This window comes from Paracoccus sp. N5, from assembly GCF_000371965.1.
Taxonomy (GTDB): Bacteria; Pseudomonadota; Alphaproteobacteria; order Rhodobacterales; family Rhodobacteraceae; genus Paracoccus.
The window spans coordinates 1,129,083-1,305,000 of record NZ_AQUO01000001.1 but is presented as its reverse complement, the minus strand read 5'-3'; the positions used below and the strand labels follow the sequence as shown (position 1 = coordinate 1,305,000).

Here is a 175,918-nt window from a genome sequence, read left to right as displayed (position 1 = left end):
GGGGAAACCCACCTGAATGTTTGTTGTTGTTGCCCTCGGGCAGTCAACAACGGGCATAACCAGGTATCTTTTACCTGAATACATAGGGTTTAAGAAGCGAACCCGGGGAACTGAAACATCTAAGTACCCGGAGGAAAGGAAATCAACAGATACTCCCCCAGTAGCGGCGAGCGAACGGGGACCAGCCGAGCCGTGAGAATGACCAGAATGTGCTGGAAAGCACAGCCATAGCGGGTGACAGCCCCGTATGGGAAGTTTGATCGGACGTATTAAGTAGGGCGGGACACGTGAAATCCTGTCTGAAGATCGGGGGACCACCCTCGAAGGCTAAGTACTCCTTACTGACCGATAGCGAACCAGTACCGTGAGGGAAAGGTGAAAAGCACCCCGACGAGGGGAGTGAAACAGTTTCTGAAACCGGACGCCTACAAGCAGTCGGAGCCTCCTTGCGAGGTGACGGCGTACCTTTTGTATAATGGGTCAACGACTTGGTCTGTCTAGCAAGCTTAAGCCGTTAGGTGTAGGCGCAGCGAAAGCGAGTCTTAAATGGGCGACTTAGTTAGACGGATCAGACCCGAAACCAGATGATCTAGGCATGAGCAGGATGAAGGTTGGGTAACACCAACTGGAGGTCCGAACCCACACCTGTTGAAAAAGGTCGGGATGACTTGTGCCTAGGGGTGAAAGGCCAATCAAATCTGGAGATAGCTGGTTCTCCGCGAAAGCTATTTAGGTAGCGCCTCGGACGTATCCTCCTGGGGGTAGAGCACTGCATGGATGATGGGGGCCCACAGCCTTACTGAGTCTAAGCAAACTCCGAATACCAGGAAGGACTATCCGGGAGACACACGGCGGGTGCTAACGTCCGTCGTGGAGAGGGAAACAACCCTGACCAACAGCTAAGGCCCCCAATTCGTGGCTAAGTGGGAAAGCATGTGAGACTTCCAAAACAACCAGGAGGTTGGCTTAGAAGCAGCCATCCTTTAAAGATAGCGTAACAGCTCACTGGTCTAATCAAGAGGTCTTGCGGCGAAGATGTAACGGGGCTCAAGCCACGAGCCGAAGCTTTGGATGTGCAGCAATGCACGTGGTAGCGGAGCGTTCTGTGATATAGAACGCTGCCTCTTCTATCCTTCGGGATAGCGGAGGCAATGTTCTGACTGTGAAGCCGGGCTGTAAGGCATCCGGTGGAGTGATCAGAAGCGAGAATGTTGACATGAGTAGCGACAAACAGGGTGAGAGACCCTGTCGCCGAAAGTCCAAGGGTTCCTGCTTAAAGCTAATCTGAGCAGGGTAAGCCGGCCCCTAAGGCGAGGCCGAAAGGCGTAGTCGATGGGAACCAGGTTAATATTCCTGGGCCAGGAGATGGTGACGGATCGCAGGTGTAGTTCCTCCTTATCGGATTGGAGGGGCTGCTGAGCGGTTCCTGGAAATAGCCCTCCATGAGACCGTACCCTAAACCGACACAGGTGGACTGGTAGAGAATACCAAGGCGCTTGAGAGAACCACATTTAAGGAACTCGGCAAAATACCTCCGTAAGTTCGCGAGAAGGAGGCCCCGTTGGCAGGCAACTGTCGGCGGGGGGCACAAACCAGGGGGTGGCGACTGTTTACTAAAAACACAGGGCTCTGCGAAGCCGTAAGGCGACGTATAGGGTCTGACGCCTGCCCGGTGCCGGAAGGTTAAAAGGAGAGGTGCAAGCCTTGAATTGAAGCCCCGGTAAACGGCGGCCGTAACTATAACGGTCCTAAGGTAGCGAAATTCCTTGTCGGGTAAGTTCCGACCTGCACGAATGGCGTAACGACTTCCCCGCTGTCTCAAATGTGGACTCAGCGAAATTGAATTGTCTGTGAAGATGCAGACTTCCCGCGGTTAGACGGAAAGACCCCATGCACCTTTACTATAGCTTCGCACTGGCATCAGGATTGTGATGTGCAGGATAGGTGGTAGGCATTGAAACCGGGACGCCAGTTCCGGTGGAGCCATCCTTGAGATACCACCCTTCGCACTCTTGATGTCTAACCGCGGCCCGTTATCCGGGTCCGGGACCCTGCGTGGTGGGTAGTTTGACTGGGGCGGTCGCCTCCCAAAGAGTAACGGAGGCGCGCGAAGGTTGGCTCAGAGCGGTCGGAAATCGCTCGTTGAGTGCAATGGCAGAAGCCAGCCTGACTGCAAGACTGACAAGTCGAGCAGAGACGAAAGTCGGCCATAGTGATCCGGTGGTCCCGAGTGGAAGGGCCATCGCTCAACGGATAAAAGGTACGCTGGGGATAACAGGCTGATGATGCCCAAGAGTCCATATCGACGGCATCGTTTGGCACCTCGATGTCGGCTCATCTCATCCTGGGGCTGGAGCAGGTCCCAAGGGTATGGCTGTTCGCCATTTAAAGAGGTACGTGAGCTGGGTTTAGAACGTCGTGAGACAGTTCGGTCCCTATCTGCCGTGGGTGTAGGATACTTGAGAGGAGTTGCCCCTAGTACGAGAGGACCGGGGTGAACGTTCCACTGGTGGACCAGTTGTCGTGCCAACGGCAGTGCTGGGTAGCTATGAACGGACAGGATAAACGCTGAAGGCATCTAAGCGTGAAGCCCCCCTCAAAACAAGGTATCCCTTGAGAGCCGTGGAAGACCACCACGTCGATAGGCCGGAGATGTAAGCGCAGCAATGCGTTCAGTTGACCGGTACTAATGGCTCGATTGGCTTGATTTGATCCGGAAGAAGACAGACCTTCTTCCAAAAGCATCCTTGGACAACCCATCCCGCAAGGGATGACGCCGATCTCGCTCCTTTTCCGGTCTGGTGGCCAAAGCACGAGCAAAACACCCGATCCCATCCCGAACTCGGCCGTTAAGTGCCGTCGCGCCAATGGTACTGCGTCAATAGACGTGGGAGAGTAGGTCACCGCCAGACCTGAAAAGAAGCGAGAGATCTCTCAAAACGATAACGCGCTCGCAAAAAGCGCAAATGGCGCGGGGTAGAGCAGCCCGGTAGCTCGTCAGGCTCATAACCTGAAGGCCGCAGGTTCAAATCCTGCCCCCGCAACCATCGTTTCCGACCCGACTGATTTAGCAGCCCTCGCCAAGTGCGGGGGCTTTGTCGTATCCGTCTCCGAAAGCGCCAGAATCCCGGCCAGTTCGCCCAGAAGTTCGATCTCGTGTCCGCCGGGCGCAGAGGTCTCCGGCACCATCCTGATTTCCGCGATCAGGCTGCGCAGGATTTCTGTCGCCTCCAGCTTCATCCCCGGGTCCTGGAGCGCTTTCGAGAGGTTGGCGATCTTCTCCCGATAGAGATCCGACAGGCGCGGGTGCAGCCGCAGGGCAGGGGGCTCCGGGGTATCTTCGAGGAACGCCTTCAGCGTCGCTTTCCGGCTTTCCAGATCCGCCATCTTCGTCTTCATCGACGGATGATACATGCCATCCTCGATGGCCGCGAGGATGCCGGCGATTTTCTTCTCGATCTGCTTCAACTCGCGCCTGGCATTATCCCGCCCGGTGCTGCGGTCGCCTGCAGCCGCGTTGAACGCCTTGCGGTATTCCTCGACGAAGGCGGCGATCAGCTCCCGATGCAGGAGCTTCTCGCGCAACCCGTCGAGCACCCGGGCCTCGACCTCTTCGCGCAGGATTGTCGCACGGTTGCTGCAGATGCTGTGGCCCTTGTTGCGCGCCGCCGCGCAGCCGTAACGGGTCTTGTTGATCAGCGTATAGCTCGCCCCGCAGCAGCCGCATTTGACGAGGCCAGAGAACAGGTAGTCCGGGCGGCGGGCGCGTTCGGGCCGGGGCCGGGCAGACTGGACGCCCGCCGGGTTCATATCGGCGCGGATCGCGCCTTGCCGTTCCTTGGTCGCATGCCAGAGGTCATCGGGGATGATCCGCAGGTCCGGCACCTCTTCGATAATCCAGTCCTCGGGTGGGTTCGGCCGGGCCTGACGCTTCTGCGTCGCCGGGTCCTTCACGAAACGCTGTCGGTTCCAGACGAGGCGGCCGATATAAAGCTCATTGTTCAGGATCCCCGTGCCGCGCTTCCAGTTGCCGGAAATCGTGGATGGTCCCCAGGTGCCCGCGCCCTTGCCGCTGTCGGGCGACGCGATGCCTTCGTCGTTCAGCGCCGCCGCGATGGCGCGGGCGGAACGTCCCGAGGCATATTCGGTGAAGATGCGGGTGACGATCGCAGCCTGATCGGGGTCGATCATCCGTTCGCCGGTGGTGAGCGTTCCATCGGCACACAACTCGCGCCGGGCGCGATAGCCATAGCTGATGCCGCCGGCACTCTTGCCGTCGCGCACCCGGCCCTCCAAGCCACGATGGGTCTTCTGGGCCAGGTCCTTGAGGTAGAGCGCCGACATCGTGCCCTTCAGCCCGATATGCAGTTCGGAAATCTCGCCCTCGGCCACGGTGATCAGGGGGATGCCGAGAAAACTGACCTGTTTGTAGAAGGCGGCGATATGTTCCTGATCGCGGCTGATCCGGTCGATGCTTTCGGCGACGATGACGTCGATCCGGCGGCGCCGGGCGTCGTCCTGCAACTTCTGGTAACCAGGGCGCAGAGCCGATGCGCCGGAGATGGCGGCATCGGTATAGACTTCGGCAATGGTCCAGTCCTTCTGCGCGATCAGGCGTCGGCAGATGCGGATCTGGTCTTCAAGTGAGGCCTCGCGCTGATTGTCCGAAGAATAGCGTGCATAGATCGCGGCGCGCAGTGCGGGGGATTGGATCATGCGTTACTCCTTCGGGCGATGCGCTGCCTTCTGCGCGGCAATGTCGGCCAGGGCGACGTGGCGCGCCAGCAGCCGGACGAGGCGAATGAGGTCAGGGTGCGGCGGTTCGCGATTTCCGACAAGGGCTTTGTCGGTCGGAGAGGCCGGAGCGGAGGCCGCCGTTCGCGCGGCGCCGTCCCTGTCGGCAATATCTCTCCGGTCTCGTGCCATGGGCCGAGCTGCTCCCTGCGCCACGGGACATGGCCCGTTGGCGTTCGCTGATGATGATCCTGTGCGGGGATGAGCCCGCTGCTGTTCAGGTGATCATAGAGCATGGGAACGTCTCTCTAAGCTGCAAACTCGGGTCTCGAGGTTCATGAATGTGGATAACCAACTGCGAAATATGGAAATCTCACTCTCAAGAGGGGCAGTCGAGGATGGGGCCGGCCCACGGGCAAGCGCGTCGACCACGTCCTACGTGCCGGGCGGGGCTCCAGCCGGGCGCAGCGGACCATCCGCGCGAATTATCCGGATTTTATTTGGGGCTGGGTGGCGCGTCCGGTCCGGGCTTCCAGATCGTCTTGACGGCTCACCCCGCAAACTCCGGTCTGTCCGTATAAAGCTGCGCGACGACGGCCCTGCGCATGCGGATGGCGAGGCTATCGTGCCAGATCTCCATCGCCCGTTTCCGCTCGAGCGGGAGAGCCAGCCGTCCGGCCACCGCCAGTTCGAAAAGAACAGCCAGTCGAGATCATGGATGCGCAGGCAGATCAGGCCCTGCCGCACCGAGTCGCGGGTGAGCGGCAGGCCGATCACCCGGCTGACGCCGTGCTCCGCGCGCAGGCCCTGCTGATGGGCCTCGCGTCGGATCAGCCCCTTGGTGACATCGGCCTCTGTGATGGTGACCAGCCCGTCCAGCCTGCGGCGGATGTCTGCGGGCATCTCGTTGACGGCCCGATCCAGCGCCAGCTGGAAGCGCGAATCGGCGGCGATGTCGAGATCCCATTCCTGTGGCTCCTTGCGCCAGAGCACAGGCTTCGCGGTTACAGTCCATTGGCCGGATTCGGTCAGGCCAAGCGCGCGCAGCACCGGTAGCACCTCCGGGGCGGCCCAGGCCGGGCTAAGCCCATGCGCGGCCATGATGTTCGGCTGCGGCATGACCTCGCCCTCGTGCCGGCCCCACCAGGCGGCGGCCTCTGGGGATTCACGCCCGTCGGGCAGTCTGTAAGAGAGAAGCCCGCATTGACTGGCTAGGCTGAGCACGGCGACGCAGATATCGTCCCATCTGGGCAGGATCTCCGGCAGCCGGGGGTGAGCCAGCGGCCGGGCTCCGCGTTCGGTCTCCTCGGCCTGGCCGAGGGCGATCAGCGCCTCGCAGCCGAATTGATAAGCGGAAGTGAACATATGGTCCCATTCTTCGCCGCTGGGGTCGAGCACGGGGAGGTTGTCCTCAATGAGGTGGATCACCGGAGGGATCCAGATCGCAGGATTTGGATGGCGGATCATGGCTGGTTTCCTCGTCTATTGCGGGATAGGTTGCGTATGACGAACCGGGATTCTCGAATTCCGGGGGGATGCCGACGATTTGGTTCTGGTCTGCCGTATCTTTTTGTTCTTTTGTGTATAATCTTTCTCTTTTTGAGCTGGTTGCGCTGTGAGCCGAATTACCGGAGGCTTTCCTGGGTCTTTTTTCTTTTGGTTCTTTGCTCTCTTTCTTTCTTCTTCCGGGCGAATGGTGTCGGGCGGCGGGCGGTGCCCGCCGCAGGGAGCACCGGGTTTGGTTTTTGGCTTTTTTTGATCGGTGGCTCCGCCGCTCTCTTTGTTTTTTGTTTTGGTCTCTTTCTTCGGGGGGGGGGTGCGATTCGACAGGGTGACGCGCGATCGCGTGAGGCGGGCGCCACCCCGCTGAATTCTATTACGGTTGCTGCGCAGGGTGCGCGTCATGAACGTCATCCGGTGCCGCATGGCGCACCCGGGCAAGCCAGTCCTGCGCCTCGGTGCGGTCCATGTCGCGCGATGCCATCAGCGCCTCGGCCATCTCCTCGAGCAGGTTGCGGTGGGCGCTGAGGATCTGCGCGGCGCGCTTCTCGGCCGCTTCGAGTTCGCGGCGGACACGAAACAGCACGTCAGGGTCCAGCGCGAGCAAGGTCTCGGGATCGGCGGTCCAGACCGGGCCCTGGGCGCCAAGCCCGTAGCGCGTCTGGATCGACGTGGCGATCACCGTTGCCTGTGCCAGGTCTGAGTCCGCACTGCCGCCTGCACCGGCCGAGATTTCCCCGAGGATCAGGCGTTCTGCCGCGCGTCCAGCGAGAATCTGGGTCAGCCGGTCTTGCAGGTCGCTGAGCAGTCCGGGCTTCTCTCTGGCGGCAAACACGGTGCCGCCGCTGCCATCGCGGCCCAGAAAAACGCGGCGGACCGGGCCGAGGTTCAGGGCGGCGCAAGTAATGGCGTGGCCGCATTCGTGCAGCGCCACCCGACGGTCGATGTCAGGGTCGTGGTCGATGATGAAGACCTGGCGCAGATCGTCGAGGGTCATGTCGCGCTTCTGCGCCCGTGCCATCGCCCGCGTCTGCCGGATGGCGGCGTCGATCTCTGCTGCGGAACTGCCGACGGCCCGCGCGGCGAGATCGCGCAGATCGGCCTCGCGCCAGCCCGGCAGGCAGTGGCGGAAGATACCGAAGAGGCCCTTGGCATCCGGCAGCGGCAAGGCGACCTTCATGTCAAAACGTCCGGCCCTGAGAACCGCCGGATCGATCAGCTCCGGGTGGTTGCAGGTGCCGACGACGATGACGCCCTCTTCCCGCGAAATGCCGTCCATCTCGGCCAGAAAGGCATTGATGACCTGGGTGCGGTAGGACCGGTTGTGCTGTTCGCGATCTTCGCGGGAACCGACAGCGTCGATCTCGTCGATGATCAGCACGGTCGGGGCCTTCGCGCGCGCCTCGCGGAAAGTCCTGCGCATCTCGCGCAGCATGTCGCCAAGATGCCCCGCCGCCTGCCATTCGCCGAAGGTCCCCGTCACCACCGAAAAGCCTGTCGAGTTGCCCATGGCCCGGGCGATCCAGCTCTTGCCGGTTCCCGGTGGGCCGTAGAGCAGCAACGTGCGAGTCAGATCCTGCCAGCCGACCTCACCGGTCTTCCATGCGCGCAGGTCGCGCACGATCTGGCGTGCGGCCCGGAGCGCAGGGCTGTCGCCGTGGATGTCCTCGAGCCGGGGGCTGTCATTGGCGGCAGGCCGGGGTTTCCCTGCCAGCGCCGCGATCTGTTCCGCTACGGCCTTTGCGGTTGGTGCACGCATGGCCAGACCAAGGGTCAGAGAGTCAAGGTCCGAGAGCAAGATATCGTCCGGCAGGGCGGCGCGGACCGCCGCCTCGTCGATGCGGCCAGTGGCGCTATGGGTGGCGCGCAACGCGGTGATCAGGATCTCCGCTGACAACGGGACGAGTTTGTGGCGTTTTACCGGGGGATGATGCAGCACCGTCGGCGCCTTTGCCATCTCGGGCAGCAGAACCAGGATCGGGACCCGCATGTCGACCGCCCAAGCGAGGTCCTCGGCAAAAGCACGCTCGGCACGTTCTGAGACCTTGCCGTTCATAAGCTCCGGGCCGAGCACCATCAGATAAGGCTTCTCACGCGGCAGCCGGCCCATGGATGTCGCGAGTGACCAGCTGTCCGGCAGGACGTGCGGCAGCAGCTTCCTGATCGTATCGACCAGATCGTTCGGAATATCCTCGATCACAGTGATGGCGCCGGGCACCAGCATGGCATCGCGATCCGGGATGCCGCCGATGCTTGCGGCGAGGCGCAGCAAAGGCAGCAGCTTGCCCGCCGGCAGGCGGATGCGCGGCTGCGATGTGCCATCGCTTGCAGTCGCGGCAGGATCGCCGCCAGCCTCCGCAATGGCGTCGTGTTCTTCCGGGGAGACGTTCTGCGCGGCCGGGCTGGAGTTCAGGGTATCGATCGCGGTGGACCCCTGAGGCGACATGGCGGCCTCCAGGAGTTCGGGCAGGTCCATGTCTTCCGGATCGAGCGCCGGATCCCACGCGGGGGTAAGCTTTTGTGCGAGATCAGCCTGCAGGCGACGGATGGCGTGACGGGCCAGGGAAGCCCAGGATGGGTGATTATGAGTTCCGGATTCGGGATTGGGATTGCTGGGGCTGGTTGCGATTGTCTGGGTCATGGCAGGGTTCCAGGTATGAAGAGGGTGGGCCGTCCGGCATTCCGGATGGCGACAGGGTCGGTTGCAGAGGGGCGCGGTCCCGCAGGGGGCGAGATGCGGTGGTGGTGTCGGGCCGAGGGCGCGCGGAGATCCGGAAGCCTTCCGGCTTCAGGATAGCCTGACCTGTTTGGATCCGGACTCCGGGATGCGGGCAGCAGAAAGCCTTAGCATTGCTTCGGTGCGGCATGGCTTCCTGAGAGCAAGGAGGCGGGCAGCAGCCCCCTTGCCGCTGGAGGCATCCGGATCAGAGAAATGGTCTCCTGGTGTGATCCGGAACGCCTCGCCCGGAACGCGTTATCCGGTCAGGCCCCAATGGCGAAGCAGGATCGGATGGCGATCACGTGGGGCTGCCGTGGGATGGGGTTTGCGGTGCGGTTGGGATGCCGGAGTCCGGATGGCCGATGCGGCGGGGGCTGGCGATTCCGGGTCATCATGCGCGCTGTCCGGATTGTGGCGGGCCGTGGTGTGGCGCGGCGTGGAGATGGCATCAGGGTTCCGGGTGCGGTCTGCATCTGCGATCTCCACCTCGATCCGATCAAGGGTCTCGTGGAGGATGGCAAGCGACTCAGGCCTGTAGATCTCGGAAACCACGTTCATGAGATCACTGAATTCCGGGTGAAGGACGAGGGCTTCCGGATGGAGACGACGAAGTTCCGCATGCGCGGCCTTCTCGCGGGCACAGGCCGCATGGCCGGTCGGCATGGCTACGACCCGGAGAACCTCGACGTGAGCATTTTTGGGCAGCCCAAGTTGATGTTTGTGACGCTTTACCGGATGCGACGAGTATCCAAGTTTGAGATAGTGTCTCTCAGTCCGTGGATGACGGATGTCGAGCAGGTAGATGAACGAGGGTTTGGCGGTCCAGCTTTGGCCGCAACCGGCGCAGTCGCACTGGCCCCAGCGCATGTTCGCCACTGCTACGCGTTGTTCGTGCCCGCAATGGTGGCGATAGAGCCGGTAGGACGCGTTGCCTTTGGGATCGCGCCCGAGGCGCGTCCAGCCGAACCGCAGTGCCTCCTCTTCCTCGCGATGGATCAGGCAAGTCTCGCAGCGTGCCGAAACCACACCGGACGCGACACGCTCAACGAAGGTGAACTGCCGTCGTGATTCATGACCACACGGCAGGCCGTAGCGGCCGTAATGGCGATGCGTGCTATCCCGACCGAGCCAGGTCAGGCCAGCGACGAGGGCCGTCTCGCGCCAACGGGTCTCCATGCAGTGCGGGCACAGCGGCTGCGCATTCATCACCACATAGTGCCGGTTCACATGGATGCCGCCGCAGCTCTGGCAGCGCAGGGCGACATGCAGGCGGTCGCGGACGCGGGCGATCAGATCGAAGCCCTTGGCGCGGGCGGCCTCAGCCCAATGGGCATGGATTGGGCCGGGATGGATGGTGAGCGGAAGGTCGGAGACCGAAAGCAGGTCTTGAGTGTCGTGCGAAGACAGGATGGTCGTGGACATAGGAAGTCCTCCCGAAAAAAGCAGGATGATAGGAAGCCAAAGGGCAGAGCTGGCGCACGCGGGGTGTGCGACCGGATACCGCTGGCAAAAGGAATGGTGTGGGTGCGGCTGGCTTGCCCGATGGTCACCAGGCTGATGCCGTCAGATATGCGGGGCGCTTACGCTGTGGGGGCCAGCATGGTCGCGGGCGTGTCCGGCTCGACCACAAAACAGTCTGCTTCGACCATATCCGCGACATTCTCAAGGGTCGCGAGGGCATGCAGATGCTGCTGGAAACCCGCGACCATCATGTTGACGCGCCGTGCAACAGGGCTGTCACTGGCGCAGCGGAAGGCATCGGGAAAGCGGTCGGGCAGGGCGAGAATGTCCCGGACCTGTTCCGGGCTGTCGCTCTCGATCAACATCTGTGCCATTTGACCGAGGTGCTTCAATGGCTGATCCTCGCAGCGACAGACCGGTGTTCCGCGCAGGGCGGTGATCGCGTCCAGCACATGCGCCCGGGCCCGTTCGGCGTCGCGGATCCACGCGTCGCAGGCCGGGTCCCAGCTGTCGCAATGCTCGAGATCGCGCTCAGCCTCGATGTAGGCCGAAAGATCGCGCATCACAGCGCCAAACTGGATGGTGACAGGCGTCGGGCGGAACGACGGCACCGCTTCCGAATGGCGCGGCGAAATGATAGACGTGTGAATAGCCATGAGTGATCTCCTGAGGATCAGTTGTGGTTAGGGCCGGGCAAGGGGGTAGGAGCCCTTGCCTGTGCCTGCATTATATGACACCATTAAACCGTAAATCAAGCATAGATTCGGGAAAATGGAAAAAAAACGCGGACGCCCTCCTGTGGATTCGGAGGCGGTCAATCTTCGGCTTCCTCGCGAACTGATAGAAGCGATAGACAATCGACGTCGTGATGAGAGGGATCTGCCAACGCGGCCCGAGATGATCCGACGCGCACTGGCCCAGTGGCTGGAGATGACAGGCCCGGGAGATTGAAGGGTGCGGACGTCGCGGTTGGATTGTTGAAGCCTGAGATCAGCGGGCAACCCACAATAGGTTCGTCAATCCGGGCAGGCGATCAGATGGCGCCAGTGCGTCCCGGGTCAAACGGGTTCCCTGACGGGTGTCTTCAGAGTGTCCCAGATCATCGGAATGGGTTCAGGTTATCCTTCATTCGGGCGGTGTCACCTGAACTGGGAAAAGGATGAGACATCCGTTCTGCGATGCCGAGATTGCCAAGATCAGGAATTGTGGCCCAAACTCGTCAAGAGGGAATGCGTTGAACCCCCGGTGCGACCTGACAGCGGATCGTAGGATCAGCTTGCGGCGGCCTGACCAAATCGGCGCGGATCACGCACAATGCCTTGGCGAGTTCCTGGCAATGATGGTGGCCTGAATGGCAACAGGGCTTCCATAATCTTGCGTAGGGCAGGCAAGGCGGTGCTGCGGGGGACTCCCGCCTGACACCGGTTCAAGGCCTCTCTTTGTTTTGGTCCGCCGGACCGGTTGGACTGTTGGACAGCCGCCGCACCGCGGGCTTCAACCTGCGCAGCCTTGTAGTGCTCGGTCCGGTCCAATGGTCCAACAAATCCAACGGACCGGCAGATGGGCATGGGCGATTTATCCGGATTTTCCGCATGTGTGGGGTCTGCCGCTTCCTTCTCCATCGGATCATTGTCCGTTCCCATCCGGGTTATCCCCAAAATTCGGGCATCTGGTGCCATTGTCCACAATATCGCGCATCCCTGCCGCTGACTTGCATGCCGACCCGGCACATCATGATGGGGATGGCGCAACCCCGCGCCTTGCATGGAAAAAACGATGCCGGACAATAACCCTATCGACGCACAGCAGCACAGCGCGCTTCCCGAAACCCCGCCCGCCCCCACCGATGCCGGACAGACCATTCTGCCGGATGATGCCGCTGAGGAGACGTCCGAGGCCCGGTTGCGCGCTCTTCATCACGATCCGGAAATCGCCGCCTTCCTGGTCGCCATGCGTCAGGAATTGCCCCCGTTCTGGACCCATCTTCCGCGTGAACAGATGCTGGGCTATGGCGGTATCGACGATGAATGGGTGCCGATGTGCGGACCTCTGCGCGTCGAAGCCTTGACCCGCGATGACAGCGGCAGGAACTGGAGCCGCCGGGTTTGCTTTCTCGATCGCGATGGAAATTTGCGTCGGGAAACCATCCCCGAGGCCGATATCCTCGGCAAGCCGCGCATCGTCTGTGCGCAGCTGATCTCGGCGGGCCTGGCGATCGAGGGCAACCGCAATGACATCATCGACCTGATCCGCCGCTGGCCGGTGGAGGCCCGGATCCTGTCGGTCACGCGTCCCGGCTGGATGGCGGGGACGGATGCGGAACCCGCCTATCTGCTGCCGGACGGCAAGCTGCTCTCGGCGGAACCGCTGCGTGGTGAGACCGTCGAGTTGATCCATGCCCGCAGCGCCGTACCGTCCTCGGGTTCGCTGGACGGCTGGAAAGACACCGTCGGTCGTCTGGCCGTCGGCAATCCGGCGTTGATCTGCGCCATTTCTGCAGTGCTGGCGGGTCCGCTGTTGAAACATGCGGGGATCGAGACGCTTGGACTGAATTTCCACGCCTCGACCAGTTCGGGAAAGACCACCGCCCTGATCACTGCGCAGAGCTGCATCGGTCCGCCCAAACTTGACCGCTGGAACGCCACTAATACGGCGCTGGAACTCGCATGCCGCCTGGCCCATGACGGCGTCCTGATGCTGGATGAATTCCCGGCCCGACCTTCGCCCGCGATCATCGAGGCCATCTACATGATCGGCAATGGTACGGGCCGGGGGCGCGGCAACCACAAACTGATCATGGAAGCGACGGCGCGCTGGGAAACCGTCCTGCTCTCGACCTCGGAGAAACCGATTGAGCGGATCCTGGCTGCTGCCGGGATCCAGATGCCCGAAGGGATCGGCGTCCGGCTGATTGATGTTCCTGCACCGTCGTGGCCGTTCGGCCTCTTCAAGACGTTGCATGGACATGGCTCGGGCCACGCCTTCGCCGAGACGCTCCAGAATGCTGCCAGGGAACATTATGGGCATGTCCTGCCGGCATTCGTGGACAGGATCATCGCACAACATGACCTGATGAAGGAGACCCTGCGCCCGATGATCTCGCGCCTGCGCAGCAAGATGCTGGTGGCGATCGGGCTGCCTGGGAATGCCAAAGAGGGGCCGGTGCTGCGGGTTCTGAACCGTCTGGCCCTGATCGCTGCGGCTGGCGAAATCGGCAGCCGGCTCGGCGTCCTGCCCTGGCGGAAGGGCATGGCGACCGACGCCCTCGTCGAGATCGCGGTGATCTGGCACAGGGCCCATGCGGCGCGTCCGCCGTCGACTGCCGAGGCCATGGCGGAACGTCTGGCCGGATACTTGCGCCGCAACCGCCACCGCTTGTGCCCGCCGGGAGCCGAGCCGGATCCGGATGCCATCGGCTGGTGTGATGAGCGCTGGATCTATCTCGGCATCGATGCGTTCCGGATGGACATCGCCTCCGGCATGCCGGCAGGCCTGGCGGTGAAGCTGCTGGGCGATGCGGGTCTGCTGGTTCCGGGTGGTGAGCAGAGGTCGTATCAGTATCGCCTGCCCCGGCATGTCGATCCGGACAGGGCACGGGTCTATCGCCTCGACCGGCAGAGGATTGAGGGTGGATAGCCTGGCAGGAGCGGCGCTCTGGCTGGGGGGCAGCCGTTTATCGTAGCGGTTTCCGAGCCGCCACAGACAGGCTGCCCGGCATCATTCGGTGTCGGAATAAAAGTAGTTTGTTTGCTCTCAGCCTCTCAGGCGGCAGGATCTCCGGTCATGCCCTGTCAGTCTTTTCCCCCGCTTGGCGGGCCTCACGGGGCGAACAGAGGCGTTTTACAAAGATCGATAATATGGGGCGAAGGGCGTTTCGCCATGTTATCGGGAATACGAGCAGTTCGTGCCCCGATCGGATCGCCAGGACGTAGCGTTGGACGCCTAGGGGGTAACAATCTACGCCCTCTGTAGCAATCACAGAAGACCTGATGCTCATAATCGCGCGAGCAGCCACTCAGGGTCTGGCCGATGTGCCGGTCTGCTGTGTGAATAACTCGCATCAGGTCTCCCCCAGACTTGACAAGGGGATGCATGAAGGAATAGAAAGTATGCGGGTATTGTAGGGGTGTCCATATATTTTATATCCTCGTGAGAGCGGCGGGACGAACAATGTTGAAATGGGGTGTCGAGAGGCGACTGGAGTTCATCGAATTTCGTCTGTTCTGGGAGGGGGGCGTTAATCGCTCTGACCTGATCGATACGTTTGGCGTTTCGGTTCCGCAGGCGTCAAAGGATTTGACCCATTATCAGGAGCGGGCGCCGCTGAACGCGGTCTACGACAAAAGCGCTCGTCGCTACGTGGCAGGGCCGAATTTTCGGCCAGTGTTCCTTGATCCAGATCCGGATGCCTATCTTATGCGGCTGCGCTCGATGGCAGAAGGTTTCGTAGAGTCAGGCTCAAACTGGCTTTCCATCCCGCCTGACATGGATATCGCGCTTACTTTGCGCCGTAAGATCGATACCGAAGTTCTGCGTTCAGTTCTGACGGCAGTGCGTGAAGAGCGATCGCTCGTCCTTCACTATCAATCCATGAGCCGTGATCGCCCTGATCCTGCTTGGCGGCGCATTACCCCCCACGCTTTTGGCTTTGATGGCCTGCGTTGGCACGTTCGCGCTTGGTGTCATGAAGCGGAAAGGTTCAAGGATTTCCTGCTGTCACGCGTCCTTGGTCACGGTGAATTTGGTGAGCCGGGCGCTCGGGCTGCCCAGGACAGGCTGTGGCAAGAAACCTTCGACATCATCATTGTGCCACATCCCGAGTTGTCGGCCGGCCAGCAGGCAGTGGTCGCGACGGACTACAACATGACTGACGGGCGGGCTGTGCTAACTGTTCGCTACGCGATGCTGTTTTATGTGCTGAAGCGACTGGGACTTCTTGAAGGAGCGCGGACCCGTGATTCCCGGACCCAGCACATCGTTGCAGCTAACGAACACGAAATTGCAGCGGCCCTTGGCCGTGCGCAGCATGAGTTCGATGAGGCTGACCTAGCCAGCGCGACGGCATCCCGATGATGGCTACCGTATCGAAATACCGCATGTCCTTCAGTGTGGGCGGTCTGATGCTCAATGAAAGCCTTGCGATTTCCCAAGAATATCGAACTGGCGAAACTTGGGCTTGTGCCCGTGAGCGTCTGCTTGCCCAGGGCGCGTCTTCTTTGCCTAAACTCGCCTCACAAACTCGCGCCCTTCGTGAAGTGTATGACCGGATAGGTCACCTTTCCGATGCAGAGCGCCATTACCTGTTGGAGGAAGCTGACCGCGCCGAGCAGCAAGCGATAATCTGGCTAGCCATCTGTCGGACCTATCGGTTCGTGCACGAATTTGCTGTCGAGGTAATCAGTGAAAGATACCAATCATGGCGCCTTGATCTGGGCCATGAGGTCTTTGACCGTTTTCTCGCGGAGAAAGCCGAAACTGATCCTACCCTTGCGGAGCTTTCGCCATCAACTTGCGCGAAATTGCGTCAGGTCTTGTTTCGGATTTTGCGTGAGGCGGGACTGCTCAGCATTGAGGGTAGAATTCAGCCGGTTTGGTTGTCGGGGCGCATGAAGCGGCTGATTGTGGAACGTAATCCGGCGGATCTGCAGGTCTTTCCCGGAAATGGGGGGTGATTGTGAGAACCAAAGCTGATCGGCGCTTCCGCGCCGAGCGCCTGTTCAAAGTGATTTCCAGTAAACGGTTCCTGCAAAAGCAAGGGTTGGGAAACGAGGTTCCCTTTTTCATCTGCGCCTTTGATGCCGAAGACGGACTGAGCCTGGGCGAGGATCGCGAGGATCTGATCGCCCGGCTGGGCCACGCTGGTGTGCGCGTCCTCGATATCGATCTCTATGACCTTTCGCTCAGGATCCTCGAAGACCGGGGAATCTTCGAGCAGATCCTTGAGGTTGAAGCCGAAACGGAAAAGGCGGAGCTCAAGGAGCTGTTACAGGGCGTTCTGGACCCGCAGGCGCACCTCATTCCAGAGATTGGGCGGCGCATTGAAGAAGTCCCGCACGACGTGATCTTCCTGTCAGGCGTAGGCGAAGTTTACCCCTACCTGCGGTCGCACAACGTACTCAACAACCTGCAAAGCACCGCGAAAGACCGCCCGACGGTCATGTTCTTTCCGGGGAAATACACGCACGCGTTGGCGACAGGAGCATCGCTGGAACTGTTCGGCTTGCTGCATGACGACAAATACTACCGCGCGTTCAATATCATGAATTACGAGGTCTGACCGATGGCTACTCTTCTACGTGATATCTTTGCCAAGCCGGTCGACCGTTCGATCGATGGGGTGATCAAGGCTGACGACAAGGCCAGCCTCCTGACCGAGCTCGATGAATATGTCATCACCAATGAGATCGGCGCTCGGCTGGAGCAATTCCTCGACGCCTACAACAATTATGATACCGCGAACGGCGTGTGGATTTCTGGCTTCTTCGGGTCAGGTAAGTCTCACCTGCTGAAGATGCTCGCCCTTCTGCTGGAGAATGACGAGGTCGAAGGGCAGCGTCCCGTCGAAATCTTCGAACGCAAGCTCGCAGGGGACCCGATGTTGGCGGGAGCCTTGCGCAAGGCAGTCTCGATTCCGTCTAGGTCGGTCTTGTTCAATATCGACCAGAAGGCGGATGTGATCTCGAAGGCGGATGTCGATGCGCTCCTCGCGGTCTTCCAGAAGGTCTTTGACGAGATGTGCGGCTACTATGGCAAGCTCCCGCATATCGCGCAGTTCGAGCGTGATCTGGACAGTCGAGGCAAGCTCGATGCCTTCAAGGCGGCCTTTGCGCAGTCTTCCGGAAAGCCTTGGGAGCGCGGGCGCGAACAGGCTCTGATGGAAGGCAAGCACATTGCCGCCGCCTTTGCCGACGTCACGGGCGATGAGGTCAAGGATATTCTTGGCCAGTATCGTAAGGATACGAAGGTTTCGATCGAGGATTTCGCCAATATGGTGAAGTCGTGGATCGATGCGCAGGGGCCGAAGTTCCGGCTGAACTTCTTCGTCGATGAGGTGGGGCAGTATATCGCCGACAACGTCAAACTGATGACGAACCTGCAGACCATTGCCGAAAGCCTGAACACGAAATGCAAGGGGCAGGCCTGGATTGTTGTCACCGCCCAGCAGGACATGGGTTCGGTAATCGGGGATCTGACGGCGCAGCAGGAGAACGACTTCTCAAAGATCCAGGCACGCTTCGCCAACCGGATGCCGCTAAATTCTCAGGATGTGGCCGAAGTTATTCAGCGCCGCCTTCTGGCCAAGACCGAGGCGGGCAAAATTACCCTTGGCAATCTTTACGATGCGGAGGAAAACAACCTGCGCACTTTGTTCGATTTTGGCGATAACTCTTTCAAGTTCAAGAACTTCTCAGGAAAAGACCAGTTCGTCGCGAGCTATCCGTTCCCGAACTACCAGTATGACCTGTTCCAGCGCGCGATCATGGGCCTCTCGCAGCATAACGCCTTTGAGGGCAAGCACAGTTCGGTCGGCGAACGCTCTATGCTGGGGGTGTTTCAGGAGGTGGCCAAAAAGCTGGCCGACACGCCGGTTGGGGGGCTGGCGACCTTTGACCTGATGTTTGAGGGGATTCGCACCGCCCTGAAATCATCGGTTCAGCAGTCAATCCAACTGGCTGAAAAGAACCTTGGCGATGATTTTGCCGTGCGGGTGCTGAAGGTGTTGTTCCTTGTCAAATACGTCAAGGAATTCAAACCGACTGCCCGCAACATATCGATCCTCCTGCAGTCCCGGTTCGAGGCGGACCAGACGGAGCAGCGTCGCAATATCGAAGAGGCTTTGTCTCTTCTGGAGCGCCAGACGCTGATCCAGCGCAACGGCGAGGTCTATGAATTCCTCACCAATGAGGAAAAGGACGTCGAGGCCGAGATCAAGGCAATCGCCGTCGATCCCGCCGAGATAGAACGGCAGCTAGATGAACTGGCGTTCGGCGCGATCCTCCGTCACGGCAAGATCAAGCATGCCGGCACGGGCGTCGATTACGCTTTCACCCGCAAGCTTGACGGCCACAGCCTGAACCGGGAACATGAACTTTCCGTCAATATCATCTCGCCGTTCAGCGACGATTCCGACGCACCGGATGTGGTTCGTTCGAACAGCATGGCAAGCGATGAGATGGTTGTCCTGCTCGGGCGCGATGTGCGTTTTACACGCGATCTCGTACTGTGGCTCCAGACCGTAAAGTTTGCGCGTCAGGTCACCAGCGGCGACGCCCAGCCCGGACGTGATCGTATCATCGCGGAGAAGCGTGATCAGAATACACGCCGTGAAAAAGAGCTGGTGCAGCGTCTGCGCACTCTGATCGCGGATGCACGTCTTTTCGTGCGGGGGGCCGAGTTGGAAATCGGTGGCGAAGATCCGCAGGAACGGCTGGTCAAAGGTTTCCAGGTCTTGGTGGACAAGGTCTATACCAGCCTGCCTGTCCTGCGCGGCGCTACTTACACCGAAGCCGATCTTGGACGCGCCGGCCGTGTCGATGGTGGGCTTTTCGGCGGTGAAGGCAGCGGTCTGACCGAAGCCGAGCAGGACGTGCTGAATCACGCTCAGGCCCAGATGCGTCTTGGAACCCGGGTCTCAGTCAAGGCTCTGGTCGAGAAGTTCGGCGCAAAACCCTATGGCTGGCCTTCCATCGCGGTGCTGTGCCTGACCGCAAGCCTTGTTGCCCGCGGCAAACTTGAGGCGCGGGCTGACAGCACTCTGCTGGAAGGGGATGCGCTGGTGCAGCAGCTGCGCAACAGCCATGCCCTTGGCAATATCCTGCTCTCGCCGCAGATCGAGTTCACCGCTCCCCAGATCCGCAAATCTCGCGAACTGTTTCAGGCGCTGTTTGATCTGCCCGCCTCGGGCAATGACGCCCGTAGCTTGGGGGCGGAGTGGCAGGTGCAGTTGCGCAAGCTGATCAGCGAACTGGAAACTCTTGGCCGGCAGGCGACGGGCTATCCCTTCATCGCTGCCCTCGATCCGCTGCGGACCCTGCTCGACAGCATGCGCGACCAATCGGCGACATGGTTCATTACTGGCCCCGTCGGGCAGGAAGATCAGCTGCTGGATGCCAAGGAGGAGATCCTCGACAAAATTCGCAGTTTCATGTCCGGACCGCAGAAGGGCATCTATGATGAGGTGCGCGCTTTTCTGATGGCGCAGGATCAGAACGTCACATTTGTTGATAATTCTGCCGCTGATGCGTTGCGACAGGCGCTGGCCGATCCGCAGTGCTTCAAGGGGACGGCAATTCAGGAACTGAAGGCAGATTTCTACGCTCTGAAGGAGCGTATTGAACAGACGGTTCTGACAGAGCGTAACGCCGTTATCGCGGCGATCGAAGAGGTGGCCGTAAAAGCGGCCCAGACCTCGGAATTCCGTGCGCTCCCGCCAGAGCAGCAGACGCGTATCCGCGATGAGCTTGCCGCGCAGAAATCCAACGTCGCCTCGCAAACCCTGATCCCAGCCTTGCGCCATCGGGCGACAGAGGTGCGATCTAACCTTTTGGCTGACACGTTGACGCGGATCGCCGAACTAACGCCTGCACCGGCGCCCGCGCCGCAGCCCCAACCCGCAGGTGGCGTGGCCGCAGCTCAGGCCAAGCCATATGTTCCGCCAGCACCGACAAAGCCGCAATATATCAGGGCCCACTCGATTACCGTCTCCTTCGCGAAAACCTATCTCGAAGATGAGGACGATGTGACCCGCTACATTGATGAGATGAAAAAGACCCTGCTGGCCGAGATCGGCGCGGGCAAGAAAGTGATTGTCTGATGGATACCAACGCCCTGAAAAAATTTGCGCAAAGCGCGCGCAATCTGCTGATCGATCAGGTCACCGCTCGGCTGGACATGGTCCTGGCCGAGGGCGCAGCGGCCCGCCGCGAGCATCCCAAGGCGATTGCGAAGCTGGAGGCTGCGACCAACAGCAACCGCGCCCAAGTGATCGAACAGGCCGCCTATACATGGTTCAACCGCTTCACCGCGTTGCGCTTCATGGATGTGACGGGTCTGACCAACCCGCGTGTCGTATCACCCGCTGACGGTGCCACCCGGCCTGAGATTCTGGCGGAGGCGATGGCTGGCAACCTGCCGGATCGCGCTCGGCCCGAGATTGCGGAATACCTGAACGGCACTCGCCCTGCCCATGACGCGCAGGCAGAGGCCTATCGGTTGCTGCTGATCCATGCCTGCAACGAATGGCACGGCGTAATGCCTTATATGTTCGAGCGCGCCGACATGCTCGATCGGGCCGAAGATTATACCGAACTGCTGATGCCCGACGATCTTCTGTCGCCAGACAGCATCCTTGCCCGCCTGCGCAAGGTGATGACGGAAGATGCCTGCCAGGATGTCGAGATCATCGGCTGGCTTTACCAGTTCTATATCAGCGAGAAGAAGGATCAGGTCTTTGCGGGCCTGAAGAAGAACCAGAAGATCACGGCAGAAAATATCCCCGCCGCGACACAGCTGTTCACCCCGCACTGGATCGTCCGCTATCTGGTGGAAAACTCGCTGGGGCGGCTGTGGCTGCTCAATCGGCCCCAGTCGAAGCTGGCGGCGAAGATGGATTATTACATCGCGCCGGAAGAGCCGGAGACGAACTTCCTGAAGATTGCTCGGCCGGAAGAGATCAAAATCTGCGATCCGGCCTGTGGTTCGGGCCATATGCTGACCTATGCCTTTGACCTGCTCTATGAAATCTACGCCGAGGAAGGCCATGACGCGACCAATATCCCCAGCCTGATCCTGCAGCATAACTTGACGGGCATTGAGATCGACGACCGCGCCGGAGCGTTGGCAGCCTTCGCGCTGTCGATGAAAGCAGCGGCGAAATTGGGGCGGCGACGGTTCCTGCGTATGGAGGCCAAGCCTAATATCGTCGTGCTGCAAGATGTCCGTTTCACGCCTGCCGAGATGCAAGATGTGGTCGCGGTGTTGGGCAAGGACCTATTCACCGATGAACTGCGCGAGACGCTGGGGCAGTTTGAGCAGGCCAAGAACTTCGGCTCGTTGATCGTGCCGAAGCTGCGAGATCCGGCCGAGACGCGGCGGGTAGTGGAGGCGCGCGATTTGGGTGCTGATCTTCTGCTGAAGGAGGTGCAGGCGCGTATTGTCGCCGTGCTGCGCCTGGCCGAAGCACTGTCGCCGAAATATCATGTGGTGGTGGCCAACCCGCCCTATATGGACATCAGCAGCGCGAATCCCGTCTTGAAGGGCTGGGCTCTCGAGAAATACCCGGACAGTTCAGCCAACCTTTTCGCACTCTTCATGGAGCGAGGACTGAGAGCGACGCGTCAGAATGGTCTGCTGGCCATGATAAACATGCAAGCGTGGATGTTCCTGTCCTCTTTCTCCAAGCTGCGTAGAAAATTGCTTGCACGAAAGACGCTGCTTTCGATGGCTCATCTCGGAGAGAATGCATTTGATACCATTGGCGGAGACGTCGTCTCCACAACTGCTTTCGTCTTCGCGAATGGGAAGGACGATAATAAGAAATCCGAGTTTCTAAGGCTGGTTGAGGGGGCCACAGAGACAGAAAAGGCAAAGATATTCGCGATAGGAAAAGCAAAACGCTGCCCTCCTTATTTCTACGTGGCGGATATTGATGACTTCTCAAAGCTTCCCGGAGCGCCGCTATCTTATTGGGCAAGCCACGAGCTTCGAGAAACGTTCGCTAATTCGAAACCGCTTAAGGACTTCGCGAGCCCCCGAAAAGGTATGGTAACTGCCGACAACCCTCGCTTCATAAGGCAGTGGTATGAGGTAGAAGTTGCAAGGTTTGCGAGCGGGCTAGAAAGTCGTGACGCCGCTAAGGCGTCGGGAGCGAAGTGGTTCCCATACTTGAAGGGAGGGTCCTTCAGAAGGTGGTATGGCAACGTCGAGTGCGTGGTAAACTGGGGGAATGACGGCGCTGAACTCCTAAACATGAAGGGCAATGGTTACAAAGTTGGGTCAACGAACCACAACCTTGAGTATATCTTTAAACCAGCTCTTTCATGGACGAAGATCACTACTGGATTGGTCAGCTTTAGATCCACAGGGCATGGATTTCTTTTTGACGATGCATCCGGCCTTTGCCCAATAAACGATGTCTCCATGCAGGCACAGTTCGCTGCATTACTCAACTCGCCAGTTGTTTACTCAACTTTAGGAGCGCTGAACCCAACGCTGAATGTGAACCCCGGTAACCTCGCGGATATTCCAGTATCGTTGCCTACAGGGACAGGCACCGTCGCCCAGAAGTGTATAGACACCGCTCAAGCCGACTGGAACTCCTACGAAACTTCTTGGGATTTCACTACCCTTCCGCTGCTTTCGCCTGACCACCACGCCGAGACGCTGGCAGCCACCTACGTCAACCTCCGTGCCTATTGGCAGGGCATGACGGATGAAATGCAGCGGCTGGAGGAAGAGAACAACCGCATCTTCATCGAGGCCTATGGCTTGCAGGACGAGCTCACCCCCGAGGTGCCGATTGAGGAAATCACCCTCACTTGCAACCCGGCCTATCGCTATGGCGTGAAAGGCACGGAGGAGGACCGCGAGGCACGGCTGCGCGAGGATACGGTGGCCGAATTCCTTCACTATGCCGTGGGCTGTATGTTCGGGCGCTACAGTCTCGACGCGCCTGGTCTGATCCTCGCCAATCAGGGCGAGGGGATCGAGGAGTATCTGGCCCGCGTGCCGGAACCGACGTTCGCGCCGGACCGCGACAATGTCATACCGGTGCTGGATGCCGACTGGTTCGCCGATGACATCGTCACGCGAGCCCGCGATTTCCTGCGCGTTACCTTTGGCGAGGCGAAGTTTCGCGAAAACCTCGCCTTCGTTGAGGCGGCACTCGGCAAGGATTTGCGCCGCTGGTTCACAAAGGATTTCTTCGACTATCATGTGCGCCGCTATAAAAAGCGCCCAATCTATTGGATGTTCTCCAGCCCCAAGGGCAGCTTCAATGCGCTGATCTATATGCACCGCTACCGGCCCGACACGGTCTCGGTCGTGCTGAACCAGTATCTGCGCGAGTTCATCCACAAGCTGGAAGTCGAACGTGCCCGACTGGAAAAGCTAGCTGATGATCCGAACGCCACGCAAAGCGCCCGCACCAAGGCGCAGAAGGACATTGGCACGGTCATCAAGCAGATCGCCGAGCTGACCGAATGGGAACGTGATGTCGTCTACCCCATGGCACAGAAAAAGATCGCCATCGATCTCGATGACGGGGTCAAGCGTAACTATCCGCTGTTCGCTGGCGCGCTGAAGCCGATCAAGGGACTGGAGGTTGCCGATGACTGATCGCATCACCGCCGGCCTGATGCGGCTCTATGAGGATCAGGGGCACCGCATTGTATTCTGGTATGATGCCGCCCGCGATCTGCGCGCGGCGTTCGATGCGGTAGACCTGCCCGGCGTGACCAAGGTGGAGATCGCCAACAACGAATTCGGCCTGAAATATCGCATGCTGCGGCAGGAGCCGAAGGAGCGGTTCTTGCTCTACAAGGATGGCCCCGAGCCCCCGATGACCGAAAACTGGCTGTTGGATGTGCAATTGGCCAGTGCCGTTTTTCGTGCTGATCAGGCTGCGATCTGGGTGGCGGATTTGGGTATCCCGGCGAAATACGAAGCCGCCGTGCGCGAACACGCCGAATTCTACCGTTCCGGTAAGCGGTTGGAAGCGCTGCGGGAGATCGAGCATGAACGCCCGTCACAAAGCGCCAACGAAGTCCGGCGTAAGATGCTGGCCGTTTGCGCGGGAACGGATGGCGATCTGGATACTGTGATCGAGGCGTTGCTAGCCGAACTTGCTGAAGACCATGATGATGCACTCCGGCTTATTGACCGGGTCGGGCTGTCAGACTTCTTCTGGAAAGAGGTTTCCGCACGCTACGGCTATACGCCGGATATCCCGGATTTTCAGGATTTCGCCATCACGCTGTTTTCCAGCGCCTGGGCACGGGCCATGGGGGAGGCTGCGCCGCTGAATACCGACGCGGCCCTGATGTTCCGTCGCTGGAGCACCTCCCGCCGGTGGGGTGAGGCGTTTGAGAAGCTATCTGGCGACTACCAGGATGTGCTGAAGATCAAAGATGATCTGGCCTCCCGCGATTTCCGCGTCCTGATCCCGCATGACCACTTCGAGGAAGTCGATCGCCGTATCATCGTGGCCATTGTTGAGGGGCTGGCGCAGCAGAGCCTGCCGGCGACGGATGTGTTGAAATGGGTGCGTGATCGCCGACAGAGCCATTGGTATAGCCGTTACGCCGATGTCTATCAGGCCATTGGCTATGCGACCGAGTTTCAGCAGGCGCTGGCCGAGGCTGATCTGACGATGACCAGCCTGTCCGATGGTGTGAAGCGCTATTCCGCAAGCTGGTTTCGACTGGACCAGCTCTATCGCAAGTTCATCTATCACATGCAGAAAAGCGGTCAGTCCGGTCTGCTGTCGGCGCTCTATGAGGCGGTTGAGAACCGCTACACCACGAATTTCGTGCTCAAGTTGAACGATGCCTGGCAGGATCAGGTGGCTCGCCTCACGGACTGGGCGGTCCCGGGCTTTCCACGTCAGGTGGATTTTTACCGGGGGCAGGCTGCTGAATACCGGCGCAAGGATCAGAAGGTCGTTGTCATTATCTCGGATGCGCTGCGCTATGAGGTGGCCGAAGAGGCACTGCGCGAGATACGCAAGCTCAATCGGTTCGATGCTGAACTGAAGCCGATGATCGGGGTTTTGCCGAGCTACACGCAGCTTGGTATGGCGGCGCTGTTGCCGCACCGACAACTGGCGATCCGCGACGACAATGATCTGGTGCTGCTGGACGGTGAAAGCACCATGGGCGCTGCCGCTCGTGAAAAGGCGCTGGCTGCTGGCCGTGCTGGAGACCGGGTAAAGGTTCTGGCGGCCAAGGATTTCATGAATCTTGGATCGTCAGAGGGCAAAGACCTCTTCCGAGATCACGACATCCTGTATCTCTACCACAATCAGATTGACGCAATTGGCGACAAGCTCGCCACCGAAGAGAATGTTCCCGCAGCGGCAGAGACCGCCATTGAGGATCTGGTGAAGCTGGTGCGCAAGCTGACCTCCGCCAATTTCTCGAACATCCTGATCACGGCGGATCATGGGTTCCTGTGGCAACACAAGGCTTTGGAAGAGAGCGGTTTTGCGCTGAGCGAGCCGGAAGGCGACATCGTTACAAGCAACCGGCGCTATGTGATCGGACGTGGCCTCAGCAGCAGCGGTGGCATGAAGAAGTTTACGGCTGCCCAGCTTGGCCTGGAGGGTGATCAGGACATCCTGATCCCGAACTCGATCAACCGCCTGCGCGTAAAGGGATCAGGCAGCCGCTTTGTCCACGGCGGCGCAAGCCTGCAGGAGATCGTCCTGCCAGTCCTGCGTGTGGGCAAGCAGCGCAAGGAGGATGTCGGGCAGGTGTCGGTGCAGATCATTCCGCCAGCCCGCGCCCAGATCACCACGGGTCAGATCCAGGTCACCTTCTATCAGGCGGAGCCAGTTACCGAGAAGCAGCAGCCCCGACAGGTGCATGCTGCGATCTTTGCTGACGATGGATCGCTCATCTCTGACGAAGCCGAGCTGGAATTCGATTTCGTGTCGGAGAATCCCCGTGAGCGCGAGCTGTCGCGGAGCTTCCTGCTGTCCAAGGCGGCAGACGCCTATAACAATCAGACAGTCTTCCTGAAGCTGCGAACGCGCATCGGCAAGACCAGCCATTTCGAAGATCACGCTTCGCAGCCGCTGCTGCTGAAACGCGGGATCAGTACAGATTTCGATTTCTGAGGTGCCGATGTCGACCCTTGATGACAAGATCAACGAGCATTTTGCCGGTTTCGTGGTCCGTAAGGACCTGGTGAAGGCCGTGAAGGGGAACGCCATTGTTCCCACCTATGTGCTCGAATACCTGCTCGGCCAATATTGTGCGACCGACGACGAAGCCTCGATTGCGACAGGCATCGAGACGGTCAAGGACATCCTGCGCAAGCACTATGTCCATCGTTCCGAAGCGGGGCTGGTCCAGTCGACGATCAAGGAACGCGGTCGCTACAAGGTCATCGATCAGGTCAGCGTGGCGCTGAACGAAAAGACCGATGCCTATGAGGCGGTCTTCGAAAACCTCGGAATAAAGCGGGTCGCCATCGACAGCGCCACGGTCAAGGCGCACCCGAAACTGCTGGTAACGGGTATCTGGTGCATCGCCGATGTGCAGTACGAGTTCTCGGAAGACAGCCGGATTTCCCCCTGGATCATCGACACGCTGAAACCGATCCAGATCGCCCGTGTGGACTATGACGGCTATCGCGAGACGCGGGACAAGTTCACCACCGAAGAATGGATCGATCTTCTGATGCAGAGCATCGGCTTTGATCCGTCCCTGTTCGGGCGCAGGTCAAAACTTTTGCAGTTGCTGCGCCTGGTCCCCTTCGTCGAGCGGAACTACAACCTCATCGAGCTAGGTCCAAAGGGCACAGGCAAATCGCATGTCTATTCCGAGTTTTCGCCCCATGGTCAGCTGATTTCCGGCGGCGAGATCACGGTTCCTAAGCTCTTCGTGAACAACTCCAATGGGCGGATCGGATTGGTTGGCTATTGGGATGTCGTGGCCTTTGATGAGTTTGCCGGCCGTGAGAAGACGGCCAACAAGGCACTTGTCGACATCATGAAAAACTACATGGCGAACAAGCAGTTCTCGCGCGGGGTAAATCCGATGGGCGCCGAGGCGAGTTTCGCCTTCGTCGGGAACACCGACCACAATGTGCCTTTCATGCTAAAAAACAGCGACCTCTTTGAGGCACTGCCACCCCAGTTCCATGACTCGGCCTTCATCGACCGCCTGCATGCCTACTTGCCCGGCTGGGAAATCGACGTGATCCGCGGCGAGATGTTCACCAAGGGGTACGGCTTCATTGTCGACTATCTGGCCGAAATCTTGCGTCACCTGCGGCAGGAGGATTTTTCACATCGGCCAGACCTGCATTTCAAGATCAGCGAGAAAATTTCGACGCGAGATCGGGATGCAATCTACAAGACCATGTCCGGGCTTCTAAAGCTGATCTTCCCAAATGGCGGCGAGACAGCGGAAGATGTCGAAGAACTACTTCGGCTTGCCATGGAAAGCCGCAAGCGCGTGAAAGACCAGCTAGCTCGCATCGACAGCACCTATCCCGAGGTCGATTTTTACTACCTCGGATCCGACGGCACCAAGCGGCGTGTAACAACGGTCGAGGAAGAAGAATACCCGCAGTTCTACTATCTCAAGCCAGCGCTGGATCCCAAGGAACAGGAACAGACCGAGACGTCGACTGATGGTGGCGATGCCGCTTCGGACGCTGGTGGAGCGGGATCAGCTTCCGGCACCGCGGCAGAGCCCATTCTTGCGGCCAAGACAGACGTAAAACCTGCTCTGGAAGAAGGGCATCACGTCTTCACTGAGGATCGCAAGGGGATCAGCTACGATCGCCTCTTTGGCCCATACATTGCGGGCGCATCCAAGATTATCGTGACGGACCCCTATGTGCGGTTCTTCTACCAGATCCGAAACATGATGGAATTCGTCGAAATGGTCATTCGGCGCAAGTCGCCCGAGGACCAGATCAGCGTTCATCTCGTAACCGGTCCTGATGATGGCAACGTCGCGAAACAACGTGAATTGCTGGATTCAATCGCGGACGCCTGCGTCGGCTCTGGCGTTGCGTTCACATGGGCCTTTGATGGCACAGGGACCGCGCATGCGCGCGATATCGTTACCGACACCGGCTGGAAAATCGTTCTGGATCGCGGTCTCGATATTTTCCAGGCACCCATCAGAAAGGACGGGTTTTCACTTGGGGACCGTTTGCAGGAGCACCGGGTCATCAAGGGCTTCTATGTGACCTATGTGCGAAATGGTGAGGGGTAAGGCCTATGTTTCGTGTTGATAAAGATGACAACTCGATCAAGCCCCTCAAGGCACTTTGCTTTTCCGAATTGGGCTTCAAGGAACGCCAGCATCTGCAGGAATGGATCGCGAACTATCCGTCTTGCTTGGACGAAGACTGTCCGTCGTCAGAACATTTGGCTCAGATCGGGGCTTAGATTAGCGGAGAGCGGGCCTCGTCTTGGGGTTGATGTTATGCGGCGAGCTTGCGGTGCTGCAAGCGCCGATGTTCGATGGTCTTTCGTTTGATCGTAACGGCCCGATTGTTACCGCCTGCCTGAGTTTGGGCTGATGGATTAAGGCACGTGCATAGTGACGTCGTTAATGACGTGTCTTATGCGGGTGTGGGGATGCGGGGCGATATTCTTGGACTGGAGCGGCGGCGGCGGTGGAGCGACGAGGAGAAGCTCGAGATCGTTTTGTCGGTCGGCGTGGACGGGGCGACGGTGACGCAGGTTGCACAGCGGCACGATGTGACGCGGCAGCAAATCTATGCCTGGCGGCACCAACTGAAGAAGAAGGGCGTGGTTTCGGCGTCTCCGGAGACGCTGTTTCTGCCGGTTGGATTGGACCGGCCCACGGAATTGGTGATGCAGACAGCGGCCATCTGCACAGGAGCGCCTCGGCCTGCCCAGATCGAGTTGCAGTTGGCGAATGGTCGCTGCCTGCGCTTCGATCCGGCTCTGGATACCGTGACGCTGACACATGTGATCCGTGCGGTGGAAGGGGCATGATCGGGCCGGGAACCGGCGTTCGTGTCTATCTGGCCTGCGGCGTGACAGATATGAGGAAGGGGCTCGCCGGGCTGGCAGCACTTGCCCAGGATGTTCTGCGCCAGAAGCCGACCGGCGGTGCGGTCTTTGCATTCCGTGGGCGTCGCGGCGACAGGTTGAAATTGCTTCATTGGGATGGGCAGGGCTTCTGCCTGTATTACAAGGTGCTGGAGAAGGGGCGCTTTCCCTGGCCGATGCGCGGGGATGGTGCGGTTCGCCTGACCTCGGCGCAGCTGGCCATGCTGTGGGAAGGCATTGACTGGCGCAGGCCGGATTGGGGCGCGCCACCGGCCCGGGTGGGCTGATTTACCCTGCTAAAACGCCTTGTTTTTATGGCAATTTTGCCTGCCTTGTGGTAGGTGGGCGCATGTCGAATGCGGCCCAGACCCTTCCTGATGATCCGGCGCTTCTGAAGTCGCTGATCGCGGCGTTGCAGGCGGAAAACGCGAAGATCTCGGCCACGTTGCGCGCCCATGACCAGTTGATCCAGTCCCTGCGGCTGCGCATTGCCAGGCTGAAGAAGCAGGTCTTCGGCCAGTCCTCGGAAAAGATCGAGCGCGAGATCGAACAGCTGGAGCTGGCGCTCGAGGATCTCATGATCGCAGCGGCCGAAGGCCAGCCTGACGTCGTGAACGACGGCCAAAACGATGATGGGCTGGAATCGGCACCTGCCGATGAAGCTGCCGAGCGCCCATCCCGCCGACGTCCCCGGGTCTCGGACAGCACGCCGCGCGAGCGGCGGGAGCTCGACCCCGGCAGTTGCTGCCCCGATTGCGGCGGCGATTTGCGCCTGGTGGGCGAAGATGTCAGCGAGATGCTGGATCTGATCGCGGCACAATTGAAGGTTGTCCAGATCGCCCGCCTGAAAAAGTCCTGCCGCCGCTGTGAACGCATGGTGCAGATGCCGGCCCCCAGCCGGCCGATCCCCGGCAGCATGGCCGGTGCGAACCTGCTCGCCCACATCCTCGTCTCCAAGTTTGACGACCACCTTCCGCTTTATCGCCAGCACGAGATCTTCACCCGGATGGGCGCCGACATCCCGGACAGTACCTTGGTCGACTGGTGCGGTCGCGCCATGAAGGTGCTGGCACCGCTGATCGAGCGGATCGAGGTGGATGTGATGGCCAGCGACCTCCTTCATGCCGATGACACACCGATCCGGGTGCTGGATCGCGCGGGCCGCGACAAGGGGGTGGGCAAGGGTGTGAAGAAGGGCCGGATCTGGGCCTATGTCCGCGATCAGCGCCCTTGGGCAGGCGCCTCACCGCCCGGCGCGGTCTATGCCTTCGCGCCCGACTGGAAGGAAGAGCACGTCCACGGCCATCTCGCCAACACCCGCGGCATTCTCCAGGCCGATGGCTACAAGGGTTATGCCAAGCTCTATGAACCGGAACCCGACGGGAAGCCCCGCCTTCGGGAGGCCGCGTGTTGGGCTCACCTGAGGCGTGACTTCCATGATGAATGGACCAAGACCAAATCAACGATCGCCCGCGAGGCACTCGACCGTATCGGCGCGCTCTATGACATCGAGCGGGAGATCACCGGCCATCCCGCCGATATCCGCCTTGCCGCGCGCCGGAAACACAGCGTTCCGAAGGTCGAGGTCTTCTTCGCCTGGTCAGAGCAGCAGCTCTCGCGGATCCCCGGCAAGGGCGATCTGGCCAAGGCCTTTCGTTACGGGCTGAGCCGCCGGGACGCTTTCAGCCTGTTCCTTGAGGACGGCCGGGTGGCGATCGACAACAATCCTGCCGAGCGCGCGCTGCGCCCGATCGGTGTCGGGCGCCGCAACTGGCTCTTCGCCGGTGCGGATACCGGAGCCGAAACGCTGGCCCGCGCCATGACCATCGTTGAAACCGCCAAGATGAACGGCCTGGACCCCCAAGCCTATCTGGCCGACATCCTGGCCCGCATCCATGATCACAAGATCAATCGGCTCGACGATCTGTTGCCCTGGAACTGGTCGCCGCTGCCCTCCGCCCTGCACGAGGCCGCCTGATGGCAACCGTCACCCACGTCTGCACCCTCGACTACATCGCAAAGATGCTGGGCGAAGACCCCGAGCTTCTCAAAGCCATCGTCTACAACGACGACAACCTGACCTATGGCTCGATCATCAGCGTCTATACCGGCCCGGATGACACCGTCACCGCCCTGACCGATGACGGTATCGATGAACTGAAAGACATGCTCAGGGACGCGCGCATCACCACCGAAACCTGGCACGCGTTCCTCGACGACTTTGTCGATGACGCGGAACTCGTCGCCCGCATCAAGGCTCAGTCGCCGCGGTAACAATCGGCCGGTTACGTTTGATCCTTTCGCGCTGTTTGATGATGTCCGGCGCCCTGCCGAAGTAGGCGTCAGCCGGCGTGACCTGCCCCCCACGAAGTCCCGCACCATGATGTAGAGTCTGCTCAACCCTGAAGGAGCAGACGAATGCGAAAGAGCCGTTTCACCGAGGCGCAGATTATCGGGATGATCAAAGAACAGGAGACCGGGATGCCGACGGCTGAGGTTTGCCGCAGGCATGGCCTTAGCCCGGCGACGTTCTACAAGCTGAAGTCCAAGTATGGCGGCATGGAGGTATCCGAGGCAGCCAGGCTGAAGGCGCTTGAGGACGAGAACGCCAAGCTGAAGCGCCTGCTGGCCGACACGATGCTCGACAACGTCGTCCTGAAAGACCTGCTGGGAAAGAACTGACGACGCTGACCAAGCGGCGAGAGGCAGCGCTGCGGGCGATGCGGGATCACGATATCTCGCAGCGCCGGGCCTGCCGGCTTGTCGGTGTCGATCCCAAGACGGTCCGGCGCACACGCCCGCCGGACTGCCCCGAGATCCGCGAGGAGATGAAGGACATCGCCGGGAAGCGGCGCCGGTTCGGCTATCGCCGGATCGGCGTGCTGCTCGAACGCAAGGGCATGATCATGAACCACAAGAAGCTCTATCGGCTCTACCGGGAGGAAGGGCTGTCGGTGAAGCGACGACGCGGGCGCAAGCGGGCCCGCGGCACACGCACGCCGATGCCGCAGGCGGCGCGTCCCAATGCCCGCTGGTCGCTCGACTTCCTGGCGGACAGCTTCGGCGCCTCGCGCAAGTTCCGCATCCTGGCGGTGATCGACGATTGCTGTCGCGAGAACCTGTGCCTGATCGCCGATACCAGCATCTCGGGCGCTCGTGTCGCCCGAGAGCTGGATGCGCTGGTCAGGATCTACGGGAAACCCGCCTGCATCGTCAGCGACAACGGGACCGAGTTCACCAGTCGAGCCATCCTGAGGTGGGCCGATCAGAACGCCGTCCCTTGGCACTACATCGATCCAGGCAAGCCACAGCAGAACGCCTTCATCGAGTCGTTCAACGGCAGCCTGCGCGACGAGCTTCTGAACGAGGAGATCTTCGATACCCTGGACGACGCCCGCCGGAAGCTGGCGCTCTGGCGCTACGATTACAACACCGTCAGGCCGCATTCATCGCTCGGCAACCAAGCGCCGCTCGAGGCGCGCCGGACGCTTGAGCAATTTGAGAGCTCCGCTCCCGGCGCGCTTGCCCAAACCGACCAACCCAACTACCAATCCCAAACCCGCAGACTCTCGTTATGAACGAGGGACCACCGGGGGGCAGGTCAGGCGTCACGTTGTTCAGGCTCTCATGGTAGCGCTGGTGGTTGTAGTGCTCGACGAAGGCCTCGATCTGGGCCTCGAGATCACCGGGCAGGAAGTAATTTTCTAGCAGGATTCGGTTCTTCAGGGTCTGGTGCCAGCGCTCGATCTTGCCCTGGGTCTGGGGATGGCACGGGGCGCCGCGGATATGGCTCATCTTTTTGGCCTCGATGTATTCGGCCAGTTCGCCCGCTATGTAGCTCGGGCCGTTGTCCGATAGCAGTCGCGGCTTGTGCAGCACGGTGGCGCAGTCGCGGCCCGAGGCGGCGAGTGCGAGGTCCAGCGTGTCGGTCACATCCTCGGCCCGCATGTTGGAGCATAGCTTCCAGGCGATGATGTAGCGCGAGAAGTCGTCAAGCACCGTCGACAGATACATCCAGCCCCAGCCGATGATCTTGAAGTAGGTGAAGTCGGTCTGCCACATCTCGTTCGGCCGTGTGGTCTTGGTGTGGAACTGATCGGCCGCCTTGATCACGACATAGGCCGGGCTGGTGATCAGGTCATGGGCCTTGAGCAGACGGTAGACCGTGGCTTCGGACACAAAGTATTGGCGTTCATCGGTAAATCGCACGGCCAGTTCGCGCGGGCTGAGATCGGTCGCCTCCAACGCCATCTCGACGATCTGGTCCCGGATATCCTCGCCGATGCGGTTCCACACCCGGCTCGGCGCCGAAGGGCGATCCTCCAGCGCTTCCGGCTCGCCTTCCCGGTAACGATCATACCAGCGGTAGAAGGTCCGGCGGGCAATGCCGAGGTGATCCAGCGTCTGCCTGGCGGGCAGGTGCGACTGTTCGACGATCCGGATGATCTCGAGCTTCTCGGATGCGGGATACCTCATTCGTCGTCGCCCCCATCCGCGATCATGCTTTTTTTAAGCAAACGGTTTTCGAGCGTCAGGTCCGCCACACATTCCTTCAGGGCACGGGCTTCGCGGCGCAGATCCTGAACCTCACCGGTGGTCGCGGCACGGGCGGTATCGCCGGCGAGCCGGCGCTTGCCCGCTTCCATGAACTCCTTTGACCAAGTGTAATACAGGCTCTGGGCGATGCCCTCTTTGCGGCACAACTCGGCGATGCTGTCGTCACCGCGAAGTCCTTCCAGCACGATCCGGATCTTGTCTTCAGCTGAGAAGTGCCGACGGGTCTGACGCCGAATGTCCTTGACCACCCGCTCAGCAGGGGACTTGGCCGGCAATTTTGTATTGGAGGATTTGGGCTTCATCTTCGTTCCTTCGTCACTACGACGAAGCCCAAATCCTCCTTAAATCACAACCTCAAATCTGTGCCATGGGCGCTGACGGGGGACACTTTGCCCGTCGGCTCAAGACGCTGAGCGGCCTGACGCCTTACGAATACATCTGCAAGGTCTGGACTTCAGAGCCAGACAGATTCATCGTCGATCCGATCCACCAGATGCCGGGACTGAACACCTAGCGAGAAAGTCCTACGGCGCGCCGATCTCGTCGCTGCGGCGGCTGTCGAGTTCCTGGGCATAGCGCTTGAGACAATAGGCCTCGGTCAGCGAGCCGACGACGCGCGTGGTCGCGGGTCCGTCCAGTACCGGCAGGATCTCCAGTTGCGTGCGCGAGAACAGGTCCAGAACCAGCTGGATGTTATCTTGCCGGAGCACGCGGGCCTCGGCGCCGATCACGCAATCTGCCGCCAGAAGCACCTCGGCCAGATCCGAGATCTCGGGGTCGTGCACCGTTGCCATATCGATGATGCCGGCATAGCGGTCGTGCTCGTCCACGGCGAAGGCGTATTTGCGGCTGCCCAGCGGCAGTTCCTCGCGCAACAGCGCCAGCGGCTGGTGCAGCGGCACGCGGCGGATGTCGCTGCACATCATCCGCCCCGCCGTCAGCTCGCGCACCCAGCCCACGTCATGCGCCCCCAGCAGCGGGATGCCGCGCAGATGGAAGCGCCAGGTCGAGAAGGAATAGCCGAAGGTCAGCCGCACTACGGTCGAGGCGATGAAGGCCGCGGTCAGCACCCCGACGGTAAAGGCGAAATTGCCGGTGATCTCCAGCACCAGGAAAACCATGGTCAGCGGCGCGCCGGTGATGGCGGCGCCGACCGCGGCCATGCCGGCCAGCATGGCGGGGATGCGCAGTTCGGGCAGGCCGGGCAGCGCCAGCACCAGCAGCTGCGCGACCAGCGCCCCCAGCAGGCAGCCGATGAACAGCGACGAGCTGAAGAGCCCGCCGCGGAAACCCACGCCCAGCGACAGGGCCGAGGCGAGGACCTTGCCAAGCAGCAGCAGCGCCACCGCCGCCAGGCCCCAGTTCTGGCTGATATGCACCTGGATCGAGTCGTGCCCGCTGCCCAGGACCTGCGGGCTGGCCAGCGCCATGGCGCCCAGCACCAGCCCGCCGGCCGCCGGCCGTGCCCAAGCCGCCAGCCGGCTTTTCTGGCACAGGCGCTCGAAGACCGAGACCAGCCGCATGGTCGCGGTGCCGACCAGCGCCGCCAGCAATCCGATGACGATGAACAGCGGCAGCAGCGTGTCGGGCAGCGCCATCACCTCGGGCAGGTGGAACAGCGAGCCGTGCGGCTCGACCGCGCGGCGCGCCAGCGTGCCCGAAATCACCGCCGCGCCGATGATGGCGATGTTGCGCGGCGCGTAGGAGCCGTGCACCAGCTCGAAGCCGTAGAACGCGCCTGCCAGCGGCGCGTTGAAGGCCGCGGCGATGGCCGCCGCCGCCCCGGCCGAGGTCAGGCAGCGCTTGTCCTCGCGCCGCAGTCGGAAGGGTTGGGCCACTGCGGAAAACAGGCTGGCGCCGAGCTGGCTGTAGCCCGCCTCCATCCCGACCGAGGCGCCCGACAGGTTCGAGAGCAGCGTGAGCCAGGCCAGCCGCAGCGAATCCCAGACCGACATCTTGCCGCCGTAAAGCGCATTGGCCTCGATCGGGTCGACGATCTCGGCCGGGCGGATGCGCTGCGCGACCAGCGCCCAGACCCCCAGCGCCAGCCCGCCTGCTGCCGGGACCAGCATGTAAGGCCAGACGGGAACTTCATCCAGGCCGCTGAGCGCACCGTCGCTCGGCAGGCCGAACAGCAGCCCCTGCGCCGCCAGAAGCAGCCTGTGCAGGCCCGAGACCGCGAACCCGACGGCGGCGCCCAGCCCGGCCGCCATGACGACCAGTATCGCCTCCTGGTCGCGCAACTGGCGGCGAACTTCGTTGATCCTGCGCAACCAGGGCAAAACGAGGTGGCGTGGAGCGAATTTGCGGACAGGAGGCATGGCTACGGTCTCTGGGGCGGGAAAGTGCTGCAGCTGAGGGCGACGGGCCGGAGAAGGTCAGCCTGCCGCCAGGATTCCCAACAAAAACTGGATGTGGATGAGCGTGAGAGGCTCCAGGGCTGTCCTTCACTACGATCACCCCATCCGCTCGCTGGCGTAGCTGCCGGGGGATGGCGGGAAGACCACGGTCTTGTTGCCGTTCAGGAACACCCGGCGGTGGATATGGGCGTGGATCGCCCGCGCCAGCACCTGGCTTTCCACGTCGCGGCCCAGCGAGACATAATCCTCGGGCGATTGCGCATGGGTCACGCGGATGATGTCCTGCTCGATGATCGGACCCTCGTCGAGGTCGGCGGTCACGTAATGGCTGGTGGCGCCGATCAGCTTCACCCCGCGCTCGAAGGCCTGCTTGTAGGGGTTGGCGCCCTTGAAGCTCGGCAGGAACGAGTGGTGGATGTTGATGATCCGCCCCGACATTTCCTTGCACATCTCGTCCGACAGCACCTGCATGTAGCGCGCCAGCACGATCAGCTCGGCCCCGGTCTCGCGCACGATGCGCATCTGCTCGGCCTCGGCCTGCGGCTTGTTCTCCTTGGTGACCTTGATGCAGTGGAAGGGCAGGTCGTGGTTCACCACCACCTTCTGATAGTCCATGTGGTTCGAGATCACCGCCACGATCTCGATCGGCAAGGCGCCGATGCGCCAGCGATACAGAAGGTCGTTCAGGCAATGGCCGAAGCGGCTGACCATGATCACGACCTTCATCTTCTCGGCCTCGTCATGGAAGGCCGAGACCATGCCGAAGGCCTTGGCGGTCTCGGCGAAATCGGCGCGCAGCTCCTCGAGGCCGACGCCCTCCTCGGACAGGAAGCTGACGCGCATGAAGAACTTGTCGTTCTCCATGTCGTCGAACTGGCTCGAGTCGGTGATGTTGCAGCCCTTCTCGGCAAGATAGCCCGAGATGGCGGCAACGATGCCCCGCGTCGTCGGGCAGGCTACGGTCAGGCAGTATTTGGTCATCGTGCTCTCCACTGTGCCCGGGCGGGGCCCGGCTTCTTTCTTGTGCAAATATCCCGGGGGAACGCGCCCGTGGCCCCACCTTGGGGCCGTTGGCGCGTGGGGGCAGAGCCCCCGCCCCCCGGCAATCTCAGCCGACCAGTTCGGGGTCGGGCAGCCCGTTCGCCCGGCAGCAGGCGGTCAGCGTATTGGCCAAGAGGCAGGCGATGGTCATCGGACCGACGCCGCCCGGCACCGGGGTGATGGCGCCGGCGACCCGGGCCGCGCTGTCGAAATCCACGTCGCCGACCAGCCGGGTGCGGCCGTCCTCCTCGATGCGGTTGATGCCGACGTCGATCACCGTGGCGCCGGGCTTGATCCAGTCGCCCCGGATCATCCCCGGCCGGCCCACCGCCGCGACCAGGATGTCGGCGCTGCGGCAGACCTCGGCCAGGTTCCGGGTGCGGCTATGCGCGATGGTGACGGTGCAGCTGTCGCCCAGCAAGAGCTGCGCCATCGGCTTGCCGACGATGTTCGAGCGCCCGACCACGACCGCGTTCAGTCCCGAGAGATCGCCCAGCCGGTCGCGCAGCATCAGCAGGCAGCCGAGCGGCGTGCAGGGCACCATGCTCTTCTGCCCGGTGCCCAGAAGGCCCACGTTCAGGATGTGGAAGCCGTCGACGTCCTTGGAGGGCTCGATGGCGTTGATGACCGCCTCGGCATCCATATGCGCGGGCAGCGGCAGCTGCACCAGGATGCCATGCACCGCCGGGTCGGCGTTCAGCCGCTGGACCAGCGCCAGCAGCTCCGCCTGCGCGGTCTCGGCCGGCAGCTTGTGCTCCCAGGAGGCCATGCCGGCCTCGCGGGTCTGGATGCCCTTGTTCCGGACATAGACCTCGGAGGCCGGATCCTCGCCCACCAGCACCACGGCCAGCCCCGGCACGATCCCCCGCGCCGCCAGCCCCGCAACCCCGGCGGCAACCTGGCCGCGCAGGCTGGACGCAAAAGCCTTGCCGTCGATGAAAACACCCCGAGTGACTGAAGTGTCCTCAAGCATCACAGCTTCCCTGTGAGTTCCGGGACGGTTGTGAACAGGTCTCCGACGAGGCCGTAGTCGGCGATCTGGAAGATCGGCGCCTCCTCGTCCTTGTTGATCGCCACGATCACCTTCGAATCCTTCATCCCGGCCAGGTGCTGGATCGCGCCCGAGATGCCGACGGCGACATAGAGTTCAGGCGCCACCACCTTGCCGGTCTGGCCGACCTGCCAGTCGTTCGGCGCATAGCCGCTGTCCACCGCCGCGCGCGACGCGCCCACCGCGGCGCCCAGCTTGTCGGCCAGCGCCTCGATCACCGCGAAGCTTTCCTTCGAGCCGACGCCGCGGCCGCCCGAGACCACGCGCCTGGCCGAGGTCAGCTCGGGGCGGTCCGATTGCGCCACCTCGTCCGAGATCCAGCTCGACAGCCCGGGATCGGACGCCGGCGCCGCGTCGGAAACCGCAGCCGCGCCGCCGTCGCCGGCCGCGTCGAAGCTGGCCGTGCGCAGGGTGAAGACCTTTTTCGCGTCCTTCGAGCGCACCACCTGGATGGCGTTGCCGGCATAGATCGGGCGCTCGAAGGTGTCGGCGTCGATCACCGCCGAGACATCCGACAGCACCATCACGTCCAAGAGCGCCGCGACGCGCGGCAGGATGTTCTTGGCATCGGTCGTCGCCGGCGCGGCGATGTGGCTGTAGTCCCCGGCGAGGCCCACGATCAGTGCCGCGGTCGGCTCGGCCAGGCGGTGGCCGTAGAGCGGGGCCTCGGCCACCAGCACCTTCGACACGCCGGCGATCGTCGCGGCCTCGGCCGCGGCGGCTTGCGCCTGCGCGCCCGCCACCAGCACGGTCACATCGCCCAGGCCCTTGACCGCATTCACCGCCTTGGCGGTCGCGTCGCGGTTCAGCGCGCCATCGGTGACTTCACCCAACAGAAGAACGGCCATCAGATCACCCCCGCTTCTTTCAGTTTCGACACCAGCTCGTCGACCGAGCCGACCCGGATGCCGGCCTTGCGGCCCTCGGGCTCGCGCACCGAAACGACTTCCAGGTGCGGCGCGACGTCGACGCCGTAATCGCCCGGGGTCTTTTCATCGAGCGGCTTCTTCTTGGCCTTCATGATGTTCGGAAGGCTCGCATAGCGCGGCTCGTTCAGGCGCAGGTCGGCCGTCACGATCGCCGGCAGCCTGACCTCGATGGTCTGCAAGCCCCCGTCGACCTCGCGGGTGACCTTGGCCTTGCCGCCGTCGAGTTCCAGCTTCGAGGCAAAGGCCGCCTGGCCCCAGCCCAGGATCGCCGAGAGCATCTGGCCGGTGGCGTTCATATCGTTGTCGATGGCCTGCTTGCCGGCGATCACCAGCTCGGTGCCCTCGGCCTTGGCCACCGCGGCGAGGATCTTCGCCACCGCCAGCGGCTCGATGTCCTGCTGCACGTCATCGGCGGCGACGACCAGGATCGCCCGGTCGGCGCCCATGGCCAGCGCGGTGCGCAGCGTCTCCTGGGCCTGCTTGACGCCAATGGAAACGGCGATCACCTCCTCGGCCTGGCCCTTCTCCTTCAGCCGGATCGCCTCCTCGACCGCGATCTCGTCGAACGGGTTCATCGACATCTTCACATTCGCAAGATCGACACCCGTGCCGTCAGCCTTCACTCGGGCCTTCACGTTGTAGTCGATCACGCGCTTCACTGGCACGAGAACCTTCATCGTTTGCTTACCTTTCTTCAGGATACTGTCTCTGGTGGATTTGCCTTGGCGGATGCGGCGCGTAGCCGGCCATTGCCCGGATCGAAGGGCACGGTGTCCAGCATCCGGGCCGGATAGTCTTGGCCCAGTATTTCGATCGTCATCTCCCGGTCCGGTAGCGGACTGCGGAAATAGCACAGAGCCAGCATCAGTCCGGTGCGGCAACCATACGCCCCCGAAGTGACCAGACCCACGACCCGATCCCCGAACTTGACGGGGTGGCCAAAGAAGGGTGGCTGCTCCACTCCTTCGACACTTACAAGCGCCATGGACCAGTGATCGGGCGAAGTTCGGCGGGCGAGCAGGGCGTCGCGACCGGTAAAGACACGCCGTTCAACGGACACGAGGGCATCCAGCCCGGCCTCGCAGGGTGTGCGCTCGCTGATAAGATCGCTGCCCCAAGCCCGATAGCCCTTTTCCAGTCGCATGGAGTCCGCCGCGAATGCGCCGTAATAGCCCAATCCCAGATCGCGACCAGCCTCTTCGAGCGCCCTGAAGACGGTGACCGTGTGGTCACGGGGAATGTGCAATTCCCAGCCCAACTCGCCGACATAGGACATGCGTAGCGCGATGACCGCGATCTGTGCCACCTGGATCCTCTGCACGGAAAGCCACGGGAATGCCGTGTCCGACAGGTCCGAGTCGCCTAGACGCGACAGCAATTCGCGTGATTTCGGTCCCATGACCGCGATGGCACCGTAATCCTCGGTTACGTTGCGCAGGGTCACGTCGAAGCGTTGCGCAAGATGGCGCAACAGGTCTTCGTCGCGTTCTTCCGCAGCAGCGGCGCTTGTCAATAGGGCCCGGCCGTTGTCGAGAAGGCTGACAGTGAATTCCGAATGAACGCCGCCTTGCGGCGTCAGTGCATGGGTCAGGCCGATGCGGCCGATCCGAGGCGGTCGGTTCGCGCCAAGCTCTGCAAGGAAGTCCAGCAGGTCGATGCCCTCGACCATGAATTTCGAGAGCACGGAAATATCCTGAAGTGCGACGGTGGTCGTGGTCGCATCAACCTCCCGCTGCACATGGGGTTGCCAGTCGGGAGTTCCGAAACCGGGCTGCGAGATGGCGCCGGGTTTGTCTGAAAACCAGTTTGGTCGTTCCCAGCCATGCACGGCGCCCATGACGGCCCCACGCTCCAGCATCAGCTCGTGCAGTGGGGTCGTGCGACGATTGCGCGCGGCAGGACGCTCCTCGTGCGGGTAGTGGATGCCGAACTGCAGGCCGTAGGCCTCAATGGCTTTTTCCACGCGATAGTCGCGGCCCGCCCATATGCCGAACCGGCGGCTGTCAACGGCATGCGCCTCCATCGGCGGCGCGCCATGCGTCATCCAATGCGCGAGGAACCAGCCCGCGCCGCCCCCTTCCATCACCCCCATGGACGAGCCCGTCAGCAGCCATGCGCCTTCGAGGCCGTGGGCGGGTCCTATCAACGGATTTGCGTCGGGCGTGTATGTGATCGGGCCGTTGACGACGGACTTGATTCCGCCGTCGCCAAGTGCCGGGATGCGCGCCATCGCCGCCTCGATGATGGATTCGATGCGGTCGAGTTCCGGCGGCAGCAGTTCGGCGCCGAATTCGGGTGGCACGCCGTCGATGGACCATGCCGGCGCATGGCGTTCGTAGGGGCCAAGGATCAGCCCGTCGCGTTCCTGGCGGACATACCAGCTTTCCTCGGGGTCGCGGATGATCGGCAGTTCGGGCAGTCCGGCCGCAAGCCGCTCGGCTACGACCGGCACGGTATCCGTCACCAGATATTGGTGCAGCATCGGCACAGAGGGGATGTTCAGGCCCATCATCCGGCCGATCTCCCACCCCCAGGTGCCGGCCGCATTAACGACGTGGCGGGTGCGGATCGTGCCCTTGGCTGTTTCGACCAGCCAGTGATCGTCGTCTCGGGTAATGCCGAGAACCGGGCTTTGGCGCATGATCCGGCCCCCGCCCTCACGCGCGACCTTGGCCATCGCGTTGGTGGCCAGCGTTGGATCCACATGGCCGTCATCGGGTTCGTAAATGCCGCCCAGTAGCCCGTCGAGCTGCGCCAGCGGATGCAGTTCCGCGATCTGGGCGGGGGTGACGACGCGAAGGTCGAAGCCGGTGAACTTCGACAGGCCTGCCACATGGGCGAACTCGGTCATGCGATCGGCCGAGCGGGTCACGCGCATGGCGCCGGAGCTGTGAAAGCCGCAGTCCTCGCCCGTGCGCGCGGGCAGGATGTCGCGGTAAAGCCGCACCGAGGTCGCGCGTAGCATCTGGATCGTCGGACTATGCGAGAAATGCGTGCAAAGTCCCGCCGCGTGCCAGGTCGAGCCGTGGGTCAGATCGTTCTTTTCGACCAGGATCACATCGCTCCAGCCCAGTTCGACCAGATGGTAAAGCAGCGAAACGCCCATAGCGCCGCCGCCGACAATGACTACCTGAGCCTGCTCCATGTCGTATCGCCCTTTCTTGCCGACGTAAGGTCAGGGCTATTGAAACGCGGTGCAGAGAGGCATGGAAAGGGACAGTTGGAAGGAATATAAGGGACAGATCCTGCTTGCCTGCAAAGGACCAGATATGGGGCTATCGAAATCACCTCTTTTTCGCCTACCGCGTGGTTCCCGGCTGCAGTTGCGCGATCAGATTTGCGAAGTCGTCAGTGCGGCGATTGCGAGAGGGGCGCTGGCGCCCGATTTGGCGCTACCCTCCTGCAGGGAGCTTGCCCAGCAATTACGGGTGTCGCGCAACACGGTCTTTGCCGCATATAGCCGACTAGTTGACGAGGGGCTCCTCGAAGCGCGCGACCGCTCGGGCTATTATGTCGCAAGTGCGGAATCGCGACTGATCCGACCCGAATCAGAATCGGATGAAGATGATCCGGTTGCGCCATCTCCCATGCCCGGCTTGGCAATGCCGCCATCGCGGATGGTTCATGTGCGCCACCCCGAGGATTGGTCCCATTATCCCTATCCCTTCATTTACAATCAGACGGACCCTCGTTTCTTTCCCATTGATGCTTGGCGGGAGTGTTCACGGCAGGCGCTCAGCCGGCGCACCGTTGCCGATTGGACGCGAGATTCCATCAAGGGCGACAGCCCACATCTTTTGCAGCAGATTCGCCAGCGCCTGCTGGTCTATCGTGGCATCGCGGCGACGAACGAAGAGGTGATGATTACGTTGGGCGCACAGAACGCCCTGTCGATCATCGGACTGTTGATGCGCAATGCGGAAGGATCGGTCGCGGTCGAGGATCCGGGTTTCCCCGATGCCCGCAACGCCTTTCTTGTCGCGGGCAACCGCCTTTCCCCGGTCCCGGTCGATACCGGAGGACTCGTGGTCGAGGCGTTGCCTCGGAATTGCAAGCTGGTCTATGTCACGCCCAGCCACCAGTTTCCGACTTCGGTCACAATGGCGCACAACCGGCGCGAGGCGCTGCTGGCCGCCGCCTCCAGACATCGCTTCCTGATCCTCGAGGATGATTACGAGGCCGAACTCGACACCGTCAAGAAGCCCGAGCCTTCGTTGCGAGCCATAGATACGACTGGCCGAGTGATCTATGTCGGCAGTATGTCCAAGACGCTGTCTCCGGGATTGCGGCTGGGCTTCATCGTCGCGCATCGCGACGTGATCAGTGAGGCTCGTGCTGTCCGCCACGCCATGTTGCGTCACGCTCCGACGTTGATGCAGGAGACGATGGCCTATTTTCTGCGGCTCGGCTACTACGATATCCATCTGCGCCGGTCCGTGCGGCGCAGAAGAGAGCGGTGGCAGCGCATGGACGCGGCCGTGCGCGATTATCTGCCGCAATTTGCGGTCCAGAGCAGCGGGGGAACGTCGTTCTGGCTGACCGGCCCGGAAGGCTTCGATTCCAGTGATTTCTGTCGGCGATTGCTGGCGCGCGGCGTGATCGTTGACGATGGCGCGGTGTTTTACATGCACGGTGACATACGGCGTTCGTTCCGCATGAGCTTTGCGCTGGCTGATGCCGTCCAGATCGATGCCGGAATACGGTTGATCGCGGAGGAGGCGGAATCTCTTCCGCCTCCATGAGGTTCAGCGGGACTATCCTGAATTTTGTGCGCTGACGTGGTAACTGCTTTGAGAGGAGACCCACGTATGAGCATCGACAAAGACCTGCTTGACCGGCTGATGGAAGGCCGCTCGGCTGGCGATCTGTTTGGCAAGGCCGGCATCCTGGCGGAACTGACCAAGGCGCTGGCGGAACGTGCGCTGAGCACGGAGATGGACGTCCATCTCGGTGAAGAGCGGGCAGAGGAAGCGCCTGAGGGCCAGAACCACCCTCTCAACCGCCGCAACGGGCGCAGCCAGAAGACGGTGACCACCGACAGTGGCAAGGTTGTCCTGGACATTCCGCGCGACCGCAACGGCAGCTTCGATCCGCTGCTGATCGCCAAATATCAGCGCCGCTTTCCCGAGTTCGACCGCAAGATCGTCAGCATGTATGCCCGGGGGATGACGACCCGCGAGATCCAGGGTCATATCGAGGAAATCTACGGCGTCGAGGCATCGCCGAGCTTGATTTCTGTGATCACTGACGCGGTCATGGAGGAGGTCACCGCATGGCAGAACCGCCCCTTGGAGCCCTGCTATCCGATCGTCTTCATGGACGCGATCCGGGTCAATATCCGTAGCGACGGGGCGGTCTCGAACAAGGCGGTCTTCGTGGCCCTGGCGGTTTTGCCGGACGGCACGCGGGACGTTCTGGGCCTGTGGTTCCAGGCCAATGAGGGCGCCAAGTTCTGGGCCAAGGTGCTCAGCGATCTGCGCAACCGGGGCGTCCAGGACATCCTGATCGCCGTCGTGGACGGGCTGAAGGGCTTCCCACAGGCCATCGAGGCGGCGTTCCCAGGCACCCGGATCCAAACCTGCATTGTCCATCTGCTGCGCCATTCCATGAACTTCGCCAGCTATAAGGACCGCAAGGCCGTCGCCGTAGCCCTCAAGGCGATCTACACGGCGGTGGATGCCGACGCGGCCGAACTGGCCCTGGCAGAGTTCGAGGACAGCGATCTGGCCAGACGGTCTCCGGCGATTGCGCCGAGTTGGCGCCGGGCCTGGAACGAGGTCATCCCGTTTCTCGACTACCCACCTGAGGTGCGCAGGCTGATCTACACCACGAATTCCATTGAGGCCTTGAACTCGAAAATCCGCCGCGCCGTCAGAACCCGGGGCCACTTCCCAAGCGACGACGCAGCGGCGAAATTGATCTATCTGGCGCTCAATGCTACTTCCACCGAGTGGAAGCGCTCGGTGCGCGAATGGCACGCTGTCAGAAGCCAGCTCGCCATCATTTTCGAAGAACGCTTCCCAATGACGTAAGAAAACGTGTCAGGCACAAAATTCGGCACAGTCTCGGTTCAGCCGCGACCTTTCCATGGCACCAGCCAGCATTCGGCTTGCCGCATCAGCATGTCGATGCCGTAACCGATAATGCCGATCATGATGATACCCATGACCACGACATCGGTCATCTGGAATTTTGAGGCGCTGATGATCATCATTCCCGCCCCGGCCTGCGCGGCAACCAGTTCTGCCGCGACCACGGTGCCCCAGCACACCCCCATCGCCATGCGCGCACCGGTAAAGATGTCAGGCAGCGAGTTTGGGATGATGACATGATGCAGGATCTGCCGGCGCGATGCCCCCAGTGAAAAGGCCGCATGGATCTTTGACAGCCGTATTCCTGACACGCCCGAGCGCGCCGCAATCGTCATGATCCACAGCGAAGCCAGAAACAGAAGCACGATCTTGCCGGTCTCGCCGATCCCGAACCAGATGATGACCAGAGGGATCAGTGCCAAAGGAGGCACCGGACGCATAAACTCGACGATCGGGTCGAACCAGCCCCGGAACCAGCCTGAAAGACCCATTGCATATCCCAGTGGAATGCCGATAGCCGCTCCGGCCAGAAATCCGCCGATGACGCGCATCAGCGACAGGCCCAGATGCTGCCACAACGGCGTATTCTGATAGCCGTCGTTTGCAATCTGGAAGAAGCGCGCTACGACGGCCTCGGGTGAAGGCAACCATGTCGGTTCGATCAGCCATCCGCTGTCCGGGCGAACGCTGAGGGCACCGCGCCCGGTCAGCATAACCTTGCCGCCGGGAACGGAAACGGTCTGGCCCGGCGTGATTTGCTGCCCTTGAACCGAGCTGACGCGATAACCGGGGTTTGCGGCTGCCGGGTCGTTCTCGGTCGGCCTGACAAGCACTGTCCGGCCCGGTTCGGTGGTGGCCAGATCGTCGCGGGTCATCTGGTCGGGGTCGGCATCGTCTGTTGGCGCACCGGGCTGACCGTTCGTCTTGTCGCCTACCTTTATCGTGATATGGGCCGTGCCCTGCTGGCCAGCATCGTCGGTTACGCCATAGCTGAAGCGCATCTCACCAGTGAAGGGGCCGGGCATATGGACCGGCACCAGCTTCGAGCCGGTGAATGCGCCCCAGATCAGGAAGATGACCAGTATGGAAATCACCGAGGCAACCCTGTCCGGGGTGATCGCGCTCTCGTCGCCGAAAGTGACGGTTTTACGGGCGGCAAAGCCTTTGCGCTTGCTGCGCATAGCCCGCACCAGCAAGGCCGAGATGGAGAAAAGCCCGATATATACTGCCAAAACGATCACGATGCGTCCTCCGCCTGGCCCATGATTTCCTCTTCCATGCCCCAGATCATCGACAGGATTTCTTCGCGGGTCTCGGTAAAGCTCTTGGATTTCTTGACGTCGCGGAGGCTGCTATCGATGCCCTGTTCTGCAAAAGGTGGCGTGTATTCGCGGTGGATCCGGCCCGGTCGCGGGGCCATGACCAGCAGCCGCTGGCCGAGCAGCAATGCTTCCTCGACCGAATGGGTGATAAGGATGACGGTTTTGCCGGTTTCCTTCCAGAGCTTCAGGATCAGGCCCTGCATTTTTTCCCGAGTCAGCGCGTCGAGGGCGCCTAGGGGCTCGTCCATCAGGATCACATCCGGTTCATTTGCCAGACATCGAGCCAGCGCGACGCGTTGCTGCATGCCGCCTGAAAGTTCATAGACGGCCTTGTCGCGAAACCCGGCCAGACCGACCGCTGCCAGCAGGTGGTCGGTTTGGGCTTCGCGTTCGCGTCGGGGCACGCCCTTCATGCGTGGGCCGAACTCGATATTCTGGCCGACATTCATCCATTCGAAAAGCGCCCCCTGCTGAAAGACCATGCCCAGTTCGGGATCCGGGCCGGTGACGGGCCTGCCGTTCAAGGTGATCCGTCCCTCGCTGGGCGACAAGAACCCGGCGATGATGTTCAGAAGCGTGGTCTTGCCGCAGCCAGAGGGGCCGAGCACCGACAGCAGGGTTCCTTTCTCGACCGTCAGCGAGACATCGCGCAACGCCTCGACCACCCGCCCTCGCGGCAGGTCGAAACGCATCGACAGATTTTCGATCTCAAGCCCGGACATGGCGAGCCTATTCTGCAGAGGCCGCTTTCAGCGGCCCGGCGTTGACGAAGTCGTCATAGCTGTCCAACGATGCGTGGATATTGCCAGTTTGTGCGAAGAGATCCGCAACCTCTTTCATATAGGCCTGCACCCCGCCGCCCAGCCATTTTTCCGACAGCCGTTCCTGTATGGTCGGAAAGGTAAAAAGCGCCAGCGTCGTCGAGGCGGCGGCATCGTCCACGCCGGCACCGGCGGCGATGACCGGCAGCATCTCGTCGCGTGTTGCCCCCTGGGTCCAGGCGACATTGGCCTGATCGGTGACTTTCAGGAAGGCCTCGACCAAATCGGGATTCTCGTCGATGAAGGTCCGTGGGGCGGTGACGAAATCGACCACTAGAATGCCGACACTTTCTTTCTCGCTGCCGGACATCAGCATGTCGCCGCTTTCCTTCATGCGCAGCAGCGCGCCGCCCCAGCCGCAAGCCACATCGACCGCGCCTTGCGACAGGGCAGCAGCGCCGTCGGCGGGAGCCATGTCCACGACCTGCACGTCCTCGGGCTTCAGGCCGAAATGCTCGATCTGCTTGAGGAAGCTGAAATGGGTGACGGTGCCCAGCGGCAAAGCCACCTTCTTGCCGGCCAGGTCGCTGATGTTCTCGGCCGAGATGTCCAGATCCGAGCGGATGACGCAGTTTTCGTTATCGGAATAGGAAACCGCCAGATCCACGATCTGTATGTCCTGTCCCGCAGAGGCGCTGGTCACGACCGGCGGCACCGCCATGCCGACCGCCATCTGCACGTCGCCCGAGGCCATGGCGGCGATCATCGCGGTTCCCGTGTCGAAACTGCGCCAATTGACCTTGACCCCCAACGCCTCGTCATAAAGTCCCTTTGCGCGGGCGTATTCCAGAGGTAGCGGCCATTCGGGAAACACCGCAACGGTAATTTGATCCAGTGCAAGCGCGGGGCAGGCACTGATCATCCCCAGTGTGATGCCACCCAGGAGCATTTGGCGAATCATCATTTGCGTTCTTCTCCATGTTGGTTGCTGCCCGGCCTATCCGGGCAGTCTGGTCATTGCCGCGTCTCGCGCGCGGTTGTCGTCAAAGCCTTGTGCGTTCCGGATCGTAAAAGGGGGCCAGTTGCACCCGTGCGGCATGGTGGGTTCCCGCGATTTCAACCAGCCATCGGCCGCTTTCCAGCCAGTCCTTGCTGACGCCTGCCGGGTTGTTCACATAGCCCATGCCGAGTGAAAGGTTCACCCGATGCCCCCATGCCCCCGAGGTGATCGAGCCGACGATCTGCCCGTCGCGCAGGATTGGCTCCTCGTGATACATCAGCGGGGCATCCGGCCCGTCGTCCATCAGGGCGATATTGACCATGCGTTTACGCGGCAGGCCCGCTGCCTTTTGCGCCAAGATGGCCTCGCGGCCGATGAAATCGGGTTTGTCCAGCGCCACGGCAAAGCCCAAGCCGGCCTCGATCGGCGTATCCTCTTCCGTGATGTCATGGCCCCAGTGCCGGTAGCCCTTTTCCATCCGGCAATTGTTCAGCGTGTGGAAACCCGCCGGGACCAGACCAAAGCGCGCACCGGCCTGCCAGATGCGGTCAAAAACATGCGGTGCGAATTCGGCGGGAACGTAGAGCTCCCATCCCAGTTCGCCGACGTAGGTGATCCGGCTGGCGCGCAGGCGGGCATAGCCGATCTCGATCTCGCGCGAGGTCGCGAAGGGGAAGGCGGCATCCGACATGTCCTCGCCGCTGACCGCTTCCAGCAATGCGCGCGAATTCGGCCCCATGATTGCCAGCATGGGCAGGCCCGAGGTCATGTCGGTCGCCACGCAGAGCGCGTCTGCCGGGATATGGTGTTGCAGCCATGCCATGTCCCGGGTCTGCGCGCCGGCGGCGGTGACGATCAGGTAGCGGTCATGGGCCAGCCGGGTCACGGTCACGTCGGCCTCGATGCCGCCGCGTTCGTTCAGCCATTGCGTATAGACGATTCGACCCGGTTCGACATCGACCTGGTTGGCGCAGATACGGTTCAGGACCCTGCCGCTGTCGGCGCCCTGCACCAGGAATTTTGCATAGGAGGACTGATCGAAGATTGCGCAGCCTTCGGCCATCGCTTTTGCTTCATGTTCGGCGCAGGGCCACCAGTTCTGGCGGGCAAAGGAGTAGACGTATTCCGGCGCTACGCCATCACGAGCGAACCAGTTCGGACGTTCCCAGCCCATGAATTCCCCGAATACCGCACCCAGCCCCGCCATGCGGTCGTGAAGCGGTGATCTACGGGCGTCGCGAGCTGTGACATGCTGGCGATAGGGCCAGTGCATCGCGTAGACGAGGCCCACGGTTTCTCGGCTGCGATCTTCGAGATAGCGGCGTGAGGACTGGAACGGTTGCATGCGGCGGATGTCCATGCCGTTCACGTCCATCGGCGGGTGGCCGTCCCGTATCCATTGCGACAGGATGAGGCCGGCCCCCCCCGAGGACATGATCCCGATCGAGTTGAACCCGGCTGCAACGAACAGGTCGCGCAGTTCTGGCACCTCGCCCAGATGATAGTTGCCGTCGGGGGTAAAGCTTTCCGGTCCGTTGAAGAACAGCGAAATCCCGGCATTCTCCAGCATCGGCATGCGGCGCACCGCTGTTTCGAGGATCGGCGCGAAGTGGTCGATATCCTCGGGCAGGGTGACAAAACGGTGGTCGTCGCCGATGCGCGGCGCGGCCCACGGCTTCGCCTCGGGTTCGAAGGCCCCGAGCAGCAGCTTGCCGGCATCCTCTTTGTAATAGGCATATTCGTCGAACACACGGACGAACGGCATGTCGCGCGGCAGCTCCGGCATGGCTTCGGTCACAGCATAGAAATGCTCGACCGCGTGCAAGGGAATGTTGACGCCGATGCTGCGGCCCAGCTCCTGCGACCACATGCCGGCAGCGATCACCAGCTTGTCGCACATGATCGTGCCCTGATTGGTCTCGACGCCTGAAACGCGGCCTTTCTCTGTCAGGATCCGCAACACGCAGACGTCTTCGCTGATGCGGGCACCGGCGCGGCGTGCGCCTATGGCGTAGGCCTGCGTCAGGTCGATGGGGTTGATGGTGCCGTCCCTGGGTAGGAAAATGCCGCCCCGTATGCCATCTAGATCGAAATGCGGCAGCATTCGGCCAATGTCCGAAACGGTTAGTTGTTCGACTTCCAGCCCGAAATTGCGGCCCATGGAGGCGCCGCGTTGCAGTTCCTCCATCCGTGCATCGGTCATTGCGACCGAGATGGCACCGTTCTGACGAAAACCGGTCGCCTGTCCGGTTTCGCGTTCCAGCTCGGCGAACATCTCGGCCGAGTATTTTGCCAGTTCGGTCAGGTTGCGGCTCTGGCGCAACTGGCCGACCAGCCCGGCGGCGTGCCATGTCGTGCCGCTGGTGAGCCGGTGGCGTTCCAGCACGATGGTGTCGGTGATGCCCAGCTTTGCCAGATGCCAGGCGATCGACGTGCCGATGACGCCACCGCCGATGATCGCGACATTGACGTGGGCGGGCAGGCTTTGCGCTTGAGTCATCACCGCCTCCGTCAGCCTGCCAGCGTTTCGCGGAAGGATTTCTCGAAAGCGTCGATGATCGGCTTGACATCATCCTGCGACAGGCACAGCGGCGGCACCATGCGCAAAACGTTGCGGTAATTGCCGGATTTCGACATGACGAGACCGTTCTGCCGGGTCCGCTCGAATATCTCGGCGGTGATCTCTGGCGCGGGCTCCTTGGATTTGCGGTCTTTGACCAGTTCGACAGCCATCATGAAGCCGCAACCACGCACTTCGCCGATCACCTCGTAGCGCTGCATCAGATCTTGCAGGCGCGCCTTGATTTCGGCCCCGACAACCCGAGCGTTCTCGATCAGGTTGTCTTCTCGGATCACCTGCAACACAACGCGGCCCGCAGCGCAGGCGACAGGGTTTGCACCATAGGTGTGGAACAGGAACTTTTGGCTCATCGCCTCGGCGACTTCGCGCTTGACGACGACCGCGCCTAGCGGAATGCCGTTGCCGATGCCCTTGGCCATGACGACGATGTCGGGAACAACGCCATGGGCCTCAAACCCCCACATGCCCGCCCCGGTCTTGCCGAAGCCCGACTGCACCTCGTCGATGATCAGCAAGCCCCCGGCCGCGCGAACCCGCTCGGCTGCGCCCTTGATATAGCCGTCGGGCATGACCACGATCCCGCCATATCCCTGCACGGGCTCAATGAACATACCGGCCAGCCGACCGGAGGTGGTGCAGGAAATCACCCGGTCTAGTTCGTCCAGATAGGGCTGGGCGCCAGCACCGAAGGCGCCGCGATAGTCGTTCGGCTCGGCCGCGAAGGTGACATTGGGCAGCAGAGCGGCATTGTGGCGGAAGTTCTGCACGCCGCTGAGCGTCTGGGCGCCATAGGTCGCGCCGTGATAGGAGTTGCGCAACGCCACCACATCCTGATTGCCAGTGTGGATGCGCGACAGCATCAGCGCAAGGTCGATGGCCTCGGTGCCGGAATTGGTGAAATGAACGACCCAGTCGTGACCCGCCGGCATGGTTGCCACCAGTTCCTCCGCGAAATGCGCGGGCACGGGATGGTGGAACATGGTCGTGCAATGCGCCAGGTTTTCCATCTGCTCGCGGACGGCCGCGACGACCCCCGGATGGGCGTGGCCGATGCTGATGCAAAGGTTCATCCCCAAAAGGTCGATCAGCTTGTTGCCCTGTTCGTCCCAGACATATTGCCCCTGCCCACGGCGGATGATCAGGGGATTGCGATAGGGTACGAAGGACCGCTGTGTTGCCGCATAATAGGTATCGCGACGGTTGATGATAGCGTCGCGCGACCAGTCCACAGGCAGGCAGCCGATCGTCTCTTTCGTTGGCATTGCGTGATCCTCCATTTGTATTCCTCTTCTGTGCGCCAGTCCGGAGCCCGGCGATGTTGTATGCCTTGCCTCGATAAAGACCTCGGTATGCGAGGACATAAAGTGACAGATCAGGGGTTTCGTGGGGACAGATGCCAATGGCGGGCGAGTGTCTGCGTGATGTACATCTCTGGAATGTTTCGAAGGGCCGTAGCCTTGAGCCTGGAGCAGGTTGTGATCCTGACTGGTACGGCGCCCGACCTCGCTGGCCTCGACCGCGGTGATTGCGGGCATGGCGTGGACACCACCAAAGGTTGAGTGGCGGCATCCAGGTAGGCACCACCTTGGCGAGAAAACGATCCAGGCTGGAAGTGCTGCTCAGTTAGTCGCAGTTGCGGCTGTCGTTCCGGGACCGTCTGGCTGATCGGCCCCCACGGACGGGTCCACCTTGAAGTATGGTTTTGACCATGAAGGAGGACCACAATGGCAAACAAGCGACACAAGCCCGACGAGATCGTCACGAAGCTTCGGCAGGTTGAGGTTTTGCGCGGCCAAGGCATGGCGATGGCGGATGCCGTTCGCCAGATCGGCGTTTCCGAACTGACGTTCTACCGGTGGCGCAAGCAATATGGCGGCATGAGCCGTGACCAGCTTCGGCAGTTGAAGGATCTCCAGAAGGAGAACGAACGGCTTCGCAAGGCGGTGGCGGATCTGACGCTGGACAAGCTGATCCTGACGGAGGCTGCGCGGGGAAACTTCTGAGCCCCTCGCGTCGCCGTGCCTGCATCGACCATGTTCGCTCGGTTCTGCCGAAGCGCGTGTCGGAGCGCCGGGTATGCCTCGTGCTTGGGCAGCATCGCTCCACGCAGCGGCGTATTCCTCGCGGCCGGGACGACGAGCAGCAACTGACCGAGGACATCGTTGCACTGGCCCGCCGCTATGGCCGCTACGGCTATCGCAAGATCGCCGAGCTTCTGCGCAGCCAGATGGGCTGGGTGGTCAACGACAAGCGGGTCGAGCGCATCTGGCGGCAAGAGGGGCTGAAGGTTCCAGCCAAACAACCGAAGAAAGGCCGGCTCTGGCTCGCCGACGGATCATGCATCCGCCTGCGCGCCGAGCGGCCCAACCATGTCTGGTCCTACGACTTCGTCGGGCATTGCCAAGTTGGGTGATTGTGGGCGCAAAGGGGGGCGAAGCGTGAGCGCTTATGCGTTCATCTCGAGCGCATAGTCGTTCCACAGGCTGAAGGCGTCAGCCCGTGCGTGGCGGTATGAAGATGCGGTGAGACGATAGCGGCGGGGACGGAAGAGGGTGTTGATCTGGTCATGGGCGGCGAGGAATCTCTGCGCCTGTCGTTGGGACTTGAAGCGTCCCATGATCTTCTCTCGCCGTCGCGTTGGTCTGTGTGAGCCCTCGACCAGGTTGTTCAGCCCCTTGTGTGCCCTGTGGTCGGCGTCGGGAGCCAGGTTCCGGATTGGCTTGAAGTAGCTGCGCAGCTTGTCGGTGATCATCACACGCGGCTGGCCGAATTGCGCGATGAGCCTTGCCAGAAAGCGCCTCGCGGCTCTGGCGTTCCGGCGGGTTTGCACGAGGATGTCGAGCGTGTGGCCATTGGCGTCAACCGCCCGCCAGAGCCAGTGTTTCCTGCCGCGTATCGGGATGACGACCTCGTCCAGATGCCACTTGTCCGACGGCCCCGGCCTATCGCGCCGGATGCAGGTGGCAAACTGCGCGCCAAAGCGGTTAACCCAAAGCCTGATGCTCTCGCGGCTGACGATCACGCCGCGCTCTGCCAGAAGGTCCTCGACGTCAGCCCCGCTCAGGGCGAAGCGGTGATATGCCCAGACGGCGTAGGCAATGATCTCACGGGGAAAGCGAAACCCCTTCAGGCGCGGCATGGATGATGGCGTTTTCATCCGAGATCCTGTAGCAGGCGCTTCACGACACAACAAATTGGCAATGCCCCGGTGCGCCCTGGCGGGACCTGCCAGAGGAGTTTGGCAAGTGGTCATCTGTCTACCGGCAGTTCCGGCGCTGGACGCTCGCCGGGCTGTGGGAGGACATCCTGGATGCCTTGAACCACGCGAAGCTCGCGCCCGACAAGCTCCAGATGATCGACAGCACTGTGATCAGGGCCCACCACCATGCGGCCGGCGCAAAAGGGGGACTCCGAAAGAGGCTCTTGGCCGTTCAAGAGGTGGGTTCTCGACCAAGATCCATCTCCGCGTCAACGGCGCTGGCCTCCCGATAAGGACCGAGATCACGCCCGGGCAGGATTCAGACTACACGGGCTATGATCTGGTGATGGCCGACAACCTTCCGCAGCCCGCCGTGTTGGTCGCCGACAGGGGCTATGACTCTGATAAAATTAGAGAAGACATCGAGAGCCGTAACGCGCTGCCCATGATCCCCATGCGAAAGAACCGCAAGGTGCGCAAGGTCGTCGACATGACCATCTACACCTTGCGCAACATGGTCGAGCGTTGTTTCAACAAGCTCAAGAACAGTCGCCGCCTGGCAACACGCTACGACAAAACCGCAGACAGTTTCCTCGGCTTCATCGACATCGCCTGCATCAGGCTCTGGCTTCGCCATTTGTCAACATGACCTAGATATTCCGTCGTACATTTCTCGTCAATGGTTGAACCTTTGAAAAACTCTTTGTTTTGCGACATGTTCTCCGTCGTGTCTTGTGCAGAAGTTGAGGCGCGTTATAATTTAATGGTTGATCCATTGACAAATACTTCTTGCCGACGCATGATGGCTTCGATGGCATGGGTTATCCTGGGCCGGATCGGGCTGACGGCCCATCCGGAAGGCCATCAACCCGTCTGAGATTGAAGGGAGGACTGGATGGCTGAAGTGCAGATGGTTGATGCCGATGAACGGCAGGCCCTGATTGCCGAACTTGAAAAGTATAATTTCCGGGTCAGCTCGCCTGACCGGCCGCTGTTCACCAAGGAGCCGAATTCCTCCATGGTGCCGGTCTTGTGGAAGGCGAAGGATATTGCCGAGCAGCTGGAACAGATCGGCGCGCGGTTGAAGCTTCAGGCGGGCGGTGTGCGCCGGACCCTGCAACTCAGCAATCCGGGTCTGTCCTATGGGACGACGCCGACCTTCTGGGTGTCGATCCAGTATATCCTGCCCGGTGAAATTGCCACGGCGCATCGCCACATGGCCTCGGCGCTACGCTTCATCATGCAGGGCGAGGGGGCCGATACCACCGTCGACGGCGAGATGTACCAGATCAACGAGGGCGACCTTGTGCTGACCCCGAACTGGACTTGGCACGATCATGAGCACAAGGGCAGCGAGCCCATGGTCTGGATCGATGTCCTGGACATCTCGCTGGTGCGGTCCTGCCATGCTGTGTTCTTCGAGGATTTCGAATCCGCGCGGCAGACGCCGAATGTGATCCCTGACGAATCCTACCGCCGCTATGGCAGCGGTCTGATGCGCCCGCTTCGCCGGCCCGAGCCGAAGAAATACAGCCCGCTGCTCGCCTATACCCGCGCCATGTCGGAAGAGGCGCTGCGGCAGGCCGCGGGCCTCGACCCGGATCCCTTTGACGACGTGATCCTGGAATACCAGAACCCGCTGACCGGCGAGCCGGCCCTGCCGACCATCGGCACGCGGCTGCAGATGCTGCGCCCGGGTACCCATACGCGCGCGCATCGCCACACTGGCAGCGCCGTCTATTACGTCGTCCGCGGCGATGGGGCGACGATCATCGACGGCCAGCGCTTCGACTGGGCCAAAGGCGATTTCCTGGCTTTGCCGCCCTGGGCCGTGCACGAGCATCTCAATACCGGAGAAAGTGAAGCAGTGCTGTTCCAGGTGAACGATATCCCCGCCCTCGAAAAGCTCGGCTTCTATCGCGAGCAGCCGGCCTGACGCGGAACCTCGTCGCGGGCCTTGCCCGCAGTCACCAGGCGCGCGCTGCGCCTGCCACCATTCAGGGAAGATAAGTATGGATACTCCTGTTTTGATCGTCGGCGCTGGCCCGATCGGCTTGGCGCTGGCCGGAGACCTGGGCTTTCGCGGCACCGCCTGCACGCTGGTCGAGCGGAGCGACGGCCAGATCCTGCAGCCGAAAATGGACATGATCGGCATCCGCACCATGGAGTTCTGCCGCCGCTGGGGCATCGTGCCCTGGGTCGAAAGCGCCGGCTACAACCGCGCTTATCCGCAGGACTGCGCCTGGGTGACGTCGCTGACCGGATATGAATTCGGACGCGAGGTCTTCCCGGCCCCGCAAGACGAGGCGTGCCCGCCGCAAAGCCCGCAGAAGCGCGAACGTTGCCCGCAGAATTTCTTCGACCCGGTGCTGCGCCGTTTTGCAAGCCAGTATCCGCATGTCTCGCTGCGCTACCGGACCGAACTGGTCAGCTTCGTTGAGGATGAGGACGGCGTTCTCAGCACGCTGCGCGACCTGGAAAGCGGCGAGACCTTCGAGATCCGCTCGCAATATCTGGTCGGCACCGATGGCGGCGCCAGCAGCGTCCGTCAGGCGCTGGGCATCGCCATGGCGGGCGAGCCGACGCTGACCTATACCACCAACGTGGTGTTCCGCGCCGAGAACCTCGAAGGGCTTCACGATCTGCGCCCGGCCTATCGCTATATCTTCATCGGGCCGGAAGGGACCTGGGCCACGCTTGTTGCCATCAACGGCCGCGACCAGTGGCGCTTCTCGCTGGTGGGCGACGACAGGATGCAGACCCATTCCGAGGAGGTCATGCGGGCTGCCATCATCCGCGCGGTCGGCAAGGAATTCGATTTCGAGATCCTTTCCTTGCTGCCTTGGGTCCGCCGCCAGCTGGTCGCGGACAGCTATGGCACCAAGCGGGTTTTCCTGGCCGGGGACGCGGCGCATCTGACCTCGCCCACCGGCGGCTTCGGGATGAACACCGGCATCCAGGACGCGGTGAACCTGTCGTGGAAGCTTGCCGCCACGATCGAGGGCTGGGGCGGGCCGAACCTGCTGGGCTCATACGAGACCGAGATGCGGCCGGTGGCGATCCGCAACGTCTCCGAGGCGACCGGCAACCTGAAGCGCATGCTGTCGCCGCGGGTGGTTTCCCCGGGGCCCGAGATGTTCGCCGATACGCCCGAAGCGGAGCAGAAGCGCCGCGAGTTCGGCGAGGCCTATACCGAACTGATGAAGCGGGAATGGTTCTCTATCGGCATCCATCTTGGTTATGTGTTCGAGGGCTCGCCCATCGTCATTCCCGACGGCACGCCCCGTCCCGAGGATACCGTGCAGACCTATACTCCGACCGCGCGGCCCGGCTCGCGGGCGCCACATGTCTGGCTTGAGCCCGGCAAGTCGATTCTCGACCTGTTCGGCAAGGAGTTCGTCCTGTTGCGCTTTGGCGGGGATGCGCCCTCGGGCGACGGGCTTGCCGCCGAAGCGGCCTCGCGCGGGGTGCCGTTCCGGGTCGTCACCATCGACAATGCCGAAGCCGCGGCGCTTTACGAGCGCCGGCTCGTCCTGGTGCGGCCGGATGGCCAGGTGGTCTGGCGCGACGACGCCGCCCCGGCGCGGCCGGGCGAGATCATCGACGCCGTGCGCGGCATTGCCGACGGCCAGGCGCTGGGCATCTGCAGCGCGGCCTGAGCGCGGTATCGGACCGGCCTCTTTCGGGCGCGGCAGGGAAACCCGCCGCGCCTGTTTCTATCTGTCCGACCCGGCCGGCGGCTTCCTGTCCAGGTGACGGTCGAAAAAGGCCAGGCTGCGCTGCCATGCCAGCGTGGCGGCCGGCTCGACATGGCTGGCCCGCTCGGTGCAGCCGAAGCCATGCCCGGCGTCATAGATGAAGACCTCGACATCCGGCCGGGCGTCCCGCACCTTCAGGGCGTCCTCCAGCGGGATGGCGTGATCCTTGTCGCCATAGTGCAACTGCACGGGGCAGTTCAGCCGGGCGTCCAGGTCGGCGGCGATCCCGGTGCCGTACCAGCCGACCGCGGCATCGAAAGCCGTGCTGCGCGAGGCGGCCTGCCAGCACAGCGTGCCGCCCATGCAGAAGCCGATGATTCCCTTGCGTCCAGGCAGCAGCGCCGCCGCCGCCAGAATGTCGTCGAGCGCCAGGGCCTCGTCGAGCTGGCGCCGGATCGCCATGCCCTCCTGCGCCTCCTCGCGGCTGTAGCCGCGCTCATAGCCGCGGCTGACCCGGTCGAAAAGGGCAGGGGCCACGACGCGATAGCCCAGATCGGCCAGCTTGTGGCACACCGAGCGGATGTAGTGATTCACGCCGAAAATTTCCTGCACCACAACCAGCGAGCGGGTGGCTGCGGGCGGACCGGCGCACCAGGCCGAAAGGACATGGCCATCGCTTGCGGCGACGTCGATAAAGCCGGGGGTTTTGTTCATAGGGCACCTTTCCGAAAGTCCTGTCTATTTCTGCTTGACTTCTATCCAGCAGTTAAGGATAAAAGTCAAAGGTTGAGCCAATGTGCCATTCGGTCGATACCGGAGGCGGGAAAGAAGGAGGCGTCATGACCGGTGCTTTGGATGGAATCCGCGTGCTGGACTTCACGCAGATGATGAACGGTCCGATGGGGACCATGCTTCTTGCGGATTTCGGGGCGGACGTGATCAAGGTCGAGCCGCCGCAGGGCGACACGTTCCGCAAGACCGGCGAGACGTTCCTGGGCGACGATGCTGCCTATTTCCTGACGATGAACCGCAACAAGCGCAGCGTCGTCCTTGATCTGAATACCGACGAAGGCAAGCGCGCGGCCCGCGAGCTGGCGAAGCATGTCGACATCGTCGCGGTGAACTTCCGTCCGGGCATCGCCGAGAAGCTGGGGATCACCTATGAGGAACTCAGCGCCGAGAACCCCGGGCTGATCTATTGCCAGACCACCGCCTTCGGCAGCGAAGGCGACGACAGCACCCGTCCGGGCATGGATCCGGTGATCCAGGCGTTGTCTGGCCTGATGCAATTGACCGGCGACGAAAAGACCGGCCCGCTGAAGACCGGCATGCCCTATTGCGACCTGATCACGCCGCTGCTTTCGACCATCGGCGTCATGGCCGCCCTGAACGCCCGGCAGAAGACCGGCAAGGGCCAGCGCATTGACCTGTCGATGATGGACGCCACCATCTACAGCATGATCCCGCGCGATTCCTATTACTTCGCGACGGGCGATACGCCGGCCCGCATGGGCAATGCGCATTGGCAGATCGTGCCCTATAATACCTATGAGACCTCTGATAAACGTCACGTCATGATCATCGCCCATACCGACAAGTTCTGGCGGGCGTTGGCGGGGGCGGTGGGGGCTGACGATCTGCTGGCGGATGAGCGCCTTGCGACCAAGGAGGGGCGTCTGGCCCATCGCGAGATCGTTGATGCCGGGCTGGCGCGAGCCTTTGCCAAAAAGCCGATGGCGCATTGGAACAAGGTGCTTCTGGAAGCCGGAACCATGTTTGCGCCGGTGGCGACCTTCGACGAGGTTTTCGCGGATCCGCGCATTCAGCGCGACCTTGTGGTCGAACTGGACCATCCGCGGGCAGGCCGCTTCAAGCTGCTGGCCAATCCGCTGAAACTTTCGGAAACGCCGCTGAAAAAGGTCTCGCGCCCGCCGGTCCTGGGGGAGCATACCGAAGAGGTTCTGGCCGAATTCGGCATCGTGCTGAACAGGGAAGACGAGGCAGGCAGGATTGAGGAGGCCTGACCGGGACCGGTAAGGACGTGGTGGCCCGGCTACGGAGCCGGCTTCGCGAGGTGATACGACAAGCTGCATCGATCGATGCAGCGACCCGCATAAGGGGCCTGGGTGGACAGGATCCAAGGAGGAGAAAGCAATGTACCCGTCGTCCATTGACACGTCAGAGCGCTCCGTCGGTGAAGACGGGCTGCCGAACTTTCCGATGCAGCGTTGTCCCTTCGCGCCGCCAGCGGAATATGCCGAGATCCGCAAGAAGCCGGGGCTGAGCAAGGTCCGCATGCCGGACGGCGCCTGGGCCTGGATCGTCACCCGGCATGACGAGGTCAAGCAGGTGCTTGGCGACAACCGCTTCTCCACGGTGCCCTCGACGCCCAACTATCCGATGATCGCGCCGGCGCGCGCGTCGCTGCTGCGCAACGAGCATCCCGCGACGCTGATCCGCATGGATCCGCCCGAACATACAAAGCATCGCCGGATGTTCTCGCGCGAGTTCATGGTGAAGACCATCGAGGCGATGAAGCCTTATCTGAACGATCTCGTCGACCGGCTTTTCGACGAGATGGAAGCCAAGGGCGGCAGCTGCGATTTTGCCGAGGTTTTCGCCCTGGCGCTGCCGACTACGGTGATCTCGAACATGCTGGGCGTGCCCTACGAGGATCAGGAATATTTCCACGAACGGGCCTTGCAGAAGCTCGACCTGAAGGCCGATCCGGAAGTCCCGCTCCGGGCGGGGCGCGAAATGCGCGAGTATCTCGACGGGCTTATCACCCGCAAGCTCGAGGCGACCGAGCCGCAGGACGATCTTATCACCCGGATGCTGCACAACTACATGCTGCCCGGCCACATCACCCGCGAGGAGGCGCTGGCGACCGCCGAGCTTTTGCTGATGGGCGGGCACGAGACCACGGCAAACATGATCGCGCTAGGCTGCCTTTCGCTGCTGCTGCACCCCGATCAAAAGGACGCGCTGGTGGCCGACCCGTCGCTGGTGGTGGGCGCGGTAGAGGAGATGCTGCGCTTCCACACCATCGTGCATTACAACGGTCCGCGGGTGGCGCTGGAGGATGTCGAGGTCGGCGGAACCCTGATCCGCAAGGGTGACGGGGTTTTGGCGCTGATCAGCGCCGCGAACCGCGACCCGGCCGCCTTCGATGATCCCGACCGTTTCGACATTCGCCGGAAGGCGATGCATCATGTGGCCTTCAGCTTCGGCTCGCATCAATGCCTGGGCCAGGCCCTGGCCCGGGCCGAGCTGCAGATCGTGTTCAGCAAGCTGTTCCAGCGCTTCCCGAACCTGAAGCTCGCGGTCCCGGTCGAGGAGTTGGAATTCCGCTATGACGCTTTCGTTTACGGTATCGAAAAGCTGCCGGTCACTTGGTGACGAAGGGAAACGCCCATGGCGCTTCGGCGCCCGCGGCTGCCAATGAGGAGGATGGCGATGAAAATTACAGTCGATATGGACAAGTGCATCGGCGCGGGGCTTTGCGTGGTCGCGGCTCCCAAGGTCTTTGCGCAGAACGACGATGACGGGCTGGTGATCGTGCTGGACGAGAACCCGCCCGCGGATCAGCACGAGGCGGTGCGCGAGGCGGCCCGCTTGTGCCCGGCTCTGGTCATCCATCTGCAGGACGACGATGACTGACGCCGAGATCGTGATCGTTGGTGCAGGGCAGGCTGGCTATCAGCTTGCCGTCGCCCTGCGGGATGCCGGCCACCAGGGCAAGCTGGTCCTGATCGGCGACGAGGCCGAATTGCCCTACCAGCGCCCGCCGCTCTCCAAGGCGTTTCTCAGCGGCACCATCGGCGCCGAAGCGCTTACCTTCCAGCAGCACGCGCATTTCGAGAGCAAGGGCATCGACCTGCGGATCGGCACCCGGGCCGAGCGGCTGGACCGGGCGGGCCGTAGGCTGATCCTCGCCGATGGAAGCGACATCGGCTATGACAGGCTGGTGCTGGCGACCGGCGCGGCGAACCGCGCCCTGCCGGGCACCGAAGGAATCGGTGGTGTGCACAGTATCCGCACCATCGCCGATGCCCGCGCCATCCGCGAGCGGCTTGAGCGCAGCAGGAATGCCGTCGTCATCGGCGGCGGCTTTCTTGGCCTGGAATTCGCTGCCGTGGCGCGCGAATGGGGCCTGGCTGTCAGCATCGTCGAGGCCGGTCCGCGCCTGATGGGACGGGCCATATCGCAGCCGATGGCCGAGGCCTTCCGGGCGCATCACGTCGCGCTGGGAAGCCAGCTTTTCCTGCAGGCCAAGGTCCGTCGGCTGGTTGCCGAAGCCGGCGAGATCAGCGCCGTCGAGCTCGAGGACGGCATCCTTCTGCCTGCCGATCTGGTCGTGGTCGGCATCGGGGTCGAGCCGCATGTCGCGCTGGCGCGGGATGCCGGGATCGATTGCGACAATGGCATTGTCGTTGATGATCGCCTTGCCACCAGCGATCCTGCCATCTTCGCGCTGGGCGATTGCGCGGTGTTCCCTTCGCGTTTCGCCCTGCAGCCGTCGCGGCTGGAGTCGATCCAGAACGCCATGGACCAGGCCCGGCATCTCGCGGCCGTGCTGACCGGCAAGCCCGCCGCCTATGACGCGGTGCCATGGTTCTGGAGCGACCAGGGCGGCGCCAAGCTGCAGATCGCCGGCCTTGCGCAGGGAACCGACCGCGAGGTGCTGCGGGGCGATGTCTCGGGAATGAAATTCTCGGTCTTCTGCTATCGCGGCGACCGGCTGGTCGCGGTGGAATCCGCCAACCGGCCTGCCGATCACATGGCCGCGCGTCGCCTGTTGACGGCCGGGCTGTCGCCCACCCCCGAGCAGGCGGCCGATCCCGGCTTTGACCTGAAATCCCTGTTCGCCGCGGCGCAGCCCGCCGCGTGAACCGCAACCAGGACGTGGACAGATGACATTGCACCCCGGGCTTTCCGCCGACGCCGCCAGCTTCATTTCCGGCAGGCATCTGCTGCTGATCGACGGGCAATGGGTCACCCCGAGCGAGGGGCGGCGCTTCGAAGTGTTCGATCCGGCGACGGGGGCCGTGGTCGCTGCCGCATCCGAGGCTGGGGCCGAGGATGTCGATCTGGCGGTGGCGGCGGCGCGCCGGGCGCTGGACGGGCCCTGGTCGCGCTTTTCGGGGCCCGAGCGGGCGCGGCTGCTGATGCGCCTTGCCGACCTGATCGAGGCCAACGGCGAATTGCTGGCCCAGGTCGAGGTGGTCGACAACGGCAAGCCCCTGGCCCTGGCCCTGGCCGGCATTGCTGGCGTTGCCGAAATGGTGCGCTATTTCGCCGGCTGGACGACCAAGCTGAACGGCGAGACCGTCAAGGTTTCGCTGCCAGGCGAATGGCACGCCTTCACCAGCCATGTGCCGATCGGCGTGGTCGCGCAGATCATCCCGTGGAACTTTCCGCTGTCGATGGCGATCTGGAAACTGGCGCCGGCCCTGGCGGTCGGTTGCACGGTGGTGCTGAAACCGGCCGAGCAGACGCCGCTCAGCGCGATCAAGCTGGGCGAGCTGATCCTGGAGGCGGGGTTTCCGCCCGGCGTGGTGAACATCCTGACCGGCTTTGGTTCGGGGGCCGGCGCCGCGCTGGCGCGGCATCCCGGCGTGGACAAGGTCGCCTTTACCGGCTCGACCGGCACCGGCAAGAAGATTGTCGAGGCCGCCCTGGGCAACCTCAAGAAGGTCACGCTGGAACTTGGCGGGAAATCCCCGGTCTTCATTTTCCCCGATGCCGATATCGACGCGGCGATCCAGGGCGCGGCAAATGCCATCTTTCTGAACAGCGGGCAGGTCTGCTCGGCCGGATCGCGGCTTTACGTCCATGAGCGGGTTTTCGACCAGGTCGTCGAAGGCGTGGCGGCAATCGGTGACAGCATGACGCTGGGGCACGGGCTGGACGCCGGAACGCAGCTGGGGCCGCTGATATCTGCGGTGCAGCGCGACCGGGTGTCCGACTACATCGACAGCGGGCTGGCCGAGGGCGCCCGGATCGCGGGCGCGGGTGCTAGGCCGCAAAGCGAGGGCTATTTCGTCGCGCCGACGGTGCTGGTCGATACCCGTCCCGACATGCGCGTCGTGCGGGAAGAGATCTTCGGCCCGGTGCTGGTGGCGCAGAAATTCGGCGGTGACGAGGATCTTGCCGCCTTGGCCCACACCGCGAACGATACAGAATACGGGTTGTTCGCTGGCATCTGGACCTCGGACATCGGCAGGGCACTGCGCTTTGCGCGGCGGATCCGGGCCGGGTCCGTCTCGGTGAACGCGCATATGGTCAATGAGCCGGCGCTGCCCTTCGGCGGCTTCCGGCAATCCGGATGGGGCCGTGAGCGCGGGCGCGAGGTGCTGGAGCTTTATACCGAATTGCAGAGCGTGGCCGTCAGGCTGGCCTGAAAGGGATGGCCAAAGGGCCGGGAGCAAGATGTCGGACTATGAATTCATCATCGTGGGCGGCGGCTCGGCGGGCTGCGTCCTGGCCAACCGCCTGTCGGCGCGGGCCGCGAACCGGGTGCTGCTGTGCGAGGCCGGGCCGGATACGCCCGTGGGTGAGGAGCCGCCGGCGATCCTCGACAGCTATCCGGGCACGGCCTATCTGAACCCGGGGTTTCTCTGGCCCGATCTGATGGTCACGACCGAAGGCGTCGCCTCGTCGAACAGCGCTGCGCCGCCGCGGGCGCGCAAATACGAACAGGCGCGGATCATGGGCGGCGGCTCCTCGGTCAACGGCCAGTTCTTCAATCGCGGCGGTCCCTCGGATTACGACGAATGGGCGGCGCGCGGGGCGACCGGCTGGGACTGGGACTCGGTTCTGCCCTGGTTTCGCAAGGTCGAGACCGATCTCGATTTCGACGGACCGCTGCATGGAAAGGACGGGCCGGTCCCGGTCCGGCGGATCTTCCCCGATGCCTGGCCCGGCCATGCCAAGGCGCTGGCCGAAGCGATTGCCGAGCAGGGCTATCGCTACCTGCCCGATCAGAACGGGCCGTTCGAGGACGGCTATTTCCCTATCGCCATCTCGAACCGGGACGAGCGGCGGGTATCCTCGGCCATGGCCTATCTGGACGATGCGACCCGACGGCGCGCCAATCTTCACATCCGTCCGGAGGTGACGGTGAGCCGGCTGGTGTTCGATGCCGGGCGCTGCACCGGCATCTGCCTGGTCGGGCCGGACGGGCAGGAGGAGCAGCATCGCGCCGGAACCGTGATCCTCAGCGCCGGGGCCCTGCAATCGCCGGCGATCCTGATGCGGTCGGGGATTGGACCCGCCGCGCATCTGGCCGAGAACGGGATCGAGCTGCGGCAGAATCTGCCCGGCGTGGGGCAGAACCTGATGGAACATCCGTCCATCGCGCTGGCCGCTTTCTTGCGCCGCGCCTCGCGGCTGAACGGCGGGCCGAGCCGGCGGCATATCTATGTCGGCTGGCGCTATTCCTCGCAGATCGGCGGTGCGCCGGCCGGCGACATGTTCGTGGCCGGGGTGACCAAGACTTCTTGGCACGCGGTGGGCGACCGCATCGGCACCATGCTGATGTATGTCAACAAGCCCTATTCCGACCGGGGCGCGGTGCGGCTGCGCGGCGCGGACTGGCGGATGAACCCGGCCGTCGATTTCAACCTGTTGTCGGACAGCCGCGATCTGGACCGGCTGACCGATGGGTTTCGTCGCATGGCTGCCGTCCAGCTGAGTGCAGCGATGCAGGCCGCCACCGCCAACCCCTTCCCGGCCAGCTATTCCGAGAAGGTCCGCCAGATCGGCATGCTGAGCCGCAGGAACAAGCTGCTGACCGATGCGCTTGCGACCCTGCTGGACGGGCCCGCACCGCTGCGCGACGTTCTGATGCGCCGGGTGGTCGCGGGCGGTCCTGGCCTGCACGAGCTGCTGGCCGATCCGCAGGCGCTGGAGACCTTCGTGCGCGGCGCCTGCGTCGGGGTCTGGCACCCATCCTGCACCTGCCGGATGGGGGCGGCGGACGATCCGCTGGCGGTGCTGGACCCGCAGGGCCGGGTGCGCGGCATCGACGGGCTGCGCGTCTGCGACGCCTCGATCTTTCCGGTGATCCCCTCGGGCAACATCAACTTTCCGACCATGATGGCGGCCGAGAAGATCGCCGATTCCATCCTGTCGGGCGCATAGGCCCGACCGCCCCGGCATTCAAAGGCAAGGCCCCTCGCTCTGCGGGGCCTGCTGTCGTTTCAGGGCAGCACCGTGGCGATGATCGAGGCGTCCAGGGCCTCGAACTCGTGATAGCCGATGGTGTCGTAAAGCTCGGCCCGGGTCTGCATCTGCTCCAGCATCGCCTTGGTGGCGCCGGTGTCGCGAATCGTCGCGTAAAGCTGTTCCTGCGCACGGGCGGCGACGCGCAGCGAGCTGACCGGCCAGATCACCATGCTGTAGCCCAGTTCCTGGAACTCCTGCGCCGTCAGAAAGGGCGTACGGCCGAACTCGGTCATGTTGGCCAGAAGCGGCGCGTCCACATGCCGGGCGAATTCGCGGAACATCTCGGGCGTGGTCAGCGCCTCGGGGAAGATCGCATCCGCGCCCGCCTCGAGATAGAGCTTCGCGCGCGCCACAGCGCCCTCCATGCCCTCGCTGGCGGCAGCATCGGTGCGGGCGACGATGTAGAGATGCCGGCGCGCCTTGGCCGCCGCGGCGATCTTGGTCGCCATGTCCTGTGGCGCGGCCAGCTTCTTGTCGTTCAGATGCCCGCATTTCTTGGGCAGCAACTGGTCTTCCAGATGCACGGCCGCTGCGCCCGCATCCTCGAAGGCGCGGACCATGTGCATGACGTTCAGCGCCTCGCCATAGCCGGTGTCGCCGTCGACCAGAACCGGCAGCCCCGATGCGCGCGCGGTCTGCCTGATGAAGAAGCAGACATCCTCGACCGAGATGATGCCAAGATCCGGCAGGCCCATGGACGCGCTCATCGCCGCCCCGGACAGATAGGCGGCCTGGAAGCCCGCGCGCTTGACCTGGATCGCGGCCAGGCCGTTATGCGCGCCCGGCAATTGCAGGATGTCCTGCGATTCGACGAGCGCGCGAAAGCGTTCGCCGGCAGGTGTCGTCTCGAGGCTTCCGGCAAGCAGATATGTCATGGTGTTCCCCTTTCTGGCCAGGAACGGCCGAAGCTAATCATGCGAATGAGACTTTACAGCATGAATGGGATAAAGTATCAATGGTTCATCCAATGAAGTAAATCGGAATCGAAGATGACGATCGAAAGCCCTACCGTCGCCGACCGCCCCCTGAGCGGGATCACAGTGATCGAAACATCGAGTTTTCTGACCGGCCCGTTCGCGTCGATGATGCTGTCGGACCTGGGGGCGGACGTCATCAAGGTCGAGCCGCCCGGGGGCGACGGCTTTCGCCGGTTCGGCCATAATCGCGACGGGTTTGGCGCCTCGTGGACCAATGCCAACCGCGGCAAGCGCAGCATCGTCATCGACCTGAAGACCGCCGAGGGCGTGGCGCGGCTGAAGCATCTGCTGACGACCGCCGATGTGCTGATCGAGAACTGGCGCCCGCGCGTTTCCGAATCGCTGGGCCTGGGCGAGGATGTGGTGCGGGAGCTTAATCCGCGGCTGATCCGGCTGTCGATCAACGGCTTCGGCAAAAGCGGCGCGCTTGCCAATGCCCCGGCCTTCGACTCGCTGATCCAGGGCCGCACCGGCATCGTCGCCTCCGAGGGGCGCAACGGCACGCCGGCCGTGACTCCCTTCAACATGGTCGACAAGGTGACCGGCACCTTCGGGGCCCAGGCGGTTCTGGCCGCGCTTTACGAGCGCGAGCGCACCGGCAAGGGCGCGGTGATCCAGCTGCCGATGCTGGACGTGATGGGCTATTTCAACTTTCCCGACATGTTCCAGCACCGCACCTTCCAGAACGACCGCAGTGACTGGAAGCCGCCGGCGTCGCAGGTTCTTGCAACCTCGGATGGCTATGTCGTGATCTCGCCCGCGAACGGGCAGCAGATGTCCAAGACCCTCAACGCCATCGAGCGCCCGGAGTGGAAGGAGGACTTCAAGCGCATGCCCGATCCCGTCGCGATGGCGAACGAATTCTTCCGCCGCGTGGGCGAGGTGGTCGTGCAGAAGGACACGAAGCACTGGCTGCGCGTCTTCGCCGAGCAGGACGTGCCGGCCGCGCCGGTCTTCAGCTTGGACGAGTTCCTTCAGGATGGGCAGGTGGCCCATAACCGGATCTTCAGCGAAGTCGACTCGCATGTCGGCCCGATCCGCACGGCGCGGCATCCCGCGATCTTCGACGACCGACTGATGACGGCGCGCTTTGGCCCCCCGGCCATCGGTGAGCACGATGCCGAGATCGCCCCGGCCGGAGGTGAAGCATGAAGCTCGTCAGCTTTGACGGCGGCCGCATCGGAGTTGTGCTGGAAGACGGAATCGTCGATATCACCGCGCTATCCGGCGTCACAGCCGGAAGCTGGCCGCCGGTGGGCATGGTCCGGCTGATCGCGGATTTCGACGGCTTGCGCGATGCCATTGCCCAGGCTGTGTCCGACGGGCGGCGGCTCGATCCAGCCCAGCTGCGGCTCGAGGCGCCGGTGCAATGGCCCAACAAGCTGATCGCCTATCCGGCGAATTACCAGGCCCATATCGAGGAGCAGATCACCTCGAAGGTCGGGCTGATCTCGACCTTCAAGGCCAGCGGCCAGGGCTTCTTCCTGAAGGCCAATTCCAGCCTCAGCGGGCCGTCCGATCCCATCGTCCTGCCCGCTTTGCCGGATCGCGACATCCATCACGAATGCGAACTGGCCGTCGTCATCGGCAAGGGCGGGAGGGGTATTCCCCGCGAGCGGGCGATGGAGCATGTCTTCGGCTATTCCTGCCTGCTCGACATGGTGGTGCGCGGCCGCGAAGAGCGGGTGATGCGCAAGTCCTTCGACAGCTTCTGCCCGCTGGGACCGCATATCGTCACCGCCGATGAGATCGCCGATCCCGCCGCAATCAGCCTTGAGCTGCGCGTGAACGGCGAACTGCGCCAGCAGGCCAGCACCCGCGATCTGATCGTCGACATCCCGGAGATGATCGCCATGGCCTCTTCGGTCATGACGCTGTGCCCGGGCGACATCATCGCCAGCGGCACGCCCGCGGGCGTGGGGCCGGTGGTCGGCGGCGACGTGGTGACCATCTCGATCAGCGGGGTAGGAGAGATGAGCCTGCCCGTGGTTCAGGGCGCCGCCGGCGCCCATTCGGTCTGGGACAAGCAGGAGGCCTTGTCGGCCTAGCGAAACCGTCGGAGCCCGGCGGCATGAACACGGGCCCGGCACAACGGAACATGTCATCGAGGGAGGAGCGAATGACAAGAACAGGAAAAGGGCTGCTGAGGACCGGCGGCCTAGCGTTGGCAATGACCGCGCTCATGGCGGGCACGGCGCTGTCCAAGGATGCGATCCGCATCTGCTCGATCGATGATCGCAGCGGCGCGGCTGCCGATACCGGCAATGAAAGCTATCGCGGCCTGAAGATGGCGGTGGAGGCCGCGAATGCCGCGGGCGGCATCAACGGCCACATGATCGAGATGATCGAATATGATGGCAAGACCGACCCCCAGCTTTCCGCAAGCTTCGCTGCGCGCTGCGCCGAGGACGACAATGCGCTGCTGATCATCGGCGGCAATCCCGCCGGTCCCGCGGCGGCGGTCATGCCCATTGCCGATGAATACGACATTCCGTTCTTCATGTTGTCGGCGGGCACCGACAACCTGACTGACAATCCGGCGCCCTGGCTTTTCCGCTTCGGCCCGCGCAACGCCCAGGACGCGATCGCCTATGCGCAGCTGCTGGATCGGCAGGGCTTCAAGAAGGTCGCGCTGATCTACAACACGCTGCCCTTCGGTCTGGACAGTGCCTCCGTCGCGCGCAAGTATCTGGCCGAGCACGGCATCTCGGTCGTGGCCGAGGAAGGCTATGACATCGCGGCTACCGATCTTTCGCCGCAGGTGCTGAACCTGAAGGCTTCGGATGCCGAGGCGGTGCTGGTCTTTCCCTATCCCGCCGACGGGGCGCGGGTGCTGAAGACGCTGGATCAGCTGCAGGTGGGCAAGCCCGTGGTCGTCAGCCGCAGCGCGCTGCTGAAGACCCTGCGCGAGATTGCCGGCCCGGCCAGCGACGGCATCCTGATCCCCAACACCGTGGACACCGGGCGGGCGGATGTGCAGGCGTTCTTCCAGGCCTATGAACAGGCCTATGGCGAGGAGACCCAGCCGACCCTCTATCCGGTGATCGGCTACGACGCCGGCATGATCGCCCTTCAGGTCATGGCGCGGCCCGAGGTCATGGCCGCCATCGAGGGCGGGGACATCCAGGCGGCACGCACCGCTTTGCGCGACGGCGTGCTGGCCCAAGGCACGTTCAAGGGGCTGCAAGGCAAGGAAACCGCCAGCTACAGCTTCGCCGACGACAAGCGGCACGGCTCGCCCGACCAGGATTGGTTTACCTTCACCACGGTTGCCAATGGCGGGGCGGACCTGGTTCCCCCGGATCTGAGTCAGTTCGTTCCCGCGCACTGAACAGGCTTACCGGCCTCCGCGACCTCGGTCGCGGAGGCCGCCCGAAACCAACCAAGAAGGGAGGCCGTTACATGGACAAGTTCAGTGTCCTGCTTTTCTCGGGTCTTACGAATGGCAGCGTCTACGGCCTCGTCGGACTTTCGCTTTCGCTGATCTATGGCGCCAACCGCGTGATCAATTTCGCTCAGGGCGAATTCGTCATGATCGGCACCATGTCCGCGATCCTGTTCATGGCAACCTACAATTTGCCGCTTCCGGTGGCGCTGGTCCTGACGCTGGGGGTTGTGCTGGCCATGGCGCTTGCGCTTGAATTCGCGGTCTATCTGCCGCTGCGCAGGCGCGGTGCCCCACCCCTGACCATCATGATCGGCACTATGGCCTTTGCCATCACCACCATGGGATTGGCGCTTCTGATCTGGGGCCCCAACCAGCTTTCCGTGCCCAACATCCTGCCGATGGAGCCCATGACCGTGGGTCCGCTGATCACCAACTGGCAGCAGCTTGCGATCATCGGCGCCTTCGTGGCCTTTCTGGGGCTGACCTGGTTCATCCTCTATCGCACCTCGTTCGGCCTGGCGATCCGCGCTACCGGCGTCGATCCCAAGGTGGCGCTGCTGATGGGCATTCGTTCGGACCGGATCGTGCGTTTCGCCTTCCTGTTCAGCGCCACCGTCAGCGGCCTTGCCGGCGTGCTGATCGGGCCGCTGCTGGGCGGGCAGATTTCCATCGGTGTGGCCCTGACGGTCAAGGGCTTCATGGCGGCTATCCTGGGGGGTCTTGGCAGTCCCTTCGCTGCCGCCGCCGGCGGCCTGGCCATCGGTGTCGCCGAAGCGATGATCGCCGGCTATGGCAACAGCCTCTATGCCGAGCCGATCATCTTCCTCATCATTCTCATGGTCCTGTTCGTGCGGCCCTATGGCCTGCTCGGGGATTTCGAAGCCGCCCGGAGGTAAGCGAGATGCGGAGTATGTTCCGGAACGGAAACCTTGCCATCGTGCTGATCGTCGTCGCCGCGCTGATCCTGCCGGCGCTGCTGTCCAGCGGCTATCAGCTTCGCATGGTCTCGATCATCTGGGTCTTTGCGCTGCTGGCCATGGGGTTCAATCTTCTCTATGGCATCACCGGTCAGATCTCGATGGCACAACAGGCTTTTTTTGCCATCGGCGCCTATGGCTTCGCCATGCTTCAGGCCAGACTGGGCTGGTCGCCCTTCGCCGCCCTCCCGGTGGCGGTGCTGATCGTGGCCGGCGTGGCGGCGGTGATCGGCCTGCCGCTGCTGCGGCTGCGCACCCATTACCTCGCCATGGCGACGCTGGCCTTTTCGCTGATGATGGTGGGGCTGACGAACAGGTGGGTCGAGTTCACCGGCGGATCGGCCGGCATCCAGATCCCGACCATCAGGATGGGCGACTGGAGCATGAGCCGCGCCGGGCTTTACTATACGCTGGTCATCGTCGCGGCCGTCGGCCTTGTCATCCACAACTTCATCATCTCGGGCCATCTGGGCCGGGCGATGCAGGCGGTGCGCGACGACGAGACGGGGGCCGAGTCGCTGGGCGTGAACGTCACCGCGGTCAAGCTGCGGGTCTTCGTCCTGGCTGCGGTCTATGCTGCGGTCGGGGGCATCGGCTTCGGCCTTGTCAGCCGCCAGGTCAACCCCAGCTTCGGCGAGTTCCCGATCATCGTCTCGCTGCTGACCATCGCGGTCGTCGGCGGCCTCGGCACCCGGTTCGGGCCGGTCATGGGCGCCATCGTCGTGGTGCTTGCGCCCCAGGCGCTCGCCCGGTTCGGCGAGCTCGAGACGCTGATCTATGGCCTGTGCCTGGGCGTGTTCCTGATCTTCCTGCCGAACGGGCTTTCCGGCGTCATGGAGCGCTGGGGCACAAGGCTGTTCCGGTCGCGTCCGCCGGCCCGCCGGCCCGTCGCAAAGAACGTTGTCGAGGGAGGTGCAAGATGAACGCGATGACCCCGAACATCGGCCAGGATGCGCCGCTGCTCGAACTGCGCAACGGCACCAAGCGCTTCGGCGGGCTGGTCGCGGTGAACGATGTCTCGTTCTCGGTGCGCAGCGGCGAGGTGGTCGGCCTGATCGGGCCGAACGGCGCCGGCAAGTCGACGCTGTTCAACCTGGTCACCGGCGTGGCGCAACTGTCGGCGGGCGAGATCCTGTTCGAGGGGCGGTCGATCACCGCCCTGCCGCTGCACAAGCGGCCCTCGATCGGCATGTCGCGCACCTTCCAGATCGTCCGCCTGTTCCCGGGCATGACCGTTCTGCAGAACGTGCTGATGGGCTTTCACCCGCAGCTTCCCGATGGGTTGCTGCGCACGCTTCTGGGCCTGCGGCACAGCTTGCGAGAGGAGCGCCGTGTCACCGAGAAAGCCATGGAACTGCTGCAATTCGTCGGGCTCGAGGATCTGGCCGACGAGAAGATCGGCGAATTGCCCTATGGCAAGCAGCGCCTGGTCGAGATCGCCCGCGCCATGGCCATCGAGCCGCGCATCCTGCTGCTGGACGAACCGGCGGCCGGTCTGAACGGCACCGAGACGGCCAATCTTGGCGCCATGCTGCGCGCCCTGAACGAAAGGGGCGTCACTGTCCTGATCGTCGAGCACGACATCGACTTCATGATGGGGCTTTGCGACCGGATCGTGGTGCTGGACCACGGCGTCAAGATCGCCGAGGGCGTGCCCTCGGAAGTGCAATCCGATGAAAAGGTCATCGAGGCCTATCTGGGGCGGAGGGGTAGCCGTGCTGAAGCTTGACAACATCCGGGCCGGATACAAGGGCACCGAGGCGCTGCACGGCGTTTCCATGTGGGTGGATGCGGGCACCATCGTCTCGGTCGTCGGCTCGAACGGCGCCGGCAAATCGACGACGGTGAACACGATCTCGCGGCTGGTGACCACCTATGGCGGCCGCATCACCTTCGAGGGGCGCGACATCACCGGGCTGGGCCCGGCCGAGGTCGTGGACATGGGCATCATCCAGGTGCCCGAGGGCCGCCAGCTTTTCGGCCCCCTGACCGTGGCCGAGAACCTGCGGCTGGGCTTTCACCGCCAGCGGCGGGTCAAGAACCGCGAAGCCGCGTTCCGCGACAAGCTGGATTACATCTACGATCTGTTCCCGCGCCTGAAGGAACGCGCCGGACAGCGCGCGATCACCCTCAGCGGCGGCGAGCAGCAGATGGTCGCCATCGGCCGGGCCCTGATGGCCGAGCCGCGGCTGCTGCTGCTCGACGAGCCGTCGCTGGGTCTTGCGCCGCTGATCGTCGAAAAGATCTTCGACGTGCTGTCCGGGTTGCGCGCGCAGGGGCTGACCATGCTGCTGGTCGAACAGCATGCCGACGAGGCGCTTGCGCTGGCCGATTACGGCTTCGTGCTTTCGGTCGGCAAGGTGACAGTTCATGGTCCCGGCGTCGAGCTGCGCAGCAATGCGGCCGTCACCAGTTCCTATCTTGGCCATGCAGGCGCGGCGTGAAGGGCAGATACAGATGGAAATGAATGCGGATGTGGTCGTCATGGGCGCCGGCCTGGCCGGGCTGGTCGCTGCCCGGCGCGCGGCCGAGCTGGGTGCCAGGGTGGTGCTGCTCGAGGCGGGCGAGGGGCGCTACCCTGCCAACTCGCGTTATACCGGCGGCGTGTTCCATGTCGCGTTCGAGGACGTGACTGCGGGGCCGGCCGTGCTGCGCGACGCGATAAGCCGGGCTGGCGGGGATTGCCCCGATCCGGGCCTTGCCGATGCCTATGCCGCGAATGCCGGCAGGGCGGTCGCATGGCTGGCCGCGAATGGTGCCGATTTCGGGCAGGGCGGCGATTTTCCCTGGATGAGCCGGATGCTGGTGCCCTTCAGCCTGCGCGAGCCGGGCTTTCCCAATCACTGGCCCGACAAGGGGGCCGAGCGCCTGCTGGAACGGCTGGGACGGGATTTCACCGCGGCCGGGGGGGCGTTCCTGCGCGGCTGGCGCGGGCGCAGCCTTCTGACCATGGACGGGCGCTGCTCGGGGCTCGAGGCCGTGCGAGCCGATGGGGACATGTTGCGGATTGTCGCCAAATCCGTGGTGATCGCCGACGGTGGCTTTCAGGGCGATCCCGAACTGGTGCGCGAGCATATCTCGCCGCGCCCGGAAAGCCTGTGCCGGCGCGGGGCCGGAACCGGGCGCGGGGACGGGCTGAAGATGGCGGCGGCGGTCGGCGCGAAGCTCGTGGGTCTCGACCGCTTCTATGGCCATGTCCAGGCGGCCGAGGCGATCCGCGACGACCGGCTCTGGCCCTATCCGATCCTGGACATCCTAGGGTCCTCGGCCATCGTGGTCGGCCCCGACGGGCGGCGCTTCACCGACGAGGGCAAGGGCGGCGTGCCGCTGGCCAATGCCATCGCGGCCTTGCCCGATCCGCTGTCGTCCTTTGTCGTCTTCGACCGCGCCATCTGGGAAGGGCCGGGTCGGGCTTTCCTGCTGCCTCCCAATCCCACCTTCGAAGAGCGCGGCGTCGCCATATTGCGCGCCGATACGCTGGAGCAGCTGGCCGATGCCGCCGGCCTGCCCGCCGAAAATCTGGCGCGGACGGTGGCGGACTACAATGCGGCGGTCGCCACCGGCAGCACCGCGCAGCTTCATCCGCCAAGAAGCTCGCGCACCGATACGCTTGCCGGTGCGGCTTGGCCGATCAAGGGGCCGGAATTCATGGCGATCCGCCTGTGCGCCGGGATCACCTATACGATGGGCGGCATCGCCATCGATCCCTCGGCGCGGGTCGTCTCGCGCGACGGCGGTGTCATTCCGGGGCTGTTCGCGGCGGGCTCGGCCACGGGCGGCCTCGATGGCGGGCCGGATTCGGTCTATCTGGGCGGGCTGGCGCGCGCGGCGACCTTCGGCCTGCTGGCCGGCGAGGCCGCGGCTTCCTGAATATCGTTGGAGAGATTTCCATGGCAATGAAAGTGCGCGCCGCGGTGGCGCATCGGCAAAAGGCGCCGCTGACGATCGAGACGCTGGATCTGGACGGGCCGCGCGCGGGCGAGGTTCTGGTGGAACTCAAGGCCTCGGGACTGTGCCATTCCGATCTCAGCCTATTCGATGGGTCGCGCGACTGGACCGACTATCCGCTGCTGCCGGGCCATGAAGGGGCAGGCGTGGTTCTGGAATGCGGGGCCGGCGTCACCTCGGTTAAACCGGGCGATCACGTGATCCCGGTGGCAATTCCGGAATGCGGCGCATGTCCGGCCTGCCGCAGCACGGTCACCAATCTGTGCGACCATTATTTCCAGCCCTGGCCGCGCCGGCCCTTCAGCCTGGACGGCCGGCCGGTGCGCGCCTTTTGCGAGCTTGGCACGTTTGCCAGCCACATCGTGGTGCGTGAGACCCAGGTTTGTCGCATCCGCAAGGACGTGCCGCTGGAAACGGTGTGCTGCCTGGCCTGCGCCGGCGCCACCGGCATCGGCGCCGCTGCCTATACGGCCCGCGTCGCGCCCGGCGCGACCGTGGTGGTGTTCGGCCTGGGCGGGATCGGCACCAATGTCGTCGACGGGGCACGGATCTGCGGCGCCGCGCGGATCATCGGCGTCGATACCAACCCGGCGCGCGAGGCCTCGTCGCGGCTGGCGGGCGTCACCGATTTCATCAATCCGCGACAGGTGGACGACGTGGTCGGCCATATCCGCGAGATCACCGGCGGCGGCGCGGATTACAGCTTCGAATGCGTGGGCTCGGCCGAACTGTGGCGTCAGGCGGTGGAATGCACGCGGATCGGCTGGGGCACGGCCGTGATGGTCGGCGTGCCGCCCAGCGTCGAGACGGTCGCCTTCCGGCCGCGGTCGATCCTCGAGGGCCGGCGGATCATGGGATCCTATCTGGGCAACGTGAAGACCCGCACCGAACTGCCGCAGCTTGTGGAGTGGTTCGCCGAGGGCAAGCTGTCGCTGGACCAACTGGTCACGCATCGCATCAGCCTCGACCAGATCAATTCCGGCTTCGATCTGCTGAAACAGGGCAGCGCCCTGCGCAGCGTCATCGTCTACTGAACCACCGCAGCGGGATGGGGCAGAACGCAGCGGCCGCGACGGCGCTGGCCGCCAGCAGCACCAGCGCCATTGCCAGTTCAAGCGGCACGGGCAGCATTCCGGTGGCCGCGATGATCGCGGCTCCGGTGCCCATCTGGGTGCAGCCGTAAAGGCCCGAGGCAGCGCCGATCGCCGCAGTCTCGGCGCTGATCGCACCGCTCATGGCGAAGGGGCTGCAAAGCCCGATGGCAAAGGAGATGGCCATGATCGGCAGGTGCAGGCTCAGAAGGCTCAACCGGTCCGCCAGGATGAGTCCAAGCAGGAACAGGCTTGCTGCCAGCATCGTCAGGCTGGCCGCCCTGACCACGGCTGGCACCGGCAAGCGACCGGCAAGCCGGCTGGCCAGCAGGCTGCCTAGGGTAAGGCTGCCGACCACGACCAGGAAGGCCATTCCCACCTGATCTGGTGTCAGGCCGAAACGGGTCTTCAGAATGAAGGGCGCTGCGCCGACGAAGGCATAGAAGCTTGTCGTGGCAAAGGCTCCGCCAATGCAGAAGCGCATGAAGACCGAATTCCGGCGCAGCGCCAGGATGCGCTGGAAATAGGCCCGGATATTGATGTTGCCGCGGCCTGCATGGGTCTCGGGCAAGGTGGCTAGGGTGACGGCCAGCAGCAGCGCATTCATACCCGCAAGCGGGACGAAGACGGCGCGCCAGCCGAAATGCAGGGCGATTTGCCCGCCGATGATCGGGGCGAAGGCCGGGCCGATGCTGATGGCGGCGCCGAGAATCGCCAGCTGGGCGGTCGCGCGTTCCGGTCCTGCCGTGTCGCGGGTGATGGCGCGGCCGAGGACCAGGCCCGCACAGCCGCCGATCGCCTGGAATACCCGCGCGATCAATACCGACCCCAGGTCGGGTGCAACGACCAGCGCCGCGCTGGAAAGAACGTAAAGCAGAAGCCCCGCCAGCAGCACGGGGCGACGGCCGAAACGATCCGAGAGAAGCCCCAGCATCAATTGTCCCAGCGACAGCCCGACCAGATAGGCGGTGATCGACAGCTGCATTGCGCCCGCCGAGACGCCCAGATCCTGCGCTGCATCCGGCAGCGCCGGAACGAAGATATGGATCGGGAAGGTTCCCGCGATGGTGATCCCGACCAAGAACGCAAGGGATGGCGCGCGCGAGAGATGCTGAGGCGGGGAACGCAAGAAATCCATGGCTGATCCATAAGCAAGGTTGTTTTGCAGCCCGCTTCTTTTTCAACATTCATCGCAGCGGATGATGTGAGGCTTGACACATCCTTGCATTTGGGTCAACGGTTGAACCAATGAAAAATTGGAGGACCCCTATGTCAGAGGATCTGAGCGATCGCGTGCTTTATGAAGCCCGCGACGGCCGCGCCTACATCACCCTGAACCGGCCGGAAAAGCGCAACGCCGTCACCTATGAGATGTTCGACCGTTTCATGGAGCATATCCGCACCGCCGAGGACGACGACGACGTGCGCGTCATCGTCATCCGCGGCGAAGGGCCGGATTTCTGCACCGGCCACGACCTGGCGCAGGTCGGCTCGGAATACGGCTTTTCGGCCGACAAGGATGCGCGGCGTCCCAGCCAGCGCCGGCGCATCCACTTCGACAAGCGCCATGTCGAGCAGTTCCGCGAGCTGTTCTATTGCGTCAAGCCGACGATCTCGCTGGTCCAGGGCAATTGCGTGGGTGCGGGCACCTATATCGTCGAGGCCTCTGACCTGGTCATCGCCGCGACCAATGCCAAGATCGGCCACCCCGAGCAGAAGATGATGCTGGCCGGCGCGGCCTACATGACCACCTTCAACATCCTTGCCATGGGTCCGCGCAAGGCGCGCGAGATGCTGCTGCTGGGCACCACCGTGAACGGCACCGAGGCCGTCGAGCAGGGGCTGGCCAACAGGGCGGTGCCGCCCGAGGAACTGGCCGCCGCCGGCGAGGAATGGGCCGAGCGGATCGTGCGCCTGCCGCGCGATGCCATCGCCATCGGCAAGGCCGCGACCCATATGGCGATGGATTCGCTGGGGATGACCTCGCAATTCATCTATGGCTATGTCGGCCACGCCCTGGGCACCAACATCCGTTACGAGCCGGATGAGCAGAACTTCATGAAGCTGCGCCGCGACAAGGGCGTCACCAGGGCCTCGAAGGAACGCGAGGGCCGCTTTGAAAGCAGCGGTTCCGACGCCGGTTCCAAGCCTTGAGCGGGGGGCAGCATCATGCAAACTGACCTGGAAGGCCGCAGCGCCGTCGTGCTGGGCGGCACCAAGGGAATCGGCCGCGCCGCGGTCATCAAGCTGGCGCAATCTGGCGCCAGCGTGGTGATCCAGGGCCGTGATGCCCGCGCGGCGCAGGAACTCATTGCCGAGTTGAAGGACTATCGCGGCATGCGGCTGTTCGTGGAAAGCGATCTGCTGAGCTACGAGGGCATCGACACGGCCGTGCGCACCGCGAAAGAGGCTTTCGAGCGCGTCGATATCATCGTCGCCAGCGGCGGCCCGAAAGAGCCGCGTCCGAAGCTGTTCGTCGACACCAGCCCCGAGGAGGGCATCGCCACCATCGAAAGCCGGCTGATGCCGCGGCTGCACGCGCTGCATGCGGCGGTTCGCTACATGGGCGACCAGGGCTATGGCAAGGTCATCCTGCTGACCACCGACGCCGCGCGCATCCCGACGCCGGCCGAATCGATGATCGGCGCGGCGGGGGCGGTGGTCATGTCGCTGACCCGGTCCCTGGCGCAGGAACTGGCCGGCCTCGGCATCCGCGTCAACGCCATCGCCACCACGCTGACGACCGGGACGCCGGGGCATGACACCTTCCTCAAGGCGCAGGCCTCGGGTTCGCAGGAGGTCATCGTGCGCGCCTTCAACAAAGTCGCAGAGCGGGTGAAGTTCCGCATGAACTCGGCCGAGGATCTGGCGGAATACATCCTGTTCCTCGCTTCGCCCGAAAGCGATCAGATTTCCGGCTCCACCATCAGCATCAACGGCGGCCTGTCGTTCCCCAGCTATTAGGCCGCAAGGATCCGTCATGCTTTACAACGAAGAACACGAGGCCTTCCGCGACGCCATCCGCAAGATGGTGCAGAAGCACGTCGCGCCCATCGTCGCCGATCTCGAGGCGACCGACCGCTTTCCCGCCGAGCTTGTCCCGGTCTTCGGCGACATGGGCCTGCTGCAGCTTTGGCTGCCCGAGGAATATGGCGGCCCCGGCGGCAACCTGACGCTGGTCTGCATCGCCAAGGAAGAGATCGCCAAGGTCTCGCTGGCGGCCTCGACGCTTTGCGCGAACAATTCGATCTCCTTCATCCTGCCGATCCTGAACCACGGCACCGAGGAGCAGAAACGGAAATACCTGCCGCTGGCGGCGGAGGGTCGGCTGATCTCGGCCATCGCGATCACCGAGCCTCAGACCGGATCGGACGTGTCGTCGCTGCGCACCCGCGCGGTCCGGGACGGCGACGCCTGGGTCATCAACGGCCAGAAAAGCTGGATCACCTGGGGGGCGGATGCGCATTACGCCATGGTCTTTGCCCGGACCTCTGACGAGCCGGGCTCGAAGGGGATCAGCGCCTTCATCGTCGATACCACCACGCCGGGCTTCCGGGTCGGAAGCAAGGAGCACAAGATGGGCCGGCACGGCTCGCCCAGCCACGAGCTTCTGTTCGAGGACATGCGCGTGCCCGCCGACTGCCTGCTGGGCGAGGAGGGGCAGGGCTTCATCGCCTGCATGAAGACGCTGGACCTGAACCGCCCGACCATCGCGGCCGGCTCGCTTGGGCTGGCGCAGGGCGCGCTGGACGCGGCCGTGGCCTACAGCAAGGAGCGCCAGCAGTTCGGCAAGCCCGTGGCGCATTTCCAGGGCCTGCAATTCAAGCTGGCCGATATGGCGATCAAGGTCGAGGTGGCGCGCAACATGCTCTACAACTGCGCGGCCGAGATCGACTCGGGCGATCATTCGCGGCTCAACATGCTGTCCTCGATCACCAAATGCTTCGTCACCGACATGGCGATGGAGGTCACGACCGAGGCGGTCCAGGTCCTGGGCGCCTATGGCTATTCGACCGAGTTCCCGGTCGAACGCATGATGCGGGATGCGAAGGTCAACCAGATCATCGAGGGCACCAACGAGATCCATCGCATGATCATCGCCCGCCGTCTGCTGGCGGCCTGAGCCATGGCGCTGCGATCCCTTCCCGCGACCTATATGCGCGGTGGAACCAGCCGGGCGCTGTTCTTCGACCGCGCCGACCTGCCCTTGCTGCAGGGTGCCGATACCGCGCCCTGGGACCGGATCTTTTGCGCGGCGATGGGCAGCCCTGATCCTTGGCAGCGCCAGTTGGACGGGATGGGCGGCGGCATCACCTCGCTGTCCAAGGTGGCGGTGATCGGTCCGCCGACCCATCCTGAAGCCGATGTCGACTATACCTTCGCGCAGGTCGATGTGACAGCGCCGGTCGTGGGCTATCGCGGCAATTGCGGCAACATCTCCGCCGCCGTGGGGCCTTATGCGCTGCATCGCGGCTTGGTCCGGGCCGAGGGCGACCGGGCCTGTGTCACGATTCACAACACCAACACGCGCAAGCTGATCCGGGCAAGTTTTCCGGTCGAGGCCGGCCAGCTTGCAACGAAAGGCGATCTGGCCCTGGATGGGGTCGCGGGCAACGCGGCGCCGATCGAGCTGGCCTTTCCCGATCCCGGCGGCGCCGCGACGGGTCGGGTCTTTCCGACCGGCCAGCGCCAGCAGGAACTGGAGATCCCTGGCCATGGCGCGGTTCGGGCGACCATGATCGACGTCTGCAATCCGTTGCTGATCCTTGAAGCGCCGGATTTCGGATTGGTCGGGGATGAAAGCGCGGCTGGGCTTGCTTCGGATGCCGGCTTGCTTGCCAGGCTTTCCGAGGCGCGATGCCTTGCCGCAGCGACGATGGGGTTGGTCGAATCTGCCGAGGTTGCGCGCAAGGATCTGCGGAACCTGCCGCTGGTCGCCGTGATCTCGCGGACCGAGGAGGCAAATCTCCGCGTCCGCATGTTTTCGTCGGATCAGCCGCATAAAGCGTCGCCGCTGACAGGGGCGATGGGCCTCGCCGCAGCGGCGGCTATACCGGGAACCTTGGCGCATGAGATGGCCCAAGCCGCCATAGGAGCAGGAAGCTTTCGCATAGCGCATGTCTCGGGCGTGCTCGAAGTTGCGGCCAAGGGCGAGTTTGACGTCCCCGAGCCGCTTGTCACGGAAACCACCGTACTGCGAACCGCGCGGGTGCTGATGCAGGGCAGGGTCTTCTATTGAGCCTGCCCGCCCTTGCGCCACCTGCATTAATGGTTCATCTTTTGAAAAACCTGCTTATATGCAGGATGAGTTAAGACAGGGATTGCTGCATGTCTGACGCGAGCGACAAACCGTTAGCCACCTATGCGCCGGTTCATACGAAACGTGCCTTCGAGGAGGTCACCGATCAGATCCGGGGCCTGATTGCGCGGGGCGCCTTGCGCCCGGGGGATCGCCTGCCTTCCGAGCGAGAGCTTGCCGAGCAGTTCAGCCTGTCCCGCAATACGGTGCGCGAGGGCTTGCGGGCGCTGGAGATCGCCGGGATGCTGGAATTGCGCAAGGGGGCGACCGGTGGCGCTTTCGTGCGCGAGGGGCAGGGCGATGCCGTCATTTCCAGCTTCGCCGATCTGTTCATCTTGGGGAAAATCCAGCCTGCACATCTGACCGAAGCACGTCAGATCGTGGCCGTCGCGGTTACGCGGCTGGCTTGCCAGCGTGCAAGTGAAGAGGACCTGGACGAGTTGGAGGCGAATGTCGAAGCGAGCCGCCAAGCCGTCAGCAGGGGCGATTTTTCCGAGCGAACCCGCATCAACCTCGAGTTTCATCGTCTGCTTGCGAAATGCACCCAGAATCCGGTGCTCATCGTCATTTATGATGCGATGATCGAGATTCAGCGTCAGATGCTGGAAGTGCTGCCCGCCGCGCCGAACAGCGCGGTCATGCCTTCGCGTGAGCGGCTGCTGGGTTATCTGCGCGCCCGGGATGAAGATCGGGCGGCCCATGAAATGGAAAGCAATCTGCGGCTGCTGCAGCAGCACTATCTGACTGAACAGGCCAAAGGTTCCGCCTGAAGATGTGACAAGCGGGGCTTTGACTTCCCGGTAATAGTGCTGCAATGGTTGAACCTTAGAAGATTCTGAGGTGACCATGGCTTTTCTTGTCGAGCCCAACCCCCCGCGTCAAATCCCGTTGCCGGTCATCCCGGGGGTTTGCCGTATCGTGGCGCCGAATCCCGGTCCGATGACCTATCACGGTACCAATACCTACCTGATAGACATGCCGGATGGGGCGGTAGTGCTGGATCCCGGTCCAGCAGATGCGTCGCATCTGCGCGCCGTGGCAAAGGCCGCCAATGGGCGCGCCATGGCCATTCTGCTGTCGCATGGACATGCCGATCATTGCGCCGGGGCGTCGATGCTTGCCGACATGCTCGGCGCTCCCATTCTGGGGCATGAAAGCTTCACCTCCCGCGTTGCCTCGATCACCGGACGGTTGCGGCATGGCGACCGGATCGGAGAGTTGATCTGTCTGCACACACCGGGTCATGCAATGGACCATCTGTGTTTCGCCCTTCCCGGCGGCATCGTGTTCACCGGCGATCATGTGATGTCATGGTCAAGCAGCGTGGTGCCTTTCCCTTCCGGGGATATGCGCGCCTATCTTGCCAATCTGGCAATGCTGCGGGATCGGCGGGACCGTTTGCTTCTGCCCGGGCACGGGCCCGCGGTGCGGTCCCCTTCGGCTTTCATCGATCAACTGATCGACCGCAGGTTGAAGCGTGAAGGGGCGATCATGACGGCGCTGGGATCGACGAGCAGCACGCCGGAAGAGCTTGTCCACCGTCTTTACGAGGGGCGCGCTTCCCCGGTCTGGCGGGCGGCGGTGCATAATGTCCGCTCGCATCTTGAAAAGCTGCAAGCGGATGGGCGCGTGGTCAGCGTGGAGGACGGCCGTTGGCAGGCGGTGACAAACTCCGACCGGCACGAAATTTATTGCCTATAGGTTCAACCATTGATACATTGATTGCCGAGTGATTGAAGCGGGGGACAGGATGGATACTTACCTGATGCAGAAACCTGGCCGCGGCCGCTGGGGTGACAAGTTCCTGCGCGCCGAGCGGAAATGGCAAGGTTGGCAGATGCAGGACCATGTCGGGCCGGATCGGCCGTTCCCGCTTGTCCTGGAGGGCAAGGCGCGGCGGCAGGCCCATCGGACGGCGCTGCGCTTCGGCGATACGGTGCTCAGCTATGAGCAACTTCACCAGGGCATCAACCGCTTCGCCAATGGCTTCCTTTCCCTGGGCCTGCGTCCGGGAGAGCGGGTCGCGCTGATGCTGCCCAACTGTCCCGAGGCGCTGTTCTCGTGGTGGGGGGTGAACCGGATCGGCGGGGTGGACGTGCCGATCAACATATCGCTGCGCGGCGAGGGCCTTGCCTATCAGATCGCGCAGGCGCATTGCGTTGCCGTGGTGGTCGAGGAAATGCTGCTCGAACGGCTGCTGCCGCTTCTGGAGGACCTTCCGTCGCTGCGGCATGTCATCGTGATGGGGCCGGGGCGGCTTCCATCACTGCCTGTCGGATCTGCGATCTCGCTGCACGATCTCGTCTCGCTGTCCGAGGCGACTCCATCCCTCCGGCCGGATTATCGCGACCTTGCCAGCATCATCTATACCTCGGGCACCACCGGGCGGTCCAAGGGCGTGATGATCGGCCATAATTACTGGTACGAGATCTCTTCCGAGGCGGTGCGCTATGCCCGCTATACCGAGGACGACGTTCTCTATGGCGGCCTGCCGCTGTTCCATGTCAGCGCCCGGGGCACCACCGTGGGGCCGGCGTTGCTGGCCGATGCCAGCGCGGTGATCGCCGAACGCTTCTCGGCCAGCCGGATGTTGGACGACTGCCGCCGCTGGGAATGCAGTGTCGCGAAATATATCGGTGGCATCATGCCCATCCTGATGAAGCAGCCCTGTCGCGACGACGACTGGGACAATCCGCTGCGCCTTGTCGTCGGCGCCGCGGCGCCGGTCGATCTGTTCGACGCTTTCGAAACCCGGTTCAACACCCGAATCCTGGAAGGCTATGGCCAGACCGAGGCGACGCTTTGCCTGGTGAACCCGATCGACGCGCGGCGGCCCGGGTCCTGCGGCAAGCCGATCACCGGCTGGGACGTGATGATCGCGGATGACGGCGACAACGAATGCCCGCCGGGCGTGGTGGGCGAGATCGTCGCGCGCCCGCAGCGTCCATTCCTTGGCACGATGGGCTATGACGGCATGCCGGAGGCCACGCTTGCCATGATGCGGAACTATTGGCTGCATACCGGTGACCTGGGATACAAGGATGCCGACGGCTATTTCTTCTTCGTGGACCGGAAATCCCAGGCGCTGCGGCGGCGGGGCGAGAACATCTCGTCCTTCGAGGTCGAGGCGGTTCTGGACCAGCATCCGGCGGTGCTTGAATCCTGCGTGGTCGGCGTGCCCTCCGAACTGGGCGAGGAAGAGGTGAAAGCGGTGGTGATCCTGCGCAAGGGGCATGCGCTCGACCCGGCGGAGCTGATCGACTGGTGCCGCACGCGTCTCGCCTATTTCGCGATCCCGCGTTATGTCGCCCTGCGCCACGCCTTGCCCAAGACCCCCAGCATGCGAGTCGAAAAGCACCGGCTGAAAGCCGAAGGGGTCACCGCCGATTGCTGGGACCGCGAAAAGGCCGGCATTGTCCTGGAACGATGATCGGTGCCCCGGCCGTATTGGCACCGGCGAGCGCTGACGCCGGCCGCTCTTTTGTGCAGAAGAAGCCGAGTTTCCTTTCTTCCTTGGGCACAAGAAACTTGACTTGGCAGGCATAGGTTATATGGTTGAACCAATGATATGCCTGATAGGGAGGAGACAGGCATGAGAACGGGAATCCGTATTCTGGCTTCGATGGCGATCACGGTATTGCTGTCGGCCGCAACAACCTTGCAAGCGCAGGAGATGCCCGACCCCGCCGACGAGGCGGCGCTTTACGAGATGGCAAAGTCCGAAGGCAGTCTGGTGTGGTATTCGGGCGGGGCGCTCGACACCACCAAGGCCATGGCAACGGCCTTTCAGAAGAAATACCCCGGCATCCAAGTCGAGGTCATGCGCCTGCCCGGCGCCTCGCAATACCAGCGCTTCATGGAGGAGGTTGTCGCAGGTCACGACATCGCGGACATCCTCTGGCTCAGCGACCATCCCAGCATGGTGGCGCTGGTGGATGATGGGATGGTCGCCGAATGGAAGATCCCGACCCACGACCGCTTCGATCCCCGCTATCTGATGGGCGAGTCGGCCTATGCGTTCAATCGCGTGGACTCGGTCATCATCTACAACGAAAACCTGGTGACCGAGGAAGAGGCGGAGTTGCTGCGGGCGGACTGGCGCAATGTCCTCGATCCGCGCTTCACCTCGCGCTTTGCGGTGACTTCGGCCAAATGCGGGGCCTGCTACGCGCCGATCAGCCTGTTTCTCGATCCGGCCCAGGCCAAGACCTATCCCGAGGATTTCCTGGAACAGGTCGGTGCGCAGAAACCGGCGGTCTATGGCGATTTCATCGCCATGGTCGACCGCGTCGTCGCGGGCGAGAAGGATTTCGCCTATTGGAGCTTCGAGTCCATCGCCGCCACCCGGCGCGCGCAGGGGGCACCGGTGCGCTGGGTCTATCCGCAGCCGACGCCGGCTTTCCCCAGCACCTGGATGGCGATTTCGGCCACGGCGCCGCATCCGGCCGCGGCCCGGCTTTTCCTGAACTGGATGGGCAGCGAGGACGGCGCCCTGTCCCTTCAGCGCGACTATTACAGCAAACCCACCCTGCAAGGCGTCGAGGATAGCCGCAGCTTCGTCAGCGAGGACTGGTATCAGCCGCCGGCCGAGCTTTACGAGGTCGATTTCGAGCATTGGCCCGAGCGCTACGAGACCGACATGGCCCGCTGGGTCAAGGCGATCCAGCAATAGGCCACGCGATCCATCCCGACACCGCGCCTCGCGCCGCCGGGATGGGCCGTTCCTCTTTCAACCTGACCAATCAAACGGGATGCGCTCATGTCTGGCATCAGCTTGCAGTCGGTTCACAAGTATTATGGCGCCTTTCACGCGGTGAAGGGCATCGACCTCGAGATCGAGGACGGCGAATTCGTCGTGCTGCTGGGCCCGAGCGGCTGCGGCAAGACCACCACCCTGCGCTGTGTCGCCGGACTTGAGGGCGTTTCGCAGGGCCGAATCGACCTGGGAATGAAGACCGTCTCGACCGCCGAACTGTCGATCCCGCCCGAGAAGCGCGACATCGGCATGGTGTTTCAGTCCTATGCGATCTGGCCGCACATGACCGTGGCCGAGAACGTGGCCTTCGGCCTGCGCCTGAAGAAGCTTCCCGCGCAGGACATCGCCCGGCGCGTGACCACCGCGCTGCGCCGCGTGGGACTGGAGCATCTGGCCGGGCGTGGGGCGAGCCAGCTTTCTGGTGGGCAGCAGCAGCGCGTTGCGCTGGCGCGCGCCATCGTGCTCGAACCGAAGGTGCTGCTGTTCGACGAACCGCTCAGCAATCTGGACGCCAAGCTGCGCGAGCGGATGCGGTTCGAGCTGCGCCAATTGCTGCAGGGGCTGGGCATCACCTCGCTTTACGTCACCCACGACCAGCAAGAGGCGATGGTGGTCGCCGACCGCATCGTGCTGATGAACGAAGGCCGGATCGAGCAGATCGGCTCGCCCCACGACATTTATTACCGGCCCTCGACGCTTTTCGGTGCCGAGTTCGTCGGCCTTGCCAACCGGCTGCGCGGGCGACTGGTTGCCAGCGGCAGCCACAGCCGCGCCCGCCTGGCGAACGGAGAGGAGATTGCCGCCGGTCCGACAACCCTTCCGGTTGGGGCTGAGGTCGAGTTGATCGTCCGCCCGGAACTGGTCGAGCTTTCGACGAACAATCCGGGCGGCGAGCATGTGTTCCGCGGCAAGGTCGAGACCAGCTATTTCCTCGGCAATATCGCCGATCTCTATTTCAACGTGCTGGGCCAGCAGATGCGCGGACAGCTCAGCCCGCCGAACCGCTGGGAAAGCGGACAGGAGATCTGGGTCCGCATCGACCCGGCCCATGTCCTCGTCTTCCCGGTCCCCGCGGCGGCCTCGGCCGTCCGGGCCGCCTGATCCGAAGGAGCAGCAAACATGGCAATCTCCGCGATCCAGGGCAGGGAAAGCGCGGCGGGCGACCTGCGCCTGTCGCAACAGAAGGAACATCGCCGCGCCGCCAGGATGCAGCGCTGGTTCGGGCCCGAACGCATCCTGTGGATCATCCTGATGATCGTCGTCCTGGCCATCTCGATCGCGCCGCTGGTCTTCGCGGTGGATGCCTCGTTCTACGAGGAAACCAAGGTCGGCCTGAGCGACAAGCGCAGCCTGGACGCGGTTATCAACGTCTATTTCTCGCGCGAATACCTCGGGTATCTGGCGAACGCGCTGGCGCTCTCGGCTGTGGTGACGGGGCTTTCGCTTGTGGTCGGCGTATTCATGGCGCTGCTGGTGGCGCGGACGGACCTGCCGCGCAAGGGGCTGATGGAGCTTCTCGTCATCATGCCGCTGTTCGTGTCGCCGTTCACAGGCCTGATCGCCTGGATCGCGCTCGGCTCGGAGCGGACCGGCTTCATCAATGTCGCCTGGGTCCGGTTCTGGCAGGTCTTCGGCGTCGATGCCGGGCCGCTGGTGAACATCTGGAGCTTTGGCGGCGTTGTCTGGGTGATGTTCCTGTTCTTCTGCCCCTTCGTCTATCTGTTCACCATCGGGGCCATGCGCAACATGGACGCCTCGCTGGAGGAAGCCGCCCGCGCCAGCGGCGCCGGTCCGGTCTATACGCTGACGCGGATCACCATACCCATGTCCACGCCGGCGATCTTCTCGGCGGGGCTGCTGGTCTTCATCCTTGCGGCCGAGCTTTACACCATCCCCGGCATCATCGGTACCAACGCCGGCTTCACGACCCTGCCCTGGAAGATCTACGAGGATTCCACGGCCTTTCCGGTTCACCGTGCCCATGCCGCTGCCGCCGGCACCATGATCCTGTGGATCGCGCTGATCGGCCTTTTGCTGCAACGGCGCATCACCCGGCGCAGCGAACGCTATGTCACCATGGGCGGCAAGGGGTTCAAGGGCCAGCTTCTGCCGCTGGGCGGGTTGAAATGGCCGGCATTCGCGATCTTGGCGTTCTATGTGCTGTCGGCCGACATCCTGCCGCTCGTCTCGATCGTGCTGTCCTCGTTCATGCGCTTCAGCTCGGCGACGATCAGCCTGGATCTGCTGACCCTGGATCACTACCGGACGATCTGGAACCTGCCCGATGTGCGCTCGGCCACCCTCAATACCTTCGTCCTTGCGGTACTCAGCGGAGCGGCCTGCGTGGTGATCGGCTTTCTCATCAGCTTTCTCGAGGTCCGCCACGCTGGCCGGGGCGCAAGGCTTCTGGCGACGCTGGCGGTGCTGCCGGCGGCGGTGCCGGGGATGGTCTACGGGATCGGCCTGCTCTGGCTCTATCTGCGCACGCCGCTCTATGGCTCGATCTGGATCCTGCTTCTGGCGATGATCGCGAAGTTCCTGCCCTATGGCGTGCTGGTCAGCCGCTCGGGGATCATGCAGGTTCACCCCGAGCTTGAGCAGAGCGCCCGCATGTCCGGTGCCTCGCCCCTGCGCGCGGTCCGCGCCATCCTGATGCCGATGGTCAAGCCGACGATGATCGCCCTGCTGTTCTTCGTCATGCTGCAATCCATCAAGGAGCTGTCGGCCTCGGCGCTGCTCTATGGACGCAACAGCCAGACGCTGTCGGTGCTGACCTGGCACTACATGGACGGCGGCGAATATCAGTTCGCCTCGGCGGTCGGGGTGGTGCAGACGGTCCTGATGATCGGCCTCGTCCTGCTGACGCGCGCGGCCTTCAAGGTTCGCCTCGAGCGGGTGATGGCCTCGGACTAAGGCCAGTTGGATGCCCGCCGGTCGCCGGCATCCCGCACAAAACTCAACGACATGACGAACCCGGGGTGCGGGCATCCCGGTGGTCCTGCGCGGCTCCGGGCCAGGGGAGTCGCATGCGCAAACGCACTGGCATCACACCAAGAGGGAGGATCAAGATGACGACCAAATGGACGAAAGGACGAAAGACCGGCCTGCTGGCCGCGGCGCTACTGGGCTGCGGCGCGACCGGTGCCGTGGCACAGGATCTGGCCGCGCTCGAGGCGCGGATCGCCACGCTCGAGGCCGAAAAGGCCGCTGCACCGGTGACGGCGGGGCCGGGGGTGAAGCTGTCCTTCTATGGCTTTACCAAGCTCGACCTGGTCGGGGACAACAACTATGACCTTGGTTATACGACCGGCGGCATGGCCAGCGTCGGGGAAAGCTCGGTCCAGGACGGCGGCAGCGGGGCGACGGCGTTCGAAAGCCGGCTGGGCGTCAAGGGCAGCATCGACACCGAGATCGGCGAGCTGAAGTTCAACATCGAGGGCGATTTCTACGGCGCGGCCAGCGGCAGCGGCAATTTCCGCCTGCGCCATGCCTATGGCGAGGTCGGGCCGTTGCTGGCCGGCCAGACTTGGACGAACTGGATGCCCTTCGAGGGCACGCCCGGCGCGATCCAGGACTTCAACGGTGCGGCGGGCGGCACCAACTACCGGGCGCCGCAGCTGCGCTATACCTTCCGGCCGAATGAGCAATGGCGCCTGTCGCTGGCCATCGAAGAGGATTATGCCCCCGGCGCGCAGTCGAACCTGGCGCTGACGGCTTTCGGCGGCTATGCCTCGCCGCGGGTAAAGGCGGGCCTGGGCGTGATCGCGCGCAATCTCGAAACCAATGCCGGTGAGACCGTGCGAGGTCTCGGCTATGCGCTGGGCGCGGATGTCGAGGCCTGGCAGGGCGGCAAGCTGCAGCTGCAATATGTCGGCGGCAAGGGGATTGCGACGGCGATGAACAATGCCGGCGCGGCGACGATCGACATCGCCACCGGCGGGAAATACGCCTATGACATCGACGCCGATGGCGATGCGATCAAGGTTCACGGGCTCAAGGCCGGCATCACCCAGAAGCTGGGCGAGAAGAGCGACATCTCCGTGGCCTACGGGATGCAGCGCTTCGACGACTATGCCGGTGCGGCGGACAGCGGGACGAAACAGATCAGTTCCGCCTACCTGACCTACCGCTACTTCGCGACTAAGCAGCTGATGCTGGCGGCCGAGGTGAGCTATCTCGAGCGCGAGCAGTTCGACGGCACGAGCTTCGACAATACCCGCCTGCAGGGAGTGGTGAAGTTTACCTTCTGAAGCGAAGCGGGGCCGTCCGAAAGGACGGCCCCTGTGAGAATTTGGCTTTGGTGATGTTCTACGAGCAACCTGTTCTTGCTGACGGAGAAAGATTGAGCACGGTCGACATTGCGAAACAGTGTCCAATGCGCGCCCTGCAGCAAGAAATATCTGTATTCTACAGACGCCCAATCTTCATCCGGGAGGCTTTCTGCATTTGCGCTTCAACCGCCCCAGAATCATATCGGAAGCAACTTGTGCGGAAACCAGGACGTGAAATCGGCGAGGTCATATTGCCGTGAGGCCACTAGGTGTTTGATCCCACGGTTTGATGGTGCGATCCTTTCTTTGGAATGGAAGGATGCCCTATGGGACAAGTTCGTCACGGAAGCGCCACGACCACGCACGCTGTCCGAGCAGCAATACAGCGATCGCAGGCTTCGCTCGCGCAGCTGAGCCGGGAGTTGGGCATCAACCCCAAGACCGTTGCGAAGTGGCGCAAGCGCGCGACGGTCGAAGACTTGAAGACCGGGCCGACAGAGCCTCGTTCGACGGTTCTGTCAGAGGCCGAAGAGGCGGCGATCGTGGCGTTCAGACGGCATACACTTCTGCCCTTGGACGATTGCCTTTACGCCCTGCAGCCTTCGATACCCCACCTGACGCGATCTGCGCTGCATCGGTGCCTGCAACGGCATGGCATCTCGCGCTTGCCTGATATGGAAGGTGACAAGCCGAAGCGGTCGAAGTTCAAACGCTACCCGATCGGCTTCTTTCACATCGACATCGCCGAGGTGCAAACAGCTGAAGGCAAACTATATTTGTTCGTCGGCATCGACCGGACGAGCAAGTTCGCCGTGACCCAACTCGTCGACAAGGCCGACAGGAAGACAGCCTGGGAGTTCCTTCAGCATATGCTCGAAGCCGTGCCCTACTCGGTCCATACCATTCTCACGGACAACGGGATCCAGTTCGCAGAGCAGCCGCGAAACAGGAACACGATCACCTCCCGGCCGATGCGCTTCGACATGATCTGCGAGGCCAATGGTATCGAGCACCGTCTGACAAAGCCCAACCACCCTTGGACCAACGGCCAGGTCGAACGGATGAACAGGACAATCAAGGATGCCACCGTCAAACGCTTCCATTACGAAACCCACGACCAGCTGCGAACGCACCTCGCAGACTTCATGGCAGCCTACAACTTCGCTCGAAGGCTCAAGACCCTCGGCGGTCTCACGCCCTACGGTAATCCTCCCTGTGGTTAAGGGGATGCGAAGGTAGAATTTTCTCGGCAAGATGGACGAGGAGATTCCGATGAAGAAGAGCCGTTTCACCGAAGCCCAGATTATGGGCGTGCTGCGTCAGGCCGAGGGCGGGCTGGCCGTTCCCGAGCTGTGCCGCGAGCATGGGATCAGCAGCGCGACGTTTTACAAGTGGCGGGCCAAGTATGGCGGCATGGATGCGTCCATGATGAGCCAGATGAAGGCACTTGAGGACGAGAACCGGCGGCTGAAGCGCATGTTCGCCGATCTCAGCATGCAGGCTGATCTGCTTCGAGAGGCTCTTGGAAAAAAGTGACGCGGCCAGCTCAGCGCCGGGAGTTGGCCGAGAAGGCGGTGGCGATGAAGGGGGTCAGCATTGCGCTGGCTTGTCGTGCGTTCGGCGTCAGCGAGACCTGTTTCCGCTACAGCCCGAAGCGCGACGACGAGAACGAGATGATCGCCGACCTGCTGGTGGGGCTGACCAACGTCCACAAGACGTGGGGCTTCGGCCTGTGTTTCCTGCACCTGCGGAACGTGAAGGGGCATGTCTGGAACCACAAGCGGGTCCACCGGATCTACTGCGAGCTGGAACTGAACCTGCGCATCAAGCCGCGGCGACGTCTCAAGCGCGAGAAGCCCGAGGAACTGGCGGTACCGGATGCCCCGAACCTGGTCTGGTCGATGGATTTCATGGCCGACCGCCTGGCCGACGGGCGGCAATTCCGGCTTCTGAACGTGCTGGACGACTTCAACCGCGAAGGCCTTGGCATCGAGGTCGACTTCTCGCTGCCTGCCGAGCGGGTCGTCCGGTCCCTGAACCAGATCATCGAATGGCGCGGCAAGCCTCTGGCGATCAGGGTGGACAACGGCCCCGAATATGTCAGTTCCACGCTGACGATCTGGGCTGAGAAGCAGGGCATCGCCCTGAGCTACATCCAGCCCGGAAAGCCGCAACAGAACGCCTACGTCGAGCGCTACAACCGAACGGTCCGGCACGAATGGCTGGACCTCTACATCTTTGAAACCATCGAGGAGGTGCAGCAGATCGCTACCGAATGGCTATGGACCTACAACAACGAACGCCCCAACATGGGCATTGGCGGCGTCACACCCGCCATGAAGCTAAAAATGGCCGCGTGAGTTCTACGATCGAGCCCCGTTAAAACGGGGAGGATTACCCTACGAATACATCTGCAAGATCTGGACATCAGAGCCAGACAGATTCATCCTGAACCCGATCCACCAAATGCCGGGACTGAACACCTAGCATACCCAAAAGCACCGCTTTTTCTCGTGGATAATTGGGATTTTTTTTGCACTGGCAATGGACGTTCAACTAACTACGTCAAGAGCATGTTGGCCACTGGCTTCTGTTGGCACGGGGTGAGCGATTGAAAGCACCTTAAAGCGTTTTGACGCTATGAAGCTTGGTCAACGTCGACGTTCACGTAGCCAATCTCGCAGCGAACTCGAGATGACCGGTTTCAGGAGCCGCCCGCTCCACCCCGCAGACCCCCAGTGCCGGTCAGCATCAAACGGCACATCGAAGTTCCGGTAGGCTACGGCGGTTGCGTGCCCCCGCAACCAGAAATCCTGCACTTTCCATAACCTCCTGTTCGCAGGAGGTTTTTTGCTGTCCGGACAGCCGATCCGCATTCAGGCTCAGCGCCAAGATCCCCGCTAGATCGCCGTGCAGCACCAGTTCGAGGCGCATCCGCCTGCCCTTGGTCGGCACCGGCGTCGCCACGATCTTCTCGATCAGGCCCCGGATCGCCTCGCGAGCCTCGCCCTCGGCCTCCGGTTCCGTCAGCCCGGCGATCAGCGCCCGGATCCGCTCCTGCCAGTTCTCCGCCATCCTGGGGTGGATCCGGGTCAGTGCCGCCGGGGCCGGGGCGGTGGCCAGGTCCCGTTCCAGGTGCTTCTGGCGGGTCTCCAGCTGTTCCAGCTTGGCCTTGATGCGTTCGGGCGGCAGGCCGGAGAGGAGCGCGTTCACCAGCACGTCCTGGTCCCTGATGATCTTGGCCAGCTCCTTCTCCTTGACCGCCCGGTCATCGACATGTCTGGCGGCCAGGCGATTGCGCTCGGCGATGTATTCGGCGGCGAAGACCTTCACCAGTTCCGGGTCCATCAGCCGCTCGGAGAGGATGGTGAGGATCCGGTCCTCCAGATCCTGACGGGTGATGCCGGTGCGGTTCGTGCAGACCGATTTGCCCTTGTTGCGCGAGTTCGAGCGGCCGAAACGGTCCTTGCCCACGGTCGAGAAACCGCCGCCGCAGCAGCCGCATTTGACCAGGCCGGTGAGCAGGAAGCGCGGCTTGCGGCGTTCCCAGGCTTCCTTGTCGGTCTGTTCGATCTTGCGACCCTCCTGGCGGGTCTTCACCCGGTCCCAGAGGGACTGGTCGATGATCCGCAGTTCCGGGACCTCGGTGACGATCCATTCGGATTCCGGGTTCGGACGGGCCTGGCGCTTGCCGGTGGCGGGGTCCTTCACGAAGCTCTGCCGGTTCCAGACCAGGCGGCCGACATAGATCTCGTTGTTGAGCACGCCGGTGCCGCGCTTGGGATTGCCGTGGATGGTGGATTTGTCCCAGGCCCGGCCGCGCGGGCCGGGGATGCCTTCGCGGTTCAATTGATCGGCGATGCGGTTCGGCGACATCCCTTCGGCATAGGCGGTGAAGATCCGCCGCACGATGGCGGCTTCGTCCTCATTGATCTGTCGGTCGCCGCGCCTGATCTCGCCGTCCTCGCCCATATGGCGCAGGACGGTGTAGCCATAGGCGTTACCGCCGCCGGATTTGCCGGCCTCCACGCGGCCGCGCAGGCCCCGGCGGGTCTTGGCCGCGAGGTCCTTCAGGAACAGCGCGTTCATCGTGCCTTTCAGCCCGATATGCATCTCGTCGATGCGGCCCTCGGCCAGGGTCTCGATGGCCACGCCGGCGAAGGTCAGGTTCTGGTAGAGGCTGGCGATATCGGCCTGGTTGCGCGACAGCCGGTCGAGGGCTTCGGAGATCACGACGTCGAAGCGCCGCTCGCGGGCATCCTGCTGCAGGCGCTGGATGCCGGGACGCATCAGCGAGGCGCCGGAGGTGGCGGCGTCCTCGTAGCTGCCGACGATCTGCCAACCTTCGCGGGCGGCGCGTTCGCGGCAGAGCCGGATCTGGTCCTCGATAGAGGCGGCGTTTTGCAGGTCGGAGGAATAGCGGGCGTAGATGACGGCGCGCAGGGTCATGGGCGGATCTCCGTGCGGAGTGGAAGGTCAATCGTCAGGGGGCGCCGCGCTCAGTGGCGTGATCGGCGCGGGCAGCATCGCGGGCCAGCGCCCGGACGAGGGCAAGCAGCTGGTCGTGATGCTGCGCGGCTTGCCGATTCCCGGCAAGGGCTTTGTCGGCCGGAGGCGCCGACGGGACAGTCGTCGCCTTTGCGGCATCCTCCCTGTCGGCAATATCTCTCCGGTCTCGTGCCATGGGCCGAGTTGCTCCCTGCGCCGTGGGACATGGCCCGCCGGCGTTCGCTGATGATGATCCTGTGCGGGAACGGCCCCGCTGCTGCTCAGATGATCATAGGGCATGGAGAGGTTCTCTAAGTTGAAACCACGGTTCTCGGGTTGCATGAATGTGGATAACCGGCTGAAAATACGGAAATCTCACGCGCCAGAGGGGTGGGCGAGAGACGACTGCGGCTCATGGGGGCACGCGATGCCTGCATCCTGATTGCCGGGGGGCGATCGGCGGGCGCAACGAAACCTCGGGCGCGAATTATCCGGATTTTAGGGCGCGTTGGCGGGATAGCGATGCCCGGCAGCGCACCCTGCCAAAGGACAGCACTTCAGGCGCCGCTGTCGTTCTCGCTCCTGCTGCGGCCTTGCCGAAACGACGGATGTGTTACTCGGGTCTTTTGATTTTTGGTTCCTGGTCTTTACGTTCCTTCTTTTTTATCCCGTGGGAATGGAATGGGCGGGCGGTGCCCGCCGCAGGGAGCGCCGTTTTTGGTTTTGGATTTTTGATTGGCGGCTCTGCCGCTCTCTTTTGTTTTTTGTTTTGGTCTCTTTCTTCGCGGGGGTGCGATTCGACAGGGTGACGCGCGATCGCGTGAGGCGGGCGCCACCCGTCTGTCTCTATTGCGGTTGCTGCGCAGGGCGCGCGTCATGGTCTTCATCCGCTGCCGCATTGCGCACCCGGGCGAGCCAGTCCTGGGCCTCGGTGCGGTCCATGTCGCGCGAGGCCATCAGCGTCTCGGCCATCTCCTCGAGCAGGGAACGATGGGTGCTGAGGATCTGCGCGGCGCGCTTCTCGGCAGCCTCCAGCTCGCGGCGGACACGAAACAGCACGTCGGGGTCCAGCGCGATCAAGGTATCGGGATCTGCGGTCCAGACCGGGCCCTGGGCGCCAAGCCCGTAGCGTGTCTGGATCGACGTGGCGATCATCGTCGCCCGGGCTAGATCGGAGTCGGCGCTGCCGCCCGCGCCGGCCGAGACATCGCCCAGGATCAGACGCTCGGCCGCGCGTCCGGCCAGCATCTGCACCAGGCGGTCCTGCAGATCACTGAGCAAGCCATGTTTGGCATCCGCATCGAACACCGTGCCGCCGTCGCCATCGCGGCCCAGGAAAATGCGGCGCACCGGGCCGAGGCGGAGGGCCGCGCAGGCGATGGCGTGGCCGCATTCATGCAGGGCGACGCGGCGGTCGATGGCGGGGTCGTGGTCGAGGACGAAGACCTGGCGCAGGTCGTCGAGGGTCATCGCCCGTTTTTGCCCCCGTGCCGTCGCCCGCGTCTGCCGGATGGCCGCGTCGACATCTGCCGCCGAGCAGCCGACGGCGCGCGCCGCGAGATCGCGCAGATCGGCCTCGCGCCAGTCGGGCAGGCAGTGCCGGAAGACGCCGAAGAGGCCCTCGACATCGGGCAGGGGCAGGGCGACCTTCATATCAAACCGGCCCGCGCGCAGCACCGCCGGATCGATCATTTCCGGATGGTTGCAGGTGCCGATCACGATGACGCCTTCTTCCTTGGCGATGCTGTCCATCTCGGCCAGGAACGCGTTGATCACCTGCGTGCGGTAGGAGCGGTTGTGCTGATCGCGATCGTCGCGCGAGCCGGCGGCATCGATCTCGTCGATGATCAGCACGGTCGGGGCTTTGGACCGCGCCTCGGCGAAGGTCCGGCGCATCTCGCGCAGCATGTCGCCGAGATGGCCTGCGGCCTGCCACTGGCCGAAGGTTCCGGTGACGACCGAGAAGCCTGCGGAATTGCCCATGGCGCGGGCGATCCAGCTCTTGCCGGTGCCGGGTGGCCCGTAAAGCAGTAGCGTGCGGGTCAGATCCTGCCAGCCGACCTCGCCGGTCTTCCATGCGCGCAGGTCGCGCACGATCTGCCGCGCCGCGCGCAGTGCCGGACTGTCGCCGTGGATGTCCTCGAGCCAGGGGCCGTCAGCCGCAGCGCGTGGCGCCTTGACCGTGAGGGCGGCAATCCGCTCGGCGACCGCCTTCGCGGTCGGCACCCGCATCGCGAGACCAAGGGCCAGCGGCTCCAGTTCGGACAGCGCGGCATCGTCCGGCAGGGCGGCGCGCACCGCGGCCTCGTCGATTCGGCCGGTGGCGCTGTGCGTGGCGCGGAGCGCGGTGATCAGGATCTCAGCCGACAGAGGCGCAAATGCCCGTCGCTCGACAGGCGGGTGGCGCAGCACCGGCGGTGCTGTCGCCACATCCGGCAGCAGGATCAGGATCGGAACCCGCATGTCGATCGCCGTGGCGAGTTCCGCCGCAAACCCGCGTCCGGCGTGCTCGGAGATCTTGCCGTTCATGAGCTCCGGACCCAGCACCAGCAGATACGGCTTGTCGCGAGGCAGCCGGCCCATGGACATGGCCAGTGACCAGCCGGTCGGCAATGCATGCGGCAGCAGCTTCTTGAGCGCATCGACCAGGTTGCCCGGGATGCCTTCGATCACGGTGATGGCGCCCGGCACCAGCATCGCATCACGGCCCTCGAGGCTGCCAATACTGGCGGCAAGGCGCAGCAGCGGGATCAGCTTGCTGGCCGGCAGAAGGATGCGGGGCTGCGACGCGCCATTGGCGACGGTGGCGGCAGGATCGCCTCCGGCTTCCGCGATTGCCTCGTATTCCTCCGGGGAGACGTTCTGCGCGGCGGGGCTGGTGTTCAGGGCATCAAGCGCGGCGGATCCCGGAGGCGACATGGCGGCCTCCAGCAAGTCGGGCAGATCCATGTCTTCCGGGTCGAGCGCGGGATCCCAGGACGGGGTCAGCCTCTCGGCCAGATCGTCCCGCAGGCGGCGGATGGCATGACGGGCCAGGGAAACCCAGGAAGCGGGATTACGGCTTCCGGAATTGGGGTCAGGATTGCGGGGATTGGTTGCGTTTGTCTGGGTCATGGCGGGATTCCGGGTATGAGAGAGGCGGGCCATCCGGCATTCCGGATGGCGGCGGGGCAGCTGGCAGAGCGGGCTGCGATCCCGAGGCGCGGGATGTGGTGGCGGTGTGGGTCCGGGGTGTGCGGGGATCCGGAAGCTTTCGAGGTTCGGGGGTGTCGAAGCCGTTCGGATCCGGAATCCGGGATGCGAGCGGCAGGCAACCCTGGTATTCCTTCGGCGCGGCATGGCTTCCGGATCGCGGTGAGACGCGCAGGCGCTCGCCCGGCCGCAGGGGTCGTCCGGATCGGCGAAATGGTCTCGTTATGTGATCCAGAACGCCCCGTCCCGGCCTCCGTCACCCGGTCAGGCCCCAATGACGGTCCAGGATCGGGAGGCGATCCCGCCACGCGGCGAAACGATCCTGCAGCATGGCTTCCGGATTCCGGGTCACAGCCTCGATGGGCGTGCGGACCACCGGATGAGAGTGCGGTGTTTCCGGATTGTTGCCCCCTGCGATCTGACCCTGCTCGGACAGGTCATTCGGAGTCCGGATGCACGCGCCAGTTGCAACTTCCCTCTCGATCCGGTCGAGGGTGTCGTGGAGAATGGCGAGGGCTTGCGGACGATAGATCTCGGACACGACATTCATCAGATCCGCGTATTCTGGCTGCGGAGCCACGGCTTCCGGATGATCGCGCCTGAGGCGCGCATGGGCGGCCTTTTCCCTCGCGCAGGCATCATGGCCGGTCGGCATGGTCACGACCCGGAGCACCTCGACATCGACGTCTTTGGGAAGCCCCAACTGGTGTTTGTGACGCTTTACGGGATGCGACGAATACCCCAGCTTCAGATAGTGCCTCCTGGTTCCCGGGTGACGGATGTCGAGCAGGTAGATGTAGGACGGTTTGGCCGTCCAGCTTTGCCCGCAGCCGGCGCAGTCGCACTGGCCCCATTGCAGATTGGCGCGGGCGATGCGTTGCGCATGGCCGCAATGGTGGCGATAGAGTCGGTAGTTCGGATTGCCCTGCGGATCGCGCCCGAGACGCGTCCAGCCGAAACGGGTGGCCTCGGCCGCTTCGCGATGGATGAGACACGTCTCGCATCGTGCGGCGACTTCGCCGGATGCGACACGTTCAACGAAGCTGAACTGGCGCCGGGCCACGTGGCCGCAAGGCAGGCGATAATGGCCGTAATGCCGATGCGCGCTATCCCGTCCGAGCCAGGTCAGGCCGGCGGCAAGGGCGGTCGCCCGCCAGCGGGTCTCGATGCAATGCGGGCACAGGGGCTGCGCGGTCATGACCACGGAGTGGCGCGAAACATGGATGCCGGCGCAGGTATGGCAGCGCAGGGCAACGCGGAAACGGTCACGAACGCGGGCGATCAGGTCGAAGCCCTTGGCGCGGGCTGACTCGGTCCAATGGGCATGCAGTTCGCCAGGATGGATGACGAGGGGCAGGTCAGTGGCGAAGAGCGGGGCGCGGGTGTCGTGCGAGGAACAGGTGGTCTTGGACATAGGAAGTCCTCCCGAAAACAGGATGGAGAAGATGAAGCCAGACCTCGGGCGCACGCAGGACGTGCGACCAGGAGCCGGTGGCGGAAGAAATGGGACAGGTGCGCGGCTATGGCTGCCCATCTGTGATGGGCGCCCAAGTCGTCAGATATGTGGGGCGATCAGGCTGCGGGCGCCAGCTTGAGATTGGACGCGTCCGGTTCGATAGCGAGATAGTCCGCTTCGATCATCCCCGTGAAATCGGACAGGGTCGTGAGGGTGCGCAAATGCTGCTGGAAGGCCGCAACCATCAGGTCGACGCGCCGTGCAACGGGGCCATCACCGGCACAGCGGAAGACATGGGGAAAACGGCCGGGCAGGGCGAGAATATCGCGGACTTGCTGCGGGCTGTCGCTCTCGATCAGCATCTGTGCCAGGTCGGCATGGCGCCGGAGCGGCAGATCCTCGCGGCGGCAGGTCGGCGCAACGCGCAGCGCGCTGATCCCGTCCAGCACCCGCACCCGGGCCCGCTCGGCATCGCGGATCCATGCATCGCAGGCCGGATCCCAGCTGTCGCAATGCTCAAGGTCACGCTCAGCCTCGATATAATCCGCGAGGTCGCGCATCACCGCCGCAAACTGATGCGTGACGGGCGTATGCGTGAACGCGCTGCTGGCTTCCGGAAAGGCAGGTGCCGTGATAGGCGTGTGAATAGCCATGAGTGATCTCCCTAAAGATCGTTGTGGTCAGAGCTTTGGTGAGGGGCCCTAATCCCTTGCCAAGGCTCGCTCAATATGACTATATGACGCTGAATAGTCAAGTAGTGAAATTGAGAAAGATTCGAAATGGCGAAAATGGGTCGGCCACCTGCGGATACCGAACCGGTGACCATACGTATGGACCGGGAAATGCTGCGCGCGATCGATGATTATCGAAGAGAACAAGCCGATTTGCCATCGCGTCCTGAAGTGGTGCGGCGCGTGATGGCGGATTGGCTGGCGCGGCGTGCTGCTGAAGGGCCGGAAACGTAAGAATCGAGCTTCGGAAGCGGCACACCCTCAACCTCAGAGCAGGTGGGGCAACCGTATCTTCGATATCGGATTACCAAGGCTCGAAGCGGGTCCTCAATTTCATCGCCAGGGCATGCTTTGTAGCCCTGTCCGAGCTGACAGCAGAACTTGGATCAGGCCTCTTCCGGCGGCCTGACCAGTTCGACATGGCTCACACCCAAGGCCTGTGCGAGTTCGTAAAGCGTGATCACGGTCGGGTTGCGATGCCCACGTTCGAGGCCGCTGATGTATTGCTGGCTGAAGCCGGAACGCTCTTCGACCTGCTCCTGCGTCAAGCCCTGCTCCTGGCGCAGGCGTGCAAAGTTCCGACCGACGAGGCGACGCATATCCATGCGGCTGGCATTGCAGTTCAGGGCTTTCTTTTTTACGCACTATAATATGTAATACGCAGGAATCTGATGGGCCTGCAGTGATCGAGGCTCGGGAGGGACGAATGCCACCATGCTCAGAATCGCTGTGCATGTTCGATCCTCCCGCTTCGCTGCGCCAACCGTCGAAGAGTTTCCGATTGAAATACGCATCGCTGGAGAACACATGGCTGCCAAACTGAAGACCGCCCGTCTGGATCAGGGCTTCGAGATCGAACCGCAGGACGATGGGTCAACCAAACTGACGGTGCGGGGCTCGGGCCTCGGCGTCGCTCTGCTCTTGGCGGTGTTCGTCTGGTTGCTTCTGATGTCGATGGGAATCTGGTCATTGATCATGCCGATGATCAACCCGCAGACGGAAGCCTGGCTCCTGCCGGTCATTCTCCTGCCCGTCGCGATTACGGCGGGCTGGCAGATGTTCCGGCGGCGGCCCTTCGTGCTGACGATCAGTGATGAGGGTATCCGGAAGGGATCGACGCTCTATCCGATCAGCCAGATCAGCGAGGTCTTCGTCGACAATGCGCGCGAGGGCGACACCGTCGCTTCGGGCGTGGTCGTCGGCGGTGCAGTTGCGATGGCCACGCAATCCGCAACGATGAGTGCAAACCGTTGGTGGCGGCGGCGTCTCGCGGCTGTGTCCTATCGGGTCAACCTCCGCCATGGACGCAAGGTGGTTCGCCTTGCTTCGGCGCTTGATGAGGACAAGGCGACGGCCTTGTTCAACTATCTGACGCACCCGCGGTAACGAAACAACATGATTGCCGGGCGTGACATCAGCGCCCGGCCCAGCCTACGCCCGAACTTTCTGACGCGCTTCGGCAATTGTCGTGATAGCAGATTCATAAAAAAGGCTGCCCCACCACTGATGTGGGGCAGCTTTCTTCTTCACTTCATGTCGATCAGTGCCGACCTCACGCCGTCCGGCGGATTGCCCAGCAGGGTCGGTCGCTGTTTCTTGCCATGCAGATACAGATAGACGGTGCTGTTGTCTGCCGACACCGCCATGGTGATCGCCTGATCCGAACAGGCATATTGACGGCAGGTCGTGTAGAGGCGCCACGGTTGGCCGGCAATCGTCCGGACGCGTCCGGGGCCTTCAACGCCGCCCTTCGTGATGACGAAGTCGACCCATTTGTCCTGGCCCGCGATCAGCAGGTCGATCCGGGGCCGGATGGCAGCAGAGTTTGCTACCGCGTGGAACCGCCCAATCTCCTGCGCGGCGTTCTGGCGATCTCGGCAATAATACGGGTTCTCCTCCGCAGGAAAGCACACGCCCGCTGCAGCGAGCTGCCTTGCCAAACCCTCGGCCTCGTCACATGCCGGGCCTTTGAGGCCGGTATTGACGCATTCATGGCGCAGGGCGGCAAAGCGGCTCATCAGCGCCTTATGCTCGGGCCGCAATTCCGCGAAGGAGGGGGATGCGGTCAGAGCCAGCGCAATGACAAGATGACGAAGCTGCATGTCAAAGATCCGCTGCCTGACCGGCCGTCAATTCTGCCGTATATTCCGGGTGAAGGCCGGTGGTGAAGCCGGCGCTGGCGCTGTTGGCGCCAATCGTGCCGATGATGGCGGCAGTGTCGTTGCCGGCGATCAGGCGCCCGTCGACAACGGCTTCCTCGTTGCGAATGAAGTATCCCTCGCCGTCACGATATTGGGCAGTCAGATCATCGGCGCTCAGCCTGCCGCCGGAGGCCTTTGCAGCCCCCATGAATTGCACATTGCTGTTCGTGCCGCCGATGATGGAATCGATCCAGGCCTCGCCCGAGGCGGCATCCAGAGTGATTGCCATCCGGCCGGTGCCGCTTTGCGTGCCGATCCCGGCGTTCGGGGTCCAGACGGCGTCGACCTCGCCTGTATAGACGCCGGTCGGTGCGGTGCCGGTCGGTGCGGCGTTGTCCACCAGGGCAAAGACCGTCTCGCCCGAACCGTCGGTATAGGTCACCCGTGCGTCGCCATAGCCGGGCACGGCATCGACATAGGCAGAGTGGCGCACCCCATCGACGGTCAGCGTGCGGCGGGTGCGCATCACGCCGTTCTCGAATTCCGCGGTCCTGCCACCATCCCTCGTCCAGGCCACCAGCGTCGCGGCATCGGTCGCGACCGGCGCGCCTGCGACCGGACTGGGGGCGGGAGTGGACGCGCCACCGCCTTGAGATCCACCGCCGCCACAGGCGGTCAGCAGGACGAGCGGTGCAAGAGTCAGAAGTTTAGGGGAAAAAATCATGGGGTGCCTTTGGGTCGGTCGAGATAATCGCAGTCTGTGTCCCCGATTCACGCGCAGGCATCAAGCAAAAATACATAGTAAAGTATGTTAATCTGACTTGGCGTGAGGTAGGGCAACACCCGCCATGATCACCAAGGACCCCATGCCCCGCATCGCTCCCCTGCTGCTTGCCGCCCTGATCCAGATCGCTTCCGCGCAGGTTGTGGTTGCCGAAATCCATTTTGCGGACATGGTGCGGGCCATTCAGTTGGGCGGGACCGAGCGCATGATGGTTGAGCACCTCCCCGAAAATCGGACAGTGACGTAAGCTCTAATATGGTGCAACCGTTCTGGGCCTTGCCCATTCTGGGAATCGCCGGGCTGAAGGCCCGCGACATCATGGGGTTCTGCACTTTGCACCTGGTGCTTTCGGGCATCGTCATCTCGATCGGCCTGACCTTCGTCTAGGGCCTCGCCGCCCTGTTTTTCCATGAGCTGAAAGGAAAGCCTGCATGAATGCCGTGATTGATTTCCTGAACCTGATCTTCTGGAACTATGTGCTGATCTACGGGCTTCTGGCGGTGGGGGTCTACTTCACCCTGCGGCTTGGCTTTCTGCAATTCCGCCACTTTCCCGAGCTGTTCCGATGCGTCATCGGTTCGGGCGAGACCGACAAGAGCGGCATCACGCCCTTGCAGGCGCTGACTGTCAGCCTGGCCTCGCGCGTGGGGACGGGCAATATCGCCGGGGTGGCGGTCGCGATCTATCTGGGTGGACCCGGCGCGGTGTTCTGGATGTGGATGGTGGCGCTGGTGGGCATGGCCACCGCCTATTCGGAAAGCGCGCTGGCACAGCTCTACAAGGTGCATGGCGAGGGCGGCATGTATCGCGGCGGCCCGGCCTATTATATCTCGCGCGGGCTGGGTTTGCCCTGGCTGGGCGCCATCTTTGCCGTCGCGCTGATCATCGCCTTCGGCCTGGTCTTCAACTCGGTGCAATCCAACTCCATCGCCGAGGCGGTGAATGGCGCCTTCGGTGTGCCGAAATGGGCGGTCGGCCTGGCGACGGCGGGGCTGACGGCGGCGATCATTTTCGGCGGCATCCCGCAGATCGCCCGCGTGGCCGAGATCGTGGTGCCCTTCATGGCAGGTATCTACCTGCTGGCTGCGATCATCGTCATCGTGATGAACCTTGCCGCAGTGCCCGGCGCACTGTGGCAGATCGTCGGCGGGGCCTTCGGCCTGACCGAGGCGACGGGCGGCCTGGTGGGCTCGATCGCGGCGGCCGCGATGAACGGCATCAAGCGCGGCCTGTTCTCGAACGAGGCGGGCATGGGTTCGGCCCCGAACATCGCGGCGGTGGCGACCCCTGATCCACATCACCCCTCGAGCCAGGGTTTCGTGCAGGCGCTTGGCGTCTTCATCGACACCATCCTGGTCTGCTCGGCCACGGCGGTGATGATCATCCTGTCGGGCGTCATGGAGCCGGGTAGCGGCGTCACCGGCACCGTGCTGACCCAGAATGCACTGGTCCATCACTTCGGCGCCGCCGGAGGCGTGTTCGTGGCGGTGGCCATCTTCTTCTTTGCCTTCACGTCGATCATCGGCAATTACGCCTATGCCGAGAACGCCTTTTCCTATCTGGGGTTCGGCAGCAAGACGGGGCTGACTGTGCTGCGTGTCGCGGCTGTCCTGATGGTGGTCTGGGGCGCAATTCAGAGCGTGGCGACCGTCTTCAACCTGGCAGATGCTTCGATGGGGCTGATGGCCACCATCAACCTGATCGCCATCGTGGCGCTGTCGGGAACGGTTGCCAAGCTGACGCGGGACTATCTGGCGCAAAGAAAGGCCGGAAAGATGCCGACTTTCCACCTGTCGCAGCATGCCGACATCGGCCGGGGTGTCGACCCCGAGATATGGCGCTGACTACCGCAAGCGCGACGGTCAGATTCCGGCTGCGCCGTCGGTGAACAGGGACGACCAGAGCGCTTGTCCCTCGCGCTCCGATGCCTGCAGAGACCGGCCAGAGAAGCGCGCGTGATCAAGGCCGTCGGAGGGGCGGTGATGCGGCCGGCGCTGTGCAGCGTGGCGATGGCGCACAGGCAGATCGGGAAGCCCATCGCCTGCAACTGATCGATGCTCAAGGCGGTGGCTGGTGCTGTAGACAAGGCTGGCCACCCTTGGGGCATGGCGCGGGCCGCGCTTCGCGGCGCGCCGTCCTGCGGATGGTAATCATAAAGAAATTGTGAAATTCTCGGTTCCCCAGGCGCATTTCGCGTCGAGTCGAAGCTTTCGGCGCCCGATCGAACCCAAATGAGAAAGGGACGCATGTCACAGATAAGCCCATCCGACCCCCTAGCCTCCGACGCCGGCATCGAGGCCCTGCCGCCGCCCGAGGGCCCGACCCAGATCATCGTGACCGATTACGAGATCGGCCAGGACAATATCGAGGGCGTCAAGCCGGTCGCCTTCGACATCCATAACCCGGTTTTCATGATCTCCGGCGCCGCGGTGGTGGTTTTCACCGCGGCCACGCTGCTGTTCCCCTCGGTCCTGGGGCCGTTCTTCGGCGGATTGCGCGACGTGGTCACCAGCAATTTCGATTGGTTCTTCCTGATCGCCGGCAATATCTTCGTGCTGCTGTGCCTTGGCCTGATCCTGTCGCCCCTGGGTTCGGTCCGGCTGGGCGGCCCCGAGGCCACGCCGGATTTCTCCCTGACCGGCTGGTTCTCCATGCTCTTTGCCGCCGGCATGGGCATCGGGCTGATGTTCTATGGCGTCAGCGAGCCGCTGGGCCATTTCACCGCCGCCCTGGGCGGGCCGGTGGTCGAGAATGGCGTCCGCACCGATTGGGCGCCGCTGGACGGGGCGCCGGGGGACGAGCTGGGCGCGCGGCGGCTGGCGATGGCCGCGACGATCTTTCACTGGGGCCTGCACCCCTGGGCGATCTATGCGGTGGTGGCGCTGGCCTTGGCGCTGTTTGCCTATAACAAGGGGCTGCCGCTGACGCTGCGCTCGGTCTTCTATCCGATCCTGGGGGAACGGGTCTGGGGCTGGCCGGGCCATGTCGTGGATGTGCTGGCGGTGATGGCGACGCTGTTCGGGCTGGCCACCTCGCTGGGGATCGGCGCCGAGCAGGCATCGGCGGGTTTCCATTTCCTGTTCGGCTGGAGCACCGCGCTGACCGCCAAGATCGTGCTGATCGTCATCATCACCGGGGTGGCCACGGCCTCGGTGGTGCTGGGCGTCGAAAAGGGCGTCAAGCGCCTGTCCGAGATCAACATGGTGCTGGCGGTCCTGCTGCTGCTCTTCGTGATCCTCACCGGGCCGACCTGGCAGATCCTGACCGGCTTCTTCGGCAATCTGGCCGCTTACGGCACCAAGATCCTGCCGCTGTCGAACCCCTTCGGCCGCACCGACGACAATTTCCGTCACGGCTGGACCGCCTTCTACTGGGCCTGGTGGATCAGCTGGTCGCCCTTTGTCGGCATGTTCATCGCCCGGGTGTCGCGCGGCCGCACCGTGCGGCAGTTCCTGACCGCGGTGCTGATCGTGCCCTCGCTGATCTCGGTCTTGTGGATGACAGCCTTTGGCGGCACCGCGATTTCCGAGACGCTGGCCGGCTTTTCGGGCGTGGCCGATGCGGCGCTGGAACTGCAACTGTTCCAGATGCTGTCGCAACTGCCGCTGACCGCGATTTCCAGCTTCATCGGCATCGTGCTGGTGATCGTGTTCTTCGTCACCTCCTCGGATTCCGGCTCGCTGGTGATCGACACCATCGCGGCGGGCGGCAAGATCCACGCCCCGGTGCCGCAGCGCATCTTCTGGTGCAGCTTCGAGGGTCTGGTCGCCATCGCCCTGCTTCTAGGCGGCGGGCTCACGGCCCTGCAGGCGATGGCGGTCTCGACCGGGCTGCCCTTCACGCTGGTGCTGCTGGGGGCCTGCTGGGCCATCGTCAAGGGCTTGCTGGCCGAGAGACGGGAGCTGGCCTGAGGCTGGCCGGGCCGGGCGGTCATGCCCGGCCCGGTTTGCATTTGTCTTCCTGGCCGGGCCATGAAATGCAGGGAAGATCCCCTTCTGGCCCTCTGCTCCCTGCCTGCGTGGAAGCCTATCGACACAGGATCCGACATGCCCATGCCTCGCCCCCGGTTCCGCATCCTCCGCCGCTCGCGCGCCCTGATCACGAGTCGGGAACAATGGCGCGGGCGGATGGTCTTCTGGTGCGGCGCGCTGCTGGTCGGGCTGGTCAGCACCGCCTTCGCCAGGTTTGCGGATCTGGCGACCGAGGCGTTTCGCCATCTTTCGGTCGGGGGAACCTCGCCTTGGCTGCTGCTGGTTCTTCCTGCGGGCTTCATCTCTTCGGCATGGCTCACGCAACGATATTTTGCCGGTGCGCAAGGCAGCGGCATCCCGCAGGCCATCGCCGCCCGCGCGCTGGAGGGCGAGGAGCGAAGGCTTTACCTGACGCTGAGGATCGCCGCCGGAAAGTTCCTGCTGACGCAGTGGGGCCTGCTCTGCGGCGCCTCGATCGGGCGTGAGGGTCCGACAGTCCAGATCGGCGCGGCCATCATGCTGGCCAGCGCGCGTGTCGGGCATCTGGCCCAGGCCAAGGGGCTGATCCTTGCAGGCTCGGCCGCCGGCATCGCGGCCGCGTTCAACACCCCGCTGGCCGGCATCGTCTTCGCCATCGAGGAAATGGCCCGCACCTATCAAAGCCGCACCAATGGGCTGGTGCTTTCGACGGTGGTGATCGCCGGGATCGCGGCGCTGGCGATCTCGGGCAGCTACACCTATTTCGGCGAGGCCGTGGCTTATGGCAATTTCCCGCGCGACTGGTTGCTGGTCGGGGTGGTGGGGATTGCGGGCGGGGCGCTGGGCGCCGGGTTCAGCCGGTCGGTGCTGTCCCTGACCCGGCGGATCCGGCGCTGGAAGCTGGCGCCCAGCCGCAAGCTTTTCGTCGTCGCCGGGACGGCGGGCTTGGTGGTCGCGGTGGCGGGGCTTGTCAGCGGGGGCATGGCATTCGGCACCAGCTACGCCGAGGCGCGGCTGGCGGTGCAGGGCGAGCAGTTGCCCGCCAGCTTTTTCCTGACCAAGCTGCTGGCGACACTGGCCTCGACCGTATCGGGCATTCCGGGCGGCATGTTCGCGCCGTCGCTTTCCGTGGGCGCGGGGCTGGGCAATCTGATCGGCGGGTTGTTCTCGGCCTCGCTGAGCTTTGCGGCGGTGCTGGGGATGGCGGCCTATTTCGCCGGGGCCGTGCAATCGCCGATGACTGCTTTCGTTATCGTCATGGAGATGACCGCGACGCAGGAACATGCCCTGCCCATCATGGCCGCCGCGATGCTTGGCTTCGGCGTGTCGCGCCTGCTGTCGCCGGAACCGCTGTATCACGGTCTGGCCCGGCTATGGCTGGCGGACGCCATCAAGCTGCGACGACGCGAGGGTGCTGCCTGAGCAGGAAATGTCACGCCCTTGGTTCTTGCGGCAGAACGTCAGGGGGACGGCTTTGGATCAGCCCATCGCTTGCATTCGCATGCTTAAAGCAAGCCAATCATCCCGCGCGGCACGATCGGCGCTTTCGGCAAGGCTCGTCGTCGCTTCTTGTCGGGGATGGCGGGTCCATGGCGCGAGACCGTCTGCCAGGCTGCGTGGCTGGTCGCGAAAGCAAAATGCCGGACCCGCAGGCCCGGCAGTTTGGAAACTCGCTAACACAACACCAGTTGATTGACTCGACAATTAACACATCGCCGGGACAGCCGCGAGTTGCCTTTTCGGGCAGGCTGCTCAGCGTGGGTGTTGGACCAGCTGCAGTGCGCCGGGGCGGCACGACCGCATCCGCGCCCCGGTTCGCGATGGCGTCGCGGCAGCCCCGGGCGCGGTGACCGACGCGATCGGCTCGGCTTCAGGGATCTGGGCGAGCAGATCAGGCAATACGGGCGCATCGCCCACACCGCTACCGGCGATCTCGACTGCACTGCCAGAGTCGCCTCGGCCATGGCCAGGTGGACCTTGCGCCAAACCCGCCTGCGCGCGCCAGCATGCTTGCGGGCATGCCATTCGCCCTCGCCGCGGACCTTGATGCCCGTGCTGTCCACGAGCAGGTGCCGGGGGCGCCACGGTCAAGGTCTTCCGCCGTCGGCAGAGCGTCGAGAAGTCCGGCACCAGCCAGTCGAGGCAGGCCAGCTTCGGAAGGATCGTGACGAAGCCTCCGCGCCATGGTCACTCGGACCAGTGGCGCTCCCTGGCTCGATCTGGCGAAGCGGCAGGCGGAAAGGATCTTGATCGTCAGGCAAGCCTAGACCCGCGGCGTCGCTGGAGGCCGGCTGGCCGCCACGTTGCCCGATGGCGCCGCGTGCCAAGGCATCGAAGGGTCGAACCAGACGGTCAGCGACCCACGCTCATGCAGCGAGGCATTGCAGGCGGACCAGTTCAGGGTGCGATAGCGGGTCGTCGGGGCAGGCTGGACATGCCGCCCAGCTATGCTGCTGGACCCGCAATGTGAATCCCGCGCAGGCTTCGTGCGACAAAGCCCCCGCTGCTGGTCGTGTTGTCGCGTGAGACAAAAGCAGGTGACGATCTAGCATCAGCATTTCGCCCTGTTTCGGATGTCTCGCAGAGCGCCGCATAAAGATCATTCGACGCGAGGGCGACGCCAGCCAGCAGAGAGAGCCCGCTTGTCGATCAGTGCCGCCCTTCTGGATGGCGCTGTGCAGAAGGAGTAGAGGCGCAGCAGAGACGATTGCCGCCTTGAAAGTGGTGGTGGGCGGAACCAACGGTGCCACCCGGCGTAGCCAAGGCAGGATCGACAAGCAGCGTGGCGGCGACGTCGACCAGTTCCATGTGACGGATCACCTGCCCGAAACTGTGGCAGCGAGGGCGGTCTCACCAAGCCAGCCCGCCAAGCAGCGCGAAACGGGCGGACATCCATCGTCCAGCCTGATCGCCACATGCCATGCGTTGCTGCAGACAGATCAGTGGCCGATGGCGATCCCCTCGCGTCGCGGATCGGCGCCGCCGGTCAGCCCGTCCGGACCAATGGCGATGGCTTGCAGGCCCGAGGTCAGTTCCGTTTCCTTCACCTCGAATCCGATCCGGGCCAAACTGCCGGTCAGCGCGGCAGGCAGGCCGGGTTCCACATCCATCGGGCCAAAGCGGTTGACGATATTGGGCAGCGCCACCGCCTGCTGCACGTCCATGCCCCAGTCCAGACGCGCGATAATGGCCTTGGCGACATAGCCGATGATCCGGCTGCCCCCGGGCGAGCCGACGATCAGCACCGGCTTGTCGTCCTTCAGCACGATGGTCGGCGCCATCGAGGACCGCGGCCGCTTGCCCGGCGCCACGGCATTGGCGATGGGCCAGCCATCGGCGTCATGGGTCTCGAAGCTGAAGTCGGTCAGTTCGTTGTTCAGCAGAAAACCATGTGCCATCACCCGCGATCCGAAGCCGTTCTCGATGGTGGTGGTCATCGACAGCGCGTTGCCGTCGCCATCCACGATGGAGATATGCGTGGTCGAGGGCAGTTCCAGCGAGGTATCGGCGCCCCACAGCCCCGCGTGATCCCAGCCCGGCCGGCCGGCGCTGACCACGGGCAGGGCGTCGTCTCCGGCCAGAAGCTTGCCTCGTTCGGCCAGGTAGGCGGGGTCGATCAATCCTTGCGTCGGCATCGGCACGTGCTCGGGATCGGCCATGTAGCGATCCCGGTCGGCGAAGGCCAGGCGCGACGCATCGCCGATCAGCCGCCAGCTTTCGGGGCTTTCGGCCCCCAGCGAGGCCAGGTCGTATCCTCCCAGCATGCCAAGGATCTGCCCCACGGTCAGCCCGCCCGAGGAAGGCGGTCCCATGCCGCACACGTCGTGGTCGCGATATTCGACGCAGACCGCCGGACGCTCGACCACCCGATAAGCGGCCAGATCGGCCATGGACAGCAGGCCGGGATTGCCCGCCGCCCCGCGCACGGCGGCGACGATGCCCTCGGCGATCTCGCCCTTGTAGAAGCTGTCGGCCCCTTCAGCCGCCAGCATGCGCAGGGTCTCGGCATAGGCCGGGTTTTTCAGCATCGCGCCTGCTGCCACGGGCTGGCCACCGGGAAAGAAATAGCCGCTTGTCACCGGATCCGCCTGCAGCGCCTTGCCTTCGGTCGCGACCAGCTCTGCCAGTCGGGGCGAGACGACGAAGCCCCCGTCCGCCAGCCGGATCGCGGTGTCGAACAGCCCGGCCCAGTTGGCGCGACCCCATCGGCGATGCGCTTCCTCCAGCAGTGCGGGCGTTCCCGGAGTGCCGACCGAGCGGCCGCCGACCACCGCCGCCATGAACTCCAGCGGCTGGCCCCGATCGTCCTGGAACAGCGTCGGCGTGGCCGCCGTGGGCGCGGTCTCGCGCGCGTCGAGCGTGGTCAGTTTCCCTGTCGCCGCGTCATACCAGACCAGAAACGCCCCGCCGCCAAGGCCGGAACTTTGCGGCTCGACCAGCCCCAGCACGGTCTGCACAGCGATCATTGCATCCGCCGCGCTGCCGCCGGCTTCCAGCACCCGCGCGCCGGCCTCGACCGCCAGGGGATGCGCTGCGGTTACCGTCCAGTCCTGCGCTGCGACCGGGCGGCCCTCGGCCTTGGCCGCCAACGCGGCCCGTGCCGCCGCGCCCAGCGGGCCGAAGCTTTCAGCAGCGACGCCCGCTGCGGCATCCGCCTCGGGTGCGACCGCGTCGGTCGCCTGTTGGGCCATCCCCGCGACGGCGCTGCCCAGAAGCAGCACCACTGCGAGACCTGTGCGTGTCATTCCCACCCTCCTTGCTGCCGAGGTCAGTGTGATCCGCTCAGGCCATCGGGGCAACCCAGGGTATCATCGTCCTAGCGGCGCCGTGCCGTTGGCGCCGACGCCGGGCGGGGACCCGATCTTCACCATCGAGCATCCGGCGGCAAGGCCGTGGCGGCCATGCCGAAGCAGGGCGCGATCGCGCGGGCATGCCGCAGGGCGACCTCATCGGCTTGGCGCCGCCCTTGTGCGGCGCCACCGACGCTGCCACCAACGCCGCCGAGCCCGTGGCCGAGGTGTTGGGCTGATCCCCGCGGGCAGGGGACGCCGCGCGGCCCCCGCCTGTCCCTTGGGACGAGGCGGCCTGAACTGCATAAAAACCCGGCAAGTTGCGGCTCTGCGCTGCAATCGGACGATACAATCTGGCCAAGACGCAGAGATGGCCCAAACTCCCCTCATGCCGCGCTGCGGCACAAGAACACCAAGAGGGGATGACAGGGATGTTGAAGATCACCGGCGCCTTGGGCGCCACGCTGCTGGCCGCCGGCATCGCCGGCCCGGCCTGGGCGCAAGAGGACACCATCAAGATCGGCGTGCTGCATTCGCTGTCGGGCACGATGGCGATTTCCGAGACCACGCTGAAGGACACCGTTCTGATGATGGTCGAGCAGCAGAATGCCAAGGGCGGCGTGCTGGGCAAGAAGATCGAGGCGGTCGTGGTGGACCCGGCCTCGGACTGGCCGCTGTTTGCCGAAAAGGCCCGCGAGCTGATCTCGGTGAACGGGGTCGACGCGATTTTCGGCTGCTGGACCTCGGTCAGCCGCAAATCGGTGCTGCCGGTCATCGAGGAACTGAATGCGCTGCTGTTCTATCCGGTGCAATATGAAGGCGAGGAAAGCTCGAAAAACGTGATCTACACCGGCGCCGCGCCGAACCAGCAGGCGATCCCGGCTGTGGATTACATGATGGACGAGCTGGGCGTCGAGAAATGGGCGCTGCTGGGCACGGACTATGTCTATCCGCGCACCACGAACAACATCCTTGACGCCTATCTCAAGGGCAAGGGCGTCGCGGCCGACGACATCTTCGTGAACTACACCCCCTTCGGCCATTCCGACTGGTCCAAGATCGTCGCCGACGTGGCGGCGCTTGGCGCGGATGGCAAGAAGGTCGGCGTGGTCTCGACCATCAACGGCGATGCGAATATCGGCTTTTACAAGGAACTGGCAGCGGCCGGCGTCTCGGCCGACGACATTCCGGTCATGGCCTTTTCGGTCGGTGAAGAGGAGCTGGCCGGTCTGGATACCACGAACCTCGTCGGGCATCTGGCGGCCTGGAACTACTTCGAATCCGCCGACACGCCGGCGAACAAGGCCTTCATCGACGAATGGCACAGGTTTACCAAGAACGACAAGCGCGTGACCAATGACCCGATGGAGGCGACGATGATCGGCTTCAACGCCTGGGTCGCGGCGGTGGAAAAGGCGGGCTCGACCGACACCGACAAGGTGCTGGACGCCATCGTCGGCGTCGAGGTGCCAAACCTGACCGGCGGCACCGCCAAGGTCCTGCCGAACCATCACATCGCCAAGCCGGTGCTGATCGGTGAAGTGCGCGCGGATGGCCAGTTCGACATCGTCAGCCAGACCGCCGAGGTCGCCGGCGATGCCTGGACCGACTTCCTGCCCGAAAGCGCCAAGCTGGACAGCGACTGGCCGGGCAGGAAATGCGGCATGTGGAACACCGAAACGCAAAGCTGCGTGCAGGTCAAATCCAACTACTGATACGGCGGGGCGGCGTTCCGGCGCCGCCCGCCCTTCGCCGGCCGAGGACATCCATGCGTTTCATCCTGACCTTTCTGGCGCTGCTGGCGCTGGCCCTGCCGATCACGGCCCGCGCCCAGTCGCCCGATCTGGCCACCGATCTGGCCGGCGTCATCAGCGCCAACCGCGCCCAGATCGAAAAGCCTTCGCGCCAGACCATCGCGCCGGTCGTCGCGGCCATCGCCGCCACCGGTCCCCAGGGCAGGGCCCTGCTGCAAGCCTGGGGCGACCGTGCCCTGGGGCTGCGCAAATCCGACCGCCTGCTGGTCATTACCGCGCCCCAGGGCGATGCGATGAAGCTGCTGGATGCCGCGACCGGCGCCGATCTGGGAACCGTGCCCAAAGACGAGGTAACGCTGCTGCGGCCGAATTCCGGCGTGCGCGGCGTGATCTCGGCCGCCATGGCCGGCACCGCGCTGTCCGATCCCGACCCGAAGCGCCGCGCCGGGGCGCTGGACGCGCTGGCGCGCAAGGGCGATGCCGCGCAACTGACGCTGCTACGGCAGGCGCTGGACGATCCCGACCCGGTTCTGGCCGGTCGCAAGGCGCGGCTGGAGCGGCTCTTGACCATCCAATACGACCCCGACCCGGCCGCCCGCGTCGCGGCCATCGGCAGCTTCGGCGGCGACACCGCGCTGGATTTCCGCGCCAGCCTGAACCCGATCCTGACCACCCGTCGCGTCGCGCTGGAAACCGTCCCGGCCGATGCCAATATCGCCGATGAGCTGGTCCCGGGCCGCGACATCAGCCGCGAGGCCGCCTATGCCATGCTGGTCGATGCCGGTCTTGCCCCCGCCCGCCTGACCCCGCAGGCCGAGCGCCAGACACTGGCGCAGCATATCGTGGATGGCATGGTCGGCGGCGTGCCGGTTGCGCAACTGGGCGATGAGGCCGCCCGCGACCGCGCCTATACCGCGCTGGAACAGCAGGGGCTGGTGCAGCCCGCCGCCAGCGAGGCCGAGGTGACGGCGGCGCTGGAGCGTTTCCATTTCCTCGATGTCTATGCCGAAGCCGACAGCGACGTGACCGATGCCGCCCGCGCCGCGCTGCGCGGCACCGAGACCCGCATCGCCATGATGCAGGCCGCCGACCTGTCGCTGGACGCGCTGTCGCTGGCCTCGATCTATTTCCTCGCCGCCATCGGCCTTGCCATCACCTTTGGCGTGATGGGCGTCATCAATATGGCGCATGGCGAATTCATCATGATGGGCGCCTATACCGGCTATGTCGTGCAGCAGTTCATCGCCGACCGCACGGCTTCGCTGCTGGTCGCCCTGCCCCTGGCCTTTGTCGTCACCTTCGCCGCCGGCGTGGCACTGGAGCGGCTGGTGATCCGCCATCTTTACAAACGCCCGCTGGAAACGCTGCTGGCCACCTTTGGCGTTTCCATCGCGCTGCAACAGCTGGCCAAGAACATCTTCGGCACGCAGGCGCGGCCGCTGACCGCGCCGGCTTGGCTGGACAGGGCGCTGACCTTCAACGACGTGGTGTCGATCAGCTATATCCGCATCGCGATCTTTGTCCTCGCGCTGGTGTTCCTGGCGCTTTACCTCGTCATCATGAACCGCACCCGGCTGGGGCTCGAGGTCCGTGCCGTGACCCAGAACCCCGCCATGGCGGCCAGCATGGGTATCAGCCCCGACCGCATCAACATGCTGACCTTCGGCCTTGGCTCGGGCATCGCCGGCATCGCGGGCGTGGCGATCGGCCTGTTCGCGAAAGTCACCTCGGAACTGGGCAGCGATTACATCGTGCAAAGCTTCATGACGGTCGTGGTGGGCGGCGTCGGCAATATCTGGGGCACGCTGGCGGGTGCGGCGCTGATCGGCTTCCTGCAAAAGGGCATCGAGTGGTTCAACCCCGCGAATACGCTGGCCGCCCAGACCTACATGATCCTGTTCATCATCATCTTCATCCAGTTCCGGCCGCGCGGCATCATCGCCGCCAAGGGCCGCGCCGCCGTGGGGGCCTGAGATGCGCAAACCCTTGGTGCTTCGCCACCCCTCGATCCTGGTGCTTCTGGCCGTGCTGGCGGTGTTCACCGTCGGCGTCACCATCCTGTCGGCGGGCTATGGCACCGGCGTCATCTCGACCAGCATGGTCAAGACGCTGGGCAAGACGCTGTGCCTTGCGCTGGCGGCCGTCGCCATGGATCTGGTCTGGGGCTATGCCGGTATCCTGTCGCTGGGCCAGATGGCGTTCTTTGCGCTGGGCGGCTACATGATCGGCATGTGGCTGATGGTCGCCCGGACCGAAGGTATCGTGGCCGGCTCGCTCGCCAACCTGCCGATCCCGCCCACGGATGCCGAGATTTCGCAGGCCGTCGCCACGCAGATCTTTGGCGTGGTCGGCTCCGACCAGTTCCCGGCGATCTGGGCGCTTTCCGGCTCGCTCTGGGGGCAACTGGCGCTGGTCGTGCTGGTGCCGGGGCTGCTGGCGCTGGTCTTTGGCTGGCTGGCGTTCCGGTCGCGGGTGAACGGGGTCTATCTGTCGATCCTGACGCAGGCGATGACGCTGGCGCTGGCGCTTTATCTGTTCCAGAACGATTCCGGCCTGCGCGGCAACAACGGGCTGTCGGGCCTGCAGAACATCCCGGGCCTTGATGCGGTGCCGCAGGAGACGCTGTCGATCTGGTTCTTCTGGGCCTCGGCCATGGCGCTGGGGCTTGGCTATCTGCTGATCGCCTGGGTCGCCTCGGGCAAGTTCGGCAGCGTCACGCGCGCCATCCGCGACGACGAGGCCCGCGTCCGGTTCCTTGGCTATTCGGTCGAAAGCTACAAGCTCGTGGTGTTCACGCTGGCTGCGATCGTCAGCGCCATCGCCGGCGCGCTGTATTACCCGCAGGCGGGCATCATCAACCCGGCGGAACTGGCGCCCATCGCCTCGATCTATCTGGCGGTCTGGGTGGCGATCGGCGGGCGCGGCCGGCTTTACGGTGCGGTGATCGGCGCGGTCTTCGTCTCGCTGCTGTCCAGCTGGTTTACCGGCGGCCGGGCGCCCGACCTGAACCTGGGCTTTCACACGGTGAAATGGGTCGACTGGTGGCAGGTGCTGCTGGGGCTCAGCTTTGTCTTGGTCACCCTGTTCGCCCCCAAGGGCATCGCCGGCATCCTTGACGTGCTGAACCATCTGCGCCCGCCGAAACGCGGCGGCACGCCGCTTGGCCCCGACATGGGCGCCCTGCGCGAACAGGAGGCCACGGAATGAGCGCGCTTCTGGAGGTCATCGGCATATCCGTCAGCTTCGACGGATTCCGCGCCATCAACAACCTCAGCTTTGCCATCGCCGAACGCGAACTGCGCGCCATCATCGGGCCGAACGGTGCCGGCAAGACCACCTTCATGGACATCGTCACCGGCAAGACCCGCCCCGACGAAGGCCAGGTGCTGTGGGGCGAGAACTCGACCAGCCTGCTGCGGCTGAATGAGGCGCAGATCGCCCGCGAAGGCGTTGGCCGCAAGTTCCAGCGCCCCACCGTTTTCGAGGACCAGACCGTGGCCGAGAACCTGACCATGGCGCTGAAGGCCGCGCGCGGCCCGTTTTCGGTGATGTGGTGGAAGCCCTCGGGCGACAGCGTGGCGCGGGTGGCGGAACTGGCTGTCGAGGTCGGGCTGGCAGAACAGCTTCAGCGCAAGTCGGGCGAACTGAGCCACGGCCAGAAGCAATGGCTCGAGATCGGGATGCTCTTGGCGCAGGAGCCGCGCCTGCTGCTGGTCGATGAGCCGGCCGCCGGCATGACGCTGGCCGAACGCAAACAGACCACGGCCCTGCTGCGCCGGCTCGCGCAGCGCCATGCCGTCGTGGTGGTCGAACATGACATGGATTTCGTCCGCCGCCTGGATTGCAAGGTGACGGTGCTGCACGAAGGCTCGGTTCTGGCCGAGGGCTCGCTGGATCACGTCACGGCCAATCCGCAGGTGGTCGAAGTCTATCTGGGAAGGGGATGAAATGCTGCAAGCAACGGGAATCACACTGCATTATGGCGGCAGCCAGATTCTTTACGGCATCGACCTGCTGGCCGAGCCGGGGCAGGTCACCTGCGTCATGGGCAACAACGGCACCGGCAAGACCAGCCTGCTGAAGGTGCTGTCGGGCAGCCATCCGCGATCCGGCGGCACGCTGCGCCTGAATGGCGAGGATCTGGGGCGCATCAACGCCCAGACGATGGCCGCGCGCGGCATCGGCTATGTGCCGCAGGGCCGGATGATCTTTCCGCTGCTGACGGTGCGCGAGAATCTGGAAACCGGCTTTGGCCTGTTGCCGCGGGGCGAGCGCCAGATCCCCGACGCGATCTTCGAGCATTTTCCGGTGCTGGCCGAGATGAGCCATCGGCGCGGCGGCGACCTGTCGGGCGGCCAGCAACAGCAGCTTGCCATCGCCCGGGCGTTGGTCACCCGCCCCAGGGTGCTGCTGCTTGATGAGCCGACCGAGGGTATCCAGCCGAATATCATCCAGCAGATCGGCCGCGTAATCAGAGGTTTGCGTGATCGGGGCGACATGGCCATCGTGTTGGTCGAGCAGTTTTTCGACTTTGCCCATGACCTTGGCGACCGCTTCCTTATGCTGGAACGCGGCCGGGCGGTGATCTCGGGCAGTCGCGCCGAGATCCCGCGCGAGACGTTGAAAGCCCGGCTGGCGGGCCTGGGCGCGGCCGCCTGAGGCCGGATGCGTGGTCGCGCCGGGCGGGATGCTGCCCGGCAGGGCAGTCCTGGCCCCGCCGGGGCAAACAGCGCGAACAAGCTGCTGCGGCCGGTCTGCGCCATGCCGGATCAGATCCAGACATCGTTCCTGGCGATCCGCTCGCCTGTTGCCGGTGTTCAGCAGGAGGCGCTTTACATTGATTTCGGCTGTCCCTGCACGCCGAGGGGAGCGGCCTGATGGTCTGGAGCGCGCTGGCCGGTTGCTTCCTGTCGGGCAACTACGGCGACGGCAACACCACGAACGACGGTGGGCGCGCGGCGTTCCTTGACGAATCCGGCATCACCACGTCCGCATTTCGCTCCCAGCAAACGGCTTGATTCACGCTGTTTCGGTGATCCAGCGCGCCGCTTTTTCGGCGATCATCAGCGTTGGTGCGTTGGTGTTGCCGCTGGTGATCTCGGGCATGATGCTGGCATCGACGACGCGCAGCCCCTTGACCCCGCGCAGGCGCAGCCGGCTGTCGGTGACGGCCATGGGATCGTCCTCGCGGCCCATCTTCGCCGTGCCGACCGGATGGAAGATGGTGTTGGCGATGTCGCCCGCCAGCTTGGCCAGTTCCTCGTCCGTCTGGAACTGGATGCCCGGCTTCCATTCCTGGGGCTTGTATTTGGCCAGCGACGGCTGCGCGAGGATGCGGCGCACCTGTCGCAGGCTTTCCGCCGCGACCAGCCGGTCCTCGTCGGTGGACAGGTAGTTCGGCGCGATCATCGGCGCGTCGGCGAAGTGGTTCGAGCGGATGCGCACGCTGCCCCGGCTGGTGGGGTTGAGGTTGCAGACGCTGGCGGTGACGGCCGGGAAGGGGTGCAGATCCTCGCCGAACGCATCGAGGCTGAGCGGCTGGACGTGATATTCGAGATTGGCATGCGGCCGCCCCGGGTCCGAGCGGGTGAAGGCGCCGAGCTGGCTGGGCGACATGCTCATCGGGCCCGAGCGTTTCAGCAGGTATTCAAGGCCGATCCTGGCCTTGCCGAACAGGCTGCCGGCCAGGGTGTTGAGGGTTCTCGCCCCCTGCACCTTGTAGATCGCCCGGATTTGCAGGTGATCCTGCATGCCCTGGCCCACGCCGGGCGCATCGAGGACCACCTCAATGCCAAGCGACTTCAGGTATTCCGCCGGGCCGATACCCGACAGTTGCAGGATCTGCGGCGAGCCGATGGCGCCCGCCGAAAGCACGACCTCGCGCGTCGCGCGGATGGTGACCGCATCGCCCCCGCGCCGCACGATGACGCCCACGCAATGCGGCAAGCCGTCCGGCGCGGTCTCGAACACCAGCCGCTCGACCTGCGATTCCGTCCAGACCGTCAGGTTGGGGCGGGCCTTGGCGGGGCGCAGGAAACCCTTGGCGGAACTCCAGCGCCAGCCGGATTTCTGATTGACCTCGAAATAACCCACCCCGGCATTGTCGCCCGAGTTGAAGTCCTCGGTGCGCTCGAAACCCGCTTCGGTCATCGCGGTCGCGAAATCGTCGAGGATATCCCAGCGCAGCCGCTGCTTCTCGACCCGCCATTCGCCGCCATGGCCATGCAGGTCCGAGAACCGGCTGTTGTCCCCGGTCGCGGGATCGGCGCCATTGTCCAGCTTGTAATGATCCTCATGCGCCTTGAAATCGGGCAGCGAGTTTTCCCAGGTCCAGGAATCGTCGCCGACAGCCTCGGCCCAGCCGGCATAGTCGCGGGCCTGCCCGCGCATGTAGATCATGCCGTTGATCGACGAACAGCCCCCCAGCGTCTTGCCGCGCGGATAGCGCAGCGAGCGCCCGTTCAGCCCGGCATCGGGCTCGGTCTGGTAAAGCCAGTCGGTGCGCGGATTGCCGATGCAATAGAGGTAGCCGACCGGAATGTGGATCCAGGGATAGTTGTCGGGTTTCCCGGCTTCCAGCAGCAGGACCCGTTTCGACGGATCCTTGCTGAGACGGTTGGCAAGCAGGCAGCCGGCCGAACCGGCGCCGATGACGATATAGTCGAAGGGATCACGTGGCATGTTCCGACCTCTGTTCAGCGGGCGCAGGGCATGGCGAACAGCGCATCCACCGCCACCTTGTGGCTGTGCGCGATGCCGGACGGGTTCCCGGCAAAGCCGGCAACTTTCATAATTTCTGCATATATGAGAAGGGACGCATGATCGCTCGGCGATACACAATGCCCGATTCCGCAGATAGCCATCCATGCCTCCCAAACATCTGATGAGACAGTCATGGGGAAAGCGGCGCCAGTTTTCCAATGACTAATGAATCATGGAATTATAAACTGAATTAATATGATGGACCCGACAGACCTTCGGACCCTGCGGTCCTTCGTCACCGTGGCGCGCGAGGGCAACATCTCTCGCGCGGCAGAGGTGCTGCACCTGACGCAACCGGCGATCAGCCTGCAACTGAAACGGCTGTCCAGGGATACAGGTCTTGTCCTGTTTCGCCGCACGTCGAAGGGGGTCGAACTGACCCGCGACGGCGCGGCGCTGCTGGTCAAGGCCGAGCAGGTGCTGGCAGCCATGGCGGATTTCGGGCAGACCGCCCGGCGCATGACCGGCGCGGTGCGCGGCACTCTTCGGGTCGGCACCATCGTCGATCCGGATTTCATCCGGCTGGGGCAGTTTCTTGGCGATCTCGTGAAGGCGGCGCCAGAGTTGCGCACCCAGCTGATCCACGGCATGAGCGGCGATGTCCCCGTCCGCCTGTTGCGGGGCGAGATCGACGCCGGCTATTTCCTGGGCGACCTTGACGGCGAGGGCACAGGCGGCGCGGAAGCGGCGCATTTCCACTATCGCCGGTTGACCCGTTTCAAGTATCGCGTGATCGCCCCCGCCGGGTGGGAGCGCAGGACCGAGGGCCTTGGCTGGAAGGAACTGGCCGCGCTGCCATGGATCGGCACGCCACCGGCCTCGGTGCATCGCCGGCTGCTGGATCGCATCTTTTCCGGGTTGGGCGTGGCGCAGAATCAGGTCGCCGTCGTGGATCAGGAACCGTCGATGCTGGCCATGGTGCGTTCGGGCGTGGGGCTGAGCCTTTGCCGCGAATCGATTGCCTGGCACGAGAAGCAGGTGCATGGCGTGGTCGTGGTCGATCAGGCCGAGGTCGAGGCGACGCTGGGATTCCTGGCCCTGGCAAGCCGGCAGGGTGAGCCCGGCATCGACCTGGCCTTCGAAATCCTTGGGAAAATCTGGATGCCGCGCGAGCCGGAGCGGCAGGAGAATTGATCTCCGCCGTCCGTCGGGGCGGGTTGCGCCAGCAGGCCCTGGGATGAAATACCCCGTCCGATCCGGCGCAACCCATGAACCAGGAATGCCGCGGGGGCAGTCCTTGTCAGTAGGTCGACCTGCCCCCCGAAAGATCGAACACGGCCCCGGTCGTGAAGCTGCAATCCTCGCTGCACATCCATGCCACCATGGCGGCGACCTCCTCGATCCGGCCGAAGCGTCCCATGGGGATCTTGGATTTCATGTAGGCGACGAATTCAGGCGTGGACTGGCCCAGCAGCGGGGTGTCGATGGCCGCGGGCGTGATGCAGTTGACCAGAACGCCCGTGGTGGCGAGTTCCTTGCCGAGCGCCTTGGTAAAGGCGATGATCCCGCCCTTGCTGGCGGCATAGGCCGCCGCGTTGGGATTGCCCTCCTTGCCCGCGACCGAGGCGATATTGGCGACGCGCCCCCAGCCGTTGGCCGTCAGGAAAGGGGTCACCGCCTTGCAGGCATGGAAGGTGCCGGTCAGGTTGATGTCGATCACCCTGGACCATTCCTCGACCGGATAGTCCCAGGTCGGGGCGTTCAGCCCGGCGACGCCGGCGCTGTTGACCAGGATATCGATCCCTCCCAGCCGCTCCGCCGCCTTCGCCGCCGCCTCCTGCACCGAGTCCCATTGGATGACATCCACCGCCGCCGCGCTGGTTCGGGCGCCCCCCAGATCATCGAGCGCTGCCGCCGCATGGTCTATCGCCGCCGGATCGTAATCCCACAGGCACACCGTCGCGCCCGAACGGACCAGCCGTTCCGCCACGCCATAGCCGATGCCCGAGGCGCCGCCGGTGACGATGGCTTTGCGGCCGGAAAAATCGTTGTTGCTCATTTCAGCATCTCCGTGAAATCCGGCAGCAAGGCAGGGTCGTATTCATGCACCGTCTGGTTCTGGACGCCCAGATGCTGGACGCTGACCGTCATGCGGTCGCCGCCGCGCAGATAGACCGGCTCGGGCTTGATGCCCATGCCGACGCCGGGCGGTGTGCCGGTGATGATCACGTCGCCCGGCAGCAGGGTGAACAACCTGCTGACATAGCTGATGATTTCCGCGCAGGTGAAGATCATCGTGCGCGTATTGCCGGACTGATAGGAGGTGCCATTCACCTCAAGCGACAGGTCCAGGGCCTGGGGATCGGGGATCTGGTCGGCGGTGACCAGCCAGGGGCCAAGCGGCAGATAGGTGTCGAACCCCTTGCCCTTGTCCCAGGTGCCGCCGTGATCCCATTGCCATTCCCGTTCCGAAACATCGTTCGCGGTCATGTAGCCGGCAACATGGTCCAGCGCGTTCGACACGTCGACATTGCGCGCCACGGTGCCGATGACAATGGCCAGTTCGACCTCCCAATCGCTTTTCTGCGATCCCTGGGGCATCACGACCGGATCGTTGGGTCCGACGATGGAGGTCACGGCCTTCATGAACACGACCGGCTCCTCGGGGATCGCCAGGCCGGATTCCGCGGCATGGTCCGCATAGTTCAGCCCGATGGCGATCACCTTGCCGATATTGCCGACCGGGGCGCCGATGCGGACCGCGTTGTCCACGACGGGCAGGGCGGCGAAGGCATCCGGGGACAAGGCCCGCAAGTTCCCGACCAGCCCGCTGGCCAGTGTTTTCGGCTCGATATCCGTGACGAGGGATGAAATGTCGCGAATATTCCCCTCATCATCCAGTATGGCGGGCTTTTCGCGGCCGAACTCGCCAAATCGCAGGAAGCGCATGTTTAACTCCTCGTTCCTTGGTGGTTGCGTTGGATTGACCGCCGAAACCAGCCTGCATTGATCGTTGCTGTTGCCGGGGCCGCCGTATGGCCGAACCTGCGGGCGGTCCCGGCATCGGTCCGGTTCAGGTAATGACGCCCGACTGCCACGGCACGAATTCGTCCTGCCCATAGCCGAACATCTCGCTTTTGGAGCGGGTGCCCGAGGCGCAATCGAGCATCATCCGGAAGATCTCTTCGCCCAGTTCGTCGATCGTGGCGGTTCCGTCGATGATCCGGCCGCAGTTGATGTCCATGTCCTCCTGCTGCCGGTTCCAGGTCGCCGTATTGGTGGCAAGCTTGATCGACGGCGAAGGCACGCAGCCGAAGGCCGAGCCCCGGCCCGTGGTGAAGCAGATCAGGTTGGCCCCGGACGCGACCTGGCCGGTGGCCGAGATCGGGTCGAAACCCGGCGAGTCCATGAAGACGAAGCCTTTCGCCGTGACCGGCTCGGCATATTCATAGACGTCGTTCAGGGTGGTGGTCCCGCCCTTGGTGACGCCGCCCAGCGATTTTTCCAGCACCGTGGTCAGCCCGCCCAGCTTGTTGCCGGCCGAGGGGTTATTGTTCATTTCCGCGCCGTTGCGGGCGCAATAATCCTTCCACCATTGCATGCGCCGGATCAGCTTTTCGCCGACCTCCTGGCTGACCGCGCGCCGGGTCAGCAGGTGTTCGGCGCCATAGACCTCGGGCGTCTCGGACAGGATCGCCGTGCCGCCGTTGCGCACCAGCAGGTCCACCGCCGCGCCAAGCGCGGGGTTGGCGCTGATGCCGGAATAGCCGTCCGATCCGCCGCATTGCAGGCCCACGACAAGATGCGAGGCGGGCAGCGGTTCGCGGCGCACGTCGTTGACCATGGGCAGCATGGCCTTGACCTGCTCGATCCCGTGTTCGATGGTCTTTGCCGTGCCGCCCTGCTCTTGAATGGTGAATGTGGACAGCGTCTTTCCCGTGCTGAGATGGCCCTCGGCCAGAACGTCCGGGATCTGGGTGGCCTCGCAGCCCAGCCCGACCATCAGCACGCCGCCGAAGTTCGGGTGATTGGCATAACCCGCCAGCGTGCGCCGCATCGTGGCCATGGCATTGCTGCGCACGTCCACGCCGCAGCCGTTCCCGTGCGTCAGCGCCACGACGCCGTCCACGTTGGGAAAGTCGGCCAGGGCCTCGGGCCGCAGGTCGCGGCGGAAGTGGTCGGCGATGGCCCGCGCGACGCGGGCCGAGCAATTGACGCTGATCAGGATGCCGATGTAGTTGCGCGTCGCCACCCGCCCGTCCGGGCGCCGGATCCCCATGAAGGTCGCGGGTTCGGGCACCATGACGGTGGGCCGCGCATCGGCGCCGATGGCATAGTCCATGGCCACATCCGTCATTGCGAGGTTGTGGGTATGGATATGCGCACCTGCGGCGATGCCCTTGTCGGCGATGCCGATGATCTGGCCGTATTTCCGCACCGGAGTCCCGGCCGCGATGTCGCGCACGGCGATCTTGTGGCCGGGGGGGATCTTGTCGATGGTCGTGATGCCAAGCGCGGGCAGGGGCGTTCCGGCCTCGATCGGCAGCGTCGAGATCACGACGTCGTCTTCAGGACGCAGCCGGATGTATTGAAGATTTGACATATGATGGAGTGTCCTTTGAGAAGGCTGCTGATGCCTCGGGAACCGGATCGCCGGAGCGCCGTCGTCACTGGGCAGGCAGTTCGTCGGGCAGATCGACCTCGTGATAGGTCTTGTAGATGTCGCGCAGCTTGCCGTTCGCCAGGTTCTCGGTGACCCAGTTGTCCAGCCAGGCCTTCATCTCGGGCTCGTTCTTGCGCAGGCCGATGCCCAGCGGGAAGGTTTCCAGGACAAGCTGGGGTTCGATCCTGTGATCGGGGTTGGCGGCATTGACGGGCGCCAGCAGGGACGGGGCCACGATGAAATAATCCTGCTGGCCGCTGACGACGGCATTGGTCGCCGATGCGGTGTCGTCGTAGCGCACGATCCGCATCCCCGTCAGGCCCTGCTCTTCGGCCACCTTGGTGATGATCTGGTCGTTGGTGGAACCCCGGCTGACGGCGACCTCCTGACCGTCGAGATCCTTCAGGTCGGTCACCTTCCGCCCGCCGGTGGTGGCGACCGCGGCCTGGATGACGGCATAGGGCGTGGAGAAGTCCACCATCTGCTTGCGCTCCTCGGTGATCGAGAAGCTGGCGACCACGATGTCGATCCTGTTCGTCATCAGGAACTGGATGCGGTTGGCCGGGGCGATCGAGACGATCTTCAGGTCGACGCCCAGATCCTTGGCCAGCAGCCGGGCGGTCTCGACGTCCGATCCGACCTCCTTCATCTGGCCATCGACCATGCCGAAGGGGGCCTGGCCCAGGTCGATGCCGACGGTGATGGCGCCGTTCTTCTGGATCTGTTCCAGTTGATTGGCATGGGCCGCGACGGCGGTGGTGCCGATGACCGCGGCGGTGAGCAACGAGAACAGATGGCGGGTAACGCTCATGAGTGGATTCCCTGGTGAAGACTGGGTTGCGGTGGTGCTTGCCGACGGCCCCGGTTACAGGCCGTTTGCGATGAATTGCCGAAGTTCGGGGGTCTGGGGCGCATCCAGGATGCTGCCCGGTCCCATCTCATGGACCTTGCCGTGATGCATGAAGATGACCGTGTTCGCGACGCGGCGGGCGAAGCCCATTTCATGTGTGACCAGGACCATGGTCATGCCCTCGCGGGCCAGCTGCTCCATGACCCTGAGAACCTCGCCCGTCAGTTCCGGGTCCAGCGCCGAGGTCACTTCGTCGAACAGCATGACCTTGGGCTCCATCGCCAGCGAGCGGGCGATGGCGACACGCTGCTGCTGCCCGCCCGACAGCTGGCTGGGATAGGCGTCGAACTTGTCGGCCAGCCCGACCCGGTCGAGCATGCGGTGCGCAAGCTCCTGCGCGTCGGATCGGGCCATCTTCTTGACCCAGCGGGGGGCCAGCGTGATGTTGTGGCCGACGGTCAGATGGGGAAAAAGGTTGTAGCTTTGAAAGACCATCCCCACGTCCAGATGCAGGCTGCGCATGGCCTTGTGGCCAAGATCGCCCCCCGTCAGGCGGTGCGAGCAGATGGTGATCTCTCCGCCCTGGATCTTTTCCAGCCCGTTCATGCAACGCAGGGCGGTGCTTTTGCCCGAGCCGCTGCGGCCGATCAGGGCGACCACATGGCCGGGCTGCACGTCGAACGAAATCCTGTCCAGGACCTTCAGGGCACCAAAGGACTTGGAGACGTTGTCGAGCTTAGCGATTGGCGGCATTGAGGCGGTTCTCCAGCTTGCGGCTCCACCAGGCGAGGGGGAAGCACATGGCGAAATAAAGGGCAGCGACCAGGATGAAGACCTGGAACGGCTGGAAGGTGGAGTTGTTGATCAGCTTGCTGGTATAGGTCAGGTCGGCGACGCCGATCACCGAGGCAAGCGAGGTGTTCTTCACAATCTGCACCATGAAGCCGACCGTGGGCGGCGTGGACAGGCGCAATGCCTGCGGCACGACGACCAGCCAGAAGCGCATCGCGGGGCTGAGGGCCAGGCATTCGGCGGCCTCCCATTGCGTCTTGGGAACGGTCAGGATGCCGCCGCGCCAGATCTCGCCGAAATACGCGCTGGCATAGACGGTGATGGCGATGCTGGCGGCCACGAAGGACGGCAGGTCAAGGCCGAACAGCGCCAGACCGAAATAGGCCAGCATCATCTGGATCAGCAGCGGGGTGCCCTGGACAAGCTGCACATAGAGCAGGGACAGCCAGCGGACCGAGCGATGATGCGAGACGCGCGCGACCGCGACGGTCAGGCCCAAGGCGCCCCCGAAGATGAAGGCGATGAGGGCAAGGCCCATCGTCCACAGCGCACCGACGAGCAGGGCTTCGATTTGGAAAGGGGTCAGCATGATGGGGCCTTCTCAGAGCGGCGTGCTGACATGGCGCAGCCGCGGGAAGATGTAGGGCGCCAGAAGCATCAGGACCGCGCGCAGCAGGGTGGCCAGCAGGATGTAGAGCGCGGCGACGACCAGGTAGACCTCGAACGACCGGAAGGTGAGCGAGTCGATCCCCGCCGCGATCGACGTCAGTTCCTCGGCCGAAATCTGCGACACGACGCTGGTGGTCAGCATGATCAGGATGAACTGGCTGATCAGCGCCGGATAGACCCGCTCGGTCGCCGGCGGCAGCACGATCATCAGCAGCGCCTGAAGGCGTGACATGCCAAGGCATTGCGCGGCCTCGTGCTGCTCTTTCTTCACCGACTCGATGCCGGCGCGCATGATTTCGCAGGTATAGGCGCTGATGTTCACGACGATGGACAGCACGGCGCAGAAATTCGCGCTGAGCTTCAGCCCCAGCGATGCCAGCCCGAAATAGATCAGGAACATCTGCACCAGCAGCGGCGTGTTGCGGATGATCTCGACGCAGACACCGCAGGTCTTGCGCAGCCAGACGCGCGGGGAAACCCGGCCGATGGCCAGCAGCGTCCCGACGATGAAGCCCAGCACGATGGTCATGATCGAAAGCTTCAGGGTCAGCCAGACGCCGCGAAGGAACTCTGGCCAGTATTGGGCCAGGAAGCTGAAATCAAACGTATAGGCCATAGCGGGATGCGCCAGCGGCGCCCTTGCCGGGCTGCATACAAGGGTAGCTCATATTCTAGGTTCTCCTCCCATATCGTGATCGCTTCGGAATCGAAGAATCGCGCTCTCCTTGGGCGCAAGTAGCAATTCCGCCAAAAGCAGGCAAGAAAAATGTTCATTTTATGGTTATGATGCCCAATATATGGGATTGCATGGCGCCCGCGCGGCCTATATGCTCGTTCAGCCGAACGGAGCATGAGAAAAGGCGTATCGGGATGAGCGAGACGAGTAAGACGGACGACCATGTGATGCTTGGAACGCAGTCGCTCGCGCGCGCTTTGGGTGTGCTGGATGCGGTGGGTCGGGGCTGCGCGGATCAGGCGGCCATCGGCCTGGCGATCGGAACCACGCGCAGCACGACCGGCCGCCTGGTTTCCTATCTGCAAAAGACGGGTTTCGTGCGGCGGGTGGAAGGGCGCGGCTATGTGCTTGGGGCGCGGCTGATCGAACTGGGCGCGATCGCCTTGTCGCAGATGCCGCTGACCGCCCTGGCCCGTCCCGTGCTGGAGCGGCTGTCGCAGCAGACGGGCGAAACGATCCACCTCAGCGTGCGGGAAGGCGACGAGATCATGTATGTGGAAAAGATCTCGGGCACCAAGGGGCTGGAGATGCGCTCGCGCGTGGGGCTGCGCAAGCCCATGGCCAATACGGGCACGGGCAAGGCGCAGATGCTGGACCTGTCGGAAGCCGAATGGGCCCGCCTCTATTCGCTGGCCCACGCGGAGGTCATATCGCAGGCCGTTCCGCCGCCGGGCTTTCTGCCCTGGGACGATTATCTGGCGGCGATGCGCGACTACAAGGCAAAGGGCCATGCGCTGGAGATCGAAGAGAACGAGCCGTCGATCTGCTGCGTCGCGGCTCCGATCCGAAGCGCCGACGGACATATCGTCGCCGGTCTCAGCGTGGCGGGCGTCACCTCCTTCATGTCCCATCAGCGCATGGCCAGCCTGACGCCCTTGGTGATGCAGGGGGCGATGGAGATTTCCCGCGAACTCGGGTTTCGCAGGGAATAGTGCCGGCAGTTCCCCGTGGAATGACGGCCGGGGGTCGGGGGGCGGGGCACCAGCATGCGGCCCGTCGGAGCTAGGGGATGCCGGGTCGGGAACTCTCGATCTATGGCTTTGCTATTCGCGGTTCGACTCACCCATCGGCAGGGCGCGAGGGCTGCGGGCTGCGGCCGTCCACCGCGTCCCGCACCAGCGCGCCGGGATGCAGGATGACCTTGCGGCTCAGTTCATGGGCGCGGCGGATGGCGGCCGGGATGTCCGCCCCGTTCAGCCGCGCCGCCAGATAGCCCGCATTGAAACTGTCGCCCGCCGAGGTCGTGTCCACCGGCACCTCGCGCCGCAGGCCATCGACCACCCCGGCGCCCTCGTCGCCGCCGTAATGCACCGGGTTGCCGCCCGCCTTGACCACCACCTGCCTTGCGCCGCGCGCCAGGTAGCGCGCCACCGTGGCTTGCGGATCGGCATCTCCGAAAAATGCGTGCTCATCGCCGAAGCTGGGCAGGACCAGGTCGGCGACGGCCGCCGCCGCCTCGATCTTGCGGCACATGGCGGCGGTATCGGGCCACAGCCGGGGCCGCAGGTTCGGGTCGAAGACCACCTGCGTGCCCGTCGCGCGCGCCCGCGCCAGCGCCCGGATCAGCGCCTCGCGCCCCGCCTCGGGCAGGATGCCCAGGGTGATGCCCGAGAAATAGGCGATGCCGACCCCGGCCAGCGCCGAGGCCAGCGTCGCCGGATCGTCGGCCAGCCGCTTGGCCGCCGAATTGTCGCGCCAATAGCTGAAGCTGCGCTCGCCATCCTTCAGCGAGATGGCGTAAAGCGCGATTTCGCGCTGGGGGTCGCGGCTGACATGGCGGGCGTCGATGCCTTCGGCCTCAAGGAAGTCGATCATGCGCTGCGAGAACTCGCCCTGTCCGACCCGGCTGCAATAGCCGACCTCCCAGTCCGGGGGCAGCAGGTGGCGCAGATACCAGGCGGTGTTCAGCGTATCGCCGGCGATGCCCAGCCGCCAGAGGTCGGGCTGGCCCGCGCCCGAAAGCTCGACCATCGCCTCGCCGATAGAGAGGATGCGCCCGCTCATGGCGCAAGCTCCGCCTGCATGGCGGCGCGCAGGCCGGCGCTGCGGATGCGGGACAGCGCCTGCCGGACCGCTTCGGTGAAGCCCGCATTGCCCGCCAGCGATGCGGGCGCGAGGCCCGGCAGATCCAGGATCGAACGGACCAGCGCCGCGTCGTCCTCGCCCGCGGCGCGGGCCAGGTCCAGCAGCGCCGGGCCGCGCGGGTCGTCCGGGGTTTCGCTGCGGGTGGCAAGCCCGGCCAGCCAGGCCAGCCAGACCGCCGTGGCGAAGGCATAGGGCCGCGCGTCGCCGCCCCGCGCCGGCAGTTCGGAGGCCGGGGCGAACCAGCGCTGCGGCAGCTTCTCGGTGCCGTCCATGGCGATCTGGCGGGTCTGGTGGGCGATGGCGGGATTGGCGAAGCGCCGCATAAGCGCATCGGCATAGGCCGCGACGTCCAGCCCGGCACCCGTGGGCAGCGTCGCCCCCGCCGCGCGCATGTGGCGGCGCACCAGCGCGGCCAGCGCCGGGTCGGCGACCGCCTCGCGGATATGGGGCAGGTCCAGCATCTGCCCGGCATAGGCCATCAGCGAATGGCTGCCGTTCAGCATCCTGAGCTTCATCGCCTCATGCGCGCGCACGTCGCGGACGAATTCGGCGCCGCCGGCCTCCCATGCGGGGCGGCCCTGCGGGAAATGGTCCTCGATCACCCATTGGCTGAAGGGCTCGGTCTCGACGCAGGCCAGATCGCGGTGGCCGGTCAGGGCCTCGACATCGGCCAGCGTCCTGTCGGTCGTGGCCGGGGTGATGCGGTCCACCATGGTCGCGGGGAAGGCCACGTCCTCCGCGATCCACGCCGCCAGCGCCGGATCGCTGCGCCGGGCAAAGCCCAGCACGCCCGCGCGCAGCAGGGCGCCGTTATCGGGCAGGTTGTCGCAGCACAGCACGGTGAAGGGCGCGGCCCCCGCGGCGCGGCGGGCAGCCAGCGCGGCGGTGATGAGGCCCAGCACGCCCTGCGGGGCCTGCGGATTGGCCAGGTCGGCGGCGACGGCGGGATGGGCTGCATCGGCATCCATCGCGGCGCGGTCGATGCCATAGGCCTTTTCCGAGACGGTCAGCGAGACGATGCGGATGGCAGGATCGCAGGCCGCGCGCAGGATCGCCGCCGCATCGCCGCCAATGGCCGGGCCATGCGCGCCGATCACGCGGGCGCGCTCCTGTTCGGACCGTTCCAGCACGGTATAGAGCCCGTTCTGCGCGTTCATCGCATCCGGCACCTCGCGGCTGCGCAGGTTGGCGCCGAGGATGCGCCAGTCGCCGCCCTCGGCACCCAGCGCGTCCTCGGTATGGACCGCCTGATGGGCGCGGTGGAAGGCGCCCAGCCCCAGGTGCAGGATGCCGAAGCCATGCGCCGCACGGTCATAGCGCGGGCGCTCGACAGCGGCGGGCAAGTCGTCAAGACTGGTCAGCCGCCGGGTCATGCCTGCGCCCTGTGGTTCAGTGCCATTTCGACCCCGCGCAGCTCGGCCAGGCCCTTGAGCCGGCCGATGGCGGGATAGCCGGGTTGGCCGTCGCGGCCGATGTCGTCCAGGATGTCCTGGCCGTGATCAGGGCGCATCGGGATCGTCCAATCGGCACGGCCGGCCGCGCGGCGCCTGGCCTCTTCGCGCAGCACGGCGGCAACCAGCGCCACCATGTCGGTCTGGCCGCCCAGATGTTCGTCCTCGAAGAAGGAACCGCGGATCGCGTCGCTGTCGCGGCGCACGTTGCGCAGGTGCAGGAAATGCACCCGCTCGCCCAGCCGCTCCATCATGCCCGGCAGGTCGTTGTCCGGCCGCGCCCCGAGCGAGCCCGAACAGAGCGTGATGCCGTTCGCCGGCAGGTCCACGGCGGCCATGCGCTCGGCATAATCCGCCTCGGTGGACATCACGCGCGGCAGGCCCAGAAGCGGGAAGGGCGGATCGTCGGGATGGCAGCAGAGCCGCATGCCGATCTCCTGCGCGACCGGGGCGACCTGTTCCAGGAAGGCGTGGAAATTGCCGCGCAGCACCGCGTCCGTCACCGGGGCATAGGTGTCCAGCAACTCGCGCACGTCTTGCAGGCTGAAATTCTCGGCCGCGCCCGGCAGGCCGAAGACCACGTTGCCGGCAAGCTGTTCGCGCCGGGCCTCGTCCATGGCGGCGAAGCGGCAGGCGGCCTCGTCGCGGATCTGCTCGGGGAAGTCCTCGGCCGCGCCCTTGCGCCGCAGGATATGGATGTCGAAGGCGGCGAAGTCGGTGAAGTCGAAGCGCATGCAGCGGGCGCCGTTCGGGCGCCGCCAGGCCAGGTCGGTGCGGGTCCAGTCCAGCACCGGCATGAAGTTGTAGCAAAGAACCTCGATCCCCGCCTCGCGCAGGTTCCGCATCGAGGTGATCCAGTTCTCGACATGGGCGCGCCAGTCGCCGGTCTGGGTCTTGATCGCCTCGCTGACCGGCAGGCTTTCCACCACCTCCCATTTCAGGCCCGAAGGTGCGCCGTCGGTCATCACCGCCAGATCGGCCTGCCGGCGGGCGATCTCCTCGGGGGACCAGATCGCGCCGGTGGGGATGTGGTGCAGCGCGGTGACCACGCCCTGCACGCCCGCCTGCATCATGTCGTCGATCGAAACGCGGTCCTTGGGACCGAACCAGCGCCAGGTATGTCGCATCTCGTTTTCCTTATGCTGAGGGTTTGCCGGGGTCGTCGGACCATAGGCAGCCGGGACCGAAGTCCTTGATGTCATTGACGCCGCACAGCGCCATGGTGATGTCCATGTCGCGGCGGATGATGGCAAGCGCGGCTTCGACGCCCTTTTGCCCCATCGCGCCAAGGCCATAGGTGAAGGCGCGGCCGACGAAGACGCCGTTCGCGCCGCAGGCGATGGCCTTCAGCGCCTCTTGTCCCGACTGGATGCCGCTGTCGAGATAGAGCGGATAGTCCGGCCCGACCGCGCGGCGAATCGCCGGCAGGGCGCGGATGGTCGAGGGCGCGCCGTCCAGTTGCCGCCCGCCATGGTTCGAGACCAGGATCGCATCGGCGCCGGTGTCGATGGCGCGGCGGGCGTCCTCGGGGTCGTTGATGCCCTTCAGGATCACCGGGCCGCCCCATTTGCGGATGATCTGTTCCACCCGGCCCCAGTCCAGCCTCTGGTCGAACTGGCGCGAGGTCCAGTCCATCAGGTCGCCCAGGCTGTCCACGCCGCGCGCATGGCCGACGATATTGCCGAAGCTGCGCCGCTTCGTCCCCAGCATCCCCAGCGCCCAACGCGGATGCATCGCGATATTGATCAGGTTCGCGACCGTCAGCTTGGGCGGCGCGGTCATGCGGTTCTTCAGGTCCTTGTGGCGCTGGCCCTGGATGGTCAGGTCCAGCGTCAGCACCAGCGCCGTCACCCCGGCGCGGCGGGCGCGCTCCAGGATATTGTCCAGGAACTCCTCGTCCCGCAGGGTGTAGAGCTGGAACCAGAACGGCGCCCCGGTCGCCTGGGCGATGTCCTCGAGCGAACACATCGACATGGTGGACAGCGTGAAGGGCACGCCGGCAGCTTGCGCGGCGCGGGCGGCGTGGATCTCGCCGTCCGGGTGCTGCATGCCCAGCAATCCGACCGGGGCAAGTGCCACCGGCATCGAGACCGGCTGGCCCAGCATGGTGGAGGCCAGGCTGCGGGCCTCGATATTGCGGGCAACGCGCTGACGGAACAGGATCCTTTCGAAATCGTCGCGGTTGGCGCGATAGGTGCCGCCCGTCCAGGCGCCGACATCGACGTAATCGTAGAACATGCGCGGGACGCGCCGCTGGTGAAGGCGGCGCAAATCCTCGATTTCGGTGATCACCGGCATCGGTCTCAGGCCCCGAAATCCAGCTGCACCTTGACGGCCTGCGACCGGTCCCCCGCCAGGTCGAAAGCGCGCTGCGCCTCGGCCGCCGGGATGACCTGCGTGACCATCGGCGACAGGTCGATCTCGCCCGCGCCGATCATCCGCACGGCTTCGGGAAATTCGCGGTCGAAGCGGTGGGTGCCGACAAGGCGCAGTTCCTTGCTGACGATCAGGTTCAGGGGCAGCGGCACGGTGCCGCCGACGCCGATCTGGACCACGGTGCCCTCGGGCCGCGTGACGCCGATGGCCTGCGCGATGGCGTGGGGGTTGGCCGAGCATTCCAGGACCACGTCGATCTGGCCCTTGCCCTGCGCGTAATCGGCCAGCCCCTCGGGGTCGTTGGCGACGTTCACCACCCGGTCGGCGCCCATGCGGCGGGCGACGTCCAGCGTGAAGTCCTGCACATCCGTCACCACGATTTCCGCCGCGCCGCGCAGCCGAGCCAAGGCGGTGCAGATCGCGCCGATCGGCCCCGCCCCGGTGACCAGAACGCGCTGCCCCCGCAGGTCCGGCCCCATGCTCAGCGCATGCAGGCAGACCGACAGCGGCTCGGCTCCTGCCGCGGCCTCGGCAGTCGCGCCATCGGGCAGCGGCAGGCACTGGTTGACCGGATGATAAAGCCGGTTACGGAAAAAGCCGTTCTCATGCGGGAAACGATAGGCCGAGCCGTTGAAGCGCATGCTCAGGCAATGGCGCTCTTTTCCCGCCGCGCAGTATTCGCATGCACCGCAGGGGCGCGAGGGCGAAAGCGAGACCAGCTGCCCCACCCGCAGGCCAGAGCCCTGCGGCGCGGCCTCGACCACGCCGGCGGCCTCGTGGCCGAGGATGATCGGCTGCTGCACCCGGATGGGGCCGAAGCCGCCATCGTGGTAATAATGCAGGTCCGATCCGCAGATCCCGCCGCGGGCGACGCGGATCAGGGCGGCGCCGTCCTGCGGCTCGGGCTCGGGCAGGGGGTCGACCCGCAGGTCATGGGCCGCGTAAAGGCGGCAGGCGATTTCCTGTGTCATCTTACTTGTCCATCAGGGAGGGAAGCCAGGTGCTGATCGCCGGGATATAGGACACCAGCAGCAGCACGATGATGTTGGTGACCAGATAGGGCACCAGCGCGCGGATCACCGGACCCAGCGGCAGCCGGGCGATGTTGGCGCAGATGAACATGCAGATCCCGACCGGGGGCGTGGTCAGCCCGATCATCAGGTTCAGCACCATGAAGACCGCGAAATGCAGTGGCTCGATTCCCACGCCTTGCGCCAGCGTCAACAGCGGCACGAACAGGATGATCAGCGCGGCGATGGTCTCCATGAACATGCCGACCAGCAGCAGGACGATATTGATCAGCAGGATCACCAGGAACTTGTTGGTGGTGATCGACAGCACCGAATCCGCGATCATCTGCGGGATCTGTTCGCTGACCAGGATCCAGCCAAAGACATTCGCCGTGCCGACAAGGCACAGGATGCCGGCGGAACCGACCGCGCTGTCCACGACGATCTTCGGCACCAGCTTCAGCGGCAGTTCGCGATAGATGAAGGCGCCGACGACGATGGCGTAGATCGAGGCGACCACGGCGGTTTCCGTCGGCGTGACGAAGCCCGACAGCATGCCGCCGACGATCAGTCCGGTCATGGCCAGCGCCCAGAACGCGCCCAGGAAGGACGAACCCAGCTCGCCCCAGCCCTGCCACGCCTGGCGCGGAAAATCGCGCCGCACGGCGATGATATAGGTGGTGACCATCATGGCGAGGCCCATCAGCACGCCCGGGATGGCGCCGGCGATGAACATCTTGCCGACCGAGATCCCCGAGAGCGAGCCCACGATGATCATCGGCACCGAGGGCGGGATGATCGGCCCCACGGTCGAGGATGCCGCCGTGACTGCCGCCGAGAAATCGGCCGGATAGCCCGCCTTCTTCATGCCGGGGATCATCATGCCGCCGATCGATGCCGCATCCGCGACTGCCGTGCCCGAGATGCCGCCGAACAGCATGGACGAGGCGACGTTGGTCTGCGCCAGCCCGCCCCGGATCCAGCCGACCATGGCCTGCGCGAAACGGATGATGCGCCCGGTGATGCCGCCGCCATTCATCAGGTTCCCGGCCAGGATGAAGCCGGGGATGCACAGCAGCACGAAGCTGTCCATGCCCGCGAACATCTTCTGCGGGACCACGACCAGCGGGATGCCCTGCATCAGCAGATAGGCCAGCGAGGACAGGCCCAAAGTGACCGCCACCGGCATGCCGATGATCAGGCCAAGGACGAAGACAATGCCCAGGATTGCAAGGCTCATTCGCTTTCTCCCACCAGATGTTCGGGTTTGCCGTCGGTGGCGCCGGCCAGCATTCCGACGATGCGCAGCACCGCGGCGACGGCCAGCATGACCAGCAGCAGCAGGGCGCTGCCATGGACGTAGTTCATCGGCAGGCCCATCGCCGGCGAGGTCTGGATCGCGCCGATCTTCGTGAAGCGCCATGCCGGGCCGATCAGCGGCAGGCAGAAGGCCAGCACCGCCACGGCCGAGGCCAGCCGCAGCACCCAGGGCCAGCGCCCCGGCATCGCCTCGCTGACCAGGTCGACGTTCACCAGATCGCCGGTGAACAGCGCCAGCCCGGTGCCGAAGCCCGCCAGATACAGCAGCGCGAAGCGGGTCAGTTCCTCGGTCCAGACCGGAGAGCTGCCGATGAAGCTGCGCCCGACCACCTGCACCGTCACGGCGCCGATCAGCACCAGGAACGACAGCCCGGTGCCGATGCGCAGCACGATGCGCAAAGTTTGCATGATCGCGGTCATGTCCTCCTCCTTGGCGTATAGCCTCGCTGCCGGTGCCGCCGCGAGCCGGCCCGGGGGAATGGATGCGGCCGGGTCTGCCCCCGGCCGCCCGTCATGGAAAGGATCAGTCCTGTTCGGCGAAAAGCTGCTCGACCACCGGCTTGATCTCGGCGCCGACATTGGCCAGCACCGCCTCGCGCGAGGCGGCGGCGAAGGCGGCCTTGTCGCTGTCCACGAAGGTCATGCCCTTGTCCTGAAGCACCTTGGCCAAGCGCTCTTCGTCGGCCAGGAACAGCTCGCGCTCATGCGCCTGCGCGGTCTTCGCCGCCTCCAGCACGGCCTGCTGGTCGGCTTCCGACAGCTTGGCCCAGGTCAGTTCGGAAATCGTCAGGTAGATCCAGGACCGCACATGCTCGGTCTTGTTCAGGAATTTCTGCACTTCGTTGAAATTCGCCGATTCGATCAGCGCCAGCGGGTTTTCCTGCGCGTCGATGGTGCCGTTCTGCAACGAGGTGAAGACCTCGCCGAAGGCCATCGGCGTGGGCGCGGCGCCCAGCGCCTCCCAGGTCTTGACGAAAAGCGGCACGTTCGGCACGCGCAGCTTCAATCCCTTGAGGTCTGCGGGCGTCCTGATCTCGCGGTTCGAGGTCACGTTGCGCGGGCCGCGGGCGAAATAGCCGATCGGCCGGATCTGCGCCTTGGCGATGATGTCGGCCTCGATCTGCTTGCCGATCTCGCCCGCGGCGACCTCGTCCATCTTTTCCAGCGTGGGATAAGCATAGGGCACCGCCAGCAGCGCCGCCATGGGCGACCAGTTCTGAAGGCTTTCGCCGGTGATGGTCATGTCGGCGGTGCCAAGCTGCATGCCGTTGATCAGGTCGATTTCCTTGCCCAGCGATTCATTGGCAAAGACCTGGACCTGGACGCGACCCTCGGTCAGCCGCGCCAGTTCCTCGCCGAATTTCAGCGCGGCCTTGTGCCAGCTGTTCTGTTCGTTGGCCAGGTGGCCCAGCTTCAGCGTGACCTCGGCCTCGGCGGCCGAGGCGCGCAGGGCGGGGGCCGCGATCAGGCCGGCAGCGGCCAGTGCCGTGAATTGACGGCGGTTCAGTTTGGTCATGGTCTCCTCCGGGGTTGTGTCAGGGAATGAATAGTTCGGGATGATTGCGCGCGAGCTCGGGCAGGTCGTTCAGCAGCTCGCGCAGGTGGCGGCGCATGGCCTGTTCGGCCAGGGTCGGGTCGCGTCGGCGCAGGCCCTCGACGATGTCGGCATGCTGGCCGATCAGCTTCTGGATGTCGAAGGTGCGGGCGGTGATATAGCGCAGGCGGTTCATCTGCGACTTCAGCCCCTCCAGCACGGTCCAGACGGCCTCTTGCTGGGCCAGCACGGCAAGCAGGTGGTGAAAGACATCGTCCAGTCGCACGAAACTGTCGGAATCACCCGCCTCGACGGCCTTGCGCTGCGCGGCTATCTCATGGTCCAGCCGCGCGATTGCGTCGGCGTCGATGTCGGGGGCGATCATGCGGACCAGATCGCTTTCGACTGCCTCGCGGATCAGCCGCGCCGACAGCACGGCCGAAAGCGAGATCCGGCTGATATAGGTCCCGCGCTGCGGGCGGACCTCGGCCAGCCCTTCGGTGGTCAGGCGGATGAAGGCCTCGCGCACGGGCTGGCGGCTGACGCCGATACGCTTGCCGATCTCGACCTCGCTCAGCCGTGCGCCGGGCGGCAGATCCCCGCGCAGGATCTCGTCCCGCAACCAGTCATAGACCTGTGGTGCGGTCGAGGTGGTGAAATCGAGATTGGGTTGCGCTGTCATGATTCTCTCCCTTGGCCGGCTTTATAGCATACTTGCATACTAGTAAATAGTTCCGCCTTGCTGCGACATGAAGCTATGAGTCATCCGTGCTGAAATACAGTTTGGATCGGGCAACTGCCCAGTCCTCGCATCCTGTGCGCGCCATGCTGCCTTGGCGTGGCGCCCAAGGCTGTCGAAGGGGTGGTGCGGACGGCTGCACGATGGAAGCGCCGATCGCGCAGGGGCAGTTCGACGGCGTGATCGACCTGACCATGTGGGCAAGCGCCTCACCCGCGGCGAGCGCCGGGCGATGCCGTTCAGGATACCGTTCAGGATACCGGTCCGGGCACCGATTCCAAGGTAATGCAATATATATTGTCATTCTTTCAAAGCTGCGCTTTATATTGCACCAGCGGGATGGGAATCATCGGGAGGAGGAAGCGATGTCAGAGAATGCGAACCGCGCGGGGGCTTTCCCCGCCGCAGGCCGGAAACTGCGCCTTGGGGTCGTGGGCGGCGGTGCAGGCGCCTTTATCGGCCAGGTCCATGCGCGTGGCGCGCGGCTGTCGGATCGCTGGCAGGTCGTGGCGGGGGCGCTGTCCTCACGTCCCGATGTGGCCAAGGCTTCGGGCGCGGAATGGGGGCTGGACCCGGACCGCAGCTATACCGACTGGCGCGAGATGGCGCAGGCCGAGGCGGCGCGACCGGATGGCATCGACGCAGTGGCGATCACCGTGCCGAACCACCTGCATTTCCCGGTCGCCGAGGCCTTCATGGATGCGGGCATCGACGTGATCTGCGACAAGCCGCTGGTCAATACCCTGGACGAGGCGCGGGCGCTGATCGAGAAGCAGCGCGAGACGGGCCTGGTCTTTGGCGTGACCTATGCCTACGCGGCCCATGCGATGGTGCGGCAGGCCCGGCAGATGCTGCGCGAGGGGGCCATCGGCAAGGTCACCCAGATCCATGTCGAGTATTTTCAGGAACTGGCCTTGCTGCCGGCGGACGCCGCCTGGTCCGGCACGCCCTGGCGGCAGGACCCGGCCAAGGTCGGCGGTGCCGCGACGACCGCAGATATCGGCACCCATGCGCACCATCTGGCCGAGTTCGTCTCGGGCCTGCACATGACCGAATTGCGGGCCGAGTTCCATCGCCTGGGCGCCGAGCAGCCGCTTGAGGATACCGCCTTCATGACCTGCCGGTTCGAGGGCGGCGTGCCCGGCACGCTGCTGATCTCGCAGGCGGCGGCGGGGGCAAGCTGCGGGCTGCGCATCCGTATCTCGGGGACGGAAGGCACGCTGGAATGGGATCAGGAGAACCCGGAATACCTGCATCACCGGCCCTTCAACGCGCCGCATATCCGCATCTCTCGCGGACATGGCGCCGGGGTCCTGTCGGACGCCGCGCATTTCATCCACATGCCGCGCGGCCATCCCGAGGCGCTGTCGGACGCCTGGGGCAATCTCTACGAGGAATTCGCCATCGCCATCGAGGCGCGCCGCGACGGGCGCGGCCTGCCCGAGGGCTTGCTTGCCTATCCGGGGCTGGAGGAGGGCGCGGCGGGCGTGGCCTTCATCCAGGCAGCCATTCGATCCAACGCGCTGGGAGGAAGCTGGCAGTCATGCCGATTGGCCGATCAGCCCGAAGGCGCGGGCCTCTAAGCGGTCTTGGCGGCTGTCCCGATCCCGAAAAGCTCTGTTCGTTCGAGGAAATGTCAGCTTCGCATCGCCGCCCGAACTGGCCGCGACCGCGCTGGCCGTCGCGCTGGGCGGCCTCGGCGGCATGGGCCTGCTAGGGCGTGCCGCTAATGGCGCTGGTCATGCCGCCGGTGAGGAGGGGCGATCCTGCTGCCGGTGCTGGTGGTGATGGACGTGGTCGGCGTGGCAAGCTGGCGGGCTTAGGTCGATTGGCAGATCATGCGTCGGATCATGCCCAGAGCCATCGCGGGCATGGGGATCGGCTGGGCCAGCGCGGAACTGGCCTCGGACTCGGCGGTTCTCCTGGTCGTGGGACGGGTTTCTCTGGCCTTGTGATGCGCGCGCTTGTCGGAACGGAGCACGGCGCCGCACCGGCCGGCGCGCGTCCGGTTGCCGCCCGCTTATGGGACGGGCTGGCCGGGCTCTAGGTTCCGGTCACGGTCGGGATGCGCGGATCCTCGTCATTGTGCTGCACGCGGGCGGCCACGGCAACGACCAGCGCCTGCGCCAGGCACATCGGCGCGGCCAGCGAGCGCGAGAAGGTGTAATCATGCTCGGGCACCGGGAACAGCACCCGCGCCCACCGCGCCAAGGGCGACAGCGTGCTGTCCGAGATGGCGATGATGTCGATGCCCTTCTGGCCCGCTTCCTCGACCACATTCACCACCTCGTTGGCATAGAAGCGGAACGAGACCGCCAGCAGCACGTCGGTCTTGCGGATCGTGCGGCCCATATGCGTGGCTAAGCCGCCGCCGGGGTCCAGCAGCACGCAGCGCTTGCCCAGCATGGTCAGCACATAGCGCAGCAGTTCGACGACCGGCGAGGAACGCAGCTGGCCGACCAGATAGATGATGTCGGCACGGTCCAGCAGGTCGGCGGCCAGCGCCAGGTCCTCGGGGTTCACCTCGTCCAGCAATTGCTGGAGCGAGGCGATGTCGCGCACCACCAGATCGCGCAGGAAGCCGATCTCGGTGGGATCGCCCGCGCCTTTCAGTTCGGTTGTCAGCGCCTTGACGCGGGCCTCGAAACCCGGCGCGGCGGTGGCCAGGCGCTTCTGGAACAGGCCTTGCAGTTCCTTGAAGCCCTTGTAGCCCAGGGATTGCGCGAAGCGCACGAAGCTTGAGGCGTGAATGCCGCAGCGCTCACCGATCGCGTTGACCGAATGGACGGCGACCTCGTTCGGATTCTGAGTCAGGTAGACCGAAATTCGCTGATAGGTCTTGCTCATCTGATCGTGGCGATCATGGATCAGCCGGATCAGTTCTTCGTAATCTTGTGGCGGGTGGCTTACTGGCATGGTGTTCCTCTGATGCCATCATTGCAACAGATATTGCAAGGAGCCAAGCCCCTGCTTTGGGCTTATTCGATCCCATCCTCAGAGCCTTTGCGTCGATCTTCGTTCCCGGCATCGCGAGAATGATCTCGATGGTTCCGGCCTTGGCGTGGATGGCGGTTTCGTCTTCGCTGGTATTGGTCGGCGGCGGGGCCAAAGGGGCATTCTTGCGCTGGAAAATCCCTTTCCAGGCTGGACGCCCGACACATGGTCGGGCGCCCTGGTAGGGGGCGAGGAAGTGCCCCAGCCGATGCCGCGGGGAGGGAGGCGGCAGCGGTTTCTCAGGCCGTGACGGCCATCCATTGCCGCGCGGCGGAGGAGCGCTGGATCGTCTCGACCAGGTGCTGGATCCGCAAACCGGCCGCGAAGCCGAAAGGCTCGGGGATCTCGCCGGCGATGGCGCGCAGATAGCCTTCGATCTCGATGGCCTTCAGGTCGTTGAAGCCGATCTGATGGCCGGGGGCGACGCAGAAGCGGCCATAGGGCGGGTGGTCGGGGCTCGCCTCGATGCGGCGGAAGCCGCGCCGGCCGGGGGCGTCGGCGGTCGAGTAGAAATGCAGTTCGTTGAAGCGTTCCTGGCTGAAGGCCAGCGCGCCCTTGGTGCCATAAACCTCGAAATCATGCTGCATCTTGCGGCCCGTCGCGATCCAGTTGCCCTCGATGGAGCCTTGCGCGCCATTGGCGAAGCGCAGGAAGGCGCGGCCCACGTCGTCGACCTCGACCGCGCGGGTGCCGCCCTGGCCGTCGGGGCGCTGGCCGATCATCGTGATGCAATCGCCCATCACTTCGGTGATCGGGCCAAGCAGGAATTCCGCCGTGGCCAGCGCATGGCTGCCGATATCAGCCAGCGCGCCGCCACCCGCCGGGTCGTGGCGGAAGGTCCACGGCCCCGCAGGATCGGCCATGTAATCCTCGGCATGCAGCCCGCGATAGCCGCGGATCTCGCCCAGCTCGCCCGCCGCGATCATCTCGCGCGCAAGCCGCAGCATCGGGTTGCAGAGATAGTTGAAGCCGACCTGGGTCTTGACGCCCTTGGCCGTGGCCGCATCCGCCATCTCGCGCGCATCCGAGGCCAGCGGCGCCAGCGGCTTTTCGCAATAGACGTGCTTGCCGGCGGAAATGGCGGCCAGCGCCATCTCCTTGTGCAGCGCGTTGGGGGCGGTGATGTCGATCACGTCGATCTGAGGGTCCGCGACCATGCTGCGCCAGTCGGCGGTGGCATGGGCGAAGCCGAAATCGGCGGCGGCACGGGCGGCGGCGTCCTCGGTGACATCGGCGACCGTGTGAAGCTCCAGCCGATAGGGCAGGTCGAAGACCTTCTGTGCGCTGGCGAAGCCGAAGACATGGGCCTTGCCCATGAAGCCGGTGCCGATCAGGCCGATACGCAGGATGGGTTTGTCAGACATGGATTTTATCCGATTTGAACTGAAGCGGGGCTCAATTGCCATCCAGATGGCGGATGCGAGAGCCGATTGACGGGGGTTTGGCAGCAGGGTGCGGATGCTCGGACGCAGTCCGTCCACGCGGTTCCAGCAGGTCTTGTCCCAAGCGCCGGGGCAGATCTGTCAGAAGGGCTCCTCCGCCGTAGCGGAGAAGCGTCGTCTGCGCGACCTCGTCACAGAAAGCCGCAAGCCAGCGGTGCAGTTTCTCAAGCATGGGCGAAAGTCGGATTGACGATGAGAGCGTGGTCAACCGTGCCGTCCAGATAGTCGATCGCGTTCCGGATCGAGGCGATGGCCATGCGTTCGCCGCATTCGGCGGTCAGCCCGGCGATATGGGGCGACAGCACCGCGGTCGGCTGGTCGAACAAGGGTGAAGCATTGGGCGGCTCGTCGTCGAAGACATCCACCCCGGCGGCACCGACCTGACCCGAGGCCAATGCCTCGGCCAGTGCCGCCTCGTCCACCACGCCGCCGCGCGCCGTATTGGCAAGGACGACACCGGGCTTCATCCGTGCGATCTCGTTTGCCCCCAGCACCGGCTTGTCGGCCTTGGGCACATGGATCGAGATGCAATCGGCCCAGGCCAGCCCCTCGTCCAGGTCGGCGATCTCGGCCACCGGACCTTCGGGCCAGCCCTTGCGCGAGAGATAGGGGTCATGGGCGCGGACCGTCATCTCGAACCCGGCGGCCATGCGGGCAAGGCGCTGCCCGGTGCGGCCATAGCCGATGATGAGCAGGTTCTTGCCCGAGATTTCCTGCTGCTCCAGCCGGTTGCGCCAGCCCCATAGCCCGGGCTCGCGCACCGCGCGGTCGGCCAGCAGCACGCGCTTGGCCCCGGCCAGCAATTGCATCATCGCATGTTCGGCGACCGAGATCGAATTCACGTCGCCGACGATGGTCAGGGCAATGCCGCGGGTGTTCAGCGCGTTCAGATCGACGGCATCGTAGCCGACGCCGTGGCGCGAGACGACCTTCAGCCTTTCGGCCAGCGCCACGGTGGCGGCGGACAGCGGCTGGGTGCGGATCACCAGCGCATCGGCCTTGTGGATCAGCGGCGCATAGGAGGGTTCCGAGATTTCCTCGACATAATCCACGGTGATGCCGCGGGCGGGAAGTTCGCGCAGCAAGGCCTCGCCCGCGGGATGCAGCTTTCCGGCAACAAGAAGATGCGGCATCAATAGGCTCCTTTCGTGGCAGAGGCGGGGGCGGAGCCGGTCAGGTCGCGCCAGGACGCGACCGAGGCGCTGGCCGCGCCCGCCAGCAGGCGGGTGTCGCCGCCGACCGTGGTCAGGTCGAACCCCCAGCCGATGGCTTTGGCGGCATATTCCGGCGTGCCGCAATGGATGCAGGCGCGGATGCCGTTCGCCTTGCAGGCGTCCTTGATCCGGTGCAGCAAAGCGACCATCTCGGGCTCTTCGCGGTCGAAGCCGGGGGGCAGGCGGCCTTCCTGGGTGCCCAGCGTCAGGTCCGCCGGGCCGACATAGATCCCGTCAAGGCCCGGCGTCGCCGCGATGGCGTCCAGGTTGTCCATGCCCTGCCGGGTTTCGATCATCGCCAGCGCAAGCACCTGATCGTTCGCCGCCACGCCATAGCCGCCATAGGCGAAGGTGGCGCGGGTCGGGCCGAAGCTGCGCTGGCCATGCGGCGGATAGCGCATGTAGCTGACGAATTCCGCCGCCTCCTCGGCCGAGTTGACCATCGGGCAGATGATGCCCTGCGCGCCGGCGTCCAGCGCCTTCATGATCGCGCCCGGCTCGCGCCAGGGCACGCGGACCATCGGCGTCACGCCGGATGCCCGCATCGCCTGCAACATCGGCAGCACGGCGCTGTAGTCCAGCGCGCCATGCTGGGCGTCGATGGTGATGCTGTCATAGCCCTGCGCCGCCATGATCTCGGCGGTCAGCGGGTTGCCGATGGACAGCCAGCCGTTGATCGCGGGGCGGCCCTCGGCCCAGTGTTGTTTCAGCTTGTTGGTGAACATCGCGTTTCCTCCCCTCAGAACACGATCTGCGCGAGCTTGGTGTCGAGGTAATCCTCGATCCCCTCGATGCCGCCCTCGCGGCCCATGCCGGAATGGTTGGTGCCGCCGAAAGGCGCCTCGGAGGCCGCCAGCGCGAAGCTGTTGATGCCGACCATGCCGGCCTTCAGCCCCGCCGCCATGCGCCGCGCCCGGTCGGGCGAGCGGGTGAAGGCATAGGCGGACAGGCCCATGTCCGATGCGTTGGCGCGGGCGATCACCTCGTCCTCGGTCGAGAAGCGGGTGATGGCGGCGATGGGACCGAAATTCTCCTCGGCAAAGACCTTCATGTCGTCGGTGACATCGGTCAGCACGGTCGGCTCGAAGAAGAAGCCGCTGTTCAGATGCGCCGGGCGCTTGCCGCCATGGGCAAGCGTCGCGCCAGCGCGGACGGCATCGGCGACGATGGATTCGATCTCGGCCAGACGGGCGCCATTGATCAGCGGCCCCATGCCGGTGCCCGGGTCCAGCCCGTCGCCCAGCTTGATCTGCGCCGTGCGCGACACGAAGCCGTCCACGAAGGCGTCGTGCAGGCTGTCATGGACGAAGATCCGGTCGGGGGTGACGCAGACCTGCCCGCAATTGGCGAACTTGGTCGGCACGGTCAGGTCCAGCGCGGTTTCCAGATCGGCGTCGTCATGGATGATCAGCGGCGCATTGCCGCCCAGTTCCATGCTGACCTTCTTCACCGTATCGGCGGCATCGCGGATCATCTGCTGGCCGACGCGGGTCGAGCCGGTCAGGCTGACCTTGCGCACCCGGCTGTCGGCCATGATCGGCGCATAGGTTGCGCCGGTCGAGCCGACGACCAGGTTCACCGCGCCGTCGGGCAGGCCGGCGGCGCGCAGGCAATCGACCATCACCATCGCCACGCCCGGCGTCTGCGAGGACGGGCGCAGCACTACCGGGCAGCCGGCGGCCAGTGCCGGGGCCAGCTTGCGGGCGGGCAGGGCGGCCGGGAAGTTCCAGGCGGTAAAGGCGCCGACGATGCCCACCGGCTCGCGCGTCACCTCGAACCGGCCGCCGGGGACGCGGCTGTCGACGATGCGGCCATAGATGCGGCGCGCTTCCTCGGCAAACCAGCGGAACTGGTCGCAGGCCAGCACCCATTCCCGGCCCGCCTGCGCGATGGGCTTGCCGGTCTCGGCCGAGATCATCCGCGCGGCCTCATCCGCGCGGCGAATCATTTCGTCCGCGGCCTTGTGCAGTGCATCGGCGCGGGCGAAGCCGCCCATCTCGCGCAAGCGGGGCAGGGCGCGGGCGGCGGCATCCAGCGCCGCGCGGGTGTCGTCCGCCGTGGCCATCGGCACGGTCCCCAGCGGTTTCTCGGTAACCGGAGAGACGACCTCTCCGCTGGCAGTGCCGGGGGTCCAGCTACCGTCGATGAACAATCCGAATTGTGTATACATTGGCTTATCCGATTTCCCTGGCTTGGTCCCGCGCCTCTTGGCGACCGAACGAATGCGACCTGGCGGTCAGTTTCGAAGAAACGCGACGCCGATTATTCCTTGGCATGTCGCGAGGACCTGATTTCCAGCCTGCATGAGGGCGCTGCCGCCTCCTCCACGAATGGCGATTCCTGTCATGGCTCCTCCCGACGCTCATTTCGCAATAATCATTGCATCATACTTGCATTGTCAATCATCATTCCGTATCGTCCGGAAAACACCATCCGCAGGAGGAGGCGAGATGCCACGCAAGACCGTGCGCCTGACCATGGCCCAGGCCCTTGTCCGTTACCTTTGCAACCAGTTCACCGAGATCGAGGGCGAGCGCGTTCCGCTGTTCGCAGGCGTCTTCGGCATCTTCGGCCATGGCAACGTGACCTGCCTGTCCGAAGCCTTGGAGCAGGTGCAGGACCAGTTGCCGACCTGGCGCGGCCAGAACGAGCAGAGCATGGCGCTGGCCGCCATCGGCTTCGCCAAGGCCAAGCGTCGCCGCCAGCTGATGGTCGCTGCGACCTCGATCGGGCCGGGGGCGCTGAATATGGTGACGGCGGCGGGCGTCGCCATGGCGAACCGCCTGCCGGTGCTGCTGATCGCGGGCGACACCTTCGCGAATCGCCTGCCCGATCCGGTGTTGCAGCAGGTCGAGCATTTCGGCGACCCGACCATCACCGCGAACGATGCCTTCAAATCGGTCGTGCGCTATTGGGACCGCATCACGCTGCCCGAGCAGTTGATCCAGTCGCTGCCGCAGGCGGTGGCGACCATGCTGGACCCGGCCGATTGCGGCCCGGCCTTCATCGGTCTGGCGCAGGACACGCAGGAACTGGCCTATGACTATCCCGAGGTGTTCTTCGAGCCGCGCGTCTGGTCGATCCCGCGCCCGCGTCCCGACCGCGATGCGGTTGCGGCGGCGGCCGAGCTGCTGAAAACGGCGAAAAAGCCGCTGATCATCTCGGGCGGCGGCGTGCGCTATTCGCTGGCCGAGGACGCCCTGGCCGATTTCGCCGCCAAGCGCGGCATCCCGGTGGTCGAGACCATCGCGGGCAAGGGCGCGCTGACCCATGACCATCCGGTCCATGCCGGACCCATCGGCATCGTCGGCTCGACCTCGGCCAATGCGCTGGCGAAAGAGGCCGACGTGATCCTGGCCATCGGCACCCGGCTGCAGGATTTCACCACCGGCTCCTGGACGGCCTTCGCCGAGGATGCGCGCTTCATCTCGGTCAATGCGGCGCGCTTCGATGCCGTCAAGCATCGGTCACTGGCCGTGGTCGGGGATGCGCTGGAAACCATCGGCGAGTTGGACGCGGCGCTTGGCGAGTACGCGGCCGATGCCGGGCTGATGAAACGCGCCAAGATCCTGTTCGCCGAATGGAACAAGCTGCTGGACGACCATCAGGCGCCGACCAACGAGCTGGTGCCGTCCTATGCGCAGGTCGTGGGCGTGCTGAACAAGGTCGCCGGGCCGAGTGACACGCTGATCGCCGCGGCGGGCGGCACGCCGGGCGAGGTGACCAAGGGCTGGCGGGTCAAGAACCCCAACACCTTCGATTGCGAATTCGGCTTTTCCTGCATGGGCTACGAGATCGCGGCCGGCTGGGGCTGCGCCATGGCGCAGGAAGGGCCGGGCGCGACCGGCGGCACGCCCATCGTCATGCTGGGCGACGGCACCTACATGATGATGAACTCGGACATCTATTCGGCGGCGCTGACCGGGCACAGGATGGTCGTGGTCGTTTGCGACAATGGCGGCTTCGCGGTCATCAACCGGCTGCAGCAGGCCAAGGGCGTGCCGGGCTTCAACAACCTGCTGACCGATTGCCGGGTGCAGAACCGCGACAACCCGCTGCATGTCGATTTCGTGAAACATGCCGAGGCGATGGGCGCCCGCGCCGTCAAGGCCGAAAGCCTGGCCGATCTGGAGGGCGCGATGCAGGACGCGCTGGCCCATGACGGGGTGACGGTGATCTCGATCGTCTCGGATGCCTGGAAATGGGTGCCGGGGGATGCCGACTGGGATGTCGGCGTGCCCGAGATCTCGAATTTCGAAACTGTCCGTGCCGCGCGTGCGGCACAGGAAAAGATCCGCGAAGCGCAGCGTGCAGGTGTATGAGAATGAAAGCGAAACTTGGGATTGCCCCGATCGCGTGGTGGAATGACGATCTGGCGGAACTGTCCGACGACGTCAGCCTGGAGGAATGCCTGCGGCAGGCCTCCGAGGCCGGCTTCACCGGCATGGAGACCGGCCGGCGCTTTCCGATGGACATGGCCGAACTGGGGCCGATCCTCGACCGCTATGGCATCTCGGTCTGCGGCGGCTGGTTCTCGGGCCTCTTGCTGGACGGCGACGTCGAGGCGGAAAAGGACCGCATCGCGCAGCAGATGGAATTCTTCATCGCCGCCGGCGCGCCCTGCATCGTCTATGGCGAGACCGCGCGGTCGATCCAGGGCGTGCCTTCGGCGCCGCTGGCGACCAAGCCGAAGCTGACCGAATCCGAGATGGCCGCCTATGGCCGCAAGATCAGCGATTTCGCCGATTGGTGCGCGGGGCAGGGGATGCCGATCTCCTACCACCACCACATGGCGGCGGCGGTCGAGACCGAGGCGGAGCTCGACCTGCTGATGAAGCATTCCTCGGTGCCGCTGCTGTTCGATGCGGGCCACATGGCCTTTGCCGGCGGCGACGTGCTGCGGGTGGTCGAGAACCACCATGCCCGCATCACCCATGTCCACACCAAGGACATCCGCCGCGCGGTCGTGGACGGGCTGGACCGGACGCGCGAGAGCTTCCTCGATGCGGTGGTGAAGGGGGCCTTCACCGTCCCCGGCGACGGCTCGCTGGACTTCGAGGCCATCGTCAAGGCCCTGGCGGCCAAGGGCTACGAGGGCTGGTTCGTGGTCGAGGCCGAGCAGGATCCGGTGGCAAATCCGCCGCTGGAGATGGCGAAAAAGGGCCACAAGGAGCTGCTGCGCGTCATGGCGGCGGCGGGCTATGAGGTTGAAAGATAAACCCGGTTGGCGGGGCGACGAGTCGTCCCGCCGCGACGGTTCGACCATGCCGGCAACAGGCCTGGAGGCATGATGATGCAGACCATCAAGGGGCCGGGCGTCTTCCTGGCGCAATTCGCGGCCGATGAGGCGCCCTATAACTCGCTGCCCAGCCTGGCGAAATGGGCGGCCGAGAAGGGCTTCAAGGGCGTCCAGATCCCGACCTGGGACACGCGCCTGATCGACATGGCGAAGGCCGCCGAAAGCGATGCCTATTGCGACGAGATCAAGGGGATGCTGGCCGACAACGGCCTTCAGATCACCGAATTCGCCTCGCATATCACCGGGCAGCTGGTGGCGGTGCATCCGGCCCATGACGTCATCATGGACAGCTTCGCGCCCGAGCCTGTGCGCGGCAACCCGGCCGCGCGTCGCGCCTGGGCCGAGGAGCAGCTGCGTTTCGCGGCCCGCGCCTCGCAACGGCTGGGCATCGACCGGCATGTGACCTTCTCGGGCGCGTTGCTGTGGCCTTATCTTTACCCCTATCCGCAATGGCCCGAGGGGCTGGTCGAGGAAGGCTTCACTGAACTGGCGAAACGCTGGATGCCGATCCTGAATGATTTCGACGCGCATGGCGTGGATCTCTGCTACGAGATCCACCCCTGCGAGGATCTGCATGACGGCCATAGCTGGGAATATTTCCTGGAAAGGGTCGGCAACCACCCCCGTGCCAACCTGATGTATGACCCCAGCCATTTCGTGCTGCAGGCGCTGGATTACCTGGCCTTCATCGACCACTACCACGAGCGCATCAAGACCTTCCACGTCAAGGACGCCGAGTTCCGGCCCGATGGCAAGTCCGGCGCCTATGGCGGCTATCAGCCATGGAGCAAGCGCGCCGGCCGCTTCCGTTCGCCCGGCGATGGGCAGGTCGATTTCGGGGCGATCTTCACCAAGCTGACGACCTACGGCTTCGACGGCTGGGCGGTGCTGGAATGGGAATGCTTCGTCAAGAACCCCGAGGACGGCGCCCGCGAGGGCGCGCGCTTCATCGCCGACCACATCATCCGGGTGTCGGACCGCGCCTTCGACGATTTCGTGAAATCCGGCGCCAATCGCCGCGCCAACCGGGCGATGCTCGGACTGGAGGAATGACCATGCTACGTCTTGGAATGGTTGGCGGCGGGCAGGGCGCCTATATCGGCAATATCCATCGCCTCGCCTCGCGGCTGGACGGGCAATGGCAGCTGGTGGCCGGCGCCTTCGACGTCGATCCCCAGCGCGGCCGCGCCTTCGCGATCTCGCAGGGGCTGGACCCGGCCCGCAGCTATGGCACCTATCAGGAACTGATCGCGGGCGAGGCCGGGCGCGCGGATCGCGTCGATGCGGTGGCGATCTGCACGCCGAACTTCACCCATTACCCGATCGCCAAGGCGCTGATCGAGGCAGGCTTCGACGTGATCTGCGAAAAGCCCCTGACCGCGACGCTGGAGGATGCCGTGGCGCTGGAAAAGCTGGCGCGCGAGAGCGGCCGCTTCGTCGGCGTGACCTATACCTATTCCGGCTATCCGATGGTGCACGAGGCCCGCGTCCGCGTCGCCCGTGGCGAGCTCGGCGCGATCCGCACCGTGCAGGTGGAATATCCGCTGGAATGGATGGCGACCGCCATCGAGCAGTCGGGCAATGCCCAGGCCGCTTGGCGCACTGACCCGAAGAAGAACGGGCGGGGCGGCTCCATCGGCGACATCGGCACCCATGCCTATCACCTGGCGGGTTTCGTCACCGGCCTGACGCTGGAAAGCCTGACCGCCGATCTGGCGACCTTTGTCGGTGGCCGGGCGCTGGACGACAACGCCCATGTGATGATGCGCTATCAGGGCGGGGCGCGGGGCTTGCTGTGGTCCTCGCAGGTCGCCATCGGCAATTCCAACGGCGTGCGGCTGCGGGTCTTTGGCGAGAAGGGCTCGCTGCAATGGTTCCAGGAACAGCCGAACGAGCTGGTCTTCACCCCGCTGGACGGCCGCGTGCAGATCATCAAGCGCGGCGCCGGTGACCTGTCCGAGGACGCCAGGCTGCGCATCCGCACGCCGCCCGGCCATCCCGAGGGCTATCTGGAGGCCTTTGCCAACCTCTATGCCGGTTTCGCCGAGGCGATCCGCGCCCGGCGCGAGGGGCGCGCGCCCAGCCTGCTGGGCCAGAACCTGCCGCTGGCCCATGACGGGCTGAAGGGCGTGGCCTTCGTCGAAGCGGTCGTGGACAGCCACGAGGAGGACGGCCAGTCCTGGCTGACGCCGGTGGCGGTCTGATTTGATGCGGGGTGCCCGGCGAGGGGGCGCATGACGGGGGGAGCAGATGAAATCGCTAGACGTTATCACCATCGGCCGTTCATCGGTTGACTTGTATGGCCAGCAGGTCGGCGGGCGGCTGGAGGACATGGGGTCGTTCGCCAAGTATATCGGCGGTTCTCCGACCAATATCGCCTGCGGCACGGCGCGGCTGGGGCTGCGCTCGGCGGTGATCACCCGGGTCGGCGATGAGCATATGGGCCGCTTCATCCGCGAGCAGTTGGCGCGCGAAGGCGTTGATGTGCGCGGGGTCGCGACCGATCGCGAGCGGCTGACGGCGCTGGTGCTCTTGGGCATCCGCGACGAGGACAGCTTCCCGCTGATCTTCTATCGCGAGAACTGCGCCGACATGGCGCTGTCCGAGGCGGATATCGACGAGGGCTTCATCGCCGAGGCGCGCTCGGTGCTGGCGACCGGCACGCATCTGTCGCATCCCCGCACCGAGGCGGCGGTGCTGAAGGCGCTGGAACTGGCGCGCAAGCACGGCGCGAAGACGGCGCTGGACATCGATTACCGGCCGAACCTCTGGGGCCTGGCCGGGCATGGCGCGGGCGAGAGCCGGTTCGTGGAAAGCGCCGCCGTCACCGCCAAGCTGCAATCGACGCTGCATCTCTTCGACCTGATCGTCGGCACCGAGGAGGAGTTCCACATCGCCGGCGGCTCGACCGACACGATCGCGGCGCTGCGCGCGGTGCGCGCGGTCTCGGGCGCCACGCTGGTCTGCAAGCGCGGCGCGGCCGGCGCGGTGGCCTTCGAGGGGGCGATCCCGGACAGCCTCGATGACGGCCAGAGCGGCCCCGGCTTCCCGATCGAGGTGTTCAACGTGCTGGGCGCGGGCGACGGCTTCTTCTCGGGGCTGATGAAGGGCTGGCTGGACGGCGAGGACTGGCCGCGCACGCTGGAATACGCCAATGCCTGCGGCGCCTTCGCCGTCTCGCGCCACGGCTGCACGCCGGCCTATCCGTCGCTGGCGGAGCTGGAGTTCTTCCTGAAGCGCGGCGTGCTGCGGCCGGACCTGCGCAACGACGCCGAGCTTGAGCAAATCCATTGGGCCACGAACCGCCAGGGCCGGATGGGCGGCGACTGGTCGACCATGCGGGTCTTTGCCTTCGACCACCGCCTCCAGTTAGAGGAGATGGAAGGCTACACGCTGGCAAAGGGCGGCGCCTTCAAGGAGCTGTGCCTGCAAGCCGCCTTGAAGGTTGCTGACGGCCAGCCCGGCTATGGCATCCTCTGCGACAACCGCATCGGGCGCCGGGCGCTGCATCGGGCCTCGGGGACGGGGCTGTGGATCGGGCGGCCCTGCGAATGGCCGGGCTCGCGGCCGCTGGACCTGGAGCCGGAGCTTGGTCCCGATTGCGGCGCGCTGGCCGAATGGGCGCGCGAGAACGTGGTCAAGGTGCTGTGCTTCTGCCATCCCGAGGACGATGCCGAGACGCGCGCCGTGCAGGAGGCCACCGTGAAGCGGCTGTTCACGGCGGCCCGCCGCAACGGGCTGGAGTTCCTGCTGGAGATCATTCCATCCAAGGTCGGCCCGGTGGACGAGCAGACCACCGCGACTCTGATCCGACAGTTCTACGCCGCCGGGATCTGGCCCGACTGGTGGAAGCTGGAGCCGATGACGACCGCCGCAGCGTGGCAAAACGCCATCGCCGCCATCAAGGAGCACGACCGCCACACCCGCGGCATCGTGGTTCTGGGCCTCGACGCCCCCGAGGAGGAGCTGCGCGCCAGCTTCCAGGTCGCGGCCGGCTTCGAGTTGGTCAAGGGCTTCGCCGTCGGCCGCACGATCTTCGGCGCGGTGGCGCGGCGCTGGCTGGCGGGCGAGATGGACGATGCGGCGGCGGTCGAGGAAATGGCTGCGCGCTATCGAAACCTGTGCGACATCTGGGACGAGGCGCGCCGGCAGGCGCAACGATCCTGAAAGGTCCGCGCCATGTTCGATCTTGACGACCCATTCTATCGCCCGCTCTGGATCCGGCTGCTGCTGGTTGTCCTGACCCTAGGCTGGGGGCTGTTCGAATTCACCTCCGGCGCGCCCGTCTTCGGCGTGATCTTTGCCGCCATCGGACTGTATGCGGCTTGGCGTTTCTTCGTGACCTTCAAACCGCCCGGAGAGGACAGATGAGCAACCTGCTGCTGAAACCGCCCGCCACGAACGGCAAGATCTTCGATGTGACGCCAAGGTCCGCCGGCTGGAGATATGTCGGCTTCGGCCTTTACCGGCTGCGCCCCGGTCAAACCGTCGCCGAGGATACCGGCGGCAACGAGGTCATCCTGGTGATGGTCGAGGGCAAGGCCGCCTTCCACGCCGCCGGCAGGGATTGGGGCATCCTGGGCGATCGCATGGATGTCTTCGAAAAGACGCCGCCGCACAGCCTCTATGTTCCGAACGGCCAGCGATGGCAGGCCGTGGCCCGGACCGATTGCGTCATCGCGGTCTGCGCCGCCCCCGGACATGGTGGGCACGAGGCGCGGCGCCTCGGCCCCGAGGGGATCGCGCTGACGCAGCGTGGCGAGGGCTCGAACACCCGTTTCATCAACAATATCGCGATGGAGGCCGATCCGGTCGCCGACAGCCTGCTGGTGACCGAGGTCTTTACGCCCGCGGGCAACTGGTCCTCCTATCCCAGCCACCGGCACGACGAGGACGATTTCCCCCGCATCACCTATCTGGAGGAAACCTATTATCACCGGCTGAATCCGCCCGACGGCTTCGGCTTCCAGCGCGTCTATACCGACGACGGCAGCCTGGACGAGACGATGACGGTCCGCGACGGCGATGTCGTCCTGGTTCCGCGCGGGCATCATCCCTGCGGCGTCCCCGTCGGTTTCGAGATGTATTATCTGAACGTCATGGCGGGCCCGCTGCGCAAATGGCGTTTTGTTCCCGCGCCCGAGGTTGCCCATATGTTCTGATGAGCCGGTGGCAACGGCTGCGCTGCGCTTTCCCTGGCGGGGCTTGGTCGGTGGCCGTCGAGGCTCGACGCCGATGAGTTTTGTGTTGACTCAGGTCATGGTCGGCAATATTTTTTGCAGAACGCATTTATTGGCAATTTTTGCAGATGGCAGCGCGAACGCATGCTGCCGCAGAGGCCACAGATGGATGCGATGGAGGGGAGGACCTCGATGAAGGATCTTACGGACGACATCAGCCTGTCTGCATTCCGCCGGCAAGTCGAGGTCGCGACGACAACAGCCACTTGCCCTTCCGCTGCGGCGATCGAAAAAGGCATCCCGATATACGACGGTGCGGGAGCCTCCGAAACGGTCGCCGCTGAGTGGCGGGCGATCCTCGGCGAAGGCGCCGGCGTCTTCGTGGTGAAGCGCGCCTTCAAGGATCTGGGGGCCATCGACGCGGCAAGCGCGGTGTTCCGGGACATCATCGCCGACGAGCGTGGGCCGGGCAAGGCCGCGGGCGATCACTTCGCGGCAGCCGGCGCCAATGACCGCATCTGGAACAGCTTGCAGAAGCTTTGCCTTCGTACCCCCGATGTCTATGCCCGCTACATGGCCAACCCGGTCATCGACATGGCTTGCCGGGCATGGCTGGGGCCGGGCTATCAGCTTGCGACGCAGGTCAACCAGGTGCGTCCGGGCGGCAAGGCGCAGGCGCCGCATCGCGACTATCACCTCGGCTTCATGACGCCCGAGCAGATGGCCGAGTATCCCGAACATATCCATCGCATGGGCCCGGTGATGATCTTGCAGGGCGGTGTCGCGCATTGCGACATGCCGGTGGAAAGCGGCACGACGAAGCTGCTGCCGCATTCGCAGAACTATCTGCCGGGCTATATCGCGGCGACCCGCCCCGAGTTCCGGGACTATTTCGAGGAAAACTGCGTCCAGCTGCCGCTGGAAAAGGGCGATGCGATCTTTTTCAGCCCGGCGCTGTTTCATGCGGCGGGCGAGAACCGCACCGCGGACGTGACCCGGATGGTCAACCTGATCCAGACCGCTTCGGCCTTCGCGCGGCACATGGAGTCGCTCGACCGCGAGGCGATGTCGCTGGCCGTCTATCCGCATCTGGCCGCGCTGTCGCCGGAGGGCCGGCGCGCGGTGATCGCCGCCACGGCGGACGGCTATCCCTTCCCGACCAATCTGGATCGTGACCCGCCGATCGGTGGGCTTGCGCCGCCCAGCCAGCAGGATCTGCTGACGCGCGCCTGCGACGAGGGCTGGGATGCGGATCGGCTGGCAAGCGCGCTGGCCGAACAGTCCGGGCGCCGCAGGGCCTGAAAGGTTCGACCCCGCGCTTTCCCCGGCGGGTATAAACAAGCAGGGGCATAGATGGGAGGAAGGAAATGAGGAAGATCAAGTCTGCACTGGTGGCCGCCGCATTGGCGACGACGGCCCTGGCCGGCGCCGCCCAGGCCGAGGGCGAGCAGTTCGTGTGGATCAGCCACGGTCCGGACAGCGACAGCTGGTTCAACGTCATCAAGAACGCGATCAAGGTCACCAATGACCAGATGGGCGTGACCACCGAATACCGGAACCCGCCGACGGGCGATCTGGCCGACATGGCCCGCATCGTCCAGCAGGCGGCGGCGGCCGGCGTGGACGGGATCATCGTCACCATCGCCGATTTCAACGTGTTGCAGGGCCCGATCTCGGATGCGGTGGCGAAGGGCATCCCGGTCGTGACGGTGAATTCGGGCACGGTCGAGCAAAGCCAGCAGCTCGGGGCGCTGCTGCATGTCGGGCAGCCGGAATACGAGGCCGGTCTGGGTGCGGGCCAGCGGGCGAAGGAAGCGGGCGTGACCTCGTTCGTCTGCGTGAACCATTACATTACCAACCCTGCCTCGGTCGAACGCTGCCGCGGATTTGCCGAGGGCATCGGGGTGGAGCTGGGCAACCAGATGATCGATTCCGGCATCGATCCCTCGGAAATCCAGAACAAGGTCAAGGCCTACCTGACCGCGAACCCGGATACCGGCGCGATTCTGGCGCTGGGCCCGAACTCGGCCGAACCCTCGATTCGCGCGGTCAAGGAGATGGGGCTGGAGGGCGAGATCTATTTCGGCACCTTCGACCTGTCGGCCGATATCGCGGCGGCGATCAAGGATGACACCATCGACTTCGCCATCGACCAGCAGCCGTTCCTGCAAGGCTCGATCCCGATCCAGGTTCTGACGGCCTATGTCCGTTATGGCGTTGCGCCGGCGAATTCGATCTTCACCGGGCCGGGCTTCGTCACCAAGGACAATATCGAACAGGTGGAAGCCCTTTCGGGCGAATTCCGCTGATCGGACCGGGCGGAGGCGCGGTCCGCGCGTCTCCGACCACTTTTCCAGTCGGGCCGGGTGGCCCGCCAGTTATGAGGGCAATCATGACCGACGCCACTCCAAACGCTCCCGCAAAGGACGAGCGAGTCAAGGAGATGTCACCCCTGCGCCGCGCGCTGATCCGCCCCGAACTGGGCGGAATTTGCGGGACCATCCTCGTCTTCGTCCTGTTCGGCATGATCGCCGGGGACAGCGGCATGTTCAACGCCGAAGGCGTGATGAACTGGACCGTCGTCTCGGCCCAGTTCATGGTGATTGCCGTGGGCGCCTGCCTGCTGATGATCTCGGGCGAATTCGATCTTTCCACCGGCTCGATGATCGGCTTCTCGGGCGTGGTGATGGCGATCCTTGCCGTGCATCTCGGCTGGCCGATGTGGGCGGCAATCCTGTTCACCTTCGCGTTCTGCGTCGCGATCGGCGCCCTGAACGGCTTTCTGGTCATCCGCACCGGGCTTCCCAGCTTCATCGTGACGCTGGCCTCGCTGTATATCCTGCGCGGACTGACGATCTGGGGCTCGGTCTATTTCACCCGCCAGACGATCATCGGCGGCGTCGCGGAAAAGGCGCAGGGCGACCCGGTTGCCTGGCTGTTCGGCGGCAAGATCCTGACCGGCCTGTTCCAGTGGATGGGCGATAACGGCTGGATCGGCACCTTCACGCGCGGCAGCCGCGCCGGTCAGCCCATCGTGGACGGCGTGCCGATGCTGGTCGTATGGGCGATTGCCCTTGTCGTCTTCGGGCATTGGCTGCTGACGCGCACCAAGTTCGGCAACTGGATCTTTGCCGCCGGCGGCGAGGCGCAGGCCGCGCGCTATGTCGGCGTGCCGGTCAACCGGGTCAAGATCCTGATGTTCATGTTCTCGGCCTTCTGCGCCTGCGTCTTCGCGGCCTGTCAGGTGATGGAATTCGGCTCGGCCGCTGCCGACCGCGGCCTGCTGAAGGAATTCGAGGCGATCATCTGCGTCGTCATCGGCGGCGCGCTGCTGACCGGCGGCTATGGCTCGGTCATCGGGGCGGCGCTGGGGGCGATCATCTTCGGCGTCGTCCAGCAGGGGCTGTTCTTCGCCAATGCCGAAAGCTCGCTTTTCCGGGTGTTCCTGGGGGTCATCCTGCTCGTGGCGGTGATCATGAACACCTATATCCGCCGCATCATCACGGGAGAACGCTGATGACGACGCCGATCGTGGAAATGAGGAACATCAAGAAGCATTTCGGCCATGTCATCGCCCTGGCCGGGGTGTCCTTCGATGTGCATCCGGGGGAATGCCACTGCCTGCTGGGCGACAATGGCGCGGGGAAATCGACCTTCATCAAGACCATGTCGGGCGTGTTTCGTCCTTCGGAAGGCGAGATGCTGATCGAGGGCAGGCCCGTCACCTTCGCCAGCCCCCGCGACGCGATGGAGGCGGGGATCGCCACGGTCTATCAGGATCTGGCGATGATCCCGCTGATGAGCGTCAGCCGCAATTTCTGGATGGGGCGCGAGCCCGAAAAGGGCATCTTCCCGTTCCGGCGCATGGATTTTCGCAAGGCGGACGACGTCACCACGACCGAGATGGCCAAGATGGGCATCCGGCTGCGGGGACCGGACCAGGCCGTGGGCACGCTTTCGGGCGGCGAGCGCCAGACCGTTGCCATTGCCCGCGCCGTCTATTTCGGCGCCAAGGTGCTGATCCTGGACGAGCCGACCTCGGCCCTTGGGGTGCGCCAGACCGCGAATGTGCTGGGGACCATCGACCGGGTGCGCAAGCAGGGCATCGGGGTGGTCTTCATCACCCATAACGTGCGCCATGCGCTGGCCGTGGGGGACCGCTTTACCGTTCTGAACCGTGGCCAGACCCTGGGCACGGCCGTGCGCGGCGACGTGGATGCGGCGGCGCTTCAGGACATGATGGCGGGCGGACAGGAGCTGATCGAGCTCGAAGCGTCGCTGGGCGGCACGATCTGACCGGGCATTCCCGGGAATGGGCCTGCATGCGATGCCGGAGCGGGGATCCCCTCGCTCCGGCATGGGGCGTTACGCGATTTCCTCGACCTTGACGGCGCGGCCTTCGGCGATCGACTTGAACGCGGCCTCGGCGATGATCAGCGCCTGGCGGCCATCCTCGAAGCCCACTTCGGGCTGGGCCTTGTTCTCGACGGCGGTGACGAAGGCGCCGATCTCGTTGGCAAAGGCTTCCGCATAGCGGTCGATGAAGAAGTGCTGAAGCGGCGCGCCCAGATTGGTGCCCGCCGCGGTATGCACGGTCGCCATGTGGTTGCGCCGGTTTTCCGAGATGGCCATGCCCGCGCCGCCAAAGGCCTCGACGCGCTGGTCGTGGCCATAGGCCGCCTCGCGCGAGTTGTTGATCAGCACCTGCTTGCCCGAAACCGTCCTGAGGATGACGGAAATCGTGTCGTAGTCGCCGCAACGCTCCATGAGCGCAGGGGCAACGAAGCGCGATCCGGTCGCGAAGACCTCGGCGATGTCCTCGCCGGTCTGGAAGCGGGCCATGTCGAAATCGTGGATGGTCATGTCCCGGAAGATGCCGCCGGACGCCTCGATATAGGCATCGGGGGCAATCGCGGGATCGCGCGAGCTGATGATGACCTGGCGCAGGTCGCCCAGCTTGCCCTCGGCGATGGCATTGCGGACCGCGCGATGGCCGGGATCGAACCGCCGCACGAAGCCAAGCATGATCGGAACGTCCGAGCCCGCGATGCGCTGGGCGCAAAGATTGACCCGGTCAAGCGACAGGTCGATCGGCTTTTCGCACAGGATCGGCTTGCCCACCGCCACGGCCGCCTCGATAAGATCGGCATGGGTGGCGGTCGATGTCGCGATCAGGACCGCATCGACTTCCTTCGAGGCCATGATCTCCTCGGCGGAGGCGAAGTTCTTCACCTCCAGCTTCTGGGAAACCTCGTCGGCGGCCGGGGCATGGATGTCATAGACGCCAGCCAGCGCAGCATCGGGATGCGCCGCGATATTGTCCGCGTGCATCCGGCCGATTCGGCCGCAGCCAAGAACGGCGATGTTCAGCATGATAACTCCTCCTGGTTATGTGACTGCAATAAATGTTGCGAACAGAATATTTGTCAATATATGTTTCGTGCAGGTTGGACGCATGCGTCCCTGGCACGGGTGGAGAACAATGAATCGAATCGACGGGAAGATAGCAGTTGTCACGGGCGGCACGCAGGGGCTGGGCGCCGCCATCGCGCGGCTGTTCGCCGCAGCGGGTGCGGCCGGTGTGGCGATCGTGGGGCGGGACCGGCACAAGGGAGAGGCCGTTGCCGACAGCATCACACGGGATACGGGGGTTCCGGTCCTGATGGTGCCGGCGGACCTGTCCAGCATCGACGAGGTTCAGGCGATCATCCCCCAGGTCGACGAGCGCTTCGGTCGTGTCGACATCCTGGTCAATGCCGCCGGTCTGACGGATCGCGGCAACCTGCTGAACACCAGCCCGGAGCTGTTCGACCGCATCTTTGCCGTCAACACCCGGGCGCCGTTCTTCCTGATGCAGGACGCCGTGAAGGTGATGGACCGGGAAGGGGCCGAGGGCCGTATCGTCAACATCGGCTCGACCTCGCAACATGCCGGTCAGCCCTTCATCTCGGCCTATTGTGCCTCGAAGGCGGCGCTTGCGACCTTGACGCGGAATTCGGGCTTCGCGCTGATGCGCAACCGGATTCATGTGAACCAGCTGGATATCGGCTGGATGGCGTCGGACCACGAGAAAAAGCTGCAAGAGGCCGAGTCTGGCGACCCGGAATGGCAGGCGAAGGCCGAGGCGTCCTTGCCCTTCGGGCGGCTGCTCGATCCGGCCGAAGTCGCGCGCGCGGTGCTGTGGATGGCATCCGATGACAGCGGCATGATGACCGGTGCGGTCATCCACTTCGATCAATCGGTCTGGGGCGGCTATGATTCGCAGGCGCCCGGACCGGCGCAGAAGCTGCAACCATAGCGTCGGAGCAGCGCTTGAACAGGATCGAAGCGGCTCGGCAGAGCCGCTTTTTTTCTTGCAACGGAACACCCCTTCTTCTGCCGCCCGCAATATTTGTTGACATACCGGAGCGGGCTGCAATAAATTATTCACATCTGCATGGCACGCAATGTTGATTGCGCCCAAGGGAGGCTGGAGGCCGTGCGGGAAAATTTGTGGAGGAAGGCATGAAAGTCGCTAGACAACTCGGCGTGGCGCTTCTGGCAACGGCGGCATGCGCCGGCGGGGCAGCCGCCCAGGATGAGCCCTCGTATCGGTTCGTGATGGTGTCGCATATCGGATCCAACGACCCCAACATGAACTGGCTGACCGAATCCCTTGCGGAGTTCGGCGAGAGATATCCCAACGTCACCACCGAATACATCTCGACCAACAACTACTCGGTGCAAGAGCATGTCCGCCTGCTGGAGCAGGCGATTGCCACCCGTCCCGACGGGATCGCCGTGCCGATCGTGAGCTCGGACGCTTTCGAAGGGCCGCTGCGCAAGGCCATCGAACAGGGAATCCCGGTCGTCGCCTTCAATATCCCCGACGCCCGCCCGGCGGATCAGCGCATCCCCTATCTGGCCTATGTCGGCGGGGACGAGTTCCTGACCGGGAAAAAGCTGGGCGAGTTCGCCGTGGCCCAGGCCGAGGCCGGCGAGATCCCCAAGCCGACCCGCGTCGTCTGCGCGAACCACGATTCCGCGCATCAGGGCCTGAAGGCGCGTTGCGCGGGCATGAAAGAGGTGATGGAGGCCGCAGGCGCCCAGTTCGAGGAGCTGTTCATCGGCGCCGAGCCCGCGACCGCGCGGAATGCGCTGCAGTCCTATCTTCAGGCGAACCCCGACACCAACTATATCTTCACCGTCGCCGGCTGGTCCTCGCCCTGGGCCTGGGGCGTGGCCAATGACATGGGTCTTAACCCGGATGTCGATGGCGAGGGCATCACCGTGCTGACCGTGGACGAGGGTCCGATCTCGATCGAGGGCGTGCGCGCGGGGCATCTGCTGGCCACCAACAGCCAGGGCTTCTGGCTGCAGGGCTTTGCGCCGATGGAATGGCTCTATTGGAACAAGCGCTTCGGCTATGCGCCGCAGAGCGACATCCTGACCGGCCCCGTCATCATCCACAAGGAAAACGCCGACCAATGGGCCGAGCAGGTCAAGGCGGTCTTCGGCGAAGACGAATACAACAAGCAGAACGTCTGGTAAGCCAAGGCCCCCTCCCAGGGGCAGATCGGTCGGCGAGTCCGGCCGTTCGGCCCCTGCCAACCGGCGCCGTCGCGCCGCTTACAAGCAACGGGATACCCACATGCATAATCTTGCGCGAGGCCAGAGCTTCGGGGCCCTGATCGGCGTTGCCGTCATGCTGGTGGCCTTTACCCTCATCGATTTCTCGGGTTGGTGGACACGCGCCACGCTGGCAAATGTCATCCATTTCACCGCCATCCTGGGTTTTCTGGCCATGGGGCAGGCCCTGGTCATCATGACCAAGGAAATCGACCTGTCGGTCGGCTCGGTCTATGGTCTTTCCGGTGTGGCCTTCATCACGCTGACCCCGGCGCTTGGCGTGCCGGGGGCGATGCTGGCCGCCCTGCTGATCGCGCTGCTGGTCGGCTTTCTGCAAGGCGTCGCGGTGGTCAAGGGGCATCTGCCCTCGATGATCGTGACCCTGGGCGGGCTCTTTACCGCGCGCGGCATCATCTATGTCTGGACCGGCGGCTCGGTCCACAATTTCGCGGCCGAGGCGCGCGCCCATCCCGTGACCCGGCTTTTCGGCGGTGAAATCTTCGGCATCGAGGCGGCGATCTTCTGGCTGGCCGCCATCGGGATCGTGCTGAACCTGCTGCTTTGGGCGACGCCTTTCGGCAATCGCCTGCTGGCCACCGGCGGCAGCGCGGACAGCGCGGAATCGCGCGGCGTGCGGATCGACCGGGTGAAGATCGTGGCCTTCATGCTTTGCGCGCTGCTGGCGGGCTTTGCCGGGGTCGTGACGCTGGCCGACCGGCCGCAGACCCATGTCACCCTGGGCGACCTGATGGAGCTCGAGGCCATCTCGGCGGCGGTGATCGGCGGGTGCCTGCTCAGCGGCGGGCGCGGTTCGCTGACCGGCGCGGTGCTCGGGGCCTTCATCGTGACCAGCTTCCGCTATGAACTGATCGCCCTGGGGGCGCCGTCCTCGTGGTTCATCACCTTTGTCGGCATCGTCCTGATCGTGGCGGTGATCTTCAACCAGAAACTTGCCCGCCATTTCGGGCACAGCGTTTGATGCGGGAGGAGCACCAGATGGCTACCACTACCCCCCTGATCCAGGTCAAGAACCTCGAGCTTTACTTCGGCGCCTTTCACGCGCTGAAGAATGTCTCGGTCGATTTCCATGCCGGCGAACTGGTCGGCCTCGTGGGCGACAACGGTGCCGGCAAGACCACCCTGATCCGCGTCCTTTGTGGCATTCACAAGCCGACCTCCGGCGAAGTCTGGTTCGATGGCAAGCAGGTCACCGAATTCCACCCCAAGCTTGCCATCGACAACGGCATCGAGACCATCCAGCAGTCGGTGGGTCTTTGCGACAACCTGTCCATCGCCCGCAACTTCTACCTCGGGCGCGAACCGGTGAAGAAGGTGATGGGCATCCCGTTCCTCGACCTTGCGAAGATGCGCGAGATGTCCAGCCGCGTGATCCGCGAATTCGGCCTGCGCGACAACGTCTCTGCCGATGACGAGGTGGAACGCCTTTCGGGCGGCGAGCGGCAATCGGTGAAGATCGGCCGAGCGGTCGAGTTCAAGAACCGCGTCGTCATCATGGACGAGCCGACCAACCACCTCTCCGTGCGCGAACGCGAGCATGTCAACGAACTGGCCGTCCAGTTGAAGGAGCAGGGGCTGCTGGTGATCTACATCACCCATGACATCTTCCAGGTCCACAAGCTGGCGGATCGTGTCGTCATCATGGAAAACGGCGAAAAGATCGAGGACGCCTCGACCGACAAGATGAGCGCCGAGGAACTGGAAGAGGTCATCCGCCAGGGCGGTCGCCTGGTCGAGAAGCGGGAGATGGCGTGATGGCCGGAATCGCTGCCTTCAAGCCCCTTGTCCGCCGCCATACCGAGATGGGCATCTTCCTGATCGCGGTGCTGCTGGTGATCTTCTTCGCCACGACGTCGGATGGTCGCTGGGCCAATATCTACAACATTGCCTCGATCCTGCAGGTCACCGCGACCCTGGGACTGATGTCGCTGGGCGTGGCGCTGGTCATCGGCACGGGCGAGATCGACATCTCGGTCGGCTCGACCTTCGGCATGGGGGCGCTGATCTATCTGGCGCTGGTCGCCAGTCTCGGTCCCGTGCTGGCGCTGATCGCCGCTGTCCTGGCGGGCGCGGCCATCGGCGCCTTCAACGGGCTGCTGATCACCCGCACCGGAACGCCGTCGCTGATCATCACCCTGGGCAGCCTGATGATCTTTCGCGGGTTTGCCATCGCGCTGACCGAGGGCTTCTCCTTCTCGGTTCCCTATAGCGCGCGGTCCGGCGTGGCCTATACCGCGCTGGGCGGCGGGGATGTGCTGGGCTTCAATACCGCATTGATCTGGCTGGTCGTGATCCTGGCCGTTTTGATCGTGATCCTGAAGATGACGCCGTTCGGCAATCGCCTGCTGGCTGTCGGCGGTTCGGCGGCCAGTGCCCATTCGCGCGGCATCCGCGTGGACCGGATCAAGCTGTCGGCATTCGTGTTTTGCGGTGTCCTTGCCGCCCTTGCGGGCACGCTGGAGGCGGGCAAGCTGGGCTTCGCCGATGGTTCGATGGGACGGCTGATGGAGTTGCAGGCCATTGCGTCCTGCGTGCTTGGCGGCTGCCTGCTGGCCGGCGGGCGGATTTCGCTGGCCGGCGCATTGGCCGGCGCATTTGTGCTGTCGTCGATCCAGGCCTATCTGGTGGTGATGAGCGTCAAGCCGCAATGGTTCATGTTGCTTCTGGGCATCATCGTCGTCGCCGCCGCCTATGGCGACCGGCGTCTGCGCAAATGGGCGATCTCGCGTTAGTTGCGGATGAATGCAGCGTTCTGGGGCGCGGGAATGAAGCTGCCAACAGGCTTCTTGCTGCGATGGGACCGGTCGCGATCCGCCTCTGGCGCGCCTGCTGCGCGCCGGGGAATTGACGCGGTCTGGGTCCCCGACGAGCCGCACGAGGCGATGCGCGATCTGGTCCGAGCCCGGGAAGGTGCGGCGGAGGATCAACGTCACAAGCGGCAACTCGTGTCTGCCTTCGTGCTGCGCCGCGGGCGAACCTGGCAACGCACCAAACCGTGGACGATGCGGCATCGGCGCTGGCTGCAGAGCCTGACCTTGGATCGTCCCGCCCACCAGATCGCGCTTCAGGAAATGCTGAACAGGCCGCCCTCACGACCTCGTCCGAAGCGATCATGCCGGACACGTTCTGACCAAAGGCCATCAGCCGCCCGGTCAGGTCTTTGACCATCGAGCCCGCCTCGTCGTAATCTTTCCAAAAGCCCGTCCAGCAATTCGTCCTGCTGTTCGGTCTCACTCATGTGCTGCTCGATACGGGCCCCCTCGACCATTCCCATGCGCCGGAGATGCCGGAAAGCCATGGCCCGCGCGCCATGGCTTCACGGTTGCAGATAGCCGTCCACCTGCACCTTCAGCCGGCGAGGATCGACCGGTGTTTCGAACACGAACGCGCCCCGCTGTTCGGATCCCGAGCCGAGATAGCCGAATTCCAGCCGCTTGGTCCCGGCGCCCGGTTCCGCTGCCGTCGCGCTGACCGAGATGTCCGAGGCGGCCTCCTTGCCGGCATTCACCACCTTGATGCCGACGATACTGCCCTGTCCCGCGCGCTCGACCTGTTCGACAGAGATCGACAGCACCGGCCGGCCGCTGGCGGAAAAGATCGCCTGCGTCGCCAGGAACAGCATGATCGCCAGGACGACGACGCCCGAAAGCCCGCCAATGACCCATTCGATCGGGGATTTCTTGTCGCTTGCATTCGAGGTCATCTTGCACCCGTTTCAAAGGATCAGCCGCGCGCCCGCAGCCCCGATCGCGGACGGAAAGGCCAGCACGATCGCCGCCATCACGGCACCGGTCACGGAAAGACCATCCGTACGGGCAAAGATCCACAACAAGTAGAGGCTGGCACTGAAGGCGATCACATAGCCCGGCAGGGTCAGCCGGATGAACGGGCTCCACCATGGCTCCTCCGGCGTGACCTCCGAGCCGCCGGCAAAGCCCACGGCAAAGACGAAACCGTGCATGATCGTAATGGACAGCACGACCAGAAGCAGGCTGTGCCATTCCGTGATCTGATACGAGATGATCATCACATCCTCGGTCGGGGCCACGTTGAAGCCCAGGAAGAGCGCGCCGATCATCATCAGGAAAAGCTCGCCGCCATAGGTCTCCTCGCGCTCCACAGGCGGCTTTTCGGCCGAGACCGAGGAGAACGCGCTTTTCGCCAGAAGCGCGCCGATCGCGGCCGGGATCATCTGGATCGCGATCTTGCCGACGATCTCGCCGGCCGGGGTTTCGTGGTCGATCACGCCGAAGATCGCCAGCAGGATGGCGCAGACCACGCAGGACAGGCCAAGCGCCAGAAAGCTGTCCAGGATATCATCGGCCCAGGCCGAGGTGCTTTCGAAGCCGATATGCCGCGACAGCAAGACGAGCAGCGGAAAGGCCGTCACCAGCAGTGTGAAAAGCCGCAGCCGGTCCAGATAGAAACCCATCACCCACAGTTCGGTGGTCATCAGCATCGGCAGGGCAAAGACCAGCGCCCCGCCCGCCGCCCGCCCCAGGTCGCGCAGTGCCTTGCCAGGGCCGTTCGGCAACTGTGCCCTTCGATGCATCGGTCGGTTCACCTTCGAAGCCCTCTCTCGCCAATGAGTCATAAGCCGCTTGCCGAACTATCCTACCCGGTTGCGGGACAGGCGACAGATTCTTTCGTGCCGTGCCGCGAACATGCAGCAACTGGTTTCGAGCTGGCACCGCGCTTGTCTGCACAATCAATGCCTTGACCGCAGGCCACCACTTTCCACATGCCTCGATGGCTTATGTAAAACGCCAAACGCCCCCGTTCCGGTGCAACCAGGCGCTGGCCTGCCATCTGCCCAGCGGACGGGAACATCCCTTCGCAGACGAGGTTCAGCACAACATCAACGGAGGGCGCATGAATGGAACCGGCATCACAGGCAAACCGGCATCCGGCGGCGCTGGATTGCGTCAGGCTGATCGGACATTCCAAGGCATCGCATCACGAAGGCGCGACATTTCAGGCCATCGGCCAGCGGCTGGCTGCGCATCTGGGCCTGCGCTATGCCGGCCTTTCCGAACGCGCGGCCGGTCCGGGCGACTACCAAGTGCCCCGCGCCGCGCTGGCTGGCAGGGACAGCCGCCCGGCCAGCGGCCGGCATTTCCTGGGTGGCTGGACGGAAAGCCCCCTGCATGCCACCAAGGCCGTCATGCATCCGATCGGCGACGGGGCGGAAGCCGTGCCCGACGACTGGCCCGCCGCGCTGGGGCCTGAGCTGGCGGACCTGGTGCTGCCGGGAGCCACGGTATTTTCCGTCACCGATGCGCTGCGGGCGGGCAAGGCGCTGTGGGATCGTGCGCCGCGCAGCAGCCTGCGCCTGAAGCAGGTCCAGGCCGATGGCGGGCGCGGCCAATGTGTCGTGGACGATCTGGCCCAGCTGCGCGCCGCGCTCGAGCGCTGGGAAGAGGTCGTGGGGCAGGGCCTGGTGATCGAGGAGAACCTGGTCGATGTCCGCACCCTCAGCGTCGGGCAGGTCGAGATCCCGGGCCAGACCATCGCCTATATCGGCGAGCAGGCCATGACCGCCAACAATCGCGGCGAGCCGGCCTATGGCGGCTCCCGCCTGCTGGCCATCCGCGGCGGCTTCGCGGAACTGGCCAATCTCGGCCTTGCGGGCGAATTCGGCCTGGCCATCGCGCGCGCCGCCGCCTTCGACCGGCTGGCCGATCGCCACCTGGGCCTGATCGCATCGCGGCGCAATTACGACGTCGCGCTGGGGCGCGGTGCGGCGGGCGCCCCGCGGGTGGCGGTGCTGGAACAGTCCTGGCGCATCGGCGGCGCGACCCCGGCCGAGATCCTGGCGCTGGAAGCGCTGGCCGCCTCGCCGGATGCGGGCAAGGTCCGGGCCGCGACGGTCGAGCTCTATGGTCCGGGGCGGGAACCTCCGCCCGGGGCCTTCGTTCTGTTTCATGGCGAAGACCCCGAACAGGGGCCGATGCTGAAATATGCGATCCTGGGGAGAGAATGCATTGCCGACCCAATCCGTTGAATTGCCGATCGGGTCTGATGTCCTGTCCGCCAGCCTGATCGCCCCTGCGACCGGCGTGCCCGCGGTGCTGTTCGTCCATGGCTGGGGCGGCAGCCAGGAGCGTGACGCGAAACGCGCCCGCACCCTGGCGCAGCTGGGGTTCATCTGCCTGACCTTCGACCTGCGCGGCCATGGCAAGTCCAGCAACGACCTGCGCCGCGTCACGCGCGAGGACAATCTTGCCGACCTGACGCTGGCCTATGACCGGCTCGTTGCCGTGCCGGGGGTGGACCCGGGTTCCGTCGCGGTGATCGGCAGCAGCTATGGCGGCTATCTGGCCTGCATGCTGACCAGGACGCGCCCCGTGCGCTGGCTGGGCCTGCGCGCGCCGGCGCTTTATCGCGACAAGGGATGGTCGGTCCCCAAGGCCGAACTGAATCGCGAGGATCTTGCCGTCTATCGGCAAACCCTGGTCGAGACCTCGCAAAACAGCGTGCTCCAGCAATGCCGTGCCTTCCGGGGCGACGTGTTCCTGGTGGAATCCGAGTTCGACGACATCGTGCCGCGTCCGGTGCTGTCCAGCTATCTCGCCGCCTTCCTGAACGCGCGGTCGATGACTTATCGCATCCTGGCCGGCGCGGACCATGCCCTGAACGACGCCGACTGCATCCGCGCCTATGACAACCTGCTGCTGAACTGGCTGAAGGAAATGATCTTCGCGGCGCGTTAAGGGCGAGCGGCTGTTCCAAGGCCAGAAGCGCAGACCTTGGCGAGAGCGAGCGGATGAAGTGCCTCCGCCGAGATCGATCCTGCGCTGGGTCGCGCCTTAGCGGGACCTTACCGGGACCATTGCGCACCGCTGTCGGTTCAAGGCGCGAAACGTCCGCCATCTCGGCTTTACAGGAGGACGGTTCTGCCGCCCGAGCCGTTTTCGCGCACGGTGCGGCCTGCGCAAATCTCAAGAGGGATCATCTTTTGAAACAGCGTAGTAGATGGATGCCATGAGCAGACCGACACCGCCGACCTACAGGACCCGGAACTGGCCAGCCTACAGCGAAGCGCCGCGGCTCGCTCGAGCGACATCGACGCGCAGGAAGAGTGGCTCGAACACCGATTCGTGTTGCATGAGCGGGCCGGCCCGCCTGCTATTTTTGCCGGCAAGGCTCGCGCGGGCAATCTTTGCCTCATATCGCCTCGGGCACCATCACCGCATAGGATTCCTGCTGGCCGGGCTTGCTGAACTTCACCATGCCGACGCCGGCGACGTAGGTCTTGCGTGTCATGTCTTCCTTGAGCGCTTGTTCTGGACTATGGATATTAATTCGGCGGGCGTCAGCAGACTGTCTCCGGTCCTCTTCCGAACTGCCAAAGTCATTTCCCCAGCTGGTCCGGTGGTATGGCCACGGTGGGCGTCCTGTCTTGACGGGTGGTCACAGCGTCAGCACCACCTTTCCCAGCGCCTGTCGATCCGCGACCAGACGGAAGGCCGATTTCCAGTCCTCGATCGAGAACTCGCGGCAGACATGCGGGCAAATCCGACCGTCCCGCACGAGCTCCCGCAAGGCCGAGTTGGCCCTTGGCCTCCGGTCGGGAAGCGGCGGAAATATTCGCCCGCCCTGGCCCACCACCGAAAACGCCTTTATGAGCGCCGGGTTGGTCTTGATGCTGGGTGATGCGGTTGCCGGTAAAGCCCACGACCAGCAGCCGGCCGACGAAGGCGACGCAGCGCACGCTTTCGTCCGCAAGTTGCTCGGGCCAGGGATCAACCGTCGTCTCGGGCCTCAGGGCACAGTCGCAGAAGGCGCCGATGCCAACCGCCGTGACTGGATCGCCGGAATTGCGGGCGCGCCAAGCACGGGAGAAAAGGCAATGAACAGAACAGGCACAGAACAGAAACGTGACACCCTAGGGCCAATCATGTCCGCTAAGTCTGTGAAAAATATGGAGGCGGGTACCGGAATCGAACCGGTCTTCACGGATTTGCAATCCGCTGCGTAACCTCTCCGCCAACCCGCCGGAGCCTCGAGTTTGCTAGGGTTTTCGGGGCGCGCGGTCAAGGGGGTATCGCGCGCCGCCTCGCTCTTCAGCCGTGCTCGCCCCAGGGGCCGTGATGCGCGTCGCGGCCGTCCAGCCGGTCGAAACCGTGCGCGCCGAAGAAATCGCGCTGCGCTTGGATCATGTTCGCCGTGCCCCGGCCTGTGCGCATCAGGTCGAACCATGCCAGTCCCGAAGCCAGCGCCGGCAGCGCGTGGCCCGACAGCACGCCCTGCGCCGCCACCGCGCGCAGGCTGGGCATCGCCGCCTCGAGCTTTCCGGCGAAGAAGGGCGCCAGGATCAGGTTGCGCGCGGGATCCTCGGCCAGCGCCGTCGCCATGTCGTTCAGCATGGCCGAGCGGATGATGCAGCCGGCGCGCCAGACCCGGGCGATGCCGGGCAGGTCCAGCTGCCAGCCGAAGGCGCGGCCCGCGGCCTCGATCATGGCGAAACCCTGGGCATAGCACAGGATCTTGCCGGCGATCAGCGCCTGCTCGAGCTGGTCGATCTGCACCGAAAGCGGCTGCGGTGCGGCGCCGAAGCGGGCCTCGCCGGCCTTGCGCTCGGCAAGCCGGGCCGAGACGTTGCGGGCCATTACCGCCGCCTCGATCACCGGGATCGGCGCGGCGAGGTGCTGGGCCTCGATCGCGGTCCAGCGGCCGGTGCCCTTCTGCCCGGCGGCGTCCAGGATCACGTCCAGCATCGGCTGGCCGGTCAGCGGGTCCACGGCCTGGGAAACGGCGGCCGAGATCTCGACCAGATAGGATTTCAGCACGCCTTGGTTCCAGCCGGCGAAGATCCGGCCGGTCTCGGCGGCGGAGAGGCCCAGCCCGTCGCGCATGACGCCATAGACCTCGGCGATCATCTGCATGTCGGCATATTCGATGCCGTTATGCACGGTCTTGACGAAATGGCCGGCGCCGGCCTCGCCCATCCAGGTGGCGCAGGGGGTGCCGTCCTCGGCCCGGGCGGCGATGGCCTGCATGATGGGGGCAACGCGGTCCCAGTCGGCCCGGGCGCCGCCGCCCATGATGGCGGGGCCGTGGCGGGCGCCCTCTTCGCCGCCCGAGACGCCCATGCCCAGGAAGCGCATCGGCAGGCTGGCGCCCGCGCGGCGGTCGGTGTCGTGGAAATTGGCGTTGCCGGCGTCGATCACCAGGTCCTCGGGGTCCAGCAGCGGCGCCAGCGCGGCGATCTGGTCGTCCACCGCCGGGCCGGCCGGCACCATCAGGATGATGGCGCGGGGCGGCTGGATCGCGGCGACCAGCTCGGCCAGGCTTTCGGTCGGGATGATGCGGTTCGCCAGCGCGCCGGCCTCGGCGTGAAAGCGCCGGGTCACCGCGGTGGTGCGGTTCCAGACCGCGATGGGAAAGCCCTTCTCGGCGATGTTCAGCGCCAGCGCCGCCCCCATCGTGCCCAGCCCGATCAACCCGATGCTTGCCTGCGTCATGACCCGTCCTTTCCGTTCCAGCGTTTCCGGCGGACGTTACCGTTAACAGCCGGCGGCTACAATTCCGCCGCGCGATAGATATGGTCGCGACGGAAGGGATAGGCGGAATGCGCGCCGGGCATGTCGGCGCTCGACTGGTCGGGGTCGGGGCGGATCAGCAGGATCTGGTGCAGCGCCACCCAGGCGCGCTCGAAGGCCAGCGCACAGCCGGCCAGATACAGCCGATAGGCGCGCAGCACCTCGGCGGCGCGGGCGGACGGCATGGCGCGGGTCAGCACGGCCTCGGCCTGCGGCAGCCGCGATTCCAGCGCGTCCGACCAGGACCAGAGCGTGCGGGCGTAATGCGGGCGCAGGTTCTCGGTATCGACCATCTCCAGCCCGGCCTGCGACAGGGTGCGCAGCGCCTGGCTGACGTGGATCAGCTCACCGCCGGGAAAGATGTGCTCCTCGATGAAATCGCCCAGGCCGCCGCCGACCGTGGCATCGTCCAGCCCCGAGGCGGTGATGCCGTGGTTCAGCACCAGGCCGCCGGGCCGGACCAGCCGATAGAGCGTGTCGCAATAGATCGCCATATTGGCGCGGCCGACATGCTCGAACATGCCGACCGAGGCCAGCTTGTCGAAGGGCCGTTCAGGGTGCAGGTCGCGATAGTCGCGGATTTCGATGCGGACGCGGTCGGACAGGCCTTCCTCGGCGATCAGGCGCGTCACATGGTCGTGCTGGTTCTGCGACAGGGTGATGCCGGTGGCATCGACGCCGTAATGCCGCGCGGCATGCAGCATCAGCCCGCCCCAGCCGGCGCCGATGTCCAGGAAACGCTCGCCCGGGCGCAGGTCCAGCTTGCGGCAGATCAGATCCAGCTTCGCGACCTGCGCCGCTGCCAGATCCATCTGGGGCGTGGCGAAATAGGCGCAGGAATAGACCCGCAGCGGGTCCAGCCACAGCGCGTAGAAGTCGTTCGAGACATCGTAATGCGCCCGGATCTGTTCGGCGTCGCGGGCGCGGCTGTGGCGCAAGAGCGATTGGCCGCGATAGCGCAGCCTTTGCCACAATCCGGGCGCCAGGGCCTCGCCGCCGGCCGGCACCAGGGCCGCAACCACGCGCATCAGGTCGCGCAGGCTGCCCTCGACGGCGACGCGGCCGCGCACGATGTCGTCGCCCAGCCGGCCAAGCTGGCCCGCCGCGAGATGGCGCAGCGCCGAGATCTGGCGGAAGGCCAGCGTGACCGGCGCCTCGGCCGGGCCCAGCCTTTGCCCCGAGGGCAGGCGCAGCGCCAGCACGCCCTCCAGACCTTGCAGTTTGCTTTCGATGAGTGATTCCAGAGCCGGCATGAGCACCTCACGCTAGGGCTGACCGCGAATCGGTTCCGGTATGGTTGCGCGGCAGCTGGTTCCTGACGGATGTCCCGGGATATGACAGACGGGGCAACAACCCTGCCATACTAGCGCCGATTCGCCCCGGATGGCCAGAGGCCAGCCGCCGCCCGGATGCCGAAAAGCCGAAAGCGGCCCGAAGGCCGCTTTTCGCTGTTCTCGAAGGAAGAATTTTGGAGCGGGCGATGAGATTCGAACTCACGACCCTAACCTTGGCAAGGTTATGCTCTACCCCTGAGCTACGCCCGCACTCCGTATCCCGATGGCGCGTCGCCTTCGGTGAGGCGTCATTTACGGAAGCGCGCCGGGGGGTGCAAGGGGGAAAATCGCGAGATTTCGAAAAATTCGCACCGCCGCCATGGCGCCATGCGGGCTTGACCCGGGCGGCGTCCTGGCGAAGCTTCGCCCAGGCCAGGGGCAGGCCGGCACGCCCCGCGAAGGAAGATCGATGAAACCCTCCGACCAGCTTTCCGAATTCGTGCGCGAGGCCCTGGCCCAGGGCGGCGAGCCCGCGCAGATCGCGCAGGCGCTGACCCATGCCGGCTGGTCGGCGCCCGAGATCGACGAGGCGCTGCACGGCTGGGAGGTGTCGTCCGGCCTGCCGCCGGTGCCGCGTCCGCGCCCCTATGCCTCGGCGCAGGAGGCGCTGCTCTATGGGCTGCTGTTCCTGTCGCTCGGCATGGTGGCCTGGCATGTCTGCGACCTGGGCATGGGGCTGATCGACCGGCTGATCGCCGACCCGGCCGAGGGCTGGACCTATGGCGGCAGCAGTTCGGCGCGCTGGTCCATCGCCTCGCTGATCGGATTCGCGCCGCTGTTCCTGTTCCTGAACCGCAAGGTGGCGCGGATGAGCATGGGCGACGCCGGGCGCCGGCGGTCGCTGGTGCGCAAGTGGTTCGCCTCGATGACGCTGCTGGTCGCCTCGCTGGTGTTCCTGGGCGACGGGATCTATGCCGTCTATGCCTTCCTGAACGGCGAGCTGACAGCGCGATTTGCCGCCAAGGCGGTGCTGGTGGCCGGCGTGGCGGCGCTGGTCTTTGCCTATTACCGGGACGAGCTGAATGACTAGCCGCGGCTGGCCCGCCATCCTGATCGCCGGGCTGGCCGTGCTGGCCATCGGCGCCGGGCTGGTCCTGACCGGCGGCCCCGGCCAGGCCCGGCAGGAGCGCCGCGACCAGAGCCGCGAAAGCGACCTGTCGCGCCTGGCCGTGCTGGTGCGCTGCCTGGCCGAAGCCGGCGGCCGGCGCCTGCCGGACCGGCTGGAGAGCACGCCCGATTGCAACTGGCAGGTCCAGCTGAACGATCGCTTTACCGGCAAGCCCTATCGCTACGAGGTGATCGGGCCGCGCCGCTATCGGCTTTGCGCCGATTTCGAACTGCCCGAGAATCGGCCGCCCGACCTGCGCGACCGCGACGACGCCGGCTGCGTCAGCCGCGACTATGTGCCCGGCCCGGCCGCGACACCGGGCGGCGATGCGGGCATCCTTTACCGGCCCTGAGCCTGCCCCGGCAGGGACGAGAGCGGCTGCGACAGGCGCTCGGGCGCCAGCGCCCCGGCCAGAAAGCGCGGCAGGCCGGCCGCCAGGCGGGCGAAGTCCTTGGCGCCGGTCAGGGCGGGATCGGCCTCGATCAGCAGTTCCAACCCCTGCGCCTCGCCATCGCCGCGGATGGTGATGTTGAAGCCGTCGCCCGGGCCGTTCGACAGGACGTGCCGCTGGGCCGTGCAGCCGGCAAAGCGCGCCTCGTCAAAGGGCAGCACGTTGATCAGCGGCGAAAAGAAGAACCGGCTGCGCGGCGCGATGCCCTGGTCGGCGGCGATCTGCTCGATGCGATAGCGGCCGTGCCGGCGCAGCTTGCGCAGCCGCGCGCCCAGCCGCACCAGCGCCTCGCCCAGCGGCTCCGAGGGCGACAGCGCCACGTCCAGCGGCAGGATGTTCACCACCAGCGCCGGGACCGAAACCGCGACGCTGCCCATCCGGCTCATGTAGGGCAGCCAGACCGGCATGGCGATCTGCCCGCCGCTCTCGTGCCGCGCGGCCGAGCCGTCGCGCAGGTTCAGGGCCGCCCAGATCGCGCAGAGCACGGTCAGCAGGTCGGGCCAGCCCATGCCCGCCGCCTGCGCCTGCCGCATCAGCGCCGGGCGCAGAGCTGCCAGGTCATGCGCCGCCTCCAGCGCCGCCTCGGCATAGTTCTCGCAGCCCTTGCCCAGCACCGGCGCGCGCGGCTTGGCCGACAGCACCTCGGCCCAGTGCCGGCCGTCGGCGGCATGGCGGGCGCTGGCGCGATAGTCGATCTCTTCCGCCAGATAGGCGGCCAGCGGGCGCAGGCCGGGGCCGGGCTCGCCGTCCCCCGATGCCGCGCCGTAAAGCCGGGCGCAACGCTGCTCGATCAGGCCCATGGCATAGCCGT

The 175,918-nt window shown here is 64.4% G+C and carries 141 protein-coding genes, 3 tRNA genes, 2 rRNA genes and 8 pseudogenes (2 of these 154 only partly in view); 90 read left to right on the top strand and 64 right to left on the bottom strand.

The genetic code is table 11. The features are described 5' to 3' along the window. The 3 genes from PARN5_RS0106470 to PARN5_RS0106460 all read left to right on the top strand — a co-directional run. Positions 1 to 2,711 (top strand): 23S ribosomal RNA (locus tag PARN5_RS0106470) (it extends 120 nt beyond the left edge of the window). A gap of 86 nt (positions 2,712 to 2,797) precedes the next feature. Continuing rightward, positions 2,798 to 2,912, top strand: a 5S ribosomal RNA gene (gene rrf, locus PARN5_RS0106465). A 58-nt stretch (positions 2,913 to 2,970) separates the two neighbouring features. Then, a tRNA-Met gene (locus PARN5_RS0106460) sits at positions 2,971 to 3,047 on the top strand. On the opposite strand, the gene PARN5_RS23370 is transcribed toward PARN5_RS0106460, so the two are convergent. From PARN5_RS23370 to PARN5_RS21730, 7 genes are all read right to left on the bottom strand, one after another. Next, complete coding sequence (locus PARN5_RS23370) at positions 3,004 to 4,716, bottom strand: recombinase family protein (protein ID WP_081614989.1); 1,713 nt, start codon at positions 4,714 to 4,716, stop codon at positions 3,004 to 3,006. The two genes, PARN5_RS0106460 and PARN5_RS23370, sit on opposite strands and share 44 nt — an antisense overlap. Positions 4,717 to 4,719: 3 nt before the next feature. Beyond that, positions 4,720 to 4,926 carry a hypothetical protein gene (locus PARN5_RS24535; protein ID WP_198289571.1) on the bottom strand — a complete coding sequence of 69 codons (207 nt, stop codon included), beginning with the start codon at positions 4,924 to 4,926 and terminating at the stop codon, positions 4,720 to 4,722. A 243-nt stretch (positions 4,927 to 5,169) separates the two neighbouring features. Next, positions 5,170 to 6,201 carry a hypothetical protein gene (locus PARN5_RS21735; protein WP_232419317.1) on the bottom strand — a complete coding sequence of 344 codons (1,032 nt, stop codon included), beginning with the start codon at positions 6,199 to 6,201 and terminating at the stop codon, positions 5,170 to 5,172. Between the two features lie 15 nt (positions 6,202 to 6,216). Beyond that, entirely contained in the window at positions 6,217 to 6,639 is a 423-nt protein-coding gene (locus PARN5_RS24100) for a hypothetical protein (RefSeq protein WP_157403938.1), read from the bottom strand. Beyond that, positions 6,611 to 8,875, bottom strand: a complete 2,265-nt coding sequence (locus PARN5_RS0106435) for an AAA family ATPase (protein ID WP_232419315.1) — start codon at positions 8,873 to 8,875, stop codon at positions 6,611 to 6,613. Before PARN5_RS0106435 ends, PARN5_RS24100 begins: the two co-directional genes overlap by 29 nt. A 333-nt stretch (positions 8,876 to 9,208) precedes the next feature. Next, positions 9,209 to 10,375 (bottom strand): hypothetical protein, encoded by a 1,167-nt coding sequence (locus PARN5_RS23365; RefSeq protein WP_081614941.1) that lies wholly within the window; start codon positions 10,373 to 10,375, stop codon positions 9,209 to 9,211. Between the two features lie 158 nt (positions 10,376 to 10,533). Further along, positions 10,534 to 11,070 carry a hypothetical protein gene (locus PARN5_RS21730; RefSeq protein WP_017998955.1) on the bottom strand — a complete coding sequence of 179 codons (537 nt, stop codon included), beginning with the start codon at positions 11,068 to 11,070 and terminating at the stop codon, positions 10,534 to 10,536. Between the two features lie 115 nt (positions 11,071 to 11,185). On the opposite strand from PARN5_RS21730, the gene PARN5_RS23360 reads away from it, so the two are divergent. From PARN5_RS23360 to PARN5_RS21725, 14 genes are all read left to right on the top strand, one after another. Beyond that, positions 11,186 to 11,365, top strand: a complete 180-nt coding sequence (locus PARN5_RS23360; protein ID WP_081614940.1) for a ribbon-helix-helix domain-containing protein — start codon at positions 11,186 to 11,188, stop codon at positions 11,363 to 11,365. 825 nt (positions 11,366 to 12,190) lie between these two features. After that, positions 12,191 to 14,050, top strand: a complete 1,860-nt coding sequence (locus tag PARN5_RS0106420; protein WP_017998954.1) for a DUF927 domain-containing protein — start codon at positions 12,191 to 12,193, stop codon at positions 14,048 to 14,050. A gap of 534 nt (positions 14,051 to 14,584) precedes the next feature. Continuing rightward, complete coding sequence (locus tag PARN5_RS0106415; RefSeq protein WP_017998953.1) at positions 14,585 to 15,487, top strand: WYL domain-containing protein; 903 nt, start codon at positions 14,585 to 14,587, stop codon at positions 15,485 to 15,487. Next, positions 15,484 to 16,086, top strand: a complete 603-nt coding sequence (locus PARN5_RS23350; RefSeq protein ID WP_081614938.1) for a DUF1819 family protein — start codon at positions 15,484 to 15,486, stop codon at positions 16,084 to 16,086. Before PARN5_RS0106415 ends, PARN5_RS23350 begins: the two co-directional genes overlap by 4 nt. A gap of 2 nt (positions 16,087 to 16,088) precedes the next feature. Further along, a complete protein-coding gene (locus tag PARN5_RS0106410; protein WP_026155214.1) occupies positions 16,089 to 16,691 on the top strand; it encodes a DUF1788 domain-containing protein in 603 nt (200 codons plus the stop codon). A 3-nt stretch (positions 16,692 to 16,694) separates the two neighbouring features. Then, positions 16,695 to 20,228, top strand: coding sequence for a BREX system P-loop protein BrxC (gene brxC / locus PARN5_RS0106405; RefSeq protein ID WP_017998950.1), 3,534 nt, complete (start codon positions 16,695 to 16,697; stop codon positions 20,226 to 20,228). After that, a complete protein-coding gene (pglX, locus tag PARN5_RS0106400) occupies positions 20,228 to 23,749 on the top strand; it encodes a BREX-1 system adenine-specific DNA-methyltransferase PglX (protein ID WP_017998949.1) in 3,522 nt (1,173 codons plus the stop codon). The genes brxC and pglX overlap by 1 nt, the downstream gene beginning before the upstream one ends. Continuing rightward, a complete protein-coding gene (gene pglZ / locus PARN5_RS0106395; RefSeq protein WP_017998948.1) occupies positions 23,742 to 26,249 on the top strand; it encodes a BREX-1 system phosphatase PglZ type A in 2,508 nt (835 codons plus the stop codon). The genes pglX and pglZ overlap by 8 nt, the downstream gene beginning before the upstream one ends. A gap of 7 nt (positions 26,250 to 26,256) precedes the next feature. Then, positions 26,257 to 28,365, top strand: a complete 2,109-nt coding sequence (gene brxL, locus PARN5_RS0106390; protein WP_017998947.1) for a BREX system Lon protease-like protein BrxL — start codon at positions 26,257 to 26,259, stop codon at positions 28,363 to 28,365. 323 nt (positions 28,366 to 28,688) lie between these two features. Further along, the gene (locus PARN5_RS0106385; RefSeq protein WP_197029475.1) at positions 28,689 to 29,117 is read left to right on the top strand and encodes a transposase; all 429 of its coding nucleotides are present in this window, start codon (positions 28,689 to 28,691) and stop codon (positions 29,115 to 29,117) included. Beyond that, entirely contained in the window at positions 29,114 to 29,461 is a 348-nt protein-coding gene (tnpB, locus tag PARN5_RS0106380; protein ID WP_017998945.1) for an IS66 family insertion sequence element accessory protein TnpB, read from the top strand. The genes PARN5_RS0106385 and tnpB overlap by 4 nt, the downstream gene beginning before the upstream one ends. 62 nt (positions 29,462 to 29,523) lie before the next feature. Beyond that, positions 29,524 to 31,152 carry an IS66-like element ISPpa5 family transposase gene (locus PARN5_RS0106375; RefSeq protein WP_017998944.1) on the top strand — a complete coding sequence of 543 codons (1,629 nt, stop codon included), beginning with the start codon at positions 29,524 to 29,526 and terminating at the stop codon, positions 31,150 to 31,152. Then, complete coding sequence (locus PARN5_RS0106370; protein WP_011746419.1) at positions 31,152 to 31,448, top strand: hypothetical protein; 297 nt, start codon at positions 31,152 to 31,154, stop codon at positions 31,446 to 31,448. Before PARN5_RS0106375 ends, PARN5_RS0106370 begins: the two co-directional genes overlap by 1 nt. 144 nt (positions 31,449 to 31,592) lie before the next feature. Then, positions 31,593 to 32,752 (top strand): IS3 family transposase gene (locus PARN5_RS21725; RefSeq protein ID WP_085999840.1). Its coding sequence is split into 2 segments (ribosomal slippage): positions 31,593 to 31,842 and positions 31,842 to 32,752, totalling 1,161 coding nucleotides; the frame shifts between segments, so codons are not numbered across the junction. A gap of 25 nt (positions 32,753 to 32,777) precedes the next feature. Here the strand turns inward: PARN5_RS21725 and PARN5_RS0106355 are convergent. Further along, a pseudogene (locus PARN5_RS0106355) lies at positions 32,778 to 34,033 on the bottom strand (IS3-like element ISPko4 family transposase); the annotation flags it as partial. An 83-nt stretch (positions 34,034 to 34,116) separates the two neighbouring features. On the opposite strand from PARN5_RS0106355, the pseudogene PARN5_RS24530 reads away from it, so the two are divergent. Further along, a pseudogene (locus PARN5_RS24530) lies at positions 34,117 to 34,245 on the top strand (IS481 family transposase); the annotation flags it as partial. Positions 34,246 to 34,255: 10 nt separating this feature from the next. Here the strand turns inward: PARN5_RS24530 and PARN5_RS0106345 are convergent. The 6 genes from PARN5_RS0106345 to PARN5_RS21720 form a co-directional block, all read right to left on the bottom strand. Continuing rightward, on the bottom strand, positions 34,256 to 35,974 hold the full coding sequence (locus tag PARN5_RS0106345) for a chloride channel protein (RefSeq protein WP_017998938.1): 1,719 nt from the start codon (positions 35,972 to 35,974) through the stop codon (positions 34,256 to 34,258). Between the two features lie 213 nt (positions 35,975 to 36,187). Next, a complete protein-coding gene (purU, locus tag PARN5_RS0106340; RefSeq protein WP_017998937.1) occupies positions 36,188 to 37,072 on the bottom strand; it encodes a formyltetrahydrofolate deformylase in 885 nt (294 codons plus the stop codon). A gap of 127 nt (positions 37,073 to 37,199) precedes the next feature. Beyond that, positions 37,200 to 38,105 carry a bifunctional methylenetetrahydrofolate dehydrogenase/methenyltetrahydrofolate cyclohydrolase FolD gene (gene folD / locus PARN5_RS0106335; protein WP_017998936.1) on the bottom strand — a complete coding sequence of 302 codons (906 nt, stop codon included), beginning with the start codon at positions 38,103 to 38,105 and terminating at the stop codon, positions 37,200 to 37,202. After that, positions 38,105 to 39,031, bottom strand: coding sequence for an FAD-binding protein (locus tag PARN5_RS0106330; RefSeq protein WP_017998935.1), 927 nt, complete (start codon positions 39,029 to 39,031; stop codon positions 38,105 to 38,107). Before PARN5_RS0106330 ends, folD begins: the two co-directional genes overlap by 1 nt. Next, positions 39,031 to 39,789, bottom strand: coding sequence for an electron transfer flavoprotein subunit beta/FixA family protein (locus tag PARN5_RS0106325; RefSeq protein WP_017998934.1), 759 nt, complete (start codon positions 39,787 to 39,789; stop codon positions 39,031 to 39,033). The genes PARN5_RS0106330 and PARN5_RS0106325 overlap by 1 nt, the downstream gene beginning before the upstream one ends. A 17-nt stretch (positions 39,790 to 39,806) precedes the next feature. Then, positions 39,807 to 42,257, bottom strand: coding sequence for an FAD-dependent oxidoreductase (locus PARN5_RS21720; protein WP_036744572.1), 2,451 nt, complete (start codon positions 42,255 to 42,257; stop codon positions 39,807 to 39,809). A gap of 61 nt (positions 42,258 to 42,318) precedes the next feature. On the opposite strand from PARN5_RS21720, the gene PARN5_RS21715 reads away from it, so the two are divergent. Beyond that, positions 42,319 to 43,854, top strand: a complete 1,536-nt coding sequence (locus PARN5_RS21715) for a PLP-dependent aminotransferase family protein (RefSeq protein WP_232419313.1) — start codon at positions 42,319 to 42,321, stop codon at positions 43,852 to 43,854. A gap of 66 nt (positions 43,855 to 43,920) precedes the next feature. Then, the gene (locus tag PARN5_RS0106310; protein ID WP_017998931.1) at positions 43,921 to 45,144 is read left to right on the top strand and encodes an IS256 family transposase; all 1,224 of its coding nucleotides are present in this window, start codon (positions 43,921 to 43,923) and stop codon (positions 45,142 to 45,144) included. 38 nt (positions 45,145 to 45,182) lie between these two features. On the opposite strand, the gene PARN5_RS0106305 is transcribed toward PARN5_RS0106310, so the two are convergent. The 5 genes from PARN5_RS0106305 to PARN5_RS0106285 all read right to left on the bottom strand — a co-directional run bounded on the left by PARN5_RS0106305 (position 45,183) and on the right by PARN5_RS0106285 (position 52,145). Then, positions 45,183 to 46,445: an ABC transporter permease subunit gene (locus tag PARN5_RS0106305; RefSeq protein ID WP_017998930.1), complete on the bottom strand. Its 1,263-nt coding sequence runs from the start codon at positions 46,443 to 46,445 to the stop codon at positions 45,183 to 45,185. Then, positions 46,442 to 47,248, bottom strand: a complete 807-nt coding sequence (locus tag PARN5_RS0106300; protein ID WP_017998929.1) for an ABC transporter ATP-binding protein — start codon at positions 47,246 to 47,248, stop codon at positions 46,442 to 46,444. The genes PARN5_RS0106305 and PARN5_RS0106300 overlap by 4 nt, the downstream gene beginning before the upstream one ends. A gap of 7 nt (positions 47,249 to 47,255) precedes the next feature. After that, entirely contained in the window at positions 47,256 to 48,251 is a 996-nt protein-coding gene (locus tag PARN5_RS0106295; protein WP_026155211.1) for an ABC transporter substrate-binding protein, read from the bottom strand. 79 nt (positions 48,252 to 48,330) lie between these two features. Then, positions 48,331 to 50,787 carry an FAD-dependent oxidoreductase gene (locus tag PARN5_RS0106290; RefSeq protein ID WP_017998927.1) on the bottom strand — a complete coding sequence of 819 codons (2,457 nt, stop codon included), beginning with the start codon at positions 50,785 to 50,787 and terminating at the stop codon, positions 48,331 to 48,333. Positions 50,788 to 50,798: 11 nt separating this feature from the next. Then, positions 50,799 to 52,145: an aspartate aminotransferase family protein gene (locus PARN5_RS0106285; RefSeq protein ID WP_026155210.1), complete on the bottom strand. Its 1,347-nt coding sequence runs from the start codon at positions 52,143 to 52,145 to the stop codon at positions 50,799 to 50,801. A gap of 447 nt (positions 52,146 to 52,592) precedes the next feature. On the opposite strand from PARN5_RS0106285, the pseudogene PARN5_RS23335 reads away from it, so the two are divergent. Then, a pseudogene (locus PARN5_RS23335) lies at positions 52,593 to 53,260 on the top strand (IS3 family transposase); the annotation flags it as partial. Positions 53,261 to 53,314: 54 nt separating this feature from the next. Here the strand turns inward: PARN5_RS23335 and PARN5_RS0106270 are convergent. After that, complete coding sequence (locus PARN5_RS0106270) at positions 53,315 to 54,025, bottom strand: IS6-like element ISPpa9 family transposase (protein WP_026155209.1); 711 nt, start codon at positions 54,023 to 54,025, stop codon at positions 53,315 to 53,317. Between the two features lie 50 nt (positions 54,026 to 54,075). Between PARN5_RS0106270 and PARN5_RS0106265 the strand changes: the two are divergent. From PARN5_RS0106265 to PARN5_RS0106255, 3 genes and pseudogenes are all read left to right on the top strand, one after another. After that, positions 54,076 to 54,716 (top strand): annotated as a pseudogene (locus PARN5_RS0106265) (IS5-like element ISPko5 family transposase); the annotation flags it as partial. A 246-nt stretch (positions 54,717 to 54,962) separates the two neighbouring features. Next, positions 54,963 to 56,003, top strand: coding sequence for a cupin domain-containing protein (locus PARN5_RS0106260; RefSeq protein ID WP_017998921.1), 1,041 nt, complete (start codon positions 54,963 to 54,965; stop codon positions 56,001 to 56,003). 76 nt (positions 56,004 to 56,079) lie between these two features. Further along, positions 56,080 to 57,726, top strand: a complete 1,647-nt coding sequence (locus tag PARN5_RS0106255; RefSeq protein WP_051070977.1) for an FAD-dependent oxidoreductase — start codon at positions 56,080 to 56,082, stop codon at positions 57,724 to 57,726. A 57-nt stretch (positions 57,727 to 57,783) separates the two neighbouring features. On the opposite strand, the gene PARN5_RS0106250 is transcribed toward PARN5_RS0106255, so the two are convergent. Next, positions 57,784 to 58,479 (bottom strand): dienelactone hydrolase family protein, encoded by a 696-nt coding sequence (locus PARN5_RS0106250; RefSeq protein ID WP_017998919.1) that lies wholly within the window; start codon positions 58,477 to 58,479, stop codon positions 57,784 to 57,786. A 125-nt stretch (positions 58,480 to 58,604) separates the two neighbouring features. On the opposite strand from PARN5_RS0106250, the gene PARN5_RS0106245 reads away from it, so the two are divergent. From PARN5_RS0106245 to PARN5_RS0106220, 6 genes are all read left to right on the top strand, one after another. After that, positions 58,605 to 59,789, top strand: coding sequence for a CoA transferase (locus PARN5_RS0106245; protein ID WP_017998918.1), 1,185 nt, complete (start codon positions 58,605 to 58,607; stop codon positions 59,787 to 59,789). Between the two features lie 196 nt (positions 59,790 to 59,985). Next, entirely contained in the window at positions 59,986 to 61,164 is a 1,179-nt protein-coding gene (locus PARN5_RS0106240) for a cytochrome P450 (protein WP_017998917.1), read from the top strand. A 57-nt stretch (positions 61,165 to 61,221) separates the two neighbouring features. Beyond that, positions 61,222 to 61,425: a ferredoxin gene (locus PARN5_RS0106235; RefSeq protein WP_026155207.1), complete on the top strand. Its 204-nt coding sequence runs from the start codon at positions 61,222 to 61,224 to the stop codon at positions 61,423 to 61,425. Then, complete coding sequence (locus tag PARN5_RS0106230; protein ID WP_017998915.1) at positions 61,418 to 62,656, top strand: FAD-dependent oxidoreductase; 1,239 nt, start codon at positions 61,418 to 61,420, stop codon at positions 62,654 to 62,656. Before PARN5_RS0106235 ends, PARN5_RS0106230 begins: the two co-directional genes overlap by 8 nt. A 22-nt stretch (positions 62,657 to 62,678) precedes the next feature. Then, entirely contained in the window at positions 62,679 to 64,169 is a 1,491-nt protein-coding gene (locus tag PARN5_RS0106225; RefSeq protein WP_026155206.1) for an aldehyde dehydrogenase family protein, read from the top strand. A gap of 28 nt (positions 64,170 to 64,197) precedes the next feature. Then, the gene (locus PARN5_RS0106220) at positions 64,198 to 65,910 is read left to right on the top strand and encodes a GMC family oxidoreductase N-terminal domain-containing protein (RefSeq protein WP_017998913.1); all 1,713 of its coding nucleotides are present in this window, start codon (positions 64,198 to 64,200) and stop codon (positions 65,908 to 65,910) included. 59 nt (positions 65,911 to 65,969) lie between these two features. Here PARN5_RS0106220 and prpB read toward each other — a convergent pair whose 3' ends face one another. Continuing rightward, positions 65,970 to 66,869, bottom strand: coding sequence for a methylisocitrate lyase (gene prpB / locus PARN5_RS0106215; RefSeq protein WP_017998912.1), 900 nt, complete (start codon positions 66,867 to 66,869; stop codon positions 65,970 to 65,972). A 114-nt stretch (positions 66,870 to 66,983) separates the two neighbouring features. On the opposite strand from prpB, the gene PARN5_RS0106210 reads away from it, so the two are divergent. From PARN5_RS0106210 to PARN5_RS0106170, 9 genes are all read left to right on the top strand, one after another. After that, positions 66,984 to 68,123: a CoA transferase gene (locus tag PARN5_RS0106210; RefSeq protein WP_017998911.1), complete on the top strand. Its 1,140-nt coding sequence runs from the start codon at positions 66,984 to 66,986 to the stop codon at positions 68,121 to 68,123. Next, complete coding sequence (locus PARN5_RS0106205; RefSeq protein WP_017998910.1) at positions 68,120 to 69,019, top strand: fumarylacetoacetate hydrolase family protein; 900 nt, start codon at positions 68,120 to 68,122, stop codon at positions 69,017 to 69,019. Before PARN5_RS0106210 ends, PARN5_RS0106205 begins: the two co-directional genes overlap by 4 nt. Positions 69,020 to 69,141: 122 nt before the next feature. After that, a complete protein-coding gene (locus PARN5_RS0106200) occupies positions 69,142 to 70,302 on the top strand; it encodes an ABC transporter substrate-binding protein (protein ID WP_017998909.1) in 1,161 nt (386 codons plus the stop codon). Positions 70,303 to 70,373: 71 nt separating this feature from the next. Continuing rightward, positions 70,374 to 71,255, top strand: a complete 882-nt coding sequence (locus PARN5_RS0106195; RefSeq protein WP_017998908.1) for a branched-chain amino acid ABC transporter permease — start codon at positions 70,374 to 70,376, stop codon at positions 71,253 to 71,255. Between the two features lie 14 nt (positions 71,256 to 71,269). After that, on the top strand, positions 71,270 to 72,259 hold the full coding sequence (locus PARN5_RS0106190) for a branched-chain amino acid ABC transporter permease (RefSeq protein ID WP_017998907.1): 990 nt from the start codon (positions 71,270 to 71,272) through the stop codon (positions 72,257 to 72,259). After that, positions 72,256 to 73,065, top strand: a complete 810-nt coding sequence (locus PARN5_RS0106185) for an ABC transporter ATP-binding protein (protein ID WP_017998906.1) — start codon at positions 72,256 to 72,258, stop codon at positions 73,063 to 73,065. Before PARN5_RS0106190 ends, PARN5_RS0106185 begins: the two co-directional genes overlap by 4 nt. Beyond that, a complete protein-coding gene (locus PARN5_RS0106180) occupies positions 73,052 to 73,780 on the top strand; it encodes an ABC transporter ATP-binding protein (protein WP_017998905.1) in 729 nt (242 codons plus the stop codon). Before PARN5_RS0106185 ends, PARN5_RS0106180 begins: the two co-directional genes overlap by 14 nt. Further along, entirely contained in the window at positions 73,707 to 75,206 is a 1,500-nt protein-coding gene (locus tag PARN5_RS0106175) for an FAD-dependent oxidoreductase (RefSeq protein ID WP_081614933.1), read from the top strand. Before PARN5_RS0106180 ends, PARN5_RS0106175 begins: the two co-directional genes overlap by 74 nt. Positions 75,207 to 75,226: 20 nt before the next feature. Further along, positions 75,227 to 76,318: a zinc-binding dehydrogenase gene (locus PARN5_RS0106170; RefSeq protein WP_198289570.1), complete on the top strand. Its 1,092-nt coding sequence runs from the start codon at positions 75,227 to 75,229 to the stop codon at positions 76,316 to 76,318. Here PARN5_RS0106170 and PARN5_RS21705 read toward each other — a convergent pair. Further along, the gene (locus PARN5_RS21705; protein WP_017998902.1) at positions 76,305 to 77,513 is read right to left on the bottom strand and encodes a Bcr/CflA family efflux MFS transporter; all 1,209 of its coding nucleotides are present in this window, start codon (positions 77,511 to 77,513) and stop codon (positions 76,305 to 76,307) included. The genes PARN5_RS0106170 and PARN5_RS21705 overlap by 14 nt on opposite strands. Positions 77,514 to 77,644: 131 nt before the next feature. Between PARN5_RS21705 and PARN5_RS0106160 the strand changes: the two genes are divergently transcribed. The 14 genes and pseudogenes from PARN5_RS0106160 to PARN5_RS24525 all read left to right on the top strand — a co-directional run. Then, the gene (locus PARN5_RS0106160) at positions 77,645 to 78,529 is read left to right on the top strand and encodes an enoyl-CoA hydratase/isomerase family protein (protein ID WP_017998901.1); all 885 of its coding nucleotides are present in this window, start codon (positions 77,645 to 77,647) and stop codon (positions 78,527 to 78,529) included. A gap of 15 nt (positions 78,530 to 78,544) precedes the next feature. Continuing rightward, positions 78,545 to 79,339, top strand: a complete 795-nt coding sequence (locus PARN5_RS0106155; protein ID WP_017998900.1) for an SDR family oxidoreductase — start codon at positions 78,545 to 78,547, stop codon at positions 79,337 to 79,339. A gap of 16 nt (positions 79,340 to 79,355) precedes the next feature. Beyond that, positions 79,356 to 80,498, top strand: coding sequence for an acyl-CoA dehydrogenase family protein (locus PARN5_RS0106150; protein WP_017998899.1), 1,143 nt, complete (start codon positions 79,356 to 79,358; stop codon positions 80,496 to 80,498). A 3-nt stretch (positions 80,499 to 80,501) separates the two neighbouring features. Beyond that, a complete protein-coding gene (locus PARN5_RS0106145) occupies positions 80,502 to 81,614 on the top strand; it encodes a PrpF domain-containing protein (RefSeq protein ID WP_017998898.1) in 1,113 nt (370 codons plus the stop codon). Between the two features lie 89 nt (positions 81,615 to 81,703). Beyond that, positions 81,704 to 82,444 (top strand): FCD domain-containing protein, encoded by a 741-nt coding sequence (locus PARN5_RS0106140; protein ID WP_017998897.1) that lies wholly within the window; start codon positions 81,704 to 81,706, stop codon positions 82,442 to 82,444. A gap of 76 nt (positions 82,445 to 82,520) precedes the next feature. Beyond that, a complete protein-coding gene (locus PARN5_RS21700; protein ID WP_081614932.1) occupies positions 82,521 to 83,375 on the top strand; it encodes an MBL fold metallo-hydrolase in 855 nt (284 codons plus the stop codon). Positions 83,376 to 83,439: 64 nt separating this feature from the next. Beyond that, on the top strand, positions 83,440 to 85,104 hold the full coding sequence (locus PARN5_RS0106130) for an AMP-binding protein (RefSeq protein ID WP_157403936.1): 1,665 nt from the start codon (positions 83,440 to 83,442) through the stop codon (positions 85,102 to 85,104). A 162-nt stretch (positions 85,105 to 85,266) separates the two neighbouring features. After that, complete coding sequence (locus tag PARN5_RS0106125; RefSeq protein WP_157403935.1) at positions 85,267 to 86,346, top strand: extracellular solute-binding protein; 1,080 nt, start codon at positions 85,267 to 85,269, stop codon at positions 86,344 to 86,346. 87 nt (positions 86,347 to 86,433) lie between these two features. Continuing rightward, on the top strand, positions 86,434 to 87,531 hold the full coding sequence (locus PARN5_RS0106120; protein WP_017998893.1) for an ABC transporter ATP-binding protein: 1,098 nt from the start codon (positions 86,434 to 86,436) through the stop codon (positions 87,529 to 87,531). Positions 87,532 to 87,549: 18 nt separating this feature from the next. Next, positions 87,550 to 89,343 carry an iron ABC transporter permease gene (locus tag PARN5_RS0106115; protein ID WP_017998892.1) on the top strand — a complete coding sequence of 598 codons (1,794 nt, stop codon included), beginning with the start codon at positions 87,550 to 87,552 and terminating at the stop codon, positions 89,341 to 89,343. 155 nt (positions 89,344 to 89,498) lie between these two features. Beyond that, positions 89,499 to 90,680: a DcaP family trimeric outer membrane transporter gene (locus PARN5_RS0106110; RefSeq protein WP_017998891.1), complete on the top strand. Its 1,182-nt coding sequence runs from the start codon at positions 89,499 to 89,501 to the stop codon at positions 90,678 to 90,680. A 347-nt stretch (positions 90,681 to 91,027) separates the two neighbouring features. Beyond that, positions 91,028 to 91,903 (top strand): annotated as a pseudogene (locus PARN5_RS0106105) (IS481 family transposase); the annotation flags it as partial. A gap of 70 nt (positions 91,904 to 91,973) precedes the next feature. Beyond that, a protein-coding gene (locus PARN5_RS0106095; RefSeq protein ID WP_085999847.1) for an IS3 family transposase occupies positions 91,974 to 93,061 on the top strand; the annotation gives its coding sequence in 2 pieces (ribosomal slippage) (positions 91,974 to 92,235 and positions 92,235 to 93,061; 1,089 coding nt in all). Between the two features lie 25 nt (positions 93,062 to 93,086). Beyond that, a pseudogene (locus PARN5_RS24525) lies at positions 93,087 to 93,188 on the top strand (IS481 family transposase); the annotation flags it as partial. Positions 93,189 to 93,452: 264 nt separating this feature from the next. On the opposite strand, the gene PARN5_RS25085 reads toward PARN5_RS24525, so the two are convergent. The 4 genes from PARN5_RS25085 to PARN5_RS21690 form a co-directional block, all read right to left on the bottom strand. Next, positions 93,453 to 95,150, bottom strand: a complete 1,698-nt coding sequence (locus tag PARN5_RS25085; RefSeq protein ID WP_017998889.1) for a recombinase family protein — start codon at positions 95,148 to 95,150, stop codon at positions 93,453 to 93,455. Positions 95,151 to 96,035: 885 nt separating this feature from the next. Beyond that, a complete protein-coding gene (locus PARN5_RS0106085) occupies positions 96,036 to 98,303 on the bottom strand; it encodes an AAA family ATPase (RefSeq protein WP_232419310.1) in 2,268 nt (755 codons plus the stop codon). Between the two features lie 334 nt (positions 98,304 to 98,637). Further along, entirely contained in the window at positions 98,638 to 99,795 is a 1,158-nt protein-coding gene (locus tag PARN5_RS23325; protein ID WP_017998887.1) for a hypothetical protein, read from the bottom strand. 158 nt (positions 99,796 to 99,953) lie between these two features. After that, positions 99,954 to 100,490 (bottom strand): hypothetical protein, encoded by a 537-nt coding sequence (locus PARN5_RS21690; protein WP_081614930.1) that lies wholly within the window; start codon positions 100,488 to 100,490, stop codon positions 99,954 to 99,956. A gap of 126 nt (positions 100,491 to 100,616) precedes the next feature. Between PARN5_RS21690 and PARN5_RS24095 the strand changes: the two genes are divergently transcribed. After that, positions 100,617 to 100,802, top strand: coding sequence for a hypothetical protein (locus tag PARN5_RS24095; protein WP_157403934.1), 186 nt, complete (start codon positions 100,617 to 100,619; stop codon positions 100,800 to 100,802). A 152-nt stretch (positions 100,803 to 100,954) separates the two neighbouring features. On the opposite strand, the gene PARN5_RS0106070 is transcribed toward PARN5_RS24095, so the two are convergent. Then, positions 100,955 to 101,167, bottom strand: a complete 213-nt coding sequence (locus tag PARN5_RS0106070; protein ID WP_276269688.1) for a helix-turn-helix transcriptional regulator — start codon at positions 101,165 to 101,167, stop codon at positions 100,955 to 100,957. 208 nt (positions 101,168 to 101,375) lie between these two features. On the opposite strand from PARN5_RS0106070, the gene PARN5_RS24520 reads away from it, so the two are divergent. Next, complete coding sequence (locus PARN5_RS24520) at positions 101,376 to 101,954, top strand: hypothetical protein (RefSeq protein ID WP_017998884.1); 579 nt, start codon at positions 101,376 to 101,378, stop codon at positions 101,952 to 101,954. A gap of 140 nt (positions 101,955 to 102,094) precedes the next feature. On the opposite strand, the gene PARN5_RS0106060 is transcribed toward PARN5_RS24520, so the two are convergent. Together PARN5_RS0106060 and PARN5_RS0106055 are read right to left on the bottom strand one after the other, a co-directional pair. Further along, entirely contained in the window at positions 102,095 to 102,670 is a 576-nt protein-coding gene (locus tag PARN5_RS0106060) for a hypothetical protein (protein ID WP_017998883.1), read from the bottom strand. Between the two features lies 1 nt (position 102,671). Continuing rightward, a complete protein-coding gene (locus PARN5_RS0106055; RefSeq protein ID WP_157403933.1) occupies positions 102,672 to 103,433 on the bottom strand; it encodes a hypothetical protein in 762 nt (253 codons plus the stop codon). A gap of 124 nt (positions 103,434 to 103,557) precedes the next feature. Here PARN5_RS0106055 and PARN5_RS0106050 point away from each other — a divergent pair, with 124 nt between their 5' ends. The 5 genes from PARN5_RS0106050 to PARN5_RS0106025 all read left to right on the top strand — a co-directional run bounded on the left by PARN5_RS0106050 (position 103,558) and on the right by PARN5_RS0106025 (position 108,865). After that, positions 103,558 to 103,740, top strand: coding sequence for a hypothetical protein (locus PARN5_RS0106050; RefSeq protein ID WP_017998881.1), 183 nt, complete (start codon positions 103,558 to 103,560; stop codon positions 103,738 to 103,740). Between the two features lie 8 nt (positions 103,741 to 103,748). Next, positions 103,749 to 103,880, top strand: a complete 132-nt coding sequence (locus PARN5_RS23320; RefSeq protein ID WP_017998880.1) for a TIGR00366 family protein — start codon at positions 103,749 to 103,751, stop codon at positions 103,878 to 103,880. 44 nt (positions 103,881 to 103,924) lie between these two features. Further along, positions 103,925 to 105,337, top strand: coding sequence for a sodium:alanine symporter family protein (locus PARN5_RS0106040; protein ID WP_017998879.1), 1,413 nt, complete (start codon positions 103,925 to 103,927; stop codon positions 105,335 to 105,337). 402 nt (positions 105,338 to 105,739) lie between these two features. Continuing rightward, positions 105,740 to 107,404: a BCCT family transporter gene (locus tag PARN5_RS0106030; protein ID WP_017998877.1), complete on the top strand. Its 1,665-nt coding sequence runs from the start codon at positions 105,740 to 105,742 to the stop codon at positions 107,402 to 107,404. 216 nt (positions 107,405 to 107,620) lie between these two features. Then, positions 107,621 to 108,865, top strand: coding sequence for a chloride channel protein (locus tag PARN5_RS0106025; protein ID WP_017998876.1), 1,245 nt, complete (start codon positions 107,621 to 107,623; stop codon positions 108,863 to 108,865). Between the two features lie 352 nt (positions 108,866 to 109,217). Here PARN5_RS0106025 and PARN5_RS24805 read toward each other — a convergent pair. Beyond that, a pseudogene (locus tag PARN5_RS24805) lies at positions 109,218 to 109,892 on the bottom strand (transposase); the annotation flags it as partial. 490 nt (positions 109,893 to 110,382) lie between these two features. Beyond that, complete coding sequence (gene ggt, locus PARN5_RS0106020) at positions 110,383 to 112,188, bottom strand: gamma-glutamyltransferase (RefSeq protein ID WP_026155201.1); 1,806 nt, start codon at positions 112,186 to 112,188, stop codon at positions 110,383 to 110,385. 476 nt (positions 112,189 to 112,664) lie between these two features. On the opposite strand from ggt, the gene urtA reads away from it, so the two are divergent. The 6 genes from urtA (at position 112,665) to PARN5_RS24515 (ending at position 119,005) form a co-directional block, all read left to right on the top strand. Continuing rightward, positions 112,665 to 113,948: an urea ABC transporter substrate-binding protein gene (urtA, locus tag PARN5_RS0106010; protein WP_017998873.1), complete on the top strand. Its 1,284-nt coding sequence runs from the start codon at positions 112,665 to 112,667 to the stop codon at positions 113,946 to 113,948. 53 nt (positions 113,949 to 114,001) lie between these two features. Then, positions 114,002 to 115,960, top strand: coding sequence for an urea ABC transporter permease subunit UrtB (gene urtB / locus PARN5_RS0106005; RefSeq protein WP_017998872.1), 1,959 nt, complete (start codon positions 114,002 to 114,004; stop codon positions 115,958 to 115,960). 1 nt (position 115,961) lies between these two features. After that, a complete protein-coding gene (gene urtC, locus PARN5_RS0106000; RefSeq protein ID WP_017998871.1) occupies positions 115,962 to 117,194 on the top strand; it encodes an urea ABC transporter permease subunit UrtC in 1,233 nt (410 codons plus the stop codon). Next, a complete protein-coding gene (urtD, locus tag PARN5_RS0105995; RefSeq protein WP_017998870.1) occupies positions 117,191 to 117,934 on the top strand; it encodes an urea ABC transporter ATP-binding protein UrtD in 744 nt (247 codons plus the stop codon). Before urtC ends, urtD begins: the two co-directional genes overlap by 4 nt. Position 117,935: 1 nt before the next feature. Further along, complete coding sequence (urtE, locus tag PARN5_RS0105990) at positions 117,936 to 118,646, top strand: urea ABC transporter ATP-binding subunit UrtE (RefSeq protein ID WP_017998869.1); 711 nt, start codon at positions 117,936 to 117,938, stop codon at positions 118,644 to 118,646. A gap of 218 nt (positions 118,647 to 118,864) precedes the next feature. Then, positions 118,865 to 119,005, top strand: a complete 141-nt coding sequence (locus PARN5_RS24515; RefSeq protein WP_017998868.1) for a hypothetical protein — start codon at positions 118,865 to 118,867, stop codon at positions 119,003 to 119,005. Between the two features lies 1 nt (position 119,006). Here PARN5_RS24515 and PARN5_RS0105980 read toward each other — a convergent pair whose 3' ends face one another. Further along, positions 119,007 to 120,668 (bottom strand): GMC family oxidoreductase N-terminal domain-containing protein, encoded by a 1,662-nt coding sequence (locus PARN5_RS0105980; protein ID WP_017998867.1) that lies wholly within the window; start codon positions 120,666 to 120,668, stop codon positions 119,007 to 119,009. A gap of 276 nt (positions 120,669 to 120,944) precedes the next feature. On the opposite strand from PARN5_RS0105980, the gene PARN5_RS0105970 reads away from it, so the two are divergent. After that, entirely contained in the window at positions 120,945 to 121,883 is a 939-nt protein-coding gene (locus PARN5_RS0105970; RefSeq protein WP_017998865.1) for a LysR family transcriptional regulator, read from the top strand. Positions 121,884 to 121,989: 106 nt separating this feature from the next. On the opposite strand, the gene PARN5_RS0105965 is transcribed toward PARN5_RS0105970, so the two are convergent. The 7 genes from PARN5_RS0105965 to PARN5_RS0105935 form a co-directional block, all read right to left on the bottom strand. Then, positions 121,990 to 122,748: an SDR family NAD(P)-dependent oxidoreductase gene (locus PARN5_RS0105965; RefSeq protein WP_017998864.1), complete on the bottom strand. Its 759-nt coding sequence runs from the start codon at positions 122,746 to 122,748 to the stop codon at positions 121,990 to 121,992. Then, positions 122,745 to 123,638, bottom strand: coding sequence for a fumarylacetoacetate hydrolase family protein (locus tag PARN5_RS0105960; RefSeq protein ID WP_017998863.1), 894 nt, complete (start codon positions 123,636 to 123,638; stop codon positions 122,745 to 122,747). Before PARN5_RS0105960 ends, PARN5_RS0105965 begins: the two co-directional genes overlap by 4 nt. Before the next feature lie 124 nt (positions 123,639 to 123,762). Continuing rightward, positions 123,763 to 125,292, bottom strand: a complete 1,530-nt coding sequence (locus PARN5_RS0105955; protein WP_017998862.1) for an altronate dehydratase family protein — start codon at positions 125,290 to 125,292, stop codon at positions 123,763 to 123,765. A 64-nt stretch (positions 125,293 to 125,356) separates the two neighbouring features. Then, positions 125,357 to 126,163 (bottom strand): transporter substrate-binding domain-containing protein, encoded by an 807-nt coding sequence (locus PARN5_RS0105950; protein WP_017998861.1) that lies wholly within the window; start codon positions 126,161 to 126,163, stop codon positions 125,357 to 125,359. Positions 126,164 to 126,217: 54 nt separating this feature from the next. Further along, positions 126,218 to 126,955 (bottom strand): amino acid ABC transporter ATP-binding protein, encoded by a 738-nt coding sequence (locus PARN5_RS0105945; RefSeq protein ID WP_017998860.1) that lies wholly within the window; start codon positions 126,953 to 126,955, stop codon positions 126,218 to 126,220. After that, positions 126,939 to 127,583: an amino acid ABC transporter permease gene (locus PARN5_RS0105940; RefSeq protein WP_017998859.1), complete on the bottom strand. Its 645-nt coding sequence runs from the start codon at positions 127,581 to 127,583 to the stop codon at positions 126,939 to 126,941. The genes PARN5_RS0105945 and PARN5_RS0105940 overlap by 17 nt, the downstream gene beginning before the upstream one ends. Positions 127,584 to 127,595: 12 nt before the next feature. Further along, positions 127,596 to 128,279: an amino acid ABC transporter permease gene (locus PARN5_RS0105935; RefSeq protein ID WP_017998858.1), complete on the bottom strand. Its 684-nt coding sequence runs from the start codon at positions 128,277 to 128,279 to the stop codon at positions 127,596 to 127,598. Between the two features lie 191 nt (positions 128,280 to 128,470). Here PARN5_RS0105935 and PARN5_RS0105930 point away from each other — a divergent pair, with 191 nt between their 5' ends. Beyond that, positions 128,471 to 129,331 carry an IclR family transcriptional regulator gene (locus PARN5_RS0105930; protein ID WP_232419307.1) on the top strand — a complete coding sequence of 287 codons (861 nt, stop codon included), beginning with the start codon at positions 128,471 to 128,473 and terminating at the stop codon, positions 129,329 to 129,331. Between the two features lie 127 nt (positions 129,332 to 129,458). Here the strand turns inward: PARN5_RS0105930 and PARN5_RS21685 are convergent, their stop codons facing one another. The 9 genes from PARN5_RS21685 to PARN5_RS0105885 all read right to left on the bottom strand — a co-directional run bounded on the left by PARN5_RS21685 (position 129,459) and on the right by PARN5_RS0105885 (position 138,857). Next, on the bottom strand, positions 129,459 to 130,403 hold the full coding sequence (locus tag PARN5_RS21685; RefSeq protein ID WP_017998856.1) for a sugar kinase: 945 nt from the start codon (positions 130,401 to 130,403) through the stop codon (positions 129,459 to 129,461). Further along, a complete protein-coding gene (locus PARN5_RS0105920; RefSeq protein ID WP_017998855.1) occupies positions 130,400 to 131,857 on the bottom strand; it encodes a mannitol dehydrogenase family protein in 1,458 nt (485 codons plus the stop codon). Before PARN5_RS0105920 ends, PARN5_RS21685 begins: the two co-directional genes overlap by 4 nt. Beyond that, complete coding sequence (gene uxuA, locus PARN5_RS0105915) at positions 131,854 to 133,062, bottom strand: mannonate dehydratase (protein ID WP_017998854.1); 1,209 nt, start codon at positions 133,060 to 133,062, stop codon at positions 131,854 to 131,856. Before uxuA ends, PARN5_RS0105920 begins: the two co-directional genes overlap by 4 nt. Positions 133,063 to 133,072: 10 nt before the next feature. After that, positions 133,073 to 134,233 carry an alpha-hydroxy acid oxidase gene (locus PARN5_RS0105910; RefSeq protein ID WP_017998853.1) on the bottom strand — a complete coding sequence of 387 codons (1,161 nt, stop codon included), beginning with the start codon at positions 134,231 to 134,233 and terminating at the stop codon, positions 133,073 to 133,075. Positions 134,234 to 134,238: 5 nt separating this feature from the next. After that, positions 134,239 to 135,282 (bottom strand): L-idonate 5-dehydrogenase, encoded by a 1,044-nt coding sequence (locus PARN5_RS0105905; RefSeq protein WP_017998852.1) that lies wholly within the window; start codon positions 135,280 to 135,282, stop codon positions 134,239 to 134,241. A gap of 1 nt (position 135,283) precedes the next feature. Beyond that, a complete protein-coding gene (locus tag PARN5_RS0105900; RefSeq protein WP_017998851.1) occupies positions 135,284 to 136,561 on the bottom strand; it encodes a TRAP transporter large permease in 1,278 nt (425 codons plus the stop codon). Next, positions 136,558 to 137,061 (bottom strand): TRAP transporter small permease subunit, encoded by a 504-nt coding sequence (locus PARN5_RS0105895; RefSeq protein WP_017998850.1) that lies wholly within the window; start codon positions 137,059 to 137,061, stop codon positions 136,558 to 136,560. Before PARN5_RS0105895 ends, PARN5_RS0105900 begins: the two co-directional genes overlap by 4 nt. 103 nt (positions 137,062 to 137,164) lie before the next feature. Further along, a complete protein-coding gene (locus tag PARN5_RS0105890) occupies positions 137,165 to 138,157 on the bottom strand; it encodes a TRAP transporter substrate-binding protein (protein ID WP_017998849.1) in 993 nt (330 codons plus the stop codon). Positions 138,158 to 138,176: 19 nt separating this feature from the next. After that, a complete protein-coding gene (locus PARN5_RS0105885; protein WP_017998848.1) occupies positions 138,177 to 138,857 on the bottom strand; it encodes a GntR family transcriptional regulator in 681 nt (226 codons plus the stop codon). A 422-nt stretch (positions 138,858 to 139,279) separates the two neighbouring features. Here PARN5_RS0105885 and PARN5_RS0105880 point away from each other — a divergent pair, with 422 nt between their 5' ends. Continuing rightward, entirely contained in the window at positions 139,280 to 140,497 is a 1,218-nt protein-coding gene (locus PARN5_RS0105880; RefSeq protein ID WP_017998847.1) for a Gfo/Idh/MocA family oxidoreductase, read from the top strand. Positions 140,498 to 140,957: 460 nt separating this feature from the next. Here the strand turns inward: PARN5_RS0105880 and PARN5_RS0105870 are convergent, their stop codons facing one another. The 5 genes from PARN5_RS0105870 to PARN5_RS0105850 form a co-directional block, all read right to left on the bottom strand. After that, entirely contained in the window at positions 140,958 to 141,830 is an 873-nt protein-coding gene (locus tag PARN5_RS0105870; protein WP_026155198.1) for a MurR/RpiR family transcriptional regulator, read from the bottom strand. Between the two features lie 317 nt (positions 141,831 to 142,147). After that, positions 142,148 to 143,272 (bottom strand): Gfo/Idh/MocA family oxidoreductase, encoded by a 1,125-nt coding sequence (locus tag PARN5_RS0105865; protein ID WP_017998844.1) that lies wholly within the window; start codon positions 143,270 to 143,272, stop codon positions 142,148 to 142,150. Positions 143,273 to 143,514: 242 nt separating this feature from the next. Next, positions 143,515 to 144,483: a hydroxyacid dehydrogenase gene (locus tag PARN5_RS0105860; RefSeq protein WP_017998843.1), complete on the bottom strand. Its 969-nt coding sequence runs from the start codon at positions 144,481 to 144,483 to the stop codon at positions 143,515 to 143,517. Continuing rightward, the gene (locus PARN5_RS0105855) at positions 144,483 to 145,289 is read right to left on the bottom strand and encodes an aldolase/citrate lyase family protein (protein ID WP_017998842.1); all 807 of its coding nucleotides are present in this window, start codon (positions 145,287 to 145,289) and stop codon (positions 144,483 to 144,485) included. The genes PARN5_RS0105860 and PARN5_RS0105855 overlap by 1 nt, the downstream gene beginning before the upstream one ends. A gap of 14 nt (positions 145,290 to 145,303) precedes the next feature. Further along, positions 145,304 to 146,734 carry an NAD-dependent succinate-semialdehyde dehydrogenase gene (locus PARN5_RS0105850; protein WP_026155197.1) on the bottom strand — a complete coding sequence of 477 codons (1,431 nt, stop codon included), beginning with the start codon at positions 146,732 to 146,734 and terminating at the stop codon, positions 145,304 to 145,306. 280 nt (positions 146,735 to 147,014) lie between these two features. On the opposite strand from PARN5_RS0105850, the gene iolD reads away from it, so the two are divergent. From iolD to PARN5_RS0105795, 11 genes are all read left to right on the top strand, one after another. After that, entirely contained in the window at positions 147,015 to 148,886 is a 1,872-nt protein-coding gene (iolD, locus tag PARN5_RS0105845) for a 3D-(3,5/4)-trihydroxycyclohexane-1,2-dione acylhydrolase (decyclizing) (RefSeq protein WP_017998840.1), read from the top strand. 2 nt (positions 148,887 to 148,888) lie between these two features. After that, complete coding sequence (gene iolE, locus PARN5_RS0105840) at positions 148,889 to 149,782, top strand: myo-inosose-2 dehydratase (protein WP_017998839.1); 894 nt, start codon at positions 148,889 to 148,891, stop codon at positions 149,780 to 149,782. Positions 149,783 to 149,857: 75 nt separating this feature from the next. Continuing rightward, positions 149,858 to 150,916 carry a sugar phosphate isomerase/epimerase gene (locus PARN5_RS0105835; protein WP_026155196.1) on the top strand — a complete coding sequence of 353 codons (1,059 nt, stop codon included), beginning with the start codon at positions 149,858 to 149,860 and terminating at the stop codon, positions 150,914 to 150,916. 17 nt (positions 150,917 to 150,933) lie between these two features. Beyond that, positions 150,934 to 152,067 carry a Gfo/Idh/MocA family oxidoreductase gene (locus PARN5_RS0105830; protein WP_017998837.1) on the top strand — a complete coding sequence of 378 codons (1,134 nt, stop codon included), beginning with the start codon at positions 150,934 to 150,936 and terminating at the stop codon, positions 152,065 to 152,067. Positions 152,068 to 152,113: 46 nt separating this feature from the next. Continuing rightward, complete coding sequence (iolC, locus tag PARN5_RS0105825) at positions 152,114 to 154,030, top strand: 5-dehydro-2-deoxygluconokinase (RefSeq protein WP_017998836.1); 1,917 nt, start codon at positions 152,114 to 152,116, stop codon at positions 154,028 to 154,030. Between the two features lie 12 nt (positions 154,031 to 154,042). Then, positions 154,043 to 154,234: a hypothetical protein gene (locus PARN5_RS0105820; protein WP_017998835.1), complete on the top strand. Its 192-nt coding sequence runs from the start codon at positions 154,043 to 154,045 to the stop codon at positions 154,232 to 154,234. After that, positions 154,231 to 155,025: a 5-deoxy-glucuronate isomerase gene (gene iolB / locus PARN5_RS0105815; RefSeq protein WP_017998834.1), complete on the top strand. Its 795-nt coding sequence runs from the start codon at positions 154,231 to 154,233 to the stop codon at positions 155,023 to 155,025. Before PARN5_RS0105820 ends, iolB begins: the two co-directional genes overlap by 4 nt. Positions 155,026 to 155,235: 210 nt before the next feature. Then, on the top strand, positions 155,236 to 156,345 hold the full coding sequence (locus PARN5_RS0105810; RefSeq protein ID WP_232419306.1) for a phytanoyl-CoA dioxygenase family protein: 1,110 nt from the start codon (positions 155,236 to 155,238) through the stop codon (positions 156,343 to 156,345). Between the two features lie 65 nt (positions 156,346 to 156,410). Next, the gene (locus PARN5_RS0105805) at positions 156,411 to 157,352 is read left to right on the top strand and encodes a sugar ABC transporter substrate-binding protein (RefSeq protein WP_017998832.1); all 942 of its coding nucleotides are present in this window, start codon (positions 156,411 to 156,413) and stop codon (positions 157,350 to 157,352) included. Positions 157,353 to 157,435: 83 nt separating this feature from the next. Beyond that, positions 157,436 to 158,560 carry an ABC transporter permease gene (locus tag PARN5_RS0105800; RefSeq protein WP_026155194.1) on the top strand — a complete coding sequence of 375 codons (1,125 nt, stop codon included), beginning with the start codon at positions 157,436 to 157,438 and terminating at the stop codon, positions 158,558 to 158,560. Continuing rightward, positions 158,560 to 159,339, top strand: a complete 780-nt coding sequence (locus PARN5_RS0105795; RefSeq protein ID WP_017998830.1) for an ATP-binding cassette domain-containing protein — start codon at positions 158,560 to 158,562, stop codon at positions 159,337 to 159,339. The genes PARN5_RS0105800 and PARN5_RS0105795 overlap by 1 nt, the downstream gene beginning before the upstream one ends. 69 nt (positions 159,340 to 159,408) lie before the next feature. On the opposite strand, the gene iolG is transcribed toward PARN5_RS0105795, so the two are convergent. Further along, complete coding sequence (iolG, locus tag PARN5_RS0105790; RefSeq protein ID WP_017998829.1) at positions 159,409 to 160,416, bottom strand: inositol 2-dehydrogenase; 1,008 nt, start codon at positions 160,414 to 160,416, stop codon at positions 159,409 to 159,411. Here iolG and PARN5_RS0105785 point away from each other — a divergent pair. The 6 genes and pseudogenes from PARN5_RS0105785 to PARN5_RS24800 form a co-directional block, all read left to right on the top strand. After that, positions 160,406 to 161,341, top strand: coding sequence for an SDR family oxidoreductase (locus tag PARN5_RS0105785; RefSeq protein WP_232419305.1), 936 nt, complete (start codon positions 160,406 to 160,408; stop codon positions 161,339 to 161,341). The genes iolG and PARN5_RS0105785 overlap by 11 nt on opposite strands. A gap of 206 nt (positions 161,342 to 161,547) precedes the next feature. Continuing rightward, complete coding sequence (locus PARN5_RS0105780; protein ID WP_026155193.1) at positions 161,548 to 162,573, top strand: sugar ABC transporter substrate-binding protein; 1,026 nt, start codon at positions 161,548 to 161,550, stop codon at positions 162,571 to 162,573. A 100-nt stretch (positions 162,574 to 162,673) separates the two neighbouring features. Beyond that, positions 162,674 to 163,630: an ABC transporter permease gene (locus PARN5_RS0105775; RefSeq protein ID WP_017998826.1), complete on the top strand. Its 957-nt coding sequence runs from the start codon at positions 162,674 to 162,676 to the stop codon at positions 163,628 to 163,630. A 17-nt stretch (positions 163,631 to 163,647) separates the two neighbouring features. Continuing rightward, the gene (locus tag PARN5_RS0105770; protein WP_017998825.1) at positions 163,648 to 164,424 is read left to right on the top strand and encodes an ATP-binding cassette domain-containing protein; all 777 of its coding nucleotides are present in this window, start codon (positions 163,648 to 163,650) and stop codon (positions 164,422 to 164,424) included. Next, positions 164,424 to 165,401 carry an ABC transporter permease gene (locus tag PARN5_RS0105765; RefSeq protein ID WP_017998824.1) on the top strand — a complete coding sequence of 326 codons (978 nt, stop codon included), beginning with the start codon at positions 164,424 to 164,426 and terminating at the stop codon, positions 165,399 to 165,401. Before PARN5_RS0105770 ends, PARN5_RS0105765 begins: the two co-directional genes overlap by 1 nt. A gap of 102 nt (positions 165,402 to 165,503) precedes the next feature. Further along, positions 165,504 to 165,746 (top strand): annotated as a pseudogene (locus PARN5_RS24800) (IS110 family transposase); the annotation flags it as partial. Here PARN5_RS24800 and PARN5_RS24510 read toward each other — a convergent pair. The 3 genes from PARN5_RS24510 to PARN5_RS0105755 all read right to left on the bottom strand — a co-directional run bounded on the left by PARN5_RS24510 (position 165,734) and on the right by PARN5_RS0105755 (position 167,203). After that, the gene (locus PARN5_RS24510) at positions 165,734 to 165,907 is read right to left on the bottom strand and encodes a hypothetical protein (RefSeq protein WP_198289569.1); all 174 of its coding nucleotides are present in this window, start codon (positions 165,905 to 165,907) and stop codon (positions 165,734 to 165,736) included. The pseudogene PARN5_RS24800 and the gene PARN5_RS24510 sit on opposite strands and share 13 nt — an antisense overlap. Positions 165,908 to 165,985: 78 nt before the next feature. Beyond that, the gene (locus PARN5_RS0105760) at positions 165,986 to 166,372 is read right to left on the bottom strand and encodes a hypothetical protein (protein ID WP_017998823.1); all 387 of its coding nucleotides are present in this window, start codon (positions 166,370 to 166,372) and stop codon (positions 165,986 to 165,988) included. A gap of 12 nt (positions 166,373 to 166,384) precedes the next feature. Then, positions 166,385 to 167,203, bottom strand: a complete 819-nt coding sequence (locus tag PARN5_RS0105755) for a TIGR02587 family membrane protein (protein ID WP_017998822.1) — start codon at positions 167,201 to 167,203, stop codon at positions 166,385 to 166,387. A gap of 342 nt (positions 167,204 to 167,545) precedes the next feature. Here PARN5_RS0105755 and PARN5_RS21680 point away from each other — a divergent pair, with 342 nt between their 5' ends. Then, on the top strand, positions 167,546 to 168,673 hold the full coding sequence (locus PARN5_RS21680) for a DUF3182 family protein (protein WP_017998821.1): 1,128 nt from the start codon (positions 167,546 to 167,548) through the stop codon (positions 168,671 to 168,673). Continuing rightward, positions 168,654 to 169,382: an alpha/beta fold hydrolase gene (locus PARN5_RS0105745; RefSeq protein ID WP_198289568.1), complete on the top strand. Its 729-nt coding sequence runs from the start codon at positions 168,654 to 168,656 to the stop codon at positions 169,380 to 169,382. The genes PARN5_RS21680 and PARN5_RS0105745 overlap by 20 nt, the downstream gene beginning before the upstream one ends. A gap of 700 nt (positions 169,383 to 170,082) precedes the next feature. On the opposite strand, the gene PARN5_RS24075 is transcribed toward PARN5_RS0105745, so the two are convergent. The 5 genes from PARN5_RS24075 to PARN5_RS0105715 form a co-directional block, all read right to left on the bottom strand. Continuing rightward, positions 170,083 to 170,214 (bottom strand): zinc-binding dehydrogenase, encoded by a 132-nt coding sequence (locus tag PARN5_RS24075; RefSeq protein ID WP_017998818.1) that lies wholly within the window; start codon positions 170,212 to 170,214, stop codon positions 170,083 to 170,085. A gap of 380 nt (positions 170,215 to 170,594) precedes the next feature. Then, positions 170,595 to 170,668, bottom strand: a tRNA-Cys gene (locus tag PARN5_RS0105730). Between the two features lie 67 nt (positions 170,669 to 170,735). Next, positions 170,736 to 172,136 carry an NADP-dependent phosphogluconate dehydrogenase gene (gndA, locus tag PARN5_RS0105725; RefSeq protein ID WP_017998817.1) on the bottom strand — a complete coding sequence of 467 codons (1,401 nt, stop codon included), beginning with the start codon at positions 172,134 to 172,136 and terminating at the stop codon, positions 170,736 to 170,738. A 56-nt stretch (positions 172,137 to 172,192) separates the two neighbouring features. Continuing rightward, positions 172,193 to 173,467, bottom strand: coding sequence for a class I SAM-dependent methyltransferase (locus PARN5_RS0105720; protein ID WP_017998816.1), 1,275 nt, complete (start codon positions 173,465 to 173,467; stop codon positions 172,193 to 172,195). 216 nt (positions 173,468 to 173,683) lie between these two features. Beyond that, positions 173,684 to 173,758: transfer RNA gene (locus PARN5_RS0105715), tRNA-Gly, on the bottom strand. Between the two features lie 199 nt (positions 173,759 to 173,957). On the opposite strand from PARN5_RS0105715, the gene PARN5_RS0105710 reads away from it, so the two are divergent. Further along, the gene (locus PARN5_RS0105710) at positions 173,958 to 174,578 is read left to right on the top strand and encodes a DUF5671 domain-containing protein (protein WP_017998815.1); all 621 of its coding nucleotides are present in this window, start codon (positions 173,958 to 173,960) and stop codon (positions 174,576 to 174,578) included. After that, positions 174,571 to 175,008, top strand: a complete 438-nt coding sequence (locus PARN5_RS0105705) for a hypothetical protein (protein ID WP_017998814.1) — start codon at positions 174,571 to 174,573, stop codon at positions 175,006 to 175,008. Before PARN5_RS0105710 ends, PARN5_RS0105705 begins: the two co-directional genes overlap by 8 nt. On the opposite strand, the gene PARN5_RS0105700 is transcribed toward PARN5_RS0105705, so the two are convergent. Then, positions 174,996 to 175,918 carry the 3' portion of a condensation domain-containing protein gene (locus tag PARN5_RS0105700; RefSeq protein ID WP_017998813.1) on the bottom strand. Its footprint extends 439 nt past the window's final position, so 923 of the gene's 1,362 nt are visible here — the last part of the coding sequence; its start codon lies beyond the right edge, outside the window; it ends in the stop codon at positions 174,996 to 174,998. The two genes, PARN5_RS0105705 and PARN5_RS0105700, sit on opposite strands and share 13 nt — an antisense overlap.

Bases quoted from the DNA above. Each gene is read 5' to 3' on its own strand.
- PARN5_RS23370 (WP_081614989.1), bottom strand. From the start codon at position 4,716: ATGATCCAATCCCCCGCACTGCGCGCCGCGATCTATGCACGCTATTCT.
- PARN5_RS24535 (WP_198289571.1), bottom strand. From the start codon at position 4,926: ATGGCACGAGACCGGAGAGATATTGCCGACAGGGACGGCGCCGCGCGA.
- PARN5_RS21735 (WP_232419317.1), bottom strand. From the start codon at position 6,201: ATGATCCGCCATCCAAATCCTGCGATCTGGATCCCTCCGGTGATCCAC.
- PARN5_RS24100 (WP_157403938.1), bottom strand. From the start codon at position 6,639: ATGACGCGCACCCTGCGCAGCAACCGTAATAGAATTCAGCGGGGTGGC.
- PARN5_RS0106435 (WP_232419315.1), bottom strand. From the start codon at position 8,875: ATGACCCAGACAATCGCAACCAGCCCCAGCAATCCCAATCCCGAATCC.
- PARN5_RS23365 (WP_081614941.1), bottom strand. From the start codon at position 10,375: ATGTCCACGACCATCCTGTCTTCGCACGACACTCAAGACCTGCTTTCG.
- PARN5_RS21730 (WP_017998955.1), bottom strand. From the start codon at position 11,070: ATGGCTATTCACACGTCTATCATTTCGCCGCGCCATTCGGAAGCGGTG.
- PARN5_RS23360 (WP_081614940.1), top strand. From the start codon at position 11,186: ATGGAAAAAAAACGCGGACGCCCTCCTGTGGATTCGGAGGCGGTCAAT.
- PARN5_RS0106420 (WP_017998954.1), top strand. From the start codon at position 12,191: ATGCCGGACAATAACCCTATCGACGCACAGCAGCACAGCGCGCTTCCC.
- PARN5_RS0106415 (WP_017998953.1), top strand. From the start codon at position 14,585: ATGTTGAAATGGGGTGTCGAGAGGCGACTGGAGTTCATCGAATTTCGT.
- PARN5_RS23350 (WP_081614938.1), top strand. From the start codon at position 15,484: ATGATGGCTACCGTATCGAAATACCGCATGTCCTTCAGTGTGGGCGGT.
- brxC (WP_017998950.1), top strand. From the start codon at position 16,695: ATGGCTACTCTTCTACGTGATATCTTTGCCAAGCCGGTCGACCGTTCG.
- pglX (WP_017998949.1), top strand. From the start codon at position 20,228: ATGGATACCAACGCCCTGAAAAAATTTGCGCAAAGCGCGCGCAATCTG.
- pglZ (WP_017998948.1), top strand. From the start codon at position 23,742: ATGACTGATCGCATCACCGCCGGCCTGATGCGGCTCTATGAGGATCAG.
- brxL (WP_017998947.1), top strand. From the start codon at position 26,257: ATGTCGACCCTTGATGACAAGATCAACGAGCATTTTGCCGGTTTCGTG.
- tnpB (WP_017998945.1), top strand. From the start codon at position 29,114: ATGATCGGGCCGGGAACCGGCGTTCGTGTCTATCTGGCCTGCGGCGTG.
- PARN5_RS0106375 (WP_017998944.1), top strand. From the start codon at position 29,524: ATGTCGAATGCGGCCCAGACCCTTCCTGATGATCCGGCGCTTCTGAAG.
- PARN5_RS0106370 (WP_011746419.1), top strand. From the start codon at position 31,152: ATGGCAACCGTCACCCACGTCTGCACCCTCGACTACATCGCAAAGATG.
- purU (WP_017998937.1), bottom strand. From the start codon at position 37,072: ATGACCAAATACTGCCTGACCGTAGCCTGCCCGACGACGCGGGGCATC.
- folD (WP_017998936.1), bottom strand. From the start codon at position 38,105: ATGCTTGAGGACACTTCAGTCACTCGGGGTGTTTTCATCGACGGCAAG.
- PARN5_RS0106330 (WP_017998935.1), bottom strand. From the start codon at position 39,031: ATGGCCGTTCTTCTGTTGGGTGAAGTCACCGATGGCGCGCTGAACCGC.
- PARN5_RS0106325 (WP_017998934.1), bottom strand. From the start codon at position 39,789: ATGAAGGTTCTCGTGCCAGTGAAGCGCGTGATCGACTACAACGTGAAG.
- PARN5_RS21720 (WP_036744572.1), bottom strand. From the start codon at position 42,257: ATGGAGCAGGCTCAGGTAGTCATTGTCGGCGGCGGCGCTATGGGCGTT.
- PARN5_RS21715 (WP_232419313.1), top strand. From the start codon at position 42,319: ATGGAAAGGGACAGTTGGAAGGAATATAAGGGACAGATCCTGCTTGCC.
- PARN5_RS0106310 (WP_017998931.1), top strand. From the start codon at position 43,921: ATGAGCATCGACAAAGACCTGCTTGACCGGCTGATGGAAGGCCGCTCG.
- PARN5_RS0106300 (WP_017998929.1), bottom strand. From the start codon at position 47,248: ATGTCCGGGCTTGAGATCGAAAATCTGTCGATGCGTTTCGACCTGCCG.
- PARN5_RS0106295 (WP_026155211.1), bottom strand. From the start codon at position 48,251: ATGATGATTCGCCAAATGCTCCTGGGTGGCATCACACTGGGGATGATC.
- PARN5_RS0106290 (WP_017998927.1), bottom strand. From the start codon at position 50,787: ATGACTCAAGCGCAAAGCCTGCCCGCCCACGTCAATGTCGCGATCATC.
- PARN5_RS0106285 (WP_026155210.1), bottom strand. From the start codon at position 52,145: ATGGAGGATCACGCAATGCCAACGAAAGAGACGATCGGCTGCCTGCCT.
- PARN5_RS0106270 (WP_026155209.1), bottom strand. From the start codon at position 54,025: ATGAAAACGCCATCATCCATGCCGCGCCTGAAGGGGTTTCGCTTTCCC.
- PARN5_RS0106260 (WP_017998921.1), top strand. From the start codon at position 54,963: ATGGCTGAAGTGCAGATGGTTGATGCCGATGAACGGCAGGCCCTGATT.
- PARN5_RS0106255 (WP_051070977.1), top strand. From the start codon at position 56,080: ATGGATACTCCTGTTTTGATCGTCGGCGCTGGCCCGATCGGCTTGGCG.
- PARN5_RS0106250 (WP_017998919.1), bottom strand. From the start codon at position 58,479: ATGAACAAAACCCCCGGCTTTATCGACGTCGCCGCAAGCGATGGCCAT.
- PARN5_RS0106245 (WP_017998918.1), top strand. From the start codon at position 58,605: ATGACCGGTGCTTTGGATGGAATCCGCGTGCTGGACTTCACGCAGATG.
- PARN5_RS0106240 (WP_017998917.1), top strand. From the start codon at position 59,986: ATGCAGCGTTGTCCCTTCGCGCCGCCAGCGGAATATGCCGAGATCCGC.
- PARN5_RS0106235 (WP_026155207.1), top strand. From the start codon at position 61,222: ATGAAAATTACAGTCGATATGGACAAGTGCATCGGCGCGGGGCTTTGC.
- PARN5_RS0106230 (WP_017998915.1), top strand. From the start codon at position 61,418: ATGACTGACGCCGAGATCGTGATCGTTGGTGCAGGGCAGGCTGGCTAT.
- PARN5_RS0106225 (WP_026155206.1), top strand. From the start codon at position 62,679: ATGACATTGCACCCCGGGCTTTCCGCCGACGCCGCCAGCTTCATTTCC.
- PARN5_RS0106220 (WP_017998913.1), top strand. From the start codon at position 64,198: ATGTCGGACTATGAATTCATCATCGTGGGCGGCGGCTCGGCGGGCTGC.
- prpB (WP_017998912.1), bottom strand. From the start codon at position 66,869: ATGACATATCTGCTTGCCGGAAGCCTCGAGACGACACCTGCCGGCGAA.
- PARN5_RS0106210 (WP_017998911.1), top strand. From the start codon at position 66,984: ATGACGATCGAAAGCCCTACCGTCGCCGACCGCCCCCTGAGCGGGATC.
- PARN5_RS0106205 (WP_017998910.1), top strand. From the start codon at position 68,120: ATGAAGCTCGTCAGCTTTGACGGCGGCCGCATCGGAGTTGTGCTGGAA.
- PARN5_RS0106200 (WP_017998909.1), top strand. From the start codon at position 69,142: ATGACCGCGCTCATGGCGGGCACGGCGCTGTCCAAGGATGCGATCCGC.
- PARN5_RS0106195 (WP_017998908.1), top strand. From the start codon at position 70,374: ATGGACAAGTTCAGTGTCCTGCTTTTCTCGGGTCTTACGAATGGCAGC.
- PARN5_RS0106190 (WP_017998907.1), top strand. From the start codon at position 71,270: ATGTTCCGGAACGGAAACCTTGCCATCGTGCTGATCGTCGTCGCCGCG.
- PARN5_RS0106185 (WP_017998906.1), top strand. From the start codon at position 72,256: ATGAACGCGATGACCCCGAACATCGGCCAGGATGCGCCGCTGCTCGAA.
- PARN5_RS0106175 (WP_081614933.1), top strand. From the start codon at position 73,707: ATGGTCCCGGCGTCGAGCTGCGCAGCAATGCGGCCGTCACCAGTTCCT.
- PARN5_RS0106170 (WP_198289570.1), top strand. From the start codon at position 75,227: ATGGCAATGAAAGTGCGCGCCGCGGTGGCGCATCGGCAAAAGGCGCCG.
- PARN5_RS21705 (WP_017998902.1), bottom strand. From the start codon at position 77,513: ATGGATTTCTTGCGTTCCCCGCCTCAGCATCTCTCGCGCGCGCCATCC.
- PARN5_RS0106160 (WP_017998901.1), top strand. From the start codon at position 77,645: ATGTCAGAGGATCTGAGCGATCGCGTGCTTTATGAAGCCCGCGACGGC.
- PARN5_RS0106155 (WP_017998900.1), top strand. From the start codon at position 78,545: ATGCAAACTGACCTGGAAGGCCGCAGCGCCGTCGTGCTGGGCGGCACC.
- PARN5_RS0106150 (WP_017998899.1), top strand. From the start codon at position 79,356: ATGCTTTACAACGAAGAACACGAGGCCTTCCGCGACGCCATCCGCAAG.
- PARN5_RS0106145 (WP_017998898.1), top strand. From the start codon at position 80,502: ATGGCGCTGCGATCCCTTCCCGCGACCTATATGCGCGGTGGAACCAGC.
- PARN5_RS0106140 (WP_017998897.1), top strand. From the start codon at position 81,704: ATGTCTGACGCGAGCGACAAACCGTTAGCCACCTATGCGCCGGTTCAT.
- PARN5_RS21700 (WP_081614932.1), top strand. From the start codon at position 82,521: ATGGCTTTTCTTGTCGAGCCCAACCCCCCGCGTCAAATCCCGTTGCCG.
- PARN5_RS0106130 (WP_157403936.1), top strand. From the start codon at position 83,440: ATGCAGAAACCTGGCCGCGGCCGCTGGGGTGACAAGTTCCTGCGCGCC.
- PARN5_RS0106125 (WP_157403935.1), top strand. From the start codon at position 85,267: ATGAGAACGGGAATCCGTATTCTGGCTTCGATGGCGATCACGGTATTG.
- PARN5_RS0106120 (WP_017998893.1), top strand. From the start codon at position 86,434: ATGTCTGGCATCAGCTTGCAGTCGGTTCACAAGTATTATGGCGCCTTT.
- PARN5_RS0106115 (WP_017998892.1), top strand. From the start codon at position 87,550: ATGGCAATCTCCGCGATCCAGGGCAGGGAAAGCGCGGCGGGCGACCTG.
- PARN5_RS0106110 (WP_017998891.1), top strand. From the start codon at position 89,499: ATGACGACCAAATGGACGAAAGGACGAAAGACCGGCCTGCTGGCCGCG.
- PARN5_RS25085 (WP_017998889.1), bottom strand. From the start codon at position 95,150: ATGACCCTGCGCGCCGTCATCTACGCCCGCTATTCCTCCGACCTGCAA.
- PARN5_RS0106085 (WP_232419310.1), bottom strand. From the start codon at position 98,303: ATGACCCAGACAAACGCAACCAATCCCCGCAATCCTGACCCCAATTCC.
- PARN5_RS23325 (WP_017998887.1), bottom strand. From the start codon at position 99,795: ATGTCCAAGACCACCTGTTCCTCGCACGACACCCGCGCCCCGCTCTTC.
- PARN5_RS21690 (WP_081614930.1), bottom strand. From the start codon at position 100,490: ATGGCTATTCACACGCCTATCACGGCACCTGCCTTTCCGGAAGCCAGC.
- PARN5_RS24095 (WP_157403934.1), top strand. From the start codon at position 100,617: ATGGCGAAAATGGGTCGGCCACCTGCGGATACCGAACCGGTGACCATA.
- PARN5_RS0106070 (WP_276269688.1), bottom strand. From the start codon at position 101,167: ATGCGTCGCCTCGTCGGTCGGAACTTTGCACGCCTGCGCCAGGAGCAG.
- PARN5_RS24520 (WP_017998884.1), top strand. From the start codon at position 101,376: ATGGCTGCCAAACTGAAGACCGCCCGTCTGGATCAGGGCTTCGAGATC.
- PARN5_RS0106060 (WP_017998883.1), bottom strand. From the start codon at position 102,670: ATGCAGCTTCGTCATCTTGTCATTGCGCTGGCTCTGACCGCATCCCCC.
- PARN5_RS0106055 (WP_157403933.1), bottom strand. From the start codon at position 103,433: ATGATTTTTTCCCCTAAACTTCTGACTCTTGCACCGCTCGTCCTGCTG.
- PARN5_RS0106050 (WP_017998881.1), top strand. From the start codon at position 103,558: ATGATCACCAAGGACCCCATGCCCCGCATCGCTCCCCTGCTGCTTGCC.
- PARN5_RS23320 (WP_017998880.1), top strand. From the start codon at position 103,749: ATGGTGCAACCGTTCTGGGCCTTGCCCATTCTGGGAATCGCCGGGCTG.
- PARN5_RS0106040 (WP_017998879.1), top strand. From the start codon at position 103,925: ATGAATGCCGTGATTGATTTCCTGAACCTGATCTTCTGGAACTATGTG.
- PARN5_RS0106030 (WP_017998877.1), top strand. From the start codon at position 105,740: ATGTCACAGATAAGCCCATCCGACCCCCTAGCCTCCGACGCCGGCATC.
- PARN5_RS0106025 (WP_017998876.1), top strand. From the start codon at position 107,621: ATGGTCTTCTGGTGCGGCGCGCTGCTGGTCGGGCTGGTCAGCACCGCC.
- ggt (WP_026155201.1), bottom strand. From the start codon at position 112,188: ATGACACGCACAGGTCTCGCAGTGGTGCTGCTTCTGGGCAGCGCCGTC.
- urtA (WP_017998873.1), top strand. From the start codon at position 112,665: ATGTTGAAGATCACCGGCGCCTTGGGCGCCACGCTGCTGGCCGCCGGC.
- urtB (WP_017998872.1), top strand. From the start codon at position 114,002: ATGCGTTTCATCCTGACCTTTCTGGCGCTGCTGGCGCTGGCCCTGCCG.
- urtC (WP_017998871.1), top strand. From the start codon at position 115,962: ATGCGCAAACCCTTGGTGCTTCGCCACCCCTCGATCCTGGTGCTTCTG.
- urtD (WP_017998870.1), top strand. From the start codon at position 117,191: ATGAGCGCGCTTCTGGAGGTCATCGGCATATCCGTCAGCTTCGACGGA.
- urtE (WP_017998869.1), top strand. From the start codon at position 117,936: ATGCTGCAAGCAACGGGAATCACACTGCATTATGGCGGCAGCCAGATT.
- PARN5_RS24515 (WP_017998868.1), top strand. From the start codon at position 118,865: ATGGTCTGGAGCGCGCTGGCCGGTTGCTTCCTGTCGGGCAACTACGGC.
- PARN5_RS0105980 (WP_017998867.1), bottom strand. From the start codon at position 120,668: ATGCCACGTGATCCCTTCGACTATATCGTCATCGGCGCCGGTTCGGCC.
- PARN5_RS0105970 (WP_017998865.1), top strand. From the start codon at position 120,945: ATGATGGACCCGACAGACCTTCGGACCCTGCGGTCCTTCGTCACCGTG.
- PARN5_RS0105965 (WP_017998864.1), bottom strand. From the start codon at position 122,748: ATGAGCAACAACGATTTTTCCGGCCGCAAAGCCATCGTCACCGGCGGC.
- PARN5_RS0105960 (WP_017998863.1), bottom strand. From the start codon at position 123,638: ATGCGCTTCCTGCGATTTGGCGAGTTCGGCCGCGAAAAGCCCGCCATA.
- PARN5_RS0105955 (WP_017998862.1), bottom strand. From the start codon at position 125,292: ATGTCAAATCTTCAATACATCCGGCTGCGTCCTGAAGACGACGTCGTG.
- PARN5_RS0105950 (WP_017998861.1), bottom strand. From the start codon at position 126,163: ATGAGCGTTACCCGCCATCTGTTCTCGTTGCTCACCGCCGCGGTCATC.
- PARN5_RS0105945 (WP_017998860.1), bottom strand. From the start codon at position 126,955: ATGCCGCCAATCGCTAAGCTCGACAACGTCTCCAAGTCCTTTGGTGCC.
- PARN5_RS0105940 (WP_017998859.1), bottom strand. From the start codon at position 127,583: ATGCTGACCCCTTTCCAAATCGAAGCCCTGCTCGTCGGTGCGCTGTGG.
- PARN5_RS0105935 (WP_017998858.1), bottom strand. From the start codon at position 128,279: ATGGCCTATACGTTTGATTTCAGCTTCCTGGCCCAATACTGGCCAGAG.
- PARN5_RS0105930 (WP_232419307.1), top strand. From the start codon at position 128,471: ATGGCGCCCGCGCGGCCTATATGCTCGTTCAGCCGAACGGAGCATGAG.
- PARN5_RS21685 (WP_017998856.1), bottom strand. From the start codon at position 130,403: ATGAGCGGGCGCATCCTCTCTATCGGCGAGGCGATGGTCGAGCTTTCG.
- PARN5_RS0105920 (WP_017998855.1), bottom strand. From the start codon at position 131,857: ATGACCCGGCGGCTGACCAGTCTTGACGACTTGCCCGCCGCTGTCGAG.
- uxuA (WP_017998854.1), bottom strand. From the start codon at position 133,062: ATGCGACATACCTGGCGCTGGTTCGGTCCCAAGGACCGCGTTTCGATC.
- PARN5_RS0105910 (WP_017998853.1), bottom strand. From the start codon at position 134,233: ATGCCGGTGATCACCGAAATCGAGGATTTGCGCCGCCTTCACCAGCGG.
- PARN5_RS0105905 (WP_017998852.1), bottom strand. From the start codon at position 135,282: ATGACACAGGAAATCGCCTGCCGCCTTTACGCGGCCCATGACCTGCGG.
- PARN5_RS0105900 (WP_017998851.1), bottom strand. From the start codon at position 136,561: ATGAGCCTTGCAATCCTGGGCATTGTCTTCGTCCTTGGCCTGATCATC.
- PARN5_RS0105895 (WP_017998850.1), bottom strand. From the start codon at position 137,061: ATGACCGCGATCATGCAAACTTTGCGCATCGTGCTGCGCATCGGCACC.
- PARN5_RS0105890 (WP_017998849.1), bottom strand. From the start codon at position 138,157: ATGACCAAACTGAACCGCCGTCAATTCACGGCACTGGCCGCTGCCGGC.
- PARN5_RS0105885 (WP_017998848.1), bottom strand. From the start codon at position 138,857: ATGACAGCGCAACCCAATCTCGATTTCACCACCTCGACCGCACCACAG.
- PARN5_RS0105880 (WP_017998847.1), top strand. From the start codon at position 139,280: ATGTCAGAGAATGCGAACCGCGCGGGGGCTTTCCCCGCCGCAGGCCGG.
- PARN5_RS0105870 (WP_026155198.1), bottom strand. From the start codon at position 141,830: ATGCCAGTAAGCCACCCGCCACAAGATTACGAAGAACTGATCCGGCTG.
- PARN5_RS0105865 (WP_017998844.1), bottom strand. From the start codon at position 143,272: ATGTCTGACAAACCCATCCTGCGTATCGGCCTGATCGGCACCGGCTTC.
- PARN5_RS0105860 (WP_017998843.1), bottom strand. From the start codon at position 144,483: ATGCCGCATCTTCTTGTTGCCGGAAAGCTGCATCCCGCGGGCGAGGCC.
- PARN5_RS0105855 (WP_017998842.1), bottom strand. From the start codon at position 145,289: ATGTTCACCAACAAGCTGAAACAACACTGGGCCGAGGGCCGCCCCGCG.
- PARN5_RS0105850 (WP_026155197.1), bottom strand. From the start codon at position 146,734: ATGTATACACAATTCGGATTGTTCATCGACGGTAGCTGGACCCCCGGC.
- iolD (WP_017998840.1), top strand. From the start codon at position 147,015: ATGCCACGCAAGACCGTGCGCCTGACCATGGCCCAGGCCCTTGTCCGT.
- iolE (WP_017998839.1), top strand. From the start codon at position 148,889: ATGAAAGCGAAACTTGGGATTGCCCCGATCGCGTGGTGGAATGACGAT.
- PARN5_RS0105835 (WP_026155196.1), top strand. From the start codon at position 149,858: ATGCAGACCATCAAGGGGCCGGGCGTCTTCCTGGCGCAATTCGCGGCC.
- PARN5_RS0105830 (WP_017998837.1), top strand. From the start codon at position 150,934: ATGGTTGGCGGCGGGCAGGGCGCCTATATCGGCAATATCCATCGCCTC.
- iolC (WP_017998836.1), top strand. From the start codon at position 152,114: ATGAAATCGCTAGACGTTATCACCATCGGCCGTTCATCGGTTGACTTG.
- PARN5_RS0105820 (WP_017998835.1), top strand. From the start codon at position 154,043: ATGTTCGATCTTGACGACCCATTCTATCGCCCGCTCTGGATCCGGCTG.
- iolB (WP_017998834.1), top strand. From the start codon at position 154,231: ATGAGCAACCTGCTGCTGAAACCGCCCGCCACGAACGGCAAGATCTTC.
- PARN5_RS0105810 (WP_232419306.1), top strand. From the start codon at position 155,236: ATGAAGGATCTTACGGACGACATCAGCCTGTCTGCATTCCGCCGGCAA.
- PARN5_RS0105805 (WP_017998832.1), top strand. From the start codon at position 156,411: ATGAGGAAGATCAAGTCTGCACTGGTGGCCGCCGCATTGGCGACGACG.
- PARN5_RS0105800 (WP_026155194.1), top strand. From the start codon at position 157,436: ATGACCGACGCCACTCCAAACGCTCCCGCAAAGGACGAGCGAGTCAAG.
- PARN5_RS0105795 (WP_017998830.1), top strand. From the start codon at position 158,560: ATGACGACGCCGATCGTGGAAATGAGGAACATCAAGAAGCATTTCGGC.
- PARN5_RS0105785 (WP_232419305.1), top strand. From the start codon at position 160,406: ATGTTCAGCATGATAACTCCTCCTGGTTATGTGACTGCAATAAATGTT.
- iolG (WP_017998829.1), bottom strand. From the start codon at position 160,416: ATGCTGAACATCGCCGTTCTTGGCTGCGGCCGAATCGGCCGGATGCAC.
- PARN5_RS0105780 (WP_026155193.1), top strand. From the start codon at position 161,548: ATGAAAGTCGCTAGACAACTCGGCGTGGCGCTTCTGGCAACGGCGGCA.
- PARN5_RS0105775 (WP_017998826.1), top strand. From the start codon at position 162,674: ATGCATAATCTTGCGCGAGGCCAGAGCTTCGGGGCCCTGATCGGCGTT.
- PARN5_RS0105770 (WP_017998825.1), top strand. From the start codon at position 163,648: ATGGCTACCACTACCCCCCTGATCCAGGTCAAGAACCTCGAGCTTTAC.
- PARN5_RS0105765 (WP_017998824.1), top strand. From the start codon at position 164,424: ATGGCCGGAATCGCTGCCTTCAAGCCCCTTGTCCGCCGCCATACCGAG.
- PARN5_RS24510 (WP_198289569.1), bottom strand. From the start codon at position 165,907: ATGAGTGAGACCGAACAGCAGGACGAATTGCTGGACGGGCTTTTGGAA.
- PARN5_RS0105760 (WP_017998823.1), bottom strand. From the start codon at position 166,372: ATGACCTCGAATGCAAGCGACAAGAAATCCCCGATCGAATGGGTCATT.
- PARN5_RS21680 (WP_017998821.1), top strand. From the start codon at position 167,546: ATGGAACCGGCATCACAGGCAAACCGGCATCCGGCGGCGCTGGATTGC.
- gndA (WP_017998817.1), bottom strand. From the start codon at position 172,136: ATGACGCAGGCAAGCATCGGGTTGATCGGGCTGGGCACGATGGGGGCG.
- PARN5_RS0105720 (WP_017998816.1), bottom strand. From the start codon at position 173,467: ATGCCGGCTCTGGAATCACTCATCGAAAGCAAACTGCAAGGTCTGGAG.
- PARN5_RS0105710 (WP_017998815.1), top strand. From the start codon at position 173,958: ATGAAACCCTCCGACCAGCTTTCCGAATTCGTGCGCGAGGCCCTGGCC.
- PARN5_RS0105705 (WP_017998814.1), top strand. From the start codon at position 174,571: ATGACTAGCCGCGGCTGGCCCGCCATCCTGATCGCCGGGCTGGCCGTG.